This is a genomic window from Tenacibaculum sp. SDUM215027 (assembly GCF_050566205.1).
Taxonomy (GTDB): Bacteria; Bacteroidota; Bacteroidia; order Flavobacteriales; family Flavobacteriaceae; genus Polaribacter.
The window spans coordinates 1-230,686 of the sequence record NZ_JBNXUE010000004.1; the positions used below are offsets into that span (position 1 = coordinate 1).

Annotated in this window: 219 protein-coding genes and 1 pseudogene; 106 read left to right on the forward strand and 114 right to left on the reverse strand. The window is 31.0% G+C overall.

All coding sequences use genetic code 11. From position 1 onward, the window contains the following. The first annotated feature begins 157 nt into the window (after positions 1-157). The 26 genes and pseudogenes from ACQYZ7_RS09975 (at position 158) to ACQYZ7_RS10100 (ending at position 21,929) form a co-directional block, all read left to right on the forward strand. Positions 158-2,002 (forward strand): type VI secretion system Vgr family protein, encoded by a 1,845-nt coding sequence (locus ACQYZ7_RS09975; protein WP_430729604.1) that lies wholly within the window; start codon positions 158-160, stop codon positions 2,000-2,002. Positions 2,003-2,005: 3 nt separating this feature from the next. After that, on the forward strand, positions 2,006-3,700 hold the full coding sequence (locus ACQYZ7_RS09980; protein ID WP_430729605.1) for a hypothetical protein: 1,695 nt from the start codon (positions 2,006-2,008) through the stop codon (positions 3,698-3,700). 292 nt (positions 3,701-3,992) lie between these two features. Beyond that, entirely contained in the window at positions 3,993-4,265 is a 273-nt protein-coding gene (locus tag ACQYZ7_RS09985; RefSeq protein WP_430729606.1) for a hypothetical protein, read from the forward strand. 211 nt (positions 4,266-4,476) lie between these two features. Beyond that, a complete protein-coding gene (locus tag ACQYZ7_RS09990; RefSeq protein WP_430729607.1) occupies positions 4,477-4,857 on the forward strand; it encodes a hypothetical protein in 381 nt (126 codons plus the stop codon). A gap of 12 nt (positions 4,858-4,869) precedes the next feature. Continuing rightward, complete coding sequence (locus tag ACQYZ7_RS09995; RefSeq protein ID WP_430729608.1) at positions 4,870-5,319, forward strand: hypothetical protein; 450 nt, start codon at positions 4,870-4,872, stop codon at positions 5,317-5,319. 342 nt (positions 5,320-5,661) lie between these two features. Continuing rightward, positions 5,662-5,895 (forward strand): hypothetical protein, encoded by a 234-nt coding sequence (locus ACQYZ7_RS10000; protein WP_430729609.1) that lies wholly within the window; start codon positions 5,662-5,664, stop codon positions 5,893-5,895. Positions 5,896-6,145: 250 nt separating this feature from the next. Beyond that, entirely contained in the window at positions 6,146-6,760 is a 615-nt protein-coding gene (locus tag ACQYZ7_RS10005; protein WP_430729610.1) for a hypothetical protein, read from the forward strand. Then, positions 6,753-7,748, forward strand: coding sequence for a hypothetical protein (locus tag ACQYZ7_RS10010; protein WP_430729611.1), 996 nt, complete (start codon positions 6,753-6,755; stop codon positions 7,746-7,748). The genes ACQYZ7_RS10005 and ACQYZ7_RS10010 overlap by 8 nt, the downstream gene beginning before the upstream one ends. Before the next feature lie 12 nt (positions 7,749-7,760). Beyond that, positions 7,761-8,282: a DUF4280 domain-containing protein gene (locus ACQYZ7_RS10015; protein ID WP_430729612.1), complete on the forward strand. Its 522-nt coding sequence runs from the start codon at positions 7,761-7,763 to the stop codon at positions 8,280-8,282. A gap of 12 nt (positions 8,283-8,294) precedes the next feature. Further along, positions 8,295-11,228 (forward strand): hypothetical protein, encoded by a 2,934-nt coding sequence (locus tag ACQYZ7_RS10020; protein ID WP_430729613.1) that lies wholly within the window; start codon positions 8,295-8,297, stop codon positions 11,226-11,228. Between the two features lie 86 nt (positions 11,229-11,314). Further along, on the forward strand, positions 11,315-12,151 hold the full coding sequence (locus ACQYZ7_RS10025; RefSeq protein ID WP_430729614.1) for a hypothetical protein: 837 nt from the start codon (positions 11,315-11,317) through the stop codon (positions 12,149-12,151). Between the two features lie 17 nt (positions 12,152-12,168). Further along, complete coding sequence (locus ACQYZ7_RS10030) at positions 12,169-12,630, forward strand: hypothetical protein (RefSeq protein ID WP_430729615.1); 462 nt, start codon at positions 12,169-12,171, stop codon at positions 12,628-12,630. Between the two features lie 59 nt (positions 12,631-12,689). Beyond that, a complete protein-coding gene (locus ACQYZ7_RS10035; RefSeq protein ID WP_430729616.1) occupies positions 12,690-13,265 on the forward strand; it encodes a hypothetical protein in 576 nt (191 codons plus the stop codon). Next, positions 13,262-14,134 (forward strand): hypothetical protein, encoded by an 873-nt coding sequence (locus ACQYZ7_RS10040; protein ID WP_430729617.1) that lies wholly within the window; start codon positions 13,262-13,264, stop codon positions 14,132-14,134. The genes ACQYZ7_RS10035 and ACQYZ7_RS10040 overlap by 4 nt, the downstream gene beginning before the upstream one ends. Before the next feature lie 6 nt (positions 14,135-14,140). Beyond that, positions 14,141-14,542: a hypothetical protein gene (locus ACQYZ7_RS10045; protein ID WP_430729618.1), complete on the forward strand. Its 402-nt coding sequence runs from the start codon at positions 14,141-14,143 to the stop codon at positions 14,540-14,542. Next, the gene (locus ACQYZ7_RS10050; protein WP_430729619.1) at positions 14,499-15,356 is read left to right on the forward strand and encodes a hypothetical protein; all 858 of its coding nucleotides are present in this window, start codon (positions 14,499-14,501) and stop codon (positions 15,354-15,356) included. Before ACQYZ7_RS10045 ends, ACQYZ7_RS10050 begins: the two co-directional genes overlap by 44 nt. A 92-nt stretch (positions 15,357-15,448) precedes the next feature. Continuing rightward, entirely contained in the window at positions 15,449-16,273 is an 825-nt protein-coding gene (locus ACQYZ7_RS10055; RefSeq protein WP_430729620.1) for a hypothetical protein, read from the forward strand. A gap of 248 nt (positions 16,274-16,521) precedes the next feature. Then, positions 16,522-17,373 (forward strand): hypothetical protein, encoded by an 852-nt coding sequence (locus ACQYZ7_RS10060; protein WP_430729621.1) that lies wholly within the window; start codon positions 16,522-16,524, stop codon positions 17,371-17,373. A 1-nt stretch (position 17,374) separates the two neighbouring features. Next, positions 17,375-17,701 carry a hypothetical protein gene (locus ACQYZ7_RS10065; RefSeq protein WP_430729622.1) on the forward strand — a complete coding sequence of 109 codons (327 nt, stop codon included), beginning with the start codon at positions 17,375-17,377 and terminating at the stop codon, positions 17,699-17,701. 58 nt (positions 17,702-17,759) lie between these two features. Beyond that, positions 17,760-18,587, forward strand: a complete 828-nt coding sequence (locus ACQYZ7_RS10070; protein ID WP_430729623.1) for a hypothetical protein — start codon at positions 17,760-17,762, stop codon at positions 18,585-18,587. After that, on the forward strand, positions 18,572-19,231 hold the full coding sequence (locus ACQYZ7_RS10075; RefSeq protein ID WP_430729624.1) for a hypothetical protein: 660 nt from the start codon (positions 18,572-18,574) through the stop codon (positions 19,229-19,231). Before ACQYZ7_RS10070 ends, ACQYZ7_RS10075 begins: the two co-directional genes overlap by 16 nt. Positions 19,232-19,236: 5 nt before the next feature. Beyond that, positions 19,237-20,115, forward strand: a complete 879-nt coding sequence (locus ACQYZ7_RS10080; protein WP_430729625.1) for a hypothetical protein — start codon at positions 19,237-19,239, stop codon at positions 20,113-20,115. Positions 20,116-20,123: 8 nt separating this feature from the next. Beyond that, positions 20,124-20,981, forward strand: coding sequence for a hypothetical protein (locus ACQYZ7_RS10085; RefSeq protein WP_430729626.1), 858 nt, complete (start codon positions 20,124-20,126; stop codon positions 20,979-20,981). Between the two features lie 66 nt (positions 20,982-21,047). Further along, positions 21,048-21,416 carry a hypothetical protein gene (locus tag ACQYZ7_RS10090; protein ID WP_430729925.1) on the forward strand — a complete coding sequence of 123 codons (369 nt, stop codon included), beginning with the start codon at positions 21,048-21,050 and terminating at the stop codon, positions 21,414-21,416. Positions 21,417-21,481: 65 nt separating this feature from the next. Continuing rightward, a pseudogene (locus tag ACQYZ7_RS10095) lies at positions 21,482-21,601 on the forward strand (prohibitin family protein); the annotation flags it as partial. 202 nt (positions 21,602-21,803) lie between these two features. After that, positions 21,804-21,929 carry a hypothetical protein gene (locus tag ACQYZ7_RS10100; RefSeq protein WP_430729627.1) on the forward strand — a complete coding sequence of 42 codons (126 nt, stop codon included), beginning with the start codon at positions 21,804-21,806 and terminating at the stop codon, positions 21,927-21,929. A gap of 101 nt (positions 21,930-22,030) precedes the next feature. Here the strand turns inward: ACQYZ7_RS10100 and ACQYZ7_RS10105 are convergent, their stop codons facing one another. Together ACQYZ7_RS10105 and ACQYZ7_RS10110 are read right to left on the reverse strand one after the other, a co-directional pair. After that, positions 22,031-23,827, reverse strand: coding sequence for a DEAD/DEAH box helicase (locus ACQYZ7_RS10105; protein WP_430729628.1), 1,797 nt, complete (start codon positions 23,825-23,827; stop codon positions 22,031-22,033). Between the two features lie 126 nt (positions 23,828-23,953). Beyond that, positions 23,954-25,312 (reverse strand): TlpA family protein disulfide reductase, encoded by a 1,359-nt coding sequence (locus ACQYZ7_RS10110; RefSeq protein ID WP_430729629.1) that lies wholly within the window; start codon positions 25,310-25,312, stop codon positions 23,954-23,956. A 177-nt stretch (positions 25,313-25,489) separates the two neighbouring features. Between ACQYZ7_RS10110 and ACQYZ7_RS10115 the strand changes: the two genes are divergently transcribed. Beyond that, the gene (locus ACQYZ7_RS10115) at positions 25,490-27,112 is read left to right on the forward strand and encodes an ABC-F family ATP-binding cassette domain-containing protein (protein ID WP_430729630.1); all 1,623 of its coding nucleotides are present in this window, start codon (positions 25,490-25,492) and stop codon (positions 27,110-27,112) included. 62 nt (positions 27,113-27,174) lie between these two features. Here the strand turns inward: ACQYZ7_RS10115 and ACQYZ7_RS10120 are convergent, their stop codons facing one another. Genes ACQYZ7_RS10120 through ACQYZ7_RS10130 form a run of 3 tightly spaced genes read right to left on the reverse strand, consistent with a single transcriptional unit; the run spans position 27,175 to position 29,265 of the window. After that, positions 27,175-27,726 carry an RsmD family RNA methyltransferase gene (locus tag ACQYZ7_RS10120; protein WP_430729631.1) on the reverse strand — a complete coding sequence of 184 codons (552 nt, stop codon included), beginning with the start codon at positions 27,724-27,726 and terminating at the stop codon, positions 27,175-27,177. Then, positions 27,726-28,556: a DUF3822 family protein gene (locus ACQYZ7_RS10125; RefSeq protein ID WP_430729632.1), complete on the reverse strand. Its 831-nt coding sequence runs from the start codon at positions 28,554-28,556 to the stop codon at positions 27,726-27,728. Before ACQYZ7_RS10125 ends, ACQYZ7_RS10120 begins: the two co-directional genes overlap by 1 nt. After that, positions 28,531-29,265, reverse strand: coding sequence for a hypothetical protein (locus ACQYZ7_RS10130; protein ID WP_430729633.1), 735 nt, complete (start codon positions 29,263-29,265; stop codon positions 28,531-28,533). Before ACQYZ7_RS10130 ends, ACQYZ7_RS10125 begins: the two co-directional genes overlap by 26 nt. 102 nt (positions 29,266-29,367) lie before the next feature. On the opposite strand from ACQYZ7_RS10130, the gene ACQYZ7_RS10135 reads away from it, so the two are divergent. Continuing rightward, a complete protein-coding gene (locus ACQYZ7_RS10135) occupies positions 29,368-30,795 on the forward strand; it encodes an ATP-dependent DNA helicase (protein ID WP_430729634.1) in 1,428 nt (475 codons plus the stop codon). A gap of 133 nt (positions 30,796-30,928) precedes the next feature. Continuing rightward, positions 30,929-33,430, forward strand: a complete 2,502-nt coding sequence (locus ACQYZ7_RS10140; RefSeq protein WP_430729635.1) for a PIG-L family deacetylase — start codon at positions 30,929-30,931, stop codon at positions 33,428-33,430. A 55-nt stretch (positions 33,431-33,485) separates the two neighbouring features. Here the strand turns inward: ACQYZ7_RS10140 and ACQYZ7_RS10145 are convergent, their stop codons facing one another. The 6 genes from ACQYZ7_RS10145 to ACQYZ7_RS10170 form a co-directional block, all read right to left on the reverse strand. Next, positions 33,486-35,096 carry a class I SAM-dependent methyltransferase gene (locus ACQYZ7_RS10145; protein ID WP_430729636.1) on the reverse strand — a complete coding sequence of 537 codons (1,611 nt, stop codon included), beginning with the start codon at positions 35,094-35,096 and terminating at the stop codon, positions 33,486-33,488. Between the two features lie 236 nt (positions 35,097-35,332). Then, on the reverse strand, positions 35,333-35,791 hold the full coding sequence (locus tag ACQYZ7_RS10150; protein WP_430729637.1) for a hypothetical protein: 459 nt from the start codon (positions 35,789-35,791) through the stop codon (positions 35,333-35,335). A gap of 18 nt (positions 35,792-35,809) precedes the next feature. Then, positions 35,810-36,358 (reverse strand): NUDIX hydrolase, encoded by a 549-nt coding sequence (locus ACQYZ7_RS10155; protein WP_430729638.1) that lies wholly within the window; start codon positions 36,356-36,358, stop codon positions 35,810-35,812. Between the two features lie 109 nt (positions 36,359-36,467). Beyond that, a complete protein-coding gene (locus ACQYZ7_RS10160) occupies positions 36,468-37,556 on the reverse strand; it encodes a M42 family metallopeptidase (protein WP_430729639.1) in 1,089 nt (362 codons plus the stop codon). Positions 37,557-37,582: 26 nt separating this feature from the next. Continuing rightward, on the reverse strand, positions 37,583-38,413 hold the full coding sequence (locus ACQYZ7_RS10165; protein WP_115901542.1) for a lysophospholipid acyltransferase family protein: 831 nt from the start codon (positions 38,411-38,413) through the stop codon (positions 37,583-37,585). Positions 38,414-38,473: 60 nt separating this feature from the next. After that, positions 38,474-39,100: an NUDIX hydrolase gene (locus ACQYZ7_RS10170; protein WP_430729640.1), complete on the reverse strand. Its 627-nt coding sequence runs from the start codon at positions 39,098-39,100 to the stop codon at positions 38,474-38,476. Between the two features lie 102 nt (positions 39,101-39,202). Here ACQYZ7_RS10170 and ACQYZ7_RS10175 point away from each other — a divergent pair, with 102 nt between their 5' ends. After that, complete coding sequence (locus tag ACQYZ7_RS10175) at positions 39,203-39,496, forward strand: hypothetical protein (RefSeq protein ID WP_125067711.1); 294 nt, start codon at positions 39,203-39,205, stop codon at positions 39,494-39,496. 70 nt (positions 39,497-39,566) lie between these two features. Here ACQYZ7_RS10175 and ACQYZ7_RS10180 read toward each other — a convergent pair whose 3' ends face one another. Continuing rightward, positions 39,567-42,137 (reverse strand): endonuclease, encoded by a 2,571-nt coding sequence (locus ACQYZ7_RS10180; protein WP_430729641.1) that lies wholly within the window; start codon positions 42,135-42,137, stop codon positions 39,567-39,569. A gap of 172 nt (positions 42,138-42,309) precedes the next feature. On the opposite strand from ACQYZ7_RS10180, the gene pheT reads away from it, so the two are divergent. From pheT to ACQYZ7_RS10195, 3 genes are all read left to right on the forward strand, one after another. Beyond that, the gene (pheT, locus tag ACQYZ7_RS10185) at positions 42,310-44,736 is read left to right on the forward strand and encodes a phenylalanine--tRNA ligase subunit beta (protein ID WP_430729642.1); all 2,427 of its coding nucleotides are present in this window, start codon (positions 42,310-42,312) and stop codon (positions 44,734-44,736) included. Positions 44,737-44,799: 63 nt separating this feature from the next. Continuing rightward, positions 44,800-45,834 (forward strand): quinone-dependent dihydroorotate dehydrogenase, encoded by a 1,035-nt coding sequence (locus tag ACQYZ7_RS10190; protein ID WP_430729643.1) that lies wholly within the window; start codon positions 44,800-44,802, stop codon positions 45,832-45,834. A 3-nt stretch (positions 45,835-45,837) separates the two neighbouring features. Then, on the forward strand, positions 45,838-46,452 hold the full coding sequence (locus ACQYZ7_RS10195) for a LysE family translocator (protein ID WP_430729644.1): 615 nt from the start codon (positions 45,838-45,840) through the stop codon (positions 46,450-46,452). A gap of 2 nt (positions 46,453-46,454) precedes the next feature. Here ACQYZ7_RS10195 and ACQYZ7_RS10200 read toward each other — a convergent pair whose 3' ends face one another. Both ACQYZ7_RS10200 and ACQYZ7_RS10205 read right to left on the reverse strand, forming a co-directional pair. After that, complete coding sequence (locus tag ACQYZ7_RS10200; RefSeq protein ID WP_430729645.1) at positions 46,455-46,985, reverse strand: YfiT family bacillithiol transferase; 531 nt, start codon at positions 46,983-46,985, stop codon at positions 46,455-46,457. Further along, the gene (locus ACQYZ7_RS10205) at positions 46,985-47,668 is read right to left on the reverse strand and encodes a tetratricopeptide repeat protein (protein ID WP_430729646.1); all 684 of its coding nucleotides are present in this window, start codon (positions 47,666-47,668) and stop codon (positions 46,985-46,987) included. Before ACQYZ7_RS10205 ends, ACQYZ7_RS10200 begins: the two co-directional genes overlap by 1 nt. Positions 47,669-47,897: 229 nt before the next feature. Here ACQYZ7_RS10205 and lon point away from each other — a divergent pair, with 229 nt between their 5' ends. Further along, on the forward strand, positions 47,898-50,354 hold the full coding sequence (gene lon / locus ACQYZ7_RS10210) for an endopeptidase La (protein WP_430729647.1): 2,457 nt from the start codon (positions 47,898-47,900) through the stop codon (positions 50,352-50,354). Positions 50,355-50,415: 61 nt separating this feature from the next. On the opposite strand, the gene ACQYZ7_RS10215 is transcribed toward lon, so the two are convergent. Genes ACQYZ7_RS10215 through ACQYZ7_RS10225 form a run of 3 tightly spaced genes read right to left on the reverse strand, consistent with a single transcriptional unit; the run spans position 50,416 to position 50,998 of the window. Further along, entirely contained in the window at positions 50,416-50,595 is a 180-nt protein-coding gene (locus ACQYZ7_RS10215) for a hypothetical protein (protein ID WP_430729648.1), read from the reverse strand. Positions 50,596-50,622: 27 nt separating this feature from the next. After that, positions 50,623-50,802, reverse strand: coding sequence for a hypothetical protein (locus ACQYZ7_RS10220; RefSeq protein WP_430729649.1), 180 nt, complete (start codon positions 50,800-50,802; stop codon positions 50,623-50,625). 25 nt (positions 50,803-50,827) lie between these two features. After that, entirely contained in the window at positions 50,828-50,998 is a 171-nt protein-coding gene (locus ACQYZ7_RS10225) for a hypothetical protein (RefSeq protein WP_430729650.1), read from the reverse strand. A 281-nt stretch (positions 50,999-51,279) separates the two neighbouring features. Here ACQYZ7_RS10225 and ACQYZ7_RS10230 point away from each other — a divergent pair, with 281 nt between their 5' ends. Then, a complete protein-coding gene (locus tag ACQYZ7_RS10230) occupies positions 51,280-51,495 on the forward strand; it encodes a hypothetical protein (RefSeq protein WP_430729651.1) in 216 nt (71 codons plus the stop codon). Positions 51,496-51,514: 19 nt separating this feature from the next. Here ACQYZ7_RS10230 and ACQYZ7_RS10235 read toward each other — a convergent pair whose 3' ends face one another. Further along, on the reverse strand, positions 51,515-53,218 hold the full coding sequence (locus ACQYZ7_RS10235; RefSeq protein WP_430729652.1) for a helix-turn-helix domain-containing protein: 1,704 nt from the start codon (positions 53,216-53,218) through the stop codon (positions 51,515-51,517). Between the two features lie 282 nt (positions 53,219-53,500). Between ACQYZ7_RS10235 and ACQYZ7_RS10240 the strand changes: the two genes are divergently transcribed. Further along, positions 53,501-53,935, forward strand: a complete 435-nt coding sequence (locus ACQYZ7_RS10240; RefSeq protein ID WP_430729653.1) for a hypothetical protein — start codon at positions 53,501-53,503, stop codon at positions 53,933-53,935. Between the two features lie 78 nt (positions 53,936-54,013). Here the strand turns inward: ACQYZ7_RS10240 and ACQYZ7_RS10245 are convergent, their stop codons facing one another. From ACQYZ7_RS10245 to ACQYZ7_RS10270, 6 genes are all read right to left on the reverse strand, one after another. Then, a complete protein-coding gene (locus tag ACQYZ7_RS10245) occupies positions 54,014-56,242 on the reverse strand; it encodes a M1 family metallopeptidase (protein WP_430729654.1) in 2,229 nt (742 codons plus the stop codon). Between the two features lie 71 nt (positions 56,243-56,313). Beyond that, positions 56,314-56,805, reverse strand: coding sequence for a DUF6702 family protein (locus ACQYZ7_RS10250; RefSeq protein WP_430729655.1), 492 nt, complete (start codon positions 56,803-56,805; stop codon positions 56,314-56,316). A 30-nt stretch (positions 56,806-56,835) separates the two neighbouring features. After that, a complete protein-coding gene (locus ACQYZ7_RS10255) occupies positions 56,836-57,633 on the reverse strand; it encodes a carboxypeptidase-like regulatory domain-containing protein (RefSeq protein WP_430729656.1) in 798 nt (265 codons plus the stop codon). 90 nt (positions 57,634-57,723) lie between these two features. Next, positions 57,724-58,503, reverse strand: coding sequence for a carboxypeptidase-like regulatory domain-containing protein (locus ACQYZ7_RS10260; protein ID WP_430729657.1), 780 nt, complete (start codon positions 58,501-58,503; stop codon positions 57,724-57,726). A 4-nt stretch (positions 58,504-58,507) separates the two neighbouring features. Next, positions 58,508-59,320: a carboxypeptidase-like regulatory domain-containing protein gene (locus tag ACQYZ7_RS10265; protein WP_430729658.1), complete on the reverse strand. Its 813-nt coding sequence runs from the start codon at positions 59,318-59,320 to the stop codon at positions 58,508-58,510. Positions 59,321-59,324: 4 nt separating this feature from the next. Continuing rightward, a complete protein-coding gene (locus ACQYZ7_RS10270; protein ID WP_430729659.1) occupies positions 59,325-60,101 on the reverse strand; it encodes a carboxypeptidase-like regulatory domain-containing protein in 777 nt (258 codons plus the stop codon). A 145-nt stretch (positions 60,102-60,246) separates the two neighbouring features. Here ACQYZ7_RS10270 and pepE point away from each other — a divergent pair, with 145 nt between their 5' ends. Then, the gene (gene pepE, locus ACQYZ7_RS10275) at positions 60,247-60,954 is read left to right on the forward strand and encodes a dipeptidase PepE (protein ID WP_430729660.1); all 708 of its coding nucleotides are present in this window, start codon (positions 60,247-60,249) and stop codon (positions 60,952-60,954) included. Between the two features lie 73 nt (positions 60,955-61,027). Here pepE and ACQYZ7_RS10280 read toward each other — a convergent pair whose 3' ends face one another. From ACQYZ7_RS10280 to ACQYZ7_RS10315, 8 genes are all read right to left on the reverse strand, one after another. After that, positions 61,028-61,786: a hypothetical protein gene (locus tag ACQYZ7_RS10280; protein WP_430729661.1), complete on the reverse strand. Its 759-nt coding sequence runs from the start codon at positions 61,784-61,786 to the stop codon at positions 61,028-61,030. A 67-nt stretch (positions 61,787-61,853) separates the two neighbouring features. Next, positions 61,854-62,327 (reverse strand): hypothetical protein, encoded by a 474-nt coding sequence (locus ACQYZ7_RS10285; protein WP_430729662.1) that lies wholly within the window; start codon positions 62,325-62,327, stop codon positions 61,854-61,856. Between the two features lie 18 nt (positions 62,328-62,345). Beyond that, entirely contained in the window at positions 62,346-63,008 is a 663-nt protein-coding gene (locus ACQYZ7_RS10290; protein WP_430729663.1) for a hypothetical protein, read from the reverse strand. Positions 63,009-63,229: 221 nt separating this feature from the next. Continuing rightward, positions 63,230-64,114, reverse strand: coding sequence for a bifunctional methylenetetrahydrofolate dehydrogenase/methenyltetrahydrofolate cyclohydrolase FolD (folD, locus tag ACQYZ7_RS10295; RefSeq protein ID WP_430729664.1), 885 nt, complete (start codon positions 64,112-64,114; stop codon positions 63,230-63,232). A gap of 90 nt (positions 64,115-64,204) precedes the next feature. After that, entirely contained in the window at positions 64,205-65,533 is a 1,329-nt protein-coding gene (gene ffh / locus ACQYZ7_RS10300; protein ID WP_430729665.1) for a signal recognition particle protein, read from the reverse strand. Between the two features lie 172 nt (positions 65,534-65,705). Then, positions 65,706-66,260, reverse strand: a complete 555-nt coding sequence (locus ACQYZ7_RS10305; RefSeq protein WP_430729666.1) for a DUF1572 family protein — start codon at positions 66,258-66,260, stop codon at positions 65,706-65,708. A gap of 18 nt (positions 66,261-66,278) precedes the next feature. Next, complete coding sequence (gene msrB, locus ACQYZ7_RS10310) at positions 66,279-66,746, reverse strand: peptide-methionine (R)-S-oxide reductase MsrB (protein WP_430729667.1); 468 nt, start codon at positions 66,744-66,746, stop codon at positions 66,279-66,281. After that, positions 66,743-67,615: an alpha/beta hydrolase gene (locus ACQYZ7_RS10315; protein ID WP_430729668.1), complete on the reverse strand. Its 873-nt coding sequence runs from the start codon at positions 67,613-67,615 to the stop codon at positions 66,743-66,745. The genes msrB and ACQYZ7_RS10315 overlap by 4 nt, the downstream gene beginning before the upstream one ends. A 132-nt stretch (positions 67,616-67,747) precedes the next feature. On the opposite strand from ACQYZ7_RS10315, the gene ACQYZ7_RS10320 reads away from it, so the two are divergent. Further along, a complete protein-coding gene (locus tag ACQYZ7_RS10320; RefSeq protein WP_430729669.1) occupies positions 67,748-68,557 on the forward strand; it encodes a M48 family metallopeptidase in 810 nt (269 codons plus the stop codon). A 67-nt stretch (positions 68,558-68,624) separates the two neighbouring features. Further along, positions 68,625-69,920, forward strand: a complete 1,296-nt coding sequence (locus ACQYZ7_RS10325; protein ID WP_430729918.1) for an MFS transporter — start codon at positions 68,625-68,627, stop codon at positions 69,918-69,920. Here the strand turns inward: ACQYZ7_RS10325 and ACQYZ7_RS10330 are convergent, their stop codons facing one another. The 5 genes from ACQYZ7_RS10330 to ACQYZ7_RS10350 form a co-directional block, all read right to left on the reverse strand. Further along, positions 69,921-71,543, reverse strand: a complete 1,623-nt coding sequence (locus tag ACQYZ7_RS10330; RefSeq protein ID WP_430729670.1) for an RluA family pseudouridine synthase — start codon at positions 71,541-71,543, stop codon at positions 69,921-69,923. It lies immediately after the preceding gene. Between the two features lie 42 nt (positions 71,544-71,585). Then, on the reverse strand, positions 71,586-73,358 hold the full coding sequence (locus ACQYZ7_RS10335) for an AMP-dependent synthetase/ligase (RefSeq protein WP_430729671.1): 1,773 nt from the start codon (positions 73,356-73,358) through the stop codon (positions 71,586-71,588). 72 nt (positions 73,359-73,430) lie between these two features. Next, complete coding sequence (locus tag ACQYZ7_RS10340) at positions 73,431-75,203, reverse strand: AMP-dependent synthetase/ligase (protein ID WP_430729672.1); 1,773 nt, start codon at positions 75,201-75,203, stop codon at positions 73,431-73,433. 66 nt (positions 75,204-75,269) lie between these two features. Continuing rightward, the gene (locus ACQYZ7_RS10345; protein WP_430729673.1) at positions 75,270-75,971 is read right to left on the reverse strand and encodes a LytR/AlgR family response regulator transcription factor; all 702 of its coding nucleotides are present in this window, start codon (positions 75,969-75,971) and stop codon (positions 75,270-75,272) included. Next, positions 75,964-77,094: a sensor histidine kinase gene (locus ACQYZ7_RS10350; protein WP_430729674.1), complete on the reverse strand. Its 1,131-nt coding sequence runs from the start codon at positions 77,092-77,094 to the stop codon at positions 75,964-75,966. Before ACQYZ7_RS10350 ends, ACQYZ7_RS10345 begins: the two co-directional genes overlap by 8 nt. A gap of 208 nt (positions 77,095-77,302) precedes the next feature. On the opposite strand from ACQYZ7_RS10350, the gene ACQYZ7_RS10355 reads away from it, so the two are divergent. Next, positions 77,303-78,184, forward strand: coding sequence for an ABC transporter ATP-binding protein (locus tag ACQYZ7_RS10355; protein ID WP_430729675.1), 882 nt, complete (start codon positions 77,303-77,305; stop codon positions 78,182-78,184). 3 nt (positions 78,185-78,187) lie between these two features. After that, positions 78,188-81,745, forward strand: coding sequence for a M1 family aminopeptidase (locus ACQYZ7_RS10360; protein WP_430729676.1), 3,558 nt, complete (start codon positions 78,188-78,190; stop codon positions 81,743-81,745). A gap of 50 nt (positions 81,746-81,795) precedes the next feature. On the opposite strand, the gene thrC is transcribed toward ACQYZ7_RS10360, so the two are convergent. From thrC to thrA, 4 genes are read right to left on the reverse strand one after another with little or no spacing between them, the layout of a single operon-like run. Beyond that, entirely contained in the window at positions 81,796-83,076 is a 1,281-nt protein-coding gene (gene thrC / locus ACQYZ7_RS10365) for a threonine synthase (RefSeq protein ID WP_430729677.1), read from the reverse strand. Positions 83,077-83,126: 50 nt separating this feature from the next. Further along, the gene (locus ACQYZ7_RS10370) at positions 83,127-84,056 is read right to left on the reverse strand and encodes a homoserine kinase (RefSeq protein WP_430729678.1); all 930 of its coding nucleotides are present in this window, start codon (positions 84,054-84,056) and stop codon (positions 83,127-83,129) included. Next, complete coding sequence (locus tag ACQYZ7_RS10375; RefSeq protein WP_430729679.1) at positions 84,053-84,682, reverse strand: class I SAM-dependent methyltransferase; 630 nt, start codon at positions 84,680-84,682, stop codon at positions 84,053-84,055. The genes ACQYZ7_RS10370 and ACQYZ7_RS10375 overlap by 4 nt, the downstream gene beginning before the upstream one ends. Positions 84,683-84,685: 3 nt before the next feature. Further along, on the reverse strand, positions 84,686-87,127 hold the full coding sequence (gene thrA / locus ACQYZ7_RS10380) for a bifunctional aspartate kinase/homoserine dehydrogenase I (RefSeq protein ID WP_430729680.1): 2,442 nt from the start codon (positions 87,125-87,127) through the stop codon (positions 84,686-84,688). A 451-nt stretch (positions 87,128-87,578) separates the two neighbouring features. On the opposite strand from thrA, the gene ACQYZ7_RS10385 reads away from it, so the two are divergent. The 3 genes from ACQYZ7_RS10385 to ACQYZ7_RS10395 all read left to right on the forward strand — a co-directional run bounded on the left by ACQYZ7_RS10385 (position 87,579) and on the right by ACQYZ7_RS10395 (position 89,169). Further along, entirely contained in the window at positions 87,579-87,767 is a 189-nt protein-coding gene (locus ACQYZ7_RS10385; protein ID WP_335619855.1) for a hypothetical protein, read from the forward strand. Positions 87,768-87,787: 20 nt separating this feature from the next. After that, the gene (locus ACQYZ7_RS10390; RefSeq protein WP_430729681.1) at positions 87,788-88,408 is read left to right on the forward strand and encodes a hypothetical protein; all 621 of its coding nucleotides are present in this window, start codon (positions 87,788-87,790) and stop codon (positions 88,406-88,408) included. 353 nt (positions 88,409-88,761) lie between these two features. Then, on the forward strand, positions 88,762-89,169 hold the full coding sequence (locus tag ACQYZ7_RS10395; RefSeq protein WP_430729682.1) for a hypothetical protein: 408 nt from the start codon (positions 88,762-88,764) through the stop codon (positions 89,167-89,169). Here the strand turns inward: ACQYZ7_RS10395 and ACQYZ7_RS10400 are convergent. The 6 genes from ACQYZ7_RS10400 to ACQYZ7_RS10425 all read right to left on the reverse strand — a co-directional run bounded on the left by ACQYZ7_RS10400 (position 89,121) and on the right by ACQYZ7_RS10425 (position 96,531). Further along, positions 89,121-89,513, reverse strand: a complete 393-nt coding sequence (locus ACQYZ7_RS10400) for an IS110 family transposase (protein ID WP_430729683.1) — start codon at positions 89,511-89,513, stop codon at positions 89,121-89,123. The genes ACQYZ7_RS10395 and ACQYZ7_RS10400 overlap by 49 nt on opposite strands. A 423-nt stretch (positions 89,514-89,936) precedes the next feature. Next, positions 89,937-90,182, reverse strand: coding sequence for a hypothetical protein (locus ACQYZ7_RS10405; RefSeq protein WP_274639792.1), 246 nt, complete (start codon positions 90,180-90,182; stop codon positions 89,937-89,939). Between the two features lies 1 nt (position 90,183). After that, on the reverse strand, positions 90,184-91,203 hold the full coding sequence (locus ACQYZ7_RS10410) for a hypothetical protein (protein WP_430729684.1): 1,020 nt from the start codon (positions 91,201-91,203) through the stop codon (positions 90,184-90,186). Further along, entirely contained in the window at positions 91,163-93,589 is a 2,427-nt protein-coding gene (locus tag ACQYZ7_RS10415) for a PAAR domain-containing protein (protein WP_430729685.1), read from the reverse strand. Before ACQYZ7_RS10415 ends, ACQYZ7_RS10410 begins: the two co-directional genes overlap by 41 nt. Positions 93,590-93,709: 120 nt before the next feature. After that, entirely contained in the window at positions 93,710-94,888 is a 1,179-nt protein-coding gene (locus ACQYZ7_RS10420) for an aspartate aminotransferase family protein (RefSeq protein ID WP_430729686.1), read from the reverse strand. Between the two features lie 5 nt (positions 94,889-94,893). Next, entirely contained in the window at positions 94,894-96,531 is a 1,638-nt protein-coding gene (locus tag ACQYZ7_RS10425; RefSeq protein ID WP_430729687.1) for an OstA-like protein, read from the reverse strand. 138 nt (positions 96,532-96,669) lie between these two features. On the opposite strand from ACQYZ7_RS10425, the gene ACQYZ7_RS10430 reads away from it, so the two are divergent. The 4 genes from ACQYZ7_RS10430 to ACQYZ7_RS10445 all read left to right on the forward strand — a co-directional run bounded on the left by ACQYZ7_RS10430 (position 96,670) and on the right by ACQYZ7_RS10445 (position 101,216). Further along, complete coding sequence (locus ACQYZ7_RS10430) at positions 96,670-98,100, forward strand: pyridoxal phosphate-dependent decarboxylase family protein (RefSeq protein ID WP_430729688.1); 1,431 nt, start codon at positions 96,670-96,672, stop codon at positions 98,098-98,100. A 145-nt stretch (positions 98,101-98,245) separates the two neighbouring features. Continuing rightward, positions 98,246-99,700, forward strand: a complete 1,455-nt coding sequence (nirK, locus tag ACQYZ7_RS10435; protein WP_430729689.1) for a copper-containing nitrite reductase — start codon at positions 98,246-98,248, stop codon at positions 99,698-99,700. A 29-nt stretch (positions 99,701-99,729) separates the two neighbouring features. After that, entirely contained in the window at positions 99,730-100,506 is a 777-nt protein-coding gene (locus ACQYZ7_RS10440; protein ID WP_430729690.1) for a formylglycine-generating enzyme family protein, read from the forward strand. Continuing rightward, positions 100,503-101,216: an SCO family protein gene (locus tag ACQYZ7_RS10445; protein ID WP_430729691.1), complete on the forward strand. Its 714-nt coding sequence runs from the start codon at positions 100,503-100,505 to the stop codon at positions 101,214-101,216. Before ACQYZ7_RS10440 ends, ACQYZ7_RS10445 begins: the two co-directional genes overlap by 4 nt. Positions 101,217-101,274: 58 nt before the next feature. On the opposite strand, the gene ACQYZ7_RS10450 is transcribed toward ACQYZ7_RS10445, so the two are convergent. From ACQYZ7_RS10450 to ACQYZ7_RS10465, 4 genes are all read right to left on the reverse strand, one after another. After that, entirely contained in the window at positions 101,275-101,805 is a 531-nt protein-coding gene (locus tag ACQYZ7_RS10450) for a DUF1572 family protein (protein WP_430729692.1), read from the reverse strand. A gap of 32 nt (positions 101,806-101,837) precedes the next feature. Continuing rightward, the gene (locus ACQYZ7_RS10455) at positions 101,838-103,109 is read right to left on the reverse strand and encodes an adenylosuccinate synthase (protein ID WP_430729693.1); all 1,272 of its coding nucleotides are present in this window, start codon (positions 103,107-103,109) and stop codon (positions 101,838-101,840) included. A 23-nt stretch (positions 103,110-103,132) separates the two neighbouring features. Beyond that, complete coding sequence (locus tag ACQYZ7_RS10460; RefSeq protein WP_047788906.1) at positions 103,133-103,582, reverse strand: Fur family transcriptional regulator; 450 nt, start codon at positions 103,580-103,582, stop codon at positions 103,133-103,135. A gap of 74 nt (positions 103,583-103,656) precedes the next feature. After that, a complete protein-coding gene (locus ACQYZ7_RS10465) occupies positions 103,657-105,873 on the reverse strand; it encodes a RelA/SpoT family protein (RefSeq protein ID WP_430729694.1) in 2,217 nt (738 codons plus the stop codon). Between the two features lie 155 nt (positions 105,874-106,028). Between ACQYZ7_RS10465 and ACQYZ7_RS10470 the strand changes: the two genes are divergently transcribed. From ACQYZ7_RS10470 to ACQYZ7_RS10485, 4 genes are all read left to right on the forward strand, one after another. Continuing rightward, positions 106,029-107,402, forward strand: a complete 1,374-nt coding sequence (locus ACQYZ7_RS10470) for a TPM domain-containing protein (RefSeq protein WP_430729695.1) — start codon at positions 106,029-106,031, stop codon at positions 107,400-107,402. Positions 107,403-107,639: 237 nt separating this feature from the next. Beyond that, positions 107,640-108,200 carry an RNA polymerase sigma factor gene (locus ACQYZ7_RS10475; RefSeq protein ID WP_430729696.1) on the forward strand — a complete coding sequence of 187 codons (561 nt, stop codon included), beginning with the start codon at positions 107,640-107,642 and terminating at the stop codon, positions 108,198-108,200. After that, positions 108,187-108,969 carry a hypothetical protein gene (locus tag ACQYZ7_RS10480; protein WP_430729697.1) on the forward strand — a complete coding sequence of 261 codons (783 nt, stop codon included), beginning with the start codon at positions 108,187-108,189 and terminating at the stop codon, positions 108,967-108,969. The genes ACQYZ7_RS10475 and ACQYZ7_RS10480 overlap by 14 nt, the downstream gene beginning before the upstream one ends. Before the next feature lie 66 nt (positions 108,970-109,035). Continuing rightward, entirely contained in the window at positions 109,036-110,106 is a 1,071-nt protein-coding gene (locus ACQYZ7_RS10485) for a hypothetical protein (protein ID WP_430729698.1), read from the forward strand. 67 nt (positions 110,107-110,173) lie between these two features. Here the strand turns inward: ACQYZ7_RS10485 and ACQYZ7_RS10490 are convergent, their stop codons facing one another. Further along, entirely contained in the window at positions 110,174-111,070 is an 897-nt protein-coding gene (locus tag ACQYZ7_RS10490; RefSeq protein ID WP_430729699.1) for a sterol desaturase family protein, read from the reverse strand. 122 nt (positions 111,071-111,192) lie between these two features. On the opposite strand from ACQYZ7_RS10490, the gene rpsF reads away from it, so the two are divergent. The 4 genes from rpsF to ACQYZ7_RS10510 all read left to right on the forward strand — a co-directional run bounded on the left by rpsF (position 111,193) and on the right by ACQYZ7_RS10510 (position 115,615). Beyond that, a complete protein-coding gene (gene rpsF / locus ACQYZ7_RS10495; protein ID WP_430729700.1) occupies positions 111,193-111,534 on the forward strand; it encodes a 30S ribosomal protein S6 in 342 nt (113 codons plus the stop codon). 3 nt (positions 111,535-111,537) lie between these two features. After that, the gene (rpsR, locus tag ACQYZ7_RS10500) at positions 111,538-111,834 is read left to right on the forward strand and encodes a 30S ribosomal protein S18 (protein ID WP_028892048.1); all 297 of its coding nucleotides are present in this window, start codon (positions 111,538-111,540) and stop codon (positions 111,832-111,834) included. A 15-nt stretch (positions 111,835-111,849) separates the two neighbouring features. Further along, on the forward strand, positions 111,850-112,296 hold the full coding sequence (gene rplI / locus ACQYZ7_RS10505; RefSeq protein WP_430729701.1) for a 50S ribosomal protein L9: 447 nt from the start codon (positions 111,850-111,852) through the stop codon (positions 112,294-112,296). A 106-nt stretch (positions 112,297-112,402) separates the two neighbouring features. Further along, positions 112,403-115,615, forward strand: a complete 3,213-nt coding sequence (locus ACQYZ7_RS10510; RefSeq protein ID WP_430729702.1) for a TonB-dependent receptor — start codon at positions 112,403-112,405, stop codon at positions 115,613-115,615. Positions 115,616-115,860: 245 nt separating this feature from the next. Here ACQYZ7_RS10510 and lysA read toward each other — a convergent pair whose 3' ends face one another. From lysA to ACQYZ7_RS10525, 3 genes are all read right to left on the reverse strand, one after another. Beyond that, on the reverse strand, positions 115,861-117,066 hold the full coding sequence (lysA, locus tag ACQYZ7_RS10515; protein ID WP_430729703.1) for a diaminopimelate decarboxylase: 1,206 nt from the start codon (positions 117,064-117,066) through the stop codon (positions 115,861-115,863). A 279-nt stretch (positions 117,067-117,345) separates the two neighbouring features. After that, positions 117,346-118,584, reverse strand: a complete 1,239-nt coding sequence (gene pepT, locus ACQYZ7_RS10520; RefSeq protein WP_430729704.1) for a peptidase T — start codon at positions 118,582-118,584, stop codon at positions 117,346-117,348. A 71-nt stretch (positions 118,585-118,655) separates the two neighbouring features. Continuing rightward, on the reverse strand, positions 118,656-119,729 hold the full coding sequence (locus ACQYZ7_RS10525; protein ID WP_430729705.1) for a DUF3810 domain-containing protein: 1,074 nt from the start codon (positions 119,727-119,729) through the stop codon (positions 118,656-118,658). 127 nt (positions 119,730-119,856) lie between these two features. Between ACQYZ7_RS10525 and dnaB the strand changes: the two genes are divergently transcribed. Both dnaB and ACQYZ7_RS10535 read left to right on the forward strand, forming a co-directional pair. Next, a complete protein-coding gene (gene dnaB / locus ACQYZ7_RS10530) occupies positions 119,857-121,371 on the forward strand; it encodes a replicative DNA helicase (protein ID WP_430729706.1) in 1,515 nt (504 codons plus the stop codon). 147 nt (positions 121,372-121,518) lie between these two features. Next, positions 121,519-122,703: an asparagine synthetase B gene (locus ACQYZ7_RS10535; protein ID WP_430729707.1), complete on the forward strand. Its 1,185-nt coding sequence runs from the start codon at positions 121,519-121,521 to the stop codon at positions 122,701-122,703. Here ACQYZ7_RS10535 and ACQYZ7_RS10540 read toward each other — a convergent pair. Continuing rightward, the gene (locus ACQYZ7_RS10540; RefSeq protein ID WP_430729708.1) at positions 122,700-124,370 is read right to left on the reverse strand and encodes a helix-turn-helix domain-containing protein; all 1,671 of its coding nucleotides are present in this window, start codon (positions 124,368-124,370) and stop codon (positions 122,700-122,702) included. The genes ACQYZ7_RS10535 and ACQYZ7_RS10540 overlap by 4 nt on opposite strands. Before the next feature lie 324 nt (positions 124,371-124,694). On the opposite strand from ACQYZ7_RS10540, the gene ACQYZ7_RS10545 reads away from it, so the two are divergent. From ACQYZ7_RS10545 to ACQYZ7_RS10555, 3 genes are all read left to right on the forward strand, one after another. After that, positions 124,695-125,540, forward strand: a complete 846-nt coding sequence (locus ACQYZ7_RS10545) for a transketolase (RefSeq protein WP_430729709.1) — start codon at positions 124,695-124,697, stop codon at positions 125,538-125,540. Positions 125,541-125,681: 141 nt separating this feature from the next. Beyond that, positions 125,682-126,809 (forward strand): N-acetyl-alpha-D-glucosaminyl L-malate synthase BshA, encoded by a 1,128-nt coding sequence (bshA, locus tag ACQYZ7_RS10550; RefSeq protein WP_430729710.1) that lies wholly within the window; start codon positions 125,682-125,684, stop codon positions 126,807-126,809. A gap of 40 nt (positions 126,810-126,849) precedes the next feature. Beyond that, a complete protein-coding gene (locus ACQYZ7_RS10555) occupies positions 126,850-127,644 on the forward strand; it encodes a patatin-like phospholipase family protein (protein WP_430729711.1) in 795 nt (264 codons plus the stop codon). Positions 127,645-127,668: 24 nt separating this feature from the next. Here the strand turns inward: ACQYZ7_RS10555 and aroB are convergent, their stop codons facing one another. Beyond that, the gene (gene aroB / locus ACQYZ7_RS10560) at positions 127,669-128,727 is read right to left on the reverse strand and encodes a 3-dehydroquinate synthase (protein ID WP_430729712.1); all 1,059 of its coding nucleotides are present in this window, start codon (positions 128,725-128,727) and stop codon (positions 127,669-127,671) included. 103 nt (positions 128,728-128,830) lie between these two features. Here aroB and ACQYZ7_RS10565 point away from each other — a divergent pair, with 103 nt between their 5' ends. From ACQYZ7_RS10565 to hisIE, 11 genes are all read left to right on the forward strand, one after another. Beyond that, complete coding sequence (locus ACQYZ7_RS10565) at positions 128,831-129,997, forward strand: proline dehydrogenase family protein (protein ID WP_430729919.1); 1,167 nt, start codon at positions 128,831-128,833, stop codon at positions 129,995-129,997. Beyond that, positions 129,997-130,305, forward strand: coding sequence for an LETM1 domain-containing protein (locus tag ACQYZ7_RS10570; RefSeq protein ID WP_430729713.1), 309 nt, complete (start codon positions 129,997-129,999; stop codon positions 130,303-130,305). The genes ACQYZ7_RS10565 and ACQYZ7_RS10570 overlap by 1 nt, the downstream gene beginning before the upstream one ends. 200 nt (positions 130,306-130,505) lie before the next feature. Continuing rightward, positions 130,506-132,275, forward strand: coding sequence for a translational GTPase TypA (gene typA, locus ACQYZ7_RS10575; RefSeq protein ID WP_430729714.1), 1,770 nt, complete (start codon positions 130,506-130,508; stop codon positions 132,273-132,275). Positions 132,276-132,585: 310 nt separating this feature from the next. Next, positions 132,586-133,443 carry an ATP phosphoribosyltransferase gene (gene hisG, locus ACQYZ7_RS10580; RefSeq protein WP_430729715.1) on the forward strand — a complete coding sequence of 286 codons (858 nt, stop codon included), beginning with the start codon at positions 132,586-132,588 and terminating at the stop codon, positions 133,441-133,443. Between the two features lie 18 nt (positions 133,444-133,461). After that, positions 133,462-134,751, forward strand: a complete 1,290-nt coding sequence (gene hisD / locus ACQYZ7_RS10585) for a histidinol dehydrogenase (protein WP_430729716.1) — start codon at positions 133,462-133,464, stop codon at positions 134,749-134,751. Further along, positions 134,744-135,802: a histidinol-phosphate transaminase gene (gene hisC / locus ACQYZ7_RS10590; RefSeq protein ID WP_430729717.1), complete on the forward strand. Its 1,059-nt coding sequence runs from the start codon at positions 134,744-134,746 to the stop codon at positions 135,800-135,802. Before hisD ends, hisC begins: the two co-directional genes overlap by 8 nt. A gap of 14 nt (positions 135,803-135,816) precedes the next feature. After that, on the forward strand, positions 135,817-136,950 hold the full coding sequence (hisB, locus tag ACQYZ7_RS10595; protein ID WP_430729718.1) for a bifunctional histidinol-phosphatase/imidazoleglycerol-phosphate dehydratase HisB: 1,134 nt from the start codon (positions 135,817-135,819) through the stop codon (positions 136,948-136,950). 77 nt (positions 136,951-137,027) lie between these two features. Continuing rightward, positions 137,028-137,609, forward strand: coding sequence for an imidazole glycerol phosphate synthase subunit HisH (hisH, locus tag ACQYZ7_RS10600; RefSeq protein ID WP_430729719.1), 582 nt, complete (start codon positions 137,028-137,030; stop codon positions 137,607-137,609). Between the two features lie 12 nt (positions 137,610-137,621). Next, a complete protein-coding gene (gene hisA / locus ACQYZ7_RS10605; protein ID WP_430729720.1) occupies positions 137,622-138,338 on the forward strand; it encodes a 1-(5-phosphoribosyl)-5-[(5-phosphoribosylamino)methylideneamino]imidazole-4-carboxamide isomerase in 717 nt (238 codons plus the stop codon). Between the two features lie 3 nt (positions 138,339-138,341). Then, entirely contained in the window at positions 138,342-139,094 is a 753-nt protein-coding gene (gene hisF, locus ACQYZ7_RS10610) for an imidazole glycerol phosphate synthase subunit HisF (RefSeq protein WP_430729721.1), read from the forward strand. After that, the gene (hisIE, locus tag ACQYZ7_RS10615) at positions 139,091-139,675 is read left to right on the forward strand and encodes a bifunctional phosphoribosyl-AMP cyclohydrolase/phosphoribosyl-ATP diphosphatase HisIE (protein WP_430729722.1); all 585 of its coding nucleotides are present in this window, start codon (positions 139,091-139,093) and stop codon (positions 139,673-139,675) included. The genes hisF and hisIE overlap by 4 nt, the downstream gene beginning before the upstream one ends. A gap of 27 nt (positions 139,676-139,702) precedes the next feature. On the opposite strand, the gene ACQYZ7_RS10620 is transcribed toward hisIE, so the two are convergent. The 7 genes from ACQYZ7_RS10620 to ACQYZ7_RS10650 all read right to left on the reverse strand — a co-directional run bounded on the left by ACQYZ7_RS10620 (position 139,703) and on the right by ACQYZ7_RS10650 (position 146,561). Continuing rightward, positions 139,703-140,704 carry a quinone oxidoreductase family protein gene (locus ACQYZ7_RS10620; RefSeq protein WP_430729723.1) on the reverse strand — a complete coding sequence of 334 codons (1,002 nt, stop codon included), beginning with the start codon at positions 140,702-140,704 and terminating at the stop codon, positions 139,703-139,705. A 32-nt stretch (positions 140,705-140,736) separates the two neighbouring features. Continuing rightward, the gene (locus ACQYZ7_RS10625; protein ID WP_430729724.1) at positions 140,737-141,354 is read right to left on the reverse strand and encodes a Type 1 glutamine amidotransferase-like domain-containing protein; all 618 of its coding nucleotides are present in this window, start codon (positions 141,352-141,354) and stop codon (positions 140,737-140,739) included. Positions 141,355-141,358: 4 nt separating this feature from the next. Then, on the reverse strand, positions 141,359-141,859 hold the full coding sequence (locus ACQYZ7_RS10630; protein WP_430729725.1) for a GNAT family N-acetyltransferase: 501 nt from the start codon (positions 141,857-141,859) through the stop codon (positions 141,359-141,361). Positions 141,860-142,015: 156 nt separating this feature from the next. Then, on the reverse strand, positions 142,016-142,642 hold the full coding sequence (locus tag ACQYZ7_RS10635) for an NAD(P)-dependent oxidoreductase (protein WP_430729726.1): 627 nt from the start codon (positions 142,640-142,642) through the stop codon (positions 142,016-142,018). A 78-nt stretch (positions 142,643-142,720) separates the two neighbouring features. Further along, complete coding sequence (locus ACQYZ7_RS10640; RefSeq protein WP_430729727.1) at positions 142,721-143,488, reverse strand: helix-turn-helix domain-containing protein; 768 nt, start codon at positions 143,486-143,488, stop codon at positions 142,721-142,723. Positions 143,489-143,544: 56 nt separating this feature from the next. Then, positions 143,545-144,963 (reverse strand): amidohydrolase family protein, encoded by a 1,419-nt coding sequence (locus ACQYZ7_RS10645; protein WP_430729728.1) that lies wholly within the window; start codon positions 144,961-144,963, stop codon positions 143,545-143,547. Between the two features lie 143 nt (positions 144,964-145,106). Next, positions 145,107-146,561, reverse strand: coding sequence for a serine hydrolase (locus tag ACQYZ7_RS10650; protein WP_430729729.1), 1,455 nt, complete (start codon positions 146,559-146,561; stop codon positions 145,107-145,109). A 119-nt stretch (positions 146,562-146,680) separates the two neighbouring features. Here ACQYZ7_RS10650 and ACQYZ7_RS10655 point away from each other — a divergent pair, with 119 nt between their 5' ends. The 5 genes from ACQYZ7_RS10655 to ACQYZ7_RS10675 all read left to right on the forward strand — a co-directional run bounded on the left by ACQYZ7_RS10655 (position 146,681) and on the right by ACQYZ7_RS10675 (position 151,773). Beyond that, positions 146,681-147,835: a class I SAM-dependent methyltransferase gene (locus ACQYZ7_RS10655; protein ID WP_430729730.1), complete on the forward strand. Its 1,155-nt coding sequence runs from the start codon at positions 146,681-146,683 to the stop codon at positions 147,833-147,835. A 9-nt stretch (positions 147,836-147,844) separates the two neighbouring features. Next, positions 147,845-148,414: a Crp/Fnr family transcriptional regulator gene (locus ACQYZ7_RS10660; protein WP_430729731.1), complete on the forward strand. Its 570-nt coding sequence runs from the start codon at positions 147,845-147,847 to the stop codon at positions 148,412-148,414. A gap of 76 nt (positions 148,415-148,490) precedes the next feature. Further along, complete coding sequence (locus tag ACQYZ7_RS10665; RefSeq protein WP_430729732.1) at positions 148,491-149,165, forward strand: type 1 glutamine amidotransferase domain-containing protein; 675 nt, start codon at positions 148,491-148,493, stop codon at positions 149,163-149,165. Positions 149,166-149,284: 119 nt separating this feature from the next. After that, positions 149,285-150,208, forward strand: coding sequence for an EamA family transporter (locus tag ACQYZ7_RS10670; protein WP_430729733.1), 924 nt, complete (start codon positions 149,285-149,287; stop codon positions 150,206-150,208). A gap of 104 nt (positions 150,209-150,312) precedes the next feature. Next, positions 150,313-151,773 carry a hypothetical protein gene (locus ACQYZ7_RS10675; protein WP_430729734.1) on the forward strand — a complete coding sequence of 487 codons (1,461 nt, stop codon included), beginning with the start codon at positions 150,313-150,315 and terminating at the stop codon, positions 151,771-151,773. Between the two features lie 119 nt (positions 151,774-151,892). Here the strand turns inward: ACQYZ7_RS10675 and ACQYZ7_RS10680 are convergent, their stop codons facing one another. From ACQYZ7_RS10680 to ACQYZ7_RS10725, 10 genes are read right to left on the reverse strand one after another with little or no spacing between them, the layout of a single operon-like run. After that, positions 151,893-152,705, reverse strand: coding sequence for a DUF1853 family protein (locus ACQYZ7_RS10680; protein WP_430729735.1), 813 nt, complete (start codon positions 152,703-152,705; stop codon positions 151,893-151,895). 7 nt (positions 152,706-152,712) lie between these two features. Further along, positions 152,713-153,216 carry an OmpH family outer membrane protein gene (locus ACQYZ7_RS10685; protein ID WP_430729736.1) on the reverse strand — a complete coding sequence of 168 codons (504 nt, stop codon included), beginning with the start codon at positions 153,214-153,216 and terminating at the stop codon, positions 152,713-152,715. A gap of 58 nt (positions 153,217-153,274) precedes the next feature. Further along, positions 153,275-154,183 carry a tRNA (adenosine(37)-N6)-dimethylallyltransferase MiaA gene (miaA, locus tag ACQYZ7_RS10690; protein ID WP_430729737.1) on the reverse strand — a complete coding sequence of 303 codons (909 nt, stop codon included), beginning with the start codon at positions 154,181-154,183 and terminating at the stop codon, positions 153,275-153,277. Beyond that, a complete protein-coding gene (locus ACQYZ7_RS10695; RefSeq protein WP_430729738.1) occupies positions 154,184-154,999 on the reverse strand; it encodes an ion transporter in 816 nt (271 codons plus the stop codon). 32 nt (positions 155,000-155,031) lie between these two features. Next, entirely contained in the window at positions 155,032-156,129 is a 1,098-nt protein-coding gene (locus ACQYZ7_RS10700; protein ID WP_430729739.1) for an exonuclease domain-containing protein, read from the reverse strand. Positions 156,130-156,162: 33 nt separating this feature from the next. Then, the gene (locus tag ACQYZ7_RS10705) at positions 156,163-156,831 is read right to left on the reverse strand and encodes a YggS family pyridoxal phosphate-dependent enzyme (protein ID WP_430729740.1); all 669 of its coding nucleotides are present in this window, start codon (positions 156,829-156,831) and stop codon (positions 156,163-156,165) included. Between the two features lie 24 nt (positions 156,832-156,855). Next, a complete protein-coding gene (locus ACQYZ7_RS10710) occupies positions 156,856-158,094 on the reverse strand; it encodes a DUF1015 domain-containing protein (protein ID WP_430729741.1) in 1,239 nt (412 codons plus the stop codon). Positions 158,095-158,097: 3 nt separating this feature from the next. Further along, positions 158,098-159,051, reverse strand: coding sequence for a D-2-hydroxyacid dehydrogenase (locus ACQYZ7_RS10715; RefSeq protein ID WP_430729742.1), 954 nt, complete (start codon positions 159,049-159,051; stop codon positions 158,098-158,100). 44 nt (positions 159,052-159,095) lie between these two features. Next, entirely contained in the window at positions 159,096-160,160 is a 1,065-nt protein-coding gene (gene serC, locus ACQYZ7_RS10720) for a 3-phosphoserine/phosphohydroxythreonine transaminase (protein WP_430729743.1), read from the reverse strand. 52 nt (positions 160,161-160,212) lie between these two features. Next, positions 160,213-161,274, reverse strand: a complete 1,062-nt coding sequence (locus ACQYZ7_RS10725; RefSeq protein ID WP_430729744.1) for an acyl-CoA reductase — start codon at positions 161,272-161,274, stop codon at positions 160,213-160,215. 70 nt (positions 161,275-161,344) lie between these two features. On the opposite strand from ACQYZ7_RS10725, the gene ACQYZ7_RS10730 reads away from it, so the two are divergent. After that, a complete protein-coding gene (locus ACQYZ7_RS10730) occupies positions 161,345-161,695 on the forward strand; it encodes a 4Fe-4S dicluster domain-containing protein (RefSeq protein ID WP_115901653.1) in 351 nt (116 codons plus the stop codon). A gap of 78 nt (positions 161,696-161,773) precedes the next feature. Here the strand turns inward: ACQYZ7_RS10730 and ACQYZ7_RS10735 are convergent, their stop codons facing one another. Beyond that, positions 161,774-164,497 carry a TonB-dependent receptor gene (locus ACQYZ7_RS10735; protein ID WP_430729745.1) on the reverse strand — a complete coding sequence of 908 codons (2,724 nt, stop codon included), beginning with the start codon at positions 164,495-164,497 and terminating at the stop codon, positions 161,774-161,776. A 180-nt stretch (positions 164,498-164,677) separates the two neighbouring features. On the opposite strand from ACQYZ7_RS10735, the gene ychF reads away from it, so the two are divergent. Then, positions 164,678-165,769 (forward strand): redox-regulated ATPase YchF, encoded by a 1,092-nt coding sequence (ychF, locus tag ACQYZ7_RS10740; RefSeq protein WP_430729746.1) that lies wholly within the window; start codon positions 164,678-164,680, stop codon positions 165,767-165,769. An 80-nt stretch (positions 165,770-165,849) separates the two neighbouring features. Then, complete coding sequence (locus ACQYZ7_RS10745; protein WP_430729747.1) at positions 165,850-166,524, forward strand: DUF2461 domain-containing protein; 675 nt, start codon at positions 165,850-165,852, stop codon at positions 166,522-166,524. Here ACQYZ7_RS10745 and ACQYZ7_RS10750 read toward each other — a convergent pair. Next, positions 166,521-167,858 carry an MATE family efflux transporter gene (locus tag ACQYZ7_RS10750; protein WP_430729748.1) on the reverse strand — a complete coding sequence of 446 codons (1,338 nt, stop codon included), beginning with the start codon at positions 167,856-167,858 and terminating at the stop codon, positions 166,521-166,523. The genes ACQYZ7_RS10745 and ACQYZ7_RS10750 overlap by 4 nt on opposite strands. A gap of 89 nt (positions 167,859-167,947) precedes the next feature. Here ACQYZ7_RS10750 and ACQYZ7_RS10755 point away from each other — a divergent pair, with 89 nt between their 5' ends. Genes ACQYZ7_RS10755 through ACQYZ7_RS10770 form a run of 4 tightly spaced genes read left to right on the forward strand, consistent with a single transcriptional unit; the run spans position 167,948 to position 170,576 of the window. Further along, positions 167,948-168,334: an acyl-CoA thioesterase gene (locus ACQYZ7_RS10755; RefSeq protein WP_121146808.1), complete on the forward strand. Its 387-nt coding sequence runs from the start codon at positions 167,948-167,950 to the stop codon at positions 168,332-168,334. Between the two features lie 35 nt (positions 168,335-168,369). Next, positions 168,370-169,488 (forward strand): DEAD/DEAH box helicase, encoded by a 1,119-nt coding sequence (locus ACQYZ7_RS10760; RefSeq protein ID WP_430729749.1) that lies wholly within the window; start codon positions 168,370-168,372, stop codon positions 169,486-169,488. Continuing rightward, positions 169,489-170,109: a trimeric intracellular cation channel family protein gene (locus ACQYZ7_RS10765; RefSeq protein WP_430729750.1), complete on the forward strand. Its 621-nt coding sequence runs from the start codon at positions 169,489-169,491 to the stop codon at positions 170,107-170,109. It abuts the gene before it with no gap. A 5-nt stretch (positions 170,110-170,114) separates the two neighbouring features. After that, complete coding sequence (locus ACQYZ7_RS10770) at positions 170,115-170,576, forward strand: MaoC family dehydratase (protein ID WP_430729751.1); 462 nt, start codon at positions 170,115-170,117, stop codon at positions 170,574-170,576. Between the two features lie 50 nt (positions 170,577-170,626). Here ACQYZ7_RS10770 and ACQYZ7_RS10775 read toward each other — a convergent pair whose 3' ends face one another. Beyond that, positions 170,627-171,058, reverse strand: a complete 432-nt coding sequence (locus tag ACQYZ7_RS10775; protein WP_430729752.1) for a hypothetical protein — start codon at positions 171,056-171,058, stop codon at positions 170,627-170,629. A gap of 217 nt (positions 171,059-171,275) precedes the next feature. Between ACQYZ7_RS10775 and ACQYZ7_RS10780 the strand changes: the two genes are divergently transcribed. Further along, positions 171,276-175,655 (forward strand): glycosyl hydrolase family 18 protein, encoded by a 4,380-nt coding sequence (locus tag ACQYZ7_RS10780; protein ID WP_430729753.1) that lies wholly within the window; start codon positions 171,276-171,278, stop codon positions 175,653-175,655. A gap of 258 nt (positions 175,656-175,913) precedes the next feature. Here ACQYZ7_RS10780 and ACQYZ7_RS10785 read toward each other — a convergent pair whose 3' ends face one another. After that, positions 175,914-177,125: an RsmB/NOP family class I SAM-dependent RNA methyltransferase gene (locus ACQYZ7_RS10785; RefSeq protein ID WP_430729754.1), complete on the reverse strand. Its 1,212-nt coding sequence runs from the start codon at positions 177,123-177,125 to the stop codon at positions 175,914-175,916. A gap of 60 nt (positions 177,126-177,185) precedes the next feature. Here ACQYZ7_RS10785 and recG point away from each other — a divergent pair, with 60 nt between their 5' ends. Beyond that, entirely contained in the window at positions 177,186-179,297 is a 2,112-nt protein-coding gene (gene recG, locus ACQYZ7_RS10790) for an ATP-dependent DNA helicase RecG (RefSeq protein ID WP_430729755.1), read from the forward strand. Positions 179,298-179,306: 9 nt separating this feature from the next. Here the strand turns inward: recG and nhaA are convergent, their stop codons facing one another. The 5 genes from nhaA to ACQYZ7_RS10815 form a co-directional block, all read right to left on the reverse strand. Then, the gene (gene nhaA, locus ACQYZ7_RS10795) at positions 179,307-180,635 is read right to left on the reverse strand and encodes a Na+/H+ antiporter NhaA (protein WP_430729756.1); all 1,329 of its coding nucleotides are present in this window, start codon (positions 180,633-180,635) and stop codon (positions 179,307-179,309) included. A 115-nt stretch (positions 180,636-180,750) separates the two neighbouring features. Then, a complete protein-coding gene (locus tag ACQYZ7_RS10800) occupies positions 180,751-182,274 on the reverse strand; it encodes a hypothetical protein (protein WP_430729757.1) in 1,524 nt (507 codons plus the stop codon). Positions 182,275-182,284: 10 nt separating this feature from the next. Continuing rightward, on the reverse strand, positions 182,285-182,914 hold the full coding sequence (locus ACQYZ7_RS10805; RefSeq protein WP_430729758.1) for an SPOR domain-containing protein: 630 nt from the start codon (positions 182,912-182,914) through the stop codon (positions 182,285-182,287). 115 nt (positions 182,915-183,029) lie between these two features. Then, on the reverse strand, positions 183,030-183,830 hold the full coding sequence (gene fdhD, locus ACQYZ7_RS10810) for a formate dehydrogenase accessory sulfurtransferase FdhD (RefSeq protein WP_430729759.1): 801 nt from the start codon (positions 183,828-183,830) through the stop codon (positions 183,030-183,032). A gap of 163 nt (positions 183,831-183,993) precedes the next feature. Further along, positions 183,994-185,175, reverse strand: coding sequence for a THUMP-like domain-containing protein (locus ACQYZ7_RS10815; RefSeq protein WP_430729760.1), 1,182 nt, complete (start codon positions 185,173-185,175; stop codon positions 183,994-183,996). 133 nt (positions 185,176-185,308) lie between these two features. On the opposite strand from ACQYZ7_RS10815, the gene ACQYZ7_RS10820 reads away from it, so the two are divergent. Beyond that, the gene (locus tag ACQYZ7_RS10820) at positions 185,309-186,175 is read left to right on the forward strand and encodes an outer membrane beta-barrel protein (RefSeq protein ID WP_430729761.1); all 867 of its coding nucleotides are present in this window, start codon (positions 185,309-185,311) and stop codon (positions 186,173-186,175) included. Between the two features lie 76 nt (positions 186,176-186,251). On the opposite strand, the gene ACQYZ7_RS10825 is transcribed toward ACQYZ7_RS10820, so the two are convergent. From ACQYZ7_RS10825 to ACQYZ7_RS10850, 6 genes are read right to left on the reverse strand one after another with little or no spacing between them, the layout of a single operon-like run. Next, positions 186,252-186,938 (reverse strand): hypothetical protein, encoded by a 687-nt coding sequence (locus ACQYZ7_RS10825; protein ID WP_430729762.1) that lies wholly within the window; start codon positions 186,936-186,938, stop codon positions 186,252-186,254. Then, the gene (locus ACQYZ7_RS10830; RefSeq protein WP_430729763.1) at positions 186,922-187,839 is read right to left on the reverse strand and encodes an ATP-grasp domain-containing protein; all 918 of its coding nucleotides are present in this window, start codon (positions 187,837-187,839) and stop codon (positions 186,922-186,924) included. The genes ACQYZ7_RS10825 and ACQYZ7_RS10830 overlap by 17 nt, the downstream gene beginning before the upstream one ends. A 38-nt stretch (positions 187,840-187,877) precedes the next feature. Beyond that, positions 187,878-188,537 (reverse strand): pyridoxamine 5'-phosphate oxidase family protein, encoded by a 660-nt coding sequence (locus ACQYZ7_RS10835; protein WP_430729764.1) that lies wholly within the window; start codon positions 188,535-188,537, stop codon positions 187,878-187,880. A 3-nt stretch (positions 188,538-188,540) separates the two neighbouring features. Further along, positions 188,541-188,831, reverse strand: a complete 291-nt coding sequence (locus ACQYZ7_RS10840) for a DUF1272 domain-containing protein (RefSeq protein WP_430729765.1) — start codon at positions 188,829-188,831, stop codon at positions 188,541-188,543. Continuing rightward, the gene (locus ACQYZ7_RS10845) at positions 188,832-189,446 is read right to left on the reverse strand and encodes an FMN-binding negative transcriptional regulator (RefSeq protein ID WP_430729766.1); all 615 of its coding nucleotides are present in this window, start codon (positions 189,444-189,446) and stop codon (positions 188,832-188,834) included. 19 nt (positions 189,447-189,465) lie between these two features. Further along, positions 189,466-189,993, reverse strand: coding sequence for a DinB family protein (locus ACQYZ7_RS10850; RefSeq protein ID WP_430729767.1), 528 nt, complete (start codon positions 189,991-189,993; stop codon positions 189,466-189,468). An 81-nt stretch (positions 189,994-190,074) separates the two neighbouring features. Here ACQYZ7_RS10850 and ACQYZ7_RS10855 point away from each other — a divergent pair, with 81 nt between their 5' ends. Next, on the forward strand, positions 190,075-191,562 hold the full coding sequence (locus ACQYZ7_RS10855; RefSeq protein ID WP_430729768.1) for a PLP-dependent aminotransferase family protein: 1,488 nt from the start codon (positions 190,075-190,077) through the stop codon (positions 191,560-191,562). A 6-nt stretch (positions 191,563-191,568) separates the two neighbouring features. On the opposite strand, the gene ACQYZ7_RS10860 is transcribed toward ACQYZ7_RS10855, so the two are convergent. The 8 genes from ACQYZ7_RS10860 to ACQYZ7_RS10895 form a co-directional block, all read right to left on the reverse strand. After that, positions 191,569-191,760 carry a hypothetical protein gene (locus ACQYZ7_RS10860; protein ID WP_303511013.1) on the reverse strand — a complete coding sequence of 64 codons (192 nt, stop codon included), beginning with the start codon at positions 191,758-191,760 and terminating at the stop codon, positions 191,569-191,571. A 10-nt stretch (positions 191,761-191,770) separates the two neighbouring features. After that, positions 191,771-192,145, reverse strand: a complete 375-nt coding sequence (locus tag ACQYZ7_RS10865) for a hypothetical protein (RefSeq protein ID WP_430729769.1) — start codon at positions 192,143-192,145, stop codon at positions 191,771-191,773. Positions 192,146-192,189: 44 nt separating this feature from the next. Next, complete coding sequence (locus tag ACQYZ7_RS10870; RefSeq protein ID WP_430729770.1) at positions 192,190-192,519, reverse strand: hypothetical protein; 330 nt, start codon at positions 192,517-192,519, stop codon at positions 192,190-192,192. A 289-nt stretch (positions 192,520-192,808) separates the two neighbouring features. Further along, entirely contained in the window at positions 192,809-193,063 is a 255-nt protein-coding gene (locus tag ACQYZ7_RS10875) for a hypothetical protein (RefSeq protein WP_430729771.1), read from the reverse strand. Next, positions 193,050-193,424: a hypothetical protein gene (locus ACQYZ7_RS10880; protein WP_430729772.1), complete on the reverse strand. Its 375-nt coding sequence runs from the start codon at positions 193,422-193,424 to the stop codon at positions 193,050-193,052. Before ACQYZ7_RS10880 ends, ACQYZ7_RS10875 begins: the two co-directional genes overlap by 14 nt. A 35-nt stretch (positions 193,425-193,459) precedes the next feature. Then, a complete protein-coding gene (locus ACQYZ7_RS10885) occupies positions 193,460-193,798 on the reverse strand; it encodes a hypothetical protein (protein WP_430729773.1) in 339 nt (112 codons plus the stop codon). Between the two features lie 333 nt (positions 193,799-194,131). Continuing rightward, positions 194,132-194,980 (reverse strand): peptide chain release factor N(5)-glutamine methyltransferase, encoded by an 849-nt coding sequence (gene prmC / locus ACQYZ7_RS10890; RefSeq protein WP_430729774.1) that lies wholly within the window; start codon positions 194,978-194,980, stop codon positions 194,132-194,134. 15 nt (positions 194,981-194,995) lie between these two features. Next, positions 194,996-195,487, reverse strand: a complete 492-nt coding sequence (locus ACQYZ7_RS10895; RefSeq protein ID WP_430729920.1) for a GNAT family N-acetyltransferase — start codon at positions 195,485-195,487, stop codon at positions 194,996-194,998. A gap of 52 nt (positions 195,488-195,539) precedes the next feature. Between ACQYZ7_RS10895 and ACQYZ7_RS10900 the strand changes: the two genes are divergently transcribed. From ACQYZ7_RS10900 to ACQYZ7_RS10960, 13 genes are all read left to right on the forward strand, one after another. Further along, positions 195,540-196,004 carry an LEA type 2 family protein gene (locus ACQYZ7_RS10900; RefSeq protein WP_430729775.1) on the forward strand — a complete coding sequence of 155 codons (465 nt, stop codon included), beginning with the start codon at positions 195,540-195,542 and terminating at the stop codon, positions 196,002-196,004. Positions 196,005-196,008: 4 nt separating this feature from the next. Beyond that, complete coding sequence (gene ribD / locus ACQYZ7_RS10905) at positions 196,009-197,070, forward strand: bifunctional diaminohydroxyphosphoribosylaminopyrimidine deaminase/5-amino-6-(5-phosphoribosylamino)uracil reductase RibD (RefSeq protein WP_430729776.1); 1,062 nt, start codon at positions 196,009-196,011, stop codon at positions 197,068-197,070. Then, on the forward strand, positions 197,063-197,674 hold the full coding sequence (locus ACQYZ7_RS10910; RefSeq protein WP_430729777.1) for an HAD-IA family hydrolase: 612 nt from the start codon (positions 197,063-197,065) through the stop codon (positions 197,672-197,674). Before ribD ends, ACQYZ7_RS10910 begins: the two co-directional genes overlap by 8 nt. After that, the gene (locus tag ACQYZ7_RS10915; RefSeq protein WP_430729778.1) at positions 197,671-198,534 is read left to right on the forward strand and encodes an EamA family transporter; all 864 of its coding nucleotides are present in this window, start codon (positions 197,671-197,673) and stop codon (positions 198,532-198,534) included. The genes ACQYZ7_RS10910 and ACQYZ7_RS10915 overlap by 4 nt, the downstream gene beginning before the upstream one ends. Then, complete coding sequence (locus tag ACQYZ7_RS10920) at positions 198,534-199,151, forward strand: IMPACT family protein (protein WP_430729779.1); 618 nt, start codon at positions 198,534-198,536, stop codon at positions 199,149-199,151. The genes ACQYZ7_RS10915 and ACQYZ7_RS10920 overlap by 1 nt, the downstream gene beginning before the upstream one ends. A gap of 36 nt (positions 199,152-199,187) precedes the next feature. Continuing rightward, entirely contained in the window at positions 199,188-199,685 is a 498-nt protein-coding gene (locus ACQYZ7_RS10925; protein ID WP_430729780.1) for a hypothetical protein, read from the forward strand. 160 nt (positions 199,686-199,845) lie between these two features. Further along, positions 199,846-200,211, forward strand: coding sequence for a hypothetical protein (locus ACQYZ7_RS10930; RefSeq protein ID WP_430729781.1), 366 nt, complete (start codon positions 199,846-199,848; stop codon positions 200,209-200,211). Positions 200,212-200,588: 377 nt separating this feature from the next. Further along, complete coding sequence (locus ACQYZ7_RS10935; RefSeq protein ID WP_430729782.1) at positions 200,589-200,876, forward strand: hypothetical protein; 288 nt, start codon at positions 200,589-200,591, stop codon at positions 200,874-200,876. A gap of 271 nt (positions 200,877-201,147) precedes the next feature. After that, the gene (rpsA, locus tag ACQYZ7_RS10940) at positions 201,148-202,917 is read left to right on the forward strand and encodes a 30S ribosomal protein S1 (protein ID WP_430729783.1); all 1,770 of its coding nucleotides are present in this window, start codon (positions 201,148-201,150) and stop codon (positions 202,915-202,917) included. A gap of 153 nt (positions 202,918-203,070) precedes the next feature. Beyond that, a complete protein-coding gene (gene glmM, locus ACQYZ7_RS10945) occupies positions 203,071-204,468 on the forward strand; it encodes a phosphoglucosamine mutase (protein WP_430729784.1) in 1,398 nt (465 codons plus the stop codon). 123 nt (positions 204,469-204,591) lie between these two features. Then, a complete protein-coding gene (locus tag ACQYZ7_RS10950) occupies positions 204,592-206,058 on the forward strand; it encodes an aminotransferase class V-fold PLP-dependent enzyme (RefSeq protein WP_430729785.1) in 1,467 nt (488 codons plus the stop codon). Positions 206,059-206,065: 7 nt separating this feature from the next. Continuing rightward, positions 206,066-207,121 (forward strand): M14 family zinc carboxypeptidase, encoded by a 1,056-nt coding sequence (locus ACQYZ7_RS10955; protein WP_430729786.1) that lies wholly within the window; start codon positions 206,066-206,068, stop codon positions 207,119-207,121. Positions 207,122-207,204: 83 nt separating this feature from the next. Then, positions 207,205-207,684 carry an Lrp/AsnC family transcriptional regulator gene (locus ACQYZ7_RS10960; protein ID WP_099214393.1) on the forward strand — a complete coding sequence of 160 codons (480 nt, stop codon included), beginning with the start codon at positions 207,205-207,207 and terminating at the stop codon, positions 207,682-207,684. A gap of 97 nt (positions 207,685-207,781) precedes the next feature. Here ACQYZ7_RS10960 and ACQYZ7_RS10965 read toward each other — a convergent pair whose 3' ends face one another. From ACQYZ7_RS10965 to ACQYZ7_RS10990, 6 genes are all read right to left on the reverse strand, one after another. Continuing rightward, on the reverse strand, positions 207,782-208,642 hold the full coding sequence (locus ACQYZ7_RS10965; RefSeq protein ID WP_430729787.1) for a metalloprotease: 861 nt from the start codon (positions 208,640-208,642) through the stop codon (positions 207,782-207,784). Between the two features lie 175 nt (positions 208,643-208,817). After that, positions 208,818-209,513, reverse strand: a complete 696-nt coding sequence (locus ACQYZ7_RS10970) for a pseudouridine synthase (protein WP_430729788.1) — start codon at positions 209,511-209,513, stop codon at positions 208,818-208,820. A gap of 4 nt (positions 209,514-209,517) precedes the next feature. Then, entirely contained in the window at positions 209,518-210,720 is a 1,203-nt protein-coding gene (locus ACQYZ7_RS10975) for a multidrug effflux MFS transporter (RefSeq protein WP_430729789.1), read from the reverse strand. A gap of 266 nt (positions 210,721-210,986) precedes the next feature. After that, a complete protein-coding gene (locus ACQYZ7_RS10980) occupies positions 210,987-211,349 on the reverse strand; it encodes a DUF6438 domain-containing protein (protein WP_430729790.1) in 363 nt (120 codons plus the stop codon). Between the two features lie 92 nt (positions 211,350-211,441). Beyond that, positions 211,442-212,443, reverse strand: coding sequence for a hypothetical protein (locus ACQYZ7_RS10985; protein WP_430729791.1), 1,002 nt, complete (start codon positions 212,441-212,443; stop codon positions 211,442-211,444). A 591-nt stretch (positions 212,444-213,034) separates the two neighbouring features. Beyond that, positions 213,035-213,403: a hypothetical protein gene (locus ACQYZ7_RS10990; RefSeq protein WP_430729792.1), complete on the reverse strand. Its 369-nt coding sequence runs from the start codon at positions 213,401-213,403 to the stop codon at positions 213,035-213,037. Positions 213,404-213,930: 527 nt separating this feature from the next. On the opposite strand from ACQYZ7_RS10990, the gene ACQYZ7_RS10995 reads away from it, so the two are divergent. Together ACQYZ7_RS10995 and ACQYZ7_RS11000 are read left to right on the forward strand one after the other, a co-directional pair. Beyond that, positions 213,931-214,494, forward strand: coding sequence for a TetR/AcrR family transcriptional regulator (locus ACQYZ7_RS10995; RefSeq protein WP_430729793.1), 564 nt, complete (start codon positions 213,931-213,933; stop codon positions 214,492-214,494). A 13-nt stretch (positions 214,495-214,507) separates the two neighbouring features. After that, positions 214,508-215,425 (forward strand): NAD(P)/FAD-dependent oxidoreductase, encoded by a 918-nt coding sequence (locus ACQYZ7_RS11000; RefSeq protein WP_430729794.1) that lies wholly within the window; start codon positions 214,508-214,510, stop codon positions 215,423-215,425. Positions 215,426-215,487: 62 nt separating this feature from the next. On the opposite strand, the gene ACQYZ7_RS11005 is transcribed toward ACQYZ7_RS11000, so the two are convergent. Then, on the reverse strand, positions 215,488-216,375 hold the full coding sequence (locus tag ACQYZ7_RS11005; protein ID WP_430729795.1) for a hypothetical protein: 888 nt from the start codon (positions 216,373-216,375) through the stop codon (positions 215,488-215,490). Positions 216,376-216,711: 336 nt separating this feature from the next. Here ACQYZ7_RS11005 and ACQYZ7_RS11010 point away from each other — a divergent pair, with 336 nt between their 5' ends. Then, complete coding sequence (locus tag ACQYZ7_RS11010) at positions 216,712-217,455, forward strand: slipin family protein (protein WP_430729796.1); 744 nt, start codon at positions 216,712-216,714, stop codon at positions 217,453-217,455. 125 nt (positions 217,456-217,580) lie between these two features. Here the strand turns inward: ACQYZ7_RS11010 and ACQYZ7_RS11015 are convergent, their stop codons facing one another. The 7 genes from ACQYZ7_RS11015 to ACQYZ7_RS11045 all read right to left on the reverse strand — a co-directional run bounded on the left by ACQYZ7_RS11015 (position 217,581) and on the right by ACQYZ7_RS11045 (position 225,112). After that, the gene (locus ACQYZ7_RS11015) at positions 217,581-218,681 is read right to left on the reverse strand and encodes a slipin family protein (RefSeq protein ID WP_430729797.1); all 1,101 of its coding nucleotides are present in this window, start codon (positions 218,679-218,681) and stop codon (positions 217,581-217,583) included. Between the two features lie 799 nt (positions 218,682-219,480). Continuing rightward, on the reverse strand, positions 219,481-219,996 hold the full coding sequence (locus ACQYZ7_RS11020; RefSeq protein WP_430729798.1) for a tetratricopeptide repeat protein: 516 nt from the start codon (positions 219,994-219,996) through the stop codon (positions 219,481-219,483). Between the two features lie 4 nt (positions 219,997-220,000). After that, the gene (gene prfH, locus ACQYZ7_RS11025) at positions 220,001-220,690 is read right to left on the reverse strand and encodes a peptide chain release factor H (RefSeq protein ID WP_430729799.1); all 690 of its coding nucleotides are present in this window, start codon (positions 220,688-220,690) and stop codon (positions 220,001-220,003) included. Between the two features lie 111 nt (positions 220,691-220,801). Then, positions 220,802-222,193, reverse strand: coding sequence for an RtcB family protein (locus ACQYZ7_RS11030; protein WP_430729800.1), 1,392 nt, complete (start codon positions 222,191-222,193; stop codon positions 220,802-220,804). Between the two features lie 708 nt (positions 222,194-222,901). Continuing rightward, the gene (locus ACQYZ7_RS11035; RefSeq protein WP_208857159.1) at positions 222,902-223,198 is read right to left on the reverse strand and encodes a S26 family signal peptidase; all 297 of its coding nucleotides are present in this window, start codon (positions 223,196-223,198) and stop codon (positions 222,902-222,904) included. Positions 223,199-223,363: 165 nt separating this feature from the next. Beyond that, a complete protein-coding gene (locus ACQYZ7_RS11040; protein WP_430729801.1) occupies positions 223,364-223,732 on the reverse strand; it encodes a hypothetical protein in 369 nt (122 codons plus the stop codon). A 3-nt stretch (positions 223,733-223,735) separates the two neighbouring features. After that, complete coding sequence (locus ACQYZ7_RS11045) at positions 223,736-225,112, reverse strand: RtcB family protein (RefSeq protein ID WP_430729802.1); 1,377 nt, start codon at positions 225,110-225,112, stop codon at positions 223,736-223,738. A gap of 147 nt (positions 225,113-225,259) precedes the next feature. Here ACQYZ7_RS11045 and ACQYZ7_RS11050 point away from each other — a divergent pair, with 147 nt between their 5' ends. After that, the gene (locus tag ACQYZ7_RS11050; protein ID WP_430729803.1) at positions 225,260-226,267 is read left to right on the forward strand and encodes a helix-turn-helix transcriptional regulator; all 1,008 of its coding nucleotides are present in this window, start codon (positions 225,260-225,262) and stop codon (positions 226,265-226,267) included. Between the two features lie 68 nt (positions 226,268-226,335). Here ACQYZ7_RS11050 and ACQYZ7_RS11055 read toward each other — a convergent pair whose 3' ends face one another. Beyond that, positions 226,336-226,491 (reverse strand): hypothetical protein, encoded by a 156-nt coding sequence (locus ACQYZ7_RS11055; protein WP_430729804.1) that lies wholly within the window; start codon positions 226,489-226,491, stop codon positions 226,336-226,338. A 245-nt stretch (positions 226,492-226,736) separates the two neighbouring features. Between ACQYZ7_RS11055 and ACQYZ7_RS11060 the strand changes: the two genes are divergently transcribed. After that, positions 226,737-226,919 (forward strand): hypothetical protein, encoded by a 183-nt coding sequence (locus tag ACQYZ7_RS11060; protein WP_430729805.1) that lies wholly within the window; start codon positions 226,737-226,739, stop codon positions 226,917-226,919. 68 nt (positions 226,920-226,987) lie between these two features. Here ACQYZ7_RS11060 and ACQYZ7_RS11065 read toward each other — a convergent pair whose 3' ends face one another. Both ACQYZ7_RS11065 and ACQYZ7_RS11070 read right to left on the reverse strand, forming a co-directional pair. Further along, positions 226,988-228,643: a UvrD-helicase domain-containing protein gene (locus tag ACQYZ7_RS11065; RefSeq protein WP_274639906.1), complete on the reverse strand. Its 1,656-nt coding sequence runs from the start codon at positions 228,641-228,643 to the stop codon at positions 226,988-226,990. Continuing rightward, complete coding sequence (locus tag ACQYZ7_RS11070) at positions 228,643-230,649, reverse strand: ATP-dependent nuclease (protein WP_274639907.1); 2,007 nt, start codon at positions 230,647-230,649, stop codon at positions 228,643-228,645. The genes ACQYZ7_RS11065 and ACQYZ7_RS11070 overlap by 1 nt, the downstream gene beginning before the upstream one ends. Positions 230,650-230,686: the final 37 nt, after the last annotated feature.

A 230,686-nucleotide genomic window follows, 5' to 3' on the forward strand; every position in this document is an offset into this window, starting at 1 on the left:
GCCAGTAGCTTAATGAGAAGGACTAAATAACTTTTAGTTTTATATAATTTATTACTAAAGACCTTCTCTTTTTTTAAGAAAGAAGGTCTTTTTTTGTTCAAAAAAAAGCGTTGATAGTTGTTTTTATGTAACTATCATTAAGAGAAAAAAAAGTACTATGCATAAGATAAAAGAAGAAGCTTTAGATAAGCAAATTACCATTGATGGTAACTTTGTAAAAAGCTATAATACAATTACAATTAATCAATTTTTATACAAGCATCACACCTTTGAAGTCGTAGTAGATATAGAAACTGTAGAAGAAGCAGGAAGCTATACATTAGATAAATCAAAAGAATGGTTAGGTAAACAATTTACTACGAATGTTTCAGGTAAAGCTTTTGTAGGAGTTGTGTTAGATGTATCAATGCGTCACAGTGAAATAGGATTACACGGCGAGTTAATACTTAAAGGATTATCTCAAACAGTATTGTTAGAGAATGGAAAACAACAAAAATCTTGGTTAGAAAAAGAACTAGGAAGCATTGTTTCAGAGATTATAGGTACTACCGCTATCAAAAACAAGGTTAGGCCAGCATATACTAGAGTAATTCCTTACCAATGTCAATACGCAGAGAGCGATTATAAATACCTTCAACGATTAGCATATCAATACAATGAATGGTTTTATTTTGATGGAGTAGATGTTGTTTTTGGAAAGCCAGAATCTGAAGGTCAAAAGCCAATAGAGCTAGAATACAGTAAAGATCTAAAAGAACTACAAATAAAAGCTAAAACCTACAATCCTACTTTAGCAACCTACAGTTACGATTCGTTAAATGATCAATTCTTTGAAAACGATTTAAAAGCCAATAACGAAGGTTTAAACGATTTAGGAAACACCGCACTTAAAGCATCAGAAGAAGTTTATAAAGAAGTTAAAGACTTTGGAGTAAGTGATGTGTTTTTACAAGACAAATCATCGTTAGATGAGTATTTACAAAAACGCTTACAAGGATTAAGCGCAGGAGGTAATGTGCTTAAGGCAAGTGGAATAAAAAAAGGGTTATGTTTAGGAAGCACAATTAAAGTAAGTGCAGCAAAGTATGACGAAGGAAAATATACTATAAAACAGTATGGAGAATATATTATAACTCAAATAAGTCATTTTGCTGGTGTAGGAGGAGCATACTATAATACTTTTGAAGCGATTCCAGCAAACACAAAAAGTTTACCATTAAACGAAAATATAGCGCCAGCTGTAGCTAATAATCAAGTAGCAAAGGTCGTAAGTAATAAAGATCCAGAAAGCAAAGGACGCGTACAAGTTCAGTTTTACTGGCAAGAAGCTATTGGCGCAAAAACAGACTTTATTCGTGTGATGACACCAGATGCAGGAAGCAGTGATCTTACTAAAACCAACAGAGGATTTGTATTTATTCCAGAAGTAGGAGATCAGGTAATGATTGGTTTTGAACATAACGATCCTAATCGTCCTTTTGTAATGGGAAGCATGTTTACAGGTAAAAATGGAGCAGGAGGAGATAATAAAAATGTAAGAAAGAGCATTATTACGCGTAGTGGACACACTATTGAATTAGACGATACGGAAAAAGCTGAATCTATTACTATTACTGATAAAAATAAGAACATAATTTTTATTGATACAGCAAAAAACTCTATTGATATTACAGCAAATGAAACTCTAAATTTGAATTGTAAAAATATGAATATTAATGTAGCTGAGAATATGAATACTATAGTAGGTAGTAATATTTCTGAAACAGCAGGGCAAAACATAATAACCAGCGCAGGAAAAGACATCAGTCAAATGGCAGGCGCAGATTTTGTTAAAAAAAGCATTAATATGAGCGAGGAAGTCGATGAAAATATGGATGTATCAGCAAAAATGTCACAGGATGTAGCAGGTAAATTGGACATAGCAAGTACAGTTGAAAGTCTCAATTTTAACAGTGCTAAGTCAATAGCTAGTAACTCCAAAGAGCAATCAAATTTTCAGTAACAGATGGGGTCTATTAACATAAAAGCTAAAAACCTATACAAGATTGTAGAGGAGAATTACATTACTCAAGTTGGCGGTACATTAACCAAAATTGCTGAGGAAATCAATATATACACTACAGAGGAAGGTATTAATATGTACTCTAATACTTCTATTGATATGAAGGCTAAAAACGAAACGGTTTTAGGTACATATAAAGAGCCGCCAGAAAGAGAGCCTGAAGAAAATGTTGTAAATATAGAGAGTGAACTTTATATGCATAATAACCAAGAACTTAAAATTCCTTACTTAGACAGTTTAAAGTCTATTAACTTTAAGAGTTCTAAGCTTTTTATTGCTGGACTAAAGAGTATTTTTGGAGATGATATAGGACATGAGGTAGCAAAAAAACTAATGCAAGATTTGGAGAAAGGCAATGTTCCTTATCCAAAATGGGGAGTAGTAAATTTACCTCTCTATTCTAATGTTGGAGGATATTTTTTAAAAGGTAAAATATACCTTAATCAGAATCTGATTTTAGAAGCTGAGAAGGATCCTGAAAAAAGTTGGTTACTTTTTAGAGTAATGATTGAAGAAACAGGACATTATATAGAATATTTATTAAGAAATAAATATGATGATATTGGTGGTGATGCAAAAGGAGATGAAGGAACTTTATTTGCGGCAGATTTTATAAAATATAATGGTTTATTATTTAAAGATTTTGAATTTGCTAAATTCAAAATAGAGTCTAGTAATGGGGAGGTTAGAGAATTTAATGCCAAAGTATTAATGGGTAGTCCAGATAGAGAACAGAAAGCTAGAGAGCTTTTATTTGTAGAAGATGACAGTGATGATCAAGGTATTGTAACTCTTAAAAACGGGAAAAATATTACTGTTGAGTTTTTTAAGATAAGAGGGCAAGGAGCTGTTCATGAAAACATAACAAAACAGGCTGCAAAAATAGCGGGTGTGAAATATGATTATCGTTTAGATGAGGGATGTGCTTGGCCGGATGTTCCTTGTGGGAATGAAAACTCAGTTGAAACATGTTATTATAAAACGTGGAAAGAAGAACATACAGAAGGAACAATGGCTTATAGGACCCATCATGGAGATTTACAATTCTGGCACTCTATGTCTCCTTCTAATGAATTGACAAATCAAGAGGTAGTTGACAAAATAGTAAATCAAGCTAAAAAATGGTATATGAAGGCAAAGGAAGTTGAAAAGGAACATGTCAAATTATCTAAAGTATATCCTAATTATAGTTATTTAAAGAAGGAAAATTATTTCGGTCTTTTCCATATTGGAAAAATCCTCCATATGGTACAAGATGGTTATTCTGAATCGCATATTGTTAGAGATAAAAAAGGTTTTATTACTAACATACAGTCATATAATAATCAAGACACTCATAAGCATGGGAAATCTGATGCTGTTGATCAAAATAATTTAACATGGGCTCAACGTAATGGCCCCAAAAAAGATGGTGTTTCTATACTTAATGTTACAAATGAACAGGTAAATGCTTTAGAGGGAACAAAAGAAGCAAAAGAAGCTTCTGTATATATCCTAAAAATGTTTAAAGAACAAAAACCTACAGATGATTTAGAGAAATATTTGAGAAATACAGTTTATCCATTTGCAAATGATAAATTAGGAAAAAGTTATGGTACTCACAAGTCTGGAGAAGCAGTGGAAAAATACAATAAATAATATTTTTATGACAATTCAAAAATTAGCACCAATAATATTTTTAGTCCTGCAAGTTCTAAGTTTTGTTTGGTATAAGTTACCCTCTAATTCACATGCTCATATTCCTGGTGAATTCATTAAATTAATGATTTTTGGAGGAATAAACATAGGTTTAATAATTTTATTTTCAATATTATTTTTCTTTTATAAAACAAATTCTTTTTTTTGGAAATTACCTTTTGTATTATTCATATTGATGTTAATAATAGCATGGTTTTTCTCTAAATAGAAAGTGAAAGTAAATGATATTTAAATGAATAAAAAATTAAGCATACTAGAACCCGAAAAAACGAAAGAAGAACTCCAACAAGAGCACTTATATAGTGGAGATTATGTAAGTTTTTCTAAACATTTTGGTACTTCTTTAAGAGGACATCAGTATACTCGTACTTACGGCGTGGCAATAGATTTTTTTGATGTTCAAAAAGATAAAACATCTAAAGAACAGTTTGAAGCCGAGGTAACTATTAGAAAATTACATGGATTATACACAACCAAAGGGGGGCACCAAATAAAAACCCCTTAATGGAACGTAAAGTGTTTTATAAATGGCAATGGGACACTATGCGTAGTATTGGAGCAAGTAAAGCTTTTTTTAACCCTATATCATGAAAAAAATAGCATTCTGTATTATAAATATTGTGATTGTAATGTTATAATCATGCTCCAAAAGTATTTATTATGCTTTTGAAGATGAGCAAAAATATGCAACAATAGAGACAACTAATAAAAGAGAATTGTTTTATAGAGCTGTTTATAATAATACATACATATGTATATATTATGAGAGTGAAGATCAAACTATTGGTATTGATAATCCTATTTTAATGTTTTGGAAACATAAAGGGGATAAAGAAATGGACTTATGCTTTTTTTCAGATAAACTTAAAGATTGGATTTATTATGAGAAACAAAGAAATCAAAATATATGGAAATTAATAGGAGATATTTCTAATAATTTGATACTTGAAGAACCTTGTCTAAAGGATAATAATATAGATTGGTTTCCAGAGTATATGGTAAAAGTAGATAAAATAGATTATGATAAGTTTAATTTACCAAAAGTTAAAAAGAAATATCTAAAAAATCCTAAAAAGGCTCCCAAAGTATATGAGTAAAGTGTTTTATAAATGGCAATAAGAATAACTTTATCAATAATAGTACTATTATGTTTTGGTTGTAAAGGAAATCATAGTGAAGTACAAATAGATTTTATTGTTAAAAAAAGAGTGTTATATAACAATAAGGCTATAACTACAGCAGCTATGCATCATTATCAAGACAATTTTTATGCTATTAAAGAAGAATTTTTGTTTAATTCTTATGGAGAATTAGAACGTATTGGAGTAAATAAAGGTGAAGGACTTTTTTATTTTTATAAAAATGATAACAAATCTCTATTCTCTCTTTCTAAAAACTACCCTGAGTATAAAGATTATAAAGTGGTATATAATCTTAAAGAGAAAAATGTTATTGATGGAAATGATACCATATTAAACTTTAAGATAGATTATATAAAAAAAAATATTTCATATACGAAGAATAAGGAAATAGTCATTTATTCTTTTTTAGAAAAATAACTTAAATGGATAAAAAATAAAATATATAAAACCAAAAAGGATCAGGAGCATTGTATGTTCTTGTGAAGAAAAGAAATAATATTGAAGAACAGTATGCTTAAAAATCAATAATATGACACCACGACTAATCATAATATTGTTGTTACTTAGTTTCTGTAAAAGGCAACCTGTGTCATTAGATGCTATAGATATGATTTATGCTAAGAATATTATAATATATCAAGAGGATAACTATACGCTTTCAGTATATTCATTTGACAAAAAAAAATCACCTTAGATGAAAGATATGAGTATGATATAAATGTTGATATTCAGTGTATTGGAAGCGTTAGTTCACTGGGAATGTATTATAAGTACAAATTTCCTAAAGAGAAGCAATTACCTTTAGAAAAAGATGAACTAAAATATTCTCTTTCTTTAGACAAAAAGAAGAATTGGATAATTGACAACAACGATACAATTAAAGATTTTAAAATTGATTTAGACAAAAAGTTAATCATAATGCCGAAAGATGAAAATAATAGAATTGTGATATTCGAATTTTATCCTAATTATGACTATTTACAAGAACATTAATGCGTTATTAATATATTTTAATAAAACAAAGGACTCTATTCGTTTAGCAGGTAGAAAATTCGATATAGAAAAGAATATGTTTTTTAAATATAGAATATCAAATAGTTATCTATCTAACTGTCTGATAAAAACAGAAGCTATAGATTATAAGAAATTTAAATATGTAGATAAAATAAATAAAAAGGCTAGGGGTGAACTCTTAAAAGATTTTAGAAAAAAAATATAAACTCTATTTCAAATGTTAAAAAAAATGATATTGATTTTAGGTATAATAATTGCTTTGGTTGGAGTTTATATTTTTTATCTAAAATTTCAACGAAAAACAAAAGTTTGGTCCGAAGAGATTGAAGTTGCTAATGACATTAAAATACCAATAGAATTTATGTCTTCCCAAAGAAAATATTATGGAGGTCATGGTTTTGGTTGGGGCGGAGGCGACGATAGAAGTTCTATCAAGTTTGATTATAACTCTATTTCTTATTCTCATAAAGGATCTTACTTTTTGCCTTATGTAATCAAATTATTTAAAGATAATTTCTATGTAGTCTCTTTTGATAGGACTAATATGAGTAAAATTATTTTTAGATTTTTCAAATCTGATAAAAAAGGGAGTTTTAAAGAAATTAAAGCGGAAGAGTTCCCCAAACATTTAGCTGTACAAAATCGTAAATTAAAAGACACTGCGGTATATTATGGTGATGAAACAAAAGAAATGATGAAAACATTAAATCCTGATGAAATAAAAAATACGCTTACAGCAAAAATGTGGTTTCAACTAGAAAGAGGAACTAATTATTATGAGATGCCATCAGATATATCTTTAGATTTTTTAAAATCGTACAAAGAAAAATATTTAAATGAATAAAAAATTAAGCATATTAAAACCCGAAAAATCGAAAGAAGAACTCAAACAAGAGCGCTTATATAGTGGAGATTATGTGAGTTTTTCTAAACAGTTTGGTACTTCTTTACGAGGATATCAGTATACTCGTACTTATAGCGTGGCAATAGATTTGTTTGATGTTCAAAAAGATAAGTCGTCAAAAGTTCAGTTTGAAGCTGAAGTAACTATAAGAAAGTTTCCTGAATTAGGCTATTACGAGTATTCAATAAAGAAAGATAACATATTTATAAACAAGCGTTACCCTAAAACGTTAATAGAAAAGCTATCTGTTATAACCTCAGAGGTATTATATCCACTAGAAGTACAGACAACACTTAGTAATGAGTTGTTAGATATTATTAACCACAAAGAGATATTAGAACGCTGGAAAAAGATAAAAGTACAACTTCAAAGAGAATATACAGGCAATGCTATAGACCAATATATAACAAAGTTTGAAGCCAAATTACATCAAAAATATAGATTGTTACATTCCTTAAACCACGAAATATTTTATACACTTTTGTTTCAAGATATATATACTAAATATGACGATACTTTAGAGAAAAAAGCTACGATAAATTTTCCTGTACTTGGGTTTAAAACCCCTATAAATTTTAAAGGAAATCAAAAGATTAACAAAAAAAAGACCTATTACAATACAGCATTGGCATGTTTTGAGTCGCATATAGAAAGTGGAGCTACACAAGCCACCCTAAACGTAGAAAACGATTTAGATGGTAACACATTTCTATTAGAAAATATAATAGCTAAATGTACTATAAAAAACAACAAAACCGTTATAAAAACGGTAAACGCTTCTATATATCATTTAAAAGAAAAACCAACCATACGGAGGTCTTTTAAAGAAATGCGAGACGATATAAGAAGACGTCATAGAAAAATACGTAAAGAAAAAAACAAAGAGCTAACACTAAAACAACGTTTTATTAAATGGTTAGACAACTAAAAAAAAAATACTATGGGATTAACAGGAAAACTAGTGTGTCATGGAGCACTCTGTAAATGTAAGTATGGTACAACACCCGACAAACTTGTTGTAACTACTCAAAAAAATCATTATATCAATGACCCTGAAGGGAGTGAAAAACTTATGGCAACCGACAAAGAGACTGGGATGCCTTTTGAGAACAAAACTTTTGGGCCATGTAAACTTCAACCCACACCAGGTGGGTATAAACCCTGCCAACCAGCTATTACCGAATGGACAGGTTTTTACGATAAAGTAAAACTAGACGATAATGGCGGTTACCCTTTACTAGAAGGCAGTGAAGCAACGTGTGCTATTTCGGGAGCTCCTTGTGTAAGTATTATTTTTCATGGACAGGTGGGCGAACCCTCAGAGTCTAGCTTTGAAGAAGCTGATGAAGATGTGATAAGTCAGGTAAATCCTGTGATGAATCCTACTGAATTAAACAAGGAAAACCCTTTTAAAGGAATTGAGGCTGGAGAACATGACAACAGTGTTCGAGGTTATTTTTAAAAACAAAATAAGATGACAAAATTAAAATTGCGCAGAATTTATGCTAAAAGAAAACCAAATAAAAAAATTGATGACTTTCAATATTTTGAAGTGCCTTTAGGAAAAGAGGGGATAGTGCTATATGTAAATGATCGATCGTATCTTACAGAACCTTTACACGGTTTTGCTCAGTTTCCAGGTGTTATAGAGGCTCATAAAGAAGATATTCCAAACCCTATAGACAGTGCTAATGCTTTAACAAATGTAAAATGGAGTTATATAGATTATGAGTATATAAAAGCTATTAAAAACCTTCCAAAAGGAGATTTTAATGATCAATGGGGCGCTTGGAAAAATGAAGGTGGTAATTTTACAGTAGTAGAATATGGTATTCAAAAGCAATATGTACAAGCAAAAATAATAAAAGCTGTTTTTACAGACAAATCGCAACTTGGAAAAATATATTGGATAGAAGCCTATAACTATTATCCTGAATTTAATAACCCAAAGCTTGGAGCTTTTGTGGCTATAATAGGTAATTCTCAAGTGCTCAGTACTAACTTTTCTGTAAATAAGAAAGACCCATCAGAAAATGGTGTTTACAAGTATGAGGATATTATCTCATTAACTATAAAAACACATCTTCTGCCAAATGTAAATACGCCCTATCATGATTTCGCTATTTTTGAAGTAGATATTTATGAATATCATTCTGATATAAAAATGAATAAAACTCCTATTAGGTATGTACAAGAGCAAACAGATAACCAAACAGCATACAATACCAATAATGTTATTAATATAAAAATAGATAAAAAGTGGAGAGATAAGGCAAAACACGATAAAAATCAACCCATAAAATATTTTTATGCCAAGATAAAAGTATTGCATTATAAAAATGAAGATGCCCAACTAGGAAACAAAGCTGTACCTATTAATGATGGAATCTTATCTTCACACTCCATGGGCTCTAAAGTACCTGTAATAGCACCCAATGGCGAACAAGTAGTTGTAGAAATTGAAAAAGGAGATTGGGAGAAAAAAAGTTTTTTTCAAATAAGTGTATCACATTCAGAAGTAGAAGATGCTGCAAATACATATACCAAAACTGTAATTGCAGACTATAGCACTAAAGAAGAATTAAAAGGACAATATTATTTTGGTGTGTATTATAATACAACTTCAGAATTACTTACTCAACGTAAATTTGAAGTACAAAATATGATTGCCCAAGTGGTAAAAAATGAATATACCATTAAAAATAATGAGCATTGCAAGTTTTCTGCCATACAAGTAGAAGTAGAAGGTCGTACACCTGTAGAGGTTTTTAATGAAAATACCATTACTACAAAACAAGCCGATAATAATATTAACTTATTTGAGATTGTAGCAGGTGATAAGCAAAAGAAAAAAATAACCATTACACTAGATGGTTTAGAGGCGCAGCACTATCAAACTGAAAGTAAAACGAAACCAAGATGCGAAAGTATAGGATTACCTTCTGGACAAAAACATGATAAAAAAAATGTATTCAATACCTCAAAATTTCCAGAACAATGGATAGACAAAGAAGATTATACACTTAACGATAATAGTATAGAGCTAAATTTGGGTTATGAGTATACAAAAGACTATGGAGATCGTGTTCTTAACTACTTGGCCTTTGAGCAAAGTTATTTAAAAGATGGTGTTTTTAATAAAAACTTAAAAAACGTTTGGGTAGTAGACTACTTACTAAAGCTTATAAAAAAAGAAAAACTTCACCAAAGTTATGCCATACCCATAAGCACTTGTAGATATACCAACCAGTTGATAAAGTTAAATGTGTACCCAGATATGAAATGGGTGATAAATTTTAATTACAATATAAAGACACCTATTTATTATAAAGCAAGTGATAATCTAATAGATTATTATAGTGGATATAGTGAAGGGGATGTAAGCACCTCAAATAATAAGGCGCGAAAAGATATTTTAGATAAAACCATTTCTAATGAATTGAAAAGCTTTACAGGAAGTAAAAGTAATTTCGAAATTTCGGTAGATTGTGAAATTAATGGGAGTAAAACAATAGCATTAAGTAAAGAATTTGGTGAGAAATTTAGAAAAATGTTATCTCCAGTAATGTGGATTATTAATACGTTGAGCAGTGATGAGGAAGGCGGTTTAAACCTAAATGGTGCGAAGCAAGAGAATAAAATACTAAATAAAAAGAAAGGGCTAGTGGCACGATTAAGTAAGCGTCCTATGAGTTTTACCATAGCCCCACCTTCATTAGGTGTTGGTGTAGGTATAGGTTATGGCGAGAGCAGTGGTACTAAAGTGGGTTGGGAGTTGGAAGGACGTATTAAGGCGAATCCTATTATTGGTGCCAATGTGAAATTAGATATCCTTGCACTTGGTAGTAAATTCAAACCTTGGGGGCTCATTTTAGATGCCTTGGATATTGTTTCATGGTTAACCTCGGTACTCTCAAATGGTAAGTTAGAAATTAACTATGAGTTATCCTTTACCCTTTCTGCAAGTATAAAATTGGTAGGTGCTGATAGTAAAGATAATACAGACACCTCTACACGAATTACTTATAACTATGCCACTAAAGAACTGGATGGTTCTGTAGCGCTTAAAGGTGCATTAGAAGGAAAATTGTTAGCTAGTGTAAGTTTGGAGGTTTATATAAAAAAGAAAAAGAAAAGAAGTTTTGAAGGAAAATACCTTAAAGACAAAGATAAGGAAGAAGCTGCTAAATTAGGTCTTAGTGCAGAAGGTAAAGCTATTGTCACTTATATGATTGGAAAGAATTTTGGTAGAAATGATAACTGGGATACAGATTTTTATTTTAGCGGTTTTAGTTTAAAAATTACATTTAATGCAGGTGTCAAAAAGAAGAAGCCCAAGATATATGAAATAATTCCAAGTTTAAATGAATCTTTTTCACTTTTTAAAAATACAGGAGAAACAAAATGATACACTTTAGAAACATTACTTTAACAACTTTCATTATACTTTATATTTCATGTAATAATAATAATAATAATAATACAAAAGTTAAAATGAACACAAATTCAAAAGAATATTTTTTACACCATAAATTTGGTAATAACAATTACCAAATTTATGTAAACGATATATTAGTAAGTAGTTCTGTTGCTGGTAATGGTATACCAGCACCATACGAAATTAATCAATATTTATTTTTAAAAGGAGCACAAAAATTACGTATTAATGTTCAAGCTCCAATTAAATTAAAAAAATACAACATTTCTCAAAAAGATATTTTAGATTTTAAAGGAAAAACACTAATTACCCTATTAGAAAACGAGGCTTTTTCAAATATTAAAAATATTCTTGAAGCAACTTTTTATGATATAAAGCAATCTACACCAGTCATAGAGCAAGAGTGGGAGTTTGAGGCAGAACTGCCAATTTATTGTGATAATCTAGAAAATTCAGAAGATTTAAGTAAATGGGATGAAAAAGAACTGGAAAAAGTAGTAGTAAATAGATTTACTGAGCTTAGAGATTTATTGAATGACGGTAATGGTAATCAAGTGTATACAGAGGTGAAAAAAGCAACAGAATCTATCTTTATAGCAGAATATATGGATAATAGTGAACAGCAAGAGTTCAGCACTAATATTACAGATTTTTTCACATCACATAAAGGTACTATGTTACCAATAGAGAATTATCACTTAAGATTAATGGGAAACGGTAAGGCAGTCGCTTTAGAATATGCTACAGGGAAATTACAGGGTTTAGGTATATTATCTTCCGAAGATATAGAGGAAAACACACGAAACATAAACTATTTCATACTACACAAACCAAAAAGCTCGAATAAATTTGAAGTTTTTAGATATAATTCATCATATACTGCGATAGAGTGATTTTTCATAAGGAACCCTTGTACTGTAACGAGACCCCAACACTATTAGCCTATAACGCACGAGGTGGTAATGAGTTTGATGATTTGTCGGGCAATATAAAAAGACAACAAGATACTGCAACAAAAAAGCATATAGCCTCAGCCTACCAAAACCAAAAAGGTAAACTGGGTATATATGTACATTGTGAGGTTAATGGAAAGGATACTATAAAATTAGGAGGACAATTTTGGGAAAAATACCGCAAAATGCTATTGCCTATAACAAGTATTATCGAATTTTTGGACGGTAAGTTGGGCGTATCGGAATCTAAAAAGATAAATAACACTAAGTTAAAAACTGATGTTAACTTTAAAAAACGAAGTCTTGCAAAACAAGCGAGTAAACTACCAGCAAGTTTTGAACTTATAGCACCTAGCATAGGTTTTGGAGTAGGTATAGGCTATGGCGAAAGTAATGGAGCTATAGTAACTGGGAGTTAGAAGGACGTATTATAGCAGACCCAATTATAGGCGCTAAAGTACGATTAGACCTGTTAGCATTGGGTAGTAAATTAAAACCTTGGGGGGTTATTATAGATGCTTTAGATATTGCTGCATGGTTAGCAGAAAGTCTATCCAATGGAAGCTTAGAAATAGATTATAAAATAGATGTTGTTTTTGAGTCGCAAATAAAGTTGGTAGGCAAAAAAACAGGAACAGATCCTAAAACGGGTGAACCTCAATATGAAAAATACGCTAACCTAAAGTACAATTTTACTAACAAATATTTAGACCCTAATTTTTCTCTACAAGGTATTATTAAAGGGAGTGTTGAGATGAGTTTCTCAATAAGATTTCAAGCAAAAGTAAAAGATTGGGGTCAAAACCCAGAAGAGGATAAATACAATAAAAAGGCTGAATTAAAAGCTGGTATTAAAGGAAGCTCTTATGTAACCTTAACTGTACCAACTGAATTAAATAGTGAAGGAAACTTAGATGTAGATTTATTCTTTTCTGGAGTAAAAATAGAAATTTGGTTTAAAGCTTCTATAGATTCAGAAAATCCTGATGGCAAACCTAATTATTCAAAAAAAATGATTCCTAAAGCTGATCTTAAAAAAACAATAGAATTTTGAAAAAAACAATAATATTAATCATTTTAATATTGTCATTTAGTTGTGATAATAATAGAAAGAAACATTTAGAAGTAAAAAAAGAAAATAACGACATGAAGACATATACATATTTTTTAAATTATAGAGTATCAGGAAACTTTAGTTTTTATTGTAACGGAATACTACTTGAAAAAATTGATTATAAAAGAGGTGTTGTAGAGGGAATAATATATTTGAATCCTCTAATTTCAAAAAAGGATATTTACGATATTAGTTTATTAATGATGCCAACTGGGACAAACAATATGATAAAACCTAATGAAATAGAGGGAAATGAAATTCAAATATACTTTTCAGAGAATGGAGAGAATCCTCCTTTTAGAATGATTAAAAATTTAACATTACCAAAATATTCTGAACCTCAAAATTCAATATTTCATACGTGGGAGTTTGAAGCAGATGTAAGTTATGAATTAGAAAATGTATTAGAAAATGCCACGGATTTATCAAAAGAAGACCCAGATAAGTTACTTAAAGATGTTGTTTCTTTTTACACTAATATACATGAAATTCTCAATAACGGACAAACAGATAAATTCAAAGCTATTTTTGAAGAATCCCGTGTAAGACAAGCCAAATCTATGTATTATAATGATCAAGAGGTTCAAAAATACATAGCAGAACAAGTCGATAGGGCTGGTAAAGCAGAAGGTTTTATGCAACCTATGAAAGATTATAAAATTGAAATAGGGTTAAACAATAAAACTATCAAACTCATTCAAGAGACTGGAAAATCACCTCTTGTATCAGTAGATAAAGAAGGGTATATTAGAATTTTTGGTTACACTTTGTACCGTAATAAAACTACAGGAAAATTAGAAGTATACTAAAAAATAATGACTGAATTACAAATGATTTTGGAAAAAATTAAGGGGAGGTTATTGGTTATTTTTTTAGGTCTATTTATATACGGATGTGAGGGGCAAATAAATAAAAAAGAACTACTTAAAAATTATAAAATAACGAATAAACAGTATTACTTAACATATCAGTATTTTACTCCTTTTGAAATTACAGTTAATGATCTTATAGTATTAAAGAATATTGAAGGCAACTTTATGGGAGCTGAAAACTTAAATAGTTATCTTTTGAAAAATGAAAGGCAAAAAATTAGAATAAATATAAGGGATTCTGATTGGCAAAAAGGAAATAAAATTTCTTTTAAAGATTTAAATAGTATAAAATTGGGGATAAATGCTGTTGCCTATAACAAGTATTATCGAATTTTTGGACGGTAAGTTGGGCGTATCGGAATCTAAAAAGATAAATAACACTAAGTTAAAAACTGATGTTAACTTTAAAAAACGAAGTCTTGCAAAACAAGCGAGTAAACTACCAGCAAGTTTTGAACTTATAGCACCTAGCATAGGTTTTGGAGTAGGTATAGGCTATGGCGAAAGTAATGGAGCTATAGTAGACTGGGAGTTAGAAGGACGTATTATAGCAGACCCAATTATAGGCGCTAAAGTACGATTAGACCTGTTAGCATTGGGTAGTAAATTAAAACCTTGGGGGGTTATTATAGATGCTTTAGATATTGCTGCATGGTTAGCAGAAAGTCTATCCAATGGAAGCTTAGAAATTAACTATGAGTTATCCTTTACGCTTTCTTCAAGTATAAAATTGGTAGGTGCTGATAGTAAAGATAATACAGACACACCTACACGAATTACTTATAACTATGCCACTAAAGAATTGGGTGGTTCTGTAGCGCTTAAAGGGGTGCTGGAAGGAAAGTTTGTAATGAGTGCAGATTTTAGGAGTTATATTGAGGTTAAAAAGAAGAAAAAAATAGAAGGCTATATGAGTGAAGAAACAAAAGAAAAAGCATTTGAACTTGGACTTGGGATAGAAGCAACATGCTATGTAAGTCTTATGTTAGGAAAGAATTTTGGAAAAAATGATAATTGGGAAACTGATTTTTATTTCTCTGGAGTTACAGCAAAAGTTTGGGTTAAATTCGGTTATAAAGGAAAGTCTAAAACTTTAGAAGTTATACCTTCTTTAGAAGAAAAACTTAATCTATTTTCTAATGCAGGTGAAATAAAGTAAGTAGTATGAATTTTTTTAAATTAATAATAATAAGCTTTACTTTATTAAATATTAGTTGTTTAAATAAAGAAAAAAATAAAAAATATTCAAAGATGAATGAACAAATGTATTATATAAATTATCAATTTGGCCCTTTAATAGCTTATGAAATTTTAGTGAACGATGTCTTAATAGATAAAGATTTCCGTAATGGAAGACCAGGCCCATCATCTATTAATATTAATTTATTAAAATCAGGCAAACAAGAACTAAAATTAAGATTATTTCATATTTATAAAGAAAAAGGAGGTGTGATTAGACCAACTGATATAGATTTTTTAAATAAAGATTTATCAATAATAAATATTATAGAATCAGAGAATAACATTAAATCCACATTAATTAAAAAAATAAATCTTCCTAAAATCGAAAAAGACATGCCATTTATTGAATACAAATGTGAATTTGATGTAGACATTCCTTATACGTTGGTAGGTTGGGGAAATTCTCAGAATCTATCTGAATGGGATGAAAAAAAATTGGAAGAAACAGTAATAAGTAAATTTAGAGAATTAAGAAACATACTAAATAAAGGAGAAGGAGCTCAATTTGTAAAACAGTTAGATTTTTTAAATAATGAGTATTTTATTTCAAATCAATTAACCGAAAAAGAACAACAAGAATATCTAGCTAATTTAATTAACCAATTTACTGCACATAAGAATATTATGCCAAAAATTGATAATTATAAAATAAAGATGTTAGGTAATGGAAGAGCTGTAACATTAGAAACTGTAAACCCACATGGTCAAGGTGTTTTAACTGCCAAAAATGAAGAGGAGAAGGAAATCTATTTGCATCATACTATTTTACATATTCCAAAGGGAAGCAATGAGTTTCAAATTTTAAGAATGAGTTCCTATATAACTGGTTTTTAAAAAGACATTCGATTGTTTCATTATTGCTGGGAAAAATTTTGGGAAGAACGATAATTGGGAAAGTGATTTTTATTTTTCTGGAGTTAATGCTTACATAAAAGTTAAGGCTGGTTTTAAGGGTATAGATGATGATTTAAATATCATTCCCGATTTAGATAAAAAAATTTCAATTTTTAAAGATGCTGGAGAACAAAAATAATATTTTAATATTAATAATATTAATCATTTTTTCTTGTAAAAAAAAACAAATGGATATACAAAAACAAGGTAATGAATACACAATAAATTACGATTTTATGTGTAAAAACAGTGAAATTCTTGTAAATGATATTGTAATTGATCAATCTTTATATGGAAACTTAGGAGGTATGGAATTTATCAATCAATTTATTCTACAAAGTGGGAAGCAAAGTGTTAAATTAAGGATGATTCATCCCTTTGCCGAAAAAGGAGGAGAATATCCTTTTGAAGTTCTAGAAGAATATGGAAAGGACTTTAATATATTTCAAACAGTGTACAATAAGTCAGGGGATATTGTAGATATGAAAATAATTAAAAATTTATCTCTTTCTAAAATAAAAATGGCTACACCTATTGTTGAAAGAGAATGGTCATTTGAAGCTGAATTACCTTTTGAATTGGAAGGGTGGAAAAATTCAGAAGACTTATCAAAGTGGGATAAAAATGAATTAGAAAAAAAAGTTGTTAATAAGTATAAATATTTGCGAGAATTATTAAATCAAGGTAATGGAAGTGAGTTTATTAGAGAGTTGTCATTAGCGAATCAAGAATATTTTGATGCAAATTATATCTCTTTATCAGAACAAGAGAAATACATAGAGAATCTGATAGATTTATTTAATGGATTAAAGGGGAAAGCATCAGAGATTAGCGATTATAAAATGCGAATACTTGGAGAAGGTAAAGTTGTTGTCTTAGAAAAATTATCAGGTAAATTTTCTCAAAAGGGTATTCTTAGTGTAGAAGATAAAGAAAACAAAAAGTTTTATTCAATTTATGTTATGCTACACAAAAAAAAGACTTCTGATGATTTTGAAATTATTCGTATGCAAGCTTTTACTACTGCCTTAATTGAGTAAAATGATTGGAAAGAATTTTGGTAGTAATAATAACTGGGAAACTGATTTTTATTTCTCTGGAGTTACAGCAAAAGTTTGGGTTAAATTCGGTTATAAAGGAAAGTCTAAAACTTTAGAAGTTATACCTTCTTTAGAAGAAAAACTTAATCTATTTTCTAATGCAGGTGAAATAAAGTTTGCAGGTCTTACAGCTGTAGCTAAAAAGGAACAAAAAGCTGACGATGGCACCTTCAAAAAAACCAAAACCTTAGGTCCTTACACGATAGTAAAGAAATATACTCTATTAGGCGATAAATACTACCTTAATTTAGAACAAAATGAAAATTAGCAGTTTATTAATTATTATTCTATTAAGTATAGGATGCAAACAACAAAAAGGAAACACGATGCAACACTTAGCACATAACAACACCATAGACCAAACCAAAGAAAAAGCTGGTTATTTTATACAAATAAATAACCAAAATTGCCATTACGAAGTTAAGGTAAATGATTTTTTAGCACACAAATATATAGATCCTTATCCTGCTTATTCTGTGAGACCCATGCTCAATGGCAGAATACTAAAGAGTGGCAAACAGACATTATCTATACGAATAACACCTTTACAAGGAGAAGTGCTAAGCAAGAATGCCGACCTTGCCATAAGATTATTGCGCTATCCCAATATGTTAGATAAAGAGAATGAATTTGGGGGCAGTACCATAATCATGGAATGGGAAATGCCTCAAGTAAAAGAAGAGTTGCCCTATGTTCAGTTCGACACTATTTTCAATGCCGAAGTTCCCTATGTAATTAATGATATCGACTATGCCATTGATTTAAGTAAGATGGATGAAGATAAGTTATTAAAAGAAGTCACTCATAAGTTTAAAGAAATGCATAGAATGATGTCAGAAGATTATGATTCTTTTAATAGGATACATAAATCTTTATTTGAAAGGTCAGTTCTTTCTAGATATTACTCATCTGAATTTGTTGAAGAATGTCTTTTGGATAATAAGGAAAGTTTTCAAGCAGAAAGAGAAAATATTCAACCTATAGAAAACTATGTGTTAAAACTATATGGTAATGGTAAGATTGCTACGTTGGAACGAATTAAAGATGGGGGCTATATTATATGGGCAAAAGACCCAGAGACATGTACAGAAAGCTTATCATTACCATTATATATATATAAAGACAAGCGGGATAACCAATGGCATATATGGTAGCCATCCCTATAAGCACCTGTAGATATCCAAATCAAATAGCAAAAATAGCAGTATATCCAAGTATAGAATGGGGGTTGGATTTTGACTTTGGCATAACACGACCACAAGATAAAATACTTGTACATGAAAGAAAGAATTTTAATGATATTTTGGGCTTTGGTTTTTTAAATGAAGCAAAAGAAGATGACCCTATTAAATACAATGTAGACCTTGGTTTTGTATATAAAATCGATAAACAAAAAGTAGAATTTGAAATTTCTCAAGCCAAAAAGCTATTAAGTATTATTTCATTTGCTTTAAAAGCACGTTCTAAACTACAAGGTATTATTAAAGGGAGTATTGAGATAAGTACCAAGGTTCAAATTAAATCTAAAGTGATGAATAAAGAAATGCAGCCAGAAAATGATAAATATCACAAAAAAGCAGAACTTTCTATTGGTGCTAAAGGGAGTTCTTATGTTACTTTAACAGTACCAACAGAATTAAATAGCGAAGGAGATTTAGATGTTGATTTCTTTTTTTCTGGTGTCAAAGTAGAGTTTTGGTTTAAAGCTAGTTTAAATTCAAAAAAAGATGATGGAAAACCAGATTATTCAAAAAAACTGATTCCACATGCAGATTTTAAAAAGACTATAAAATTTTAATTTTTATGAAACGATATTTATTGTATATACTGATAATAATGAACTTGTCATGTGTAAATTCAATTAAAAAAAAAGAAAATAAAAGCATAAAAAAAATGGAAAAAAAAGTATATTTCTTAAACTATGATTTAATCGGTAATATTAAAATTTATTTTAATGGAATTTTGATGGCTAAAATTTCTGAAAATGACGGTGTGAGAGGTGGGAACTACTATCTCAATTCGTATATTAATAAGTCAGGGATTCAATCAATAAGTGTTAAATTAGATAAATTTCATAATAAATTTCTTTTCCCTGCATATCTGGAAGGGATATTTTTAGAAGTATACTATTCTAATAACTTTTCAGAAGATATGAGTGATTTTCATTTAGAAAAAATCAAAAAATTAGTATTACCTAAATATGAAGAAGCACAAGACTCTATTTTTTATACTTGGGAGTTTAGGGCAGATGTTAATTATGAATTGCCAGAAGTATTGGAAAATGCCACGGATTTATCAAAAGAAGGCCTAGATAAGTTACTTAAAGATGTTGTTTCATTTTACACTAATATACATGAAGTTCTCAATAATGGACAAACAGATAAGTATAGAGATATTTTTAAGGAATCTCTTACAAGGCAAGCAAAATCTATGTATTATAATGAGCAAGAGGTTCAAAAATACATAGCAGAACAAGTCGATAGGGCCGGTAAAGCAAAAGGTTTTATGCAACCTTTTGAAAATTATACGTTAGAACTTCATATCAATAATAAAACATTAGAATTAGTGAGTATAAGTAATGGTAAATCTCCTTTAGTATCAATTGATAAAGATAATTATATAAGAACTGAAGGTTTTATTCTTTATAAAGATAAAACTACAGGAAAATTAGAAGTGTACTAAAAAATAATATGGTTGAATTACAAATGATTTTGGAAAAAATTAAGGGGAGGTTATTGGTTATTTTTTTAGGTCTATTTATATACGGATGTGAGGGGCAAATAAATAAAAAAGAACTACTTAAAAATTATAAAATAACGAATAAACAGTATTACTTAACATATCAGTATTTTACTCCTTTTGAAATTACAGTTAATGATCTTATAGTATTAAAGAATATTGAAGGCAACTTTATGGGAGCTGAAAACTTAAATAGTTATCTTTTGAAAAATGAAAGGCAAAAAATTAGAATAAATATAAGGGGTTCTGATTGGCAAAAAGGAAATAAAATTTCTTTTAAAGACTTAAATAGTATAAAATTGGGGATTATTGAGTCTACATCTCAAAAGGACACTTTAATTAAAAAGTTTGATATAGAAAGTTTCGAAAATGAGATTCCAATCATAGAACAAGAATGGGAGTTTGAAGCTGAGTTGCCTGCTTATTGTGACAATCTTGAAAATTCAGAAGATTTAGGTAAATGGGATGAAAAAACATTAGAAGAAGCGGTTGTGAATCGATTTACTGAACTCAGGAATTTATTGAATAATGGTAATGGTAATCAAGTGTATACAGAGGTGAAAAAAGCAACAGAAGCCATCTTTACAGCAGAGTATATGGATAATAGTGAACAGCAAGAGTTCAGCACTAATATTACAGATTTTTTCACATCACATAAAGGTACTATGTTACCAATAGAGAATTATCACTTAAGATTAATGGGAAACGGTAAGGCAGTCGCTTTAGAATATGCTACAGGGAAATTACAAGGATTAGGTATATTGTCTTCGGAAGACATAAAAGAGAACACACAAACCAAAAGATTCTGAAAAATTTGAAGTTTTTAGATATAGTTCATCATATACTGCGATAGAGTGATTTTTCATAAGGAACCCTTGTACTGTAACGAGACCCCAACACTATTAGGCTATAACGCACGAGGTGATAATGAGTTTGATGATTTGTCGGGCAATATAAAAAGACAACAAGATACTGTAACAAAAAAGCATATAGCCTCAGCCTACCAAAACCAAAAAGGTAAACTGGGTATATATGTACATTGTGAGGTTAGTGGAAAGGATACTATAAAATTAGGAGGACAATTTTGGGAAAAATACCGCAAAATGCTATCGCCGTTTAGTGTAACTATTGCACCACCCACTTTTGCAGGGAGTGTGGCTTGGCAGTTAGCAAATTCTACACAACAAGGGCAAGAACACGAACTAGGCACACAGTATACCATAAAAGCAAAGGCAGACCCGTAGACGGTTGGGGTACAGGAGAAATAAAACCCTCTGCTGAATTTACTTTTGGTATTGAAACTGGAGCTAAAATTTTACAAGATAAAGGTATTGAAGCTACCAATAGACTAGCGAACTCTACTAATAGTAAAGTTGTTATTATTGGTTCAGGAAAAAGTGGAATGCCTATTATTTTAGGAAATCAATAAAATGATTTGTTGTTGTTTTGATAAAATATTACTACAAAAAATATAAACAATATAATAGAAAGTTAAGTTGATTAACTTGTTGTAAATTAGTGTTTAAGCTTTCTTAAAAATCTGTTAAATACATGGAAGGTATGTAACAACTGTGTGTTATCAACGTCATATAAGTATACAAAAATTAATATAATACTTAAAAAACAATAATATGACAGCAACAGATAATTTTAAAGAGGAGAAAAAAGCTAATCAAGTAGCAAGTGTTTATTCTAAAAGATATTCCTGGAATAGTAAAAGAAAATACGGCTATAAATATGTTACATCTGTATTTTAGTTTTTAAAGAATCGTCTTAAGATAGCTTAATCATTAAGAAATAAAAAAGCAGTGAAGTTAACTTCACTGCTTTTTTGGTTTTTATATAACAAGTTCCTTTATTAGTCTCTTCTACGCTTTCTACCAAAACCTGCTGCAGGTTTATTATCGCTTCTTCTAGAAGAACTACTTTCGCTACGTCTTCTACCGAAACTTTTTTTACCATCAGTTGGGTTATCGCTTCTACGTTTTTTACCATTAAATCCACCACCGCTTCCGCTTCTACGTGGCTTTCTTCCACCACCACTACGATCGCTTTTAGTAATTTCAATATTTACTGATCTACCATTAAAATCTGGGTCATTAGAAGCAAAAGCATCTAATGTTTCTTTTTCGAAGGTTTTGTCAATTTCGAAGAAAGAAAAAGTATCTAAAATATCAATAGCACCAATTTCAATCTTGTCACCAATATTTTGATCATTGATTAAACCTATTAGTTTTGCAGGATTTAAACGATCTTTTCTTCCTAAGTTGATGAAGAAACGTGTCATATTCTCGCTAGAAGAACGACCTCTAGAACTATCTTTTGAAGATAAATTATTTAAATCGGGAGCATTCTCGTAGTATGATAAGAATGTATTGAACTCTAATGATACAAATTTTTGAATTAATTCTTCACGAGTTAAGTCTTCTAATTTTTCATAAATACCAGGTAAAAAACCTTCAATTTGATCCGTATTTACTTCGGTATTATGCACTTTATCAATTAAGTGAAATAATTGATTTTGACAAATTTCTTTACCAGAAGGAACAGGGGTATGAACAAATTGTTTTTTTATAATTCGTTCAATAGGACGTAACCTACCTTGTTCTTTCTTACTTACTAAAGCAATAGAAATTCCTTTATTACCAGCTCTACCAGTTCTTCCACTACGGTGATTGTAGTTTTCTATTTGATCTGGTAATTTATGGTTGATAACGTGTGTTAGGTTATTAACATCTAATCCACGAGCAGCAACATCAGTAGCTACTAATATTTGAATAGTCTTTTTACGAAACTTTTCCATTACTGAATCACGTTGAGCTTGTGATAAATCTCCGTGTAAAGCATCAGCATTGTAACCATCTCTTATTAGGTTGTTGGCTACTTCTTGAGTTTCTCTTCTAGTTCTACAAAATACAATTCCGTAGATATTTGGATTTAAATCTGCTACTCTTTTTAGAGCAGGGTAACGTGTTCTTTCTGTTACTAAATAATACTCATGACTTACGTTGTCAGATCCTTGATTCTTTTGACCTGAAGTAACCTCTATAGGGTTTGTCATGTAGTTTTTAGCAATATTTTCTACTTCTCTAGGAAAAGTAGCAGAAAATAATAACGTTTGTTTAGTATTTGGCGTAGCTTCTAAAACTTGATCTAACTCATCTTTAAAGCCCATGTTAAGCATTTCATCTGCTTCATCAAGTACTAACCACTTTACATTACCAAGCTTTAAAGCTCTTCTTTTAATTAAGTCTACGGTTCTACCAGGAGTACCTACAACTATTTGAACACCTTTTTTAAGCTTTCTTATTTGTTCTTCAATATTAGCTCCACCATAAACAGTGGCTACCTTTAAGTTAGGTAAGTATTTTGAAAAATCTTCAATGTTTTTACCTATTTGAACAGCTAGTTCACGAGTAGGAGATAAGATGATTGCTTGCGTGTGCGTGCTTGTTTGATCAGCAAGCTCAATAATAGGCAAACTAAAGGCTGCAGTTTTACCTGTACCTGTTTGTGCAAATGCTTTTAAATCATCCGAAGAAGAAATTATTTGAGGAATTGCTTTTTCTTGAATTACTGTTGGCTTTTCATAACCTAAATCGGTTAACGCCTTGTTGATAGGTTCTTGCAAACCTAAATCTAAAAATGTTGACATACTGTGTTTTTAGAGAACCCACAGATGCCCCTCCGCGAATTCTATAATTAATTATTATGTAAATCGTCTAGTACGATTTTTTTTGGACGGTGCAAAAGTACACTAAATAAAATGAATAGAGGTTAACTATTTGGTTTTTTGTAAATTGCTGATTTCTAGGTTTATGTCTTTTGCAGATAAACTAGTATAACCGTTTTGAATAATTCCGTTTTTATCAACTAAAATCATACGAGGAAATTTACTAGAAGTAAAGTCACATACTGCACTTTCATTAGGTATGGTGTATTGATACTTTACATCTACATTTTTAGTAAACCTTTTTGAAGAATCACATAGGTTAACCAAAACAAAGTTAACATCAGGATTTTTCTTAACTAAATAGTTAAAACGAGAAGACACCCAGTCGTCTGAGGCATATTTATAATTTTTTAAAAGTACAACTGTGTTTCTGTTTTTAGAAATACTATTGAAGTCTTTTAACTCTCCATCGGCAGCTATTAGCTTAAAAGAAGGTAATTTTTCTCCTTTATTTAATATTTTTAAATCATTAATTAAACGTTGAACATTTTTTTTATGTTCATTATTGGTGTTTAATTTGAAGAAAGTAAAAAATGCTTCACTCTTCATTTCGCTATTTGGTTCTTCATAAAAATTTCGAATAACAGCGTTATACATCATTTTATTTTTTACAGTTTCAAGAGTTACATTCTCGTTGATAGCGTGCAATAAGTTTTGTGTAAACTTTTCTGATTTTATTCCGTTACTTTTTTGGTAAGCATCATTCTGTATTTTTTTAATAATAAACCTGTAATACGGACCATAAAACATTAAAGAGTCTTTGTTCGTCGGAGCATTTTTACGATAATCAAAATACGAACTGCTAATTTTTTGTGATACTTCTTCATTTAAGCTTTGGATAGCATACTCTTCTAGTTTTGCATACAAAGGATAATTTAAAGAGATGTCAAAAATATCTACAAAACCTGAAGCATCATTACTACGAGTTTTATAGTTTTCAAAAATGATATTCTTAATAGATTTTATTGAATCTATTTTCGCTAAAAATTCATTTTTAGGTAAAGAAAGATATTCGTATGCGTTTTTAGTGTCTTGTTCATACTGCAAGAATGATTCAATTAATAAGTTATTTCTTTCAGCATTAACACCACTAAAAACTAAAGATTCATCAAAATCCCATGTGTTTAACCTAATTAATAAACTATCAGAAGGTTGCATATAAATATATTGAAGTTCATTACCGTGATGAAATACGTATAAACCTTCTTTAAATTTAGAGTAGCTTCCTAAAAATGTATTATTCTTACTAAGTGGAATGGTATCGTTAAAGTCGTAATTATCAGACAGTATAACGAAGTCACATTTAGGATTGATGATTTTACCCCCAAAATAGGTAGGCTTATTTTTATTGGATTCGTTGCATCCAATAAATACAATTAATATGAGAGGTATAAAATACTTAATCATGATTTAAATTACCCTAAATACTAGAGTTCAAAAATAGATAACTCTTTATTATTAGGCTGTTAATTCGTTGTTAAAAAGAATTAAAACGAGCCAAAAGTAAGATGTTAAAAACTTTCATGCAAATTCTTTTATAGTCTTTAGTTTTTATACTTTTGCACGGAATTAAAAAAAATATACATGTTATCAGTTTCTAATTTATCAGTTCAGTTTGGAAAACGTGTTTTGTTTGATGAAGTAAACACTAAGTTTACACAAGGAAATTGCTACGGAATTATCGGAGCTAATGGAGCTGGAAAATCTACATTTTTAAAGATTTTATCAGGAAAACAAGACCCTACCTCAGGCCAAGTTCATTTAGAACCAGGGAAAAGAATGTCTGTATTAACACAAGATCACTATGCTTTTGATGAGTATACTTCTTTAGAAGCTGTGTTAATGGGGAATAAAGAACTGCACAAAATAAAATCAGAAATAGATGCATTGTATGCTGATTATTCTGATGAAAATGCAGAAAAAATAGGTGAATTACAGGTTCGTTTTGAAGAAATGGATGGCTGGAATGCTGATGCTTCTGCTGCAAGTTTATTGTCCAACTTAGGTATTAAGGAGGAAGATCACTATACTTTATTAGCAGATTTAGATTCAAAGAAGAAAGTACGTGTGTTATTAGCACAAGCATTATTTGGTAATCCTGATGTGTTAATCATGGATGAGCCAACTAACGACTTAGACTTTGAAACAATTGCTTGGTTAGAAAACTTCTTAGCAAACTACGATAATACAGTAATAGTAGTATCTCACGACCGTCACTTTTTAGATGCTGTTTGTACACATATTTCAGATATTGATTTCGGAAAAATTAATAATTATTCAGGAAATTATACATTCTGGTATGAGTCTTCTCAGTTAGCAGCTAAACAAAGAGCACAGCAAAACAAAAAAGCAGAAGATAAAAAGAAAGAATTAGAAGAATTTATCCGTCGTTTCTCTGCAAACGTTGCAAAATCAAAACAAGCTACTTCTCGTAAGAAAATGATAGATAAGTTAAATGTAGATGAAATTAAGCCATCTTCACGTCGTTATCCGGCAATCATTTTTGATAGAGATAGAGAAGCTGGAGATCAAATTTTAAATATTGAAGGTCTTTCTAAAACAGATGTAGAAGGAGAATTATTATTTTCAAAAGTTGATATCAACTTAAATAGAGGAGATAAAGTAGCCATTATTTCTAAAAACTCAAAAGCGACCACAGCTTTTTATCAAGTAATCTCAGGAAATGAAGAACCAGATGCAGGAAAATACAGTTGGGGAGTAACAACTACCCAGTCTTACTTACCGGCTGATAACTCATCATTTTTCCAAAATGGGGAATTAAATTTAGTAGACTGGTTGCGTCAATATGCACAGACAGAAGAGGAGAGAGAAGAAGTTTTCTTAAGAGGGTTCTTAGGAAAGATGATTTTTTCTGGTGAAGAAGCTTTAAAGAAAAGTAACGTATTATCAGGAGGAGAGAAGGTACGTTGTATGTTATCTCGTATGATGATGACTAGAGCTAATATTTTAATGTTAGATGAGCCAACAAACCACTTAGACTTAGAATCTATTCAAGCATTGAACAACTCATTAATTAACTTTAAAGGAACTGTGTTGTTTACTACACATGACCACGAGTTTGCACAAACAGTAGCTAACAGAGTTGTAGAAATTACACCTAAAGGTATTATTGATAAATACGCTACATTTGATGAGTATTTAGATGATCCTAAAGTAAAAGAATTAAGAGAGAAAATGTATTCTTAGTTATATATATACACAAAAAAAAGGGAACCAATTGGTTCCCTTTTTTTTGTGTATATATATTATTACTCGTTATTTTCAATAACTTCAAAAAAGCTAAAAACATTACCACCGTAACGTTTATCATAGCTATAAAAAGGATGCTGAGATAAATCAGTATGCTTAGAGTGCTCAATAATTAAAAGACCATCTTCATTTAATAAATTACGCTCAAAAATAATATCAGCAATTTTTAAAAATTGACTTTCTTCAAAGTCGTAAGGAGGGTCTGCAAAAATAACATCTGTTTTAAGAGGTGTTTTTTCTAAAAACTTATAGACATCACTCTTATAACTATTAATGTCCATATCTAAATCTTTAGCCGTTTGATTGATGAATTTTATACAAGCATAATGAGCATCAACAGCATAAATGTTTTGTGTACCTCTCGAGGCAAATTCGTAGCTAATATTTCCCGTTCCAGAAAATAAATCTAGTACAGAAATATTGTCAAAGTAATAGAGGTTATTCAAAATGTTAAATAAAGACTCCTTTGCCATATCAGTTGTAGGGCGAACAGGTAAGTTTTTAGGAGCTGTAATTCTTTTACTTTTATATTTTCCAGAAATAATTCGCATTAGGCTATAAGTATAAAGTTAGAGTGGTTTGAAAAATCATCACTATCTGCAAAAAAACTATTTACAGGGTTCATAAAATGAATATTTCGAACATATGTATAAGTAATAGAGTAAATATCTGATTCTTTTTCAATATCACCAATAAAGGTTAATTGAAAGGAGTTAGGATCCATTTGTAGCTGTTCAGCAGTAAAAAGAATATAGTAGATAAAATCTTCTTTTGTGTTGTAAGAAAATGAGTTGTAAAACAATAATTTTCCTTCTTTACAAACTAGAATATCTAAGTGAGAAGAAGAGACATGGACAAAAAACTGCTCTTCAGAATCATTTTCAGAATAGCTAAGTAGTTTATCTATTAAAACTGTTGAATGGTGTTTGTATTCGAACTCTCCAAAGTTTTGAAAAAGATAATTGTTAATATTCACATAAGGTATATAAACTGTGTTAGCAGCTATTACTGTATGAAAATCGTAGGTAATAAAATCCGTTTTTAATGTTTTAACATCATATTTTAAATATGGAGTTAAATTGTTTCTGTCAAAAAGTTTGTTAGGAACCAACGTAGCTAAACTGTTTTGATGAATAGCAAAAACAGCTGTAAAGTCTTGTTGTAAATCTTTGTCAGTATCAAAAATACGGATGATTTTTTCTAATAAAAGTTCAGGAGAGGCTATAGAACTAGGGAAAGTATACTCAGTAAAAAGAAGAGGCTCTTTTGTTTCTGAGTTTGAGATACAAAAAGAAAATCCATCCAAACTAAATTGGATGGATAGACTTTTATGTTGCGCAAAAGCGCTATTTTTTTTATTCTTTTTTTGCAATTGCTTCACCTTTATCGTAATAAGGAGGCCAGTTACCACCTACAGTTACTTCAGTTAAAGAACCAACAGAAACAAACTCACCTTTAATTTGATCTGTTTCAATAGCTTCTACTTCTTGTTTAATTAAAGAAGGATTCATTCCTGTTAAAATAGGCTTCTTAGAAACTTTCGCTTCAAAAACAGGAACTTCTAATCCAGCAACTTTTTCAACTCTACCTGTAGCTAATTCAAACTGTTCTGTTGTACCAGGTACCTCAAACATTTTAGCATATTCTTTACCTTCAAAATATTTTAAAACAGGCTCGTAACCTACAGTATCAATAACTTTAACAGATATGTCTTTAGTAATACCTCCACCTAATTCAATTGTTTTTTCAACATTTTTAGTTTCAGTAATAGCTAATTGACCATTCTGAATAAAGGTAAGTAAAGTATCTTTATTGTTAGTATATGTTCCGTAAACTTCTTTATATTTTACTTCAGCATCTCGAATTAATTTTAAATTCTTAATAACTTTAGCATAACGTACTCTCTTGTCTTTGTTAAAATTAATAGGCTCCATAACACCATTATAAATTTTATATACTAAAAAGACAGTTGCTCCTAATAATAATAATGAAACTAACCATCTCATTTTTAGAGGAACAAACTTAACAACAAGTAATGCTAAAAGAACTGCAACTACAACAGCTGCTAAAATCATTAATAATAAATTCATTTTTTTAATTTTTAATGTATGATATTCGCAAATCTACAATTTTTTTTCAATGATGAAAATAATTATTTACAAATAGGCCTATCTTTGAATATTATTTGAAATATGATACAAACTGCTCCGAAATTTTATAAAGAAATACTACAAAAATTCCCGTATACACCTACACAGAAGCAAAATGAGCTATTAGATGTCTTAACTGATTTTATTTTTTCAGATGATAATCGTGCTTTATTTTTACTAAAAGGATACGCAGGGACAGGTAAAACAACCATAATAAGTACTGTTGTACATAATTTATGGAAGATAGGACAAAAAGCAGTTTTACTAGCCCCGACAGGGCGTGCAGCAAAAGTAATCTCAGGATATTCTAATAGACAAGCATTTACAATTCACAAAAAAATATATTTCCCTAAAAAACAGAGTAGTGGAGCTGTAAATTTTGTGATGCAGCCTAATAAGCATACCGATACACTTTTTATAGTAGATGAAGCTTCTATGATTTCTGATGAAAAACAAAACGCGAAATTGTTTGAAAATGGTTCATTACTAGATGATTTAATCTCATATGTGTACTCTGGAAAAAATTGTAAAATTATTTTTATAGGTGATACAGCGCAGTTACCACCAGTAAAATTAACAATGAGTCCAGCTTTAGAGGCAGATAAACTCTCTTTTGAATTTAATAAAGAGGTTACTGAAATTGAGTTAGATGAAGTGGTTCGACAAGAAGAAGGTTCGGGAATTTTAGCAAATGCAACCGATTTACGCTTGTTGATTCAGAATGATTCAACACATTTTCAATTTGATTTAAATTACCCCGACATTATTAGATTACAAGACGGATATGATATTCAAGATGCTATAACAACTGCATACGATGGTGAAATAGGAGTAGAAGATACTGCTATTATCGTACGATCAAATAAACGAGCAAATCAGTATAATCAACAGATTAGAACTAAAATCCGCGGACAAGAAAATGAAATTTCTACAGGAGACTATGTCATGGTGGTAAAAAACAACTATTATTGGTTGAAAGACTCTTCTTCGGCAGGATTTATAGCGAATGGTGATATTTGCGAAGTAATGCGCATCAATTCAATTAAAGAATTATACGGATTTAAGTTTGCTGAAGTAGAAGTTCGTATGATTGATTATCCTGATATGAAACCTTTTGAAACGGTTTTACTCTTAGATACATTAACGAGTGAAAGCCCGTCATTAACTTACGAAGAGTCTAATCGTTTATACGAAGCCGTAAAAGAGGATTTTGCACAAGAAAAATCAAAGTATAAACAGTTTATGGGAGTGAAGAAAAATAAGTATTTCAATGCTCTTCAGGTAAAATTCTCTTATGCAATGACCTGTCATAAATCACAGGGAGGTCAGTGGAAAACAATTTTCATAGAGCAACCGTATTTACCAGATGGTGCATCGGTAGAATATTTACGTTGGTTATATACAGCTGTAACTCGTGCTCAAGAAAAATTGTATTTGATAGGTTTTAAGGAAGAGTATTTTTTAGATTAAAAAAATAGTTTTAGTTCTTTCCTACAAAAGAAAAGTAGCTTTATTCTTTATAGCAGAAATGTTAGCATTTTGTTAATGTACCTTATACTTTAGTTAAAAAAGTTACATTTGTGTATTACTCAAACTATTAAAAATGCACAAAAAAGTACTTTTACTGCTACCTTTTTTATTGATTTCATTAACAATAAACGCACAAAAACCACAAAAACTTACTTCAAACCAAATTTATGAGAAAGTTCAAAAATTAAACTTTTTAGGTTCAGCGTTGTATATAGCAGCACATCCTGATGACGAAAATACACGATTAATAGCGTATTTATCTAATCATGAAAAAGCAAGAACAGGATATTTATCTCTAACCCGAGGTGATGGAGGTCAAAATTTAATAGGACCTGAAATGCGTGAACTATTAGGAGTAATTCGTACTCAGGAATTGTTAGCAGCAAGAGGAGTAGACGGAGGAGAGCAACGTTTTTCAAGAGCGAATGATTTTGGTTATTCGAAGCATCCTGATGAAACCTTAAAAATATGGGATAAAGAAAAAGTGCTTGCTGATGTAGTTTGGGCAATTCGTACTTTTAAACCTGATGTGATTATCAATCGTTTTAATCACAGAACTCCAGGAACAACTCACGGACACCACACTTCTTCGGCAATGTTAAGTGTTGAAGCTTTTGATTTGGCTAATGATAAAACAAAATACCCAGAGCAGTTACAATATACCAATACATGGAAACCAAACAGGCTATTTTTTAATACTTCTTGGTGGTTTTATGGTAGTCAAGAAAAATTTGCCAAAGCAGATAAAAGTAAGATGTTAAGTTTTGATATTGGAACGTATTATCCTTTAAAAGGATTGTCGAATAATGAATTGGCATCAATAGCGAGTAGTCAGCATTTATGTCAAGGGTTTGGAAGGTTAACCACAAGAGGAACCCAAACAGAATATGTAGAATTTTTAAAGGGAGATTTTCCTAAAGACAAAAAAGATATCTTTTCAGGAATTAATACCACATGGAATAGAGTAGAAGGTGGTGGAGAAATAGGAGATATTTTATATGAAGTAGAACAAAACTTCGATTTTGTAAATCCGTCAAAACATCTTCCAGCATTATTAAAAGCCTATCAAAAAGTTCAAAAACTAGAAGATGAACATTGGAAGGTAATTAAAACCAGAGAGCTAAAAGAAATCATCGAAGCCTGTGCAGGTTTGTATTTAGAAGCTTCTGCAGAAAGTTCTAGTGCAGCACCAAATAGTACAATTAATATTGATTTTGAAGTATTAAATAGAAGTGGAGTTTCAATGGAGTTATCCTCAATAAAAATACTTCCAGAAAATAAAAAAGTAGATAAAAGCTTAGGTTTAGCGAATAATGAGAAGAAAACGTTTACAGAAGCTATTTCGATACCTGAAATCCCGTATTCATCACCTTATTGGTTACAAAAACCTTGGAGTTTGGGAATGTACACAGTAGAAAACCAGAAATTAAGAGGGAAACCAGAAACACCAAGACCAATTCAAATACAATTCAATTTGATGATTGAAAATCAATCTATTTCTTTTAGAAAACCGTTAGTGTATAGATATTCAAAAAGAAATAAAGGAGAAATTTATGAGCCATTTGAGGTGTTACCTAAAGTAACAACAAAACTATTGAACAAAGTACTAATTTTTTCTTCAGAAAATTCTCAAAAAGTTACAGTAGAGGTTCGTTCAGGGTCAAAAAACACGAATGGTACTGTTGCGTTAAAGGCTCCAAAAGGATGGAGTATTATGCCAAGTGAAGCGAAATTTTCTATAGCTCAAAAAGGAGATATTCAACTGATTGATTTTACTGTTACTCCAACACAAAACGAATCAGAAGGGGTATTAAAATCCATAGCAAAAGTTGACGGTAAAAGTTATGATAAAGAATTGATAGACATCAACTACAATCATATTCCTAAGCAATCAGTACTATTAACATCACAAGCAAAAGTTGTACGCTTAAACATTCAAAAGAACGGCACTAAAATAGGGTATATACAAGGTTCAGGAGATGCTATTCCTGAAAGTTTACAACAAATTGGTTACGAAGTAACAGAATTGAATGTAAAGGAAATTAATGGTAATTTAGAACAGTTTGATGCGGTTGTTGTTGGTATTAGAGCGTACAACACCATAAAAGAGTTACAGTTTAAACAAAAATATTTGTTAGACTATGTAAAAAACGGAGGAAACGTAATTGTACAGTACAACACCAATAGAGGAGTGGATGTACAAGCTCCATACAATTTACAGTTGTCTCGTGATAGAGTTACCGATGAAAAAGCCAAGGTAACATTATTAGCAAAGGAACATTCTATACTAAACTATCCAAATAAAATTGAGGAAGCTGATTTTGACGGATGGGTGCAAGAACGTGGATTGTATTTTCCTAATAAATGGAGTGCAGAATACACACCTATTTTATCAATGCATGACAAAGGGGAGTCAGCTAAAAAAGGAAGTTTGTTAGTTGCTAAATACGGAAAAGGAAACTATATCTATACAGGACTTAGTTTCTTTAGGGAACTACCAGCAGGTGTTCCTGGAGCATATAAGTTGTTTGCTAATTTACTGTCAGTTAAAGAAAATACTATAAGTGAGAATTAAAATAGTTTAAATTCAATAAAAATTAAGGAAAAGCAAGGTTTTAAACCTTGCTTTTTTACTTAAAAAGATTAATAGAAACCGTAGCTAATTCCGAATTGGGAAATTTTTTGAAAGTGTTTTTGTCAGGAGTTAACCCAATAGCTTCCATAGCATTCATATACTCGTCGAGTTCTATGATGTACTGATCAGAATATCCATGAGTAGCATCATAAGCAGTAGCAGCTGTTTTTCCTATGTTTTTAGCAACCGATTCTGGTTTTGAGGTATGTAGTTCAATTAATAATAGCCCAAATTTACTGATATAGGGTTTCCATTTGTTGAAATGTTGTTTTAATGATTCTACTACAAGATTATTGTTTAAACGTTTTCCTCTGTATGCATAAGCTCCAGCTGAATTGGTAATAGTTAAATCATCATTAGGTGCGGGCTCTTGCCAAATTCTGTTATGGTCTAAAAACGTACGGACATTCAATAAATCAGATAAATTAATGCCGTATTTATCTTGTAAATCTTTTGACATAGCTTTCGGGTTTCCAATATCTCCCCAAATCACTTTCGCCCAAATATCGGCTTGTACTAGGTTTTTACGAGTTATTTTTAATGCAGCTTCGTTATAATCGACACCAATAAGTAACAGCGGATGGTCTTCTAACATCGTACCTCTCAAGGTTTGGTTTTCAATCACATTAAATAAATGCTTTAAAAAGGCACCGTTACCACATCCAACATCTAAAATTCCTTTAGGTTGCTCATTAATAGGTTTGTTAAATAGGTTGATGATGATTTCATCAATCACTTTAAAATAGGTAGAATGAGCGCCACCACTTCCCCAAACATTCATTTCTCTATCTACATGAATCTCATCATTTCCTATTTCGGAAGTTCTAAAAATATCAGGATTTCCAAAAATAAGTTTGTCTAGTTTTCTAAGAGTAGGAATATACGACACTGTTACTCCATAAGCACTTGCTCTACGAGCAAAAAATAAGCCTTCATCAGTAAACTCATAAGAGTCTTTTGTTTTGGTAAACCAACTTAAATTAGTTAATAAATCTAATAATCGACTAAAATTATCGGCATCTTTATGGAATTCATCTGCACTAAACTTGGTTTGCATAAAATATTTATGAAACATCCCGCTCATTCCTAATAAGACGGTAGTTGGTCCCACAATGATTCCTTCAATGTGTGTTAGAATTTGTGTTAAAATTTCTTTTTCTTTAGAAGTTGAAGGAAGTGTTATTCCGAAGTTATTTGTAAAGTTTTTATAGAGATTTTCTAATTTTTCAAAAGGTTCCATTTCGAACTTTCTAACGCTGTAGCTTTCAGAAAATCTTAATAAAGAAAAAGCGTCTTTATAAAGATGAAAATAAGAAAAAGCAATGGTAGAGGCTTCGTTAATTTTAAAAAGAACAGTATTGTGGGTGTTGTCAACCTGTTGTGTTAACCAACCTTGTGAACACAATGTTCTTAAAGCTACATTTAAATAACCGTCGTTAGCATGAAATTGGTTGGTGATTTCAGTTAAACTAACTGATTTCTTCTCTAATAAATACTTTGTAATTCCTTTTTCGTATAAGGTGTAGGCTGCGGGACAAGTTACAATTCCATCTAAGTGGCGAAACAACCTACTTCTTAATGCAGATTTTTCTTGTTTTGTTAACATATAGGGTGATTATTTGTCTTAAATATAGTTATTTAAGTTTAAAAGTATTCCCTCTTGTTTTAAATTTTGGGGTGTTATTTATAGGTGAATGTAAAAGATGTTATCTCTATGGTGTTAAAGACTGTAGACTTTTTCCTTTGCTCAAGACAGTTTCCTTTGTTGTCTTTTGAAATACATTCAATATTTATTGTATCCACAGGGATGTTGTTTTTATCTGTAATCACAACTTTTGAAAGTTAACCATTTTTATATTGATATTGATGTGTGTAAAATGTAGAGAAGTTATCGACTACTTTATCAATCAAACCATTTTCGGTATAATGCACAATAATTTCATTTTGCTTAAACTGTTTTTGTGTATAACAACTAATACGTTCTCGTTGATTAGGTTTCCAGCGTGTTTTACAATAGTAAGGAAGCTTGTTAGGGTATGAGCGTTTTTCAAACCACAACCGCTTTTCAGTTTCTTCAATGGTATTCCCGAGACTATCTTTAGTTTTTGAAGTTTTTACACGTCCATTTTTAGTGAAATTCAATGTTTTTGTTTGAACTAACTTTTTTTGATTACTTTCTACCAAGTATGTTTTTTCTATCATTTTAGAAATACCGTCAGAAAAACCATGCTTTTTTAGGTGTTGTTTAGAAGCGCAGGAATGCAGTATACAGATGACTAAACAGAATAGTAGCTTTTTCATTTTTAATGAAATTAGGAACTATAATATACTAAGATTTTTTAGAATTTTATCATGCACAAAACAATAATAGTCTTGGTATTGAGGTAATAGTAAGTTTTCGTGGTCTTTGGTGTGTAATATCGTTTCTAAGCTAAATAATTTTAAAGCTGCTACTTCTTCTTCTTGAAGTGTTAATTTTTGAATAGGGATCGTTAATTCAGCAATAAATACATGATGGAATTCATTATCTATAATTCCATTTGGATGATTTACCATGTGTTTTCGTGTTCCTATTTTATGTAAGTTTTCAGGAAGGATGTCAAAGCCAATTTCTTCTTTAACTTCTCTGAGCGCAGCGATTTTAATGTCTTCTCCGGCAGCAACATGACCTGCTACAGAAATGTCCCATAAACCAGGAAACACTTTTTTAGTTAAAGCTCTTTTTTGAAGTAAAATTTTATGATCAGAAGTATATAACCAAACATGAATGGTAGGATGGAAGTAGCCATATTTGTGAGCTTCGGATTTTAAGCAGGTTTTTCCTGTGTGATTTCCGTTTTCATCAACAATGTCTATAACTTCATCCATGGGAGAGAGTTGATTAAAAAAACGTCATTCCGAGGAAGTATGACGAAGAAATCTCATTTTTGTTTAATAAGATTACTTCACTCCGTTCGCAATGACGCTTGATTATTTTTTATTTGAAATAAGAGAAGTTTTCTCCGTCTTCAATTTTTAATAAACTTTCGTAAATCATTTTAATTACGTTTTCAACATCCTCACGGTGTACCATCTCTACCGTTGTATGCATGTAGCGTAAAGGCAATGAAATTAAAGCAGAAGCAACACCACCATTACTATAAGCAAAAGCGTCGGTGTCAGTTCCTGTGGCTCTAGACAATGCAGAACGCTGGAACGGAATTTTGTTTGCTTCAGCTGCATCGATAATTAAATCGCGTAATTTTTGTTGAACAGCAGGTGCATAGGCTACTACTGGTCCTTTTCCTAGCTCTAAATGACCTTCTTTTTTCTTGTCGATCATAGGAGTTGTAGTATCGTGTGTTACATCGGTAACGATAGCTACATTAGGTTTAATGGTTTGAGTAATCATTTCTGCACCGCGTAAACCTATTTCTTCCTGAACAGAATTGGTTATGTATAAACCAAAAGGTAATTTCTTTTTATTTTCGTGTAATAAACGAGCTACTTCAGCAATCATAAACCCTCCCATACGGTTATCTAAAGCACGACACACAAATTTATCTCCATTTAAAATATGGAATTCATCTGGGTAAGTAATTACACACCCCACATGAACACCTAATTTTTCAACTTCTTCTTTACTAGAACATCCTAAATCGATAAAAATATTATCTGGTTTTGGAGCTTCTTCTTTGGCTTTATTACGTGTATGAATTGCTGGCCATCCGAAAACACCTTTTACAATACCATTTTTGGTATGAATGTTAACTATTTTACTTGGAGCTATTTGATGGTCGCTTCCTCCGTTACGTATCACGTAAATTAAACCTTCATCAGAAATGTAATTTACATACCAAGAAATTTCATCGGCATGTCCTTCAATAACTACCTTGTATTTGGCATCAGGATTAATAACTCCAACTGCACTACCATAAGTATCGGTGATGAATTCATCTACATATGGTTTAAGATAATCCATCCATATTTTTTGTCCTTCCCACTCATATCCAGTAGGAGCTGCATTGTTTAAATATTTTTCTAAGAAGTCTAATGACTTTTTATTTAAAATAGATTTATTAGCCATAACTTAAACGTTAATTTTAATTTTTGTTAATCTTTGTTTTCTTTAGGTTTGTCAGCTCCCCAAAAACGTCTTTTTTCAATAAATTCTTCTTGCTCTTTAAGTTGTTTTGGTGTTAATACCTTTAAAAAAGAGGGGTGTTGCTCTATAGCATATTCAATTCTTTCAATAATGTTAGCCACGTCCTCATTTTCGTAATCAATGTCTAAAGGTTCTTTAATAACCATTGATTGCAGTACGTTACGCTTTTTTATCATCAATCCTTTTTTATCAAAAGAACGTCTAAACCCGTCAATAACTATCGGAACTACAATAGGTTTAAAGGTTTTAATAATATGAGCTGTACCACGACGAATAGGTTTAAAAGGCGTAGTTGTACCCTGCGGGAAGGTAATTACCCAACCGTCATCTAAAGCTTTTCCTATATTAGAAATGTCAGACATTTTGACTTGTCTGTTAATGTTTTTACCAGCGCTTCTCCAAGTTCTTTCAACAGAAACCGAACCTACATAGGCAAATATTTTAGGAAGTAATCCAGAGCGCATCGTTTCACCTGCGGCAACATAATATATGTTTAATTTGGGATTCCATAAATAGCCTACATTTCTAATATTATCGTCTCTACCTTTTAATGCAGCGTTAAATACATGAAACATTGCAGCTACATCAGCAAAATACGTTTGATGGTTGGAAATAAATAATACTTTTTCGTTGGGGAGATTTCTTAAAACATCCATTCCCTCTATTTGTAGGTCATTAAACTTACGGTAGCGTCCGTGAGAAATAACTCCGAGAATTTGTATTAAAAATCTTTTAATGAACAAAATATGTCCAAAAGGATTCCTTTTAAATAAAGGCATTTTTATAATCAGGTTTTATTAGTGTAAGTGCTAAATTACAAAAGAAAACCATAAAAAAAACTATTTAAATAAATCTTTAATTTCTGAAAGCATCATGGCAGTAGCACCCCACACAATGTAATCATTTAATTTAAAGCATGGTACCTCGATATTTTTCATATATGAGGTTTCCATCTCTACCGAAGTTAAGTTTGAGTCGTCTAGTAAATCAGCCAATAACACTTCAATAATTTTAGCGACTTCTTCATTCGGAGTAAAGCGAGGTGTTTTTTCCGAAACCCCTATAAATGGAGCTACTAAAAAATTACTAGGAGGAATATAAGCATCAGAAGTTTGTCGTATTATTTCAATAGATTTATAGTGTACACCAACTTCTTCATAGGTTTCACGTAAAGCAGTTGTTCGTAGGTTGTTATCTTCTTTATCAAATTTCCCTCCAGGAAAGCTAATTTGTGATGAATGTGCTCCGTTATAACTGGCTCTTTCAGTAAGTAAAAAACGAGTTTGATTGTTATTGTCAGGGTAAAACAACGCTAAAACAGCTGCTTTTCTTGGTTTTTTACTTTGTATTAATTCTTCTGAAAATCGAGTTCTTAGTTTTGGGGCAAGTTTAAATTGAGATGCTAAACCACCTAGTTGCTTTTGCTGCAGTTTTTCTATTTGATTGATAAAATCAGAAAAAGTCATTCGTTTTTAGTATTTTGGAACAAACTTATCAATTTACAAGATAAAAGTTATAAATTTTGGCTTGAATTTTGATTTGTTGAGTGTGGAATTAATTTAATATCAATGAATAAAGAAAAAAAGTACCAAAAGCTAGCATTAAGTTTGTTGTTTGACGCTATTGGGTACGTCTCATATTTAATACCTGGGTTTGGAGAGTTATCAGACATAGTTTGGGCGCCAGCATCTGCGTATATAATGACAAAAATGTATAAAGGAAATAAAGGTAAAGTAGCAGGGGCCATTGCTTTTATTGAAGAAGCAATGCCAGGGTTAGATGTTGTGCCAACATTTACTCTTATGTGGTTATATACTTATGTGTTTTCTTCAAAAGAATCAAAAACTACGATTGAAGTTTAACTCTTAGTTTTGATAAAAAAACAAAGAGCTTCCAATTTTGGAAGCTCTTTTTGTATTCTATAGTTATAAACTATTTTTTGATAATCTTTTTAGTAAACGATTTTTGACCGTCATTTACTTCAAGAATATAAATTCCGTTATTTAAGCTTGAAATGTTAAGATTGTTATGAGTAACTTTTCCTGTTAAAACTTGTTGACCTGTTAAGGTTGTAACTTTAAAAGTAGCATTTCTGTCATCTGCTAATTTAATTTTAACAAAATCAACACTAGGGTTTGGTGAAACACTAGCATCAAAAATAGAAGTTTCATTTCCTAACTTTCCGTCAATAATAATATTATGGCTTCCTATACCTTTAGAGCTACTACCTATGTTAACAGTGTAGTCTTCCACTTCTCCATAAGAAAAAGTTTCACAAGGTGAAGGAGCTGCATCCCATTTCATTGATACGCGCATTCTTGTAGCACCTGCTAAAGCAGAGGTAGGTACAGAAAAATTATGTGATAAATTTCCAGAGCTAGATGAAGAGCCACTAACAACTTCTTCAGAAGATTCAAAAGTTCCGTTTTGGTTGAAGTCGATCCAAACTTTCCAATATTCAGTATAAGAAGAACTAGAAAATCCTGCGCTTACTACAATAGTATTACTTCCATAAGGTAAATTTCCTGTTAAAGAAGTAAAGTCTCCATATCCACCATTTCCTCCAGTAGTATTTGAAATTCCTCCAATAACAATGTTGTCAATCCATTCATAGCTTACATTATTCCCTTTTGTACTACAATAAGAAACTGTGTTTGCTAAAGTTGTTACATTTACTGTATTACTTGCTGAAGAAACATTATTAGCAGCATCTTTTGCTTTTACAGAAAATGTATAGCTTGTTGAAGCTGTTAACCCACTAACAGAATAGCTTGTAGCAGTAACAGTTGTTATTTTTGTGCTTCCTTGATAAACTTCATACCCTATAACACCGGTATCATCTGTTGATGCTGTCCAACTTAAATTAACAGAAGTTTGTGTTATGTTAGAAGCAGCAACGTTAGTAGGAGCTGATGGCGCAGTTGTGTCAGGAGCAGAGGTTCCACCATTAATGTTGTGGTTTCCCAAGCCGCTAAATGTATCTTTAGCTAAGATATCCCATTCAGAAGTTGTATAAGAACTGTTAGGAGATGTAACAGAAGATTTTCTTTGCATTGTTTTGTCTTGTGCAAATGTAGAAGAACTATTAGGATCTCCAATTAAATCGATAAGGGTACTTCCTTTAAATAAACCAACAGCGTCGTTTCCGTTAAAAGAAATTACACCTGTGTCTGTTCTGTCAGCTTTGTTAAGTATTGTGCTAGAAGCACTACTATTAGCAATTACATAAACATTTCCATTTGTTAATTGACCACTTAAAGTTATAGTATTTGTCCATCCTCCACCATTAGCAGCTTTTTTTAATGAATATCCAGATAAGTTTACAGTAGCTCCTGTAAAATTAGCAATTTCAATAGCTTTATTATTTGAAGAACCTTCTACATATTCAGAAATTAATAAACCTGTTGCTGTTCCATTTCCTCCACCTGAACTAGTGTTAGTTGTTACAGAAACTGAATTACTAGAAGTAGATTCATTACCTGCTGCATCTTTAGCTTTTACAGAAAAAGTATAATTAGTAGCTGCTGTTAAACTTGTAACAGTATAAGAAGTTGAAGAGGTTGTGGTTATTTTAGTAACTCCATTATATACATCATATCCTGAAACACCAATATTGTCTGTAGAAGCAGACCAAGTTAAATTAACTGTAGTTTCAGTAATGTTAGAAGCAGATAAGTTAGTAGGAGCAGTAGGAGCTTGTGTATCAGAATTACTACCACCTCCAAATAAATCTTCAGCTTGAGGACCTCCCCAAATTTCAGTAGCAAAAGCAGGGTTATCAATAAATGGATTACGATTTCCTTGAATCCCTTCTAAAATAGGATTACGTTGTTTTTCAAAATCAGATACTGGGTCATCTACATTCCATTGAATAAACATAGCAAGCATATTAGCGTCTGAAGTCATTGTTGATCCTGTACCAACACCAGTAGGTAAACATTGGTTACCGTAGCGTAAATACATATACATCATCATACGAGCAACATCGCCTTTCCATTCGTCTCCAGGGTACCAGCCACCAGAAACACTACCAGCATTACCAGAACCATTTGCAAATTTTTTGCTGCTTCTTTGAGAGTTGAAAGAAATATCAGCAGCTCTTAAATGATGTGCGTCTGCCCCTGGTCCAGAAGTTCCTAGATTAGGGTTTCCTAAAGATTTAGGGTACACGTGTTCCCTGTTCCATTGAGTACCAGCTGTACCACCATTAGAATCTTTATCTCTAGTTCTGTCAGTAACGTAGTTTCCATCAGTGTCACTATAACCGTATATTAATAAAACTTTACTTGGATCGTTAGGGTTTAAATCTGTTTGCTTTAAAGCATTCCATACACCAGGAGTGTAAGATAAATTGGTCGTATGTGTATTGATAATCTTCGTAGCTAATTCATTTTTTAATGCAGAACCAGATAAATTTAAGTTTACATCATTATAGTATGAAGGAACTTGAGAAAAAACCGATAGAGAAGCTATCAATAAAAAGAAGAGTAGTTTATGTTTCATAATATTTTCTTAAAATGTTAAAGTTTTGTTAACTCGTTACAAATCAATGAAAAATATAATTTTCCAATGTTACCAAAAGGTTAATAATCAATTGTGTATCTTTTGTAGATAACTAGTTTATAGTTTTTCCTTTATTTTGCGTAAATTTGCACGCTAAAATTAGAGATTGATTATGAAGATATCATACAATTGGTTACAACAATTTTTACAGACAGACTGGGAGGCTGAGAAAACAGGCGAGTTATTAACTGATTTAGGTCTTGAAGTTGAAGGAATAGAAACTGTAGAGAGTATTAAGGGAAGCCTAAAAGGAATTGTCGTTGGTGAGGTAAAAACTTGTGAAAAGCATGAAAATGCAGATAAGTTAAAAGTTACTACTGTTGATTTAGGAGATGGTAGCCCAGTACAAATTGTATGTGGTGCACCAAATGTTGCAGCAGGTCAAAAAGTTCCTGTAGCTACAGTTGGTACTACATTGTATGATGAAAAAGGAGAAGGATTTAAAATTAAAAAGGGAAAGATACGAGGAGAAGTAAGTCATGGAATGATTTGTGCTGAAGACGAATTAGGTTTAGGACAAAGTCATGACGGTATTATGGTGTTAGACGATAGTTTAGTTCCAGGTACTCCTTGTTCAGAAGTTTTTAATATTGAAACAGATTACGTTTTTGAAATTGGTTTAACACCAAACCGTGCAGATGCAATGAGTCATTATGGTGTTGCACGTGATTTAAGAGCAGGATTAATTCAGCAAGGAACTAGTATAGAATTGATCTCACCATCAGTATCAGACTTTCATGTTGATGAGCGTACTCATAAAATCGATATCGAAATTGAAGATAAAGATTTAGCTCCTCGTTATTGTGGTATTACAATAACTGATGTAGAAGTAAAAGAATCACCAGAGTGGATTCAAAATAGGTTAAAAGCAATAGGGTTAACACCTAAAAATAATATCGTAGATATTACAAATTATGTATTACACGAATTAGGACAGCCATTACATGCTTTTGATGCTTCTAAAATTAGAGGAGGTAAAGTAGTAGTAAAAACTTTAGAGGAAGGAACAAAATTTACTACTCTAGATGATGTAGAAAGAGAGTTGTCTTCTGAAGATATTATGATTTGTGATGCAGATGATAATCCATTATGTATAGGAGGTGTGTTTGGAGGAGCAAAATCAGGAGTAACAGAACATACAACTTCTATTTTCTTAGAAAGTGCTTACTTTAATCCAGTATCGGTTAGAAAAACAGCAAAGCGCCACGGATTAAATACCGATGCGTCTTTCCGTTTTGAAAGAGGAATTGATATTAACACGACAAAATATGCTTTAAAGCGTGCTGCTTTATTAATTGAAGAATATGCAGGAGGAAAGATGTCTTCTGATATTTTAGATTTTTATCCAGTTAAGATTGAAGACTTTGAAGTATTCTTATCATTTGAAAATGCTTATAAGTTAATAGGTCAAGAAATTCCAAAAGAAACTATTAAAAAGATTTTAGCTTCATTAGATATTAAAATAAATAGTGTTACAGAAGCAGGTTTAGGTTTAGTAGTACCATCTTACCGAGTAGATGTACAACGTGAGGCTGATATTATTGAAGAAATCTTACGTGTTTACGGATATAACAACATAGAATTTTCTCATAAATTGAACACGTCTATTTCTTTTGATAGTGATAAAGACGTAAAAATTGAAAACATAGTAGCAGACCAGTTAACATCGTTAGGGTTTAATGAAACCATGGCAAACTCGTTAACGAAAGCTGATTATATTGAGTTGTCAGAGAACTTAAACGCTGATTTCAATGTTGAAATGCTAAACCCGTTAAGTAATGACTTAAAAGTAATGCGTCAATCATTACTGTTTAGTGGTTTAGAATCTGTAGCTTACAATATTAATAGAAAGAATAACTCATTAAAGTTTTATGAGTTTGGTAAAACGTATCATAAATACGAAAGTGGATACCAAGAAGATAAACATTTAACGTTGTTTGTTACAGGAAACAGAACGCAAGATAGCTGGAAGGTAGCTACGCAAGCATCAGATTTCTTTTATGTAAAAGGAACAGTAACAGCTTTGTTAAGTCGTTTAGGGATTGATAAATTAAAAACAACACCAACAAAATCAGATGTGTTTTCTGAAGGTATTACCTTAAGTTTAGGAAAAACTAAGCTGGTAGAATTAGGTGTTGTAAAAAGAACGATTTTAAAAGAGTTTTCGATTAAACAAGAGGTATTGTTTGCTGATTTTAACTGGCAAAATATTTTAAGTTTAGTAGGTAACAAAAACATAAAAGTAACTGATTTGCCTAAATTCCCAGCTGTGAAACGTGATTTAGCGTTGTTGCTTGATAATAAGGTTGAGTTCAAAGAAATTTATAACTTAGCATTTCAATCAGAAAGAAAGCTTTTAAAAGAAGTTGATTTGTTTGATGTGTATGAAGGAGACAAATTACCAGAAGGTAAAAAGTCATATGCAGTAAGTTTTGTATTGCAAGATGAAAACAAAACTTTAGCAGACAAACAAATAGATAAGATAATGCAGAAACTACAGCAAACATTCGAAAAGAGTTTAGACGCTGTATTACGATAATTCAGAAGCTCCATTTTTGGAGCTTTTTTTATATTTAACGAACGAAGATTATAATTACAAACGATGTACAAATTACTTATTCGCCCATTTTTTTTCCTTTTTGATCCTGAAAAGATTCACCACTTTACATTTTCGTTAGTAAAGTTTTTATCGAAAATACCAGGAATGTCGTCTGTTTTTAGAGGAATGTATCAAGTGAATGATAAAAAATTAGAGCGTAATTTATTCGGCCTAACTTTTAAAAATCCAGTAGGGTTAGCAGCAGGATTTGATAAAAATGCAGTTTTGTATAATGAGTTAGCTAATTTTGGTTTTGGTTTTGTAGAAATTGGTACTGTAACGCCTAAAGGTCAAGTAGGGAATCCAAAAAAACGTTTATTTCGCTTAAAAGATGATAAAGGAGTCATCAATCGAATGGGCTTTAATAATGAGGGGGTAGAAGCAGCCATTGAACAATTAAAAAAGAACAAGGGAAAAATTATTATAGGAGGAAATATTGGAAAAAACACCAATACAGCTCCTGAAAATTACACAGAAGATTACGTAACTTGTTTTAAAGGATTACACCCATATGTAGATTATTTTGTATTAAATGTAAGTTGTCCAAACGTATCTAGTCATGCAAAGTTAGAAGATGCTGATTATTTAAAGGAATTAATCACTGAAGTTCAAAAATTAAATAAGGCCGAAGCGAAACAAAAACCTATTTTATTAAAAATTGCTCCAGACTTAAACAATCAACAATTAGATGAAATTATTGAGTTGGTAGAAGAAACTAAGATTGATGGAGTTATAGCATCGAATACCTCGGTAAATAGAGACAATTTAAAAGCTTCTAAAGAACGTTTACAAGAAATAGGTAATGGAGGTGTAAGTGGACAACCGGTTAAAGAGAGAAGCACGAGAGTGATTCAATACTTAGCAGACAATTCTAATAAAGCATTTCCAATTGTTGGGGTAGGAGGCATTCATTCTGAAAAAGATGCCTTAGAAAAGCTTAAAGCAGGGGCAGACTTGGTACAGATTTACACAGGGTTTATTTACGAAGGACCTAGTTTGGTAAAAAGAATCAATAAAGCTATTTTAGCTGAAAGTTAATTTATGCTAGAAACCCTCATATCTTTTGTGTTAGCTACAACAACCTTAGCTTTTTCTCCTGGACCTGATAATATTTTTGTGTTAACTCAAAGTATTGTCAATGGAAAAAAATATGGGTTAGCCACAGTTGCTGGTTTAATGACAGGATGTATCATTCATACAACTCTGGTTGCTTTTGGAGTTTCAGAAATCATCAATCAGAATCCGAGTTTATTTTTTATTATTAAGTTATTCGGAGCAGGTTATTTATTATATCTAGCATATCAAGTGTATAAAAGCGACGCTAAAATTGCTTTTTCTACTGATAATGTTCAGAAAAAATCAACATTACAATTATTTAAAACAGGTTTTTGGATGAATGTATTAAACCCTAAGGTTACGATTTTCTTCTTAGCATTTTTTCCACAGTTTTTGTTTTCTGACACTTTGTCAAATGTTATCCAATTTTATGTATTAGGCGGTTTGTTTATTTTAATATCGTTTTTAATCTTTTCTTCAATAGCTATTTTAGCAGGAAAAATTTCAGATTACATCAAACAACACAATAAAGTAGGAGTATATTTAAAGTGGGCTCAGATTGTGGTTTTTGTTGGTATTGCTTTGTTGATTTTAGTGTAAGCTTAACACCAATTCTTTCTAATTAATAATTGTTCAATATGTGCATAATGATGATTACAATGCCAAGCATAAATACCAATGTTTTCTTTTAAACTCACTTCTTCATTTCCATCAGGATGGATAAACGATTTATTTAATTCATCTTCATTTAAACCTTTTAAAAGGTAAGACCATTTGGCATGTAAAGCTTTTATAGCATCAAGAGAAAGTTGTATTGGAGCATTTTTTGAATCAAACAGTTCAGCCCAACGGTCTTCAAAATAGGCTTTAATAACAGGTTTGTCTTCCGTTAAAGTCCACTTAAAGCGGGTATAAGAATTATGATGGCTATCGGCGCAATGATGTATTACTTGTCGGATAGTCCAACCATTTTTTCTGTAAGGAGTTTCTAATTGTTCTTCAGATAGGTTTAAAACTAATTTTTTTAGTCTTTCAGGAAATTCTTCAATTATAGTAATCCATTCAGTAAGAAGTTCAGAAGAAATATTGTTTGGTATTTCAGGTTTACCAATCGGGTATTTTAACTTTTCCATTATTCTTCTTTTGAAGTTAGTTTTTCTAAACCTCGCTTAGAACTCCTATTTTCAGGGTTTATAGCTAATGCTTTTTTGTAATATTCAATAGCTTTGATAGTATCTTTCATTTTAGCATAAGCATCTCCAGTGCTATCGTAGGTATTAGAGCTATTAGGGTATAGTTCAATATTTATTTTAAATATATTAATAGCATTTTTAAACTCATCTTTTCTAAGGTATTGATATCCTAATCTATTCAAATTTCGCTCCCTTATTACTGGACTTAAACTATCTTTTTCTTTAATGATCTTGTAACCTTTTAAAGCAGCTTCAAAATTACCTTCAGCCAAATATTCGCTAGGTGTTTTCTCTCCTTTTTTTAATTTTTTAAAGACATATTTTTCTCCTTCATGTTCTCGTTTTTCAGCTAACTCTATCTTATTCTCTGAGGTGTTAAACATTAGTTTTTCATTCAATTCTCGGACATAAAAAGAAGAATCATTAACTTTTAAAGGCTCTAAATTTTGATTACGCCATTTTACGAGCAATTTATCGTTATCATCAAAAGTAATTTCTATAATTTCATCAGTATTAAAATAATAGCGTCCAGCTGCTTTTTCTATAAATTCAGGGGAGTTTGACTTAGAAGCACAACTAGCAAATAATAATATAATGGAAAGAAGTAAAAATTTAATTTTCATTTTTTGGTTAGTTTTTATTGAAAATGATATTAATAAGACGATTTAGAATGAAATAAGTTACAAAATAAGTTATTTATAGCTTTTGTTGGCATAAGAATTGAATTATAGATAGTAAGATAAGTATAAAGAGGTTAGTATTCTTTTGTTTATCAGTGATTTATGATTTTAAAAAAGTGGTTTTTTTTTAATGAGAAATTTTAAAGTGCCACTATGACAGAATAAGTAAGATATGAGCAAATCAAAAATATTACATTTAGACAATTTGTCGCTTCAAGATGTTTTTAATGAAGATTCAGAATTAATTCCATTATTAACACCAGAAGATGAAGAATTAATAAATAAAGAAAGTATTCCTGAAGAGTTACCAATTCTTCCGCTACGTAATACGGTATTATTTCCTGGGGTAGTAATTCCAATTACTGCGGGTAGAGATAAATCTATTCAGTTAATTAAAGATGCAAATAAAGGAGATAAAGTTGTTGGAGTAGTTGCACAAAGAAATAGCGAAGTTGAAGATCCTGGATTAGATGATATTTATCAAACAGGTGTAGTAGCACAAATATTGCGTGTGTTAAAAATGCCTGATGGTAACACAACGGTTATTATTCAAGGTAAGAAGCGTTTTGAAATAGAAGAAATTACGCAAGAACAGCCTTATTTAAAAGCTAAGGTAAAAGAAGCTGTTGATGAACGAGAAATTGACGATCAAAAAGAATTTGATGCAATTATCGAATCGATTAAAGATTTAGCATTAGAGGTAATTAAAGAAAACCCAATGTTGCCTTCAGAGGCATCATTTGCGATAAAAAATATTCAATCTAGTTCGTTTTTGGTGAATTTTATTTCATCAAATATGGAGTTAAGCGTGGCGCAAAAGCAAGTATTGTTAGAGAAAGATAATTTAAAAGAGCGTGCGTTGCTAACTTTGAAGAATTTAGATAAAGAGCTTCAAAAATTACAGTTGCGTAATGATATTCAGTCTAAAACACGTTCTGATTTAGATCAGCAACAACGTGAGTATTACTTAAACCAACAATTAAAAACCATTCAAGATGAACTAGGAGGTGTTTCTCATGAGCAAGAGCTAGATGAAATGCGAACTAAAGCAAAGTCGAAAAAATGGAGTAAAGAGGTTGGAGAAACTTTTGATAAAGAATTAAGTCGTTTAAAACGTATGAATCCTCAAATGGCGGAATACGGTGTACAACGTAACTATTTAGAGTTAATGCTAGAGTTACCTTGGGGTAAATACTCTAAAGATAAATTCGACTTAAAAAGAGCTCAAAAAATATTAGACAGAGACCATTTTGGTTTAGAAAAAGTAAAAGAGCGTATTATAGAGCATTTAGCTGTTTTAAAATTACGCGGTGATATGAAGTCGCCAATTATTTGTTTATACGGACCTCCAGGAGTAGGTAAGACATCGTTAGGTAAATCGGTTGCTGAAGCATTAGGTCGTAAATATGTACGTATGTCTTTAGGAGGTTTACGTGACGAGGCTGAAATCCGCGGACATCGTAAAACATATATTGGAGCGATGCCAGGGCGTTTAATTCAAAATATTAAAAAAGCAGAGACTTCAAACCCAGTATTTGTTTTAGATGAGATTGATAAGTTAAGTCAAAGTCACCAAGGAGATCCTTCTTCTGCTATGTTAGAAGTATTAGATCCAGAACAAAATACATCGTTTTATGATAATTATTTAGAAGTAGGGTACGACCTTTCTAAAGTATTATTTATAGCTACGGCAAATAATATCAGTCAAATTCCATGGGCATTACGTGATCGTATGGAGATTATCAATGTGACTGGTTATACCATTGAAGAAAAGGTAGAAATAGCTAAAAAATACTTGTTTCCAAAACAATTAAAAGAGCACGGTTTATCAAAAGAACACTTAACAGTTGGTAAAAAGCAAATAGAGAAAATAGTAGAGGGTTATACTCGTGAGTCTGGGGTTCGTGGTTTAGAAAAGAAAGTGGCTAAAGTAGTTCGTTTCGCTGCAAAATCTATTGCAATGGAAGAGGAGTATAATGTTGCACTGACTAATGAGGATATTGAAACTATTTTAGGACCTGCACGTTTAGAACGTGATAAATATGAAAGCAATGATGTTGCTGGAGTAGTTACTGGATTGGCTTGGACCAGTGTTGGAGGAGATATATTATTTATAGAATCTATCATTTCTAAAGGAAAAGGAAACCTTTCAATTACGGGTAATTTAGGTACAGTTATGAAAGAATCATCAACCATTGCCATGAAATATATCAAATCAAATGCTGAAGAGTTTGGTATTAATCCTGAAGTGTTAGATAAATATGACGTACATATTCACGTACCAGAAGGAGCTACACCTAAAGATGGACCAAGTGCTGGTATTACAATGCTAACATCATTAGTATCTGTATTTACGCAACGTAAGGTGAAAAACAAAATAGCAATGACTGGTGAAATTACTTTACGTGGTAAAGTGTTGCCTGTAGGTGGAATTAAAGAAAAAATATTAGCAGCAAAACGAGCTAATATTAAAGAAATTATTTTGTGTGTTGATAATAAAAGAGATATAGAAGAAATAAAAGAAAGTTACTTAAAAGGATTAACATTCCATTATGTAACCGACATGAGCGAGGTAATTGATATTGCACTTACCAAGCAAAAAGTTAAGAATGCTAAGAAACTTGTATAGTTTATAAAAAAAGCCGCTTATTAAGATATAAGTGGCTTTTTAATTTTAACAAGTTACTTGATTATCTAGTAGCTATTTCGTCACCTGGAAGTGCAAATGGTTGACACCAACAAGACACTAATGGAGCTACACCTAAGCATACATATCTTGTATGTGGAGGACATTGTATAATTCCTCCATTGATTTCTCTTTGCTCTGCTTTATTTAAAGTGTTTCCTAATTTTGAAATTGAGTTTAACATAATTAATTAGTTTTTGTTATTAGTTTTTTAATGATCAAAGTCTTTAAAGTCTTTAGGAAGTTCTACAACAATTTCTGGTTGGCACCAGCATCGTCCAAACTTACAAACTAGTATTTCATTTACTCCACATGGTATTTGGCCTCCTTTGATTTCTTTTTGTTCTGAATTATTCAAAACGTTTCCTAAGTTCGATATTGATTTTAACATGGTTAATTAGTTTTAGTTATTGTCTTTAATGATCAAAGTCTTCAATAGGCTCTTCAATATGTTCTGATTCACACCAGCATCTTATCCAGTCACATTTTAAATAAGATCCTCTAGGGCATACAATTTGCCCTCCATTAACTTCTCTTTGTTCTGATTTATTCAAAACGTTTCCTAAGCTTGAAATTGATTTTAACATGGTTAATTAATTTTAATTTTCCTTACTCTATTATATGCTTTTCAGGTTCCGCATTTAAGAATTATATATTACAAATATTGGGAGTTTGATAGAAGAAAAGAAGTGTATTAAGTTACTATTTAAGAAAAAAGCAGGTACTATTTAAAAAAAATAGCACTATAAAATAGTGTTTAAGTGTTTGTTTGTTAGTTGTTTATTGTTTTGTTTTGAGGAGATGTGTATGTAAGTGAAAAAAGAACTGATAAAAAAATTAACTTTACCTAAACTAAAAATTAAAACTTATGAAATGTTTATCTATTGAGTCGTTAATGAAGTATAAATTAAGATCAGAAGAAAAAATAAAAATATTTGCAGGAGATCCAATAGCAAAACCTTTTGAACTAAATACAGGTGGATACGGAGGACCTGATACAGATGGTGAAGAAGATTGTTTACCTCCACCTCCTGGTGATAATAGTAAAGATAAATGTTATGAATACACGAGCTTTAAAATTTAAGAAATAGAAAAAGTTGTGGCTATAACTCCTTATTAACTTTTTCTATAAATTGATAGGGAGTTATTCCAATATGTTTCTTAAAAATTCGAGTAAATGATTTTGCGTTTTTATAACCAGCTATTTCACCAATAGCTTGTGTGGTATATGATCTTACTTTTTTATCACTACTTAATACTTTAATAATATAATTAATTCGTAACTCATTCGTATAATCATTAAAACTCATTTTTTTATGATCCTTTATGATTTTTGAAAGGTAAGTAGTGTTAGTACCTATTTTTTTTGCTGCATTATACAAGTTAAATTCTTCTTTTAAAAAGTACTCTTTTTCTTCTATTTTCAATAGTCCTTTAATAATTTGTTGATGCTGTTCATCTTTTATTTTTAAATCATTAGAAAGTGAAAAAGGTTTTTCTGAAAGGTTTTCTTTGTTTGAAATTTTACTTAATAATTCATCTAATTTTTTCTTAGTCTTCTTTTTTTCTTTAGAGTTCTTAATTACCAAGAAGCTAATAAAAAGTACAATAACAGTTAAGCCTATTACTATAGTTTTATAATAAAGCTTTTTTTGAGTACTGTCTTCTTTTAATTCTTTGATTTTCTGATCAAAACCAATCTTATAGGCTTCTTTAAATTGTTGCTTTTCTCTTAAAGAAACTTTATTATAATTATTTAAAAAAGTATTTAAATAGTAATTTGCTGAATCAATTTTATTTTGTTTGGAATATATTTTAGAAAGGTAATTGTGCATGTACATGTAATTTTGATCTAACACAGTATCTTTCTTTATGCTCAAAGCAGTCAAAAAATTCAGTTTAGCCTTTTCTAAGTCATTTAACATGTAAGAGTTGTAGCCATTATTGTAATAACCTTTATATAGGTATGATTGTGAATTACTTTTTTTAAATAACCCTAAACTTTCTTCAAGAAAAGAACTAGCCTTAGAGTATTCTTTTTTTAAACTATATATAGTGCCCATACCATAATAAACTTTACCAGTGTAATAACTATTTAGTTTAAACTCTTTTGTTTTTAGTATGGAATTATAGTAATGTAATGAAGAGTCTGCATATTGATGTTTCTTTTTGTTATTTTTATATAAGGTAGCATAAATAGCTGCGACATTAAACATCCTCTTATATTTACTACTATAATATTTGTCTGAAAGAGTCTCTTTATTCACTTCTATAAGCTTAAGTGTTTCTTTTGCTTTGTTAAGGGCCTTACCAAGTTCCTCCATATCTTGATAAATAAGTGCAATGTTTCCTTTTATCTTAATAGTTCGCTCAATATCTTTAGCTAATAGAGCATAATTCTCAGCTGTAATATAATTTTGTAAAGCAGGTTCAATTAGCTTTCTTCTTTTATTAGAATTACCTAATAATATATATGTATCAAAGAGTAGAGAGAAGTTTTTATTAGTTTTAGCTATCTTAGGAAGATATTTATTTATACTATCTTTAAAAGGAATGTTTATAGGCTGTTTTTCTCTTACTTTTAAATATTCTGTAGCAGCATATCCAAAAGTCTTGTAAGCAACATTATTACTTTGTAAAAGTTTGTTCATATAATATAGAGAGCTATCAACACCAATTTCTCTATTGAGGTAGAACTTTTTTTTAAAATAATCTAAATCACTCTCGCTATATTCCTTTTTTGTTTGAGAATAAGATACAATGCAAGTAAAAATCACTAAGAAGAGGAGCGGGATTTGTTTTGACATGATTTTTAGAGGAATTATAAATTAATTTGAACTGCAAAATAAAAAATATTTAAAGAATTTAATCATTAAAGAGTCGGTTGTTTAATTCTTTTTTGATGATTTATAGAGTATTAGTGTTTAGAAAATAAAAATTGAAAATTATTTTCATATTTAATGGTTTTGTAAAAGAAGTATCTTAGAGAATAAAAAAAAGATAAAATACTTTTTATGGGTAAAAAACGTTGTTGTTTTAGTTATATTTAAAAAATTAAAAACAATATCAAATTTAAACCCTTAAATTTCATGAAAAAACTACTTTTACTAACAGGTCTTTTATTTTCTATGGCCTCGTATTCTCAAATTGAATTTATTGAAACTACTAAAACAGAAATAGTAGGAAAGATAGAGTATGTTTACTTAGAGAAAATAGGAAATGAAGCTTATAACTTTTATTATAAGAATATCAATGACCCTATTCATGAGTATGTTCATTTTTCTTTTAAAAACTTAGATAATGATGTAGAAAAGTTACATCAAATAATAGGAAAAGGTTTTGAAGAAAACCCAAGAGATCCATATAAAATTAAAGCAAATGGAGATGTAATCTGGCTAAAGTATACTAAAGTTGATGGAGTTGTTATGTTACAAATTCAGCAGTATGTAAGCAGAGATCCAGATATTATGACGGTTTCTAAATTACTTACTTATGAAGAAGTAAATAAGTTATTTAGTAAGTAATAATTAAGATGATGAGTTATAAAAAAAAGCAGCCTTAAAGGCTGCTTTTTTGGTTAGGTTTAGATAATAAAAACCTTATTAATTTTTTGCTTTATTTTTAAAAGCATCAAACTTATTTGTTGTTTGTTTTGGCCAACTATTGTTTGAAGTATCAATATCAGCAGTTTCTAAATCAGGGTCAATAACTATACTTTTAATTTCTTGAGAAGAAGTAAACACTCTTTGTACTTTATGCTCATTTTTATTCCATATTTGAGCAGGGAAAGTTTCACGTTTTTTAGAACCATCAGCGTACGTTAATTCTACAATAATAGGCATCACTAAACCACCTGGTTTTTCAAACTCAACCTGATACATGTAGCTAGGAATATCTTTTAAATTAGCTTTTTTATCAGAAGATAAGCTATTAATGTATGTTGTTACCTCAGATTTATTAGCATCTTCTTTGTTAGTCGTTAAGTATACTAGCTTACCTAATTGAGCAAAGTAAGAAGGATATTGTTGTTGTAACTTCCTAGTTTTTTCATTTGGCTTGTTAGTTAAATATAAAGGTTTAACCTCTTTAATTCCAATATCAGTATAATCAGTTGTATAGAACCAACCTCTCCAGAACCAATCTAAGTCCATACCAGAAGCATCTTCCATAGTTCTAAAGAAATCAGCAGGAGTAGGGTGTTTAAACATCCATCTTTTAGAGTATGTTCTAAAAGCATAGTCGAATAACTCAGGTCCCATAATTGTTTGACGTAACATGTATAAACCTGCTGCTGGTTTAGTATAAGCATTAGGTCCAAAATTATGTACATAATCACCTTGAGACATAATTGGACTTAACCTATCTTGATCTAAGCTCATGTAACGAACAATATCTTTAGGTAAGTTACCAGTATTGAAGTTTGGATCGTAATCTAATTCAGCTAAAATCTCTACAAAAGAGTTTAACCCTTCATCCATCCAAGTCCACTGACGCTCATCAGAATTTACAATCATAGGGAAAAAGTTATGCCCAACCTCATGGGTAATTACTCCAATCATTCCGTGTTTAACTCTATCAGAATATGTTCCATCAGGATTTGGACGCCCGTAGTTAAAACAAATCATAGGGTACTCCATTCCTTGACGCTTTGCGTGTACTGATACAGCTTTAGAGTATGGATAATCAAAAGTCATTTTAGAGTACTCCTCTAAAGTATTAGCAACAACACGAGTTGAATGCTCTTCCCATAATGGATTTCCTTCTTTTGGGTATAAAGACAGTGCCATTACAGTTTTACCGTTAATGTTTACTGCCATAGCATCCCAAATATATTTTCTTGATGAAGCAAAAGCAAAATCACGTACTTTGTTAGCTTTAAAATGCCAAGTTTTAGTTTTAGTAGTACCTTGTTTTTCGTTTTCTTCAGCTTCTTTTTGCGATACAATAAATACTGGGTTTTTAAAAGATTTTTTTGCCTTTTCAAAACGCTTACGTTGCTCTCTACTTAGCACATCTTTTTCATTCTGTAATTCACCAGTTGCATCTAAAATATGATCAGCAGGAACAGTGATTTTTACATCATAATCACCAAATTCCAAAGCCCACTCACTACGACCCCAGAATTGCATATTTTGCCATCCTTCAACATTGTTGTAAACACATAATCTTGGGAAAAACTGAGCAATGGTATAGTTTTTATTGCCATCAGGAAAAGATTCAAAGCCAGAACGACCACCGTCTTCAACAGAATTGTTAATTAAGTAGTTCCATTTAATCTTGAATTTAAAAACTTCACCAGGAGCTAATGGCTTAGGTAAGTTAATACGCATCATTGTGCGATTGATAGTATAAGGTAAATCTCTACCGTCAGCATATTTTACAGCTTCAATATTAAATCCGAATGCTTTAGGTTTATCCATATTCTCACTCACAAACTTATCTGGAGTTTGAAAACCACTTGCTTCTTTAGATACTGCTAATGGAGATTTAGAATCTGGAGCTCGCATATTTTGATCTAACTGTAACCATAAATACTCTAAATGGTCTTTAGAGTTGTTGTGGTAAGTAATATCTTCGTCTCCATACAACCTATCTGTAGCTTCATCTAAACGTAAGTTCATTACATAGTCAACTTTTTGTTGCGTATATGCATGACCTGGCGCTCCTGATGCAGTACGTTGATCGTTAGGAGTTGCTAATACATCTTTTAATTGTCGAAATTTGTTTTGGTCGGTATGACCTTGTTGGCGTTCTTTTTTAGGAGCTTCTTGGGCAAATAAAGAAGCTGATACAAAGAGCGCTGAAAATAATAGCGTAGAATATTTTCTCATTATATGCTTATTAGTTTTTGAATAAATAAGCGGAAAGTTAATGAAATCTTATTACTAAAAAAGGAGCTTTATTAAAAATTTAACAAACCTTTATCATTATTGCCTGATAAAAACAAACTTTTACGTTCTTTTTTAACAGTTGCTTTAATAAGGTTTTGTTGATCAGGGAAGTGACCTACTAAAATATCGTTCTCTATTTTTATTAATTTAGGTAGTGAAACATTTTCTATTTCTAAATAAAAATAAACAATATTTCCATCGTATTCTTTACCTATGAATTTATAGACTTTCTCTTCATTATTAATAATAATTTTAAAATGAGCCTTTAGGTATTTATAAAAGTATTCGTCAATAGACGGTAATTCATTTTTAGTAGCAATTTGTAGATTAGTGTTGTAGTCTTTATTTATAGCAAGTTCAATGTCATCCATAAAAACATTCATAATCATTTGTACGCTTTGAGTATCTTCTCTGTATTCAATTTCAGTTAATGCAACATAGTATTTATGTAGGGTAAATGATAGTAAGGGAAGTACTAATAAAAGGACAAAGAGTTTTTTCATGGTTGATCAAAAATCAATTATTGAGCCAAATTAGTGTTTTCCAATAATCTTAAGGTATTCTGTATGCTCTTTTCTGAATATTTTAATAACTTTTAACACTTCACGGTTTTGGTAGAGTTTTTCTATGCCTAACGGATTGCAATACTCTAAAAAGTGATAGTACTTATCAACAGGAATTTCAAGCTCAACAAAAAAGAAGTCTTCACCTAATTCATTAAGTAGTTTTGCAGGCATACTTTCTTTAAAAGCTAATTCTTTACGAAGTTTCCATAGTTTTTCTGAGTTTTTCACAGGGAATGTATTGGTAGTACCCATTCCTTCAAAAGCTTTAGTAGGATCAACTCTAACTACATTAGGCTTTACATGTTTGCTTATATAATCGTCTGAGTGATAATTAGTGTAGTTAACATTAGAAAAGTTGGTAGCTTTACTTGCTATTTCTAAGTTTTTATCTTGCTTTACCTTTCTAAGATCTTTGGCAAGTTCCCCTGAGAGTTCATTGTTTTTAAGTAAAACCTCTTCTAACTCATAATCTTGTTTTTCAAGAGTAGTTCTTTTTCTATAAGTATCAAAGTCTTCTTTGGTTAACTTCTCATAAATGGTTTTATAACCTATACTACTATATCTAATAGAATCAGTGGGTTTAGCAAAAAGTCTGTATTCACCATTTTCGTTAGAGAATGTAGCTTGATTTGTTGAGAAGTTAACAATATGAACATTTTCTAACACACCATTTTCATCATAAACAATTCCAAAAAGTGTTTTTCGTTCTTCTTGTGAGAATACTAGTTGAGATAAAAACAATAAGACAATTAGAGCTTTCTTCATGATATTTATGGGTTAGTTAGCGTATACACCTAAAGGTACAAAATATTTTAAGAAAGTGCAGTGAAAATTACCCTGTAAAAAAGTAGGACTTTAGTTATAAGTTTTAGGATTTAGCTTTTTAAAAACCTCAGCTTTCTTTTGTAAAAAATCTATCATTGTAACCTCATTATGTAGGTAAAAAGGAGTGAAGTCATCTGCTGATTCAGCAAAATAAATAAACCTGTCAATATCTTCTTTTAGTATTTTGAGTTCATGTTCAATAAGTATGTGGTAGTTACTACGTATTTTTTCTATTCTTTTTTCTCTATCTTCAATAGCTTTAAACTTTTTTAGTTTTTTTAATCTACCAGACATCCAATTTAACAATAGGTCTACAGGTATTATTCCTCCATAACTTGTTGTAGCTGTATGTAGCCTTCTCTCAGCAGGAGTAAGTATTCTAGAGCCAGCAAAAGGTAGGTTTAGTGTTTCTGCATTAATTTCTTTTTCAGACTTTATATGTTTTGTGTCAGAAGAAATATATCCAAGCAAATTATGTTTCTTTACTTCTACCTCGTCCAGTTCAATAGGTACTTTTTTTAGTTGGATGTAACTTTCTTGTATTCCGAAGTTATTTATGTTTACCACAACGTTTTTGGTTTCATAACCAACAAACGAAATTTGTAAAGTATCATTTACTTTGGCTAAAATCCTAAACTCACCATTATTGTTAGTAAAAGTTCCTTGTTTGGTGTTTAGGTTAATAACATGTGCGTTAGAAACGGCACTTACTTCATCTTGTATGGTAGCGTAAAAGAATTTTCTACTTTCTTGTGCTGTAGCTTTTATTATAAAAAATAGACAGATAATTGAAGGGAGTATATTTTTCATGTGTTTAGTTACTAATTACTTTTAAGTAGCTCTTACTTTCTTGTTGTAAGATAGCAATCAGTTTTAAAAGTTGTTTTTGTTTATATAATTTTTCTATACCTAGTGGATTGCAATATTCTAAAAAATGAAGATACTTGTCTTTAGGTATGTTAAGCTCTTTAAAAAAGAAAGACTCTCCAAATGCTGAGAGGAGCATTTTAGGAAAATTCTCTTTAAACTGTATTGTTTTTCGAATTCTTTTTAGTTGTTGTGAGTATTTATCAAGACCAGAACTAAAGCCTGTACCAACACCAGCAAAACTAGCAGTAGGGTCTGTTATTTTTAACATATTAGGAGCTTTCATTCTATCAATTTCATCAATATCTAAAATTACTTTTTCATTAAAATCAATCATAGAAAAATCAATAGCCTTTTTAGCTTTTTCCATACCAACATCTTTAGGTGTTTGTTTAGTATCTATGGCAAGTGAACCTATTAAGTTGTGTTTTTTTACTTCCACTTCATCCAATTCAAAAGGAACTTTAATTAGGGTAATTTTATTTTCTTGTATTCCAAAATGAATGTGTGTAAGCTTAATTTTTTTTGTTTTGTATCCTACAAAAGATATTTGTAAAGTATCGTTAGGTTTCGCTAAAATTCTAAACTCACCAAAATCGGTACTAAACGTACCTTGTTGTGTGTTTAGGTTAATAATATGAGCGTTGGGTATAGCACCAAGCTCATCATTTAAAGTTCCGTATACGAATTTTCGTTTTTGTTGAGCCGTAGCTCCTAAGGTAATTAGTAGTAAAAGTGTGATGGGTAGTTGTTTAATCATGCAATTATTTTTTGGTAACTCTTATATTTTCATTTTCTAGCAGGTAAGGGGAGGATTTACTATTTTCAATTAAAACCGCAGTAAGTTCTAAAACTTTATCTTTATTATATAGGTTTACAATTCCTTTAGAAATACAGGCTTGTAAAAATTGATTGATGTTTTCTTTCTTTATTTTTAGTTGACGTATAAAAAAGCCATCTGTAAAGTGTTTTCTAATTTTTTCAATATTTCTATCTTCAACAGTAATCTTTTTTAATTGTTTTTTTCGTTTGTTTGTTCCGTTAAGCGCATTTATAAGCCCCGTTACACTTATAGCTAAGCCCGATTCTACCTTTACTGTTTTTTCATCTTTTGGTTGTATAACATTGGCATAAGGTAATTTTAAGGTTTTAGCATTTACAATAGGAGCATTGGTGAGTATATCTGTATCAATTTCTAAAATACTTCTTTGCTTTTCTAGCACAACCTCATCTAACATGTGTGTTTTACTATCAACAAAAATTACAATGTTTTTAGCTTTTATATGCTCTTTGGTAAGGGTAACCTCTTTAAACTCTAGGTTTAAGTGAGAAACTAATAAGGTGTTGTTTTCAGAAGCTAAAATTTCAAAGCGTCCGTTTTCATTAGAAACAGCACCAAGCGTTAGTTTTTTATTAATAATATGTACATCTTGCGTAGCAATACTATCTATAAACACAGTACCTATAATAATTTTAGGTGTGTTTTGAGCAATTATAGCACAGGTAGTTAAGATAAAAAGAACAAGTAACAATTTTCTCATATCACAAATAAACTACCTACTTGTCTTAAAAATGTTTTAAGAACATGGTAAATTTTTGTTAATTTGAAGTATCTAAAGCATAATGAAAGATTGATTTTGAGGAGTTAAAACTCATACTAATTAAACTTAAATAGATAGTAAACAAATGAAAAAACTACTTATAGCTAGTACATCTACCGTTCATGGAAGTGGATACTTAGCATATATTTTACCAACGTTAACTAACTTTTTTAAAGAAGCTTCTACCATATTATTTATACCGTATGCACGAGCAAGCGGAAAAACCTATGATGAATATACTAATATAGCTCGTAAGGCCTTTGCTACTATTGATAAAAAAGTTGTAGGTATCCATGAATTTGATAATCCGAAAGAAGCTGTTCAGCAAGCAGAAGCTATTTTTACAGGGGGAGGTAATACGTTTGAGTTGGTAAATCAACTATATAAAAACGATATACTTTCTGATTTAACTACAGCGGTTGAAAACGGAACTCCGTATTTAGGTACCAGTGCAGGAAGTAATATTTGTGGAGTAACGATGATGAATACGAACGATATGCCTATTGTGTATCCACCAAGTTTTAAAACCTTAGGGTTTATTCCGTTTAATATCAATGCGCATTATTTAGATCCTAATCCAGACTCTACTCACATGGGCGAAACACGAGAAACACGTATTAAAGAGTATCATATATTTAATGAAACTCCTGTGTTAGGACTACGTGAAGGTAGTTGGTTAGAGGTTAACGGAGCAACTATTACGTTAAGAGGAGGTTATACCGCACGTTTCTTTCAACAAAACAAAGAAGCAGTAGAACTGGAGAGTGATAAAGAGATACGTCAGTATTTTTAGAAAAGAAGAAGTAAATCTGTTTTAAAAAGTAATAATAAAGGTGATTACAAGTTAATCCTTGCATAATCGAATCCTATGTGATTACAGTTATTATGTTGTTAGCATACGTTTTATCTTCAATTTTTATTTCACTATCAATCAAAGGTTTCAAAAAACCTTCTTTTTTTCTTCTTTGATAATCTTTCTCTCTAAATTTATCAAATTCTTTATCTTGTGGTAAAGCTCTGTTTTTATCCATATACCATATTATGAAATACCATAGATAATGAAAAGATTCAGGAGAGGTGGTGTTGTACTTTGTGGTTTTTTTATAAAGGTACTTATTTTCATCATATTTGTTTTTTAGATAAAATTTTGTTGTAGATGAAGATATATCGTCTTCTATACCATCTGATTTAGAGTGCGTGAAATAACCTTCCATTAACCTCAACTTAATTATTTTCTTTTTTTTAGAAAACCTTTTTGGTAGAATAATTACACTATTGAGTCTGTCAAATACTATTTCTTTTTTAGGAGGATACAAAGCAAAGCCTAAAAGAACTATATTGATTATAGTATACAATACCAACAAATAGTATAAAAAGACATCGAGTTTGTTAAAAGCTTCTTCAACTTTATTAAATAAACTAAAGAATATTATAAGAACTATAAAACATATTAATGTTTTAAGGTTAAATTCAAAAAAAGTATTGAGATACCATTTTTTTCGTCTTATTATAATCTTTTCGTCAGAGAATTCTATAATTTCATCCTTTATATTAGGTTTAATTTCTTCTATGAAATTTACGTGCGTAAGACGAATTATTTTTCCATATTGATAAAAATGAAACATTGTAGACCTGTGTTAATGTTTATTAAGGGGTGTGTATGGCTCGTTGCGGCTGAAAATCATAGCTGCTTTAAATGGTGTTATTTGTTGTTTTCTGATTAGGAGAAGCTACCTTTATAAGTTTTATACAATATTGGCAGTAGTTTTTACCAATTATCATTTGCGAAAAATGTACAATTGTAGATGTAGAAAGTATAAGTAAAATAGTTTCTTTAAAACTGCTTGGTATAGAATAGTACTCGTTAGGTAGTTGATAATAATAAAATAATTGTCTAGAAATAACTACTATTAAACTGATTATAAAAATAACAAGACCATGGTATTTGTAATTCTTAATTACATAAATTAAAAAAGGAAACAAAAAAGCTGAAAACATATATATTCTTCTTAAGAACAAAAAGTTAGCTCCTCCATTTTTTTGAGTAACAAACATACCAGAAACTAAATATTCTTCAGTAATTAAACCAGAAACAACAACTGCAAAGAGTATTAGCAGAAAGTTTATAATTGAACTTAATATGTAAAATTTTCTTTTATCACTCATTATAAATATAAGTTTAAGCTAACTCCATAGTTTTTTTAGTTTGTGCCAAAAACTTGAGTTATTTATAATTTTTTCTGGCTTTAAAGGGGCAGAAATATTCTTTTCTGGATGAAGGTAAAAGTTTAAAAACTCTTCTTTTTCAACAAAATACTGTCCAAATCCCCATGTTTGGTCAGTAGAAGATATAAGGGCAGAGGTTAATTCAGCAATAGAAGCACTAATAATAGCACCACAAATATTTATAACTTTGTCCTTTTCATCTGAACGATGTAAAAACCATGACTTGTTTGTTTTTTTTGCTTTTTCAAGTTTATCTTCTAAATTAAGAATAGTCTTGGTTTCATTCTTATACGTATTTAATTTCCACCAAGGGTTATCAGGGGAAGTTTCAGGGTCAAATATTACATCATAATCAGTTTTAATAACACCAGAAACTCCTTTAATAGAAAAGATGAGTAATTGATTTTTTTTCCATTTAAACATATCTGTTAAATCAACTTCATGATAGGATTCTTTATTTTCAGCTTCATCATAGTTTAGAATATGTATTTGAAGTTTAATTTTTTCTTTTAGTTGAATTATATTTAGAGAGGAGTTAATGTATTTTTCAGACAGGTTTATTATCTCTCCAAAAGTGACTTCGGTATTTTTAGTTGGTATTATTCCTATAGTAGAACTCATAGTATTTTTTAAATGCTTGGTTTATATAAACACTTATAGTGTTTTCATATACCCTAAAAAGGAAGTATAAACGTAATTATTGCAATTTTTAATTAGAGCTAGCTAATATAACAAAAAAGGGTAATTAAATAGTGGAGTAAGAGAAATATATCAACTGTTTTCTTACAAAAAAGACTGCTTTTTTAAGCAGTCTTTTTTGTTTATATAATAAATATAGTGTATTAACACTCTTCTTGTCTACGTTCGCAAGCTAATAAAGTGTTTTTTAAAAGCATAGCAATCGTCATAGGGCCTACACCACCAGGTACAGGTGTAATGTGCGATGCTTTTTCTGCTACTTCGTTAAAAGCAACATCACCAACTAATCTAAATCCTCTTTTCTTAGAAGGGTCGGCAACTCGTGTAATTCCTACATCAATAATTACTACATCGTCTTTTACCATATCACCTTTTAAAAACTCAGGAATACCAATAGCAGCCACAATAATATCAGCTCTTTTGGTAACTTCTTTTAAGTTTTTGGTTCTACTATGTGTTAGGGTAACGGTTGCGTTTCCTACTTTTCTTTTTTGTGATAGTAAAATACTCATTGGGCTTCCTACTATATGGCTACGACCAATAACTACTACATCTTTACCAGAGGTTTCAATATTATAACGATCTAACAATTCTAAAATTCCAAAAGGAGTAGCAGAGATATAGGTAGGTAAGTTTAACGCTAATTTACCAACATTCATTGGATGGAAACCATCTACATCTTTATCAGGATTAATAGCCATTAATACCTTTTGTTCATCAATATGGTCGGGTAGGGGTAATTGTACTATAAAACCATCAATATCATTATCAATATTTAAAATAGCAATTTCATTTAATAATTCTTCTTCAGTAGTTTCTTTAGGAAGACGAATTAAAGTAGATTCAAATCCTACACGTTCGCATGCTTTTACTTTTGCGTTTACATAAGTTAAACTAGCTCCGTCGCTACCAACGATTACGGCTGCTAAATGCGGTGTTTTTTTATCGTTTGCTTTTAATACTACTACTTCTAAAGCAATTTCTTCTTTAATGTCTGCTGATGTCTTTTTACCGTCTAGTAAAATCATTTTTGTGTGTTGTTGTGTGTTATTCAGTGTGTTGTTGTTAATCAAAAAAGAAAAAAGAGAAGTCGACAAAACTTCTCTTTTTATTTCATATTATTTCATGCCTTTCATCATTTGCATCATTTTTCTTCCGCCTCCGCCTTGCATCATTTTCATCATCTTACTCATCTGATTAAATTGTTTCATCAATTGGTTAACTTCTTGTACCGAAGTTCCGGAACCTTTTGCAATTCGTTTTTTACGACTCGCATTAATCGTGGAAGGACTAGTCCTTTCTGTTGGAGTCATAGAGTGTATAATAGCTTCAATACCTTTAAAAGCGTCATCATCAATGTCAACATCTTTCATTGCTTTTCCAGCACCAGGAATCATTCCTACTAAATCTTTCATGCTACCCATCTTTTTGATTTGTTGAATTTGACTTAAAAAGTCATCAAAACCAAACTGATCTTTAGCAATCTTCTTTTGTAATTTTCTAGCTTCTTCTTCGTCGTATTGTTCTTGGGCACGCTCAACTAACGAAACAACGTCTCCCATTCCTAAAATACGATCTGCCATACGACTTGGGTGGAATACATCAATCGCATCCATTTTTTCACCCGTACCTATAAATTTAATCGGTTTATTTACTACCGATTTAATAGATATAGCAGCACCACCTCGTGTATCACCATCTAACTTAGTTAGTATAACTCCGTCAAAATTCAACACATCGTTAAAGGCTTTTGCTGTATTTACAGCGTCTTGCCCTGTCATAGAATCCACTACAAATAATGTTTCTTGTGGATTTACTTCTTTATGGATGTTAGAAATCTCCGTCATCATTTCTTCATCAACAGCTAAACGACCCGCGGTATCGATAATCACCACGTTTTTACCGTTTGCTTTTGCATGCTTAATAGCATTTTGAGAAATTTCTACAGGATTCTGATTTCCTTCTTCAGCATATACTTCAACACCAATTTGTTCTCCAACAACGCGTAACTGATTGATTGCAGCAGGACGATATACATCACATCCTACTAACAAAACTTGTTTGCTTTTTTTAGTTTTAAGGTAGTTAGCTAATTTACCAGAGAAGGTTGTTTTACCCGAACCTTGTAAACCAGACATTAAAATAACAGTAGGTGAACCTCCTAAGTTAACACCAACGGTATCACCTCCCATTAATTCGGTTAACTCATCCTTAACCAATTTTACCATTAATTGCCCAGGATTTAACGTTGTTAATACGTCTTGACCTAAGGCTTTTTCTTTAACGGTTTTGGTAAAATTCTTTGCTATTTTAAAGTTAACATCGGCATCTAATAAAGCTCTACGAACTTCTTTTAGAGTTTCCGCAACGTTAACTTCGGTAATTTTTCCGTGTCCTTTCAGCGTGTGTAACGCTTTATCTAACTTTTCGCTTAAATTATTAAACATGTATCGGCTTCATTTTTTAGAGGCACAAATTTAGCTATTAGTTGTTAGTTTTTAGCAATTTGTTAGCAGATTTTTTCGCTTAAATAGTATAAAAGTGTGTAATTTTTTATAAGAAGTAAGGATAACAGCCTTTTTTTGTAGTTTTCTTATCGGTATTGATAGGGGAGGAAGCCTACAAATCTTCAGTAAAATGTTTGCGGCTTTTTTCTTCACTAAACTTTTCTTTGTTATAGTTTTTTGAAGCGTTTTTAGGGATGGATAAGGATTTCCAGTTTTCGTTCTGTAACATTTTACCTAAAAATACAATTTGGCCAATATGGTAAGGGTAATGACAAATTTGACGATTAATTGCTTCGGTTACTGTATGTCCTTGGTTTCTTATGTAGATAATTTTCTCTAAGTCGGCTTCTTTTAAAGAGTTGATAGTGTTTAAGAAACAGTTCCAACCTTTTTCCCAGTAAGCAATCATTTCTTCTTTGGTTTTAAAGGTGTTTACAAATTCATCGTCTCTATTTCTCCATAATTTTTCTCCATCTTCAGTAAAAAATTTTGTCCAACGTGATAACATATTACCAGCAATATGCTTAGCTATTACAGCAATAGAATTACTTTTTTGGTTGTATTGAAAAAAAAGCTCTTCTTGTGTAAGTTGATCAAAGGTTTTATCGCCTAAACTTTTGTAGTAGGCTATTTGTTTTTTTATACTATCTAAGTAAGAGGTTTGCATGGTGTATTTTTTTTTAAATTATTTTTTTGGAATAAACTCCAAAGCAACTCCATTAATACAGTGACGTTTACCTGTAGTTTCTTTAGGGCCATCGTTAAAAGAATGTCCTAGATGTCCGCCACAAATATTGCATTTTAACTCTGTTCGAGCATATCCTAGTTTATAATCTGTATCTAGTTCAACATTTCCTTTAATAGCTCTATCAAAAGATGGCCAACCACTACCTGAATCGTATTTGTGTTCCGATTTATATAGTGGAGTTTTACAGGCAGCACAAGCATAAACTCCTTTTTTCTTATTATAATTCAATGGACTTGAGTTAGGGCGTTCAGTACCTGCTTTTCTAAGTACAAAATATTGTTTTGGGGTTAATAACTGCTTCCACTCACTGTTAGTTTTGTTTACTGTATATTTTTTCTTGTTTTGAGCATTTGCAGTAGTACTAAATGTTACTATTAAAAGGAATAAAATAATTAATTTTCTCATGGTTCTTGAATTATAAAATCAACAATTTTGGAAGCTACTTTTGGATTACGAAGAATTCTGGTGTGTCCTAACCCTTCCGTAATTAAAAGTTTTCCATTCTGTAAGTTTTGACGTATAGCTATTGCACAACTTACATCAACATCGCCATCAAATGAATCATGAACTACCAGAGTAGGTATTTTTACACTTTTAGCCTTAACACTTGAAGAGTGTGTATCAATATCTCGTTGCCATTTTTTATCAAACAAATGCTTCATTTTACGAGCTATGATAGGTTTTACTTGTAAATTCTTAGTGAAGTTTAAAATAACATCTGATATTTTATCCGCAGCACCAACTGTTACCAGTTTGTTTACAGTGAAATCTTCAGAAAGAGCATTATATAAACATACTCCACCAAAAGAATGTCCTATAGCAGCGTCAAAAGGTCCGAATTGTTTGTTGAGTTCAGTAATGGTTTCTAAAAACTCAGGCATCTCAGTAGTTTTTCCTGTAGACTTTCCATGAGCGGGGCCATCAAACGAAATAACCATATAACCTTTTTCTAATAATTTATCAGCAATCATGTATAATTGAGTACTTCTTCCTGCCCAACCATGTACCCATAATACTTTCTTAGTAGAATATCCGTATGTTAGTACTTGAACATCTCTTGAAATGGATGGTATATTTATTGTTTTCTTTTGAGCACTCTCTAACATTACCTTTTCTCTTTTAGGAATAGGAAAATTAACAGGAGTTGTAAAAAGCCTAGCGCTAAATTTTGCAGCTTTACTTGTAGATATAAACTGTAAAGTTTTAACAGAAAGAATAACAGGTTTGGAAATTTTAATACTTGGTACAGCTGTTTTTGAATGCGTAAAATTCATGAATTAGTTTTTAAGATAAAGATAGAATTTGTAGCTTTAAAGACATAATATATTATCAAGTTTGTGACAAATAAGTTAATTTTGTGTCATAAAAGATACAACCAAGAATATAGAACTTTAAACTATTAAACAATGAAAAAAATTATAGCCCTAACATTTTTAGCTGCTTTTTTAGTAGAGTGCAGCACAGTGCCAATTACGGGAAGAAAAAGATTAAATTTTGTAAATGATGCTCAAATTTTACCAGCAAGTTTTGCACAATACAAAGGTTTTTTAGAAGAAAATAAACTATCTGCTAACAGCACCAAAACAAATCAAATTAAACGAGTAGGGAAAAATATTTCTACAGCTGTAGATCGTTTTATGAGAGCTAATGGTATGAAAACTGAAGCAGATGCTTATAGATGGGAGTTTAATTTAGTTGAAGATAAAACGGTAAATGCATGGTGTTTACCTGGAGGAAAGGTAGTTTTTTATACAGGAATTTTACCAATTTGTGCTAATGAAGATGGAATTGCAGCTGTTATGGGGCACGAGGTAGCTCACGCATTTGCAAAACATGGACAAGAACGTATGTCTACAGGTCAATTGCAACAATTAGGTGGTGTAGCTTTAGCTTTAGGTACTCAAAACAATAAAAATGCTGAAATGTGGAATATGGCATATGGATTAGGTACACAAGTAGGAGTAATGTTACCATTTAGTAGAAATCACGAAACTGAAGCTGATAAATTAGGATTGGTTTTTATGATTATGGCAGGATATAAAGGAGAAGAAGCAGCAGAAGTATGGGTACGAATGAGTCAACGTTCAGGAGGAGGAGCTCCACCAGAATTTATGAGTACACACCCGTCTAATCAAACTCGTATTCAGACTTTAAGAAATTTTTTACCAGAGGCTAAAAAATTAGCAGCAAAATACAACGCCCCTGCGAGTAAATAAGATTAATAAATTATAGTATATTGCAAACCGTTCATGTTAAATGAGCGGTTTTTTTATTAGAATTTATATGTACAAAATAGGAGATAAGAAGTTAATTAACGGATGGGCATTTTACGATTGGGCCAACTCAGTATATTCACTTGTAATTAGTACAGCAGTTTTTCCGTTGTATTACAGTGGGGTAACTGAAGGGAAAATTGTAAGTTTTTTAGGAATGGATTGGGAGCACCCAGATAGTTTATATAGTTATGCTTTATCATTTTCGTTTTTAGTAGTAGCTTTTATCTCTCCAATTTTATCGGGTATTGCAGATTATACGGGAAGTAAGAAAAAGTTTATGAAGTTTTTCTGTACACTAGGAGCGTTATCGGTAATGAGTTTGTATTTCTTTGAAGGAATAGATACGGTATGGATAGGAATTTTATTTACTGTTTTAGCAAGTATAGGTTTTTGGGCAAGTTTGGTATTTTACAATGCTTATTTACCCGAGGTAGCGCATCCAGAACAACAAGATAGAGCTAGTGCTAGAGGTTTTGTGTATGGGTATATTGGTTCTATTATTTTATTATTAATAAACTTGGCTATGATTATGTTTCCTGAAACTTTAGGTATTAGTGCAGGAATGGCATCTAGAATTTCTTTTGTTATGGTAGGTTTATGGTGGTTAGGATTTGCTCAAGTAACCTTTAAGCGTTTACCAGGGAATGTATATAATAAAAAACCTGAAAAAGATTATATATGGAAAGGTTATAAAGAATTACAAGTAGTGATTAAAGAGCTAATGAACTACCCAACTTTAAAACGCTTTTTAATTTCTTTCTTCTTGTTAAGTATTAGTGTACAAACTATTATTTTAATGGCGGCCATTTTTGGTTCTTCAGAGTTAGGATTGCCTCCTACGAGTTTGATTATTACTATTTTATTGGTGCAAATTGTTGCGATTATAGGAGCTATTTTATTTTCAAGACTTTCAGAAAAATGGGGAAACATTACTGCTCTAAAAGTAACTATTGCAGTATGGATGTTAGTATGTTTTTGTGCTTTTATGTTAGATAAATCTCAAGAACATGTAGCTATTTATTTCTATGGACTAGGAGGATTATTAGGATTTGTACAAGGAGCTATACAAACTTTAACACGTTCTACCTATTCTAAATTATTACCAGAAACGGAAGATCATGCTACGTATTTTAGTTTTTATGATGTTACCGAAAAAATAGCAATTGTTTTAGGGACAGCTGTATATGGAACACTAAATTGGATTACAGGTTCTATGCAGTGGAGTGTACTATGTTTAGCTATTTTCTTTTTAGCCTCGTTTATCATTTTAAGCACACTTAAAAAGACGAAATACGTTGAATAGCTAAAAAGGAACAGGAGAGGTAAAACTGACTTGTTTTTTTGAAGTAGGATGTACAAATGTGATTTTTTCAGCATGTAAGTACAACCTATCTGCTTTCTTTCCGTATAAATCATCACCTACAATAGGAGTGTTTAATCCTAAATTATGTGCAGCATGCACACGTAATTGATGTGTACGTCCTGTAATAGGATAAAAGTAGACCTTGGTTTTGTTGTCTAGAGTTTTTAGAGTTTCCCATTGAGTGAGTGCTTTTTTTCCGTGCTTATAACAAACAAGCTGTTTAGGGCGATCGTTTAGGTCTACTCTAAGCGGTAACTCAATAATTCCTTTTTTATATTTTAAAACACCTTCTAATAAAGCTACATAGCGTTTTTGCACAGTTTTGTTAATGAATTGTGCTTGTAAAGCTTTATGAGTTTCTTCATTTTTTGCTATTAAAAGTATTCCAGAAGTAGACATATCTAAACGATGTACAACTAATGGACCTGTAGCTTTTGGATATAATCTTTGTATACGGCTAAAAACAGAATCTTTAATTTCTTTTCCAGCGACTGATAGTAATTCATGTGGTTTGTTGATGACTAATAAATCAGCATCTTCATGAATAATTGTAATTTCTTTTTCTTTCTTTAATTGAGAAACTAACGGATTTTCGTCTACCGTTACTCCTTGTAGCATGTGCGTTAAAATGGGTTTGCATTTACCAGTACATGCAGGATAGTAATTTTGATGCTTTCTGATGGAAGTTTGCAAAGGTTTTCCCCACCAAAACTCAGCCATACAAATAGGCTTTAATTGGTGTTTATACGCATATTGAAGTAATTTAGGAGCACAACAATCACCTGTGCCTGCAGGAATATTTTGTGTTGAATCCTTAAAAACATCTAATAGGTTTTGAGTTTCTTCTTGATAGTTAAGAAAAGCATATTTTTTAAATATTTCTTGCTGAGTCCATGCAGAAAGATTTGCCCGTTGTTGTTTTAGCTCTTCAATTTGATGTTTTTTTGTATCGTATGTTTTTTTTAGTGGAGCTATTTTATCATTTAAATACACTTCGTATTCACGTAAGTAAAACTCTTCATTAATATTTAGTTGATTATTTTGTTGCCCTAATTCTTTTCTGAGTTTTCTACGTTGTTTTATTTTTAACTGTTCTTCTGTTAAGAATCTTTCGTGTAGTTGTTGTGTTTTTTTGTATACTTTTTTAGTTTCTATAAAATCAGTAGTATTTTCTAAGCTTACTATTTTATGAGTTAACTCATTAAGTTGTTCTTCTGTTTTAAGGTAGAATTCATTTGTATCTAACACATCAAATACTGGCGGAACAAAATGTTGGTGTTGTGTACTATCAGCTAATTTTCCTGAAAAAGCAGCTAGGTAACCTAAGGTTTCATCTTGTTGTTGTACAATCAAAACTCCAAACATTTTTCCAAGTACTTTTGTGCTTTCTGGATTCTTAATTCCGAAGTTGTGAGAAAAGTGGTTTTGGTTTGTTAAATACTCTTGTAATTCTTCAGCAGCTATTTGGGCTAGGGTATGAGGATGATAATTATAAGGATAATCGAATTTTTTAGGTAATTCAATGTTAGAAATATCTGAAGAAAAAGAAATGAGTTTTGTCATGTTAAAAAGAAAAAAGTGTTGCTTTCACAACACTTTAAAAGATTACTGTCTGTAAATCTTATCGTATAAGTCTTTGTAAATATCTTTTATTATTTTTCGTTTCATTTTCATAGTAGGAGTAAGGTGCCCACTATCAATAGACCATTCTTCTGGGGTTAATTCAAACTTTTTAATAGTTTCCCATTTCCCAAATTTTGTATTGGCATAATCTACTTCTTCCTGAATACGTTCTATTATTTTAGGATTACTTACTAAATCTTTATTGTCACCTAAAGTAACATTATGTCTTTGCGCCCATTCACGTACAAACTCGAAGTTTGGTTGAATAAAAGCTGATGCCATTTTTTCACCTTCACCAATAACCATTACTTGTTCTATAAAACGAGATTGTTTTAACTGACCTTCTAATAATGGTGGAATAATATATTTACCTCCAGAGGTTTTAAACATTTCTTTGGTACGCCCTGTAATTTTTAAGAATCCATCTTCACTTAATTCACCTTTATCACCTGTATGGAAATATCCATTTTGTAATGCTTCTGCAGTTTTTTCAGGATCTTTATAGTAGCCCATCATTATATTAGGACCTTTGGCTAAAATTTCTCCGGTATCAGCAATTTTAACCTCAACACCTTCAATAAGTCTACCAACGGTTCCTAACCTAAAACCACCATCACGCATATCATTTACAGCAATTACAGGAGAGGTCTCAGTAAGTCCATAACCTTCCATTACAGGCATTCCAGCCGCTGTAAAGACTCTAGTTAAACGTGGTTGTAATGCAGCAGAACCTGAAACCATTATTTTTAATTCTCCGCCTAAGGCAGCTTGCCATTTAGAGAAAATAAGTTTTTTAGCAATGCTTAGTTTCTTTTCATACCACCAGCCATTTGCTCCATATGGTTCATATTGTAAACCTAATTCTATAGCCCAAAAGAATAATTTCTTTTTTACTCCTGTTAATTCAGCTCCTTTAGCATAAATTTTATCGTAAATTTTTTCATACAGTCTTGGAACAGCAGTCATTACGTGTGGTTTGATTTCTTGAGCATTTTCACTCAACTTATCAATAGCCTCAGCAAAATAAATAGAAATACCACAGTATTGATATAAATACAAAATCATACGTTCGAAAATGTGACAAACAGGTAAGAAGCTTAGAGCTCTACCTTGACCGTATTCTAACGGAACACGTTTTTCACTGCTTAATACATTTGAAACTACATTTTTATGACTTAACATAACTCCTTTAGGACGTCCTGTTGTTCCAGAAGTATAAATTAAGGTGGCTAAATCGTCAGTTGAAATAGCATTTTTACGCTCTTCAACTTCATTTTGATTGCTTTTATCTTCACCTAAGGTTAAAATTTCTTGCCAGCTTTTTTCTCCTTGAATGTCATCAAAAGTAAAAATTCCTTTAAGCTTTGTGTTTCCTTTTATTTGGTTTAGCTTTTCTAAGATGGTTTCATCTGAAACAAAACAATAAGTCGCTTCAGAATGATTTAAGATATATTCGTAGTCTTCTTTAGAAATAGTTGGATAGATTGGAACGTTTTGAGCTCCTGTTTGTAATATTCCAATATCACAAATGTTCCATTCAGTTCTATTGTTAGTTGAAATTACAGCAACTTTATCATTAGGTTGTACTCCTAATCGTAATAAACCTCTACTTATAGCGTTGGCTTTTTCTATATATTCGTTTGTTGATATAGATTGCCATTCACCATTGTATTTAGTGATAAATGCTTTTTCTAAATTATATTTTTCTTGTTGATAATAAGGAAAGTCAAATAGACGAGTAATTTCAATCGACATATGTTCAAATTTTTGGGCTTTGCAAAGTATGAAAAATACCCCGATTGCACAAGTTGTAGTTTACTGGTTGATTTATTGAGGATTATATATTTTTTGACATAAATTATTGTATTTTTCTAAGATAACTTTTCGCCTCATTTTTAATGTTGGGGTTAAATGACCAGCATCTATGGTCCATTCTTCTGGAGTAATTTCAAAACGTTTTATCTGTTCCCATTTTCCAAATTTACGATTGCTATAATCTATTTCCTTTTGAATTCTTTTGATGAGTTTTTCATCCGAAGTAATATCCGTAATTGTATGATTATGTCTTTTTGCCCATCGATAAACAAAGTCAGAAGCAATTTGAATTAAAGCAGCTGGCATCTTTTCTCCTTCACCAATAACCATAACTTGCTCTATAAAGCGTGATTTTTTTAGTTCACTTTCTAATATAGCTGGTGCAATATACTTTCCTCCAGAGGTTTTGAATATTTCTTTTTTTCTATCGGTTATTTTTAAGAACCCATCATTATCAAGTTCACCGATATCACCAGTATGTAAATAATTATTTTTGATGGTTTCACTAGTTTTTTCAGGACTTTTATAATAACCCATCATCACATTGGGACCTTTAACCAAGATTTCTCCATCATCAGCAATTTTAACAGTGACATTTTCTATAACTTTTCCTACAGAGCCTAATCTAAAACCATTATTTCGTCTATCGTTAACAGAGACAGCAGGTGAAGTTTCGGTTAATCCATAACCTTCAAAAACGGGGATTCCTGCGGCTGTAAATATTTTTACTAGTCTAGTTTGTGTAGGAGCACTTCCTGCCAACATAAAATCTAACTGACCTCCTAAAGCTTCTTTCCATTTAGAAAAAATGAGTTTGCGTGCTATGGAGAGTTTGAACTCGTACCACCAACCATTTTCTTTATAAGGTTTGTATTGTTCACCAAGTTTTAATGCCCAAAAAAATAATCGTTTTTTAAAACCAGTTAAGTTACTTCCTTTATCAATGATTTTGTCAAAAACCTTTTCTAACAATCGAGGAACCACAGCCATAAAATGAGGTTTTATTTCGCGTAAATTCTCTCCAACTTTTTCTATGTTTTCTGCGAAATGAATTTCAAAGCCCATGTATTGACAATAGTACGAAGCCGCACGCTCGAAGATGTGGCAAATAGGAAGGTAGCTTATTACTCTTTTTTGATTTCCTTGTAAATCGATCCTTTTACCAACAGCAAAAACATTACTAACAATGTTATGATGTGAAAGCATAACCCCTTTTGGAGTTCCAGTAGTACCCGAGGTATAGATAATTGTAGCTAAGTCAGATGGTTTTATAGTTTCTTTTAACTCATCAACTTTGGTTTGAAGAGTTTTATCTTTACCAAGATTCAAAAAAGAATCCCATCCATAGTCTGCGTCTAATTCTTCAAAAGTAAATACTTTTTTAAGCTGTGTTTGTCTTTGAACTTTGATTACTTTTTGATAGAGTTCATCATCAGAAACAAAACAATAAATACTATCGGAATGATCTAAGATATAAGCATAATCTTTTTCTGAGAAAGTAGGATACAAGGGGACATTTACTGCACCAATTTGCATAACACCAATATCTAACAAGTGCCATTTAGGTTGGTTTGCAGAAGTAATCACCGCTATTTTATCTCCAGACTTAACTCCAAGGTTTAGTAAAGCCTTACTTACTGTATTGGCGTCTTCAATGTATTTTTGAGTTGAAATACTTTTCCATTCATTATTCTCTTTTGAAACTAAGCAATCTTGTTGCGGATAGTTTTGTAATTGGTGGTATGGAAAATCAAAAAGGCGCGTAACTTTTGAAGATATATGCATGTAGTTAGTTTTGATGATGCATAAATCTATGAAAATTAAAGAGATAAATAAAAAATAAAATTGCTCCTAATTGTAGAGTTTACCAACGGTGCTTTTATAGGTCTGACCAATGGGTACTTTATGTTCGTGGATAATGATACGGTTACCTTCTATAAACTTTATTTTATCAATAGCAACGATAAATGATTTATGTACTCTTAGAAAATTGTTTTTATCTAGCATAGTTTCGTAATGAGAAATCTTTTCATGGCTTACAATCATCTCATCTACTAAATATAGTTTTGTATAATTTCCATAGGCCTCTATAAACAATAAATCGTTTAAGTCTATTTGATGGTACTTTTTATCTCCTTTAATAAAAAGTCGGGTATTCGTTTGGTTTGTGTTTACTATTTCTTTGTGAATGTTTTTTGTTGAAGGTGTATAAGACACCTTATTTACTGCTTTAACTAACCGATCAAAACTGAAAGGCTTTAAAAGGTAATCTACAACATTTAACTCAAAGCCTTCAATAGCATATTCTTTATAAGCAGTTGTAATGATGGTTTTAGGAGGATTTGACAAGGTCTTTAAAAAATCTAAACCCTTTAATTTAGGCATGTTGATATCTAAAAACATAAAATCAACGAGATGTTCATTTAAAAACTGCATAGCTTCCATAGCATTGTAACAGCTTTTTTCTAATTGTACATGAGGTATCATACTGCAAAATTCAGTGATAATTTCATGTGCTAAAGGCTCATCATCAATAATTATATATTTAAGCATGCTTTGGGATTTTTAAAAGTGTTTTGTAAATGTTGTTTGTAACATCAATAGTTAGTTCATGTTGTTGCATGTACAACAAAGATAACCTTCGTTTTAGGTTTTGTAGACCAATACCTTTAGAATTAGTTATCTCATTAGGATCAAAATTGTTTTCTATTTCAAAGTAAATAAAAGTAGCATCTTCATATAAATTGATATGTATAAAAGCTTTTTCGGTAAGTGTTTCTATACCGTGTTTAAAAGCATTTTCAAGCAAAATAATGTATAGTAGTGGCGGAACATTTATATTAGTATTTATGTTGTGGTTAAAGATGATTTCTACTGACTTTCGGTAACGTATTTTATGTAACTCAATATAATTATGTAGGTATTCTATTTCATCTGAAATTTTTACGGTCTCTTTTTCTCCATCATAAATAGTGTAGCGCATCATATCAGACAGCTTTAAAATAACTTCAGGTGCTTGCGGTGAGTTTTTTACTGTTAACGCATATAAATTATTCAAGGTATTAAAGAAAAAATGTGGGTTTATCTGTGTTTTTAACAGTGATAATTCTGTTTTAGATTTTTCTTTTTTTAGCTCTTGTATCCATTTCCATTGTTCAAAAATCCAAAGAAAAAAGAAAATAGGAATGGGTAAGAAAAAAATATAGAAAGGAGTTTCTTGTTTTACTTTTAAATACGCTTCTAAATTTCCAGAAAACAATCGAAGATATAAAAAGTACAACAGTAAAGGAGTATATAGAAGAGCTATAAATTTCCAATACTTTTTGATAAAGTTTGGAACTAAAAAATAAGCTAACCCAAACCAAAATACCATCAATAATATGAAGGTAATAGGATTATCAGGAAGCTTCATAAAAGAATCAATAAGCACTGTAATAAAAAGTAGCACAAAAAGAGCAGCAATACCAATTACAGCTTTCTTTTTCTTTTTTAAGTATTGGTAATTATGTATGGGTAAGGCAATAATTAAAGCCCAAAAGAGTGTTATGACTATAACTTCACCTGGTTGGTCTCTCGGAATATTTATTAAATTGAGATAGTCTAATAAAATGAATATTGGGACTACAATTATAAATCCGATAAAAAAGGCTTTGTACTTCTTTAAAAAATCAATCATACCTCAAAATTACTCATGTAAAACTGTTCTCACAATTATATTGACAAACACTATTGTTTTTAATACCAATAAGTAGTTTTTTTAGTCGAACATAGGTTAGCAATTAAATGAGTACTATGTATGCTAAAAATACCAAGGTATATCATTTTTAATTTATACGGAAGGGAAGATACTAGAGATTTGTTGTAAGCAAAAAAACGAATCTCATATGAATACATTAACTATAACAAACCTTACCAAGACATATCCTAATGGAGTTAAAGCATTAAACGGAATAAACTTACATATTTCAAACGGAATGTTTGGCTTATTAGGTGCTAACGGAGCAGGAAAATCTTCTTTAATGCGTACCATAGCTTCTTTACAAGAGCCTTCTTCTGGAGAAATTGTATTTAATGACTATGATATTATTAATACCCCTCATGAAATAAGAAAAGATTTGGGTTATTTACCACAAGAGTTTGGTGTGTACCCTAAAATATCAGCTGAAAAATTGTTAGACCATTTAGCTATTTTGAAGGGAGTTACAAACAATACAACGCGTAAAAACCAAGTAACCTCTTTATTGCAGCAAGTAAATCTTTACCAGCACAGGAAGAAATCGGTACATACATTTTCAGGAGGAATGCGGCAGCGTTTTGGAATTGCTCAAGCTTTATTAGCAAATCCAAAACTAATTATTGTTGATGAACCAACAGCAGGATTAGACCCTGAGGAAAGCAATCGATTTTTAAACCTTTTAAGTGAAATAGGAGAGAACGTAATTGTTATTTTATCTACTCACATAGTAGAAGACGTTAGAAACTTATGTACTAAAATGGCAATTCTATCAGAAGGACAGATTATTTCTCAAGGAAATCCAAGAGAATTAGTAGCCGGTATACAAGATAGCATTTGGACTAAAATTATTGCTAAAAGTGATATTGAACATTACAAAAAGGCCTATGATGTTATTTCAACCAAATTAGTATCAGGAGAAACACAAATAAGAGTCTTCTCAGAAACCACTTTATCTAATGGATTTGAAAAAATCAATCCAAACTTAGAAGACTACTACTTCGCTACATTATTTCATCAAAAAAACGCCTAATCTATGTTTAAGAAATTATTACAATTTGAAATTTACTATCAGTTAAAACAAAGAGCTTTCCCGATATTTGCAGTCTTATTTTTAGGTTTAGGATATTTTACAGGAAGTCAAGGTTATGCACCTACATCGGTAAACTTTAATTCCGTTTATCAAGTGTATTTTCATACAGGCCTTTTTACATTAGGTAGTGTTTTTATTACCATGTTTTTTGCAGTAACAGCTATCATAAGAGATAAGCAGCACAACATGGAAAGCTTAATTTATAGTTCGTCTATTACAAAGCATCATTATTTTTGGAGTCGTTTTTTAGGGACTTTAATCTTTAGTGTCGTAGCTTTTTCTCCTTTTGTTATTGGGTATATTTTCGGGAATTATTTTTCTGGTTTAGATCCAGAAAGGTTAGGAGCTTTTAATTTATTGAATTATCTACAGCCATGGTTGTATTTAGTGTTACCTAATATTTTTATCTGTACTTCTTTAATATTCTCTGTAAGCACGCTTACCAAGAATAGTATTGCCACCTATGCAAGTGCTGTATTTATTTACATGTTATATTTTGTGAGTTCTATCTTTTTAAACTCACCATTATTAGCACAATCTGTTCCAGCATCACCAGAAATGATGTCTGTAGCAGCAATTGTAGACTCTTTTGGAGTAGCCGCTTTTTTTGAACAAACCCAATATTGGACCGCATATCAAAAAAACACACAGCTACTTTCTTTTTCAGGTTTGTTTTTATTGAATAGAATACTTTGGGTAGCGCTTTCTATAGGAATACTGTTACTAACGTATAGAAGTTTTTCTTTTAGAAAGATCACGAAAAAAGTAAAGAAAGAAAAAGCAATAAGCAATAAGGATAAACAACTCACACCTTATAAACCCATCGACGGAATATACGGTGTAAAAGCGCAAATAACATCATTGTTATCTCTAATACGATTAGAGCTAAAGAGCGTATTTAAAAGCTTGCCTTTTTTAGTAATTGTAGTGATGTGGTTAATTATTGTTTTTTCAGAGTTGTATGCAACTGTTGTTGAAGGAAGTGAATATGGAGTAAGTATATATCCTTTAACTAACCAATTAATAGAATTAATAACAAGTCCGCTAACACTTTTTGGACTCATACTACTAATTTTTTACGGATCTGAGATTGTATGGAGAGAGCATAGTGTCAATTTTAATTTAATTATTGGCGCTACTCCAGTAAAAAATTGGGTTCTTTTTACGGCTAAATTTATCAGCTTATCCCTGTTGCCTATGTTGTTAATTGTACTGGGAGTATTTATGTGCATAGCTTTTCAAATAAGTTTAGGTTTTACAAATATAAATTTAGGCATGTATGCATCAGTATTTTATTATTATGGTCTACAATTGGTTATATATGCTATGCTAGCCATATTTATAAACAGTATAGCTAAAAGTAAGTATATAGGAATGGGAGCTTTTGGTTTGTTAGTTATGGTAAGTATGAAAGCTAATCTTTTAGGATTAGAACACCCTTTAACAAGCATCGGTTTTATGCCTAGAGTAACTTTTGGAGATATGGATGTATATAGTAAAAACGCTAAGCTATTTAATCATTTAGGATTGTACTGGTTGAGTATAGGAGCGCTATTAATTTTATTAGCATTTAAGATATGGAATAGGGGTATGGTAAAAGGGTTTTCTTATAAATTAAAGCAGTTGAAACAAGAGTGTAATTTAACAGAGAAACTACTATTTTCAACCTTCTTTTTATTAGTTATTGGTACCGCAGGTTTAGTGTTTTACAATGCAAATGTTGTTTCAGATTATCAAACTGATGATGATAACTTAAATTTTAGTGAAAATTATGAACGTACCTATAAGAAATATGAAACGTTAGAAAAACTATATCCTATCTCACAAAAAACTGATGTAGCTATTTTTCCAGAAGAGAGAAAATATACGATCAAAGCAAATTACATTTTAAAAAATAAAAGCAATAAAGCGCTATCTCAATTATTTATAACTGAACGAATTCCTGTAAAACAGATCAATATAGAAAATGCTCGTTTGCTTACGAAAGACACAGTACATGGAGCGTATGTATTTGAGTTTAAAGAAAAACTCCAACCCAACGATTCAGTACTATATACGTTTGCTGTTGAAAAAGAGCTAAAAGGATATGAAGAAGATAAAAGTATTGTTCATAACGGAACATATATAACTTTTAGAAATTTCGAGCCTATTATAGGGTACGCTTCTGGGTATGAAATTACTGACAGAACAGAACGTAAAAAAAGAGGGTTGCCAATAAGAGAAGAAGAAGATAACTCAGACGCTCATATAGCACTTGAAGATATTGAAAATGAGAAAATACAGTTTGAAACTGTTGTGTCTACCAGTAAAGACCAAACAGCTATAAGTTCGGGGGATTTGATAAGAACATGGTCAGAGAATAATAGAAACTATTATCAGTACAAATCCAAAGGAAAAATTTTACCCATGGTAGCCTATTTTTCGGCAGAATATGCAACTAAAAAAACGATGTATAACGGAATTTCTATTGAGCAGTATTATGATGTTAACCACCACTTTAATATTGAAGAAATAGAAAATAGTACAAAAGAAACCTTAGCGTATTGTCAAGAAAATTTTGGAACCTATAATTTTAATCATGTTCGAATAACAGAAGTGCCTTCTCATTGGTCATTCGGAGGATTTGCACACCCAGGAGTGATTAGTATGGTAGAAGATCGTTTGTATTTGTCAGATGTTCACGAAGCAAATATGTTCAACTTAGTGTCAAAAAGAACAATTCATGAAGTAGCGCACCAGTGGTGGGGGCATACATTAACTGCTAAACCAGTTGCAGGAGGGGCTTTATTAGTAGAAGGGCTTGCTAAATATACAGAAGCTGTGGTACTAGAAAAAATGTACGGAAAAAGGGCTTTATACGAGTTAGCAGAAGCCGCTAGAAGAAGATACTTTTTAGGTAGAGCATTCGGTGGAACCCAAGAACCACCAATTTATAAAGTACTGGATGAAGGTTACATTTCTTACGGAAAAGCATACACCGTATTCATGGCATTAAAAGATTTGATAGGGGAGCAGCAAGTAAATAAAATACTAAAAACAATTACCGAGCGATACCGACTTGAAAATTCCCCCAAAGCACATACTATTGAATTATTAGAAGAAATATATAAGGTAACCTCTAAAGAAAATCACTATTTGATAAACGATTGGTTTAAAAAAGTAATCACCTACGATATAGCTGTAGAAAATAGTTCATACAAAGAATTAACCAATGGCACATACGAAGTTACAGCAACCATAAAAGCTAAACGAGTTGAAACGTTGAAGGACGGAAATATCAAAGAAATAGCGATTAACGAGCCTATTAAAATAGGAGTTTTTACAACGCATCCATCGCTTGTAAAGGACAATAATACTGTATTACACTATGAGTCTGAACAATTAAGTAAAGAACGTACTCAAGTTAGGTTTATAGTAAACAAAAAACCTAAGTATATTGCTATAGATCCTTACGGAACTAGAAGTGATGAAAATTTAAGAGACAATGTGTTTAGTTTCTAAGAATAGAAAATCGCCTCATTAATTGAGGCGATTTTTAATTAAAATTCTGTTTAAGCATTTAAAAAGCTCTTTAAATCTTCATAAGAATTAATTTTAGTTGCTTCTTTTTGTTTATCTATCACAGATACTATTTGTGGTGGAATATCAATCGTTACATTTAAAACATCTTCTACAACATCTAAAAATTTAACAGGGTGAGCAGTTTCTAAGAAAATACCGAACTCATTTTGTAATCCGTATTTTTTCAATCCTAAATAACCAACAGCTCCGTGCGGATCCGCAATATAGGTTGAGGTTTGATAGATGTTTTTCATAGTTTCACGAGTTTCATCATCAGAAAAAGAAAAAGAAGAGAAAGCTCCTTTTAAAGCTTCTAAATTATTGTTGAATAATTCCTGAATTCTAATAAAATTACTCGGATTCCCAACATCCATTGCATTAGAAATGGTTGCTTTTGAAGGTTTCGGGTTATAATTTCCACTTTGTAAGAAATTAGGTACAGTATCATTTACGTTGGTAGCAGCTATAAAATGTTTGATAGGTAAGCCTAATTTTTGCGCCATGATACCTGCACAAATGTTTCCAAAGTTCCCACTCGGAACCGAAAAGACAACTTCTTTATGTTGTTTATAAACTTGCTTATACGCAAAGAAAAAATAGAACATTTGTGGCAACCAACGAGCAATATTTATGGAGTTTGCTGAGGTTAACGTACGATTAATTTCCGCGTCTAAAAAAGCAGTCTTTACCATATCTTGACAATCATCAAAAACACCATCTACTTCCAAAGCTTTAATGTTTTGCCCTAAAGTTGTGAGTTGCTTTTCTTGAATATCGCTCACTTTTCCACTAGGGTAGAGAATAACAACATCTACACCTTTTACACCTAAAAAGCCATTAGCAACAGCACCACCAGTATCACCAGAAGTAGCTACCAAAACCGTAACTTGCTCATTGTTGTTACGGTTGAAATAGCCTAAACAACGTGCCATAAAACGAGCTCCAACGTCTTTAAAGGCCATCGTAGGCCCATGGAATAATTCTAAAGTACCAATGTTTTCTTCTATTGGTACTACAGGAAATTCAAAATTAATAGTTTCTTTAATGATTTGTTGTAAAACGTCTTTCGGAATTTCATCACCCACAAATTGTTGAATAGCTGCGTAAGCAATTTCTTCATTGGAATATTCACCAATATTATCAATAAACTTTTTTGGTAATGGCGTAATATTCTCAGGGAAGTAAAGCCCTCTATCTGGAGCTAATCCATTTACTACAGCTTCCTTAAAGGTAACGTTGGGTGATGTATGATTGAGACTATAATAGTTCATAATTTAGTATTTGTTTTTTCACTTCGACTACGCTCAGTGAGCACTTAATATTAGTTTGTTTCTAAAATTTTAATTCCTTCCGTATTAATTTTTGAAAGAATCATGTTGAAATCAATGTGTTTGTCTTGATAGGCTTTTTCAATGCTTTTATACACTTCTTGTGCATTTTTATCTCCTTTACATAATGCAAAAATAGTTGGTCCAGAGCCTGAAATACCAGCTCCTAAAGCACCTGCTTTTAAAGCTTCCTCTTTCACTAAATCAAAATAAGGAATTAGTGTTTTTCTAGCAGGTTCAACAATAATATCAGTTAATGAATCTGCAATCAATTGATAATCGTTGGAGTGCAATCCGCTAATTAATCCAGCTACATTTGCCCATTGCGTAACTGCATCTTTCAAAGGAACTTCTTTGGGCAATACTTCTCGGGCATCTTTGGTTTTTACTTCAACCTGAGGATGGATCGCCACGACCATTAATTCTGACGGTACTGGAATTTTAACAATACTTAGTGGTTCATAGCTTCGTACTAGCGTAAATCCACCATAAATAGCAGCAGAAACATTATCTGCAATAGGAGTACCACAAGTAGCTTCTTCGCCTAACATGGCGAATTGCGTTAATTCAAGAGGAGAGAAGATAGCTCCTAATAATTGATTTACACCAAACGCAGCACCAGCTGCACTCGCAGCACTACTCCCTAAACCGCTTCCAGGTGTATATCCTTTATGAATGGTGATGTCAATACCAAAATCAACAGGATGTTTTTTTAGCATAGCCAGCACAACCACTCCCGCAGCATTTACTTGTATATCTAATGGTAAATCTGCACCAGTTATTTGGGTGATTTTTACACCTTTGGTAGCTGTTTTTGTAAAAGTCATGGTATCACCAACAGTTTCGAGTGCTAAACCTAAAGCGTCGAATCCGCAGGAAACATTGGCGACGGTTGCTGGTGAGAATATTTTTAAATAGTTCATTTTTTTGCGATTAAAAACAAGTCGGTATCACCACCTTCTTGATATAGTTTGGTGTAATTTTCTAAAATTTTAAATTCTTCTGCTTCTAAAGCTTCAATCAAATACGCTGATTCATGATAATGGATAAACATCGAATTTTTTCCATCAGAACTAGAAGTCATACGAGAATCTTTTTCATAATTTCCGACCATGGTACTGATGTATAGTAACCCGTTAGGATTTAATAAACTCGAAGCCTCTTTAAGAAGTTTTAAAACATCCTTCTTAGGAAGATACGGAAAACAAAATCCGAAGACGATTACATCAAACCGTTGTTTTAAGCTACTAACTTCTCTACAATCCATCACTTTAAATGTAGCTTTCGGGTTGTTTAGTTTCGCTAAACTCACCATATTTTCAGCAGCGTCAATACCTAAAATAGTAAGTTTCGGATTATTGTCTAGAAGATATTTAGTAACTTTTCCAAAGCCACAAGCTACATCTAACACACTTTTATGAACGGGCTGTATATGTTTTAAAAGTAGTTCATAACTATGGTTATATACAGTATCATTTGCAAATTTATCTTGATATGCTTGCGCTACTTTATTATAAACATCAATAGTATTTTTATATCGATTTTCCATACACTACTTATTTCCAATTCGTATCACATCTGCAAAAATTCCAGAAGCAGTTACTTCAGCACCCGCACCCGCACCTTTTATTTGTAGCGGATTTACAGGGTATCTATCTGTAAAAAATAACACGATGTTGTCACTTCCTTCTAAATTATAAAAAGGATGGTCAAAAGGAATATGTTGGAGTCCCACACTCGCTTTTCCATCGTTAAATTCAGCGACATATTTTAAACGACAATTTTTATCAGCAGCTTCTTTATAGATTTGTTGAAATTGTGCCTCAAATTCAGTTAAAGAAGCATAAAAATTATCATTATTGGTTGTTTCTAGACTCTTTTTAGGTAAAAAAGCATTGTTTTCAATATCAGAAAGCTCTAATTCATAACCACTTTCACGTGCTAGAATTAATATTTTTCGAGCAACATCTACACCACTTAAATCAATTTTCGGATCTGGTTCTGTGTATCCTTGCTCTTGTGCTTGTTTTACGACATCATGGAAAGAAATATCTTCATTAAAATTATTGAAAACAAAATTCAATGATCCTGATAAAACAGCTTGTATTTTATGTACTCGATCACCAGAAGCTATTAAATTTTTAAGCGTGTCAATAACAGGTAAACCTGCACCTACGTTGGTTTCGAATAAAAAAGGGGCATTGTACTTTCGAGAAATACTTTTTAACTTTTTGTAGTTATTTAATTCGGAAGCACAGGCTATTTTATTACAAGTAACCACCGCAATATTATTCGCTAAATAGTGCTCGTATACCTCTGATACTTTTTGATTGGCAGTATTGTCGATAAACACTGAGTTGCGAAGGTTCAACGTTTTTACTTTTTGAAAAAAGTTATCTAAAGAACTTAATTCTCCGCCTTGTAATTGTTCTTTCCAAGAGTTTAAATTGATGCCATTATCATCAAAAATCATTTTTTTAGAATTAGAAATTCCAATAACTCGCACATTTAGTTTTAAATGCTCTTTTAAATATTTTTTTTGCTGATGGATTTGTGCTAAAAAACGGACCCCAACATTCCCCACACCAGTAACAAATAGGTTAAGTTGCTTCATTTTTTCCTCAAAAAACTGTTCGTGTAGGGTATTCAATGCTTTTTTAGCATCTGAACTATTGATAACAGCTGAAATGTTTTTCTCGGATGCACCTTGTGCAATAGCACGAATGTTCACGTTATTTTTGCCTAAAGAACTAAACATTTGTCCACTTAAACCTTGGTGGTTTTTCATGTTGTCACCTACCAAAGCGATAATAGCCAATCCTTGTTCTACAATAATTGGATCTATTTTATGACGCTCTATTTCAATAGCAAAGGCTTCATTAATTTTTTGAGCTGCTTTTAGAGCATCTTCATCATAAATTCCTACACAGATAGAATGTTCAGAAGATGCTTGTGTAATCATCACCACATTAATATTGTGAGCAGATAAAGTTTCAAATAAGCGTTTTGAAATGCCAGAAACACCTACCATGCCACTTCCTTCTAAAGTTAGCAGAGTAATATTTTCGATATGTGAAATTCCTTTTACAGGTTTTCCATTTTTAGTAATTTTAGAAATCAGCGTTCCCATATTTTCTGGTTCAAAAGTATTTTTAATTCGAATAGGAATCTCCTTTTCTAACACAGGCTGAATAGTAGGAGGGAAGATAACTTTCGCTCCAAAATGAGATAATTCCATAGCCTCTTGATAGGAAATATGTGATATAGGGAACGCTTGCTTTACCATATGCGGATTTGCAGTATACATACCACTAACATCTGTCCAAATTTGTAATTCTTCAGCACTTAAAGCAGCAGCATAAATAGCTGCGGAATAATCAGAACCTCCACGTCCTAAAGTAGTAGTTTTCCCTTCTTTTGTTTGGGCAATAAACCCTGGTAAAATAGTTACTTGATGTTTATTTTGATTAAAATATTCTTTGCAGTTGGCGTTTGTTAGCTCAAAATCTACTTGTGCTTTGTCAAAAGTATTTGAAGTGATAATCAATTCTCTACTATCTTTATAGACAGCGTCTAATTCATTGCTTGCTATGTTTGCAATGATATAAGAAGATAGTAGTTCCCCAAAACCGCTAATGGTAGCTAGTGCCTTTGGTGTAATTTCTTTCAATAAAAAGCACCCCTCAAGCAATGTTTTTAATTGCTCAAAAAGTGAATTGATATGGCTTTTAACTTCTTTCTGTCTACTGTTAGGTATTAATGCTTCAATTACTTCAATGTGTATTGATTCAACTTCGTTGAAGTTTTCGAGGTAATTAGCATTGCTTTGAGCAGCTTGTTCTGCTGATGCAATGAGTTTATTTGTAGTTTTTCCAAATGCTGAAACCACAACGAGGAGTTGGTCGTTTACCGAAGCATTGACAATTATTTGTACTACTTTTTCTATATTTTGACTGTTGGCTACCGATGAACCACCGAATTTTAAAATTTTCATTTTAAAAAGATAATGAATTAAAAATAAGATTTTTAGTGCTATTTATCTGTTTTCAAATCTTTTGAAAAAATAAATATATACGGAATGATGATATGTATAGAAATAACCCCTAAAGGGTTGTCGTAGTAATTGTAGTTGTTGTGCCAACAAAAGAAGCCGTAGTATTTACAGCTGGAATAGAGATAATATGTCTTTTGTTGTTAAACATTACCCCAAATGTATAAATTATTTTCAAATAACAATAAAAGATGTTCTTTTTTTATAAAACTGCTCAAATTAAAAACTCTTTTGATTCTTTATAAAACATGACTATATTGCAAAAGAATAAGAGGAATAAAATTGCTAAAAATTGCTGCTTATCCTGCCAAAAAAGGAGTATAATGGTAAGTTTATTCTGTATATGAACTAGTCGTAAAACATTTAAGAGAAACACTAACCAAAAATTAAAAAGATGCAAAAAATCATTACTGTAACTACACACACAAACATCATTGACAAAGACGATAAATTTACAGAAAAGGAATATCCGAAAATAAATGAATATTTGGAAGACGGTTATGTGGTCAAACAAGTTGTTCCAGTAGTAACTAATTCGGAAAGCAGTTATATGTATTCAATTACCTTTGTTTTGGAAAAATAAATTCAAAACTTAAGAACTGAATGAATATACTTAAAAACATTTTAACCATTATTGCGGAAATTGTAATACTAATTTTAGCAATAATCTGGTTTATTAGGACGAAGGAAGAAGAACCTGTAATAGTGATTATTGGTTCTTCTGTATTTCTAACAGTAAGTCTAATAACTAAACTAACAGATAGGAAATCAAGACCTAAAATAGTATTTCATCGCAAAAATGATTTTACTATGCGTGGACCTTTAGGCTACACACCTAACAACCCAAGAGTAATAAGGGTGGGAATTGATAAAGTCGAGCAATATTGGGAATTAACTTGGGTATATGATTTGGAAATTAGAAATAATTCTTCAGTTACGGCCTACAATTATAAAGTAGACTTTAAAAACAAACCGAACCGAACTGAAATAAAAGGTGCCGAAATTGGAAAAATACAACCTATAAAGCCTGACGACAAATTTGAGTTTAGTTTCCGACTTACACAAATGGTAACTGGAACGCATATTGACGCTGACAAATATTTAAAAGAGAACGCAGATAAAATCCTCAAGGATATGAAAATAATTGCCTCATATTCTAATGAACACGATAAATCTTTCACAACCGAATACGATTGGATTTCGGACAGCAATAAATTTAAGTGAGGAAAAACGTTTTACAACAACGTATCCTATAACTCATAGATAATTAGTTGCTTAATCCAAAGTTAAGGCATATTTGCAAGTCCGCCAAATTTTTTAATTTGGCTTATTGATAAAAAGGTGATAAGAAAATTAAAAAATTCGACTCGTGCTTAACCGAAAAGTTATCGCCAATTTGCACGCTACGAGCCATATACAAGACCGTTGTGCCTCATTATGACCCGTCCTGAATAAAGGCTACATAATTTTAAACATTATGTACAGAAATGACAAAGTAATTAGACGGTATTCAGAACCTTTTAAATTAAAAATAGAACCTAAAAAGAAAAATCTATAAAATTAAAACTATTGGAATTATGAAAGAAATCAATCTTGAATCTGACTTGAATCTGATTTGCGTGCGTGCAAAATCATTCCCACAAGGAATTGAGGATTCTTTTAAAACATTGGAAAGGAAAGTGCCAACTCGGAAAGGAAGGGAATGTTACGGAATTTATGAAGAAAATGAAAATGGAATAACTTATCGAGCGGGAATGCTAAAAAAAACCGACGATGAAGATGCCAAATATGGACTTGAAAATTATATCGTGAAAAAAGGTAAATATTTGGGAGTAACGATTAACAATTGGAAAAGCAACATTCCAAAAATTGGGCAAACCTTTGACAAAATGGTAGAGGACGAACGTGTAGAAAAAAACAGTCCGTCAATAGAAGTCTATAAAGGACTTAATGATGTGATTTGTATGGTAAAAATGAAAAGTTGAAACGGAAAAGCACCACAACAAAGAACTGAGGTAAAAAACAAGTAAATTTTCCAAAACTTTATATCCGTCTTTACTTTTGATAAATTCATTTGAATAAATCGTTTTACCTTCAACGGATTTTCTACCGATACAAAAATTCCTTTTTCTAATAAAAAATAGGCTAACCGTACATGATAATATCCTGTAGTTTCCATTATACAATGAGTTAAATCATTTGTGATTAACAACAGCTCTTTAAAGCCTGATGCATCATTTTTAAATTGACTCCAATTGCCTTGATAATCATACACATCTAAAACATCTTTACTAACATCGACTCCTAAAAATTGTTTATTTTTACTCATAAGAAAAAAGGATTGGAAAGAAAATACTACCAACAATTCAACAACTTGAAAACGAGATCTTGGTCTCATAGAACTGAACGAATTCGAAGTAGTAAAAGCGTAGGGATTATCAATGTTGACGAAATCTAGGTTTCAACGTATATCATAACCTTACTCTACGCTTTTTTCTTTCTGATTTATATTTCTAAATTTAATGAATTGCTAACTTAAGATGTATAACCGCAATTACGGCGGATTCGACTACCCTTTCAGGTACGCCCAGGGTAAACTGAATCCACTCAGAATTGCTAATGCCTATGCTAAACCGAAAAACAAAGTAAATTTAAATTGTAACGGACATAAGATAAAAAGTATTGAATAAATTTCAGACTTAATGAAAACAAGAAAACTTTGAGTGTTTTAGTAGAATTTATGAAGTCAACATTAATTATTTTGTTTTTTCTTTTTAATGTAGTGATAGATATAATGAAAAGGTAGTGATAAAAAAGCTCCAATAGTCGAAGCTACTCCTAAATACAATAACAAAATAATAAACTCACCTAAGCCTGTACAAAAACTACATTTACCAGAGATATATTTTTCATGCCATATAATTATAGCAATGATATCAAAGAAAACAATACCATATATGACATGTGTACAACCAAAATTATCACTTTTTTTATTCATGTTAATTTTTTTTCTCTTTTTCGGAATATGATTTATACTCAGGTAATTCTTTGTAATTTTTAGGTCGTATGGCATAAAAACCAGCAAAGGATTTATCAGGATAAGTTTGTCTTGGTAATTGTTCTATAAAAAATACTTCGTCGCTACCACCTAATTCTTTAGGTATTTGATATATATTCATATCAGCATTAAACCCCATAGCTCCATAACGCCTAAATTTTAAGACATCCCCTTGTGGTAAATGAAGTTCGAACATATAATAGCCTGAGGAAAAACTAATAGGGTTTAAACCTTTACTTTTTTGTTTATCCATTTCTACATATTCGACTAATTGTAGGGTTTTGTTATCTAGTAGGTTGTCAAAAACTTCAGGAATTTTTATCATACGAATTTCCTCAGGGGTTATTTTCGTAGGGTATTTTTCATAAACCTTGTCATCGAATGTTTCTGGGGTAAATAGTTTTTCATCATATGAAAACTTATTCCAATTACCATCTATTTTCATATAGTAGTTCCAAGAAGATTCATAAACATAGGATGCTTTATTATAGGATTCACTAAACTTTTTTAACCAGCTTTTCATATCCTTTTTTTCATCATACGTTATAGGGTTAAGGTAGTTTTTTTTGATATTATCTCCGTTTAGTAACCAATTCCTATAGTACTTACCTGTCCATAATGTAGCGTCTTGAAGCGTTCTATACCAATATTCTTTATCATCTAAAACATTTGCAAAAAAATCAACTTTCTGTCTTGAAATATCTTTTTCATTTTCTCCAAGTAAGCTAATTATTTTTTGCTTATTTTCTATTAATTTTTCTTTTACAACAAAATCCTTATCGTAGAGTTTAATTATTTCATAATTCTCGGTTCCTTGATGTTCGTGTAAATCTTTATATTCAATATATTGTTGCATCTCTTTTTTTACTTTTTCTTTTTTAATATAACTACAGTTTGTAAATATTACTGTAGTGATAATACTAATGCTTATGATCTTCTTCATCATATAATTTACTTTCATATTTTTCTTGTTTGTGTACATAAGCTTTAACAACATTGTTAATATAATCAGTATCTGCAATTGAAGAATCAATAAGGTTTTTGGTTAGTTTTGTTTTTACTTCTTTTTTTTCTTGTTCTCTTTTTTCTTCTTCAGATAACTTGTCTACGTTACCATCATACTCCATTCTATAGAATTTATCTTTTCCAGCATTCTTTATACGTTCAAATATAGAAGTATTTCCGTATTGGTCGTTAAAACTATCATTTTTGTCTTGCAGTAATTTTGTGTGTAAAATATGACCCACGGGAGCAAAGTGAGCGTACAAATCAGCACTTTGTAAAGGAGCATATTGCAGTAGCATATTTTGGTAAGTTACATAAGTCAAATTATATAAAATAATGGCATATTTTTCGTCGCTAGAATATCTCCATTTACGAGTTAAGTGTTTAGGTGTTTTAATAGAGGTTTTAAAATGTCCTTCAAATAAGTTACTAAGGCTAGTATTAATAGTTTTATTTTTATAAGTAGTAATTAGTTTGTTGTATAACGCTATTTTTTTATGATTAGTTTCTATAAACTTATAGGTTCCAATTAAAACATCACCAACTGCGTCTGCAGTAAACTTGTGTTTAGTATAATTTTGGTAGATTGATTTAGCTAGCTTAAAAGCATTCATAGCAACGCCCCAACGTATAGCTACTTTACTATAACCTTGCCAATGTACACCGTGCATTTGCTGTTTTACAGTAGGTGTATCTAATTCTTCTAAGGCATTATAATCGTAACGCTCTTCAGCTACATAAGGAGGCACTACAACATAACCACTTTTGGCTCCATATAAAGATAAATCAATAATTTTTTTACCTTGTAGTGTTTGATAATGTGGAGGAATAGTATCTTGTTTATGAAAATATTCAGCGCTGAATAAAGTTTTATCTTTTTTTGGATGACAGGCACTTTTAACTTCGGGTATATCTCCATCTATAGTAACTAAATCACCCCTGTCGTTTGGAAAGGTAAATTGTACAGCTCTACTTTTATAAGCATTCCAATCGTAACAGATGGCTTTTACATGTTCAAACAAACCTCGTTTGTTAAATACTTTTTTGTATTTAGGACTGTATAACTCAGATAAAGCGCTTAAAAATTTGTGTCCACTATCTTCATTTTTACCCATGAGTACAGCATTTTTATAAACCATATACTCTTGTGTCTTTTTCTTTATAAGGCTGTCATAGTTTTTTCCATATAACCCTTTAGGTTGATGCACTCCTAAAAAAATAGTATTTATAGCTACTTTATCCCATCCCATTTCATTAGCAAGTTTTATAATCCCTAGTTTTACACCAGCAGCCATACAAGCACCTTGACTATGACCAACAATAGTTACGGGTTTATAATGAGGTGAGTGGCTTTCTATTTCGGGTTTTTCTTCTTTTTTTGCATCAACTTTTTCTTTTTCAATAAGTCTCCAATTAGAACGAGCCCATTCATACCCCAAGGCAATACCATGGTCTACTCTATGTGCTCCGCTACTTCCTAGCCCATGTGAACCATTTATGTAGTGCACTCTACCTTCTGCATTAAAGTATTTAGAATAGGTTTCTGTAGCTTTATAATCGTTAGAAATATCATTCCAATAACCATAATACTTGCTCTCTGGAGTTTTAAAAATTAAAGTAGCAGGGTTTCTAAACTTTTCTTCAACTATTTTTCTAATTTTACTTTTATCCAGATCTTTTTCATGTTGTTCAGCAGTGTAATAATCGTCATGATCAATGCGATTTTTTTCGTTAGTGTTTTCACCTCTTAAAGTAAACCAACCAGGTTTGTCAGGATTTAAATCCATAACAGCGTTCCAATGTGATTCACTGTTGGTTACTATATCGCTTAAATAACCATTTATAAAAATAATTTCACCTTGCAGTTTTGGAAGTTTTTTTTCTTCAGTTTCTTGTTGTTCAGCAAGTTCTTTTATTTCTTGTTGATTGGCTTCAGCTTGTTTGAGCATTTTTGTGTTACCTGTAATTGCAGCCCCAATTCTGTCTTTAAAAGTAATTTCAGGAAAGGGAATTTCATCAATAGGCATTATCACTGTTGATTGTGGTTTACTACTACTAAGAAGAACATTATTTTCTCCAGAAGTAATAGTCCCTCCATGTGCAGTCATATCACCTATACATGCTGTAGGTTTACTATTGATAAGAATAGATGAGTTACCTGTAACTACAGTATCTATACCTACATTACAAGTAGATAAACTACCAAGGGTTGCAACAGGTTTACCATTGATTAAAACATTTTGTTCTCCTTTACTAATTGGCCCACCAACATGTGGTGTTGAGCCACTACACATAGGGCATTGATGATTACCACCTAGAGTTGCAACTGGTTTTTTTGACATAGCTTTTTATTATTTTTTTGACTAAAATAATAAAAAAAGTGTTAATAACCAGTGTTTTATATGTTACTCTTTGTGTTGATAGGTTTATTGAAGTAGTAAAAAAGAATAGGAATTTAAAGTTTACAACTTGTCTAGTTGGCTTAAAATAAGGTCACATCCTTTTTCAATTTCTTTGTCAGAAATGGTTAGAGGAGGGGTGATACGAATGGCTTTTCCTTCAAAAAGTAACCAGAATAAAATCAGACCTTTGTCTAAACAGTTTAAAATTACTTGTGAGGCAGCTTCAGGAGTATCTACTAATAAAGCTAGCATTAATCCTTTTCCTCTAATTTCTTTAACTTTCGGATGATTTTTAAACTTACTACGGATTAACGTTTCTTTTCGTAGGGCTTCTTTCATTAAGTTTGAAGCAATGATTTCTTGTACTGTAGCTAAACCAGCACTAGCAATAATGGGATGTCCACCAAACGTAGTAATATGTCCTAACTTTGGGTGCTCTTTTAAACAATCCATTATTTCAAAAGACGCAATAAAAGCTCCGATAGGCATTCCACCACCTAAACCTTTACCCGTGATAATAATATCTGGAGTAACGTTATAGTTTTCAAATCCCCAAAAGGTTCCCGTGCGTCCAACACCAGATTGGATTTCATCCAAAATCAATAGCGCTCCAACTTCTTCACATCGTTGTTTTACTTTTGTTAAGTAGTCGTTTTTAGGTTCAATAAAACCAGCACCTCCTTGAATGGTTTCTAAAATGACTCCTGCTGTTTTAGAAGTAATCTTTTCTAAGTCTTGTTCGTTGTTATACTCTATAAATTTACTTCCAGGAATTAAAGGTCTAAACGCTCGGTTTTGTTGTTCAGCTCCACAAACACTCATGGCTCCTTGTGTGTTTCCGTGATACGCATTTTTAGCGGCAACAATTTCGCTTCTGCCTGTAAAACGTTTAGCTAATTTTAAAGCACCTTCGGTAGCCTCAGTACCGGAGTTTACCAAATAAACAGATGATAGGTTGGGAGGTAAGGTGGCAGCCAAAGCTTTGCATAATTCTAATTGTGGCTTTTGTATAAACTCGCCATACACCATTACGTGTGTGTATTGATCTAGTTGACTTTTTATGGCTTCGTTAACCTTCGGATGATTGTGTCCTAAACTATTGGCAGAAACTCCAGCTACGAAATCTAACATAGCTTTTCCGTTGTTGTCGTAGATATAACTTCCTTTGGCATGCGAAATTTCAATGGCTAAAGGATGCGGAGTTGTTTGTCCTTGATATTTAAAAAAATCGTCTTTCACGTGAATTATTTTAATCTTTTAGGATTTAATTCTTCTTGCTTTTTCTTCTTAGTAGTTTCTTCGATAAATTTTTCTTTGGCTTCTTTAACTACTTTTGGCTGCTTTTTTGCTTTTGAAGTAGGAGTAGCTGTAGTATCTTTTATAAAAATATCTTCCACCGTTTTTGGCTGTTCATCTCCACGCCATATAAAACCTTTAAATTTTTTCTCTTCAGAAGGGAATTCAGAAGGGGGGTAGGTTTTGCCTTCTGATTTTTTAAAGTATGTAGTTTGAATAATTTCCCCGTCTTCTAAAATAAACTCAATATCACTCGCTATTTCTTTGGTTATAGTTTCTAATTCGTGTGTCTTTTCGTTGTTACTATAATATAAAGATTCTGCATTTCCTTTTACCAACATAGTTCTTAATTCACCTTTTTCAAACTTTCCGAAAATATTTCTTCCTTTAATTTGATTAAAATTTTCTTTATGTACAGAGTCTTGCTGAATCATAAAAGCATTTTGAAGGACTTTTAAAGAATCGAGCTTGTTGGTTTCTGTATTCGTAAGTAACTGAATACTGTCTCCTGTAATCTGACTGTTTTTAGACCATAAAATAGGGTTTTTAAACATTCTTGTTAAGCCAGTTTCTTGGCTTGTATGAATGGAATCACATTTACCTTGTAAATCGGACTTAAATATTTTTACATTATTAAAAATGCGTGCAATACGCTTTTCAGGTTTTCCTGTAAGTAAAATCTTATCACCGGCTACATACATAGAATCTTTGTCAAGCACAGAAATAGCAACAGCTCTATCAATAATAAATAAAGAATCTTTGTGTTCGTATAACTCAGCATAGTTTCCTTTAGTTACCATGTTTTGAACAGTGTCTACCACTTTAATATTATTGGTAGCAGAGGCAAACCCGTTACGTTTATCATAGTACAAGCTATCAGCAGAAACAGTTCGTTCTTTTAAGAAAAGTTTAGCTCGTTTTACGAAGTAAGAAATATCAGTATTTGTGTCGTAAAAACCTCTTTCGGAATACACTTTAGTACTATCCTTTAAATTGGTAATGGTGCTTGGTCCGTATAAATAAGCCAAGTTAGTATTTGTATAATAATCTAAATGGTCAGACTCTAAATGATTTTCTGGGTTAACAACTGTAACTTTAGATTTAGCAGTAAACTTTTTCTCTCTTAAAAGGTAAGTTCCTCTTTCACTTTTAAGGGTGTTTTTGGTGTCGCGTATTGTTCCGCTATTTGGATAATACAAAACTTGATTAACTCTATCAAAATGAAGCGTATCTGTTTTTAGCGTCATTTCTTTATCGTTTATTTCTACATTCCCCCAAGATTTTGCCTTTTTTGTATTTCCGTTATAAGTAGCAAAATCGCTATATTGAATAATACTATCTCCTTGTTCGATAATTACTTCACCAATAGCCTTAAATAAGTTTTTGTCCTTATAAAGTAGTGCTCTTTTACAATCTAAAGTGGCTCCTTCGTGAGACATTTTAACTTTACCTATTAATATGGTTGCACCGGGATACTTATTTTCATCTGCGGTTGCTTGTTCAGTAGAAAGTATTTTGATTTTTTTTGTTTGAGAAAAACTTACAACAGAGAATAATATAAAAATTAGTAGAAATAGTTTTTTCAAAATAATACGATTTAATGCACAAAAATAATGAAAAGAATATGCCAAAATCTTAATAAAGAAATAAAATTATCAAGATAAATAAAAGGCTGTCATTTAGTAAATGGTTAATTTTGTAGCAAATTAAAAAAATATAAAGATATGAGCGCTCACTTTGATTTATCAAAAGAAGAGATGAAGTCTTACGGATATAAAATTGTTGATATAATTGCTGAACATTGGGCTACATTGGAGCAAAAAAAGCCGGTAGCTAGTGCTTCTAGAAAAGAAATGGATAATATTTTTTTACAAGAAGCTCCAAACAGTGGTATGCCAGCTGATAAGGTGTTAGATTTTGTGATGGACAATGTAATACCTAATAGTACTGTTATTTCGCACCCCAAAGCGTATTCATTTGTACCTGGGCCTAGTAATTTTATCAGTACAATGGCTGATAGTTTAGCAACAGGGTTTAATATTTTTTCTGGTGGATGGATGGTTTCTCCTGCAGCAGCAGAGTTAGAAATTGTAACTATGAATTGGTTGTTAAAAATGTACAATTTTCCTGTTGAAAAAGGAGGAGGGATTTTTACCAGCGGTGGTTCTATGGCAAATCTAACAGCTTTGGTTACTGCTAGACGTTTAAAATGTGGAGATGATTTTTCTAAGGCTGTTATTTATTTATCTGATCAGGCACACTCCTCAAACATTAAAGCAATACGTGTTTTAGGGTTTAAAAAAGAGCAAATTCGAGTTTTACCTACCGACATTGAATTCAGAATTAGTATAAACAAGTTAAAAAATGCCATAGCAAAGGACAGGTTAGAAGGCCTGCAACCGTTTTGTTATATCGCATCAGCAGGTACCACAAACACGGGTACTGTAGATCCTCTTGATGAAATAGCAGATATATGTGAAGAAGAGAGTTTATGGTTTCATATTGATGGAGCCTATGGTGGAGCGGCTATTTTATCGAAAAAAGGAGCGAAAGCTTTACGTGGTATTGAACGTGCAGATTCATTAACAGTAGATCCTCATAAATGGTTTTATCAACCTTATGAAATAGGGTGTTTACTAGTAAAAGATGCTTCTTGGTTAAGTGGTACTTTTAGTGAAAAACCTGAATATTTACGTGATATTGAAGGAAACGAATCTGAAATTAACTTTTACGATTACGGTATCCAGCTGACAAGACGTTTTAGAGCATTGAAGTTTTACATGTCTATAAAAACTTATGGATTAGATGCTTTTAAGGAAGCTGTTACTTACAATATACAGTTAACTGATGATGTAGAAAAAATGCTGCGAAAAAGTAGAAATTGGGAAATTATTTCTCCTGCTACGTTGGCGGTCATAAATTTTAGATACAATCCTATCGGGTTGAATTTATCAGAAAAAGAGATTGATAAATTAAATCAGAAAATATCTCAAAAAATAATGGATTCTAGAGAAGCATTTTTAGTAACTACTATATTGAATAAACAAGTGGTGCTGAGAATGTGTTTAATAAATCCTAAAACCACAATGGAGCATATTAAAGAAACCTTAGAGTTGTGTCATCAATTTGGTGAAGAAATTTTAAAAGAAAATTAATTAAAAGGGAGCTATAAGCTCCCTTTTTTTGTTTTCATGATAAAAATCATATTTCATAAGCTTTTCTGTTAGTAGCTTTGTTTATATAAAAGATAAAAAAGTCTTTTATTTTAAAAAGAAGTAATAACTACATCAATAGAGAGAAATGAAACAAGTGAAAACAATTTCAATGATTTTAGCAGCTATGTTTTTAATGACAAGTTGTAAAAATGAAAAATCTGAAAGCTTAGCCATGAAAGATGCTTCAGATATAGTAATTAAAGGGACTATAGAAGCAGAATTAACAGCTCCACCTCATGTTCCAGTGCCTGTGGGTAACAGAACTGCTAAAAAGTTACTAGTAAACATGGAGATTCTTGAAAAAGAAGGAACTATGACAGATGGTGTAGAATATGTGTACTGGACGTTTGGTGGTTCAGTTCCAGGAAGTTTTATAAGAACTAGAGTAGGAGATGAAGTAGAATTTACGTTGTCAAACCACCCAGATAATAGATTACCTCATAATATTGACTTACACGCTGTAACTGGTCCTGGAGGAGGAGCAACTTCTTCATTTGTAGCTCCTGGTCATAAAAAAACATTTTCATTTAAAACTTTAAACCCAGGGTTGTATGTATATCACTGTGCTACCGCACCTGTAGGAATGCATATTGCTAACGGAATGTATGGTTTAATTTTAGTGGAACCAGAAGGTGGATTACCAAAAGTAGACAAAGAATACTATATTATGCAAGGTGATTTCTATACAAAAGGAGAGAATGGAGAACCTGGTTTACAGGCTTTCGATATGAGGAAAGCAGTAGATGAAGATGCTGATTATGTTGTATTTAATGGTAAGGTAGGAGCTTTAACTGGAGATAATGCAATTACGGCTAATGTTGGTGAAACAGTACGTTTATTTGTCGGTAATGGTGGTCCTAACTTAACGTCATCTTTCCACGTTATTGGTGAAATTTTTGATAATGTTCATATAGAAGGAGGAGATGTAATTAATAAGAACGTACAAACAACATCAATTCCAGCAGGAGGAGCAGCAATCGTTGATTTTAAAGTGGATGTTCCGGGTACGTTTATTTTAGTAGATCACGCTATTTTTAGAGCTTTTAACAAAGGAGCTTTAGGAATGTTAAAAGTAAAAGGTGAAGAAAATAAAAGATTGTATTCAGGAGTAAAACAAGAAGGTATTTATAACCCAGAAGGAGGTACAATTCAAGAAATGCCAAATGGTAAAGAAGATAAGGTTGTTGCTTCTAAACAAGAAAAAACATTAGCACAAAAAATAGCAGATGGTAAACAGATTTATACTAAAACATGTTTTGCTTGTCACCAAGCGAATGGAGAAGGAATTCCAAATGCATTTCCTCCTTTAGCAAAATCAGACTACTTAAATGCTGATGTTAAGAGAGCTATTGATATTGTTTTACATGGTAAAACAGGTGAAATAACTGTTAATGGTCAAAAATACAATAGTGTTATGACCAAACAAGCTTTAAACGATCAAGAAGTAGCAGATGTACTAACTTATGTTTACAATTCTTGGGGTAACAATAAAACAAATGTTAGTGTAAATACTGTACTAGAAGTAAAAAGTGCTCACTAAAAGCATAGTTAAACTCTAAATTAAAAGAAATGAAAACTATTTTAAGATTGACAATTTGTATCTTTTTCTTAGGCATTTCCAATATGAATTGTCAATCTAAAATGGTTCCTATTAAAGGAGGGAGTTATATTCCTTTGTACGGTAGAGATTCAGCAACAGTTACGATTCAAGATTTTTTAATGGATGTATACCCTGTAACTAATGAAGATTTTTTACAGTTTGTAAAAGAAAATCCAAAATGGAGAAAATCTAAAGTGATTAAACTTTTTGCAGATAAGAGTTACCTTATTAATTGGGAAAATGATACTGAAATAGGAGGTAAGCTTAAATTAAAATCACCAGTTACCAATGTTTCATGGTTCGCTGCCAAATGTTACTGTGAAAACAACGGAAAACGTTTGCCTACAGTTGATGAATGGGAATATGTAGCGATGTCTAATCAAAAACTAGCAGATGCAAGAACCTTAAAAACATACAATGAATACATTTTAGGATGGTATGAAAAACCTAGAACTTTTAATGATGTTATAGGGTCAACATTTAAAAATTATTGGGGAGTTTATGATATGCATGGTTTAGTTTGGGAATGGACGTCTGATTTTAATTCGGTACTGGTATCAGGAGAATCTAGAAAAGATGTTGATAATGATAGTAATTTATTCTGCGGTAGTGCAGCAATAGGATCGACAGATTTAATGAATTATGCAGCTTTTATGCGCTATGCTACTCGTGGAAGTTTAAAAGCTAGGTACACGATGCGAAACTTAGGTTTTAGATGTGTAAAAGATAAAAATATAGAACAATGAAAATAACAAAGTACATATTAGTGATCCTTTTTTCAATTACATTGTTTAGTTCTTGTAAAAAAGAAAAAAGCAAAACAAACTCCAATATAGCTTATGAATGCCCAATGCTTTGTGAAGGAGACAAGTTTTATAATGAAGAAGGAAGTTGTCCTGTTTGTAAAATGGATTTAACACAAAAGAATCAAAAAGAGGCTAAAGAGTTAGCTACTGATATTTCTGAAAGTTCTATATTCAATTTAACATCAGAATGGAAAACTGAAGAAAATAAAAGTATTCATTTAGAAGATTTAAGAGGGAAAACTTTGGTAATGGTCATGATTTATACTACGTGTAAGGCTGCTTGCCCCAGATTGGTTGCTGATATGCGTAATATTGAAGCTAAAATACCAAAGGAATATAATGATGACTTACTATACGTTTTAATTAGTATTGATCCTAAAAATGACACTCCAGAAAAACTAAAAGTTTTTGCAAAAGAAAATTATATGGATGATGAGCACTGGACTTTTTTACAAGGCACAGAAGAATCTGTTAGAGAGTTTGCAAATGTGTTGGCAGTAAAATACAAACAAATTTCTCCGTTAGATTTTTCACACTCAAATATAATAAGTGTATTTAATCCGGAAGGGGAGTTAGTGCATCAACAAGAAGGTTTAGGTGTAGATAACAAAGAAACAGTAGTAAGTATTTTGGAAACAGTAAAAAATTAAGATGCCATATGTTTCCTAAAAAAAACGTCTTTTAGAAATTTCTAAAAGACGCTTTTTATTATTTATTTTTTTCGAATTGAGCTTGTATAAACTCTTTTGATTTTCCTTTCGCTATAGAAGCTGTTTTCCATTTATCGTTTAAAATCATTTTACCCACATAAGCTATTTGACCAATATGATAAGGGTAATGTGCTATTTGCCTAGTAATGCTTTCAATCAATTTTACTTGTTTATTTCTAATAATAATAGGCTGCGTAAAATTGACCTCATTTAAAGAATTTAAAGCTGTAAAAAGGCTATTCCATCCTTTTTCCCATTTATCTATCAATTCTTTTTTAGACAAATTATGAGTTTCAAATTCAGCATCTCTATCTCTCCAATCTTTTTCTCCATCAGAAGTAAAAAAATCTGTCCAACGAGATAACATATTTTCTGAAATATGTACAATGATAGAAGCAATACTATTGCTCTCTTCATTATACTTCCAGTATAAGTCATTCTCTTCTAGTTGCTCAATCGTTTTATCAGCTACTTCTTTATACGATTTAAATTGAGTAGTGATATTCTCTAAATATTCTTTTATCATCATAAAAAAGGAGCTCAATTGAGCTCCTTTAAATTTTATCTATTAATTGTTTGCTTTCTATCAGGTCCTACAGAAACTATTTTTACAGGTACACCAGTTTCTTTTTCAATAAACGCAATGTAGTCTAATAAGTTTTTAGGTAAATCATCAGCAGAAGTCATTTTTGTTAAATCATCTTTCCAACCTTTGAATTCTGTATAGTTCACAGTTACATTTTCTGGCTCAATATTATAAGGGAAATGAGAAATCTCTTCTCCTTTATAATTATAAGAAGTACAAACTTTTAAAGTGTCAAAACCAGATAACACATCACCTTTCATCATCATTAACTGTGTAACACCGTTTACATCAACAGCATATTTTAAGGCAACTAAATCTAACCATCCACAACGACGAGCACGTCCTGTAGTAGCTCCAAACTCATGACCAACTTCTGCCATAGTAGCTCCGTCTTTGTCAAATAATTCAGTAGGGAAAGGTCCAGAACCTACACGAGTAGTGTATGCCTTAAAAATACCGAAAACCTCACCAATTCTATTAGGAGCAACTCCTAAACCAGTACATGCACCAGCAGCAGTTGTATTTGAAGAAGTAACGAAAGGATATGTTCCAAAATCGATATCTAGTAACGATCCTTGAGCTCCTTCAGCTAAAATTGTTTTACCTTCTTTAATAGCGTTGTTTAAAAACTCTTCAGAATCAATAAATTGTAATGTTTTTAATTTATCAATTCCTCTAGAAAATTCAGCTTCTAACTCGTCTAAATCGTAATCGATTTGAACATCAAAGTATGCTAACATACTTAAATGCTTTTCAGTTAAAGCTTTATACTTTTCTTTCCAGTTGTCTAATTCTAAATCACCAACACGCATTCCATTTCTACCGGTTTTGTCCATATAAGTAGGTCCAATTCCTTTTAATGTAGATCCGATTTTAGCTTTTCCTTTTGAAGTTTCAGATGCTGCATCTAATAATCGGTGCGTTGGTAAAATTAAGTGTGCTTTTCGAGAAATTAATAATTTAGAAGTATAATCAATGTTATGTGTATCTAAATTCTCTAATTCTTTTTGAAAGATAACAGGGTCAATAACCACTCCGTTACCTACTACGTTTAAAGCTGTTTTATGGAAAATTCCAGATGGGATAGTATGTAATACATGCTTGTTTCCGTCAAAAATTAGCGTGTGACCAGCATTTGGACCTCCTTGAAAACGTGCAATTATATCGTAGTTTTTCGTTAAAACGTCTACAATCTTACCTTTTCCCTCGTCTCCCCATTGTAGTCCGAGTAATAAATCTACTGCCATTTAGTGTGTTGTTAAGTGTGTTTTTATTTGTTGTTTCTTTTTGTTCCGTAGAAATAAAGTGAGTGGTTATGAATATCTATATCAAAAACATCTTCAATTGTTTTTTTGATAATTTGAATTCTAGGGTCGCAAAACTCTTTTACTTCTCCACTATCTGTAAGTATTACATGATCATGATTTTTATCGAAGTAACTTTTTTCGTAGCGCGCCATTGATTGTCCTTCAAATTGATGTTTACGAACTAAACCACAGTCTAATAATAAATCCATCGTATTGTAAAGTGTAGCTCTACTAACACGATAGTTCTTATTTTTCATTTTAATGTATAAAGATTCGATATCAAAATGCTCTTCAGCATCGTAAATCTCTTGTAAAATAGCGTAACGTTCAGGTGTTTTACGGTGTTTATTCTCTTCTAAAAAAGAAGTGAATACTTTTTTTACAATTTCTTGATTTTCGGCTGAATTACTCATTTATTTTTAAATTTTACGAAAGGACAAATTTACGTTTATTTCTTGATAAAATACAAGGATGTTAAAAACGAAATTTACAAAGTATTAACACGCTCAACTTTTTGAACGCCTTCCACTTGTTTCATGTTATTAATTAATTTATCTAGTTGAGTCTTGTTTTTTACACTTAACGATAGTTTTCCATCAAATACACCATTGTCTCCAGAAATATTAATACTATGAATAAACACATCCATACTATTAGAAATTATTTTAGTAATATTATTTACTATACCTTTATTATCCATACCTGAAAGGTGTAAAATAGCTGTAAACTCTTGCTTGGTAGAATCAATCCACTTCGCAGGCATAATTCTATAAGCATAGTTTGATTGTAACGAAATAGCATTCGGACAATCGTTTTTGTGTACCTTAATTCCTTCGTTAATAGTTACAAAACCAAAAACTTTATCACCAGGAATAGGAGAACAGCATTTTGCTAGAGTATAATCTAATGTTTGCTCTTCTTTACCAAAAACTAAGGCATCATATTTATTAGTAACCTCTTCTTTTTCGGATATTTCTTTTGAAGGAGAACGTCTAAAAGTACTCTTAATGAATCCCATAAGACGATTACTTCTTTGAGCGACAAACTCTTTAAGTTGCGTGTTGTCTATAGCACCATTACCTATTCGGTAAAATAAATCGAAACTAGTTTTTAATCCAAAATAACTGGCTAATTCATGAATAACTTTTTCGTTAGAGTTAATTTTTAAATGACGTAGTTTTCGTTGTAAAATAGCTTTTCCTTCTTCTGCTATTTTCTTTTCTTCAGCTTTTAAAGCTGATTTAATTTTAGCACGTGCTCTAGCTGTAATAACAAAGTCTAGCCAACGTACATTTGGTTTGTTGTTCGATGCAGTAAGTACTTCTACCTGATCTCCACTTTTTAACTCGTAACTTAATGGAACCAGTTTTCCGTTTACTTTTGCTCCACGACATTTTAATCCAACATCGGTATGTACAGAAAAAGCAAAATCTAATGCTGAAGCTCCTTTGGGAAGTGATTTTAAGTCTCCTTTTGGAGTAAACACATAAATTTCCTTAGCATAAAGATTCAGTTTGAAGTCTTCAACAAAATCGACAGCATCTAAACTATGGTTTTCTAAACTTTCTTTTAAACGATTTAACCATCCTTCTAAACCATTTTCTTTTACAGAGCCTTGCTTGTATTTAAAGTGGGCAGCATAACCTTTTTCAGCAATTTCGTCCATTCGTTCAGAACGAATTTGAACTTCTACCCATTTAGCTTGAGGGCCAATTACTGTTATATGTAATGCTTCATATCCTGTTGATTTTGGTTGTGAAATCCAATCTCTCAAACGAGCAGGATTGGGTTTGAAAAAGTCGGTAACGATGGAGTAAATTTTCCAAGCATCAAATTTTTCATCGCCAGAAGTTGGTTTGTAAATAATACGAATAGCAAACTTATCGTACACTTCATCGAAAGTTACGTTTTGCTTACGCATTTTTCTACGGATAGAAAAAATAGATTTAAAACGTCCTTTTATTTCATAATTAAACCCTTCGTTATTTAATGCTTCATTTAAAACACTAGTAAAGCTATCAATATATTTTTGTTGATCTTCTTTACTGTCTTTAATTTTAATTAAAATATCCTGATAAACATCGGGTTCGGTATATTTCAACCCTAGGTCTTCCAACTCAGTTTTTATGTTATACAGTCCTAAACGATGAGCTAAAGGTGCGTAGATATACAAGGTTTCCGATGCTATTTTCACCTGCTTGTGAGGAGGCATAGAATCCATAGTTTGCATATTGTGCAATCTATCAGCTATTTTAATCAGTATTACTCGAACATCATCATTCAGGGTGAGTAACATTTTTCTGAAATTCTCTGCTTGTATAGAAAAATCTTGGTCTTTTTTTAAATTAGAAATTTTAGTGAGTCCGCTAACAATACGAGCAATTTTTTCACCAAACAAACGTTCCATATCATCAATGGTATAATGGGTGTCTTCCACAACATCATGAAGTAGGGCAGCAGCAATAGAAGTGGCTCCCAAACCTATTTCATCTGCAACAATTTTTGCTACAGAAATAGGATGGTAAATATAAGGCTCACCTGATTTTCTACGTTGTTCAGAATGTGCTTCTACAGCAATATCAAAAGCCTTACGTATCAATTTTTTATCATCTTCTGATAGTGTTTGATATGTGCCTTTTAATAAGTTCTTATACCTATTTGCTATTTCTTTGTTTTCTTCTTCTATCGTTGCATTATAACTCATATAATAAAACTCTTTTACTCATTAGGTTTATAATAAAAGTAGTACAAAGAATTATATTGGGCAAGTTTTGTAAGAAAATGTTTATTGTAGACTTATTACTTTTACAAGCAATTAAAAAATACTAAAAAAAAGAAAGAATATTGAATACTCAAAAGATGAAAAAGTACTTATTAAAATGCCTATTGCTATTTGTTGTTTTTCAGGTGTATAGCTTTCAGGGAGTTGTTGAAGAGGAAAAGGTTTCTATAGTTTTATTAGAAAATGAGACAAAAGAAGAGCAAGAAGAAATTAAATTAACTTATCCTGATAGTTTTATTCCTCCAAAATATACTCAAAAAGAGGTTTATACAGTTAAAGATGTACCAAACCCTAAAAAGAATGGTGCTAATGGTTTTGTATCAGACCCCAATAATTATATAAATGAAATTGAAGAAAAGCAATTAAATTTAAAGCTTTGGGAGATTGAACAAAACACGACGGCGCAAGTGGTTGTTGTTATTCTTAAAAGTATAGGAAAAGAAGTTCCTAAAAATTTTGCCGTCAAATTATTTGAAGAGTGGGAAATAGGTGATAAAGAAACCGATAACGGATTACTCATTTTAACGGTAATAGATCAACGAAGAACAGAGTTTGAGGTTGGATATGGGTTAGAGCCTACTTTAACCGATATTGTTTGTCATAGAATAGGAACAGACGAGATTGTACCGTATTTTAAAGAAGGAGAATTTGGTAAAGGGTTGCTATCTGCTGTTTCTAGGGTTAGAGAAATAATAAATAAACCTGATGTTATTGATGAGATTTTTGGGCAAGACATTAATTATTATGAAGAAACTAAAACAAGTAAAAGCCCTTTTATTATTTACCTACTTTTTTATGGTACGTTTAGCCTATTTGTAGGAGGTTGGTTTGTTATAAAAGCAAGATCAATAGATACAGCTAAAGAAGATCTTTATGATAAGTACCAGGACATGAGTGATCTAGGGTTAGGTTGTCTACTCTTTCTGTTTCCGCTACCACTTTATTTTATCAATAAATATGTGAAAGCTAAACTTAAACTTTATAGGTTTTCTCCTCGTTTTAGTAAAAAGAACGGGAAGCAACTTTATTTAAAAAATGAATGGAGTGAAAACGATTTTTTAGAGAAGGCACAAATTCTTGAAGAAAAAATTCAGTCAAAAGAATATGATGTTTGGGTAACAGAAGACGAGAGTGATATTCTAATCCTAGAATATGAAGGTTCTAGTAGAAAGTATTCTAATTGTAAAAAATGTGGATATAAAACTTATGGGAGAATAAGTACAAAAGTTTTAGATAGAGCAACGTATCAGTCTAGTGGAAAGAAACAAGAAAATTATTTATGTAAAAATTGTAATTATCGGGAAAGTAAAACAATAATAATTCCTAGGCTAGAAAGAAGTAGTAGTTCTTCTTCTAGTTCTGGAGGATCTTCATGGTCTTCTTCGTCTTCATCTTCATCAAGTTTTGGAGGTGGTAGTTCTGGAGGTGGTGGAGCAGGAGTAAGCTGGTAAATAAAAAATAAACATCTAGGTTTTTTCCTGTAAATATATTTGTTGATATAGCATAACTTTGCAACATAATTCAGAGGAGACACAAAAAGAGCTAGTCCCCCTGAAATATCATTTAATTATGGTATTTGAACCTCCGGTCTTTCAATAAGTTCGGAGGTTTTTTTTATTCTTCAGGCAACCTTTTTTCAAATCCAGTAGTCTTTATATTTGTAAGGCTATAAAAACGTACCTATTGATTTGAAAATTATTTCATTACATAACGAAGAAGCTTCGCTTATAAAACAAGCAAAAAAACAAAGTAGAGAAGCTCAACAATTAATATTTGAGCAATACTCTCCAAAAATGTTAGGAGTTTGTAGACAGTATGTTAAAGATTTACATCATGCAGAAGATTTAATGTTACAAGGTTTTTTTAAAGTTTTTACTAACATTGAAAGATTTAAGGGAGAAGGAAGTTTTGAAGGTTGGATTCGTAGAATTATGGTGAATACTTGTATTAGTTATTTGCGAAAAAAGAATCCAATTCAAGTATCGGGTGAAGATTTTGTCTTTAATGAAGTAGCAACAGAAAGCCTTGAAAATACATCGGTAGAAGATATTCAAAAGTTAATAGATGAATTACCTGAAGGATATAAGTTAGTTTTTAATTTATATGCTATTGAAGGATATAAACATTCAGAGATTGCAGAAAAATTACAAATTTCTGAAAGTACCTCAAAATCACAATTATTTAAAGCACGTAAATGCTTACAAGCGAGTTACGAGAAAATTAATCAAGTAAGAAATGTCAAGCAATAATATAGATAAACATATAGCAGAAAAGCTAAAAAACAGAGAACTAAAACCATCTAATTCAGCATGGGAAAGGTTAGAGGCTCGTTTAGATAATCAAGAAGCTATAAAGAAAAAGAGCTGGTTTTTATATGTAGGATATGCAGCAGGCTTTGCTTTATTAGTAAGCTTTGGAGCATTCTACTTTACTGATTCAAACTCAAGAACACCAGTTAAAGAAGTAATTGTTGATACTCCAGTTGATACACTAAAATTTAATAATCAAGAGATTGAACAACTTATACGAAATACAGATGAAGCTGTGGTAAAAAATGAAGAAAACACACAAGAAAAAAGTCAGCTACAAAAAAAGGAAAAAATAATTATTGTAGCTAAGCAGTCTACATTTAATGAAGAAGAAATGATTTTTAAAAACATTCAAGATGAAAAGCTGTCTAAAGAAGAGGTTGTAGCAGAGGTGAATGAATTAATAGTATCAAAAAAGAAAGAATTTAATTCAAGAGTTAAAGTAAATAGTGATGATTTACTATTTGCAGTAACACATAGTACTGAAGAGGTTAAAGAATACTATGCAAAAAATAAAGTAAAGAGAGAAGATGTGTTAAAAACTATTGAAGACGAGCTGAAAAAGTCAAACTTAAAAATAGACCCCAACATCATTTTAGCAGAAGTTGAAAGAACAATTGATGATGAAGAATTTAAAGGAGACTTTATGCAAAAACTAAAATCAAAAATATCGGACATTGCTGTAGCAATTGTAGATAGAAACAAATAAAGCGCTTATTAATTATCGATAATTAACCATTCCAAAGTATTATCAGTTTAATTTAAAATTACAAAAATGAAAAGAATACTATTATTAGTGTTGTTTGTAACGACTATTGCCCAATCTCAAGAAAAAGTATTTGAAAAAGAAGTAAAGAAAATATCAATAAGTATTGATAGCATTACCAAGCAGCAAAAAGACTCTTTAAAGATTCGAGTAAAAGAGATTAACACAAAATTAGAAAAGAATAAAATAACATTTGATAAAGCTGCTATATTAAAAAAAGAAGCAGCAGCCTATCATGCAGCTCAAATAGAGAAAAAAGTTAGTTTTCAGGAACAAAAACTACAACAACTTGTACAAGACAAAATTGACGGTAAAATATTTAGCAATGAAGAAGAATCACGAGAGCAAACTTTTGAAATAGCAAAATTTAAGTTCAGACTAAACTTTTCTGACGATGAAGAAGATGAAGTTGAAAGAGAAAAGAAAAGAAGAAGAAAAAGAACCACAACACAATTTGTTTTTGCTTTAGGAGCAAATAATACATTAACAAATAATAAACTAAGCTCTTTAAAAGATTCAGATTATAAGTTTTGGCAATCGCATTTTTATGAGTTAGGTTTTACATGGAAAACACGGTTGTCAAAAGAACCTTCAAAAACATATTTTAAATACGGTTTCTCTTTTCTGTGGAACAACTTAAGAGCTAAAAACAATCAATATCATATAGTTAATGAAAATGAAACAAACTTAAGTATTCATCCAGAACAGCTTTCTGAAAGTAGGTTACGACATGTACAAATGACGTTTCCGATGCATTTAGAATTCGATTTTTCAAAAAATAAAAAATATTCTGATGGAGAAATTGTAGATAGAACACATCAAAGTTTTCAAGTTGGAGTAGGTGGTTTCTTTGGATTTAAGCTAGGAACTCGTCAGTATTTAGAATATAAAAATGCACAAGGAGTTACAGTTGAAGAAGTTCAGAAGAATAATTTTAATATGAATAAATATAACTACGGATTAAGTGCTTATGTTGCTTACCAAGGAATTGGGTTATATGCTAAATATGATTTAAATCCATTGTTTAAAAATACAGATACAAGAAATATTTCATTAGGTCTTCGATTTGATATTAATTAGTAAACTACATTGAGGCTAGCTTTTGAGGGGTATTTCCTTTTGGCGGTGCCAATAAAAAAGGAGAAGTTTAAACTTCTCCTTTTTTATTTTCTTCCCATTCTTTACGTAAATGCATTGAAAGTTTTCCGGTACCATCATGTTTCCATCCAGGAGGTTTAAAAAAGTACAGTAACCTTTTTCCTAACGTAGTTTTACTAGTAAAAACATCATTGAACATATTATACCATTCAATAAAAGCCACTTTAATTGGGTTATACGTATTTATATTTTTAACTAAACCGTACACTGGTTTTTCTATTTCAGGTTCAAAAGTTCCAAAAAGTTTATCCCAAATAATAAAGATTCCTGCATGATTTCTATCTAAATATTGAGGATTGGTTGCATGATGAACTCTATGATGACTTGGAGTATTAAAAATAGCTTCAAACCATTTAGGCATTTTGTCAATAAGCTCAGTATGAATCCAGTATTGATATAACAAACTAATACTCATTTGAGTTACAATCATTAATGGATGAAATCCTATGATGGCCAATGGTGCCCAAAATATGAACGTGTAAAAACTTCCTGACCAAGTTTGACGCAAAGCAGTACTTAAATTGTATTTTGTTGAAGAATGATGAACCACGTGGCTAGCCCAAAAGAGTCTACTTTCATGTGCAATTCTATGGTTCCAGTAGTACGCAAAGTCTTCAGCAAACAATAAAATAAACCAAGACCACCAAGTAAACGGAATAGTAAATAGGCGATATTGATAAAGAAATAAAAACGCTCCAAATATTAATCCTTTGGTAAATAACCCTATAAAAACATTCCCTAACCCCATAGTTATGGATGTAGCAGCATCTTTAAACTCATAATCTTCTAATTTTACTTTAACGGTTAATATTACTTCAATAATAACAGTTAAAATAAAAAAAGGAATAGCATAATGAACTAAATTAGGAATTTCAGGGATTTGCATAAAAAGAGTGTTTAGTCACAAACTTACACAAAATCATTAAATTATTTAAGTCGTAGAGTTTGTTTATGGATTAAAAAGCAGTATATTTGCAGGCTTAAAAATAAATTTTAAATAATTTAATTATGAATCATTACGAAACTGTTTTCATTTTGAATCCCGTTTTATCTGAAACTCAGATAAAGGAAGCAGTAAAAAAGTTTGAGGACTATTTACTTTCTAAAGGTGCAGAAATGATTTCTAAAGAAGATTGGGGCTTAAAAAAATTAGCTTATCCAATCGAAAAGAAAAAAAGTGGATTTTACCACTTATTTGAGTACAAAGTAGCAGGTGATGCAATTGCTGCGTTTGAATTAGAGTTTAGACGTGACGATAGCGTTATGCGTTATTTAACTGTAAGGTTAGATAAGCATGCTGCAGCTTGGGCTGAAAAGAGAAGAAACCGTGTTAAATCTGCAAAAAAGTAAGAAATGGCATCTATAGAACAACAAGCAAAAGGAAACAAGCAAGGAGAAGTACGTTACTTAACTCCGCTTGATATCGAAACTAAAAAGGAAGCTAAATACTGTCGTTTCAAGAAAAACGGTATTAAATACATCGATTACAAAGATGCAGACTTCTTAATGTATTTAGTAAACGAACAAGGTAAAATTTTACCAAGACGTTTAACAGGAACATCATTAAAATATCAACGTAAAGTGGCACAAGCTATTAAAAGAGCTCGTCACTTAGCTTTAATGCCTTACGTTGGAGATATGTTAAAATAATAAAGAAGTAGAAACATGGAATTGATATTAAAACAAGACGTAGAAAACTTAGGTTTTAAAGACGATGTTGTAACTGTTAAGAATGGTTATGGACGTAACTACCTAATACCTCATGGATATGCAATTTTAGCTACTTCTTCAGCTAAAAAAGTATTAGCAGAAAACTTAAAGCAACGTGCTTATAAAGAAGCTAAATTAATAGAAGATGCTAACAAAATAGCTGAAACTGTTAAAGGTTATGAAATCAAAATAGCTTCTAAAGTAGGTTCTGGAGATAAATTATTTGGATCAGTAAACAACATTGATGTTGCTGGAGCATTAGCTAAAGCAGGTACTGAAATAGATAAGAAGTTTATCAAAGTTACTGGAGGTAACGTAAAAAGATTAGGAAAATACAATGCTGCTGTACGTTTACACAGAGCTGTTGTAGTAGACATCGTATTTGAAGTAGTTGCTGAATAGTAACTAAATTGTTAAATACATGTTAATAAAGAATAAATCCGCTCGGTCGAGCGGATTTTTTTTATGCTTAAATTTGAGATGTAACATAAACAAAATCAGAACTATTATGAAGAAATTAATAATTTTTTCTTTTGTTTTTTTGAGTTTATCCATCTATTCCCAGGTAACCACATCAAAAATAAAAGGAACTGTAACAGACAATCAAGGTGAACCTTTGTTTGGTGCTAATATTGTCGTTTTGCATGAGCCAACAGGTACTATATCAGGAGCTGTAGCTCAAGATAATGGTAGATATACCGTACCTAATTTAAGAGTAGGAGGGCCTTATAAAGTAACCTTTAGTTATATAGGGTTTGAATCACAAGAGGTAACTAATGTCTATTTAACTTTAGGTAAAACAACTAATATTGACGGTGTTTTATCTGAGGATGGAGAGCAATTAGAAGAAGTTGTTATTTCTTCTTCAAGAAGTAAAGTTTTTAATAATGATAGAACTGGAGCACAAACTAGTGTTAGTTCAATTCAACTAAAAACATTACCAACTATTTCACGTTCGGCTGCAGATTTTACTCGTTTAGAACCAACAGCTAGTGGAAATTCTTTCGGAGGGAGAAACGACCAGTTCAACAACTTTTCGTTAGATGGATCTATTTTTAACAATCCTTTTGGTTTAGATTCTCCAACACCAGGAGGGCAAACAGGTTCTCAGCCAATTTCATTAGATGCAATTGAACAAATTTCAGTTTCTACAGCACCGTATGATGTAACTTTGTCAGGTTTTACAGGAGCTTCTGTAAATGCTGTAACCAAAAGTGGTACTAACGAATTTACAGGTACAATTTATGGTTTTTACAGAAATCAAGATATGACTGGAGGAGAAATTAAAGGTCAAAAAGTTGTAAAACCTAAGTTAAGCCAAAGTCAATATGGAGTTAGTCTAGGAGGTCCTTTAATTAAAGATAAGTTATTTTTCTTTGCGAATTTTGAAAAAGATGACAGAGAAGATTTAGGTACAGCAGGTTGGGTACCGAATACTGGTAGTGGAGCTATTAATGAATCTAGAGTATTAGAGTCTGATATGATAGCTGTCCGTGATGCGTTAGCAGCTTTAGGATATAATACAGGAGCTTATGAAGGATTTACGTATGGCTCCGAATCTACTAAAGGAATTTTTAAATTAGATTGGAACATTAACGATAAAAATAGATTGGCGTTAATTTATAACTTTTTAAGAGCTTCAAAAGAAACTCCAGCCCATCCAACAGCTTTAGGTAATAGGGGGCCAAGTTTTTCTACATTACAATTTGAAAATTCTGGGTACGAAATTAATAACAATCTAAACTCTTTTCAGCTAGAGCTAAACTCTAACTTATCAGAAACAACAACCAACAAGTTACAAATAGGGTATACGCATTTTGATGATTTTAGAAACCCTTTATCTGCACCTGCACCAGTAATTTCTATTGAAGATGATAGCGGTAGTAATTATATTATAGCTGGTCATGAGCCTTTTTCTATTCACAATACACTAGATCAACGAGTTTTTCAATTGACAAATAATATGAATTTTTTCAAAGGAGATCATACATATACAGTTGGTTTTTCATTTGAACAATTTGAATTTGAAAACTCATTTAATCTAGGGTCCTATGATAATTTCGGAACCTTTCCTTATAGAGGAACATTTAATATCCCAGGTTTTGGAGGACCATATCCTAATATGATTAATTTTTTAAATGATGCAGCTGATCCCAATGGTATTTTAGCGACTAATTTAGCTTATGCAAAAAGCAGATATGATGCTCAAAATGCAGCAGGAGTAGGAGTAGATGGCGGTTGGAAATTATCTGAGTTAAATGTAGGTCAGTTAGCTTTTTACGTACAAGATGAATGGGAAGTGAACGATAAGTTTAAGTTAACTTATGGTGTTCGTTTTGATAAGCCTTTGTATTTCAATACTTCTAGTTTGATTCAGAAATTTATAGACACTGATAATGGCGCAACAAGAGATACTTCAGTATTGTACTACAACCCTAATACAGGTGAAGAACAACAATTACTTTCAACCAAAATGCCTACGAATCAATGGTTAATTTCACCGAGAGTAGGTTTTAATTGGGATGTAAAAGGAGATAATACGATGCAGCTTCGTGGAGGTTCAGGTGTATTCACAGGACGTTTACCTTTTGTGTGGATTGGAAACCAGGTAAGTGGGGCAGATGATGGTTTTTTCCAATTGGTTGATCCAGATTTTAAATTTCCACAAGTATGGAGAACAAATTTAGGTTTAGATTGGAAGTTTGAAAATGGAATTATAGCGACTACTGACATTTCTTATACAAAGGATATCAATGGAGCACATGTACAAAACTGGGGATTAAGAGAGCCTAGTGCGACTTTAAATACGCCATTTGATACTAGAGAAATATATGACGGAAGTGATAAAGGAAATAATGCTTACGTATTTACAAACTCTGATAAAGGTCGTGTTTGGAATGCTTCTTTAAAGCTTCAAAAAACTTTTGATAATGGGTTGTATACAAGTGTAGCCTATAATTACTTAAATGCAAAAGACGTAAACTCTATTGAAGCAGAAATCACTGGAGATGCTTTTGCCTTTAACCCTGTGATAGGAAATGCAAACAATGATATGTTGTCATACTCTAAATATGGAGATACGCATAGAGTTATTGGTATACTTTCTAAAAAGTTTACTTATGGAGGAGATAAGTTTGCAACTACTATCTCAACTTTCTTTGAGTATGCACAAGGCGGAAGGTTTAATTATACTTATGGAGGAGATATTAATAATGATGGTTCAGCTGTAAACGATTTACTATATGTTCCTACAAGCTCAGAAGTAAATCAAATGCAATTTAGTGACCCTGCTCAAGCAGCAGCTTTTGAAAGTTACATACAGCAAGATGATTATTTAAATGGAATTAGAGGGCAGTACGTTGAGCGTTACGGAGCTTTAGCACCATGGAGAGGTAAATGGGATTTAAAAATATTACAAGACTTTAATTTTAATGTGTCTGATGAAAAACAAAATACAATACAGTTAAGCCTTGATATTTTAAATGTAGGAAATTTAATTAATTCTGATTGGGGAGTGGTTCAACAACCTAATAATTTACAACCTTTAGGTATTAGATTCCCTGATGTAGATCCTACGAACACAGATCCTGCTAATTATGTGCCGGATTATTCTAAAGCTCCTACATATACATTTAACACTAATCAAGAGCAAACATTTGGTTTCGATTCTAGTTTGCTTTCTCGTTGGCAAATGCAAATAGGTTTACGTTACATATTCTAAAAAAAATAATATCTAAAACTAATAAAAGCCGCTCATATTTTTGGGTGGTTTTTTAGCTTATTAATTACGTATGTTGTAATAAAGGGGGGTTTTCCTGTGAAAAATTTAAAATAAATAGGTGATATTTGTAGATGTAAATAAAGATAGGGGACTTTATTACAACGTTTTAAAATATAGTCTTTGAGGGGTTGATTATATTTTAAAAAAACTCTGGCCTTATTAGGTCAGAGTTTTTAAGTGTAGAATTATAATGTAATACTTTCTTGATTCTTTAGAAGATCTTCCATAGTTTCTCTCTTCCTAATTAAATAATCTTTTCCTTTATAAACCATAACTTCAGCTGGTCTATATCTTGAATTATAGTTAGAAGCCATAGAAAAACAATAAGCACCTGCGTTATGGAAACATAAAATATCATCTTCAGATATTTCACTTATTCTTCTATTAGACCCAAAGGTGTCATTTTCACAAATATATCCAACTATACTGTAAAATCGCTCTCTTCCTTTTGGATTAGTTAAGTTTTCTATATAATGATAAGAGTTATAAAACATTGGGCGTATTAAGTGATTTAAACCACTATCAATACCAGCAAAAACAGTTGAAGTTGTTTGCTTAATAACATTTACTTTTGCTAAAAAATACCCAGCTTCACTCACTAAAAACTTTCCAGGCTCAAACATAAGAGTAACTTCCTTTCCATAATTTTTACAAAATTCATTAAATCGCGTAGTTAATTTTTTACCCAATTCATTTATATCAGTTGAAATATCATCTTTTTTGTAAGGCACTTTAAACCCGCTTCCGAAATCAATAAAATCAATATTTTTAAATTGTCTAGCAACGTCAAATAAAATTTCTGTAGCTCTTATAAAAGTATCAATATCTAAAATATCCGAACCAGTATGCATATGAATTCCATTAATATGCATACCAGTATTTTCAACTACTCTTTTTATATGAGGAACTTGGTGAATTGAAATTCCAAATTTAGAGTCGATATGACCTACTGATATTTTACTGTTTCCACCTGCCATTACGTGTGGGTTAATTCGAATACAAACAGGAATTTTAGGGTGCTTTTGCCCGAATAATTCTAAAATAGATAGATTATCAATATTAATTTGTACTCCTAGTTTGGCAACTTCCTCTATTTCTTGTAAAGAAACACCATTAGGTGTGTATATAATTTCATGTGGTTCAAAACCTGCAAGTAAACCAAGTTTGACTTCTTGAATAGAAACTGTGTCTAATCCGCTGTTAAGCTTATTAAAAACCTTTAAGATATTAATGTTTGATAAAGCTTTAACGGCATAATTAATTTTTACATTTTTCACTTTAGAAAAAGCCGTTGTTATCTTTTTATACTGAGAAATAATTTTTTCTGTATCGTAAACATACAAAGGTGACTGATATTTATCAGCTAGCTTTAAAAGGTCTTGTCTATTCATTTACTTTAATATTTATCGGCAAAAGTATAGAGGAGAACTATTACAAAAAATAAAATGAAAGAAATTCACAAATTTGTATTTTTTTGTGAAATTAGGTGTTTTACGTCTAGGTAAAAGGGAATTTTCCTATAATATAATCTTTTAAAAAGAATCATATTTGCCACGAAATAAATTTAAGGGGGGTTATTTCAAACAGAATGGTATTTTTTAAGGGGTAAAATATCATAAAAAAAACTCTAGTGAAAGCTAGAGTTTTTGATTTTATAAAATGATGTAAGATTAATTAAATTTTACAGCTACTTTTTGAGCAATTCCTACAATTACCTCACTAGCTTTTACAATACTTTCAGCAGGAACATATTCGTAACGTCCATGGAAGTTATGTCCACCAGCAAAAATGTTAGGACAAGGTAAACCTTTATATGATAATTGAGAACCATCCGTACCACCACGTATAGGCTTAATTAATGGAGTAATTCCCATGTCTTTCATTACTTCTTCAGCAATATCAACAATATGCATTACAGGAGTTACCTTTTCTTTCATGTTAAAATACTGATCTTTGATATCAACAGTAATTAACTTTTGTCCACGCTTAGCGTTTAAAACTTCTGCTAAATCTAATATTGCTTTTTTACGGTTGTTAAACTGATCCATATCATGATCTCTAATAATATAGCTCAACGTAGTTTGTTCAACTTTACCTTCCATGTGGTGTAAGTGGAAAAAACCTTCATAACCAGTTGTTCTTTCAGGAACTTCATCTTCAGGTAAAGCATTGATAAACTCACTAGCAATAAGCATTGAGTTTATCATTTTTCCTTTTGCATATCCAGGGTGCACAATTTTACCGTTAATAGTAACCGTAGCACCAGCTGCATTAAAGTTTTCATATTCTAGTTCACCAATTTGGCTTCCGTCCATGGTATAAGCCCACTCAGCTCCAAACTTTTCTACATCAAATAGGTGTGCACCTTTACCAACTTCTTCATCAGGAGTAAAGCAAATACGGATTTTTCCATGTTTAATTTCTGGGTTTTGGATTAAGTATTCCATTGCAGAAACAATCTCTGTAACCCCAGCTTTATCATCAGCACCTAATAAAGTAGTACCGTCAGTAGTAATAATGGTTTGTCCTTTATATTGTAGTAAATCATCAAAATAATCAGGAGATAAAACGATGTTTTCTTCTTTATTTAATAAGATATCTTTTCCGTCGTAATTCTCATGAATTTGAGGTTTTACATTAGCTCCAGTAAAATCTGGACTAGTATCAACATGAGCAACAAAACCAATTGTTGGTACTTCGTAATCTAAATTACTAGGTAAGGTTGCCATTAAATAACAGTTCTCGTCTAATTCAACATCTTCCATTCCTATTTCCTTTAGTTCTTTTTCAAGAACCTTAGCTAAATCCCATTGTTTTTCAGTACTAGGAAATGCGGGGTTATTAGGATCACTTTCAGTATCAATAGTTACATACTTTACAAATCGGTCGATTATATGTTGTTTGTTCATCGTAGTATTTTTAAAAGCATCAAAAATAGCCATTTCAAATGTATTTTGTCAATTGAAATACAATGAAATTTTCAGGAACCTTTCTTTTTGAAATAGGCTATTAATAAATCGACAACATAACTGTAGGATTGAATTCCTTTTGATTGATTATTGGCTTTAAGGTAAGAGTTGTACCCTTTCTTTAAGTAAGGTTCAATAGGATTTTTAAACTGCTTCCAATGTAAATAAGTAGCCTTATAATCTTTATAAATACCTTTGTTTACAGTTTTAGCTATTTCTTTTCCTAATTCTTTATCTCTCTTATAAACTTGACCAATACAATAATTATAAGCCATACGATACCCAGAATACTTAAAATACAAGTCTTTATTAGCTATTGAGGCTAAAAAACTCACAAAATTAGCGTCGTTTTCAGCAGCCCAACCAATTTGGTGTGCCATTTCATGGCAGGTAGTTGCAGGGTAACCAGTTTTAGGAATCATATTATTTACTTGAGCTTCTCCAGTTATTGGATTTAAATATCCTGAAGTTCCATTATAAGACTGAAATAAACTTACCAATGAACTTTTAACTGAAGAAGCTTGGTAAGTCAGTTGAGGATAAATTTTAGATAATTCTAGGAATCCGTTAGGAGCCAAATTGTAAACTTCTCTCTGAGAATAGGGAACAATTATAGCTACTGAATCATTTTTTGTTATTTGTAAATGAACTTTGTTTAGTTCTGTTACAATCTGTTTAGTAGTTGAAATTAATTCTTCAGTTGTATAGGTAGATTGTTTCAGTCCAAGATTCTTAGCTAAAGGCTCTCTAAAATAATTCAATCCCCAAAAAGCATAAAAACAAAAATAAATAATGGATAGAATTGCGATAAATTTTACTAACTTAGGAAGGAAGTTTTGGAACCTTTTTTTGATTAAAAAATAGATAGATTTTAATAAAAGGTATAGTAAACCAAAACCAATTATGTCCCCAACAGAAAAAGGAATCCATCCTAAAATAACTCGAAAGAACTGTGAAATATATGGATAAATTCCATTGCTGTAATAAAACTCAACCCATTGTGGTTTTTGACTTATAAAAAGCACTAAAATTACCTGAATAGGTAAAAATAAAGCAACAAAAAAATATTTTTTTAGGTTATGCATGCCTTCAAAAATAAGAAAGTTGTAACGTTATCAACAAGTTAATAACAGTTTATTTACAAAAAATGTGCATAAAGAAAATTGAGCATAGTCTCTACAAATATCATCTTAAAAATTTACTTTTGCTGTTATGGAAAGAACCCAATCCCTCAAAGGAACAAAAATAGATAAAGCTAGAATTATAAGCTTAGAAAAAGGGAAATTACCACCGCAGGCTTTAGAGTTAGAGGAGGCTGTTTTAGGTGCTATGATGATTGATAAAAAAGGGATTGATGAAGTAATTGATATTCTACACCCTGATGCTTTTTATGATAAGAGACATCAAGAAATTTATGCGGCCATTTATGCGCTCTTTCAAAACTCAGAACCAATTGATTTACTTTCAGTATCAAATCAGTTAAAGAAAAATGGAAAATTAGATTTAGCAGGAGGAGATTTTTACTTAATTGGTTTAACTCAAAAAGTAGCCTCATCTGCACATATAGAATTTCACTCTAGAATTATTCTTGAAAAATTCATTCAACGTAAGCTAATTACTATCTCTTCAGAAATTATTGAAAATGCGTATGATGAAACAGTTGATGTTTTTGATTTATTAGATGACGCCGAAGGAAAACTATTTGAAGTAACACAAGGAAACCTTAAAAAAGGAGCAGAAAGAGCTGATTCGTTAGTACAACAATCGATTAATAAAATCCAAGAGATTTCTACCAAGGAAGGAATGAGTGGTTTGGCCACTGGGTTTACAAAACTAGATGCTTTAACATCAGGTTGGCAGCCTTCCGATTTAATTATCATTGCAGCTCGTCCTGGTATGGGTAAAACAGCCTTCGTAATATCGATGGCAAAGAACATGGCAATTGATTTTAATCATGCGGTAGCTGTATTTTCATTAGAGATGTCATCTGTACAGTTAATCACCCGTATGATTTCTTCTGAGACAGGATTGACATCAGAAAAATTACGTAAAGGAAACTTAGAACCACACGAATGGGAGCAATTGAATGTGAAAGTAAAAAAACTTTCAGACGCGCCTATTTTTATTGATGATACACCTGCACTATCTATTTTCGATTTACGTGCAAAAGCTCGTCGTTTAGTGTCACAACACGGAGTTAAAATATTAATTATTGATTACTTACAGTTAATGACAGCTGGGGGAGCAGGAGGTAACCGTGAACAAGAAATTTCGACGATTTCACGTAACTTAAAAGCACTAGGTAAAGAATTAAATGTACCTGTAATTGCACTTTCTCAGTTATCGCGTGCGGTTGAAACCCGTGGAGGAAGTAAACGTCCGTTACTATCCGATCTTCGTGAATCGGGAGCGATTGAGCAAGATGCCGATATTGTATCATTTATTTATCGTCCTGAATACTATGGAATGACTGAATGGGATGACGACGATCATTCACCATGTGAAGGGCAAGGAGAGTTTATCGTTGCAAAACACCGTAACGGTGGATTGGATAATATCCGTTTGAAGTTTACAGGACACTTAGCAAAATTCTCAGATTTAGAAGAAGGGTTTAGTAGTGAATTCCAATCAAGTATGAACTCAGGGTTTAATGATGAAGTAGCGTCTAGTAATTTTGCTTCACCAGAAGATGCTTTTGGATCAAGTGATGATGATGTTCCGTTTTAATCTTTAAATAAAACTTAAAATATAACTGAATACACAATTGCTAAAAAGTAATTGTGTATTTTAGTTTTTGATATGAAACAATTTCTCTACATACTAACATTTTTTCTTTTTTCCAACTCGCTATGGGCATCCTTTATTTATGTACCCATGAGTAATGAAAATCAAAAAAACCATTTAAAAGCTTATGGTATTGTGTATTATGCTTTAGAAAATGGGTTGAAGGCAAAATGGTTATTAAATTATGATGGAGGTGCTTTTTTAATTGAGAATAATGAAGCTGTTGAAAAAGAATGTAAAATACGAGGTGTATCGTATCAAATCATTTCAGATACTAAATCAGCATTAATTTTAGAAGAAATTTCATCACCATCTAAAAATCAAGAAGCAGTAACTTTAGAAAAAGCGCCCAAAATTGCGGTGTATTCACCGAAAGATAAAATGCCATGGGATGATGCGGTAACGATGGTATTAACTTATGCTGAAATTCCATTTGATATAATATATGATGAAGAGGTGTTGAATGATAAATTGCTGTTGTACGAGTGGCTGCATTTACATCATGAAGATTTTACAGGTCAATATGGTCGATTCTATGGAGCATTTAGAACTGCTCCTTGGTATATTCAACAGAAAAAAGATGCAGAAACCTTAGCAAAAAGGTTAGGGTATAATAAAGTATCTGAAGAAAAAGGAGCAGTGGCCAAAAAAATTAGAGATTATGTAGTTGGTGGTGGGTTTATGTTTGCCATGTGTTCTGCGACTGATAGTTTTGATATCGCATTAGCAGCCGATGGCGTGGATATATGTGAAGGAATGTTTGATGGAGATGCTTCAGAACCTAATTATCAATCGAAAATTAACTTTAATAAAACACTTGCGTTTAAAGATTTTGAATTGATTCGTAACCCTACTACCTATGAGTTTTCTTCAATAGATATGACTCGTAAGCGAAGAATAAGAAAAGAGGTAGACTATTTTGTGTTGAAAGAATTTTCGGCAAAATGGGATCAAGTTCCAACAATGCTTACCCAAAATCATACTATGTTAGTTAAAGGTTTTATGGGACAAACAACTTCTTTTGATCCTAACACAATAAAATCTACAGTCATTGTTTTAGGAGGCAATAAAACCAATGGAGAGGGACGCTATATTCACGGAACAAAAGGGAAAGGAATGTTTACTTTTTATGGTGGTCATGATCCTGAAGATTATCAGCATAGAGTAGGAGACCCTAAAACAGAGTTAGACTTACACCCAACCTCTCCTGGATATCGTTTAATATTAAACAATGTATTATTTCCTGCAGCTAAAAAGAAAAAACAAAAGACCTAATTTTTTTTAGATTTTTCTAACTCTTTAATAAAATATGACGGTTTTATACCAGTTAATTTATAGAAAGCGTTTGAAAAAGATTCTGCACTTTTAAAACCAACCTCTTTAGCAATAGCTTTTATGGTATACTTTCTCCATAAAGCATTGTTTTTAAGTTTTTCAATGGTGTATTCAACTCTGAGGTTATTGATGTAGTTAGAAAAAGAGTTTTTTTTATGTTGATTAATTATTTTAGATAGGTAACTCGTATTAGTATCTAACCTATCAGCTAATAATTGTAAGTTTATTTTTGAGTTTAAAAAATCTGCATTTTTTTCAAATGACTCAAGCCCATTTATAATGGTATTAATAGTTTCATTAGAAAGTTCGTGCTTATTGGTAGGTTGTGCTTCTTCTTTACTTGCAGGTTCCTTTTCATTAACTAATGCTATAAAACGCTTTTTTAAAGTTCTCTTTTTATTTATTTGATATACTATTAAGGTAAAGGATAGTACTAAAAGAGAAATATAAATTATTTTATTTCTTCTAGACTCTTGAACTTCTTTTTCTAACTTTTCTATAACTTGTTTCTTCTCTGATACTAGGTTGGGAATGTCGTATTCTTCAGTGAGTGTTTTATTTATTTTATTTTTTTCATTTAATTTAAAATCTTTTATTTCTAGTAACTTATTTATATATAGTAATTGTTTCTTTAAGTTTTTATTCTTTTTGTATTGGTTGATTAAATATTTATAGGTGTCTTCTAAATATTTACTCGGTATCTCTCTTACGTTAAATAAAGAGTCTGCTTTTAAATGATATTTTAAGGCATTTTTTTTATCCTTTAAAAAATTGTATTGAACTCCTATTTTAGCATAAACCCTAATCAAAATTCTATAGTTTTCATCACTAATGATGTATGGAATAGATTTTTTATACGAGGCAATTGATTCATTATAATTTTTCCTTCTATTTTCTATACTACCTAATATATAAAAAGAATATCCTAGACTCAAACTATCATTTATTTTTTCATATAAGCTTACAGCTTTATTATTATAAAAAAAGGCGGAATCAATTTTATTAAGTTTTTTGTATGCGGAAGCAATATTTAAAGGAAGGGTAGAGAAATCTTCATGGTTTAAGTATTTTTTTTGTTTAGCAAAAAGATAAGCTTTTTTATAGAGTGTTAATGCTTTTTCAACTTCTCCAACTGAACTTTTAATCATAGCAAGCTGAATAAAAAGTAGATGTTTTAGGCTATCATTTTTTCTTAAAGTTTGTTTACTTAACGTTAGTTCTTCTAAAGCTTTACTATTTATTCCTTCATGAAAATAAAATATTGATTTATGATAATATATAGCTGAGGGAAAATTTTTAGAAGGGTGTTTTTTAGTAATATTAATTAAAGAATCACAAAAATTTAAATAAATGTTTTTATCATTTAAAATATCAGCTAAAAAAAACTTTCCTTCTAACATGTTCATGGTATCATTTTCAATAACAGCTTTATTATGGATAGCCTTTGCATATTTAGCTGCTTTTAAAGTATCATGCTTATTTACATAAAATGAATCAACCAGTTCTTGAAACTTTTTTTGGGATAAAGTGTCTTTTTTTATTTGAATTTTAGAGAAAACCTCTAAACTAAATCCCACAATAAGGAATAAAAAAAATATTTTTTTCATAACAATTAATCAACTAGAATTCAAAAATACCAAAAAAAACGTGATTTTGTGTTTTGGGTTAAGTTATTGCAAATAAAGTCTTTACACTTTTATGGAAGTCGGTTTTTATAAAATCCGTGTATAAGTATTTGTGTATAAGGGAAACAAATAAGTTATTTGAGCCACGTAAATAAAGGGTTCAATAACGATTCATTTAGAACGGGAAAATTAAACGAAAAAGAAAACTTAATTTAGATGAACCCTTTTTCTTTCTTACTTAAATAAAAAAGTAATTGCTCATTTTTACATAATCAATTACATTTGTGGGCATAAAACAAAACAATAATGCCAACAACACAACAATTACAAGAGTTTACACAACAAGTTCGTAGAGACATCGTTCGCATGGTACATGCTGTAAATTCAGGACACCCAGGAGGTTCTTTAGGGTGTGCAGAATTTTTTACGTGTTTATACCAAGAAATCATGGATTATTCTACTGATTTTTCTATGGATGGTAAAAACGAAGATTTATTCTTTTTATCTAACGGACATATTTCACCAGTTTATTATAGTGTTTTAGCTCGTAGTGGATTTTTTCCAGTAGCAGAGTTAGATACTTTTAGAAAATTAGACTCTCGTTTACAAGGGCACCCAACCACACATGAGCATTTACCAGGAATACGTATTGCTTCAGGGTCGTTAGGTCAAGGTATGAGTGTTGCTATTGGTACAGCCCAAGCAAAAAAGTTAGACGGTGATAACAAAATTGTATATTCATTACATGGTGATGGAGAATTACAAGAAGGTCAAGTTTGGGAAGCTGTAATGTATGCAGCGGCTAAAAAAGTTGACAACTTAATTTCTACGGTAGACGTAAACGAAAAGCAAATTGATGGTTCTACGGATGAAGTTTTAGCTATGGGAAGCTTAAAAGCTAAATTTGAAGCTTTTGGTTGGGATGTTGTAGAAATTGCTGAAGGGAATAATATAGACGCTGTTTTAGCAGGAATGGCAGAAGCAAAGTCACGTACAGGAAACGGAAAGCCAGTTTGCGTATTATTACGTACCGAAATGGGGAACGGAGTTGATTTTATGATGCATACACATGCATGGCATGGTAAAGCACCAAACGATGAGCAATTAGAGGTTGCCTTAGCTCAAAATCCAGAAACCTTAGGAGATTATTAAGAAAAGTATAAACAATATTATAAGCGCCATTACGAACTAAGTAATGGCGCTTTTATTTTATGAAAATCTTTACAAAAAAAAGTAAGTAATACCGTAAATTTACGTCTGTAATCATATTCAAAAAATAATCAACAGATACAGATGAAAATAGGAATTGTATGTTATCCTACCTTTGGAGGAAGTGGAGTAGTAGCAACCGAATTAGGAATGGCATTAGCAGATAAAGGACATGAAGTACATTTTATAACTTACAATCAACCTGTTCGATTAGATTTCTTTTCTCACCGTTTACATTTTCATGAAGTTGTTTTAGAAGAATATCCATTATTTCAATATCAGCCTTATGAATTAGCTTTATCAAGTAAAATGGTAGAAGTAGTTCAGAAATATGAACTTGAAGTGTTACATGTACATTATGCTATCCCACATGCATACGCTGCCTATATGGCAAAAAAAATGCTTGAAGATAAGGGGATTGATGTAAAGGTTGTAACAACACTACATGGTACGGATATTACCTTAGTAGGAAGCCATCCAACTTATAAAACTGCTGTAGAGTTTAGTATAAACAAATCAGATGAAGTTACCGCAGTATCTAACAGTTTAAAAGAAGACACACTTCGATTATTTAATATTGAAAAAGATATTAAAGTAGTATACAATTTTATTGATGGAGAAAAGTATGATAAGGCACATGAAGGAGAGTGTAAAAGAGAAGCACTAGCACAACCAGAAGAGAGAATTTTAACGCATATAAGTAATTTTAGACCCGTAAAACGAACTGATGATGTAATTCGTATTTTTAATAAGGTTCAAAAAGAAATCCCTTCAAAATTATTAATGGTTGGTGATGGCCCTGAACGTTTAAAAGCTGAAAATTTAGCTAAAGAATTACAAATAGAAGATAAAGTACTATTTATGGGAAATAGTACAGAAGTAGCAAAAATATTATGCTATACCGATGTGTTTTTATTACCGTCTGAAACGGAAAGCTTTGGGTTAGCAGCCTTAGAAGCCATGGCAGCAAGTACACCTGTTATTTCTACTAATACAGGAGGGCTACCAGAAGTTAATATTAATGGTATAACAGGTTTTTTAAGTGAATTAGGCGATATTGATGGTATGGCTAACAATGCTATTGGTATTTTGAAAGATGATATAGTTTTGAATAAGTTTAAAGATAATGCTAAAGAACATATTAAGCTATTTTCACTAGATAACATTCTACCAGCTTATGAGAGACTCTATAAAAAATGTTATGTAAGCTAAAAATTGTACTATATTTTAAAAAGCTAATAAATAGAGAAAGATGATTAAAGAAAAGTACCAATGCTCTCTTGAAAAAATAAAAACCTTAGACACTAAAGTACCTATAAATTTAGTCCTTAGTGGAGGAGCAGAAAAAGGAGTAGCACACATTGCTTTATTAGAAAAACTGGAAGAGTTAAATATTAAAATTAATGCTATTTCGACTTGTAGTTCAGGTTCTTTAGTAGGATCTATGTATGCTTCTGGAATGAGGCCGCAAGAAATTTTAAACTTCTTTAAAACTACAGAAATATTTCAGTTCTCTTGGATAACAATAGCTAAACCAGGAATTTTTAATTCTTCTAATTATGCAAGATTAATAGAAGACAAAATTAAACCCACATTTGAAGAGTTAAAGATACCCTTAACAGTTTCCACAACTAATTTAAATAGAGGAACCACTCAGTATTTTCATGAAGGAGATTTGCTAAAACCAGTGTTAGCCTCATGTGCATTACCTGGCTTATTCAACCCTATAAGGATAGATGGTATGCTTTACTCTGATGGTGGAATTATAGATAACTTTCCAACCACACCATTTAAAGATTCAGAATACCCTATTATTGGAAGTTATGTGGTGTATCCTTCAGAAAAAACAAGCGAAGAACTAAATACTACCTTAAAAGTTTTAGCTCATACATCTAAACTACTGATGTTATCTTCTGAAGAGCATAAGTTTTTTAAAACATACGCTACTATTTGTTTTCCTTTAGGAGAATACAGTGGATTTAGCACAAAAGAAGTAGATGCTATTTATGAAACAGCTAAAAAATATATAAACGGAAGACTAAAATAAAGAAAGAGCTGTACAGCTCTTTCTTTATGAATTATAAAACTGTAAACTCTCTCTGATTAATTCATCAGAAGCCTTACTATTTATTTTAAAGTCTTCATAATTGTTAAGAAGTACAAAGTTAATTTCTCCTCCAACATTCTTTTTATCATGTTTCATCAACTTAAGAATTGGTTGATAATCTTCTTCAGTTAAAGTAACTTTACCATATATTTTAATAATAGCTTCTTTTATTTCAGATACTTTGTCTTTAGGAAAACTTAAAACTTTTGAAGATAAGTATGCCTCACAAACCATTCCAATAGCAATTGCTTCACCATGTGTTAAAGCTTCTTTTTTAGGGTTTTCTAAAAAATATGATTCTACTCCATGACCAATAGTATGTCCCCAGTTTAAAACCTTACGAACACCTTGTTCTTTAGGATCCTCTAAAACAACTTCATTTTTAATTTCTATCGAACGATGAATCAAATCAATAATATTAAGTTTATCGTTATCTTTAATTTCGTTAAATAATTGAATGTCATGTGTCATTCCATATTTAATGATTTCCGCAGTACCAGAACGAATTTCTCTAGTGGTAACTGTATGTAAATATTCAGGGTCAATAATAATTAACTCTGGATTTGCAAATACACCTATTTGATTTTTTAAAACTCCTAAATCAACACCTGTTTTACCTCCAACTGAGGCGTCTACCATACTCAATAAAGTAGTAGGAATATTCACAAAATCAATCCCACGTTTAAATGTAGAAGCAACAAAACCACCCAAATCAGTAATTACACCACCACCTAAAGTAATTAATAAACTTTTTCTGTCAGCACCCAATTCAGTCATTACATTCCATACCCCCATACAAGTTTCCATGTTTTTATGAATCTCACCAGCATCAATTTGAATAACCTCTATTGGTTTGTCTGTAGTAAATAACTGCATGAATCGAGGGTAACAACAATTTAAAGTATTGTCATCCACTAAAATAAAAACTGAAGAGTAGTTTTTACTAGAAATTAAAGAAGTTAGTTCATTATAGCCTTTTTCATTAAAATGAATAGGGTATGTTGCTGCGTTAATTGTGGTCATAATAACAAAAAAATATAAGGCGAAATTAAATAGAAAAAATTAAAATATATCAGTCTACTCAATTATATTTGTCTCAATAAATTAAAGATATAATATTACCTCGATAATGAGACTTTTTGACAATACAGAAACTGCTTTTAAATTAAAATCTGACTCAGAGTTAGAACGTGCATATTTTTTGTTTAAAATGATTCAGAGCCAACCAATGGTTCGAATAGGTACTGCGGTAACAAACTTTGCTTTAAAAGCACATTTACCAGTTGAAGGGTTAATTCGCTCAACAGTTTTCGATCATTTTTGTGGAGGTGTAAGTGAAGATGATTGCTTACCAAATATCGAAAAAATGTACGAGCAAGGTAACGTACATAGTATTTTAGATTATTCAGTAGAAGGTAAAGAAGATGAAGCACAGTTTGATGATGCTTTAAAAATGACTTTAAAAACGATTAATTTTGCTGAAGAAAAACAGTCTATTCCTTATGCTGTTTTTAAGCCAACAGGTTTTGGTCGTTTTGCTTTGTATCAAAAATTAACTGAAGGAAAAGAATTAACTTCTGAAGAAAAAATAGAGTGGGATAGGGTTGTAAAACGTTTTCATACTGTATGTAAAGCAGCAAAAACAAAAGACGTTCCGTTACTAATAGATGCAGAAGAAAGTTGGATGCAAGATGCGGCTGATGATTTAATTGAAGAGTTAATGGAAATCTATAATAAAGAAAAAGCCATTGTTTTCAATACATTACAAATGTATCGTCACGATCGTATGGAGTATCTTCGAAATTTACATCAAAGAGCACACCAAAAAGGATATCATATCGGAATGAAAGTTGTTCGTGGAGCTTATATGGAAAAAGAGCGAGAAAGAGCCAAAGAAAATAGTTATGAATCTCCTATTTGTGTAGATAAACAAGCAACGGATGATAATTATAACGAAGCTGTTCGTTATATGATGGATCATAAGAATATGGCAATTTTTGCTGGAACTCATAATGAAGAAAGTTCATACTTATTGATGGACTTGGCCAAAGAACACAATATTGCTGCTAACGACAAGCGTATGTGGTTTGGTCAATTATATGGAATGAGTGATCATATTAGCTTTAATTTAGCTAAAGAAGGGTATAATGTAGCGAAATATGTTCCTTTTGGACCTGTTCGTGATGTTATGCCATACTTAATACGCAGAGCAGAAGAAAATACTTCAGTTGCAGGACAAACTTCAAGAGAGTTAAACTTACTTAAAACTGAAAAAGCACGTAGAAAGCTTTAATGAATACAGTTGATGAAATAAAAGAAGCTATCTATAAAAATAAAAAAAGATTAGCTAAAGAGCTCCAAGAAAGTAGGGAGCTTCTCTTTCTTGTTAGAAAATCACTAACAACATCATTAACAGATGAAGAAAAGGCAAAAGTAAAAGAACAAACACTTGATATTTGCAAAGCAATACCTGCTTTTGCTGTATTTATGCTACCAGGAGGTGCATTACTTTTGCCTTTACTTATAAAATTAATTCCTGATATTTTACCAAGCGCTTTTAAAGCAGATGATGAGGAATTAGAAGATTCTAAACCAGAATAATATCTTCTAGCCCCAATATTTATATTTTTCTTCTAAAAAAGGTGGTAATTGAATCTACTTCAATCTCTTTTAAAACAAGAGAAAAGCACATAAAATGATGTTTTTATAAAGCTTCGAATGAAACATTACGAATTCATAAATAAAAATTCGTAATTCATAAATAATAAAACACTACTTTTGCAGCTTCAAAATAAGCACGAATGCAATCAATAAGAAACATTGCTATTATAGCACACGTTGACCATGGAAAGACAACCCTGGTAGACAAAATTATAGATCAAGCTAAAATTTTAGATGAGCGTAAAGAACGTACTGATTTATTATTAGATAACAACGACTTAGAACGTGAACGTGGTATTACCATTTTATCTAAAAATGTATCAGTAAACTATAAAGGAGTTAAAATTAATGTAATTGATACTCCTGGGCACGCCGACTTTGGTGGTGAAGTAGAACGTGTATTAAAAATGGCAGATGGAGTTTTATTATTGGTTGATGCTTTTGAAGGACCAATGCCTCAAACACGTTTCGTATTAGGTAAAGCTATCGAATTAGGATTAACTCCTATCGTAGTAGTAAATAAGGTAGACAAAGAAAACTGTACACCAGATTTAGTACATGAAAAAGTATTCGATTTAATGTTTGCTTTAGAAGCAAATGAAGATCAATTAGACTTTACAACTATTTATGGTTCAGCTAAAAATGGATGGATGAGTACTGATTGGCAAGATCCAAAAGAAGACATCATCGATTTATTAGATGCTGTTATCGAGACTATCCCTGAAGCACCTTACCGTGAAGGTTCTCCTCAAATGCAAATTACATCGTTAGATTATTCTTCTTTTAAAGGAAGAATTGCTATTGGACGTGTATATCGTGGAGACTTAGAAAAGAACAAAGAATATATGCTTTGTAAAGCTGATGGATCTACGAAAAAAGTACGTATCAAAGAATTACACGTTTTTGAAGGAATGGGTAAAGCAGAGACTGATAAAGTACGTAGTGGAGATATTTGTGCTATTACTGGTATTGATGATTTTGAAATTGGAGATACTATTGCAGATTTAGAAAACCCAGAAGCATTACCAAGAATTGAAGTAGATCAACCTACGATGAGTATGTTGTTTACTATTAACAATTCTCCTTTCTTTGGTAAAGAAGGTAAATATGTAACTTCTCGTCACTTACGTGATCGTTTATTCAAAGAGATGGAGAAAAACTTAGCGTTACGTGTTGATGAAACGGATACTGAAGATAAATTCAACGTTTTCGGACGTGGAGTATTACACTTATCAGTATTAATAGAAACAATGCGTCGTGAAGGATATGAATTACAAGTTGGACGTCCGCAAGTAATTTTAAAAGATATTGACGGAGTTAAGAGTGAACCATACGAAACATTATCTATTGATGTTCCTGAAGATGTATCTTCTAAAGCTATTAACTTAGTTTCTTTAAGAAAAGGTGACTTATTAGTAATGGAGCCTAAGGGAGATTTACAACATTTAGAGTTTACCATCCCATCAAGAGGACTGATAGGTTTACGTAATAAAATATTAACTGCAACTGCAGGTCAAGCAATTATAAACCATAGATTTAGCGAATACGGACCATATAAAGGAGAGTTTGCTGAGGAATTAAAAGGAGCTATCATTTCTTCTGAAACAGGAAAGGCTACTGCTTATGCAATTGACCGTTTACAAGATAGAGGACGTTTCTTTATCGATCCTAACCAAGAGATTTATAAAGGTCAGGTAGTTGGTGAAAATTCGAAGTCGGATGATATGGCTGTAAACCTAATTAAAGGAAAAAAATTAACCAACGTACGTTCTTCGGGTAATGATGACAGTGTTAAAATTGCCCCAAAAATTGATTTTTCTTTAGAAGAATGTATGGAGTATATTAGAGGTGATGAGTACTTAGAAGTTACTCCTGAAAGCTTACGTATGCGTAAAATTGATTTTAGATAACAGTATATTTCTAAAAGAAAACAGAAAACAAAAACCACCTAATTTTAGGTGGTTTTTTATTTTTATTAAAAAAAGCTTGCATAATTAAAAATAAAAAATGAATATTTGTGATAACAAACACAAAGACATGAGTTTTATTCAATTACATCATCATCATTTTCATATTTGCACTCAAGCGAACTGAAAATGTATTGAATAAAATCAAGATATATTTTAAACCCGTTTGAGTAAATCAAACGGGTTTTTTATTTCCAAGGCGCCAGGAAATAATCTTCTCTAAACGATTTACTCAAACCCATTCAAAACTAAAATGAGTAAATTAAAAATAGCCATACAAAAATCAGGAAGACTTAACCAAGACTCCTTACAAATCTTAAAAGATTGTGGAATTTCAATCGATAATGGTAAGGATCAGCTTAAAGCTTCAGCAAACAATTTTCCGTTAGAAATTTTCTATCTAAGAAACGGTGACATTCCTCAATATCTAAAAGATGGCGTAGTAGACGCAGCGATCATAGGAGAAAACTTGTTGATTGAAAAAGGAGAGAATATTCAATTCACAGAAAAATTAGGGTTCTCCAAGTGTAAAGTATCATTAGCAATTCCTAAAGGAGAAAACTATGACGGAATCACGTATTTTCAAGATAAAAAAATAGCTACATCATACCCTAGAACAGTTCAAAGATTCTTAACTAAAAATAAACTCAAAGCACAATTACATATTATAAATGGCTCTGTTGAAATAGCTCCCAATATAGGGTTAGCAGATGGAATTTGTGATATCGTTTCAAGCGGATCAACACTCTTCAAAAACAATTTAAAGGAAGTAGAAGTTTTATTGACTTCGGAAGCTGTTTTAGCAGTTTCTCCTGAAATTAAAAATCAACAACAAGAAATTCTAAACAGATTACAGTTCAGAATTCAGTCTGTTTTAAAAGCAAGACAATCAAGATATGTGCTACTAAACGCTCCGAATGAAAAATTAGAAACAATCATCAATATTTTACCAGGAATGCGAAGTCCAACAGTACTTCCTTTGGCTGAAGAAGGATGGAGTTCGGTGCATTCTGTACTCAATAAGAATCAATTTTGGGAAATTATTGATGAACTAAAAAACAATGGAGCAGAAGGGATTTTAGTTTGCCCAATAGAAAAAATGGTTGTTTAACAAGATTATACTAAGAAGATGAAAATTATAAAAAATCCAGCAATACAAACTTGGAATTCTCTTTGTAAAAGAGCTACAATTAGTGAAAACAGCTTACAAGAAACAGTACAAACAATATTAAATGATGTAAAACTTAATAATGACAAAGCTTTAAAAAAGTATACACAATTATTTGATGGAGTTTCTTTAACCACGCTAGAAGTTTCTAAAGAAGAATTAAAAGAAGCACAAAACTTAGTATCTAATGAGTTGAAATCAGCCATACAATTAGCAAAATCTAATATTGAAACATTTCACAACTCTCAAAAAGAAGCACCTAAAAAGATAACTACAACAAAAGGAGTTACTTGTTGGAGAAAAAGTGTCGCAATTGAAAAGGTTGGATTATACATTCCAGGAGGTTCTGCTCCTTTGTTTTCTACGATTTTAATGTTAGGAATTCCAGCAAAAATAGCTGGATGCAAAGAAATTGTACTATGCACACCAACCAATAAAGAAGGAAAAGTTAATCCGGCTATTTTATACACGGCATCTTTGGTAGGAGTAACTAAAATTTTCAAGGTAGGAGGAGCTCAAGCTATTGGAGCCATGGCATATGGAACGGAAACCATTCCTCAAGTATATAAAATTTTAGGGCCAGGGAATCAGTTTGTAACGAAAGCAAAAGAACTGGTACAACAACAAGGAATAGCTATTGATATGCCTGCAGGGCCTAGTGAAGTGCTTGTGATTGCAGATGAAACATCAAATCCTGTTTTTGTAGCGGCAGACTTATTATCACAAGCAGAACACGGAGCTGATAGTCAAGCAATTTTAGTAACGACCTCTGATAAAGTCGCACAAAATGTAGTAGGAGAAGTAAAAAAACAATTAGAAGAGTTACCTAGAAAAGAACTAGCTAAAAAAGCGATTGAAAATAGTTTTGCAGTAGTGTTAAAGTCTAAAGAAGAATGTGTTGATTTTAGTAATGAATATGCTCCAGAGCACTTAATTATAGCTTCAGGAAAAGCTTCTGAATATATTGAAGAAATTATAAATGCAAGTTCAGTATTCTTAGGGAATTATAGCTGTGAAAGTGCTGGTGACTATGCCAGTGGAACCAATCACACATTACCGACTAATGGATATGCTAAAAATTATAGTGGAGTTTCATTAGACAGTTTTGTAAAGAAAATTACCTTTCAAGAAGTAACCAAAGAAGGTATTGAGAATTTAGGTGGAGCTATAGAGCTTATGGCAACAGCAGAAGGCTTACAAGCACACAAAAATGCAATTACGGTAAGATTAAAAGAGATTAGCAATGTTTAGTTTAGAAAAGATAGTACGTCCAAACATTCAGCAATTAAAAGAGTATTCTTCGGCTAGAGACGAGTTTAAAGGAATTGCTGAAGTGTATTTAGATGCAAATGAGAATCCATTTGGTACCTTAAATCGTTATCCTGATCCACAACAAATAGCGATTAAAGAACGATTGTCAGAAATTAAAGGTGTTGATACAAATCAAATTTTTATAGGAAATGGAAGTGATGAAGTAATCGATTTAGCTTTTCGAATATTCTGTAACCCAGGAAAAGACAAAGCGCTGACTTTTACACCATCTTATGGAATGTATAGTGTTTCGGCAGCTATAAACGATGTTGAATTGATTGAATTAGCTTTGACCGAAGATTTTCAGATTGATGAAAATACTTTAAATAGTTATTTCGAAGATGAAAAACTAAAGCTAATTTTCATTTGCTCACCTAACAATCCTACGGGTAATTGTTTTAAAAAAGAAACAATTGAGTTTATTCTTAGTAAATTCAAAGGAATTGTAATTATTGATGAAGCATATATTGATTTCAGTACCAAAGAATCTTTTATAAGTGAATTGAAAAACTATCCTAACTTAATCGTAAGTCAAACCTTTAGTAAAGCTTGGGGATTGGCGAGTATTAGAGTTGGAACAGCGTATGCTAGTCAAGAAATTATAGATCTATATAATAAAGTAAAACCACCCTATAACGTAAGTACTTTAAATCAAGAAGCTGTACTTAATAAGCTAAATAATTTAGCACAGTTTGAAATTGAGAAAAATATAATTCTCAATGAGAAGGAAAAATTCGAGAAGCAGCTGCAAAAAGTGGGATTGGTAAAAAAGATATATCCATCAGAAGCTAATTTTATACTAATAGAGGTTACAAATGCTAATGAATTGTATAACTTGTTAGTAGATCAGAAAATTATCACTAGAAATCGAAATAACTTAGTAAGCAACTGCATACGGATTACAATAGGAAGCGAAAAAGAGAATAAAAAATTAATAGAAGCACTTCAACAATTAAGTGTTAGATCAAGTGAAGTGGAAAGCTCACTTTAAATTTTAAGAGGAAGATGAAAAAAATACTATTCATAGATAGAGACGGTACCTTAATAAAAGAACCAGCTGATGAACAAACAGATTCATTTGAGAAATTACAATTTTACCCGAAAGTTTTTCAAGGATTAAGTAAAATAGCCAAAGAACTAGATTTTGAGCTGGTATTGGTAACGAATCAAGATGGACTAGGAACAGAGGTATATCCAGAAAACACCTTTTGGCCTGTACATAACTTTGTAATGAACACATTGAAAGAAGAAGGAATTGTGTTTACCGAAGAGATTATTGACAGAACTTTTGCTAAAGACAATCAACCAACAAGAAAACCCAATACAGGATTACTTACCAAATACTTTTCCGAAGAGTATGATTTAAAAAACTCTTTTGTGATTGGTGATCGTTTAACTGATGTTGAACTCGCAAAAAACTTGGGAGCTCAAGGAATTTATATAAACGATGAAACGAGTTTAGGTACTGATGAAATTACTGTAAAAAGAGAGGAGTTAGATAATTTTATAGCTTTAGAAAGCAACGATTGGAATGCTATTTACGAGTTTTTAAAATTAGAAGATCGTTCAGCTTCTATTGAGCGAAACACAAACGAAACTCAAATAAAAATTGATGTAAACTTAGACGGAACAGGAAAGAGTACGATTGATACAGGTATTGCTTTTTTCGACCACATGTTAGATCAAATAGCACGTCACGGTCAAATGGATTTAAATATCCAAGTAACAGGTGATTTAGAAGTTGATGAACACCACACTATTGAAGATACTGCCATTGCGTTAGGAGAAGTATTTTATAAAGCCTTAAGAAACAAATTAGGCATAGAACGTTATGGTTTCTGTTTGCCTATGGATGATTGTTTAGCGCAAGTAGCCATTGATTTTGGAGGAAGAAATTGGTTGGTTTGGGAAGCTGATTTTAAAAGAGAAATGATAGGTAAAATGCCTACGGAAATGTTTTATCATTTCTTTAAATCGTTTACTGATGGAGCCAAATGTAATTTGAATATCAAAGCAGAAGGAACTAACGAACACCACAAAATAGAAGCTATTTTCAAAGCTTTTGCAAAAGCCATAAAAGTAGCTGTAAAAAGAGATGTAGACAAGATGATTTTACCTTCAACAAAAGGAGTATTATAACAAAGAACAATAATCAGTAATCAATGAACAATAACTAATAAATTGACAACTGATAACTGTTAAATGATAATTGAAGCATGATAGCCATTATAAAATACAATGCAGGAAACATACGCTCGGTACAAAATGCTATAACCCGATTAGGGTACGAAAGTATTATTACTGATAATCCAGATGAAATTAAGTTAGCTGATAAAGTAATATTTCCAGGAGTAGGTGAGGCAAGTTCAGCAATGCAATATTTAAAAGAAAGAAAACTAGATGAGTTAATTATTTCATTAAAACAACCTGTTTTAGGAATTTGTTTAGGACTACAATTGATGTGTACATCTTCTGAAGAAGGAAATACGCAATGTTTAGGGATTTTTGATTCTCAAACGAAACAATTTCCACCAAAAGAGAAAGTACCACACATGGGGTGGAATAATTTTTCTGAATTAAAATCTTCTGAATTGTTTACAAACATAGCTGTGGAAGATGATGTATACTATGTTCATGGGTATTATGCAGAAGTAAGTAATAATACATTAGCAATTTGTGATTATATAGTTCCATTTAGCTCAGTAATGCAAAAAAATAATTTTTATGCAATGCAGTTTCATCCAGAAAAATCAGCAGATGCAGGAGAACAGTTGTTAAAGAATTTTTTAAAGTTATAAACCAGATTAAAAATGAGAATTATACCAGCCATAGATATTATAGACGGTAAGTGTGTTCGCCTAACAAGAGGGGACTACGGCACCAAAAAAATGTACAATGAAAGTCCGTTAGAAGTAGCTAAAGAATTTGAAGCTAACGGAATCCAATATTTGCATTTAGTTGATTTAGATGGAGCAAAATCTAGTAGAATTATAAATAACAAAGTGTTAGAGCAAATTGCTACCAAAACCAATTTGAAAATCGATTTTGGAGGAGGTTTAAAGTCTGATGAAGATGCTCGTATAGCTTTTGAAAGTGGCGCAAACCAAATAACAGGAGGTAGTATTTCGGTAAAGAATCCAGATACATTTATTGGGTGGTTAACTAAATACGGAAAGGATAAAATAATATTGGGAGCAGATTGTAAAGACCGAAAAATAGCCACCAATGGTTGGTTAGAAACTTCAGAAGTTGATATTGTAGATTTTATAAAAGAATACCAAGAAATAGGTGTTACCAATACCATTTGTACCGATGTGGCTAAAGATGGGATGTTACAAGGAGCTTCTGTTGATTTATATTTAGAAATTTTAAGTAAAACCTCAGCAAACTTAATTGCTAGTGGAGGTGTAGCAAATATGAATGATTTACACCGATTAAAAGAAATTGGTTGTGAAGGAACCATTGTCGGTAAAGCTATTTACGAAGGAAATATCAGTTTAAAAGAATTACAAGAGTTTATAAGCTAAAGCATGTTAAAAAAAAGAATCATTCCTTGTTTGGATATAAAAAATGGACGGACTGTTAAAGGAGTTAATTTTATAGATATTAGAGATGCTGGGGATCCTGTTGAGTTAGCGAGGCAATACGTAAAACAAGGAGCTGATGAGCTAGTATTTTTAGACATCACAGCTACGTTAGAAAACAGAAAAACCTTAGTTGAATTGGTAAAAACAATCGCTCAAGAGATTAATATCCCGTTTACTGTTGGTGGGGGAATCAGTACTGTAGAAGATGCAGTAGCTTTGATTCAAGCAGGAGCAGATAAGGTGAGTATCAATTCTTCCGCAGTTAAAAATCCGCAATTAATTACCGATTTAAAAAATCGATTTGGGAGTCAGTTTGTAGTGGTTGCCATTGACACCAAAAATGTAAATGGAGAATATAAAGTGTTCACTAAAGGAGGAACTTTTGAAACAAAACTTGAAACTGTTTTTTGGGCAAAAAAAGTGAAAACATTGGGTGCTGGTGAAATTTTACTAACCTCAATGAATAGTGACGGTACCAAAAACGGGTTTGATATTGATGTAACCAACGCGGTGAGTAAAATGGTAAACATTCCTGTAATCGCTTCAGGAGGTGCAGGAAAAGTAGCGCACTTTGAAGAAGTCTTTACAAAAACAGAAGCTAGTGCTGGTTTAGCGGCTAGTATTTTCCACTTTGGTGAAATACCAATACCAACACTAAAAAATGAATTAAAATATAAAAACATACCAATACGATGAATATAGATTTTTTAAAAGGAAAAGGTTTAGTTCCTGTAGTAATTCAAAATAATATCACCTTACAAGTGTTAATGTTAGGGTATATGAATGAAGAAGCATTCACTAAAACACAAAATGAAGAGAAAGTTACTTTTTATAGTCGAAGTAAAAATAGGTTATGGACAAAAGGTGAAGAATCAGGGAACTTTTTATGGGTAAAAGATATTCAGGTAGATTGCGATAATGATACTTTGTTGATTAAAGTAACTCCAGAAGGTCCGACCTGTCACAAAGGAACAACTTCGTGCTTTGGAGAAGAAAGTTCTAAAGGCTTTTTGTATTCGTTAGAAAGTATTATTTCTGACAGAATAGATAATAATGTTGAAACATCATATACAAATAAACTTTACAAAAGAGGTATTAATAAAGTAGCCCAAAAAGTAGGAGAGGAGGCGGTAGAATTGGTTATTGAAGCGAAAGACAATAATGATAAACTATTTAAAAACGAGGCTGCCGATTTATTATATCACTATTTAATCTTACTAAAAGCTAAAGGTTTTACGTTAACCGATATTGAAAATGTTTTAAAAAACAGAAGCTAATATAAAATAGAGGGGAATCCCTCTATTTTATACTGTCATCACTAGTTTTTTTCCTTTAGTTTGATTATTTTCCATGAGTTGATGTGCTTTTTTAACAGTTTCAACACTTAAAGAGCCTACTGTTTTTATTGCTGTAGGACTGATAATATCTTTTTCAATTTTATTGAAAAGTTCCTTTAGCATTTTTCCATAGTATTCAAGATTTTCAGAATTCTCTTTCAGGGTAGGAGCGTAGTTAGCTACATTTATTATTTGGGTAGCCTTATCAAACAAAGTTTCTTTTGCTTTTACTGTAGCTAGAAAAGTTATATCTACATAAGTCCCGAAAATATCAATAAGTTCTGCACAAGTTTCAGACATATTTCCTCCCACTAAATCTATTATATATTCAAAACTACCAACTTTATTGCTCAGTACCTTTACTATATCTTGATTTTTATAATTGATAATATTATTACTATTTACTCCTAAGCTTTTTAAATGGTGTATACTTTCGTCATTCCCTGCTGTTGTATAAATATTCGTATTTCCATTAGCTATTAACAATTTAATAAGAACAGTACCAACCCCACCAGCACCACCTGATATAAAAATAGGTTTTTCTTTAGGTATAGCTAAGCGATTAAAGCATTGTAAGGCAGTCATACCTACCATTGGAATTGCAGTAGCTTCTGCAAAAGTTAATTGAGAAGGTGTTTTAGCAAGTAATTCTGCAGGAGCACTTATTAATTCAGCGTAAGTACCATTTGAACCCAAACTTCCAACATAAGCCGAAACTTTATCTCCTATGTCAAATGTATTTATGTTTTTTCCTAATTGCATAATTTCTCCAGAAAACTCTCTTCCTAAAATAGGTGATTTTAGTAGTTTACTTTCTGTAGAGCCTTGTCGCATTTGATAATCAATAGGATTAAACGTAGTTGCTTTTATTTTAACTAAAACCTCATTATCTTTTAATTTAGGATCATCTACTTCAACGAGTTCAAAGTTTTCAACTCCTCCAAAGTTTTTTAAAGTAATTGCTTTCAACTTTTTTTATGATTTAGGATTATTGATTTCATTTATTTTGTACCTATTATCTCCATCGTAACCCCAGAAACTAAAATAGCTTCTGTATTACTTATAGGAAGTAAATTTATTTTGTTATTATAGTCTGTAATAATTTCTTCAACAATATGTTTAAAAGGCTTATTGGTGTGATGTGGTAAAGTGTAAAAATCAACCAAATTTAAAGCATCATAATTAACTAATTTTTCAGCTTTGGATTTATCGTCCATTTTTTCTACAAACAGTATACTTTTAGATAAGATTATTGAACCTGCCGAAGCTCCTATATATGGTTTCCCTTTTTTTATTTCGTTTCGTATAATCTCATCGCTACCAGATGCCTTTAACTCCTGAAGTAAGTAAAATGTATTTCCTCCTGAAATATAAATAAATTCGTTCTTTTTAATTGTTTCCTCTATTTTGCTTTTTGAAGTATTAGAAATATCTAGTTCATCAATAATTACTCCAAGCTTTTCAAAAGCTTTTCTATCATTATCTACATAGCCAGTATATTCTTCTTTAACGCTTGCAGTTGGGATAAAAGTGATTGTTTTTCCTTTAGTACTTCCTACAAAAGATTCAAAATATTCAGAAACATCAATAAAAGAAGATGTTAGGAAAAGTTTTTTCATAGATTTAGTATTGTTTTTCTTGTAACTGTAATTCAAGTATTTCACCTGGTAATCCGTCAAAATCCTTAAACTCTTTTGATATAAATCCGTTATTAGTTAAAATTTTTCTTGAAGGAATGTTTTTAGGATCTATGATAGCATAAATTCGTTTTAAAGATTGTTGATTTTTACCTATTTTAATAAGTTTTTCTCCAACCAAACTGGCAATTCCTTTTCCCCAGTACTTAGGTAAAAGCATGTATCCAAGCTCAGCTTCTTCACTATTTATTTCTTGAATCTCTAATTTAGCTAACCCAATAAATTCATTTGTGTCTTCTCTTATTATTTTAAAATTTCCAAAATTTATGTCAAGCTTATTATTATCAATTAGTTTGTAAAAGTCTTTTTTAGCTTCCTCTAGTTCAATAGCTCTTTCTGTTATCATTTCCATTACTTTTTCATCATTTACCAACTGGAAATAGAATAAAAAATCAGGGTCATGAAATTTTTCTATTTTTATTTTCATGTACTTATACTCATTGTTTATTACATAGTTATGTGTAATTATTTATGTCAAAAAAATACTTTAGATCATCTGAATTTACTACGTTTTCTGTAAGAACTAATATAGTAAAAGGTTGCTATTATTTGCTGATTTATATGAAGTCTTTTAGTTATATAGTTAATTTGAAATACTAACTGCTCTTTTTAAATATTGATTGGTATGAAGTTGTTTCAGCATAAAATTAGCAACATCAGCTCGAGTTATTTTAAGACTTAAATTTTTATATGTACCATCAAATCCAACTTTATAGGCATTCGTTATGTTTCCATTAACAAAAGCACTAGGTCGAACTATTGTATAATCTAAATCACTTTTAATAATGTATTGTTCTTGCTGTTTATGGTCTTGAAAAGCTTTTTTTAGAAGTATTCCAAACATAATGTGTTTCCAAACAAAGTTTAAGTTTCCATAACTTTCTCCCATACCAAGTGTGGTTTGACAAATTAACCTTTGGATACCTGCTTTTTTCATCGCCTTTATAATATGCTTTGTTCCTATCGTTCTAATTGTTCCTACCTTACCATCACCTATTGCACAAAAGACAGCCTTATGATGCTTAATCGCTTTTTCTACATCATCTATATTGGTGATATTTCCTTGAACAAAAGTTAGTTTTTCTGAAGTTAGTGACTTCAGCTTTTCTGGGCTTCTTACAAATGCAGTAACTTCAAACCCTTTATTTAAAGCTTGTTTTACTAATTCTTGACCTATAGTACCCGTAGCACCAAATACAATTATTTTCATTCTCTTTGTTTTTATAATTAATAAAACAAAATTGCAAAGAGAAGATAGAATTAAATAGAATAAAAACGACAACCAGTTTTAGGGTTTGAATTTTTTTGGAGTTTTACCTGTAAATGCCTTAAAAACCCTTATAAAATGAGATTGATCTGAATAACCATTTTCATAAACTACATCTGTAAGTTTAGAAAAATCTTTTACTGTAAGTTGTTTTAAAGACGCTTGAAATTGGATGATTTTTGAAAATTGTTTTGGAGATAATCCTGTTTCTTTTAAAAACCGTCTTTCAAAAGTGCGAATATTTAATTCAATGTTTTCGGCAATAGTATTTATGTTTTCTTGCCCTTTACACTTCATGATTTGCTGAATGGCTTGTCTGATTTTAAAATCGAGATTTTCTTTCTTTTTCTCGAAATAAAAAAGTAATAAGTTAGATATTAAATCTATTCGATTTTCTACAGTTTTACTAGCTAAAAGTTGATTTGTGAATTCAGAAATATCATTCCCTTCTATATTTTCAAGATAATAACAATTATCGTTAATACTTTCTGGTATCACATCAAAAAACGTACGTAAAACAAAAGGGTATAATTGAAAAACAATAACTTGATAAGCGCCTACTATTTCAAGTTCTACTGGGTGAATAGTTTGCCCATATAGAAAAATATTGGGCATCGCTTTATTATGTGGATTAACTTTTAACCCGCCATCAGATTCATAAAATAAAAATCCAGGATAACCATCAGCAAAAAAGGGTAGGTGAGTTGTAATGTTTTTATCTAAAGATTTAAACACCAAAATATCTTTTACAAAAAGAGAGGTAGTTTTATCAGGGGTAATTTTCAACACACTTATTTTTTATTATAAAGCTATGTTTTTTTTATTGATTTATAATCAACATAAAACTATAAATTTTTTCTGTTTTTCCATTTATACTTTTCTTTATCAGCATCGTTCCATTGGGCTACTTTTGTAAGAATAACATCAATTTTAGTTTTATCAAGCCATTTTCCATTTACAAAAACACCTGAAATTGAACGTGTATTATTAATGTTTTCTAATGGATTTTTATCTAGTAAAATTAAATCAGCAAACTTTCCAGTTTCTACGGTTCCTATTTTATCATCAATTTCTAACCATTTAGCAGGTAACCTAGTTGCAGAAGTTAATGCTTCTTCAGTTGTTAATCCAGCTTCTACTAATAGTTCCAATTCATCGTGAAGAGAAAACCCCCAAATAATACCAGAAATACCGGCATCTGTTCCAGCAAGCATAGGTGCACCTTCTTCTTTAAAAGCTTTGACAATCTGTATATGAAAGTCTTTTTGTTTATTAAAGAATTCAATTAACTTGGGAGAAGATTCAGAAAAACGATTCGAGTTTAACCACTTACTCTGCATTAATGGATGCACATACTTTAAACTTTGTGAATTTTGAATACTTTCTGATGATTTAGCCTGTTTTAAAATCCAGACCATGTTAGATAAATTCGGAATTAACCAAGTATTATTTTTTTTAGCTAAGCGAGCAAATTCTTGCGCTTTTTCATAACTAAAATCATTAGTCTGTTTCGATAATTCTTCAGCATGTGCTATTAATCCGAAATGAGGTACAAATAAATCTTCAGCAGGTTTTCCTTCAAAGGCTGTAGGAATGTGGCCAACAACTTTCATATTCTGTTTTTCAGCTTCATCAATAACTGCTTTAAAAGTTTCTTCATTTAACCAGGTATAAACCTTTATGAATCTATAACCTAAACCTTTAGCGTTTCTAACCGATTGTCGCCCTTCTATAGGAGTCGTAGCTTTAATTTCATTGCCTTTGCCATCAATTACAGCAGCTATTGCCATACGAGGGCCAATAACACTTTTTTCCATTATTTTATCTCTTTGTGAAAAGTGTCCAAGTCTTCCACTTAATTCAAATACTGTGGTGACTCCATTGGCTACATATAGAGTCATTAAATTTTGAGTATTAAAATTTACTGTAGAACCTCTAGTTGGATATCCTTGTGAGAAACTCCCGTTACTGAGGGTATGTACATGCATATCAACAAGTCCAGGAATGAGCCATTTACCTTTTCCGTCAATTATTGTTGCCTCAGAAGGAGTAGCATCATTTATTGATTGTATGATGTTCTCATGAATTACAACAGTAGCATTTTCAATGACATTATTATTAGCAGTCATCGGAATTATATTTACGTTTTTTATAACGTATGTGTTATTGTCTTTTTTAGTTTCTGGTTTGTTGTTATTTGTGCAACTAAGTACAAATAAAGATACTGTTAAAAGTAATAAGGAGCTAATTTTTAGATATTTCATGCAGTTTGTTTTTGTTAAAGACGTATCATTAGCAAAAATGTTACAGTACAATATATAATAATAATAATAATAATAATAATAATAACGACTGAATTCCCTTTCTGAAATTCAGTCGTTATTATTATTATTATATATTGTAGGTGTTAGTTATTTTCTAGTTCTATAACTTTGTTTTTCATTTGAATATTATAGTCCCATTGATTTTCTTCATTTAGTAGAATTGCTTTTTTATAACTTTTTATAGCATTTAAGGTGTCTTTTTGTAACTCATAAGTCTCTGCCAAACTAGCAAAAGAAACCCACCAATTTGGATTAGTTTCAGTATTTAATTTGAAAATTTCAAGTGCTTTTTTAGTATTATTATCACTGTATATATAAGAATTACCTATACTGTTAATATTCCATTTTAAATTATCGAAGTTAGAATTTGGGTTTTCTTTTTTTAATTTTTTGAATGATTGAATAGCCTCATTAAATTGATGATGCATAACAAAATGCATAATGTCTTCTTCTAGTGTTAATTTTTTTGCTTTTAATTCAGGAATTACAATTCTAGCTATATCATTAATAATTATATTATAAGCTGGAATTTTGTACCCATTAGACAATAAAACAATTGTTGTTTTATTATCTGTAAATTTTCTAAATGCAGCTAAATTTCCACCCGAAAATCCGTAAGAATCCAGTCCGTTTACTTGAATGCTATTCCAACCATGTAAAAAATGGTCTTTTTGATTCGTAAAATTAAATGGCTTCCACATTTCGGATTTAGTCTTATTGTTTAAGAGTAGGTTTTTGTCAAATTTCCTGTTCCATTCAATAAACCTTTTAAGCGTGATGTTTAATCCGTTTCCTGAATGCCCTCTTTTACCACTGTTATTAGTATCTTCTTCAAATTCTTTTGTCTTTTCATTATAAAAATATCTCGTAGCGCGATTTGGAATATTTTCTAGCGAGTTAGAAGAAAATAAAACTCCATTTGTAGAATTATCAAACTGATTTTTAATAACATAATCATTAAAAGACATTCCTGTAATTTTTTCTATAATTTGAGCAAGTAACCAATAGTTTGTTTGATTATATTGAAACTGTTTTCCAATAGCAAAATTCATTTTGTCTTTGAATAGTTTTCCCATTAATTCCTCGTCGGTTAATGTACTTTTATACTTGATGATATCAGGTAAACCAGAAGAATGACTTAATAAGTTTTTAATTTTAACCTCTTGCCATGGTACTGGTAAATCATCTATATATTTTGAAATTTTGTCTTCTAAACTTAGCTGTTTGTTTTGTATAAGCTGAAATACTCCTGTAGAAGTGATAAGTTTTGTTGCTGAAAAAATTCTAAATAATATATTTTTATCAACTGGTTTGTTTTTCTCCAATGAAGATATTCCAAAATAATTTTCATAAACTATTTTATTATCCTCAACAACAGCTAAAGCTAATCCAGGAATATTATGTAATTCCATTGTTTTCGTTAAATAAGTATCTATTTCATTTTTAATGGTAACAGTATTGTTGTTTTTCTTTTGGTTAGAGCAAGAAGTATAAAGTAACAACAGTAAAAGGAAAAAAAGAGGTGTTAGTTTTTTCATAGTATTTGATTATTCGTTTTAATAGAGACGATAATTATTATTTAGTGTTGCAATTTTTTAATAATAATGATAGCTTTTTTATTTGTAATTAAACAATAACGTTTCCGTATTTTTGCAATATGAAAGAAGCCTTACATCAATTGTTTACCGAGTTTCAAAACAGCATACAAAAAAATGATTTTGTAAAATTAACTTTGAGTAAACCGATTCGTAAAAGTGATGAATTGTCAAATGTTTATGTTCGTCAAATAATGTTAAAAGGAGACGTTTGTTTTCAATTTTTATACCGATATAAGACAAACGATCAAACAAAAAACTATTCGTTTGAAGAGAGTATAGAAGAACTAACCGATTTACTTTCAGAAAAGTTTAGAGCGGCAACATTGTTTACGCTAGAGAATGATTTGTTGGTATTTATTTCTAAAAAGAAAAAAGTAAGTTATAAAACTACACAGCCTAGTTTTAAGAATAAATTACCAGAAGCACACGATAAACTTAAAGAGAAAAGAGCTGAAAATAGCGAATATTTATATCATTTAGGGGTAACCGATAAAGAAGGTAAAGTAATTCCTAAAATGGCAGATAAATACCGTCAAATCAATAAGTATTTAGAGATTATCGAAGCTCAAATACAATCGGTTAAATTACCTAAGCACATCAATATTGTAGATATGGGTTCTGGAAAAGGTTATTTAACTTTTGCTCTGTACGATTATTTGGTAAACCAAAAGGGGTATACTGCAAGTATAACAGGTATTGAGTTACGACAAAATTTAGTTGACTATTGTAATGATATTGCAAAAAAATGTGAATTTAAAGGATTACTTTTTGTAGCTCAACCTATACAAGAGTATGATAACAATAAAATTGACATTTTAATTGCTCTACACGCTTGTGATACAGCTACCGATGATGCTATTTACAAAGGTTTAGTATCTAAAGCAGAATTGATTGTTTGTGCCCCGTGTTGTCATAAACAAATTCGTCAACAAGTGAAAGGGAAAGAGCAGGAGAGTCCTTTATTAAAGTATGGGATTTTTAAAGAACGTCAGTTTGAAATGGTTACTGATACCATTCGTGCTTTAATTTTAGAGAAAAACAATTATACCACAAAGGTCTTTGAGTTTATCAGTAACGAACACACTCGTAAAAATGTGATGTTGATTGGCGCTAAATCATCAAAAAAAGTAGATAAAAAACGTATTGAAGCTAAAATTTCAGACTTAAAAGAAACTTATCAAATTGAACAGCACTATTTAGAAGGGTTACTATAATATTTTACAATGAGTACATCTGTTGGTAATGTGTTTAAAGATCTTCATTTAGAGAGTGAAGAGTTAGAAATAGTAGAAAATATTTTTTCTGAAGTAGTATATAAAAAAGGAGATACTATATTACATACTAATGAGAAAGTATATTACCAATATTATGTAGTAAAAGGTTGTTTACGAACATTTTTTATGGATGCTAAGGGAAAAGAACATACGATACAGTTTGCGATTAACGATTGGTGGATTAGTGATTATATAGGTTATTTTTCCGAGTCAGAATCTGTACTTTCTATAGAGTGTATTACAGATGCAATTGTGTTAAAAGTAGCCAAGAGTGATTTGGATAATATCTATGAAAAAGTACCCAAAATAGAACATTTTTTTAGAAAAAAATTAGAACGTTCAACGGTAAGATTTCAAAAAAGAATTTTAAATAATTTAGTATTGTCTGCCAAAGAAAGATATCATCTATTTTTACAAAGTTATCCAAACATAGAGCAGCAAATTAAAAACTATCACTTAGCATCGTACTTAGGAATAACAACTGAAAGTTTAAGTAGAATACGAAAAGAAAATTTTTAAATTCCTTTATTACCATACATCAATTTTCTTACAACTTTCATATGCTAATTTTGGGTTAACTTAAAAATAGAATAATATGAAAAAAGTAGTATTTGTACTTACTAGTCATGAAGAACTAGGAAATACAGGAGAAAAAACAGGATTTTGGATTGAAGAATTTGCAGCACCTTATTATTTATTAAAAGATAAAGGAGTGGAAGTAACTTTAGCATCTCCAAAAGGAGGACAACCACCAATTGATCCTAAGAGTAACGAACCAGATTTTCAAACACCAGCTACACATCGTTTTAATAAAGATGAAGAACTTCAATCTGTATTAGCCAACACAATACAATTAAGCGAAGTTAAAGAAGGTGACTATGACGCAATTTTTTACCCTGGTGGGCATGGACCTTTATGGGATTTAGCCGAAAATAAAGATTCTGTAGCTTTAATAGAAGCTTTTTATACAAACAATAAGCCAGTAGGAGCTGTTTGCCATGCACCTATTGTGTTAAAAGAAGCTAAATTAAATGGAGAACCTTTAGTTAAAGGTAAAAAAGTAACAGGTTTTTCTAATACAGAAGAAGATGCGGTACAATTAACTTCAATAGTACCATTTTTAGTGGAAGACGAGCTAAAAAATAATGAAGGAATCTATAGTAAAGCTGGAGACTGGCAAGAGTATGTAATTGAAGACGGAAACTTAATTACAGGCCAAAACCCAGCATCATCTGAATTGGTAGCCGAAAAAATATTAGCGAAATTATAATTACCAAAGAATAACTTTTTCAGAAAAATCGGTTGAAAATATTTTTAACCGATTTTTTATTTTTCAAGAACATCCAAAGAGGTTTTATTGTACTTTTAGCTTATTAGAATACAGATAAAATGAAAGAATCTAAAACGCTAATTATAGCTGCTTTTATTGCCATTTATGTCATTTGGGGATCAACCTATTTGCTAAATAAAATTGTTGTTACAGAGGTTTCTCCGTTGTTGTTAGCAGCTATTCGATTCTCTATATCGGGAGTGTTAATTATGCTAATTGCTAAGCTTTTAAAAAAATCAATTAAAGTAACTAAGAAACAGCTTTTAAACTCTGCGATAGCAGGTTTTCTTTTTTTAGTATATGGAAATGGAATGTTTGTTTGGGCATTAAAGTTTGTTGATAGCGGTTTTGGAGCTTTATTAGCTGCAACACAGCCTTTATTTGTTTTATTACTTCTACGTTTAATTGATGGAAAAAAAATGCAACGACAATCAATTATTGGAGTTATTTTGGGAATCATAGGAATGTATTTGTTGGTAAGTCAAAATGAAATAACTACTTCAAAAGATATGCTAATAGGGATTTTTATGATTTTTTCTTGTGTCTTAAGTTGGAGTTATGGTAGTGTTTTTGTAGCCAAAGCTACGCTTCCTAAAAACTTTTTTGTAAGTACAGGTTATCAAATGCTTTTTGCAGGAGTTTTCCTTTTTATAGGTTCAGTTTTATTAAAAGAAACTTGGTCTTCACCCATAGACTGGTCCCTTAAAGCACAAGGAGCTATGTTTTTATTAATTGCTTTTGGAAGTATTGTTGCTTTTACATCTTTTAATTATTTATTAAAAATTGTTCCAACAGAAAAAGTATCAACATCAGCGTATGTAAACCCTGTTGTAGCTTTATTTTTAGGATGGTATTTTTTAGATGAAACCTTAACAACACAATCTGTTATAGCATCTATAGTATTATTATCAGGAGTTTATTTTATTACATCAAGAAAACGAATATCAAAATTGAAAGTAACTTCCAAACCACAAAAAGTATAAGTAGCTATAGGTTTAACTTGTTTAATATTTAAAAGAGTAAATAATTTTTGATATTGCCACTAACTTTTTACTTTTGCTTAAATTTTAAAAAAATCAAAAAAACTATGAAAAAGACTAAGCTGGTTATAGCCTTGTTTATTTTATCTAAACTTTTAATTCAATGTATTAGTAATGAACCAGTTCCTGAAGTAGATACAGAACTAGAAGAGTTAAAAGAAATTAAATTGTCTATTAAACTACCAGATGATAATGAGACTTTAAATTTTAAAGACCTTGTTATAGAAAACGAAAAGACATTACCAATATCTATATTTAATGAAGGAAATTCTATCTTAGAAATTACAGAGGTGATCCTTCCTGAAGGATTTTCTGTGAATTTTGAAACTATTAAAATACCTCCAAGTGATTTTTTTGAATTAGATATACTTTTTAAACCTACTGAAGAAAAGAAATATTCAGGTAATATCACATTCACTAGTAATATAACTGAACCTTATAAAAATACAATTATTGAGGGCTTAGGAGTTAATGATATTTTTGAAGGTAATGTTGATTTTAAAACTCAGGATGAATTAATCGACTTTATAGATAAAGGATATAAAAATATTAATGGGAAACTTGGTATAGGAAGTCCTTACGATGGTGCAAATCACCCTGTAACAGATTTAAAATTATTGAAATCTTTAAATTCAGTTAAAAGATTAAGTGTCTGGGGAGCTCAAGTTACCTCTTTAGAAGGTTTAGAAAATATCAAAGGAATAGAGACAATTCAAATAGCTTTTAATAATAACTTAACAAGCTTAAATGGTTTTCCAAAAAATAATTCATCTGCTTTAATTAATATAGTACAAAACGAAAATTTAATGGACATAAAAGGTTTAGCCGGTATTGAAATTATAGATTGGTTAAGAGTTCATAGAAACCCTAAATTAGAAAGTTTAACAGGGCTTGAAAATTTGAAAGAAATTAAACGAGATTTAGAGATATCAGGAAATTATGTTATAACAAACTTAGATTCATTTTTAAATTTAGAAAGGGTTGGAGGTAATATTTCCATTCAGGAAAATAATGCATTATATAGTTATTGTGGGTTAGTTAATTTGATGAAATCAGGTGGGCTAGAAGGTACTTTTTACCTCCCTAAACGTAATAGATTTAATCCTTCATGGGTTGATGAATTAGATTGTGAAAGACAAGTACCTCTTAATGAATACCATGGAGTACAAACATGGATTGATGATCGTTATGATTTAGATTATTTTAAACAAAAAGGGTTTACAAAAATTAGTGGAGAAGTTTATATAAATGATAATGATATAACTACTTTAACCGCATTGAGTAATATAGAAGAAATAGAGCACCTATATATAGAAAGAACAAATCTAGAGAATTTGGAAGGATTAGATAATTTAAGAAAAGTAAAGTCTTTATATATTAAATATAATGATAAGCTTTCTAATTTTTGTTCTCTTAGTTCACTAACTATTGAAGGTAGCTCAAGAATAGAAAACAATTTATATAATCCTATAATTACTGATTTAGCAAACGAAAATTGTAAACAATAAAACTTAAGAGGTTTAGATTAAGTCAACCTAATGTTATCATGAACTAAGCACACCTGAAACTATGTTTCGAGTGTGTTTTTTTTATAGTTTATATGAAAAGTTTGAATTATTAATAGATTTTACCACCAAACCACAAAAAATTTAAAAAGCTCTCCGTTTGGTTTCTTTAGCCAACAAAGAGGAGCATTTTCTTCATTTAAAAATTGATGAAGTTTGATTTGAAAATCTTTGAGGCTTAACCAATCAACATTAGGGTGAGGGTTGACCAGCCAGTTATGTTTATTGGGTATGTAGAATTTACAATCGGAAAATTGTTTTAATTCTCTCGGATAGATATAAAACCCATAAATACAATTATTATTTAGTTGTTTGATTTTTTTTCCAAAGTCCTTTAAAGGAATAAATAATTGTGCTTTAAAATATACTTGTTGTATTATTTCATCTACACTCAATTTTAATTCATCTAGATAACTTTTAGTATAATTGGAATAGAGTAGTGGTAATTGTTTTTCATGAAGCTTGGTTAATTTTTGTATAAGAGAATCTCGTCGATTTGGTCCAATCCAATGTTCAATTTCAGAATTCCCAACAGAAGAGTCATATAAATAGAATTTATAGATGATTTCTAAATGAATTGGTTTCTTATCCTTTAACAATAAACAATCTAATTCTCCTACAGTAATTTTTTCTTTTTGAATTTGAATGTTCTCAGCAAGGATTGATACAGAACCTTGGCTTAACTCAAATGAAACAAAGCGCTCAACCAATTTACCTAAACGTAGTTTTTGTGTGATTTCTAGATTAAGAGAAGTTATTTGAGTAATTGAAGTAGGGTATTGCTCTAAATCAAAAACACCTTTTCCATACCATAGAAAAGGTGTTTTTAAAAATCCTTCGTATTGTAATTGTAAGTCTTTTTGTTTTTGATACATAAAAGAATTACTCCTTAATTCCTAGTTTATCTAATACCAATTTAGTGATATCAAAACGTTCATCAATGTATCCAAATTCGTTTCCGGTCGTAGTTAAAATTTGTGTATATCCGTTTGCCTTAGCCACTTCAGATATTACTTCACTTAACTTTTTATATAAAGGACGTAAACTTTGCTCTTTTTGTATTTGCATCATAGCAGATCCATTTTGACGAAACTTACCCATTTCTTGCTCAAGTGTTCTTAATTCTTGAACTCTGGTTTTTTTATCATCATCTGTCATTAGTTTTTCTTCAGCTTTGAAAGAATCAATCTTAGTTTTATATTCTGTAGCTTTTACTTGAAAACTAGAGTCTAGTTTTTTACCATAATTTTCTACTCGTTGTAAAACTCCTTTCATTTGTGGCATTTTACTAATGATTAATTCGCTATCAACAGTACCTACTTTAGTTTGAGCATTTGAAAATCCGATAAAAAATAAAGCAAGTATAAAAGTGATTTTTAGTTTCATGTATTTCTGTTTTTTGACAAATATAAAAAAGTGATTTTTGTGGTGTTCTTAAAAAGCGTTAAAGTTTACTTTCAATAGTTTTTATAATATCTTGAATATCTTCCTGAAAATCAAACCATAAAATATTGGTATCTTTTCTAAACCAAGTTCCTTGTCGCTTGGCAAATCTTCTTGAGTTTTTCTTAATTTCTTCTACAGCAAAATCTTTAGTGAAGCTATCTTCAAAATACTCAAACAATTCTCTGTATCCTACTGTTTGTAGTGCATTTAGATTTTTATGAGGGTGTAGTTTTTTAGCTTCTTCTATCAAACCTTTTTCAATCATAATATCTACACGACGATTAATACGGTCGTACATAATCTCTCTGTCTGCCGTTAATCCTATTTTGATGGATTTAAAATTACGAGGAGCTTTTGGCTTATTTTTAAAAGAACTATATGTTTTTTTGGTGCCAATGCAAATCTCTAAGGCACGTATTAATCGATGTGGATTATCAATAGCAATCGTATTATACGCTTCAACATCAAGTTCTTTTAATCTCTTTTGAAGATATTCTATTCCTTTATTCTCTAATTCGGTAGTTAAATCAATTCTTATTTGTGGGTCTACATCTGGAAAATAATCTAATCCTTTTAATACGGCATCAACATATAAACCACTCCCTCCAACCATTATTTGAATAGGATTTTTGGTGAATAATTCTTCTAGTTTAGCCAATGTGTCTTTTTCAAATTGTCCTACTGAATAGTCTTCAAAAACACTTCTATTTTGGATAAAATGATGTGGTGCTGATGCCAGCTCTTGAGGGGAAGGGACAGCTGTTCCGATAGTCATTTCCTTATAAAATTGACGAGAATCACACGAAATAATATCACATTCAAAATGTTGTGCTAGTTTAATACTTAGTACTGTTTTACCAATAGCCGTAGCTCCAACAATAGTAATTAACGTATTTTCTTGTGACATTTAGTTCAGTTTTGTTCCGCAATGATAGCAAAATTCTGCTTCATCTTTATGACCTTCATACGAGCAATTTGGACAAGATTGTGTGTTTAAGTGTACATTCTTTTTAGTCATTTCAGAGCTTACTATTCCAGTAGGAATTGCAATAATGGCATAACCAATAATTACGGTAATACTAGCAATAAACTGCCCTAAAGCGGTTTGGGGAGCGATATCTCCATAACCAACAGTTGTAAGTGTTACAATAGACCAATAAATACTTCTAGGAATACTTGTAAAACCGTTATCTGCCCCTTCAATAAAATACATTATTGAGCCTAAAATGATACAAATAATCAATACAAAATAAAGAAATACTCCAATTTTAGCTTTACTAGCATTTAATGCTTTTATCAATTGATTTGACTCTCCAATATATCTTGATACTTTTAAAATTCTAAAAACTCTTAATAAGCGTAACGCTCTCAAGGCTATTAAACTACTATGTGTTCCCACAAAAAAGAACGTTAGGTACATAGGAATAGTAGAGAGTAAATCTATGATACCATAAAAGCTAAAAATATATTTTGACGGTTTTTTTATTGAAATGATTCTAAGGATATATTCAATTGAAAAAAAGAAGGTAATAACCCATTCAGAGATGTATAAAAAATTATGATGCTTATTATCAAAACTGTCTATACTTTCAAGCATTACAAGTATAATACTTGCCAAAATTGCAAATAATAAGGTTATATCAAATAATCTACCAGCAGGAGTGTCTGCTTCATAGATTACTTCATGTAATTTATCTCTCCAATTAAGTGTTTTATTATCCAAAAGATCAGGTTTTTGAATGCTTTATAGCAATATTATAAATTATTTTCAACTTGTAATCGTACTATTTTAGACACTTTATTTTTTAGTAAATAGTTTTTAATTATTGTTTTTGCTAGCTCTTTGTTTTCAATAGGAGTTAGCATAGATTTTAGAATAGGTATTTGGTTTTCTTGAAAAGCAAGATTAGTATATGTATAACCTATGACTTCATTTTTTTCAATTAAAATTACAGCATGTTCTTCTAGTGTTCTACCTTTATCAATAATAAGCATATTATCGTGATTAAAATTTTTATCTGTAATTTTTCTTTTTCTTATAATATTGTATTTGGGTCTTAGTTTTTCAAGTTCTAAATGGTATTTTAAACGCGTAAAAAGCATATTTCCAGTCTCCTCATAAGAAACCTTGGTAACTCTTTTTGTTACTTTTAAAGCTTTTCTAGTTTCTTTTAAAAAAAGTTTGTTTGTTTCTTGTTTAACGTTTTTACCTCTGCCTATAAAAATGATGGTGCCTTCATGATTATGTACATAAAAAACACCTTCCTTCTCAGATAAACTATCTAATATTCTCTGAGTACGAAACTTTTCGTGTCTATTATCAAAATACTTTATAGATTGTTGAATAATTTTTTTCTCAACATCTTTATCTATCAATAGTTTAAATAGCTGTATAGTAGCTAATGCATCGCCTGTTGCTCTATGACGGTCAGACATTGGGATTCCCAAAAATTTACATAATTTTCCTAAACTATGAGACGGTGACTCAGGAATTAGTTTTTTACTTAAAGTAACTGTACATAGCGTGTTACGCTTGTATTTATACCCTAATCGGTCAAATTCTGTACGAAGAATACGATAATCAAAGTTAGCATTGTGTGCTACAATAAAGCAGTCTTGAGTTATCTCAACAATTCTTTTAGCCACTTCATAAAACTTAGGTGCGTTTCGTAGCATTTTATTATTAATTCCTGTAAGTTTTACAACAAACTCTTGAATTTCCCTTTCTGGATTAACTAAACTAATGAATTGATCTACAATTTGATGCCCATCATATTTATAAATGGCAATTTCTGTAATACCTTCTTCGTTATATTTTCCTCCAGTAGTTTCAATGTCTAAAATAGCGTACAAATCTCTCCCTTTTTTAAGCTGACTTATGTAAATCTAAGCAATATAATTTCTAACTCCAAAAATAGAGCTTCCTATTCGTACCATAGTACTACCATTTTTAATGGCTAATTTATAATCCCCACTCATTCCCATTGAAAGGATTGATAAATCTAAGTATTTTTCCTGATTCTTATTGAAGAAACTAGCTAATGATGAAAACTCATCTTGTAATTGCTCTTGGTTGTCTGTAAAGGTAGCCATCCCCATTAAGCCTACAATTTTTACATTTTCTAACTCTTTGAATTCATCTGAGGCTAAAATATCTTCAATATCAGTAAATGGTAAACCAAATTTGGTGTCTTCTTTAGCAATTCGAGCTTGTAACAAGCAATTGATAACTCTATTATGCTTTTTAGCTTGTTTGTTTATTTCTTTCAATGTTTTAAAGCTGTCTACCCCGTGAATTAAGTCAACAAAATGAGCCATGTACTTTACCTTATTACGCTGTAAATGGCCAATCATGTGCCATTTTATGTCTTTAGGTAATTCATCGTACTTAGTTACCATTTCTTGAATTTTATTTTCACCAAATACTCGTTGACCAGTATCGTAGGCTTCTTGTAAATCAGCAATAGGTTTGGTTTTAGAAACAGCAACTAATGTTACGTTTTCTGGTAGTGTTGATTTTATTTTTTGAAGATTTTCTTTAATTCCTGTAATCATAATAATTATGTGTCAGACATTTAACTAAAACTCATAAATAGTTAAAGCACTTCTTAATTTTGGTTCTATGTATGTGGTTTTTGGAGGCATCATTAAACCCGCATCAACAATAGTTTTTAGTTCTTGAATATTAGTAGGCAACATTCCAAAAGAAACTTTAAACTCTCCGCTATCTACCTTTGTTTTTAGTTCCAATCCGTCAGATTTATCTTGAGAATATACAATTTTAGAGGCATTTCTAATATCATCTATTCCTAAAATGGGCTCTAAAACGGTTGTGTATAAAATATAGGCATCTAATTCACTTAAACAATCGGTAAAATTATAAGCTGATTTACGTAAGTACAGTGCATAAAACTCCCCATTCAAATACATGCTAAAATGATGTTTTTCTTTAGGTTTGTACAACTCTTGTCCTCGGTTTTCAATTCTAAAATGAGTGTCTAATTCGATTAAAAGTTCTTCAGAAGTTAACCCGTTTAAGTCTCTAATAAACCTATTAAACTCGTAAATTTTTAATTGACTTTCAGGTAACAGATAACTCATAAAAAAGTTATAATCCTCCTTTCCTGTATGTTCAGGGTTGCTTTTAGCTAAACCTTGAGCTAATAAACAAGAAGATGTTGAGCGATGATGTCCATCAGCAATATATAGCGTATTAACCTCTTTAAAAGCTTTTGCTATCTGTTCCACATCATTTTTATCGTGTATAACCCATAAAAAATGTAAGTCTTTATCTGATGTTGAAAATTCGTACTCAGCTCTTTCTTTCTGATATTTTTCTATGATTGAATTAATCACATTATTATCAGGGTAGGTGAGTAGTACAGGTTCTGCATTAAAGCCTGTATTTTTTAGGTAATTTTCAAACAGTAATTCACGTTCTTTTAGAGTGTCTTCGTGCTTTTTAATTACTTCATTATTATAATCTTCAACAGAAGTAGCTGCAATTATTCCGCAGAAGTTATCATTAGGTGTTCTTTTTTGATAAATATAATAAGCAGGAGCTTCATCTTGTTTAAAAACCTCGTTTTCTTTGAATTCTAAGTAGCGATTATGTACCAATTTAAAACGCTGTTCTCCTGTTATATCTTGTTTGTGATATTTATAACCTGGGTTGATTACATGTAAAAAAGTATACGGATTAAAATCAAGTTTAGCCCCGATTTCCGCAGGGGTATAAATTTCGTACGATTTAGAAGATACTAAAGCAACTTTATCACGTGTCGCTCTAACAGCTTTAAATGGTTTTACAATAGCCATATATTATTCGCTTAGTAATTCGATGATTTTATTTGCTAATTCAACCCCAGTTCTATTTTGTGCTTCAATTGTAGAAGCTCCAATATGAGGTGTCATAGAAATTTCAGGATTCATTAATAATTGGATTTCAGGTCTTGGTTGGCTTTCAAAAACATCTAACCCTGCGTATTTAACCTTTCCGCTTTCAATAGCTTTGACTAAATCAACCTCATTTAAAACACTACCGTGAGACGTATTTATAATTCCAACACCGTCTTTCATTTTATCTAGTAAAGAAGTTTCTATAACGTATCCATCTTGTGCAGGAAGGTGTAATGTAATAAAATCTGATTTTGATAATAAACTATCTATAGTTTCTGTTTCTATATAGAAATCTACTGATTGTCCATCAAAAAAGGGAATTGTAATGGTTGCATTGTCTATTTCAGCATCGGTTGCTATTACTTCCATACCTAGAGCCAGAGCGGTTTTTGCTACTTCTTGTCCTACGGTATCAAAACCAATAATTCCTAATGTTTTACCTCTTAACTCAGTTCCTTGTGAATACTGCTTTTTTAATGCATTAAAACGCATATCTCCTTCTAAAGGCATTTCACGGTTTGATTGGTGTAAAAAACGAACCATTGTAAATAAATGTGCAAATACAAGCTCTGCAATTGAACTAGCAGAAGCATCTTCACTATTCACAACGTGAACTCCATTATCAATAGCATAATCAACATCAATATTATCCATTTCGGTTCCTAAACAAGCAATAAGTTTAATGCTTGGGCAAGCATCAATTAACTCTTGTCGTACTTGTGTAGTATTACCTACTGTAATAGCATCGATAGTATGGTCGTTTATATAGTTTTCTAATTGCTCTTGTGCAACTTTAGTGTTTATTACTTCAAAGCCTTTGTCTTCTAAAGCTTGTATTCCGCTAGCGGAAATTCCATCGGTCACTAATATCTTCATCGTTCTTTATATTAAAAATGCCATTATAAAAAATGACGTTGTATCTAACTTATTCTTTCTAATTCTTGCATTACATCTACTAAGGCCTGAACACTGTATAAAGGTAAGGCATTGTACATGCTTGCACGGTAACCACCAACACTTCTATGACCACTTAATCCATTGATATTGGCTTCTTGCCACATCTTATCAAACTTAGTTTGCAAGGTTTCATCAACTAAAGTAAATGTAGCGTTCATATGACTTCGGTCTTCTGTAGCAGCAACTCCTTTAAATAAAGGGTTTCTATCTATTTCACTATATAACAGTGCTGATTTTTTCTCATTCACCTTTTCAATGAATTCGATACCTCCTAAATCTTTTAACCATTCCAAAGTTAACATAGAAGTATATACTGCAAATACAGGAGGTGTATTAAACATACTTTCTTTGTCAATGATTAATTGGTAATTTAACATAGAAGGAATTTGACGTTCTACTTTTCCTAAAATTTCTTCTTTTATTACAACAAGGGTAGTTCCCGCTGGTCCCATATTTTTTTGAGCTCCCGCATAAATTAAATCAAATTTTGAAAAATCTAGTTGACGTGAAAAAATATCAGAACTCATATCACATACCATAGGAACTGAAGTTTCAGGAAAACTCTTCATTTGCGTTCCATAAATAGTATTATTACTAGTACAGTGAAAATAATCTACATCAGTAGGGATTTCGTATGCTTTAGGAATATAACTGAAGTTTTTATCTTTTGAAGAAGCAACTTCTACCAATTCGCCAAATAGTTTAGCTTCTTTAATTGCTTTGTCACTCCAAGTTCCTGTATTTAAGTAAGCTGCTTTCTTGTTTAATAGGTTATAAGCAACCATTAAAAATTGCATACTAGCTCCACCTTGTAAAAACAATGCTTTATAACCTTTATTTTCTAGTCCTAATAATTCTAATGCTAAATTTCTCGCTTTTTCAATTACATCAACAAAAGGTTTACTTCTGTGCGATATTTCGATTAAAGATAAATTATCATTATTAAAATTAATAACAGCGTCTGATGCTTTTTTTAGCACTTCTTCGGGTAAAATACAAGGTCCTGCACTAAAATTATGTTTTTTCATTTGTGTTGTTGTGTTTTGCTACACAAAGGTGCAAATTTATATAGAGACTCTTTTATACTTTAGATAAAAAATCTAGTGTGTTTACACCATCGGCATAGTCCCATAACTTTGGATGTTGTGTTTGTCCAAATTCTATTTCATTTTCGACAAAATCACTAGCTACAATACATTGAATTTGATCTCTATCTTCCCACAGTTTAATTTTTAAATCATCCACGCTATCATAGTATTCATAGAAAACAGAGGCAATAGGAGAGGCGTAGCTTTTATCTTCCTTAATCATTAAAAAACCGTTTTCTAGAATATCAAATTCACTCATTAAATACACCGCTTTGTTGTAATCGTAATTGTTGGCATATTTGGTGTTATTAATGATTTCATGTTGCTGATACATCCCGTTGAAAAAAGCATCAAAATTATAGCCTCTAGGGATGAATATTTTAGAAACAGAACGACAGCCTAAACCGAAGTAACGAAAAACATCTTCACTTAAATTCTTCATTTGTTCTTCTGACTCATTTCCAGTCAAAAGAGCTATGGAATTTCTATTTTTTCTGATAATACTTGGTTTATCTTTAAAATAGTACTCAAAATAACGTGCTGTATTGTTACTACCAGTAGCAATAACAGCATCGAAGCCAGTTAGTTTTTCTTCAGTAAACGTAATTTTTCCTTTTAGTTCAGGCTCAACATATTCTAAATATTTTGCTAAAAAAGGAAGTAAGTGCTTATCGTTAGAAGATTGTTTAACTAATACGAAGTGTCCCGAAATTAAAACTGATAAAAAATCATGAAAGCCAACTAAAGGAATATTTCCAGCCATGATAACAGCAACTAATTTAGGTTCATTTTTACCTAAATCTTCGTTAGCTATCCATTGTGTTAAATTATAAGAAGTGAGTGCCTTTGCCCAATTTTCTATAGAAAACAATAGGTTTTCTATAGTAAACCACGTGTTATTTTCTCCAGCTATTTTTAGTTGATGCTTAAACCCATCAAAAAACAACTCATTGTGTTCTATGTTTTCTTTTTTCTCTATTTTTTCTTGAGAAAACTGACTTAAAAATTCTCCTAGTTTATGAAAAGCGTTAATTCTACCTTTTATACTATCCATTTATTTGGTTCTAAATTAAATTGGAACTATTTTTGCAAGTGCAAAGTTACAAAACTGAAAGAGATTAATTATGGCAATTATAATAACTGATGAATGTATAAACTGCGGGGCTTGTGAACCTGAATGTCCAAACACAGCTATTTATGAAGGAGCAGATGATTGGAAATATGCTGATGGTACTGATTTAACTGGAAATGTAGTTTTACCAAACGGTAAGTCTGCAAATGCAGATGAAGACCAAGAGCCAATTTCGGATGAAATTTATTACATTGTTGTTGATAAGTGTACAGAATGTAAAGGTTTCCATGAAGAACCTCAGTGTGCTGCTGTTTGTCCTGTTGATTGTTGTGTTCCTGATGAAGACAATGTTGAAACAGAAGAAGAATTATTAGCAAAGCAACGTTTTATGCATAATGATTAATAGACTATAAACTTTAGAGTTAAGAAATAAAAAAAACCTGAGAATATTCTCAGGTTTTTTTGTTTTTATGAAAATTTATTAAAGTTTAAATCCTAGTCTAGTAAAAAAGTAAGCACCGTCTGATCCCATTTGAACTGAATCAGCTAAACCTCCTTGATCGGTCCACCCATCAAACTGTGGAGTAGGATAAACGTTGAAAATATTGTTTCCACCAATTGTAAGTGTAACTTTATCAGTGAAAGCATAACTTAGACTTAAATCGGTAGTAATAGATGATTTATATATATCATTTCCTGCTTTATATAAATTGGTATCTCCAGTACCATCTCCATCAGTATCAAAATTTAAAGCCTCGCTTTCATTGGCTGGAGAATATTCTACCCATTGAAAATCAAACAACTCAACTTCACTAAATTTTGTAAGACTTAAAGAAACATCAAATTTCTTATAGCCATATCCTAGGTTTAACCCAAATTTATGATCCGGTGCAGCAGCTTTTAAGTAAGCTTCTGAAAAAGGACTAAAGAAAGTAAATCTGTTTAAATTTCCATTCTTAATCTTTTCAATTTTAGTATCGTTAAAATTTCCTACTAACCCTACATCAATTCTATGGTCTTCAAAAGATTTTTTATAGTTTAAAACAACATCTAATCCTTGAGTTTTCGTATCAACACCATTAGCAAAAAATTGTGCTGCGTCTACACCTAAATTAAGTCCAGAAGCATCAAAATTATCAGTTAAAATAATACGATCATCAACAGTAATAGAATAGGCATCAATCGTTGCTGTAAATCCACCTATTTTGTAAGTAAATCCTAAACTAGCGTTAAAAGCAGTTTCTTCTTGTAATTGTTCAATACCAAAAGCTCTAGTTACCGTACTATTATTGGCAGATAATAATGATGGAAGTGATTCTCCGTTAACAATATTGGTGAACTTTAAATTATAATATAATTGAGCTAAGGACGGTGCTCTAAATCCAGAAGATACAGAACCTCTTAAGGTTAAGTTGTCACTAGCTTTAAACCTTGAAGCTAACTTAAAATTGAATGTGCTACCAAAATCACTGTAATCTTCAAAACGTACAGCAGCTCCAACTAAAAACTTTTCTGTAAAATTAAATTCTGAATCAAAATATATACCAACATTACTTCTAGATCGATCTACCTCATTGTCTGGCCCGTATCCAGGAAAGCCTTGTGAACCACCAGGTAGTTCATCTCCATTGCTGTCAACAGCTACTGGTTGAACGGCAGGGTTTGTTAATAAAACTCCATTATCATCATATAAACCATATGAAGCTTCTTCTCCAGCAGAGATGATGAAGTTTTCAGTTCGGTATTCTAAACCAAAAGCTAGGTTAACACCACTTAGTAAGTTTTCTAAGTATTTAGAAAAGTCTAAACCAGTTGTATTTTGTGATAAACTATGCCCTCCGGCATTAAAATCGATAGGAGAAGCGTCTTTCAATGATGCATTATTAGAATCTTTAATATAATAATGGAACTTATTTTCTCCATAAGTATTATTAAAATCAATTTCCCATCCATTTTCCAGTTTATGTTTTATTCCTGTTGACACTGAAATATCTGTAATATTTGAGGTAATTCTAGGAGTAAATCCATTTGGATGTATACTAGGAACACTTCTATTATCACCATCATCAAAGCTGTCTCTAGAAAAAGCATACGCATCAGTATCTCTATAATTTCTTCCTCCAAAAGCATATACTTCAGTGTTATCATTTATAGGTAAATTAGCATTTACCATAAAATTGAACCCGTCTATTCCTGCACTACCATAACCTTTACGCCAAGAAAACCCTGGTCTTAAAGTTCTTTCCTTAGATAATAGTTCGGTAGTAAAGTTTACAAAGCCTCCTTTATCATTCAGCTTTGCCCCGTAATTTAAGTCTAATTTAAAAGTTCCACCATCAAAACTTTTATCTTCTCCATCTAATCTGTTTTTACCTTCTACATTGTATAAAGTTTCACCTGTGGCTTCTGCCCATCCGCTTCCTATGGCTGTGCTATAGGCACCATAACCAATACTACCAGAAACACCATCGGTATTGTCTTTTAAAACAATATTAATAACTCCTGCAATGGCGTCAGAACCATACTGAGCTGAAGCTCCATCTCTTAAAACCTCAATTCTTTTAATTGCAGCAGAAGGAATTGCATTTAAATCCGTTCCAGAATTACCACGTCCTCTTGTCCCAAAAATATTGACTAAAGATGATTGATGACGTCTTTTACCATTAATTAAGACCAATGTTTGGTCTGGTCCTAAACCTCGTAAAGAAGCAGGAACAATATGGTCTGCTCCATCAGAACCTGATTGTTTAGTTGCATTAAATGAAGGAGCAGCATATTGTAGTATATCATTTACTTCTACTTTACCGTTTTTAGTTGCCAAATCCCCAACATCAATTATATCAACAGGTACAGGAGTGTCAATAGCTGTCCTTTTCGGATTTCTAGATCCTACTATAACAACTTCATCTAACTCTAAACCTTCTTTTAAAACAATACTCAAATTAGTTTTTCCATTAATAGAAACTTCTTGTGTTTCAAATCCTGAGAAACTAACTATTAAAGCTCCATTAGTATTAACACTAAGAGAGAACTCTCCGTTAAAATCTGTAGATGTCCCGTTAGAAGTCCCTTTTTCTATAACATTAGCTCCAGGTAAAGGGTCGTTGTTTATATCTTTTACTGTTCCTTTAATTAGTGTTTGAGCACTTAACATGTGAAGTCCCCAAAAAAATAGGTAAGTAATAAGAAGGGTCTGTTTTTTCATTTAAAAATATTTTTTAGTTAATTTCTTAAAAGTAGTAAAAATCCAATCTAAATCTTAAAAAAATGTTAAAAACATAAAAATATCAACTAAAAAACAAACTTAAATGAATCTTAAATAATTAGAAAATTTAGAAAGCAAAGCATTATATTTGCACTCGCAAAATTTCAATAAAACAATAGAATGAAAGCTGGAATTGTAGGATTACCAAACGTAGGGAAATCAACCTTATTTAACTGTTTATCTAATGCAAAAGCGCAAAGTGCAAACTTTCCGTTTTGTACCATTGAGCCAAACTTAGGTGTAGTGAATGTACCTGATACTCGTTTAGAGAAGCTAGAGGAGTTAGTAAACCCTGAAAGAGTTTTACCTGCAACTGTAGAGATTGTAGATATTGCTGGTTTAGTAAAAGGAGCTAGTAAAGGAGAAGGTTTAGGAAATCAATTCTTAGCTAATATTCGTGAAACAGATGCTATTTTACATGTATTACGTTGTTTTGATAACGATAATATTGTACACGTAGATGGTTCTGTAGATCCTATTCGAGATAAAGAAACTATTGATATTGAGCTTCAATTAAAAGACCTAGAAACTGTTCAAAAACGTTTAGAGCGTGTAAAAAGAACGGCTAAAACAGGTAATAAGGAGGCACAGGTAGAGTTAGAAATTTTATTGAAAGTTGAAACTACTTTGTTAGAAGGAAAATCTGTACGTTCTATTGAGTTTACAGAAAAAGAGGAGGAGTTTGTAAAACCATTACAGTTTATTACAGCAAAGCCTGTTTTATACGTTTGTAATGTTGATGAAAATTCAGCTGTTTCAGGAAATGCTTATGTAGATAAGGTAAATGAAGCAGTAGCACATGAAAACGCTGAAGTTATTGTATTGGCAGTGGGAACTGAGGCAGATATTACAGAGTTAGATGATTATGAAGAACGTCAAATGTTCTTAGCAGATATAGGACTAGAAGAAGCAGGAGTTTCTCGTTTAGTTCGTTCAGCTTATAAATTATTAGACCTGCAAACGTATTTTACGGCAGGAGTTAAAGAAGTGAGAGCTTGGACAATTCCTGTGGGTGCAACAGCACCACAAGCAGCAGGAGTTATTCATACAGACTTTGAAAAAGGATTTATACGTGCTGAAACAATTGGTTATGATGATTATGTTGCGTTTGGTAGCGAAGCTAAGGTAAAAGAAGCAGGTAAAATGAGAGTAGAAGGAAAAGAGTACGTGGTTAAAGATGGTGATATTATGCACTTTAGATTTAACGTGTAACTTTTTCAAAGAATAAAGCATAAACTCCACTAAAATTTAGTGGAGTTTTTTTGTACTTTAGAATTTCAAATTCGCTTACTATGCAACTAGAAAAACAAACATTTCAGTTTTTAAAAGACTTAAAAGAAAATAATAATCGTGAATGGTTTACTGAGTTTAAACCACGTTTTACTGAAGCTCAAAATAATGCGAAAGCTATTTATAAGAAGATTGAAGAAAACTTAAATAAGCATGATGAAATTGATAAGTTTAAGTTGTTTAGAATTTACAGAGATGTACGTTTTTCAAAAGATAAAACGCCTTATAAAACACATTTTGGAGGTTCTTTCCACAGAAAAAAACCAGAATTAAGAGGGGGCTATTATTTACATATTTCTCCTGGTGATAGTTTTGTTGCTGGTGGGTTTTGGGAACCAAACAAAGAAGATCTTTTACGTATTCGTAAAGAATTTGAGGTAGACGCTTCTGAAATTAGAGAAATTTTAAAAGAAAAGAACTACGTACAGCATTTTGGAGGTAAGTTAGAAGGAGATCAACTTAAAACTGCTCCTAAAGGATTTGACAAACAGCATCCTGATATTGATTTGATCCGTAAAAAAGGCTATATTGCTATTCAACGTTTTTCTGATAAAGAAGTTTTAGCTCCTGACTTTTTAACAAAAGTAGACGATGCTTTTAAAGCTTTACGTCCATTTTTTAATTATATGAGTGATGTGCTAACCACAAACTTAAATGGAGAAAGTATTTTAGATTAATTCAGGTGTAATCTAACTTCTCTTTTTAAATAAGCATAGGTAAGTACAGTAGATAAAACATCAGCTATAGGAAAAGACATCCAAACACCATTTACACCATAAAATTTAGGAAGTATATACACTAAAGGAATTAAAAAGATTCCTTGTTTTAAGAGTGTTAACAATAGCGCAGGTAAAGCTTTGCCTGCCGCTTGAAAGTATGCAGATCCAATTAATTGAGTAGTAATTACTGGAGTTGCTAAAAAAGCTATAATTAATGCATTAGGAGTAAGGTTTAATAACTTTTCATCTTCTGTAAAGACACCAACCAACTCATTAGGAAATAACATTATCATAGTAAAAATTAAGACAGCAATACCAGTACCATAAAGTATGGATGTTTTTATAGCTTCCTTAACTCTCTTTGTATTGTTAGCTCCATAATTGTATCCAGCAATAGGTAAAAAGCCTTGTGTTACTCCTAAAACAGGGAACAAAGCAAATAACATAACTCTATTAATAATACCATAGATTGCAATTGAAATTTCACCTCCGTACTTAAAAAGAGAATAATTTAAAATAATGGTCAAAATACTTATTGTTCCTTGTCTTACTACAGTTATTCCTCCTAAAGAAATAATCTCTTTTACAATAGAAAAATTCAATTTAAAATACTTTGGAATAATTTTTAATTCAGTTCTTTTTGAAATAAAAAACCATAAAATGAATAATCCACTTACTGCATATGAAATAGAAGTAGCTAAACCAGCTCCATACATTCCCAGATTCATAAACTTAATGAAAATAACATCTAAAAAAATATTAGCAATTGCAGGAAATAACATGGTGAGCATGGCATAATTAGGTTTCCCAACTGCTCTAACAACAGGATTACCCATCATAGCAAAAGCTAAAAACGGAACTCCCCAAACAATTACATTAAAATACTCAGTAGCGGGTGTTATAATGTTTCCATTGGCTCCAAAAAGCCTTAAAATAGGAGTGCTGAAAAACGTTCCTAACAATACAAATAAAATAGATAATGCAATAGTTAATGAAATTTGATTTCCAAAAACCTCAAATGCTTTATCATCTTTGTTAGCTCCTAATGCTCTAGAAATTATAGAGCTACCTCCAATTCCAACTCCCATACCTATTGATGATATTAAAAAAGCTATGGGTAATACTACGGTAATTGCTGCGATAGCGAGTACGCCAATCCATCTACCAACAAAAATGGTATCAACAATCATATTAATCGACATTACTAGAATTCCAATAGAAGCAGGGATAGCTTGTTTTAAAATAAGTTGACTGATACTTTTAGTACCTAAGTCGTTGGCGATTTTATTCATGTTGACTAAATTAGTGTGAATTATCCATCAAAAATAAAAACAGCGTTAGATTTAAGTAATAATTAACATCAATCCTGTAAGTTTGCTTTATGAATTTATTTGAACAAAAACATATCGTAACTCCAGAAGAGATAGATGAATATAACCATGTAAATAATGTAGTGTATGTACAATGGATGCAAAATATTTCTGATGCTCATTGGAAAGAACTTTCTAAAAATGTAAAAAACATCGACTATGTTTGGTTTGTTATTCGTCATGAAGTTGATTATAAAAATCAAGCCGTATTAGGGGACGAAGTTACGCTTAGAACATGGGTTGGTAAAACAGAAGGGATAAGATCTGTTCGTCATTTTGAAATGTACAGAGGTGAAACTTTATTAGTAAAATCTCAAACTACTTTTTGTTTGTTAGATGCTAATACCAAAAAACCTAAAAGAATTACGAAAGAAGTAACAAACTTATTGTTACCGTAAAAGAAACAATATCTTTGCACTTATAAATTTATAGAATGACAACATTTACCGCATTAGGAGTACGAAAAGAATATGTTAAGGGATTGAAAGAGTTAGGAATAACAACTCCTACTGAAGTACAAAATGAAGCAATACCTTATTTACTAGAGAATAATTCAGATTTTATAGGGTTAGCACAAACTGGAACAGGTAAAACAGCTGCTTATGGTCTACCTATTTTGCATAAAATAGATGCTTCAAAAGACAATGTTCAAGCGTTAATTTTATCACCTACAAGAGAACTGGTACAACAGATAAAGAAACAACTATTTAAGTTTACAAAATATGTTGATAATAAAATTTTTGTAGAAGCTGTTTACGGTGGTGAAAAGATTGAACGTCAAATCAACAATTTAAAGAGAACCACACATATTATTGTGGCAACTCCAGGACGTTTGATTGATTTAATAGAAAGAGGTGATGTAGATTTAAAAAATATTAAAACCTTAGTACTTGATGAGGCAGATGAAATGCTTAGTATGGGGTTTAAATTAGAGTTAAATCGTATTTTAAAATACACTTCAGGTACTCGTAAAACATGGTTGTTTTCAGCAACAATGCCTGATGAAATACGAAGTATTATAAAAAAATACATGAATGCTTCAGCAAAACAAGTTGAAGTAAACAAAAATGTATTGGTGAATGCCAATATTACGCATCAGTTTGTGAAAACAACTATTCCTGAAAAAACAGACATTATTGTTAAATTTTTAGAAAAAAGGCACACTGAAAGAGGTATTATTTTTTCAAGAACTAAAGCAGGTGCTCAAAAACTAACAAAAGAACTAAAAGAAGAAGGTTTTTCAGTAGAAGCTTTAGAAGGCGATATGCAACAAAAAGAACGTGATAAAGTAATGCGTGCTTTTAAAAACGAAAGCCTTCAAGTTTTAGTCTCAACAGATGTAGCAGCTAGAGGAATTGATGTTCAAAACTTAGCTTTTGTTATCCATCATCAATTACCAGAACAATTAGAATATTATACACACCGAAGTGGTAGAACTGCAAGAGCTGGGAAAAGAGGAATTTCATTAGCGTTAATTCTTCAAAATGAAAGAAATCGTTTAGCTGAAGTAGAAAGAACATTACAAATACAATTTTCTGAAATATCAATATAAATGGATGTAATTTACGCCATAGACATTGCCGGAACTTTTGCCTTTGCCATTAGTGGAGCATTGGTTGCTATTAGAAAAAAATTTGATGTTTTTGGAGTCATTATTATAGCTTTTGTTACCGCTGTAGGAGGTGGGATGACAAGAGATGTACTTATTAATGCACACCCTATAAATTGGATTGGAGATATTAATTATATCTGGACAATACTAATAGCTGTTGTGGTTACTTTTTTCTTTAGAAGTAAAATAGCTCCGTTACGACGTACCATGTTCTTGTTTGATACAATAGGTATTAGCGTATTTACACTTATAGGAGTTCAAAAAGGAATAAATTTTAACTTACATCCTTTTGTAGCATTGGTAATGGGGATGTCTTCTGCAGTAATGGGAGGAGTAATTAGAGATGTATTAACAAACGAAATTCCATTAATTTTTCATAAAGAAATATATGCATCTGCCTGTTTAGCAGGGGGAATTGTTTACTTACTCTTATATTCTTTAGAGGTGAATGAAGACTTTCTTTTCGTTATTTCAGCAGGTATAATTGTTGTTGTGAGAACAATTGCTGTACAATATAAGCTGGAGCTTCCTAGAATTAAAAAAGATATTTTTGGTAAATAAAAAGTATGGGGAAATTAGTTTTTGAAAATTTAAAAGAACTCTCTAACATAGAAGGAAAGCAATTGCCAATAGGAGAGTGGTATACTGTAACTCAACAAATGATCAATGATTTTGCAAACGCTACGCTTGATAAACAATGGATTCATATTGATGAGAAAAAAGCAGCTAAATATTCACCGACAAAAACAACAATAGCACACGGATTTATGTCTGTTTCTATGCTATCAGAGCTGATATCTAAACAATTTGAAGTAAAGAGCGTAACAATGGGGTTGAACTATGGACTGAATAAAGTTCGTTTCCCTAATCCAGTACCTGTAAACAGTGAGTTACGTTTAATTAGTTCTGTTAAACTTATAGAAGATTTTCAAAGTGGAAAAAAGCTGACTTTTGATTGTACAATAGAAATAAAAGGACAAGAAAAACCAGCTTGCGTTGCTGAGTTTATTTTTGTTTTATTTGAGTAAAAAATGCTGTCTCAAAAAAGACAGCATTTAATTATAAATTTGTTTTAGTATTACAAGAGCCAACCTTTGGCTATTGTCTTTTTTGAATACATCAATAAAAACACCCCTATAATAATCACCATTATAGGCATTACAACACTTCCTGGTCCATATACTTCAACAGCTTTACTCATAAATAAATTATACGACATTTGAGCAATGATAGCTATTAACGAAAGTAAAAACATAGGTCTTGCTAACTTTTTTCTCATTAGTAAAAAAGCACTACCTAGTAATCCAGCAAAAACAGCAATAGCAAAAGTAGCAGTAACCCAAGTAGGAACATTTTCATATAAAGCTCTTTCAGCTTCAGGTAAAGCAGCTTTAACTTCATCTGTCATATAAGCTTGACCAATGTAAGACATAACACCTAGTCCATTCCAAACTAAGGCGGCAACACCAATAATCCAAAAAAGTGTTGTGGGTTTGTTTGAATCTGTCATAAAAATAAGTTTTTAGTTAGTTATCGTATAAAACTACATATAAAAATATAAAAAAAGTAAAGGTTTATAAATAATTTAGGTCTTAAAAAATGCATGTTTAAATTCTAGTAGAAGGAAAAGTGTTTTAAGTTACTATTTTATGGTTGTTAGTCTATTTTTTTTGTGTTTTAAGTTTTATCTATTTAGTTTTTAAGTAAATAACTTAAAACTAAAACATATGACACCCTTCGCATTTGTAAGAAAAAAACTATTAATAGTTTTTTTCTTAATGACATCATTTGTGTTCGCCCAAGTAAATACAGGCGGAACTGCAACAACGGAAAACCATCAAAAACAAGTTATAGGATATATAACAAATTGGGATGCATGGAAAACAACATCGGCAGGAGTCCCCGGTCCTGGAGCTTTAACTCACTTAAACATTGACTACTCAAAATATACAATTTTGAATTACTCTTTTTTTGGTGTTGCCAATGACGGATCACTACACAGTGGTGATCATAGAAATAAACAAATTTATCAAGAAGGAACTGTGCAAGCTCCAAATGATATTTTTATGAAAGATATTTATAGTAGTTGGGATATGCATATTCTCTTTGGAGAAATCGATCCAATTCAACATGTAAATGAAGCTGCGAAGAAAAGAGCAGAAGCACAAGGTTTTCAAGTAACGCTGAACGGAAGTTCCTGGACGCAACCTACATGGGGTTTAAGTGGACAATTACCTATACCTTTACATAAAGAGAACGGTGCTCCTGGTTTAATTGAGTTAGCACATAAAAAAGGTGTAAAGGTAATGGCGTCTATTGGAGGATGGAGTATGTGTAAACATTTTCCAGAAATGGCTTCTGACCCTGTTAAAAGAGCCAGATTTATAGAAGACTGTAAAAAACTTATAGCTACTGGATTTGACGGTATAGATTTAGACTGGGAATATCCAGGACCTTATTCTGGTATGAATTTTACTGGATCGCAAGCTGATTTCGCAAATTTCGAAACACTCGTGCAAGAAATTAGAGCAGCCATTGGACCAGATAAGCTAATTACAGCAGCTATGTCTGCTGATCCAAGAAAGCTAGAAGGATTTAATTGGAGTAAGTTGTCTAATAATATGGACTATTTTAATATGATGACTTACGATATGAATGGTGGTTGGTCAAATAAAGCAGGACATAATGCACCCATATATCCATACTCAAATGCAGAGGTGTCTTTTTTTAATTGGCAATCAACGCTGCAAAAACTTGAAGAAAAAGGAGTACCGAAAAATAAAATCTGTTTTGGTGCTCCTTTTTATGGAAGAGGAGTAATAACTGAAGGTACTGCTGATTTGAATGTAAAAACAGTAAAAAGAGCAGTAACCATTCAACCAGATGGTCCAATACAAACAGCCTCAGATTATACAAACTGGAAGCAAGAAGTATATGATGGTACACCAAACTATTTTTTCATAAAACAAAAGGCACTAGCTCCTAATAGTGGGTGGACAAGAAAGTGGGATAATGAAGCAAAAGTACCATACTTAGTAAAAGGAAATTTCTTTTTAAGTTATGATGACGAAGAATCTATAGGTATTAAAGCACAGTTTATTAATGATAATCAACTTGGTGGTACTATCATTTGGACGGTTTATGGAGATTTAGAAATAAGCGGTACAGCTACCTCTTTTGGTACGAAACTAAAGCGATGGTCTAATGTAAAATCTCCTTTAGTAAACAAGATTAATGAGGTCTTTGCCAATGGAAACACAGGAGGAAATAAATTACCTGTAATTAACATTACTGCCCCTTCTAATAATGCAATTTATAATGAAGGTGATACTATTATCATCAAATCTGACGCTACAGATAGCGATGGAGTTATTGGTAAAGTGGAGTTCTTTAACGATAATATTAAGTTAGGAGAAGATACTACCTCACCTTACGAGTATACGTGGCAAAACGCTTCTGTAACAACTCACAAATTAACAGCTAAGGCAACAGATAATGATGGTGGTTCAACCATATCTTCAATAATATCAATTGTCGTAAATGGAGCTAATTCAAACAAACCTCCTACAGTTACTTTAGCCTCACCAGCAGATAATGCTGTTTTTGATGAAGGACAGACCATTGAGTTAATAGCTAATGCAAGTGATATAGATGGGATTATAAATAAAGTTGAGTTTTTTAATGGAACAACTAAATTGGGTGAAGATATAACAACCCCTTATAGTTATAGCATAGTTAATGCTTCAATAGGAACTTTTACCTTAATGGCTAAGGCTACTGATGATAAAGGATTAAGCAGTACTTCTTCTGTAAGAACAGTTAAGGTTACTGCAGATACAATTGACAACTGTAATGGTATTGCAGATTGGTCGGCAACAACAACTTATAATGGAGGAGAAAATGTAAAGTATAAAAATGTTAACTATCAAGCTAAATGGTGGACAAAAAATAATACTCCTGATACTCATACAGGTGATGGTCAGCCTTGGGAAAAAATAAAAGATTGTTCAGGAACTGGAGGCGGAGATAATATTGCACCAACAATAAATATAACTTCTCCTGTTAGTAATAGTACTCTTAAAGAAGGAAGTAATATTGAAATAACAGCCGACGCATTTGATGATGATGGAAGTGTAAGTAAAGTTGAGTTTTTTAATAGTAGTATAAAACTAGGAGAAGACACAACAAAACCTTATAACTTTACTATCTCAAATGCAGTAATAGGAACTTACTCTTTAACAGCTAAAGCTACTGATAATAAAAATGCATCAACAACTTCTGTAGCAGTGCAAATAAATATTGAAAAAGACAGTACAGGTGGTGATGGTCAAGGTTGTAATAATATACATAATTACATTGCAGGAACTTCATATAATCAAAATGAAGAAGTACAGAATGAAGGAAACAAATATAAATGTAATATCGCTGGCTGGTGCTCTTCGTCAGCAGCTTGGGCATATGCACCAGGAACAGGAACTTATTGGAAAGATGCGTGGTCTAAAGTAAGTAGTTGTGAAGTAACAGGAAGTAATCCTGAAGTTAGTATAACATCTCCTCAAAATGGTGCTATATATATTGTTGGGATTACTATTGAAGTAAAAGCAACTGCAACAGATGATGGAACTATAAGTAGAGTAGCGTTTTATAATGGTTCAACTAAATTAGGAGAAGATACCATAGCTCCATATACGTATACAATAACAAATGCACAAGCAGGAAGTTATTCTCTAACAGCAAAAGCTTTTGATAATGAGAACAATTCAACTACATCTTCTTTAGTGGTTATAACAGATGGTGTGAAACCTCCTATTTCAAATAAGATTCTAGTTGGTTATTGGCACAATTTTAACAATGGCTCTACAATACCTAAACTAAGAGATGTTTCAAGAGATTGGGATGTTATTTGCGTGGCGTTTGCAGAACCTAAAACAGGTAGTAAATCAGATATGAAATTTACTCCTTTTGAAATTTATAATGGGAATATAAATGAGTTTAAAAATGACATAAAAACCTTACAAGAAAGAGGACAGAAGGTGTTAATATCAATAGGAGGAGCTAACGCTCATGTAGAGTTAAATAACGATACTGAAAAGAATCAGTTTGTGAGTTCAATGACTAGTATTATTAAGACCTATGGATTTGATGGTTTGGATATTGACTTAGAAGGAAGTTCCTTGTCTTTAAATCTAGGTGATACAGACTTTAGGAACCCTACAACACCAAAAATCATTAACCTTATAGAAGGTACTAAAGCAGTAATTAATAATGTTGGAGCTAGTAAATTCACCTTAAGCATGGCACCAGAAACAGCTTATGTACAAGGTGCATATGGTAATTATTCTGGAGTATTTGGAGCTTATTTACCAGTAATACATGCCTTACGAAATCAAATGGATTATATTCATGTGCAACATTATAACACAGGTTCAATGTTTGGAAGAGACGGTAAGATATATCAGCCAGCTACTGCAGATTTTCATGTAGCTATGGCAGAAATGCTAATAACTGGATTTAAAGTTGCGCAAACTGGCTTAAATTTCCCTGGTTTAAGAGCAAATCAAGTAGCGATAGGTTTACCTGCTGAACCAAGAGCTGCTGGTAGTGGTTATACATCAGAGGCTGTTGTACAGCAAGCACTAGATTATTTAATAAAAGGAGTCTCATATCCTAATAGAACCTATACAACAAGTACTACATATCCAGAGTTTAGAGGTTTGATGACTTGGTCTATTAACTGGGATTTAGCAAATAACGCTGTTTTTTCTACTAGTCATAGAGCTTATTTAGATAATTTGGGGCTATCTGGTAAAGTAATAGAAAAAAATGAAGTTTTAACAAAAAACTTTGTAATAGCATACCCTAATCCTATTGTTAAAGATGTAATTACTTTTGAGTTTTTTACAAAAGAAGGTTTTGAGCAAGAAAATCTAGTTGATTATGAGTTGCAAATTTTTAATGCAACAGGGAAAAATATTTTAACAACTAAAATCAACTCAAAATCAACTCAAAAACCTTTAAATATTGAGTTTTTAGAAAGCGGTCTGTATTTTTATACATTCAAAAAAGGAACAAAAAAACATTTAGGAAAATTTATTAAAGCTAATTAAAAAATAGCTTATAATATCTAAATAAGAACTTCATATAACTTTCACATAGTTATGTGGAGTTTTCCTAAATAATAACATTCTTAAAATAATGTTAAAGATATATAATTAGTGTAACGACAGTAGAAAATAATCGTCATATAAGCATATAATTACTTAACAGTATTGTTTAGTGATTAGTTAGTTTTTAATAGTTGATTGAAAGGAAAGGCTCGAGATATTATCCCGAGCCTTTTTTAATATACTTTATTTTCTATGTACTTATTTTCTTTCTAAAAGCGCCATATAAAAACCATCGTAACCAGACTTATGCGATAGTACTTTTTCGTCTTTTACAAATTTGAAATCTTTTCCTGCATCAGAAGCTAAAAAGAATTCAACTTGTTGCTGATTCTCAGAAGGCAGTACAGAACATGTAGCGTACACCATTCTTCCTCCTGGTTTAACCATTTTGGAGTATTGTTGTAAAACTTCTTGTTGTGTACCACGAATTTTATCTAAAAACTCAGGTTGTAATTTCCATTTACTATCAGGATTTCTTCTAATTACTCCTAAACCAGAACATGGAGCATCTATTAAAACTCTATCAGCTTTGCCTTGTAATTTCTTTATTACTTTGGTAGAATCTATTACACGAGTATCAATATTATGAGCTCCATTTCTTCGAGCACGAACTTTTAGCTTCTTCAATTTACTCTCGTAAATATCCATTGCTATAATTTGTCCTTTATTTTTCATTAAAGAGGCAATGTGCAATGTTTTTCCTCCAGCACCAGCACAAGTATCTACTACTTTCATGCCTGGTTCAACATCTAAATAAGCTGCAACTAACTGAGAAGATGCATCTTGCACTTCAAAGAAACCTTTATGAAAAGCTTCAGTTTTAAATACATTAGCACGTTCTACTAAACGTAAGGCATCATCATAACCTTTGATAAATTCAGTATCAATTCCTTCTGTTTTTAAATCTTTTTGTAAATGCTCTTTTGTTACATTTAATGTATTTGTGCGTAAAATAACTTCGGCTTTTTTATTTAAAGCAGCGATTTCTTTTGTCCAAACTTCTTCTCCCAATTCTTGTACTCCAATTTCATCAATCCAATCAGGAATTGATTCTCTAAATTTTCTAATTTTAGATAACTCATCAAATTTACCTTTAATTCTTCTTGTAGGAGTAGGTTCTATTTGATTCCAATCAGGTAATTTAATTCCTCTTAAAACACACCAAACAACAAACAAACGCCATAAATCAGGACGTGCATATGGTACTTTTACATTCGCAATTTCAGCATATAAGCGTTGCCATCTAACAATATCATATATCGTTTCAGCAACAAACTTTCTATCGCGTGCGCCCCAACGTTTATCTCTCTTTAAAGCTTTCTCTACAGCTTTGTCAGCATATACACCTTCGTTAAATATATCACGTAAACTATCAATAACAGCATACGTTAAATTTCTATGTAATCTCATTTGATGAATTTAGAGTGCAAAGATAGTTGATTTTAATGGCTTTTTGTATTTTCGTTCTTAATGAATTTAAATAAGCCCGTAACATATATAAAAGGAATTAGTGTTGCCAGAGCAGAGTTATTATTTACCGAACTAGGTATTAAAACCTGTAATGATTTATTACATCTTTTTCCCTTTAGATATATCGATAAAACCCAGTTTTATACGATTAATCAGCTGCAACAGAACTCCGCTGAAGTACAAATTGTTGGTAAAATTACGGGAGTAAAAACTGTGAAGCAAAAAAGAGGAAGTAGGTTAGTAGCCACTTTTTCTGACGCTACAGGTACCATGGAATTAGTTTGGTTTAAAGGAGCAAAGTGGATAAAAGATAGTTTAAAAATAAGTGTTCCGTATGTTATTTACGGAAAACTGAATTGGTATAATGGTACTCCTAATATGCCACATCCAGAAATGGAAACGGTAAAAGAATATAAAAGCAAGCTACAAATGGCTATGCAACCAGTATATCCATCTACCGAAAAACTAAGTACAAAAGGTATTAGTAATAAGGTAATGCGTACTATGATGCAGAATCTGTTTCAACAAGCGTATAATGATATTGAAGAAACTTTTCCTTCTTATTTTATTGAAGAGCACCAGTTTTTAGGTAAAAAAGACTCGTTATTAAATATCCATTTTCCGAAGAATCAAGAATTGTTAGCTAAAGCACAATACAGATTAAAATTTGAGGAGTTATTCTTTATTCAATTACAACTATTACAGAGAAAACTCATCCGAAAATCAAAATTAAAAGGATTTGTTTTTGAACAAGTAGGAGAGGAGTTTACTAGTTTTTATAATAATCATTTACCTTTCGATTTAACGAATGCTCAAAAAAGAGTATTAAAAGAAATTCGTAAAGATGTAGGCTCTGGAGCACATATGAATCGATTATTACAAGGTGATGTAGGTTCTGGAAAAACGATTGTAGCGTTACTAACGATGCTTTTGGCTATCGATAACGGTTATCAGGCCACAATTATGGCTCCAACGGAAATTCTAGCAACACAGCATTATAATGGGATTGTAGAACTCTTAGAAAACACTAATATTAAGGTTGAACTACTTACAGGCTCTACCAAAACAAAAAAACGTAAAGAAATACATGAAAACTTGGAGAATGGTTCATTACATATTTTAATAGGAACACATGCTATTTTAGAAGATAAAGTACAGTTTGAAAATCTCGGGATTGCTATTATTGATGAGCAACATCGTTTTGGAGTAGCACAACGAAGAAAGTTATGGGAAAAAAGTCCTTCTGATGGAAGAGCTATTCCTCCTCATATTTTAGTGATGACCGCAACACCAATACCAAGAACATTGGCAATGTCCGTTTATGGTGATTTAGATATTTCTGTTATTGATGAATTGCCTCCTGGACGTAAGGAAATCAAAACAGTACATCGTTATGACAGTAATCGTTTAGGTGTTTTTAAATTTTTAAAAGATGAAATAACTAAAGGACGACAAGCCTATGTGGTTTATCCGTTAATTCAAGAGTCGGAAGCGATGGACTACAAAGATTTGATGGATGGATATGAAAGTATTTCGCGTGAATTTCCTTCTCCAAAATACCAAATAAGCATTGTTCATGGACAAATGAAACCAGCCGATAAAGATTATGAAATGGAACGATTTGCTAAAGGGGAAACTCAAATTATGGTGGCTACCACTGTGATTGAAGTAGGAGTAAACGTGCCCAATGCTTCGGTAATGGTGATTGAAAGTGCAGAACGTTTTGGATTGAGTCAATTACACCAGTTAAGAGGTAGAGTAGGGCGTGGAGCTGAACAAAGCTATTGTATTTTATTATCGAGTTATAAATTGTCTTCTGATGGAAAAACTCGTTTACAAACAATGGTTGAAACTACAGACGGATTTAAAATTGCTGAAGTAGACTTGAAACTTCGTGGTCCAGGAAATATTATGGGAACACAGCAAAGTGGTGTTTTAAACCTTAAAATAGCGGATGTTGTTAAAGACAGCCCGATATTACATGTAGCACGTAAAGTTGCGATAGACTTACTTCAAGAAGACCCTAACTTATCAGAAATAAAAAATTCCAGCTTGTTAAAAGCTTATGAAAAGCTTAAAAAAACAAGTGGAATTTGGAGTAATATAAGTTAGAATTAAGTACTAGTTAGTACTTAATTCTTCTTCGTTATCGTCACTTTCACTTTTATTAAACCTTAATATTAGGTATCCTATTATTGCTGAAACAAGAGAACCTAATAGTACACCAATTTTAGCAGACCCTAAGAACTCAGGACTTTTAGCAAATGCTAAACTCGCAATGAATATTGCCATAGTAAATCCTATTCCTGCTAAGAATGATACCCCAACAATATGTCGGCCGTTTATATCTTTAGGAACCTCTATTATTTTAAGTTTTTTAACTGTAGTAATAATTGTTGTGATTCCAATACTATTTCCTAAAATTAAACATAAAGCTATGTTTATTATTAAGGCAGTATCTAAGTGTGCATCGCCATCTATTAAAACACCTGCATTTGCTAGTGCAAAAATTGGGATTATAGCATACGCTACTAAATCGTGTAGCTTATGCTCTAAAAGCTGAAGAGGTGATTGGTAGTCTTCTATCCAGTGATCCAAGTTATCTATTTCAGCAACTTGCTCTTTTGATAATATTGGCTTAGGTGCAACCTTAGCCTTTTTAATATTATCCATTATTTTTGATAAATTAGCGATAAACTCAGGAGTGTGTACTTTTTGTCTGATAGGAACTGCAAAAGCCATTAAAATTCCCGCAACTGTTGGGTGTATTCCTGATTTAAGGAATAAAACCCAAATTACAGCACCAAATAAAAAGGTTACATACTTAGAGTAAAAACCTCTATGAGCTATAAAGTATAAGAATGCTAACAGAGCTATAGCGATTGATATTAAAGTAATATCTATACTACTACTGTAAAACAAAGCAATTACTAAAACAGCTCCTATATCATCAACAATTGCAAAAGCAGTTAAAAACACTTTTAAACTAAGCGGTACTCTTTTACCTAAAGTGTTTAAAACAGCTAAAGAAAAGGCAATGTCTGTAGCCATTGGAACTCCCCACCCGTGTGCTGTATCAGCACTTTTATTTAAAAAAAAGAAAAATAAAATAGGGAATAACATACCTCCAAGAGCCCCGAAAAGTGGAAAAGCTAGTTTTTTGGTAGTATTTAGTTCACCTATTAAAAACTCTCTTTTTATCTCTAATCCAATTAAAAAGAAGAATACTGCCATTAACCCATCATTAATCCAAAGTATTAATGGTTTATATAATTCAAGATGTTCAGACTTAAAACCTATTTTATATTCCCATAAAGCATTATAACTATCTTTAAAAGGGGAATTTGCCCAAATAAGGGCTAATAAAGTAGCTGCCAACAATAAAATACCACTAGCACTTTCAGTTTTTATAAAGTTTTGAAGTGGAGATATAATTCTCTTTTTGATCATGTTTATATATATAGATTGTGACTTGCTTTTTTAAGAATAAAAAAGCAAGGATATTAATTTTTTTGTTTTTAGATAGCGAAGATAATTCATCAAACTTTAACGAAAAGTTAAATTTTTAAAACTTTTTAACACTTAAGAAGGAAAAACGATATGAAATTCCCAAATTTAATTGAGTACTACTTAATTTTCCTCCTCTTGCTTTTACATAACCCGCTCCTAATCTTAAATTTAGGTTATTAGTAAGTTTTTGATTAACTCCAACACTAGGTTTAACAATTAATCCTTGTCCTGTACTAATACCTCCGCCACCGGCTGCACCTCCTAAAATTTGTGCAAAAAGAGAGGTTTTTCCTTCAAAGAAGTCATTTGTTTGAACTCCTAATCCCACAATTCCTTCTGCATAAGCTCCTGCATCACCAAAGTTAGCAAAAGATGTTTGACCTGTCGCATATAAATACTTGCTTAAGAAAAAATTTAGCTGTAATGATATTTGATGCATGTTTTGATCAAATCCACCATCTCTAGCAGCATTCAAATATAAATCTTGTTTAATAATTGCGTCAAACCCTTTAAACTTTCCTTCTGAAAAATCTCTTTCATCTGATAAAACTCCATCTCTATCCACATAATACTTTAATCCTAAACCAAAAGTTGAAGAAACGAAATGAGAATCAGGACTCATCAAGTATCCTTTATTGATTGATGCATACACATTATCAAATAATTTTTGTTCTAAAGAAATATCTGGGTAGATTAAAAAACCTCCTTTGGTATCTACTCCACCACCGCCTCCGGCACCTACTCCAAATTTAGCTAAAATATTTGTACGATTTTTATTCATTGACAAATGATAACCTCCACCTAAGAAAACATCCATGTAACCTGCCTTAATTCCGTGATAAGCACCATCAGCTTTAACGAAAAAGAAAAAATCATCTGTAAGATAAGAATTTAATTCAAATCCTGCTAAGCGTATTGTATTTCCTTTATAAGAACCTTTAGTTACTTTAGCATTATTTAGGTGAACTAGTAATGAGATTCTATTACTTAAGGCGTTCCAAGAAGTGTTTTTTAAATCTTCTACAGAAAAAGTACTTTCTCTATCTTCAAATCTTGATACCTCAAAAGAAAGAGGAATTTGTACAGCTACATTAAATTGGCTGCTGTTGATAGTACCCCCATCAAAAAAATCAACATAACTATATCCTGCAGTAGCAGAAAAATGTTTAAAGTCATATCCTAAATTAAGATGAGGAAGTATAAATGCTCCTCCGCCATCAGGGGCAGATGCACCACCACCGCCACCAAAATGAAGTCCAGCATCAATAAAAAGTTTATCGGTTATTTTTTGTTGAATTCCAGCGTTTACTCCTAAAGTAAAAAAACCTCCTCTAATACCTCCTACAGCTCCATATAAACCAACTCCTGCATAACTCCAATCATTTAGCTTTAAATTGTAATGGAGCCCCGTATAGTCCATATTTTCTTCACCTTCAGGCATTTTAATTGACAAGAAATCAATTTGAGCAAAACCAAACTGTGTTTTTCTTTCAGGAATGGTATTTGTTTGTGCGTAAAAAAAATGAACACTCATTAGTAAACTTACTATGAGTGCTCTTTTAAAAATAATGTTAAGCATTAAATGTTATTTAATTATGTATTTTTTGGCGTTCTCCGTTTATATATGAGGCTACGAAAGCATCACTAAATCCAATTTTAATTAATTCTTTTTGTAATTCTTTAGCTTCTTCTAAAGTAGTGAATAAACCTAAAGAGTATTTAAAGTAACCATCATTAGTTGTAACTGTTGATGGAATAACTTCTGATGACAATAAAGGATATTTGTTGTCTGAAAGTACTCCTATTTGTACTGAATATATTGTTTTTCCAGTTGTGTTTTCTTTTACTTCATCTGCTAATGTTTCAGTATTTATATCAGAAGACATGTTGTTGTCAGATTCCTCATCATTTCTGGCAGCTCTAGCTTCAGCTCTATTTATACTATCTAATACTCTGTATGCTTCTTTCTTTTTTACAGCTTCTATATCTACGTTATTAATAGCACTACTACCTCCATTTGCGTAAAAATAATACGCAGCCCCTAAAGCAAGGCCTAAGAGAAGTCCTAAGAAAATAGGCAGAGTTTTCGAGCTCTTTTTTACCGCAGCTAATTCTTCTTGAGTGCTATTTAATTCGCTTTCTGCTTCTTCTCTTTTTAATTTAGCGTTGTCTAAGTCTTCTTGCATTAACTTAAACTTATCTTCTTCTATAAAAGGCATAAGTATGTGGATTGATTAGTAATTATTAAAAGCACTAAAATACAAATCTTTTTTAATTCATAAGTTTTAAACAGAATAATAGGCTTTAAAGGCATTTATTTCTTGCAAAAAAATATTATTTATGAGGTGTAGAATAGATTGTCATTTTATTATTTCTACTAAAACCGATAAGGAAAATTCCAAATTCTTTTGCGAAATCTACTGCTAAAGAAGAACAAGCAGAAACTGCTATTATTATCGGGATTTTAGCTAAGAAAGCTTTAGAGACTATTTCATAAGAAACTCTTCCACTAACTAACATATAATTAGCTTCTTTTAGCTTGTTTTGATTGATTAAATCACCAACACATTTATCTACAGCATTATGACGACCAATGTCTTCTTTAATAGTCAATAGTTTTTCATTTGTGTTAAAAACAGCACAAGCATGACTACCTCCTGTAGATTTGAATATAGATTGTTTGTTGTTCATTTTTAAAAACATACGACTCGTAGATTCAACCATATCTTTAACATTTTTGTTGGAGTTGTTTTTTAAGGTTTCTCCTTTAACTTTTAAATCTTTCAGTTCCTTTTTTCCACAGATTCCACATGAAGAAACTGATAAAAGAGTACGTTTATTCAGGTATCCTTTTCCTAATTTTTCTTTTAGAATTCCCATGTTTATAACTGTAGAAAAGTCTTTCTCAGTTTTGATGATCTCTACTTTTATACCATCTTTTTTTTTGTAGATATCTTCTGCATACAATAAACCTCTAGCTAATTCTTCATCATTACCAGGAGTTCTCATAACTACAGTATATGGCTCTTTATTAATGTTTATTTGTAAAGGGGCTTCTATTACAAGAGTATCATCAAACTTCTCTAAAGAGTTATTAGAGAGTTTAATTGATTGGTAGCTTTGTGTTTGTTTCATGATGAAAACAAATGTATGTAAAAAAGTAAATAAAAAGAAAAGCCTTGATATTAAGAATCAAGGCTTTTAGTATGTTTTATCGCCCCTAAACAATAAAACATACTTTTCGATAGGGGCTTCTATCAATTAGGTAAACGATAAATTGTAAATAATAGTATAAGTGCTAATAAATTTTTGAACAGTCAATGACTATTAATTCACTGTTTAAGTTTGTAGTAAAAAACAGATAAGTACTTCCTCCATCTTTTAATTTTGTTTCTTTTCTAATCTGAGCCACAGTTTTAGGAAAATTACGTGTTGTAATGTTTGCCTTGGCTTCTGTTATTTGCTTTTTTATTCTTTTTTTATTGTAAGCAAATACATTGTTAATTTTAAAAATTCTTCCAGGGAAATCTTCAATTAAATTTTCTGAAGTATAAAGATGAGAATGTTGATGTAGTTTACCTAATTTTTGTTGACTTGCTACTTCGTTAAAACCTCCGGATTTTAAAATAGCAGCATTGGGTTCATAAAGAAATTTTAGTGGGGATAAATATTCGAAATCAGTATTATTGTTTAGGAAAAAATAAAAATCTTGATGATTGTTTTTGAGTGAGTTACAAGCAACTACCTTGATTAATTGTTTAAATTCTTTTTCAAGTAAAAAAAGCAACTCTTTTACTTCATTATTAACTGCTATAACATGAACTTCTTTTACAAATTTCAATTCATTAATGGTTGATGTTATATCTAAAATAGGTGAATTTTTAATAAGAATTGTATTCGACTTTTCAAATAAAAAGTCTAAGTTTTCAGGTACGTTTGGTAAACAATCACTCAATAAAAAAACTTTTCCTTTTTTTTCGTTTCTCCGAGAAGGGTCAATATAAATACAATCGAATTTTTCAGAAGTTTTTTTTAAGTATTCTATCCCGTTTGTAGCTACAGTTTTAATATTAGGCACCTCCATTTGCTCATAGTTGTACGAAACAATTTCTGATAGTTCTTCATTTATTTCACAGTGTATAACCTTTTTAAATCGTTTAGAAAAAGCATAACAATCAACACCAAACCCTCCGGTAATATCAATCATTGAGTCTCCATTTACTAACTTAGACTTGTATTCTGCTGTTATTTCAGAAGAGGTTTGTTCAATGCTTAGTTTAGGTGGATAATAGATGTTTTTTGTTTTAAACCAGGTAGGTAATTTTTTCTCAGATTTTTGTTTTGCTACAATTTGATTAGCCAGTTCTTGTACTGAAATATCTTTAAAAGGACTTCCTTTAAAAATAAATAGCTCTAAATTAACTTTTAAGTTATTATCAATATAACTCTGAACCTCAGTATGTAAAATATTTTTATTCAAAAAAGAAGTGATTTTTAGAATGCTTTTTACTACAATAATACTAATAATTTAACAGTTATAAAGCTCTGCTAATCGTAGATTTTTACTACGTTTGTTTACTTATTGTCAATTTAAAGTTAACAAATAATTTATTATGAAAAAAAGTATTTTAATGCTTGCTATGATTTTAGCAACAGCGAGTGCAAGTGCTCAATTTTATGTTTCTGCTAGTGGTGGTTATTCAATATCTAGTGCAGGAGTACGTTTTGGAACAGAAACTACTACATCAGGAGTAGAGAATACCTACGGTAGTTATGGTGAAGGTATGCATACTCAATTAAGAGGTGGATATTTTTTCAATGATACCTTTGGAGTTGAAGCTGCTTTTGGTTATTTACATGGAGCAGATCAAACTATTAGAAAAGTAACAGTACCAGGAAATGATGTTGATGTAATTGCTAGAGCTAGAGCTTATGGAGCTTCAGCATCTTTAGTTTACAAGTTTACTAACAATATTTATGGTCGTTTCGGAGCTTTAATAAAAGTTGGAGGAGAAACTGAAGCTAAAGGGTATATTAAGCAAGATATTTCTGGGCAACCAACTCCTAATGGCGGAAATTTCCCTGATGGAACATACAATGAAACTACTTTTACTCAAGATTACAAAGGTCGTTTACCATTAGGTTTTATAGGTGCTATTGGTTATAAACATGAGCTTTCTAATAAAGTTTCTTTATTTGCTGAATTAGAATATATGGGAATTAGTGTAACTAGAGATAAAGCTATTTTTAAAGAGTTTAATTCAGAAGTTGTTACTCCTGATGGAAATAGAATGACTGTAGCAACTATTAATAATTTACCTGATGGTTACTCTAAAGAAGTTTTATATGTTGATGAGTTAACTATTGCTGAATATCAAGAGGCACAAGGAAACCCTTATGCTCGCAAGCAATTATCTGAAAAAGTACCATACTCTTCTTTTGGTATTAACTTTGGAATCTCTTATAGCTTCGGGAAATAATATTTTCGAATTACATAAAAATTAAAAGAGCAGCAATTTTGCTGCTCTTTTTTATTGTTTATAAGTTATAGGAAAACTAATTATAAGCTTTTACATCACCCATATCTAATATTCCAACAGGCATTTCATGCTTTGTAGGTAATATTGCTCCAGACTCAGTTGTTATCCAATCATTCCAAGTAGCTTCCATTCCTCCAGTAGGAATTATAGAAACCCACATTTTATAGCTTACAGGCATTCCTTTGTCATTTAAAAGCCATAAATAGGAATCACCAGGAGTAGAACCCCCAGAAGTATAAGTAATTAATAAGGCCTCTTTTCCTTCATGTATTACTATTCTTCGTTCAATTCCGCTTTCAAAAACTTTGTAAGGGGCTATTAACCAAAAACTATCATTATTAAAATAATCTATTGCTTTTTGAAGTATTTCTTTATTTCCTACTTTTTCTCCATCAACTAAAACAATACTTTTTTCTGGTTCCTTAGTGTATAGTGTTATTTTATTAACATCCCAAGATACTTCTACAATATCTTCTTTCTTATCCCACTTATAAAAATGTTTCCCTCTAAAGCTCCACTCTATAAACCGTGTATTTTTATAAGCTTCATAATTTAATGCTTTAAGCATTTTGGTGGCTAAAGCATCTGCTTTAGGTCCTTGTTCTCCTTTAGGTAAACTTTCATTACTTGTAAAATACACTACGGTAAGTGCAATAGCTCCGATAAGTAATAATGCTCCTATTACCTTAAATAACTTTTTCATTTTTGTTGATTAATTGTTTAATTTCTTTAGCTAATTCATCTGCTGCTGCAGGATAAGTCCTAAACCAAAGTTCAGGCTCTATCAGTTCTAATTCAGCGATAGCTAATTTACCATTATTATCGGTAAAAACATCTACTCGTGCATAGATAGGAAGTTCTACACAGGCTTTAACAGCGTTTTCAGCGAATAGAATTTCTTCTTTCGTAGGTATATAGTTATGAACTGAACCTCCAAAATCATCTTGTACTCTAAAGTCTCCTGGCTTTGCTACTTTTAAAACTGCATGTGTAAATTTACCATTCATAACCATCAATGAAACTTCTCCTTTTTCAACAATTTTATACTGAAAAGGCTGTATAATCATTGCTTCATTGGCTATTAATTCTGAAAATACGGTTTCGTATTCAGTAATATTTTCTGAATTAATTTTATAAGTGTGTCTCGCTGCTCCAGAAATGCAAGGTTTTAAAACAAACTCTGTTAAGTTATACTTTTTAGAAAGTTCTTTTAATGTGGATTGAGTCTCTTTTTCTATAAAGTAGGATTCGCAAATATGTACCCCATTTTGTTGTAAATCTTGTAGATAGTGCTTATCAATATTCCAACGGATAATTTTTTCTGAGTTTAACAATGTTGTTTGATTGCTAACAGTATTTAACCATTTTGAAAATTCAGGAAATCGATCAAAGTAATCCCATGTGCTTCTAAATAAAACATACTTTGTTGTAGACCAATCAAAAGTGGCATCATCCCATGAGAGACGAACTACTTTTAAACCCTGGTTTTTTAGCGCTACTTTCACATAATTATCTTCATCTAATACATTTTGAATATAGTTATCAAGCTTTTGAGGATTTACATACCTTTTATCTGTAAGGATAATAACATCGTATTTTTTCATATAAGCAATGTAATGTTATTTTTAAAGTTATAAAATACTTATTTATGCAAGTTGTAATACTCTATTACGTGATTTGGAATCTGAATATCTTCTCTTAAATTTTTATCGAAAATAGGAGGGAGAGCTATCTGTTTTAGAGGCATTAAGCCTGCCCAAATAGGTAAATCATAATCTTCTGGTTCGTCATTAACACCTACATCTCTCACTTTTGCTGAGGCAGTTTCAATGGTCATTTCTACTACTAGAGTTCGTTCTAACTCTTCCAATTTCATAGGTCTAACTCCATCCCAACGTCCTTTCATCATATGTTCCATGAAACAATATAAAGCGGTTTCTTTTTCTTTAGGATTTTCTATTTTTTTTACTGAACCAAATAATGTAGCTGAGCGATAATTTACTGAATGATGTAACCCTGAACGAGCCAACACTAAAGCATCTAAATGCATCACGGTCATGCTCATTTGTCCAACCTCTAAAAGTGATAATAACATTCTGTTAGCTTGTGAACTATGTAGATAAATTTTATCATTTTTTCTTCCGTAAGCCATAGGTAAGGAAATAGCTTTCCCTTCATATGTAAAGCTTACAAAACCAATAAATCCTGCATCTAAAATAGTGTTGATTTTATCAACGTTGTAAACTGCTCTTTTTTGTCCTCTTTTAACTCTATTAAGTTTTGACTTTTGGTATTCATTCATAACTTATCTGTTTTCGGGTAAAACATCTATAAATTTTAAACGCTTTTCTTTTGCTTTATCAATATCCTTAGGGTCATAAACCCTTTTTAAAGATGCTGGATTTTTAGCTATGTATTTTTTTGGCCTGATTGGTCTAGGAACAAAGTTTCCTGTGCATGTTGGACAGACATTTTCGAACAGGTTTATAGCACAATCTTTACAATAAGTACATTCAAAAGTACAAATCATTGCTTCAGTAGAAGTATTGGGTAAATCTTTACCACAATGTTCACAATTTGGTCTAATCTCTAACATTTATAAATTATTTTTTGATTTAATATATTTAGCTAAATCTTTTTCTGTTCCTATTTCACTGTTTTCCAAATGTTCAGCTATTCGTCCTATTTCTGCTTCTTTTCTATTTTGACTTAATTTTTGTTGCCCTTGTAACTCAGTTACTTCTAATTCAAAAGCAGTAATTCCTCTTAACATGCCTTTTTTATAGTTCTCAGGTAAATTATTCCATTGTTTTTGATAATCTTTCTCATAGAAGTTTATCATTTCTTTAATAGCTTCTAATTTCTGAACCTCATTATGAAGAATATTTGCTTTACCATAAGCATGCACAGAAATATAGTCCCAAGTAGGAACGTTTTTCTTTTTCTCATAATGAGAAGGTGAAATATAAGCGTGTGGTTCAGTGAAAATAACCAGTGAAATATTGTTTTCTATATAGTTTACTTGTTCGTTAGCTGCTCCAAAATGACCTGAAAGAACTAATTTATTTGAATTTTCTTTGATAACAAAAGGTAATTGAGTTGCAATTGGAACATTACCTTTATTAGTCACAATTGTTGCGAAGCTATACTTTTTCATAAAAGCAATTTTCTCCTTTTTATCATCAAACTTAAACATTGGAGGTATGTGCATTTTTATTATTGTTTTTATGTTATTGGAATTGTAAATAACGTTCTTTAATAATATCCATATGCCAAGCATTATGACCTAATAAAATAAAAGCACAAGCTCTTGCCGAAGTAGGAGAGTTGTTAGCTATTCCTATATTGCATAAGTTTTCATTAGAAATACTACTTAATAAGTTAATTGAATATAAACGTGTTGTTTTAAATTCTTCTAATAAAGCTTCTATTGTTTTCTTATCTGCTCCAGAAGGTTTTATATAAATATCTTGATCAAAACCTTCAATTGGAGTCATATCCTTTCTGGCAATTCGTAACATACGATACATAAAAATGCGCTCAGCATCAATTATATGTTGTAGCACTTCTTTAATACTCCATTTTTTTGGTTGATAGCGGTATTCTAACTTGTCTTTTGAAATTGAGGAGAAAAATTTTATAACGGTTTCTTTATCTTCTTCAAAACCTTTTTTTAAACTCGTATTATCTGGTACTTTAGATAAATACTTGGCGTAAAATTCATTAAATTCTGTTGGTTGTAGTTCTTGTTTTTTCATTGTTTAAATTATTAACTATTCAAATGTATTATATTTATGGTCTATTTTATTAATCCAGATTTTAAATAATTAGTAGTCCAGATGTTTCCTTATAAAACTTCATTAAAACTGAGTAAGGGTCTTAAAGAACCTTTATACTTACAGTTAGCAAATCAATTCATTCTACTAATTAGAGAAGGAAAGCTTATACCTGGAACAAAACTAGTAGGTTCTAGAACTTTGGCTCACTTACTAAAGGTACATAGAAAAACTGTAGTTGCTTGTTATGAAGAGTTGTTACTACAAGGATGGGTAGAGAGTATTCCTAAAAAAGGAACCTTTGTAAATAAGAATTTACCTTTTATTCAAAAAATTACATTAACGGATGCAACTAAAGCTTCTAAAAGACAAATTTCAGGGTTCAGTTTTTATGAAAATGAAAATCTATTAAAGAAAAATGCAGAGAAAAGAGAAGGGGTTATGTATATTAATGATGGTACATCAGATACAAGACTCACCCCAACAGAAGAAATTGCTAGGATTTATAGGAAAATAGCTTCCAAAAAGAATATTTATACTTCTTTAGATTATAATTCTGCTCACGGAAACATAAAATTACGAGAAGTATTAGCGATGTATTTAAATAATTCTCGTGGTTTAAAAATAACCAAAGAAAACATTTTAATTACTCGAGGTAGTCAAATGGGAATGTGGTTATCTTCTCAATTACTCTTAAAAGAAAACGATATTGTAGTTGTTGGAGAAACAAACTATTCTTCTGCTGATATAACTTTTCAATATCAAAAAGCACAAATTAAAAGAGTTTCAGTTGATGAGAATGGTCTTGTAATTGATCAAATTGAAAAATTATGTAAAAAACAACCTATAAAGGCAGTTTATGTTACCTCACACCATCATCATCCTACAACTGTTACTTTATCTGCTGAAAGGAGAATTCACTTATTAAATCTAGCTCGAAAATACAATTTTGCAATTATTGAAGATGATTATGACTATGATTTTAATTACAATCATGCCCCTATTTTACCACTGGCTAGTCACAATACTTCTGAAAATGTAATTTATATAGGTTCGGTTTGTAAAACTGTAGCTCCTGTTTTTAGGGTTGGGTATTTAGTAGCTTCTGAAGATTTTGTAAATGAAACAGCTAAACTAAGAGGTTATATTGATAGGCAAGGTGATGCTTTACTTGAGCTAACTTTTGCAGAATTTATTAAATCTGGAGATTTAGATAGGCACATACGTAAATTAATGAAGATATATTTACAACGTCGGGACTTGTTCTGTAAGCTATTAAAAGAAGAGTTAGGATATTATTTTCAGTTTAATATTCCTAAAGGAGGAATGGCTATTTGGGTTTATTTAAACAAAGAATATTCTTGGTATGAAGTTTCAAAAGAAGCTAGAAAATATCAACTTGAAATAGGAGAGTGGCAGCGTTATGATTTGGCAAATAAAAAACATAATGCAATCCGAATTGGTTTTGCTAGTTATAATGAAGAAGAAATAAAATTATTAGTTAACAAGCTGAAACAAACATTTAAGAACATAAAAAAAAGTGCCTATTAAGCACTTTTAAAACATATCTTTTACTAAATCATTCATACTGTCATATTCTTTGAATAAGAATCCGAAAAAGTCTTTTCCTTTCTTTTTTTCAGATTTTAATTCCCCTTCAGAAAATCTGAACTTACGAAACTCCTTTAAGGTTTGGTTAAGGTGTTTTTTTAAGGGTTTATCTATATGTAAATGATTTGTGTTTTTCACAGTTATATTTTTATAAAGCGTTATTTAACTCTACTTTATACTTGTTTAATAAAGCTTTTGTAATACCTAGGTTAGCTTCTTTTGAATCTACAGCTAAGTAAACAAAATAAGTACCACTAGGGGCAATATTGATAATATGTACTTGACTAGATAAAGTAATTGTAATGTCTTGAATTTCTTCGTTTAACCCTAATGCATCGATAGCTTTTAATTTAGCTTTAACAACCCCTAAATTGTAAGCTGATGCTAAATTTGGATCAAAATCTGGATTCACTGTAAAAGAATCATACGACTCTCCAGAACCAACATCAGTTATTGAAACAGCAATAAACCCTGGAACATTACTCTTTAAATTTTCGATAAAATCATTTAAAATTTCTTTCATTGTAAAATAGTTATTATGATAATTAATAAAAAAGACTAGGTATTTTATTGAAGGGTTACTTTTTTAAGGGTTAGTTTTATCATGGCAGCTTTAGAAACATCATCTGCTAATAAGCAAACAATATGATTGCTGTCATATTTATTAATAACTACTAATCCTTCTTTTGAAGTTAAAACTAATTGGTCAAGGCTTTCAGAATCTAAAGTATCTTGAAAAAATTCATGAGTCATTGTAACGATGACGTTTGCCATTGCTGCAATGTTGTTTTCTTTAGAAATATTGTAAGAATCAATTACTTGTCCCTCAGAATTAAAAACAAGTCCTTTGTCTGCTTCAGACTCTTCTATTAATGTTTGTAAGCTTACTTCCCCCATTTAAGTTTAAACACTTTGTAATATTAATTGTTTTTGTTTTGTTTCCCCTCTTTGTTTAAGACACTGTTTTTTAGAGAGAGTCACAAAAATACTACCTTATTTTTTTATTTTTTTTTACGGCTATTGCTTTGTGATTTTTTTAACAATTTTATGAGCGTAAGAAACAATAGGTTAGTGATTAAAATAGGGTAAATAAAGAAGAAGGAAAGGAGAATAGTTTTTTTATAGAAGTAAATAAAAGATATTCTATAAACAAAGAAGACTAGATTAAAATCTAGTCTTCTTATGGTTAATTATCTTTTGGTTTTTGCTTTTTGAACTTAACTAAATCGAGAACATTCTCAAACCTAGGTTCAAAAAAGAAATCATAAACAACGTTTTTTAAGTCATTAACATTATTTATGTTAGGAGCTCCGTTATAATCAATAGCTGATTCATTTAACAAAACTTTCGTTTTGTATTCATTTTGAAAAAAGCTTATATATTTTTGAAACTCGCTATCGATACTTATTTTTTTTACATCGATAGCTTTATAAGACTTCATTTAGTTCTTTTTTATATTTTTTCAGCATTGTTCTTGTAAGAGCTAAATTAGCTCTATTAGAATCAACCGCTAGGTAAATAAAATACTCTCCACTAGGAGATATATCAACAACATGAATATGATTATCAAGTTTAAAATGAATATCATTAATGTTTTCTTTTAGACCTAAAATGTCTATAGCTTTTCGCTTGGCATTTATAATTTCTACATTATAAGCACATGCTAAAGCAGGGTCAAAATTTGAATCAGCAGAATCGGAAGCTAAAGATTCGCCTGAGGCTATTTCAGCTACACTAATTGCAATATACCCAGGTATATTTTCTTTTACATTTTGAACTAAGTTGGTTAGGATTTTTTCCATAAATTTCGGGGGGGGTTAAGGTTAAGTAATAATTGTTAAATATTAATTGTATTTGTCTCTTTTTTAAACATTAAGTTTAAAAGACCTATGTTCGTGTTTTTATCAGCTAAAAAGCAAAGTACATACTCTTTATATTTAAACAACAAGAGTGCTTCTTTATCAGACTTTAAAATCATTTCATTTAACTCTGTTTTAAAAAAAAGGTTAAAAAAACTGCTAGACATATTAAAGATAACAGCATCAAATGCTGCTATTTTGTCCTTTATTTCTACCAAATCATTGTCATGAGGATGGAAGTCTACAATTTTTCCTTCATTATCTATTAAATAAATAGCTCTTGTTTTAGTTTCTATAAGTAATTTTTGTAAATCCAATTTCTATATAACTTTTACAGCTAATATAAACTTTTTTATTATTGAAAAAAAACTTTAAATATTAATTATCTCAATAAAACATGAATTATTTGTTAAATAAATAAGTAAATAAATATTTTTTAACTCATGTATTAAAAATAACATAAATACAACAAAAGAAAAAAAATTTATTTTACGTGATATTAAAGGTTGGTTTAGGAGTAAAATCTTTAAAAAAACAAGATTCAGGTGTAAAAGCATGCTTCTTTAACTTTATAATACAAAATGATAAAGAAGAAAAGAGGTTCTTTTTTCAAAAGGTTTTTTAGTATAGAGTAATTTGATAGATAAAAATTATAAAGAAGCTTTAATCATTCGATCATTACCAAACAAGTCTTTACGAATCTCAATTTTTGTAAAACCTTTACTTTTTAACATATCAACAGTTTCTTTACCTAGATATTGATTAATTTCAAAGAAAAGTAGTCCGGTTTTAGTTAAACTATTTTTAGCTAAATCGGCTATTTTTTTATAGAAAAGTAGCGGGTTGTCATCTTCAACAAACAAAGCCAAGTGTGGTTCGTTTTCTAATACATTATTCTTTATTTCAATTTTTTCTAATTCACGTACATAGGGAGGGTTAGAAACAATAATATCAAACTTACCGCTTAACTCTTTGGTTTTTAAAACATCTTGAAGCACAAAAGAAACTTCAACATCATTTAATTCTGCATTTTTTTTAGCAACAGTCAAAGCCTTTTCAGAAACATCAATAGCGCTTATATTTACATCAGAGAGCTGTTTCTTTAGGCTAATAGGAATACAACCAGTACCAGTACCAATATCTAGGATAGACAACAAGCTTTGAGATTCCCCAACTTCTTTAATTATCCATTCAACCAATTCTTCGGTTTCAGGACGTGGAATTAGTGTACTCTTATTTACATTAAAAGGAAGTCCGAAAAATTCCGTTTTGCCTAATATATATTGAATAGGTTCTTCTTTTTTTAATCGAGCCAAAGCTTCATCTAACAACGTCTTTTTATCAGAAGGAACTTCAAAAGTAGGTTGAAGTGTGAAGTCTATACGTTGAAAAGCTAAATATTCTTCTATCAATAGAAAGAAAAAAGTATTAATTTCTGTCTGAGGAAAAATAGAGCTTAATTGTTCTAAAAAGTAAGATTTGTATTGTTTTAATAGCATTTCTATAAAATAATTTTATAAATCTTTTAGCATCCACACATTACAAGAATAATGGCCTGTGTTCCCTAATGGTTCTTCTAAATCTATGAAACCGTTTTTTCGATATAGTGTTGTTGCAGCTTTCATATAAGGTAAGGTTTCCAAGTAACACTGCTTAAAGCCTTTTTCTTTTGCTTTATTCAAACAAAAGTTGATTAGTTTACTTCCTAAACCTTTACCTCTTGCGATAGGTAAAAAATACATTTTTTGAAATTCACAAACACTTCCTTCAAAATTATCTAATTGAGCAAAGCCTGCACCACCTACTACGATACTATTATATTCAACAACAAAATACCCTGCTTTTTCTTTTTGGTAGCTCTCATACATTTTATCTGTAGCTTTATCTTCGTAAGCAGTGCCTACTTTAGGAGCGCCAAGTTCGATTAATACTTCACGAATAACCTTAGCCATTTCGGCATTATCTTGTGGTTTTATTTCTCTAATAATAAAATCAGATGGAGTCATAGGAATATAGTACTTTTGCAAGAGCAAAGTACCCAAAAAAACACGAGTTTTCATGAAGAAATTCATTTATTTTTTACCTTTTTTATTACTAATAATTAGTTGCTCGGTAAAACAAAAACCAATCTTTTTAAAAGTTGATGATATAAAGCTTTTATCAGCTTCTACTGATACTATAAGAGTTGGTGCTAACGCTTATTTTGAAAACCCAAACGATATAGGTGGTAAAATTTCTACTGATGAGATTAAAGTATTAATTGATCAAGTAGAGGTAGCACAAGTTTCTTCTGAAGAATTTAAAGTCCCTGCCCGTAAAGAATTTTATATTCCGTTAAAGGTTGTAATTCCTTCAAAAAGAGTATTTGAAAATAATAAAAATGGGATTTTAGGAGGAATTTTAAACTCATTGATAAATCAACGTCTAAAAGTTCATTTTAAAGGAGATTTGAAATATAAAGTTTTAGGATTTTCACATGTATATCCAATTGATAAAGTAGAAGATATTAAAATTAAATTTTAACGCTGTGAATCACGAAAAGTATATACAACGTTGTTTAGAGTTAGCAAAAAATGGAATAGGAACTACAAGGCCTAATCCTTCTGTTGGAGCAGTAATTGTGTATGAAAATAAAATAATAGGTGAAGGTTTTACATCACCTTATGGTGGGCCACATGCAGAAGTGAATGCTATTAACTCGGTTCAGAACCAAGATTTATTAAAAGAAGCAACTATATATGTCACGTTAGAACCATGTTCGCACCATGGAAAAACCCCACCCTGTGCCGATTTAATTATAGATAAAGAAATACCTAATATCGTAATAGGCTGCCTAGATACTAATAACTTGGTGGCAGGAAAAGGTATAGAGCGACTTAAAAAAGCTGGTAGAAATGTGACTGTTGGTGTTTGTGAAGAGGACTGCAAAGAGCATCATAAACGCTTTTTTACTGTTCAAAACAAAAAGAGACCCTATATTATTTTAAAATGGGCAGAAACTAAAGACGGATTTATAGCTCCTTTAACCAAAGATGAACAAAAACCAGTATGGATTTCCAATAAATATTCTCAGCAACTAGTACACAAATGGCGTAGTGAAGAACATGCTATTTTGGTGGGAACTAATACAGTGATAGCAGACAATCCGTCATTAACTGTTCGTAGCTGGAAAGGTAACAACCCTGTAAGAGTTGTTATTGATAAAAACTTGCGAATTCCGTCAGAGGCAACTGTTTTTGATGAAAACGTACAAACAATAATTATAACAGAAGTAGAGAAGGAGATAAGTGTCATTTCGAACGATAGTGAGAAATCTCAAAAACTCATTTACGAACAAATCGATTTTTCTTCTCAAGTAGCAAAACAAATCTGTGAGGTATTACATAAACATCAAATACAATCGGTAATTATTGAAGGTGGAGCGCAAACATTACAAACATTTATCGATGCAAATTTATGGGATGAAGCTAAAGTGTTTATTGGTGATGTAAGCTTTGGAGAAGGAGTGAAGCGTCCAATTTTTGACGCTAAGCTATCTTCCGAAGAAAAAACAGATAACGATATATTAAGAATATATAGAAATGATTAAAAACATCATTTTTGATTTTGGTGATGTATTCATCAATTTAGACAAAGAAGCAACTTATAAAGAACTTGCAAAATTAGGAGTTACTGAAATTTCTGAAGAAATGATGCAACAATATTATCAGTATGAAATGGGATTAATTTCTACCGATGAGTTTGTGTCTTTTTTCCATGATAAATTCAATATTTCAAAAGAAGATTTAATTCGTTCTTGGAACGCCATTTTATTAGATTTCCCTAAACACCGGTTGAGTTTTTTGAAAAAATTAGCCACTAGTAATCAATACAGATTGTTTTTATTGAGTAATACAAACGATTTGCATATTTCTTGGATTCAAAATGAATGGGGTAAGGAGTTGTATAGTGAGTTCAAGGACTGTTTTGAGCAATTTTACTTATCGCATGAAGTCAACTTTAGAAAACCAAATGCAAATATCTTTGAGTTTGTATTACAAAAGAACGACTTACAACCTTCTGAAACTTTCTTCATAGATGACACCAAAGAAAATACCGATACTGCGCAACAGTTGGGTATCCATGTATGGAATAACTGTCCAAAAACAGAGGATGTAGTTGATTTACTAAAACGAAAAGAGTTTGCATCGTGATATACTTAATTTTTAGCATTCTTATTTCCAGTTTACTATTTGTTATTTTTAAACTTTTTGATGTTTGTAAAGTAAATACTTTACAGGCCATTGTTTTAAACTATGCCGTAGCGTTGTCTTTTGGCTTTGTCCATACAGAAGTTTCTATACCAGTCACTGAGATACCAGGTCAACCTTGGTTTTTAGGAGCTTTTGTGCTAGGTTTTTTATTCATAGCTGTATTTAACGTTATGGGAGTCACCGCGCAAAAAAATGGATTATCTGTAGCATCAGTGGCGGGAAAAATGTCGGTAGTAATACCTGTAGTTATCGGAATCTTCTTATATAATGAGAGTATAGGTTTTGTAAAGATTATTGGAATAATTTTAGCATTAGTAGCTGTATACTTATCGTCTGCTAAAAGTGATACTTCTCCTGTGAAGTTTAAGAATTTATTGTTTCCGCTATTGCTTTTTTTAGGTTCAGGGAGTATTGATACATTATTAAAATACACAGAGACCACATATGTTCCCAAAGAAGCTGTACCAATGTTTTTATCAACTATTTTTGGCTGTGCGTTGCTTTTTGGTCTTTTTATTTTTATAGCTCAATTACTAAATAAAAAAGGACGTTTTGAATGGAAAACACTACTTGGAGGAATTGCTTTAGGGATTTCTAACTATTATTCTATGGAGTATCTATTAAAAGCATTACAAACAAAAGGGCTCGAAAGTTCTACAGTTTTTACTATTAATAATGTATCAATAGTGATACTAACCACAGTGTTTGCTCTTGCGTTTTTTAAAGAAAAGTTGGTTAAGAAAAATTGGATTGGTATTGGGCTTGCCATAATTAGTATTTTATTAGTAGTTTCGGCGTAATGAATGAAGAAATAAAAGACACTTATAAAACGATTACAAAACCTTCGGAAGAAACCTTGTTTAAAGACCGAAACAGCAAGTTTTTCGGTTATGCTTTTCCTGTTTTTTCTGAAGAGGATATTAAAGAACGGTTAGAAGAGCTCCGTAAACAACATCATACGGCACGTCATCATTGTTATGCGTGGCAATTAGGAACCGAAAAGATTCGTTTTCGTGCGAATGACGATGGGGAACCCAGTAACTCAGCTGGTCAGCCAATTTACGGACAAATACAATCTTTTAATGTAACTAATATCTTAATTGTTTCAGTACGTTATTTCGGAGGAACTAAACTTGGAGTAGGAGGGTTGATTAATGCTTATCGGACTTCCGCTCAGCTAGCTTTAGAAGCTTCTGAAATTATTGAGAAAACCATAGATATTCATTACAAGTTAAAGTTTGGATACGATATGATGAATAAAGTGCAACGTATTATTAAAGAACGAAACCTGGATATTATCAATCAAAAATTAGAATTAGACTGCGAATACACTATTTCGGTACGAAAAAAAGAAGCACAAATGATTTTCGATATTTTTGATAATCTATTCAAGGTCAAGATTAAAGAGATTGAATAATTTTATTTATTAAAAATTAAAATATTTTATAAAGAAATGGAAAAATTTAATCCAAATAAAGTAGAAAAAAAAATTACTAGAACTGATTTTGAAAAAGTAAAAACAAAAAATTTTATATCTAGCATAATATATTTTTTTTTATTAATTGCTTGTGGTTTTGTTGTTTTTTTTATGGAAAAGAAATTAGGTCTTTTCCAAGTTGTTTTTTCTTTCTTATTTGTATTAATTTTTTATTCTATTGCTGATAAGATTTATTACAATAATCCTAGTAAAGATTTTAAAGAAAAGACAAAAATAATTACACAGGTTAAAGTGCTAAATAAAAGGGTTAATTTTAAAACAAGTTCTGATCAAAGTTCAACAGAATACACAGAATATATTATAGAATTTGAAAAGCCTAGTGATATCAGTCATTATTATTTAAGTTATGAGAATTACAGTAAAATAAGGATAGGAGATGTTATAAATTTAGAGTATAGCAAACATTCTAACATTATTTTAAAAATGACTTGGAAAAATGACTTGGAAAAATGACTTGGAAAAATGAAAGTATTGAAAATAAAAATTACTTTTATGAAAAATAAGTGTTTATCCGTAGATTAATAATCTATTTTTTAAGTTAACGCATTTTACAATTTGATTTTAAGTATATTAAAATTACTTTTATCTCAGATTTAACTTAAAAAATATGAAAATGAAAAAACTAGCCTTCGTTGTATGCCTTTTCATGTCTTTTCAACTTTTTTCGCAAGCGGAAATGAAACTTACGAAAGAAAATATTTGTAGAGGCACTGCTATTAGTGTAGTGGCGAATGTAAAACCTTTTTTAGAAAATGGTATTCCTAAATCAGAGGTTTTACAAATGGGTAAAGAATTGGTAAAAGAAGTAATTAAAGATGCTCCTGCTAAAGCATACGATTTATTAAAAGCTAAAAAATCTCGAGACGAAGTTATAGAAATTCTTTACAAAGACTTTATGAAGTTAGACGAAAAAACAATGCTAAAGTTTTTGTTAAAACCAGATAATGATGTTTTTGACGACGAGGAAGACGATTATTAATATACTTAACCTAAGAAAAGAATTTCGCTATTGTATAAATATAATAAAAAAACATGATAAAGCTAAAGATAATAAATTTTCCATCTCCTAATGAAAAAGAAAATATTGGAAAAATTTTTCTCCTTATAATTTTTATAAGTTTATTCGTATCATTTTTTTTTGAAAATAGAATTTTATCTATATTTCTTTTTTGTTTTTTCACCTTATATCTATTTATTTTTAATTTAACTACAAATAAAAAATTTGAAATTCATCATAAAATTAGCACAACTAAAGAGTTTCTTAAATTAGATAAAAGAGGACTAAACATAGAAGAAGAATTTATAGAGTGGGAGAAACTAAAGGGTGTTAAAATTTCTATTAAAGTTCATAAAGGAATGAATAATAATAGAGGAAACATACAACATTACCACGGATATGAATTCAACTTCTTTGAATATGAGTTATATGGTGAAAAATATAAACATAAATTTTATATAGAAGATAGAAACTCCCTAAAACAAATAAAAAAAGACATAAAAGAATTAATCTTACCTAAATTATATTCTTTGAAAAATATAAAACGAGAAAATATACTAATTGGAGAGCTTGAATACAAACAACTTCAAGAGTTCAAAAAGAAATATGATATCAATAGGATAAATGATGATATTTATTTTAATTAATAAGTTTGGAGGAATGTGAACTTTAAATGAAAGATATTTTATAATAATTATGAAAAGTTAAAAGAAACCTAACCAATATCAAAAACTCTCATAACCCTCTAAAAACCAAAACATTTTAGGTTACTTCAAGAATTATTCGTAAATTTGCACGCCTTTTTACGAGTACAGATTTAAAAAGGGCAGAAAAAAACATTTATTAAGTTTAATTTCTCTTGGCGTTAGTATCGTTAAAAATCTGGTTAACAAAAAGATACAAATATTTATTTCAGACATGTCTGAAGAAACAAAAAAAACAGCAGAAGCTGTAAATCCAGCAGAATTTTTAGCAACCTTTAACTGGCACAAATACGAAGAAGGTATTGATGAAGTTGATGAGTCTAAATTACAAGAATTTGAAAAAGCCTTAGAAGGTACTGTAGGGTTCGTAAACGAACGCGATGTTATTGAAGGTGAAGTAGTACGTATTACTGATCGTGATGCTATTATCGACATCAACTCTAAATCTGAAGGTGTAATTTCGTTAAACGAATTCCGTTACAACCCAAGTTTAGCTGTTGGAGACAAAGTAGAAGTATTAGTTGACAAAAGAGAAGATTCTTCTGGTCAATTAGTATTATCTCACAAAAAAGCACGTGTAATCAAAGCTTGGGATCGTGTTAACAACGCACATGAAACTGGTGAAATCGTTAACGGTTTTGTTAAGTGTAGAACTCGTGGAGGTATGATCGTTGATGTATTTGGTATTGAAGCATTCTTACCAGGTTCTCAAATTGATGTGAAGCCTATCCGTGACTACGATCAATATGTAGAGAAAACTATGGAATTCAAAGTTGTGAAAATCAACCACGAATTTAAGAACGTAGTAGTATCTCATAAAGCGTTAATCGAAGCTGATTTAGAAGATCAAAAACGTGAAATTATCGGTCAATTAGAAAAAGGACAAGTACTAGAAGGTGTTGTTAAAAACATTACTTCTTATGGTGTATTTGTTGACTTAGGAGGTGTTGACGGATTAGTTCACATCACTGATTTATCTTGGTCTCGTATCAACCACCCGAATGAAGTTGTTGAATTAGATCAAAAATTAAACGTTGTAATCTTAGACTTTGATGATAACAAGTCAAGAATTCAATTAGGTTTAAAACAATTATCTGCTCACCCATGGGAAGCTTTAAATTCTGAATTAAAAGTTGGAGATAAAGTAAAAGGTAAAGTAGTTGTTTTAGCTGATTATGGTGCATTTGTAGAGGTTGAAGAAGGAGTAGAAGGATTAATCCACGTATCTGAAATGTCATGGTCAACACACTTACGTTCTGCGCAAGATTTCGTAAAAGTTGGTGATGAAGTAGAGGCTCAAATCTTAACATTAGACCGCGAAGAGCGTAAAATGTCTTTAGGTATGAAGCAATTACACCCAGATCCATGGACTGATATCACTACTAAATACCCAGTAGGTTCTAAACACACTGGTACTGTACGTAACTACACTAACTTTGGTGTATTTGTAGAGTTAGAAGAAGGTATCGACGGATTAGTATATATTTCTGATTTATCTTGGACTAAGAAAATTAAGCACCCATCAGATTTCGTAACTGTAGGTGATCAATTAGAAGTACAAGTATTAGAATTAGACGTAGAGAACCGTAAATTAAACTTAGGTCATAAGCAAACTCAAGATAACCCTTGGGATGCTCATGAAGCTACGTATGCAATCGGATCTCTTCATGAAGGTACTATCAAAGAGAAAAATGATAAAGGTGCAACTGTAGTATTTGCTGATGGTGTTGAAGCTTTCGCTCCAACTCGTTTCTTAGAAAAAGAAGACGGAGGTAAATTAGCTAAAGGTGACGAAACTAAGTTCCAAGTAACTGAGTTTAGTAAAGAGTACCGTAGAATCGTTGTTTCTCACACTTCTATCTTTAGAGAAGAAGAACAAAAGAACATCAAAGCTGCTGCTGCTAAAGCTCAAGAAGTAGAAAAAACTACTTTAGGAGATATCGGTGGATTAGCTGAGTTAAAGAAGAAAATGGAAGGAAAATAATCCTAACAATTTCTTAAAAATTATAAACCGTTAAACTTTAAAGTTTAACGGTTTTTTTAGTTCCTTATGTAACAAATGTTACAGTTAAAGCTCTCTCTTTTTAAAGGATACTTTCTTAAATAGCTTTATATTTGCTCATCAATTAAAATTAATATGACACTTATTAAATCTATATCAGGTATTAGAGGTACTATAGGCGGAAATACAGGTGATAATTTAACACCTATAGATGCTGTAAAATTCGCAGCAGCTTATGGTACATTTATAAAAAAGAAAAACTCAGAAAAAGAAAAAATAACGATAGTTATAGGTAGAGATGCTCGTATATCGGGTAAAATGATAAGTAACTTGGTAGCAAATACCTTAGTTGGATTAGGAATTGATGTAATCGATTTAGGTTTATCAACTACACCAACTGTTGAAGTAGCTGTTCCTCTTGAAAAAGCCGATGGAGGTATTATTTTAACTGCATCACATAACCCGAAGCAATGGAATGCTTTAAAGCTTTTAAATGGAAAAGGAGAGTTTTTAAATGGTGAAGATGGAACAGAAATTTTAAAGATAGCTGAAAATGATGCTACTATTGAGTTTGCTCAAGTTGACGATTTAGGGCTATACAAAAAAAAGAAAGACTATATAAAAAAGCACATTAAAGAGGTTTTAAAACTTAATTTGGTAGACGTAGAAGCTATAAAAAAAGCCAACTTTAAAGTAGTTGTTGATGGTGTAAATTCTACAGGAGGTATAGCAATACCTGCTTTGTTAGAAGAGTTAGGCGTAAACTGTGTAGAATTATACTGTGAGCCAAATGGACACTTTCCGCACAATCCAGAACCTTTAAAAGAACACTTAACCGATATTTCTGAATTAGTAGTTAAAGAAAAGGCTGATTTGGGTATTGTAGTAGATCCAGATGTAGACCGTTTAGCGTTAATTTCTGAAGATGGATCTATGTTCGGAGAAGAATACACCTTAGTAGCTTGTGCCGATTATGTATTAGGTCAATTAGGTGGCGGTAATACAGTTTCTAACTTATCTTCTTCAAGAGCTTTACGTGATGTTACTGAAAAACATGGAGGAAGATACACAGCTAGTGCAGTAGGAGAGGTGAACGTAGTACAAATGATGAAAGATACCGATACAGTGATTGGAGGAGAAGGTAACGGAGGAATTATTTATCCTGAATCTCATTATGGACGCGATTCATTAGTTGGAGTAGCTTTATTCTTATCACATTTAGCACATAAAAAAACATCTTGTAAAGAGTTAAGAGATTCATATCCTAGCTATTTTATGAGTAAAAATAAAATCCAATTAACACCACAAATTGATGTTGATAAGATTTTAGAAACTATGGCTAGTAACTATAAAAACGAAGATGTAAATACTATTGACGGAGTAAAAATTGATTTTGCTGAGGAATGGATACATTTACGTAAATCGAATACTGAGCCTATTATCAGAATTTATACAGAAAGTACTAGTCAAGATAATGCAGATGCTTTGGCTAAAAGATTTATCACTGAAATACAACAAGTAATAAATATCTAAGCAGGTATATCAATACTTTAATAACAAAGTGTTATAAATACGTTAATATTATAACTATTTTAGGCTAACTAGTAGTATACTGCTAATTTTACGCAACATAACAAACAACTAGAAATTTCAACTATGGATTTAGAACAGTATTTTGATAAGTTCAGAAAAAATATTGTAGGTATAAATCAAACTTTTCAAACACCTTATGGCGAAAAGAAAATGATTTATACAGATTGGACTGCAAGTGGAAGACTATATCGACCAATAGAAGAGCAGCTTTTAAATAAGTTTGGTCCTTTTGTAGCCAATACTCATACAGAAACTTCAACTTCTGGAGCAGCTATGACTTTAGCTTATCATGAAGCACGAAATATTATCAAACGTCACGTAAATGCATCTTCAAACGATGTGTTAATTACGGAAGGATCTGGTATGACAGGTGTTGTAAATAAATTTCAACGTATTTTAGGATTAAAAATAAATGAAAATTTAAAAGAAAATACGCAGGTTCCAGAAGAAAAAAGACCTATCGTTTTTGTAAGCCATATGGAACACCACTCAAACCAAACTTCTTGGATTGAAACTATAGCAGATGTGGAAGTAGTTCCTTGTAATGATGAAGGTTTAGTATGTTTGGATAAGTTTGAAGAAACCATAAAAAAATATTTAGATAGACCAATTAAAATTGCTTCTATAGTCGCAGGATCTAATGTAACAGGAATAAAAACAGATTATCATAAAGTAGCCTCATTAATTCATCGTTATGGAGGTTTATGCTTTGTTGATTTTGCTTGTTCTGCACCTTATGTTGATATTGATATGCATCCAGAAAACGAAGATGAGTATTTAGATGCTATTTTCTTTTCTCCACACAAATTTTTAGGAGGTCCTGGAAGCTCTGGAGTATTGATTTTTAATAAAAAGTTGTATAAAAACATGGTTCCTGATAACCCGGGAGGAGGTACAGTTAGCTATACAAACCCTTGGGGACAACACGATTATTTTGATGATGTAGAAACTCGTGAAGATGGAGGTACACCAGCTTTTTTACAAACAATTAAAATCGCTTTGTGTATTCAGGTTAAAGACCAAATGAGTACAGATAAAATAAAAGAACGAGAGGACGAAATCAACCCTATAATCTTTAATTGTTTAGAAAATTTAGAAGGTGTTAAAATTTTAGCTCCTAACCATAAAGATCGTTTGAGTATTTTTTCTTTCTATTTTGAAAAATATCACTTTAACTTGGTTGTAAAGTTATTAAACGACCGTTTTGGTATTCAAACTAGAGGAGGTTGTTCATGCGCTGGAACCTATGGCCATTTCCTATTAAATGTAGATCAAATAAGATCAAACGAAATAAAAGGACAAATTTTAGAAGGCTGTAATACAGAAAAACCAGGTTGGGTACGTTTATCAGTACACCCAACAATTACAAATGAAGAAGTACAATTTATTTGTGACTCGTTACAAGCATTAGCTAATAATATTGAAGAATGGTCTAAAGACTATATGTACGACATTACTAAAAATGATTATGTACACAAAACTATTGAGCCTGTTGAAAAACAGTTAGTAATTGATTGGTTTTCGTTATAAAGTAATTATGACACACTTAAGCAGCTCTTTTTTAGAAGACAACTATTTAAACATTAAAGAAGACTCTATATCTGGAAGGTGGGTGACACTAACTGATATAGAGCCTTTATATTTAGGCTTACAAAATTCTGAAATTCAAACAAAAACTATTGGAGAATCGGAAGAGGGAAGAGCCATTTATCAATTAAAATTAGGAAAAGGAGAAAAAAGAATTCTCATTTGGAGCCAAATGCACGGAAACGAAAGTACTGGTACCAAAGCTGTATTTGACTTTTTAAACTTTATTCAACGTTTTCCTACCCACGAAATAACTCAATCTATTTTAGCTAATTGTAGCATTACTATTGTACCAATGTTAAACCCAGACGGGGCACAAGCGTATACTCGTGTAAATGCTAACGATGTAGATTTAAACAGAGATGCTGTGAAGCTACAAGCAAAAGAAAGTAAACTTTTGCGTAGCGTTCTAGAAGAGGTAAATCCTGAGTTTTGTTTCAATCTTCATGATCAAAGAACCATTTTTGGTGTTGAAGGGACAGAAAACCCTGCAACAATTTCTTTTTTAGCCCCTTCAGAAGAAGAAACAAGAACAATTACTGAAGGAAGAAAAGAAACCATGAATGTAATTGTAGCAATGAATAATTTATTACAAGAAATTATACCAAATCATATTGGTCGTTATACAGATGAATTTTACCCAACTGCTACAGGTGATAATTTTCAAAAGTTAGGACACAATACTATACTTATTGAAGCTGGTCATTTTGCAAATGATTACGACAGAGAAGAAGTTAGGAAATACAACTTTTATGCGCTAATACAGGGAATTTATCACATTTCTTTAGCAAAAAGCTTCAATAATTTCGAAAAATATTTAGCTATTCCTAACAATATCAAGAACTTCTATGACGTGATTTATCGATCAAAAAATAATGAAAAAGATGTCGCATATCAGTATGTAGAAAGTATAGAAAATGATAAATTTGCACTCGTTTTAACAAAAGAAAAAGAAGGGGATTTATCTATGTATTTAGCCCATAAAGAATTCATAAAAAATAGTTAAAAATTCTTTTTCTTTCAAATAAAACTTATTTTTTTTAGAAAAAAATCATATTTTAGCAATATTACTTGAAGAAAACAAAAAGAATGAAGAAGTTCATACTAGATGAGATTGATCATCAAATTTTAGACATTTTAATTGAAAATGCTCGTACACCATTTACAGACATCGCAAAAAAACTGTTAGTATCGGCAGGTACTATACATGTACGTGTAAAGAAAATGGAAGACGAAGGAATTATTCAAGGGTCTACATTAACCTTGAATTATGAAAAAATGGGGTATTCGTTTATTGCTCATGTTGGGATTTTTTTAGAGAAAACATCTATGACACAACATGTTCTTGATAACTTACGCCTAATTCCAAATGTAACAGTTGCATACGTAACTGCAGGGAAATATAATATTTTCTGTAAAGTACGCGCTAAAAACACTAATGATGCTAAAGATATTATTTATAGAATAGATGATGTTCATGGTGTAAATAGAACGGAAACAATGATTGCTCTTGAAGAGAGTATCAATGATAAAAAACGCTTAATGCACGCTATTTTTAAAGATATTTAAAAACTATTTTTATAAAATGTAAAAGGGTAGCAAAATTTTGCTACCCTTTTTATTGTTTAACTAATTAAACTTTTTAGAATATAAGTTTTTTGTTAGTTTATTTTAAATTTTCAAATTCTTCCTTAGAAATCTCACCAGAGTTAATTTTTCTTAACTCTTCCATTTTTGATAAGATGAAGTTATGTAAACCTTCATCAATATCAGCTGGTTTCTTTAAGTCCTGACGTAAAGCTCCTGGCAAGACATAGTTATCATAGTAGTAAAAGAAGTTGTAATCAAAACTACTTACAGTTAAGTCATAATCTCCTAGTAAATATCCTAAACGAAAAGCTGAACGACGTTGCGCAGGTGTACCATGGTGTCCAGGGCTAGTTGTATTATAGTCACCAATAGAAGCAGCAAAGTTATATGCTGGTGCTGCTTGTGTCCAAGTAGCGTTATATCCATTTGGTTTTTTAATATAATAACCTGCAAAACCATCAGCTTCTAATTCAGTTGCTCTAGCAGTGCTTTCTGACCTTGAAGGTAAGTTGTTTTGGTATTGTAACTGATGCCCAATTTCGTGAGCTTGAACCATAGCACAAGAAATTCTTCCTCCTTGGCTTAAGGCCATATTATATAATTCTTCTCCAAAAATAACATAACCAGCACCATAAGAAATAGCATTTGCTGTTCCAGAACCTTTAGCAAAATGTAACGGAACAGTACTAATGTTAAATACATCAGCTATTTTAACGTTTTGGTTATTTAAGAAGTTTGTTTCTGATTGGTTTACGATAGTTGAACCAATGTAAGCGTTTTGTCCCCAGTTACCATCAATATAACTACATACTTCATGAGAATGGGTGTCAAATAATTTAGCATTTGGATTATCAACAGGGTTAGTGTCGTTATCACTACAGCTTACCATTAGTACGGCTGCTGTTGCTGCTAATATGAAGGGTTTTAAATTTTTCATTTTTCTTTGATTTAAATCATATAAAAAGTTAATTAATTAAACAATCAATAACCTAAGCGTTAAAATGATAAAAATATTGCCCTTTGTTTAAATAAAAACAAAAATCACATAGCTATTAATTTTAGATTTTAAAATATTATCAACTGATAATCAGTAGAGTAGAAGAGGTGTCCTTTTATAGACTCCAGTTAAAATTTTCAAAAACCACATACCAATCTTTAGGATAATCTGCTTCTATTGATAATTTTTCATTTGAATAAGGATGAGTAAACTCCAAAGAATGAGCGTGTAAAAAAAGATTTTCACAATTAAAATTATCAATAAACATTGTATTATGGTTCTTATCACCATATTTTGGATCTCCAATTAGCGGGTGACTAATTTTGTTCATATGGATTCGTAACTGATGTAATCTTCCTGTTTTAGGCAGTAACTTAACCAAACTATATCTTGATGTATCGTAAGGTTTTACAGGAATGTCTACTATTGCTGTTTTTACAGTAAACAAATGTGTTTCAGCATCTTTATGCACATTGGCATCTCTTCCTTTAACAGGAGAATCTATTACTTTAGTTTCTGGAGCATGACCTCTAACAATTCCGTAATACATTTTTTGTATTTCGTTCTTGGTAAATAATTCTTGAAACTTAGCTACAAACCCTGTTTCTTTAGCTAGTAATATAATTCCTGATGTTTTTCTATCAAGTCGGTGAACAGGATACATTTTTTGATTGAACTGTTGCTGAATTAGTTGCAACAAAGAATCTTCATCTGACACGTTTCTTGAATGGTGTGCGTGATGCACTACTACATTATTAGGTTTTGATACACAAAGAATATAATCGTCTTCGTAAAGTACATCTAACTTCATTATGCTATTCGTTTATGGGTTTTAACTTAGTAAAGTTTAATAAGAGTAAAGATAATAGTCCACATATAAAAAAGCCTATAAAAAGTGGTAGAGTAGTGGTATCAACATACTTTCCTATTAAAGTAGCAATTGGTACAGCCATAATAGTCGATACAAAACCGTTAATTGCTGCCCCAATTCCTGCAATATGCCCAACAGGTTGCATTGCTAACGCACGAAGGTTCCCAAATAAAAATCCGATTGAGAAAAACTGTAGAGCAAAGAATATTAATAATATTGCAATACTTGGATTTTCTTTTTGATAAAATAATACGATATAAATAACTGGAACTATTGAAAAAATAATTAAAAAGAATGACACGAGTTTGTGCATTCCAAATCTCATAACAAAAGAACCATTTAAGAAAGTAGCAAAACCAACAGAAGTAGCTAACCCAGCAAATATGTAAGGAAACTCATCTACTAATAAGTACTGCTCTTGAAAAATTTGTTGTGAAGCACTTAAGTAAACCATAAAAGATCCTGTAATAAAACCAGAAATTAAGGTGAAAATAGTAGCTTGTTTGTATTTTACAAACTCTTTTAATCCATCAGAAAATAAGCCAAAAGAAAATTTAACTCTGTTTTCTTTTTTTAGTGTTTCTGGTTGACGTTTCCATAACCAGAACATCACTAAAACTCCAAATATTAATTGGCTATAAAATATAGATTTCCAACCGTAAGCATCTAACATTAATTTGCCTATAGCTGGAGCTACAACAGGAACTAGAATAAATATTACTACTATAAACGACATGATTTTAGCCATATAGTTTCCACTAAAACTATCACGAACCATGGCAATACTTATAGTTCTTGGAGCAGAAAGTCCAATTCCTTGTAAAATTCTTCCAAAAACCATCATTTCAATGCTTGTAGCACTAACACAGACAAAACTAGCGATAACAAAAAGCATAAAACCTCCATAAATAACAGTTTTTCTTCCTAAACTATCAGAAACTGGTCCTGAAATTAACTGACCAAAACCTAAACCTAAAAAAATCATGGTTATTAGTAACTGACTGTCATGTGATTCTTTTTGAACACGAATACTAATTCCAATTTGTTCTAAGGCTGGGAGTAATGCATCTATTGATAAAGCGACTAATGACATTAAAGAAGCCATTAAAGCAATGAACTCTAACTTTGATTGATTATTTTTTTGCATTAGGCAAAAATACTGCCTTTATTTTGTTTTGAAGAGTGGATTAAAGTTAAAAAAAAAGGCTGTTTTTTAACAGCCTTAAACAAACAATATCATAACTTTATAAGTCTAATAAAAAAGACGCTGTCAAGAATAAAATTGTAGTAAAACAAAAAAAATGTAAAAGTGAAGGGGCCTTTTATTCTAAAACAGCGTCGTATACTATATACATCTTACAGTTTATAAAACAGCTATAACTTAAATAACCCTACTTTTTTTGTTAAAAATTTTTAAATTTTAATTTTTTCTAACAAAAACATTAGCTTTTTCACTTTATCATTTTTCTGAATAGCTAGTCTTTTCCCTTTAAACTTAAGTACTGTATTAGGAAAATCCCTTGTTAATTTTTCTTTTGTTGAAAAATCAACTTTCTCCAATTCTTGTTTAATTTTTTCAACTTCTTCAGCTTTTATAGAAAACTCATGAAGTCCTAACTTAGAAACATTTTTAAATCCTTCGTATATAACTTTACCATCTTTAAAAACATACATATCAAAAACAGGGCACTTACCTAAGCATTGTGTTTTACCATAGTATAAAAAAGCATCTTCCTTTTTGATATTTTTTGAACTAGAACATTTTACGAATGCCATAGCCATTAGTATTAAAAAAATATATCTCATAATTTCTTTTAAAAATAGTACTCTTAAAAGTTTTATGTTTTAAGAGTACCAAGTTGTTAAATTTAATACCTTCTGCACTTTGTTTTATGTGGATTTCCAAAAGAGTTGGCTTGTTTCCAGGCTCCTGGCTGTGGTAATTCAAATGTTACAGCATCTCCTTTTTTTCTAAGAGATAAATTTTTTCTTATATGATTTCTGAAGTTAACTAACTCATCTCTGTTATACATTAAAAGTATTTTTTTCTCAGCAATAGTTTTACCTTCTGGTTTTTCTTTTAATGTAGTGAAAGTGGCAAAAACTTCAGCAATATCTTCACCTGGGTTAGTTGAAGCGTATTGAGTTACATATCTTTCTTGATACTTTTGATAAAACTCTTCTTGTGCTGAAGCATCTTTTTTTGCTTCTTCATATTCGCTCCAAATGTCATTCCAGTAGTTAGAATGCAATTCGTTTATGTAAGATTTTTCAAAAGCACATCCTTCACCAGGAAAGTAATTCTTACAGTTTTCTTGAGCTACAGCTGCGTCTAATTGTGTGTTATTTAAAGTTAGGACATGCCCAAATTCATGAATTATAGTGTAAGCTAATTCACCTCCAGCGTTAAAACCTCCTTCATAAGCGTAGTTAATGGCAATTCCCATTTGCCAGTCAGACAAATCTCTTTTAATTTCAATAACAAAACCAGCACTTCCTGTAACTTCGCCATTATAAATTAAGAATTCACTCATTTTTTTAAGTTGCTCAAAAGGAACAATTTTTTTAACTAAACTCCATATTTCTTGATGTTTAGCAACATCTTTTTGATACTCTAAATCTTTACCTGTTACTTTGTAATCCAGGGTTTTGGTAATATTATCTCCAGTTACTTTGTACAACGTAATTTCACCTTCACTTCCTACAGTTTCACCACCAGTATCTTCTGAATCTCCATTTGAATCTGGAGTTGGGTCTGAAGCTTCAGTAGGAGGTACTACTATTTCTTCATCGTTGCTACATGATAAGTTTACCGTGAAAATTGATAAAACAACCAAAACAGGGATAATTATTCTTTTGATATTTCTCATACTTATAAATTTTTTAATAATTGTTAAATCTCTTTTCCGCGGATATACAAGTTAAACAGAAGTATTAAAAAATACCCTACTAAATTTATTTACTAGACTATCTAAATAATAACCTTTTTAATGATGAAAACTCAATAGTAGCAAGGGGTAAATGAAATGTAAAATTTATTAGTGTTTGAGGTTTTAAAATATACTATTTAACATAATATTAATTATAGTACAAATATATAGTAATTTCTGTATAGCCGTTTTTTTAGGCTATTTACACATAATTTTAGATATAGTGCCTTTAGGTCTATATCGTCAACAATTATGTTAAAAGAAATTACGGCTAATTAGCTTAAGAGTTTATTTGATAGCTATAATTCTCTATTATGTAAAATATCCCATAAGGTTTTAGTATTCCAAAAGAAAATTTAGAACTTGGGTCATTAAACATTCGTGCCTTTTAGATTCATTTAAAAATCGCGTATTCAATATATATTCTAGTTACTATTTAATCTCATTTAATTGTAACTATTGATATTATGTAAAATAGAATTTCAAACTATAGAACTTTCAAAAGAACTTTCAAAAGCTTTCCAAAACGTTTTATGACTTTGAAGCAAGATAATCTTCCCATATAATTTCATCCAAATCATCTATTTGACTTTCTATAAATTCAACACCATCTTTCGTTAATTTTCCAACAATTTGGAAAGGTCCCCAAGATTCTAATTTCATTAGTTTAGCAGGAACTAGATGTGAATTTTGATATTTGATTTTAAAATTATTATTATCTAAATCTTTTATTTCAAAATGGTTCTTAAGCATTGGTATATTTTCTTCATATTTATTAGATGTCGTTAACATTCCACCTAGAAAATGTCTTTCATCTTTTCCTGAATAAAAAATAATATAATGCAAACCAGCATCAAATTCGCGATTTTTTGCTTCTAGTATATCTCCTCTTTCTAACATTTGTTTTGTTCTATTAAATCTTTTTTTCTTGACTTTAGTTTTTATGATAGAAATATGACAAAATAAGGTTTAGATATATGCCTTTACACACATTCCACCTCTCTCCTATCGTCGTTTGGTAAAACGACTACAAATACTACATTAAAAATTATTTACATTTTTCTGTTTTTTTTCTTTCTCCACAAAATGTACAATATAATAATGAAAACTGGTAAAACAATAAATACAATTACTTCAATGGGGTCTGAAAAATCCATAGGTTTATTGTCATCAGGATTTTGTGTCCCTATGGGCAATTGCATATATAATAATTTATAAATAGTAAGCATCCTTTTTCTTTTAACAGATTAAACTACTTAAAGTTAGTAAATTAAATTTGTATCTACAATTGTTAACTAAAGACTATAGATTTATATAATTATTTCATTAATTTAATTGTATTACTTGGTATAAGTAACTCAAAAAAAGAAAATAAAAATGTCTCATTTACGTGACATTCTATATCTTTGTCTCATAATTGAGACATTATGAATGCAACCAAAACTAAAATTATAGCTGCTGCAATAAAAACATTCAGTAAAGACCCTAACGCATCAATGGAAGAAATAGCTGAATCTATCAATTTAAGCAGAAGAACACTTCATAGATATTTTAGCGGAAAATCAGAACTTATTGAAGAAATAATTGAGTATGCTAGTAGTCTTTGTTTACAAAAAACGAAAGAATCAATACAATCTTCTTCTGACCCAAAGACTCAACTCTATACAATGTTTCTGTGCGATATTAAAAGTGGATATCAATTTCGTTTTTTATATAGCTACAGAGAAAGTTACAAAGGAATAGAAAACGAATCTTCAGACTTTAAAGAAATGATGCAAACTTTTAGAGAGCTGTTAATTAAACTAAAAACTAATAATTCATTCAACTCAAAGCTTACCATAGATTGGATTGAGAGCCTCTATTTCTCTACAATTGATGCCGCTATAAATCTAATTCTTGAAGATGAATCAAGAACACAAGAAATTACTGAAATGGCTTGGATTTCTTATTTCAATGCTGTTAGTCAATCAAAAAAAATAAAAACAAATTAAAAAAATAAAAGATATGAATTATGAAGTCATAATTATTGGAGGTGGTCCTGCAGGAATGAGCGCTGCCTTGGTTTTAGGTAGAAGTAGAATAAAAACATTGGTGTTAAATACCGAAAACCCCAGAAATAATATAACAACACATTCACACGGATTTTTAACTCAAGATGGTATGCATCCCTCTGAAATATTCAAGATAGCTAAACAGCAGTTAACAAAGTACACATCTGTAGATTATAAAAAGGAAAAAGCGATATCGGTAAAGGGTGAAAACAGTAATTTTTCGGTTGAAACAAAACGCGATATATATTCAGCTAAAAGAGTTATTGTCGCAACAGGACATAAAGATAACATTGCAGAAGTTGGTATTGAAGGTTTAACAGAAGTCTATGGAAAATCTGTTTACCCCTGCCCTTTTTGCGATGGTTTTGAAATGGCTGGTAAAAAATTGGCAGTATTTGGAGATGCTGTAATGGGGCCAATGTTTTCAAAAACAATATCGCATTGGTCAAAAAATGTTATGGTTTTTACAAACGGTGAAAAAGTTGAGGATGAAGAATTACTATCTAACCTTACTAAAAATGGAATACAGATAGTTGAGGAAAAAATTAAAAAGCTGATATCAACTGAAGGTCAACTTACAGGTGTTGAACTTATTGATGATACAGTTATTCAAAGAGAAGGAGGTTTTTTACCAGATACGAAATCTACAGAGAGTACTGACTTCGTTAAAAAAATGAATATTTCAACTGAAATCGGTCATTTTGGAATGGAACTTTATAAAGTAGATGACAATAAAGAAACAGAAGTCAAAGGATTTTATATTATTGGTGACGCCAGAACTGGATGGAGCGGAGTTGCGTCTTCAGTTGCGGAAGGTAGTGAAGTTGCTGCTGCCATTACACATCAAATAATTGAGGAAAATTGGCAGTAATAATTAATTTATGAGTTAAAGAAGGTCTGGTAAACAGACCTTCTTTTGTGAATAATTCATTATTAAAATTTGGGTCTTAGCTCCTCTATAATTTGTGCGCTTACCCAGAATACATCTACATTTTCATAGTCTTTTGAGCCCATGTTCCTATTGAAGAAAAGGTATTTACCATCTGGTGTTACACTGGCAACCGCTTCCCAAGTTTCTGTATTAATTTTATCTCCTAAATTAATAACCTCTCCCCATGAACCATCTTGTTGTTTAAAGCTAATATAAATGTCGGAATCACCATATCCTCCTTCACGCTTGCCATCAAATATAAGATAGGACTCATCTGGTGCAATAAAGGGGTGAAAGCTTTTTCCGCTATTAATCTTCTTGCTAAGTAATTTTGGTTCTTCATACTTTCCATCCACAAATCGTGAATATCGAATATCTCCTGTAAAATCTGACTTAAACTCATCAAAAAAATAAGTTCCTTTAGCAGAAGCTGTAAGACGCATAATTGGTAAATCTTTAAAAGGAAAACCAAGGCTTTTTACTTCTGACCAGTCGCCAGATTCTGTACGTTCCTTATAACACTTGCCCAAATGCATGGTCTTACCATCTGGTGCGATAAAGGGAGTTCCTACCCTAGGAGATATAACTGACTCTTGACATTGATTATTTTTATGTTGAATTACAACAAATTCTTGTTCTTCTTCCTCACCTTCTCTGATAAAATAGAATTCTTTCAGGTCGGGTGTAAAGACACCACTAACCTCCCATCCTTCTGTGGTAACAATACCGGGAGCAAAAGGTCTAGGTGTTAAACCTGGTGGTTTCTGACCTAGGTAAGAACTTTCTGTAGTTGATTGATTACTATTTTTTGAGTTTTGTTTTTTAGTATTGCAAGCATTAAAGAATGGTATTAATACAAGCGTCATTATAAAATACAATGGTTTATTCATTGTGTAATTTTTTTAATTGTTAGCAAAAAATAGCACTACATAAATACAATTATTCGTATAATACATTGGTTAACACAATGTTAAAATCCCTGTTTTTACTATCGCTTCTAATAACGTAAGGGTATTAAATGCTTTATCTGTAATCAGCTGTTTTTCAATCGACTGAAATATTAATACTGTTTAAAACACTATTATTTTCTCTTAAAAATTCGTAAATTTATAAGGAACACTCAATTTACTTATCAAATAAGTACAATTAGGATAACAATAGTAAAAGCATTGTGTAAGGTATAGCCCTTTTCTTAAAGCATATAGTAACACATAACACTAAGAGTCATGAGTAGATTTATTATCCTTTTCAGCATTTTAGGCATATTATTACTTGCTGGAATCCGTATAATTTTTGAATATAAAAGAGCCCTTAAATTTAGGTTTGGAAAATACATTAAAACCTTAAACCCTGGGTTTAGATGGATTATTCCGTTTATAGAAACTATTCAAATTGTTGATATAAGAGTTATTACTTTTAATATAGATTCTCAAGAAGTTATGACCGAAGATAATGTGCCTTGTAGCATAGATGGAGTTGTCTTCTTTAAGATTTATGATCCTGAACGTGCGGTTTTAGAGGTCGAAGAATACAAATTTGCTATTACACAACTGGCACAAGCAGCACTTAGGGATGTTTGTGGTAAAGTTGAATTGGATACCATACTTTCAAAGCGAGAAGAGATGGGAAGGAATATTAAGGAAATTGTAGAGCTAGAAACTAAAGAATGGGGTATTGAAATAAACGATGTTAAAATAAAAGATATTCAATTACCTGAAAACATGCGTCGTATGATGGCAAATCAAGCTGAAGCGGAACGTTCTAGAAGAGCACGTATTATTCTTGCTTTGGCAGAAGAACAGGCTGCGAGAAAACTTCTTGAGGCTGGTAAACTTATAGATCAATCGCCTTCGGCTATTAAACTGCGTTTATACCAAACACTGTCTAATATTGCAGCGGAGAAAAACTCGACAATCCTATTCCCTTTTCCAGAAGAAGTATTACCTACTAAAAAAAAGAAGTCTAAATAGATTGGTTATTAGAGCTAGGTTACACTTGTCGTTAGCTAACTTTTATAATCATAAATAAAAAGCGAGAACTTGTATAATTAAGTTCTCGCTTTTTAGAGTTTAAATCTAATATAATCAGCCATATACTACTTATTGGTAACAAATATTTCTTTCAATTGCTTAATTACATTTCCGTTTCCAGTGACTGTAATTTCTCCAATTTTATCGGCTATTTTCTCCACATACTCCATTTCTTTTAACTTAAACAACATTTCGTTATCTTCCATTAATTTAGCAGTATTTAATAAGCTTCTTGTTGAAGCTGTTTCTTCTCTTCTAGTAATAATATTGGCTTGTGCTTTCTTTTGTGCTACCAATACCTGATTCATGATTTCTTTCATTTCTCCTGGTAAAATAACATCTCTAATTCCACAACCTTGTATTACTACACCTAAATTTTCAGCATTTTCTTTCGTTTCTTCAAAAACTGCTTTTGACACATCTTCTTTGTTTGCTAATAATTCATCTAATGTATAGTGTCCTACATATTTTCTTAATGCCAATTGCATGTTTACATACAATTGTTTTTCATATTCTTTATTAGCCAATAATGCTTTTTCAATATCAGTTACTTTATATTGCGTATAAAAATTAACTCTAACATTTGCTTTGTCTTTGGTTAACAATTCCTGACCTGAAACTTCTAATTGCAATTGTCTGGTATCTACTTTCGCTATTTTAATAGTTGTTTCATTTTTCCAAAACCTATACGTCCCTCCTACCAATGTTTTTTGATAGGTGTCATTCACTAACAACACAGCTTTTTCGTAGGCAGCAACTTCAAAAGTTCTAACATATTTGCTCACTTCATAATTATTGAATAAAGATGTATCTACTTTTTCAGTAATCTCAATCTTGCTTATATCTATTTTTTGAAAGGTTCTAGTAATAAATCCTTTCCAGAAAACATGTCTTCCAGCATTTAAAACTCTTTGAAAGTTGTTGTTTTCGTACATAAAAACTAACTCGTTGTCTTGTACTTCAACAGCTTCTAACATTTCTGCTAAAGTTTCGTCTTGTAACAATACTTCTAAAGCTACTGATGTATAAAAATCTTTTGTTAAATCGTATACTGCCACTGTTTGATTAAACCCTAACCAATGTGTACCTGCTTTGATTACTTTTATGTAATCTTCTTTTTTAAATACTAATCCTACTTTTCCTTGATTAATTGTTATTCTTTTCATAATCTTTTTATCTTTAATTGTTTATACGTTGTTTTCTCACCATGTAGAAATTTGTTTGTTTTTGTAAAAAGTATTGAATGTTAATGCTTATAAGCCCACGGAAATAATAAGATTGCATAGCCTTTGTATTGTTGTTTACTACATGGGGTATACTAATTAATAGTATAACTGACATACTAAAGTTCAACACATTGTTTATGTAATAATTATTATTTCAAAGTACGTTTATAAGTGTTTATTTAAAAACTCATTAAACATTCAACACTTTTGGTTCATCAGTTTTACAAGGTGATGAGCTTCCTGATGACTTTTACTCAAGTCGTGAGGTCGGACTCGAACCGACATGCCGTTAGGCTTACCATAATTACTAGAACCGAAATCCAGTGCGTTTGACCACTCCGCCATATCCTTTCGGATAGTGGGATTCGAACCCACGAATTTTAAATATCTATTGTTCTATCCGCTGAACTACATAACTTTCGTTATGGCAGGATTCGAACCTGCGTACATAGAATGAGATTATTTTTTGGTAAATAATCAAAACCTTCAAGACTAGTTGCATATACAATTCTAATACAAATACTGTAAGAATGTATACAATGGTGCTATACAGAAACACGCAACAAGACTTGCTTGATATTTTTATCTATTTATGTAAATGAACTTTTATAATCACCTCATTACACTGCTCGTTATAATGAGGCTTTTCTTAGCAATTTTTCCAGCTCTTCAAATATCTTTTTCATAATTACACTGCAAATATTACGTTGTGCTGCGCAATGTTTTTGCGTACTGAAAATTATTTTTGTTTTTTCTTACTTTTTTTCTTCTTTTTCTTAGGAAGCTTATCCTTTACTCTTTCTGTATGCTCTCTTACGGTTCGCATATAGTCTTCGTTATAGGTGTGTTTTTTAGCAACCTTTAAAGTCTGCAATGATTTTTTATACGCTTGTTTTTGTTCATATAGTTGAGCTTTTCCAATGTATAGAATTGCTTTATCGGATCCTTTTACCGTTAATGCGAAATCAATGAATCGCTCAACTTCCTCATAATCTTCATTCCATAATAACACATTGATGTAATGCGGATATACATTAAAAGCATACATATTTTCTGCTAAAGCCTCTGTATAATACAATTTTGCTTTTTCAAAATCACCTAAATGTTCTGCATAAATACGTCCCATTAAGCACAACGCTACTACATTTTTTTCTTCATAGGCCAAAGCATACGTTAATGCCTCCATTGTTTCTTCTAATTCATAAGGAAAAGCATCTAATGCTTTAAATATGTAATTGTTTGCTAATGTTTTCATCTTATTATAATTGTTTACGCAAATCGCTTTTTAATTGATTACGTGTCGTTTTAAATCTTTTTTTGTTGTTTTTAACTTTAAAATCAGTTCCTACAAATACTTTTACTGGATTTCCTCTTTCTAAGTCTAAATGGTTTTCCCATTCTTGTTTTATGGTGTTTTGTAATTGATTTATATTATGATTTGCTATCAAGGTTTTTAAACGTTGTACAGCTATTTTTTTATTTTGATACTGTGAACGACTTTCTGAAACCAATACTTGAATTCCTGTTGTGCTATGTTTTGCTCGTACAGCAGAACTTACTTTGTTTACATGCTGTCCACCAGGTCCAGAACTTCTAATTGCCTGAAACTCGATGTCTTTTTCTTGTATGGTTAACTCATTGTTATATTCCAATTCAAAACAACCAATAAACCAGTTTTTACGTTTGTGGTATTTTCTAAAGGTTGATTTTCCTATCCATTGAATAGTGCCCATCCAATCTTTTAAAAATAAAGACAGGTTATTTCCTTTTAATTGAACACTTACTGATTGTATGGTTCCATTCTCTATTCCATTTTCTTTATGAATAATGTCATACATTATCTTATGTTCTACTACAGCTTTTATAAATGCTTTCAGCACTTTTGCTACTACCCAGCAGCATTCTGAAGGTCCACGACCCGCTGTAAATTGTATTATTTTTATGTCCATTTTAATTTTCTATTCATATCATTACGAGTAAAACGAAGTAATCTGTTAATGAATAGGCAGATTACTTCATTATCTCATTTTGTTTCCTTCATCGTAATGACAATTGTTATTTTACTTATCCATTCGTACAATTTTCGGGGTAAAGGTTCCTAATACTTCTACTAATTCTTGCTGATTAGCCATTACCTTTTTGATATTTTTATACGCCATAGGAGCTTCATCTACTCCTCCTCCAATGAGCGTAACTTCATTCATTTTTAACTGATGCTTAATATCACTTTTGGTAAATTTCTCTTTACACTTTCTTCTTGAATGTTTTCTTCCTGCTCCGTGTGATGCCGATTGTAAACTCTCTTGGTTTCCTAAACCTCTAACAATGTATCCTGGTACAGTCATAGATCCCGGAATTATACCTAATGCTCCTTTATTAGCGGGTGTTGCTCCTTTTCTATGTACAATACGCTCAATTCCATTTACTTGTTCTTTCCACGCAAAATTGTGATGATTTTCAACCATAGTTAATGGTTTTACACCTAATAATTTTGCTATTCGTTTATGAATGTTATCATGGCATGCTTTTGCATAATCACCTGCTAAATTCATTGCTAACCAATATTCTTGTCCGTCATGCGTATTTAAATCTAACCATGCTAAATGTTGTACGTTTTTAGGTAACGGACATTGTTTACTGGCTAAGTAGGTATAGTGTTTTGCGATGTTTGCTCCCAATCCACGTGATCCACTATGCGTTAACAATCCCACATATTCTCCTACAGGTACATTAAATTTATTGTGCTCATCTGTTATGGTTACCTTTCCGAACTCCACAAAGTGGTTTCCACCTCCCGAGGTTCCTAATTGATTATATGCTTTTACTTTTAACCGTTTTAGTAAAGGTATATCTTGAAACTCAATACGCTCAAAAATTTCATGATCTTGCTTTTTATCATGTGTTTCATACATTCCAAACTTGGTATGTTCTTTCAATGTATTTTCTAATTGATGCTGCTTACCCTTTAAATAAGAAGCTTTCATCGGAAAAATACTCAATGCCATTCTACAGCCAATATCTACTCCTACTCCATACGGAATTACTGCATTTTCTGTAGCAAGCACGCCACCTATGGGTAATCCGTACCCTGAATGTGCATCTGGCATTAAAGCTCCTTGTACTGCTATAGGTAATTTTAAAGCATCGTATAACTGAAACTTAGCTTGTTCATCAATTTCATTTTCTCCATAAATTGAAAACGGAGCTCTTGTATTTCTTAACTGATGCATTTTAATTTCAACAGGCTTAGTTAAACCTTCAGCAACTTTACCCCAAATAGCATTTCCTTGATATTTTTCTGGATAAAGCAGTACTTGTTTCGCTTCTTCTAAAATGCGTTCTTTCTTTTCTTTTTTTCTATATCGGTTAATTTGCCCTAAGGCAATATTTATACTATTGTTTTTTGGAAAGCCTAATTTGATTAGATCTTTTCCTTTTAGTTTATTTCCCATGTTGAGACATTATAAGGTTGGGCACCAATTTTCTAATTAGTGCTTTGTATCAATATTTTTCTCTTTGCTTCGGAAATTGAAAACTATACGGAAATGTGCAGCATAAAAAAATCCGAAACGTTATTGAGGCTTCGGATTTTTCATCTATAAATTCTTGTTATCTCTATGTATGAAGAAAATCGCGAAGCATGTGTACAAAAGAACCTGGTTCTTTTATTGTACTTATGTTTAATTGATATTTGAACATGTTTACTTCGTTTTTAAAAATTATTATTTTGTTGTTTAGTATGTTTATACTTTAACTGTTCTCGGTATAAAAATTACTGGTGCAAAGATGTGAGCCTTTTTTGAATTACACAAGTTTAAAGCGGCTTTATTTTACTGAAAATCAAATACTTATATTAAAAAACAGATATAAGTGTCCTGTCCGAATTTCTTCAGATTATTAACTCCCTGGTTGTTAGTTATGTAGCATTTTACATGTTGATTTCAAAGACTTGAAATTTTTTATAAAAAAAGCGTCCAAATTATATAATTTGGACGCTTTTAGTGATTTTATACTACAATAACCTTATTGATAACTCCATAAAAATCGCTTTTGAGCGTCCGATATTTGTATGAATTGCATTAGCATAGGTTAAAATTTCGTTTTATTAATTTATAAAATATGTGAGAAGCTTCATTCTCTTTTTTTCTTTCTTAAAATGCCTATGGCATTGGTAATATTTCTACTACTATTCCATATACATTCTTAGTCCATCCGTTTATCCTTCCATGATTGTTTCCTATTTGCAAACCTCTTTTATTGTTTTTTCCTTTTACAAGGTGCGTAAAACAGTTTCCACGAACTTTGCAATAAACAATATCGCCAACCTTACAATCTTCCCAGTTTATTGGTTTTAGTTTTACAGGTTGTTTAGATTTTAAAATAGGTAACATGGAATTACCTGGCTCTTTTGAAATAATGGTTTCTCCATTATTTAATTTTTGAATTTTCCAATTCATTAGTATTGTATTTTATAAATTATGTAAAACACTATTGCCTTACATATCTCATAAAATTTCTAAGCCATTTCAATGAACTGCCGCAAATATGATATTTTTAATTGATTTTACCTATTAGATTGATTTTAAATTAAATGTTTCTATTTTAATTAACTCTTTACTTTATTACCAAAGTGGTTTCAAAGAAACCTTTCTGATATCTATTCCTATAAAACGAGATGTCCAACAGTCAGCAACTAAAACTCCTATTTCGGAATTACACTTTGGACAAACTTGGTTTAATGTACTGAACTCACTTGGTCCACAACAGCCTTGAAACCTTATTGATTCTTTATGGTCTTTAAGCAAAATACTCTTTGTATTAATTAAATAATCTATAGGTATTTCAAAATTATAACCAACCTTTGAGGCTTCTATATATTTACCATTAGGTAACAATTCTGATTCATCAACAAATTTAATCTCATCAAATTTTGATTCTTTTAGAGTATTGATAGTTAAAAGGTTATTACAATTTTTACAGTATAGTTTCATAATTTATCTTTTATTTCTATTTTTTATTTTCCAAGGAGCGTTCTTTTGCCAATCTCCTGCCATAATACATCCATAAGGCAACACTTCATCTATCACTTCACCTAAACCAAATTCTTCCATTTGGTTACGCACTGTTTCAGCATTTTTATATGCTGATGGTAACTCAGTAATATCTATTTCGTTAGAAAAGAAACGTATATCTAAGCCTTTGGTTTCTTCTTTAAGTATTTCTTCAACGGTTCCTTTTTTACTTTTTCTATGCTGTGTCCTACTCATATTCCTTCCTGCTCCATGTGGTGCAAATCCTAGATTCCTTTTGGTTGTTTTACCTTTTACAATTAACACTGGTTCACTCATATTTAACGGAATCAATCTTGGCCCCGTAATATCTGGCATAAACTTAGGGTCTAATGGTGTTGCTCCTTTCGCATGATAAAACAAATCCCCTTCTTTAAATACAAAATTATGCTCATTCCAAAATCTATTTTCTTTTTCAACTCCTAACTTCTCTAAAGTTGCATCATGTAATACTTCATGGTTCTTTTTAGTCCACTTTCTTATAATTTGCAATGCTTTCCAATAATTTTTCCCTTCTTCTGTATCAAATGGAATCCATGCATTTTGCTTTAAACTTTGTGGTGATAATTCTTTTCTAAATTGTTCAGCAATATACATTCCTCTTTTATATAAATTCGCTCCAAACCCTCTACTTCCATGATGGGTTACCATCATGGTATTTCCTGTTTTTTTAGAAGTGCCAATAAATAAAAAGTGGTTTCCATCTCCTTGCGTCCCTAAATGACTTCTAGCTACTGAAATACATTTTTGGTTATTTAAAAATGGATTTGCTTCTATTTCAGTTAATAAATCCATAGGAAAACGAAACTGTGTACTTCTATCTCTTCCTCCAGAACCAAAATGTGTAATACTATGAGCAACATCTAATACTTCTTTAGGGTTTACTCTTCCTAAGTCTGTTAGCATTACTGAACAACAAATATCAGCACTATGCATTCCTGGATGAATGGCATTCTTAGCAACCACTACACCTCCTACTGGAATGGTTCCTGTTGATCCCGTTGGACAAGCATCAGGCATAATAGCACCATTTACCAATGTTGGTGTTTTCATTAATACTTCCATAGAACCAATTACTGAATTCACATTTGTTTCTTCTAGCTCATTTTCTGCTTTAATATTTATATTAAAGTTCGCTGGTTTTTCTAACAAAGGTATTTGAGGCGCTGGTCTATACTGTTCTAAATATTCCAGTATTTCTACTTCAGTTAACTCATTAGAATTGATATATTCCATCGCTTCAGGAAACCATTTTCCTGATTTAAATCCCATTTCAATTAGCTTTTTTCCATTAATTTTCATCACTTTAAATTTTAATTATTGTTCACATAGCAATTTTCCCTCTTAAACGACCTCTTTTTCTTAATCACACTGCAAATATTTTACTTTATTACGCAATCTTTTTGCGTACCAAAAAAGAATTTGTCATTTTTACTAAAAAATTATAAAATGGCTTCTAATAAAAACGCCCTAATTCGATACAAAACAATTGATCAATGTCTTCGAAATACAATGCGTACTTGGACTTTGAATGATTTAATTGATGCTTGTTCTGATGTTTTGTACGAATACGAAGGAAAAGATATTTATGTGAGTAAAAGAACCGTTCAGTTAGATATTCAATTGATGCGTAGTGATAAATTAGGGTATAATGCTCCGATTGAAGTCTATCAACGTAAATATTACCGTTATGCTGAAGAAGGATATTCTATTATGAATATTCCTGTGACTGAAAATGATGTGAAGGTAATGAATGACGCTATTCAAGTATTACGTCAGTTTAAAGACTTTTCTTTATTCAAAGAAATGGATGGAGTGCTACAACGTTTAGAAGATTCAGTATACTCTTCTCAAAAAAACAATAGAGCTATTATTCATTTAGATAAAAACGAACAGCTAAAAGGCTTGTCTTTTATAGATCCTTTATACAATGCTATACAGGAAAAAAAAGTATTAAAGATAAATTATCAGTCTTTTAAAGCAGAAAAAGCTAGCACAATAACCTTGCATCCACAATTATTAAAGGAGTTTAATAATAGGTGGTTTTTATTGGCACTCGTTAAAGGTAAAGAAACAACTTTAGCTTTAGATCGTATAAATTCTGTAGAGGAAGTTGAAAACACAACATATATAGATAAAGCTATTAATGGAGATATTTATTATAAAGATGTTGTTGGTGTAACAGTTTCAAACACTAAACCACAGCGTATTGCTTTTTGGGTAGATAAATCAAATACTCCTTATGTTATCACAAAACCTTTTCATAAATCTCAAAGGTTAATAAAACATACAGATGACGGGGCTATCTTCAATATTTTAGTAATTCCTAATTATGAATTGGAACGTTTAATTTTGGGATTTGGTAATAGCATAGAAGTTTTGAAACCTGAAAAACTTAGAAAAAGAATGATTCAGAAACTTGAAGACTCTCTAAATAGATACGCTATTAAAAAGTAGATGTAGTTTTTATTCTTTTAACACAACAAAAAAGCGGACTTTTAATCCGCTTATATTATTTAGTATTGTTAATTACCTGAAGGACAACCACCTGGTAAATGACAGCACCAATCGGTACTAGAATCTGCACTGAACTCACATTCTGTAATACCTCCACCTCCGTTAATAGCTTTTTGTTCTGTTTTGTTTAGGGAAGTACCTAAATTTGTGATCTTTTTTAACATTATATAAAGTTTTAAGTTCTTCAAATTTAAATAACTACAAATAATAAGAAGAGTTAAAAACCATAATAGAGTTACGGTAAAACCATAATTTTTTATTTATAGAGCTTAGCCATGAACAGATTTACAATCCTTTTCGGCATTTTAGGTATATTCTTACTTGCTGGAATCCGTATAATTTTTGAGTATAAGCGGGCTATTAAATTTAGATTTGGTAAATACATTAAAACTTTAAACCCTGGTTTTAGATGGATTATTCTATTGAAACCATTCAGATTGTTGATATTCGGGTGATTACTTTTAATATAGATTCTCAAGAAGTAATGACCGAAGATAATGTGGCTTGTAGTATAGCAGCGGAGAAAAACTCAACAATACTATTCCCGTTCCCAGAAGAAATGATGCCCAATCAAGAAAAGAAGTCTAAATAGAATTCTTAATAACTAATAAAATAAACACCTATACCCACCCGTCTTGATATTTAAATAGGTACTAGTCATCATATAGTTTCAATATAAGATATATTTCCATTAAACCACTTCTTTATGGTTGTCATAGCTGTACCATCCATATTAGAAAGTGATAAAATAACTAAATTATCTTTCGCTCTTGAACAACAAACATATAATAGATTTTTACTTCGGTTAAATCTGTTTTTATTTACTGTACTATTTGAAAATACATCATTAAATTTATACTGATTCCATGAACTATCATCAATTACAACAAGTACATTTTCAAATTCGGTACCTTTAACACTATGCTTTGTTGAAAAAGGAGTTAATTCTTCTATGTAATTATAGAATGGAATAAACTCATTATATTTCAATTTCATTAAAGATTCATAAAAATTCTTTTTAACTTCATTTCCTTCATCCTCTAATTTATCTATAAACTCTATCATTTTAATTGGTTTAACTAATAAATTATTATCAAAGACGAAATTAAAAACTTCTTCAATTGATTTATTTTTTCTCAACTCAATTAAATTTTTAACTAAATCATTTATGATTTTTTTGTCATCATGTTTATTAATTTTGTAACCTGAAATACCGAGAAGTTTAATAAACTCTCCATATTTTTTATTTTCAAAAAACTCTATTAGCTTTTCTATTTTATTCAAAATAAAACTTGCAAAAATATCTTCTTTATTTAAAAGTCTATCTCTTCCCCATCTCCCTAATATTTGATATGTAGATAAAAGACTTTCATATTCTAACTTATTAGCTATTCCACGATGGGTTAGCATCAATATTTTAGTTTTTAAAACACCATCTTTACCTCTTTCAAATTCCCACCCCTTATTTTTTAAAAAACTAATTGTTTTTTCATAATTTTTAGGGTTATTTAGGTCGTTATTACAACTTAGAAAGGAAACACTTCCTTTTTTGTTATTACCAGCAGCATTTTGAATTAATTCTGGTCTAATAGCATTTAGCAAATCAATTACTTTTTGAGAACACCTATAATTATCTTTCTTTGTAACATTTATTATTTTTTTGTCTTCAATTTTACCTATTCCTTGGTTATAAATTTTTTGCATTGAATCTCCAAAAAATCCTAAAGTAATGTTTCCTATATTCTTAGTTAATAAATCATCAACTAATAATTTTACCGTTTTTTCTTCAGTATCTTGATACTCATCAATGAATATATAAGGGAATTTATTTGTTACTATTTTTCCTATCTTTGGATATTTATTAAATATTCTAGATGAGAATTTTATAACATCTTCATGTGTGATTCTTCCTTCTTCAAATTTTCTACCGTATTGACTATATTCAATAGTCTTTGTTTTTAATAAATTTTTGAGGTCGTCAATTGGATTTCTGCTTTCTTCATCATTATACTTCAAAACCTCTATTTTTAACTCTTTTTGATAACTTTTGATAACATGCCATAAAAATTCATGGATTGTTGATGCTAAAACTAAAGGATGATTATCAATTCGCTCATTAATCTCATCTACTGCTACATTTGTGTAGGTTATGCAAGCTATGCCCTTGTTTGTTTCAAATAAAGATTTTGACTGTGTGTCAATTAGATACTTTATGCTTTCTATCAATGTTCTTGTCTTACCAGAACCAGCACCAGCTTCTAATAGAAAGCTTTTTTTATTATCTAATAATTGTTTGATTTGTCCTAATACTTCCATTATTTTGCTAAAATTTCATCTTTTTCTAACCATGTAAGCCCTTGGTTAATATATTTGGGAACATTCCAGTTTTCCATCATCATTATATCAAAAGCAAAGTCTGTTTTATTTTTAGATATTTTTTTAGCAATCTCGTATGCATTTTTATAAATTTCTTCTTTACTCTTGCCTTTAAATCTTTTGCCTATTATTTCTCCAGAAGCATTAGTTAATTCTTTAGCATTTGCAAGTATAAAAGCATCTTCAAAACTTCTACCACACTCTTCCTTTTTATTACCTTTTTCAGGTATTTGATATGTGACTCTTATTCTTTTATTATTAGTATATTTATGTTCTTCTTTCAAACTTATCAATTCATCAAGCAGCTCTTTTTTTGGAAGCCATTTCTTTAGAATAGCATTACTCGTTTTATCTCCTTCATTTACTTTACATGCCTTTTTACCTTTTTTCTTTTTACTATTAATAGAATCAATGTCTGTTATTATTAACGTTTTTATATTTAAGAACTCCAAAAATTCTTTAAATCTATGTGCATAAGCTCCACCTACTTCAATTACTGAAAGATATTGTGAATTTAATTTTTTAAACTTTTCGCTTATGATTTCAGATAACAATAATCTTTCAACTGTACCTTCTACCATAATTACCTTATCTGCAAAAAACATATCACAATTTTTCAAAACTAAATACTGTTTTAAAAACTTAATAGTTTCTGGTTTTTCATCTTTTATTTCATTTTTAAAATCAGATAAATTTTTAATTTTCAACCCATTAGAAGTGTTGTCAAAATACCTTATCCCTTCGAATGAACCTTTTTCTACTACATGAGAAGAGTGGGTTGTTATAATAACTTGCACATTCCAGTCATGTTTTTCTTTAATAAAATCATTTATATTTTTTATAAAAACTTGTTGCATTTGAGGGTGAAGATGTGCTTCTGGTTCTTCAATAAAAATCAATTGAAAATTGGGTCTAGGTTCTCTTTTATCATAAGCTTCATAAAAACTTATAAATTGAAGAATCATATATATCAAATTACTATAACCTAAGCCATTATATGATTCTGGCAAAATACTTGCATCTTGATTATAAAATAATTGAGTATTACCTTTTAGAATACTTTCAGCATTAAATAATGATTTTATAATTAGTTTTTGAAGTGTTACTCCGTCTTCAATTCCAAACTTCTCTAAATCTTTAAAGACTCCTTTAAACAGCTTTTTATAGTTTTTATCTAATTCATTTGAAAATTTATTTAATAAACCTTCAATAGTTTTAACATCTTCTTTAAACTGCTCTTTATTTAATCTATAATAATTTTCAAACCCTTTTGATAATCTCTTATTTTTATCTTTAGTTTGGTCATCAAGGTTTCTTTGGGCATATATAAATTGAGTTATAAACACATTTTCTATAAGGGATTTCCGTTCAATTTCTCTGTAATTATCTATATCATCTTTGTCTATTGAATAAAATTTGATAGTATAATAATTCTTTATATTTTGCTTTACATACTCTAAAAAATCATTATTAAAATCTGCACTATTCTTTATAAATTGTTCTATAAAAGCTTCTTTTTCATTTATACTAAAGAGACATTTTATATAGGCATCCTTTCTTTCTTCATCTAAATCCATTATGAATTCAGATAATGAACCTAATTTACCATCATCTTTTTCATCATAAACAATATAAATTCCTAATTCAATAGAAGGTAATAAATTCTTATATAACTTTTCTAATTTATCTTTTTCTTCACCCTCATCTAAGATTAGATATTCATTGTATTTCTTAATTGCCTCATTAAATTTTATATGTGAACTAATTGAAAAATCTTCAAAAATAAATGTAGAATTCTCATAGTTAAAGAAATTGTTAAAAACCTCTATAACAGAAGTTTTACCACTATTATTCCTTCCAACAATTAAAGATATTTTATCATCAAGTGAAATTTTAATATCTTCAAGTAATCTAAAATTTTTTATCTCTACATTTTTTATTTTCATTCTTTATGGTATATAATTTTCCTTCAAGTGTTGTATG

Coding starts and splice junctions, on each gene's coding strand:
- ACQYZ7_RS09975 (WP_430729604.1), top strand. CDS start 158: ATGCATAAGATAAAAGAAGAAGCTTTAGATAAGCAAATTACCATTGAT.
- ACQYZ7_RS09980 (WP_430729605.1), top strand. CDS start 2,006: ATGGGGTCTATTAACATAAAAGCTAAAAACCTATACAAGATTGTAGAG.
- ACQYZ7_RS09985 (WP_430729606.1), top strand. CDS start 3,993: ATGAATAAAAAATTAAGCATACTAGAACCCGAAAAAACGAAAGAAGAA.
- ACQYZ7_RS09995 (WP_430729608.1), top strand. CDS start 4,870: ATGGCAATAAGAATAACTTTATCAATAATAGTACTATTATGTTTTGGT.
- ACQYZ7_RS10000 (WP_430729609.1), top strand. CDS start 5,662: ATGTATTATAAGTACAAATTTCCTAAAGAGAAGCAATTACCTTTAGAA.
- ACQYZ7_RS10005 (WP_430729610.1), top strand. CDS start 6,146: ATGATATTGATTTTAGGTATAATAATTGCTTTGGTTGGAGTTTATATT.
- ACQYZ7_RS10010 (WP_430729611.1), top strand. CDS start 6,753: ATGAATAAAAAATTAAGCATATTAAAACCCGAAAAATCGAAAGAAGAA.
- ACQYZ7_RS10015 (WP_430729612.1), top strand. CDS start 7,761: ATGGGATTAACAGGAAAACTAGTGTGTCATGGAGCACTCTGTAAATGT.
- ACQYZ7_RS10020 (WP_430729613.1), top strand. CDS start 8,295: ATGACAAAATTAAAATTGCGCAGAATTTATGCTAAAAGAAAACCAAAT.
- ACQYZ7_RS10025 (WP_430729614.1), top strand. CDS start 11,315: ATGAACACAAATTCAAAAGAATATTTTTTACACCATAAATTTGGTAAT.
- ACQYZ7_RS10045 (WP_430729618.1), top strand. CDS start 14,141: ATGACTGAATTACAAATGATTTTGGAAAAAATTAAGGGGAGGTTATTG.
- ACQYZ7_RS10050 (WP_430729619.1), top strand. CDS start 14,499: ATGCTGTTGCCTATAACAAGTATTATCGAATTTTTGGACGGTAAGTTG.
- ACQYZ7_RS10055 (WP_430729620.1), top strand. CDS start 15,449: ATGAATGAACAAATGTATTATATAAATTATCAATTTGGCCCTTTAATA.
- ACQYZ7_RS10060 (WP_430729621.1), top strand. CDS start 16,522: ATGGATATACAAAAACAAGGTAATGAATACACAATAAATTACGATTTT.
- ACQYZ7_RS10065 (WP_430729622.1), top strand. CDS start 17,375: ATGATTGGAAAGAATTTTGGTAGTAATAATAACTGGGAAACTGATTTT.
- ACQYZ7_RS10070 (WP_430729623.1), top strand. CDS start 17,760: ATGCAACACTTAGCACATAACAACACCATAGACCAAACCAAAGAAAAA.
- ACQYZ7_RS10075 (WP_430729624.1), top strand. CDS start 18,572: ATGGCATATATGGTAGCCATCCCTATAAGCACCTGTAGATATCCAAAT.
- ACQYZ7_RS10080 (WP_430729625.1), top strand. CDS start 19,237: ATGAAACGATATTTATTGTATATACTGATAATAATGAACTTGTCATGT.
- ACQYZ7_RS10085 (WP_430729626.1), top strand. CDS start 20,124: ATGGTTGAATTACAAATGATTTTGGAAAAAATTAAGGGGAGGTTATTG.
- ACQYZ7_RS10100 (WP_430729627.1), top strand. CDS start 21,804: ATGACAGCAACAGATAATTTTAAAGAGGAGAAAAAAGCTAATCAAGTA.
- ACQYZ7_RS10105 (WP_430729628.1), bottom strand. CDS start 23,827: ATGTCAACATTTTTAGATTTAGGTTTGCAAGAACCTATCAACAAGGCG.
- ACQYZ7_RS10110 (WP_430729629.1), bottom strand. CDS start 25,312: ATGATTAAGTATTTTATACCTCTCATATTAATTGTATTTATTGGATGC.
- ACQYZ7_RS10115 (WP_430729630.1), top strand. CDS start 25,490: ATGTTATCAGTTTCTAATTTATCAGTTCAGTTTGGAAAACGTGTTTTG.
- ACQYZ7_RS10120 (WP_430729631.1), bottom strand. CDS start 27,726: ATGCGAATTATTTCTGGAAAATATAAAAGTAAAAGAATTACAGCTCCT.
- ACQYZ7_RS10130 (WP_430729633.1), bottom strand. CDS start 29,265: ATGAATTTATTATTAATGATTTTAGCAGCTGTTGTAGTTGCAGTTCTT.
- ACQYZ7_RS10135 (WP_430729634.1), top strand. CDS start 29,368: ATGATACAAACTGCTCCGAAATTTTATAAAGAAATACTACAAAAATTC.
- ACQYZ7_RS10140 (WP_430729635.1), top strand. CDS start 30,929: ATGCACAAAAAAGTACTTTTACTGCTACCTTTTTTATTGATTTCATTA.
- ACQYZ7_RS10145 (WP_430729636.1), bottom strand. CDS start 35,096: ATGTTAACAAAACAAGAAAAATCTGCATTAAGAAGTAGGTTGTTTCGC.
- ACQYZ7_RS10150 (WP_430729637.1), bottom strand. CDS start 35,791: ATGAAAAAGCTACTATTCTGTTTAGTCATCTGTATACTGCATTCCTGC.
- ACQYZ7_RS10155 (WP_430729638.1), bottom strand. CDS start 36,358: ATGGATGAAGTTATAGACATTGTTGATGAAAACGGAAATCACACAGGA.
- ACQYZ7_RS10160 (WP_430729639.1), bottom strand. CDS start 37,556: ATGGCTAATAAATCTATTTTAAATAAAAAGTCATTAGACTTCTTAGAA.
- ACQYZ7_RS10165 (WP_115901542.1), bottom strand. CDS start 38,413: ATGCCTTTATTTAAAAGGAATCCTTTTGGACATATTTTGTTCATTAAA.
- ACQYZ7_RS10170 (WP_430729640.1), bottom strand. CDS start 39,100: ATGACTTTTTCTGATTTTATCAATCAAATAGAAAAACTGCAGCAAAAG.
- ACQYZ7_RS10175 (WP_125067711.1), top strand. CDS start 39,203: ATGAATAAAGAAAAAAAGTACCAAAAGCTAGCATTAAGTTTGTTGTTT.
- ACQYZ7_RS10180 (WP_430729641.1), bottom strand. CDS start 42,137: ATGAAACATAAACTACTCTTCTTTTTATTGATAGCTTCTCTATCGGTT.
- pheT (WP_430729642.1), top strand. CDS start 42,310: ATGAAGATATCATACAATTGGTTACAACAATTTTTACAGACAGACTGG.
- ACQYZ7_RS10190 (WP_430729643.1), top strand. CDS start 44,800: ATGTACAAATTACTTATTCGCCCATTTTTTTTCCTTTTTGATCCTGAA.
- ACQYZ7_RS10195 (WP_430729644.1), top strand. CDS start 45,838: ATGCTAGAAACCCTCATATCTTTTGTGTTAGCTACAACAACCTTAGCT.
- ACQYZ7_RS10200 (WP_430729645.1), bottom strand. CDS start 46,985: ATGGAAAAGTTAAAATACCCGATTGGTAAACCTGAAATACCAAACAAT.
- ACQYZ7_RS10205 (WP_430729646.1), bottom strand. CDS start 47,668: ATGAAAATTAAATTTTTACTTCTTTCCATTATATTATTATTTGCTAGT.
- lon (WP_430729647.1), top strand. CDS start 47,898: ATGAGCAAATCAAAAATATTACATTTAGACAATTTGTCGCTTCAAGAT.
- ACQYZ7_RS10215 (WP_430729648.1), bottom strand. CDS start 50,595: ATGTTAAACTCAATTTCAAAATTAGGAAACACTTTAAATAAAGCAGAG.
- ACQYZ7_RS10220 (WP_430729649.1), bottom strand. CDS start 50,802: ATGTTAAAATCAATATCGAACTTAGGAAACGTTTTGAATAATTCAGAA.
- ACQYZ7_RS10225 (WP_430729650.1), bottom strand. CDS start 50,998: ATGTTAAAATCAATTTCAAGCTTAGGAAACGTTTTGAATAAATCAGAA.
- ACQYZ7_RS10230 (WP_430729651.1), top strand. CDS start 51,280: ATGAAATGTTTATCTATTGAGTCGTTAATGAAGTATAAATTAAGATCA.
- ACQYZ7_RS10235 (WP_430729652.1), bottom strand. CDS start 53,218: ATGTCAAAACAAATCCCGCTCCTCTTCTTAGTGATTTTTACTTGCATT.
- ACQYZ7_RS10240 (WP_430729653.1), top strand. CDS start 53,501: ATGAAAAAACTACTTTTACTAACAGGTCTTTTATTTTCTATGGCCTCG.
- ACQYZ7_RS10245 (WP_430729654.1), bottom strand. CDS start 56,242: ATGAGAAAATATTCTACGCTATTATTTTCAGCGCTCTTTGTATCAGCT.
- ACQYZ7_RS10250 (WP_430729655.1), bottom strand. CDS start 56,805: ATGAAAAAACTCTTTGTCCTTTTATTAGTACTTCCCTTACTATCATTT.
- ACQYZ7_RS10255 (WP_430729656.1), bottom strand. CDS start 57,633: ATGAAGAAAGCTCTAATTGTCTTATTGTTTTTATCTCAACTAGTATTC.
- ACQYZ7_RS10260 (WP_430729657.1), bottom strand. CDS start 58,503: ATGAAAAATATACTCCCTTCAATTATCTGTCTATTTTTTATAATAAAA.
- ACQYZ7_RS10265 (WP_430729658.1), bottom strand. CDS start 59,320: ATGATTAAACAACTACCCATCACACTTTTACTACTAATTACCTTAGGA.
- ACQYZ7_RS10270 (WP_430729659.1), bottom strand. CDS start 60,101: ATGAGAAAATTGTTACTTGTTCTTTTTATCTTAACTACCTGTGCTATA.
- pepE (WP_430729660.1), top strand. CDS start 60,247: ATGAAAAAACTACTTATAGCTAGTACATCTACCGTTCATGGAAGTGGA.
- ACQYZ7_RS10280 (WP_430729661.1), bottom strand. CDS start 61,786: ATGTTTCATTTTTATCAATATGGAAAAATAATTCGTCTTACGCACGTA.
- ACQYZ7_RS10285 (WP_430729662.1), bottom strand. CDS start 62,327: ATGAGTGATAAAAGAAAATTTTACATATTAAGTTCAATTATAAACTTT.
- ACQYZ7_RS10290 (WP_430729663.1), bottom strand. CDS start 63,008: ATGAGTTCTACTATAGGAATAATACCAACTAAAAATACCGAAGTCACT.
- folD (WP_430729664.1), bottom strand. CDS start 64,114: ATGATTTTACTAGACGGTAAAAAGACATCAGCAGACATTAAAGAAGAA.
- ffh (WP_430729665.1), bottom strand. CDS start 65,533: ATGTTTAATAATTTAAGCGAAAAGTTAGATAAAGCGTTACACACGCTG.
- ACQYZ7_RS10305 (WP_430729666.1), bottom strand. CDS start 66,260: ATGCAAACCTCTTACTTAGATAGTATAAAAAAACAAATAGCCTACTAC.
- msrB (WP_430729667.1), bottom strand. CDS start 66,746: ATGAGAAAATTAATTATTTTATTCCTTTTAATAGTAACATTTAGTACT.
- ACQYZ7_RS10315 (WP_430729668.1), bottom strand. CDS start 67,615: ATGAATTTTACGCATTCAAAAACAGCTGTACCAAGTATTAAAATTTCC.
- ACQYZ7_RS10320 (WP_430729669.1), top strand. CDS start 67,748: ATGAAAAAAATTATAGCCCTAACATTTTTAGCTGCTTTTTTAGTAGAG.
- ACQYZ7_RS10325 (WP_430729918.1), top strand. CDS start 68,625: ATGTACAAAATAGGAGATAAGAAGTTAATTAACGGATGGGCATTTTAC.
- ACQYZ7_RS10330 (WP_430729670.1), bottom strand. CDS start 71,543: ATGACAAAACTCATTTCTTTTTCTTCAGATATTTCTAACATTGAATTA.
- ACQYZ7_RS10335 (WP_430729671.1), bottom strand. CDS start 73,358: ATGTCGATTGAAATTACTCGTCTATTTGACTTTCCTTATTATCAACAA.
- ACQYZ7_RS10340 (WP_430729672.1), bottom strand. CDS start 75,203: ATGCATATATCTTCAAAAGTTACGCGCCTTTTTGATTTTCCATACCAC.
- ACQYZ7_RS10345 (WP_430729673.1), bottom strand. CDS start 75,971: ATGCTTAAATATATAATTATTGATGATGAGCCTTTAGCACATGAAATT.
- ACQYZ7_RS10350 (WP_430729674.1), bottom strand. CDS start 77,094: ATGATTGATTTTTTAAAGAAGTACAAAGCCTTTTTTATCGGATTTATA.
- ACQYZ7_RS10355 (WP_430729675.1), top strand. CDS start 77,303: ATGAATACATTAACTATAACAAACCTTACCAAGACATATCCTAATGGA.
- ACQYZ7_RS10360 (WP_430729676.1), top strand. CDS start 78,188: ATGTTTAAGAAATTATTACAATTTGAAATTTACTATCAGTTAAAACAA.
- thrC (WP_430729677.1), bottom strand. CDS start 83,076: ATGAACTATTATAGTCTCAATCATACATCACCCAACGTTACCTTTAAG.
- ACQYZ7_RS10370 (WP_430729678.1), bottom strand. CDS start 84,056: ATGAACTATTTAAAAATATTCTCACCAGCAACCGTCGCCAATGTTTCC.
- ACQYZ7_RS10375 (WP_430729679.1), bottom strand. CDS start 84,682: ATGGAAAATCGATATAAAAATACTATTGATGTTTATAATAAAGTAGCG.
- thrA (WP_430729680.1), bottom strand. CDS start 87,127: ATGAAAATTTTAAAATTCGGTGGTTCATCGGTAGCCAACAGTCAAAAT.
- ACQYZ7_RS10385 (WP_335619855.1), top strand. CDS start 87,579: ATGCAAAAAATCATTACTGTAACTACACACACAAACATCATTGACAAA.
- ACQYZ7_RS10390 (WP_430729681.1), top strand. CDS start 87,788: ATGAATATACTTAAAAACATTTTAACCATTATTGCGGAAATTGTAATA.
- ACQYZ7_RS10395 (WP_430729682.1), top strand. CDS start 88,762: ATGAAAGAAATCAATCTTGAATCTGACTTGAATCTGATTTGCGTGCGT.
- ACQYZ7_RS10400 (WP_430729683.1), bottom strand. CDS start 89,513: ATGAGTAAAAATAAACAATTTTTAGGAGTCGATGTTAGTAAAGATGTT.
- ACQYZ7_RS10405 (WP_274639792.1), bottom strand. CDS start 90,182: ATGAATAAAAAAAGTGATAATTTTGGTTGTACACATGTCATATATGGT.
- ACQYZ7_RS10410 (WP_430729684.1), bottom strand. CDS start 91,203: ATGAAAGTAAATTATATGATGAAGAAGATCATAAGCATTAGTATTATC.
- ACQYZ7_RS10415 (WP_430729685.1), bottom strand. CDS start 93,589: ATGTCAAAAAAACCAGTTGCAACTCTAGGTGGTAATCATCAATGCCCT.
- ACQYZ7_RS10430 (WP_430729688.1), top strand. CDS start 96,670: ATGAGCGCTCACTTTGATTTATCAAAAGAAGAGATGAAGTCTTACGGA.
- nirK (WP_430729689.1), top strand. CDS start 98,246: ATGAAACAAGTGAAAACAATTTCAATGATTTTAGCAGCTATGTTTTTA.
- ACQYZ7_RS10440 (WP_430729690.1), top strand. CDS start 99,730: ATGAAAACTATTTTAAGATTGACAATTTGTATCTTTTTCTTAGGCATT.
- ACQYZ7_RS10445 (WP_430729691.1), top strand. CDS start 100,503: ATGAAAATAACAAAGTACATATTAGTGATCCTTTTTTCAATTACATTG.
- ACQYZ7_RS10450 (WP_430729692.1), bottom strand. CDS start 101,805: ATGATGATAAAAGAATATTTAGAGAATATCACTACTCAATTTAAATCG.
- ACQYZ7_RS10455 (WP_430729693.1), bottom strand. CDS start 103,109: ATGGCAGTAGATTTATTACTCGGACTACAATGGGGAGACGAGGGAAAA.
- ACQYZ7_RS10460 (WP_047788906.1), bottom strand. CDS start 103,582: ATGAGTAATTCAGCCGAAAATCAAGAAATTGTAAAAAAAGTATTCACT.
- ACQYZ7_RS10465 (WP_430729694.1), bottom strand. CDS start 105,873: ATGAGTTATAATGCAACGATAGAAGAAGAAAACAAAGAAATAGCAAAT.
- ACQYZ7_RS10470 (WP_430729695.1), top strand. CDS start 106,029: ATGAAAAAGTACTTATTAAAATGCCTATTGCTATTTGTTGTTTTTCAG.
- ACQYZ7_RS10480 (WP_430729697.1), top strand. CDS start 108,187: ATGTCAAGCAATAATATAGATAAACATATAGCAGAAAAGCTAAAAAAC.
- ACQYZ7_RS10485 (WP_430729698.1), top strand. CDS start 109,036: ATGAAAAGAATACTATTATTAGTGTTGTTTGTAACGACTATTGCCCAA.
- ACQYZ7_RS10490 (WP_430729699.1), bottom strand. CDS start 111,070: ATGCAAATCCCTGAAATTCCTAATTTAGTTCATTATGCTATTCCTTTT.
- rpsF (WP_430729700.1), top strand. CDS start 111,193: ATGAATCATTACGAAACTGTTTTCATTTTGAATCCCGTTTTATCTGAA.
- rpsR (WP_028892048.1), top strand. CDS start 111,538: ATGGCATCTATAGAACAACAAGCAAAAGGAAACAAGCAAGGAGAAGTA.
- rplI (WP_430729701.1), top strand. CDS start 111,850: ATGGAATTGATATTAAAACAAGACGTAGAAAACTTAGGTTTTAAAGAC.
- ACQYZ7_RS10510 (WP_430729702.1), top strand. CDS start 112,403: ATGAAGAAATTAATAATTTTTTCTTTTGTTTTTTTGAGTTTATCCATC.
- lysA (WP_430729703.1), bottom strand. CDS start 117,066: ATGAATAGACAAGACCTTTTAAAGCTAGCTGATAAATATCAGTCACCT.
- pepT (WP_430729704.1), bottom strand. CDS start 118,584: ATGAACAAACAACATATAATCGACCGATTTGTAAAGTATGTAACTATT.
- ACQYZ7_RS10525 (WP_430729705.1), bottom strand. CDS start 119,729: ATGCATAACCTAAAAAAATATTTTTTTGTTGCTTTATTTTTACCTATT.
- dnaB (WP_430729706.1), top strand. CDS start 119,857: ATGGAAAGAACCCAATCCCTCAAAGGAACAAAAATAGATAAAGCTAGA.
- ACQYZ7_RS10535 (WP_430729707.1), top strand. CDS start 121,519: ATGAGTAATGAAAATCAAAAAAACCATTTAAAAGCTTATGGTATTGTG.
- ACQYZ7_RS10540 (WP_430729708.1), bottom strand. CDS start 124,370: ATGAAAAAAATATTTTTTTTATTCCTTATTGTGGGATTTAGTTTAGAG.
- ACQYZ7_RS10545 (WP_430729709.1), top strand. CDS start 124,695: ATGCCAACAACACAACAATTACAAGAGTTTACACAACAAGTTCGTAGA.
- bshA (WP_430729710.1), top strand. CDS start 125,682: ATGAAAATAGGAATTGTATGTTATCCTACCTTTGGAGGAAGTGGAGTA.
- ACQYZ7_RS10555 (WP_430729711.1), top strand. CDS start 126,850: ATGATTAAAGAAAAGTACCAATGCTCTCTTGAAAAAATAAAAACCTTA.
- aroB (WP_430729712.1), bottom strand. CDS start 128,727: ATGACCACAATTAACGCAGCAACATACCCTATTCATTTTAATGAAAAA.
- ACQYZ7_RS10570 (WP_430729713.1), top strand. CDS start 129,997: ATGAATACAGTTGATGAAATAAAAGAAGCTATCTATAAAAATAAAAAA.
- typA (WP_430729714.1), top strand. CDS start 130,506: ATGCAATCAATAAGAAACATTGCTATTATAGCACACGTTGACCATGGA.
- hisG (WP_430729715.1), top strand. CDS start 132,586: ATGAGTAAATTAAAAATAGCCATACAAAAATCAGGAAGACTTAACCAA.
- hisD (WP_430729716.1), top strand. CDS start 133,462: ATGAAAATTATAAAAAATCCAGCAATACAAACTTGGAATTCTCTTTGT.
- hisC (WP_430729717.1), top strand. CDS start 134,744: ATGTTTAGTTTAGAAAAGATAGTACGTCCAAACATTCAGCAATTAAAA.
- hisB (WP_430729718.1), top strand. CDS start 135,817: ATGAAAAAAATACTATTCATAGATAGAGACGGTACCTTAATAAAAGAA.
- hisH (WP_430729719.1), top strand. CDS start 137,028: ATGATAGCCATTATAAAATACAATGCAGGAAACATACGCTCGGTACAA.
- hisA (WP_430729720.1), top strand. CDS start 137,622: ATGAGAATTATACCAGCCATAGATATTATAGACGGTAAGTGTGTTCGC.
- hisF (WP_430729721.1), top strand. CDS start 138,342: ATGTTAAAAAAAAGAATCATTCCTTGTTTGGATATAAAAAATGGACGG.
- hisIE (WP_430729722.1), top strand. CDS start 139,091: ATGAATATAGATTTTTTAAAAGGAAAAGGTTTAGTTCCTGTAGTAATT.
- ACQYZ7_RS10625 (WP_430729724.1), bottom strand. CDS start 141,354: ATGAAAAAACTTTTCCTAACATCTTCTTTTATTGATGTTTCTGAATAT.
- ACQYZ7_RS10630 (WP_430729725.1), bottom strand. CDS start 141,859: ATGAAAATAAAAATAGAAAAATTTCATGACCCTGATTTTTTATTCTAT.
- ACQYZ7_RS10635 (WP_430729726.1), bottom strand. CDS start 142,642: ATGAAAATAATTGTATTTGGTGCTACGGGTACTATAGGTCAAGAATTA.
- ACQYZ7_RS10645 (WP_430729728.1), bottom strand. CDS start 144,963: ATGAAATATCTAAAAATTAGCTCCTTATTACTTTTAACAGTATCTTTA.
- ACQYZ7_RS10650 (WP_430729729.1), bottom strand. CDS start 146,561: ATGAAAAAACTAACACCTCTTTTTTTCCTTTTACTGTTGTTACTTTAT.
- ACQYZ7_RS10655 (WP_430729730.1), top strand. CDS start 146,681: ATGAAAGAAGCCTTACATCAATTGTTTACCGAGTTTCAAAACAGCATA.
- ACQYZ7_RS10660 (WP_430729731.1), top strand. CDS start 147,845: ATGAGTACATCTGTTGGTAATGTGTTTAAAGATCTTCATTTAGAGAGT.
- ACQYZ7_RS10665 (WP_430729732.1), top strand. CDS start 148,491: ATGAAAAAAGTAGTATTTGTACTTACTAGTCATGAAGAACTAGGAAAT.
- ACQYZ7_RS10670 (WP_430729733.1), top strand. CDS start 149,285: ATGAAAGAATCTAAAACGCTAATTATAGCTGCTTTTATTGCCATTTAT.
- ACQYZ7_RS10675 (WP_430729734.1), top strand. CDS start 150,313: ATGAAAAAGACTAAGCTGGTTATAGCCTTGTTTATTTTATCTAAACTT.
- ACQYZ7_RS10680 (WP_430729735.1), bottom strand. CDS start 152,705: ATGTATCAAAAACAAAAAGACTTACAATTACAATACGAAGGATTTTTA.
- ACQYZ7_RS10685 (WP_430729736.1), bottom strand. CDS start 153,216: ATGAAACTAAAAATCACTTTTATACTTGCTTTATTTTTTATCGGATTT.
- miaA (WP_430729737.1), bottom strand. CDS start 154,183: ATGTCACAAGAAAATACGTTAATTACTATTGTTGGAGCTACGGCTATT.
- ACQYZ7_RS10705 (WP_430729740.1), bottom strand. CDS start 156,831: ATGATTACAGGAATTAAAGAAAATCTTCAAAAAATAAAATCAACACTA.
- ACQYZ7_RS10710 (WP_430729741.1), bottom strand. CDS start 158,094: ATGGCTATTGTAAAACCATTTAAAGCTGTTAGAGCGACACGTGATAAA.
- ACQYZ7_RS10715 (WP_430729742.1), bottom strand. CDS start 159,051: ATGAAGATATTAGTGACCGATGGAATTTCCGCTAGCGGAATACAAGCT.
- serC (WP_430729743.1), bottom strand. CDS start 160,160: ATGAAAAAACATAATTTTAGTGCAGGACCTTGTATTTTACCCGAAGAA.
- ACQYZ7_RS10725 (WP_430729744.1), bottom strand. CDS start 161,274: ATGGATAGTATAAAAGGTAGAATTAACGCTTTTCATAAACTAGGAGAA.
- ACQYZ7_RS10730 (WP_115901653.1), top strand. CDS start 161,345: ATGGCAATTATAATAACTGATGAATGTATAAACTGCGGGGCTTGTGAA.
- ACQYZ7_RS10735 (WP_430729745.1), bottom strand. CDS start 164,497: ATGAAAAAACAGACCCTTCTTATTACTTACCTATTTTTTTGGGGACTT.
- ychF (WP_430729746.1), top strand. CDS start 164,678: ATGAAAGCTGGAATTGTAGGATTACCAAACGTAGGGAAATCAACCTTA.
- ACQYZ7_RS10745 (WP_430729747.1), top strand. CDS start 165,850: ATGCAACTAGAAAAACAAACATTTCAGTTTTTAAAAGACTTAAAAGAA.
- ACQYZ7_RS10750 (WP_430729748.1), bottom strand. CDS start 167,858: ATGAATAAAATCGCCAACGACTTAGGTACTAAAAGTATCAGTCAACTT.
- ACQYZ7_RS10755 (WP_121146808.1), top strand. CDS start 167,948: ATGAATTTATTTGAACAAAAACATATCGTAACTCCAGAAGAGATAGAT.
- ACQYZ7_RS10760 (WP_430729749.1), top strand. CDS start 168,370: ATGACAACATTTACCGCATTAGGAGTACGAAAAGAATATGTTAAGGGA.
- ACQYZ7_RS10765 (WP_430729750.1), top strand. CDS start 169,489: ATGGATGTAATTTACGCCATAGACATTGCCGGAACTTTTGCCTTTGCC.
- ACQYZ7_RS10770 (WP_430729751.1), top strand. CDS start 170,115: ATGGGGAAATTAGTTTTTGAAAATTTAAAAGAACTCTCTAACATAGAA.
- ACQYZ7_RS10775 (WP_430729752.1), bottom strand. CDS start 171,058: ATGACAGATTCAAACAAACCCACAACACTTTTTTGGATTATTGGTGTT.
- ACQYZ7_RS10780 (WP_430729753.1), top strand. CDS start 171,276: ATGACACCCTTCGCATTTGTAAGAAAAAAACTATTAATAGTTTTTTTC.
- ACQYZ7_RS10785 (WP_430729754.1), bottom strand. CDS start 177,125: ATGAGATTACATAGAAATTTAACGTATGCTGTTATTGATAGTTTACGT.
- recG (WP_430729755.1), top strand. CDS start 177,186: ATGAATTTAAATAAGCCCGTAACATATATAAAAGGAATTAGTGTTGCC.
- nhaA (WP_430729756.1), bottom strand. CDS start 180,635: ATGATCAAAAAGAGAATTATATCTCCACTTCAAAACTTTATAAAAACT.
- ACQYZ7_RS10800 (WP_430729757.1), bottom strand. CDS start 182,274: ATGCTTAACATTATTTTTAAAAGAGCACTCATAGTAAGTTTACTAATG.
- ACQYZ7_RS10805 (WP_430729758.1), bottom strand. CDS start 182,914: ATGCCTTTTATAGAAGAAGATAAGTTTAAGTTAATGCAAGAAGACTTA.
- fdhD (WP_430729759.1), bottom strand. CDS start 183,830: ATGAAACAAACACAAAGCTACCAATCAATTAAACTCTCTAATAACTCT.
- ACQYZ7_RS10820 (WP_430729761.1), top strand. CDS start 185,309: ATGAAAAAAAGTATTTTAATGCTTGCTATGATTTTAGCAACAGCGAGT.
- ACQYZ7_RS10825 (WP_430729762.1), bottom strand. CDS start 186,938: ATGAAAAAGTTATTTAAGGTAATAGGAGCATTATTACTTATCGGAGCT.
- ACQYZ7_RS10830 (WP_430729763.1), bottom strand. CDS start 187,839: ATGAAAAAATACGATGTTATTATCCTTACAGATAAAAGGTATGTAAAT.
- ACQYZ7_RS10835 (WP_430729764.1), bottom strand. CDS start 188,537: ATGAATGAATACCAAAAGTCAAAACTTAATAGAGTTAAAAGAGGACAA.
- ACQYZ7_RS10840 (WP_430729765.1), bottom strand. CDS start 188,831: ATGTTAGAGATTAGACCAAATTGTGAACATTGTGGTAAAGATTTACCC.
- ACQYZ7_RS10845 (WP_430729766.1), bottom strand. CDS start 189,446: ATGCACATACCTCCAATGTTTAAGTTTGATGATAAAAAGGAGAAAATT.
- ACQYZ7_RS10850 (WP_430729767.1), bottom strand. CDS start 189,993: ATGAAAAAACAAGAACTACAACCAACAGAATTTAATGAATTTTACGCC.
- ACQYZ7_RS10855 (WP_430729768.1), top strand. CDS start 190,075: ATGTTTCCTTATAAAACTTCATTAAAACTGAGTAAGGGTCTTAAAGAA.
- ACQYZ7_RS10865 (WP_430729769.1), bottom strand. CDS start 192,145: ATGAAAGAAATTTTAAATGATTTTATCGAAAATTTAAAGAGTAATGTT.
- ACQYZ7_RS10870 (WP_430729770.1), bottom strand. CDS start 192,519: ATGGGGGAAGTAAGCTTACAAACATTAATAGAAGAGTCTGAAGCAGAC.
- ACQYZ7_RS10875 (WP_430729771.1), bottom strand. CDS start 193,063: ATGAAGTCTTATAAAGCTATCGATGTAAAAAAAATAAGTATCGATAGC.
- ACQYZ7_RS10880 (WP_430729772.1), bottom strand. CDS start 193,424: ATGGAAAAAATCCTAACCAACTTAGTTCAAAATGTAAAAGAAAATATA.
- prmC (WP_430729774.1), bottom strand. CDS start 194,980: ATGCTATTAAAACAATACAAATCTTACTTTTTAGAACAATTAAGCTCT.
- ACQYZ7_RS10895 (WP_430729920.1), bottom strand. CDS start 195,487: ATGACTCCATCTGATTTTATTATTAGAGAAATAAAACCACAAGATAAT.
- ACQYZ7_RS10900 (WP_430729775.1), top strand. CDS start 195,540: ATGAAGAAATTCATTTATTTTTTACCTTTTTTATTACTAATAATTAGT.
- ACQYZ7_RS10910 (WP_430729777.1), top strand. CDS start 197,063: ATGATTAAAAACATCATTTTTGATTTTGGTGATGTATTCATCAATTTA.
- ACQYZ7_RS10920 (WP_430729779.1), top strand. CDS start 198,534: ATGAATGAAGAAATAAAAGACACTTATAAAACGATTACAAAACCTTCG.
- ACQYZ7_RS10925 (WP_430729780.1), top strand. CDS start 199,188: ATGGAAAAATTTAATCCAAATAAAGTAGAAAAAAAAATTACTAGAACT.
- ACQYZ7_RS10930 (WP_430729781.1), top strand. CDS start 199,846: ATGAAAAAACTAGCCTTCGTTGTATGCCTTTTCATGTCTTTTCAACTT.
- ACQYZ7_RS10935 (WP_430729782.1), top strand. CDS start 200,589: ATGAATAATAATAGAGGAAACATACAACATTACCACGGATATGAATTC.
- rpsA (WP_430729783.1), top strand. CDS start 201,148: ATGTCTGAAGAAACAAAAAAAACAGCAGAAGCTGTAAATCCAGCAGAA.
- glmM (WP_430729784.1), top strand. CDS start 203,071: ATGACACTTATTAAATCTATATCAGGTATTAGAGGTACTATAGGCGGA.
- ACQYZ7_RS10950 (WP_430729785.1), top strand. CDS start 204,592: ATGGATTTAGAACAGTATTTTGATAAGTTCAGAAAAAATATTGTAGGT.
- ACQYZ7_RS10955 (WP_430729786.1), top strand. CDS start 206,066: ATGACACACTTAAGCAGCTCTTTTTTAGAAGACAACTATTTAAACATT.
- ACQYZ7_RS10960 (WP_099214393.1), top strand. CDS start 207,205: ATGAAGAAGTTCATACTAGATGAGATTGATCATCAAATTTTAGACATT.
- ACQYZ7_RS10965 (WP_430729787.1), bottom strand. CDS start 208,642: ATGAAAAATTTAAAACCCTTCATATTAGCAGCAACAGCAGCCGTACTA.
- ACQYZ7_RS10970 (WP_430729788.1), bottom strand. CDS start 209,513: ATGAAGTTAGATGTACTTTACGAAGACGATTATATTCTTTGTGTATCA.
- ACQYZ7_RS10975 (WP_430729789.1), bottom strand. CDS start 210,720: ATGCAAAAAAATAATCAATCAAAGTTAGAGTTCATTGCTTTAATGGCT.
- ACQYZ7_RS10980 (WP_430729790.1), bottom strand. CDS start 211,349: ATGGCATTCGTAAAATGTTCTAGTTCAAAAAATATCAAAAAGGAAGAT.
- ACQYZ7_RS10985 (WP_430729791.1), bottom strand. CDS start 212,443: ATGAGAAATATCAAAAGAATAATTATCCCTGTTTTGGTTGTTTTATCA.
- ACQYZ7_RS10990 (WP_430729792.1), bottom strand. CDS start 213,403: ATGTTAGAAAGAGGAGATATACTAGAAGCAAAAAATCGCGAATTTGAT.
- ACQYZ7_RS10995 (WP_430729793.1), top strand. CDS start 213,931: ATGAATGCAACCAAAACTAAAATTATAGCTGCTGCAATAAAAACATTC.
- ACQYZ7_RS11000 (WP_430729794.1), top strand. CDS start 214,508: ATGAATTATGAAGTCATAATTATTGGAGGTGGTCCTGCAGGAATGAGC.
- ACQYZ7_RS11005 (WP_430729795.1), bottom strand. CDS start 216,375: ATGAATAAACCATTGTATTTTATAATGACGCTTGTATTAATACCATTC.
- ACQYZ7_RS11010 (WP_430729796.1), top strand. CDS start 216,712: ATGAGTAGATTTATTATCCTTTTCAGCATTTTAGGCATATTATTACTT.
- ACQYZ7_RS11015 (WP_430729797.1), bottom strand. CDS start 218,681: ATGAAAAGAATAACAATTAATCAAGGAAAAGTAGGATTAGTATTTAAA.
- ACQYZ7_RS11020 (WP_430729798.1), bottom strand. CDS start 219,996: ATGAAAACATTAGCAAACAATTACATATTTAAAGCATTAGATGCTTTT.
- prfH (WP_430729799.1), bottom strand. CDS start 220,690: ATGGACATAAAAATAATACAATTTACAGCGGGTCGTGGACCTTCAGAA.
- ACQYZ7_RS11030 (WP_430729800.1), bottom strand. CDS start 222,193: ATGGGAAATAAACTAAAAGGAAAAGATCTAATCAAATTAGGCTTTCCA.
- ACQYZ7_RS11035 (WP_208857159.1), bottom strand. CDS start 223,198: ATGAATTGGAAAATTCAAAAATTAAATAATGGAGAAACCATTATTTCA.
- ACQYZ7_RS11040 (WP_430729801.1), bottom strand. CDS start 223,732: ATGAAACTATACTGTAAAAATTGTAATAACCTTTTAACTATCAATACT.
- ACQYZ7_RS11045 (WP_430729802.1), bottom strand. CDS start 225,112: ATGAAAATTAATGGAAAAAAGCTAATTGAAATGGGATTTAAATCAGGA.
- ACQYZ7_RS11050 (WP_430729803.1), top strand. CDS start 225,260: ATGGCTTCTAATAAAAACGCCCTAATTCGATACAAAACAATTGATCAA.
- ACQYZ7_RS11055 (WP_430729804.1), bottom strand. CDS start 226,491: ATGTTAAAAAAGATCACAAATTTAGGTACTTCCCTAAACAAAACAGAA.
- ACQYZ7_RS11060 (WP_430729805.1), top strand. CDS start 226,737: ATGGATTATTCTATTGAAACCATTCAGATTGTTGATATTCGGGTGATT.
- ACQYZ7_RS11065 (WP_274639906.1), bottom strand. CDS start 228,643: ATGGAAGTATTAGGACAAATCAAACAATTATTAGATAATAAAAAAAGC.
- ACQYZ7_RS11070 (WP_274639907.1), bottom strand. CDS start 230,649: ATGAAAATAAAAAATGTAGAGATAAAAAATTTTAGATTACTTGAAGAT.